This window comes from Streptomyces sp. NPDC005925 (assembly GCF_040638805.1).
Taxonomy (GTDB): domain Bacteria; phylum Actinomycetota; class Actinomycetes; order Streptomycetales; family Streptomycetaceae; genus Streptomyces.
In genome coordinates this window covers 1-230,686 of record NZ_JBEXVL010000002.1, presented here as the reverse complement: position 1 = coordinate 230,686, position 230,686 = coordinate 1, and the positions used below count along the sequence as shown (strand labels likewise).

172 protein-coding genes, 8 tRNA genes and 4 pseudogenes (1 of these 184 cut by a window edge) are annotated in these 230,686 nt (G+C 71.8%); 66 read left to right on the top strand and 118 right to left on the bottom strand.

The features are described 5' to 3' along the window. Both ABZ354_RS03740 and ABZ354_RS03735 read left to right on the top strand, forming a co-directional pair. Positions 1-195: the final stretch of an SGNH/GDSL hydrolase family protein gene (locus ABZ354_RS03740; protein WP_358652568.1), read on the top strand. It extends 705 nt beyond the left edge of the window; only the last 195 of its 900 coding nucleotides appear in the window; its start codon lies off the left edge, out of view; the stop codon is at positions 193-195. A gap of 9 nt (positions 196-204) precedes the next feature. Then, positions 205-1,182 (top strand): aldose epimerase family protein, encoded by a 978-nt coding sequence (locus tag ABZ354_RS03735; RefSeq protein ID WP_358652566.1) that lies wholly within the window; start codon positions 205-207, stop codon positions 1,180-1,182. A 91-nt stretch (positions 1,183-1,273) separates the two neighbouring features. Here the strand turns inward: ABZ354_RS03735 and ABZ354_RS03730 are convergent, their stop codons facing one another. Beyond that, on the bottom strand, positions 1,274-3,754 hold the full coding sequence (locus ABZ354_RS03730) for a glycoside hydrolase family 3 C-terminal domain-containing protein (RefSeq protein WP_358652564.1): 2,481 nt from the start codon (positions 3,752-3,754) through the stop codon (positions 1,274-1,276). A 103-nt stretch (positions 3,755-3,857) separates the two neighbouring features. Here ABZ354_RS03730 and ABZ354_RS03725 point away from each other — a divergent pair, with 103 nt between their 5' ends. Continuing rightward, complete coding sequence (locus ABZ354_RS03725; protein ID WP_358652562.1) at positions 3,858-4,442, top strand: TetR/AcrR family transcriptional regulator; 585 nt, start codon at positions 3,858-3,860, stop codon at positions 4,440-4,442. A 164-nt stretch (positions 4,443-4,606) separates the two neighbouring features. Beyond that, the gene (locus ABZ354_RS03720) at positions 4,607-5,869 is read left to right on the top strand and encodes a pyroglutamyl peptidase (RefSeq protein WP_358652560.1); all 1,263 of its coding nucleotides are present in this window, start codon (positions 4,607-4,609) and stop codon (positions 5,867-5,869) included. Between the two features lie 48 nt (positions 5,870-5,917). On the opposite strand, the gene ABZ354_RS03715 is transcribed toward ABZ354_RS03720, so the two are convergent. Beyond that, positions 5,918-6,715, bottom strand: coding sequence for an EI24 domain-containing protein (locus tag ABZ354_RS03715; RefSeq protein WP_358652558.1), 798 nt, complete (start codon positions 6,713-6,715; stop codon positions 5,918-5,920). A 115-nt stretch (positions 6,716-6,830) separates the two neighbouring features. Next, complete coding sequence (locus ABZ354_RS03710) at positions 6,831-7,292, bottom strand: MarR family transcriptional regulator (RefSeq protein WP_358652556.1); 462 nt, start codon at positions 7,290-7,292, stop codon at positions 6,831-6,833. Between the two features lie 106 nt (positions 7,293-7,398). Between ABZ354_RS03710 and ABZ354_RS03705 the strand changes: the two genes are divergently transcribed. Beyond that, positions 7,399-8,397, top strand: coding sequence for an NADP-dependent oxidoreductase (locus ABZ354_RS03705; protein ID WP_358652554.1), 999 nt, complete (start codon positions 7,399-7,401; stop codon positions 8,395-8,397). Between the two features lie 71 nt (positions 8,398-8,468). Here ABZ354_RS03705 and ABZ354_RS03700 read toward each other — a convergent pair whose 3' ends face one another. Continuing rightward, positions 8,469-9,206, bottom strand: coding sequence for a hypothetical protein (locus ABZ354_RS03700; RefSeq protein WP_358652552.1), 738 nt, complete (start codon positions 9,204-9,206; stop codon positions 8,469-8,471). 274 nt (positions 9,207-9,480) lie between these two features. On the opposite strand from ABZ354_RS03700, the gene ABZ354_RS03695 reads away from it, so the two are divergent. From ABZ354_RS03695 to ABZ354_RS03645, 11 genes are all read left to right on the top strand, one after another. After that, positions 9,481-10,647, top strand: coding sequence for a mandelate racemase/muconate lactonizing enzyme family protein (locus tag ABZ354_RS03695; protein WP_358652550.1), 1,167 nt, complete (start codon positions 9,481-9,483; stop codon positions 10,645-10,647). After that, positions 10,644-11,648 carry an alcohol dehydrogenase catalytic domain-containing protein gene (locus ABZ354_RS03690; protein ID WP_358652549.1) on the top strand — a complete coding sequence of 335 codons (1,005 nt, stop codon included), beginning with the start codon at positions 10,644-10,646 and terminating at the stop codon, positions 11,646-11,648. The genes ABZ354_RS03695 and ABZ354_RS03690 overlap by 4 nt, the downstream gene beginning before the upstream one ends. A 229-nt stretch (positions 11,649-11,877) precedes the next feature. Then, a complete protein-coding gene (locus tag ABZ354_RS03685) occupies positions 11,878-12,846 on the top strand; it encodes a hypothetical protein (RefSeq protein WP_358652547.1) in 969 nt (322 codons plus the stop codon). 88 nt (positions 12,847-12,934) lie between these two features. After that, positions 12,935-14,047 carry a multiple monosaccharide ABC transporter substrate-binding protein gene (gene chvE, locus ABZ354_RS03680; RefSeq protein WP_358652545.1) on the top strand — a complete coding sequence of 371 codons (1,113 nt, stop codon included), beginning with the start codon at positions 12,935-12,937 and terminating at the stop codon, positions 14,045-14,047. Positions 14,048-14,079: 32 nt separating this feature from the next. Further along, positions 14,080-15,630, top strand: a complete 1,551-nt coding sequence (gene mmsA / locus ABZ354_RS03675; protein ID WP_358652543.1) for a multiple monosaccharide ABC transporter ATP-binding protein — start codon at positions 14,080-14,082, stop codon at positions 15,628-15,630. Further along, a complete protein-coding gene (mmsB, locus tag ABZ354_RS03670) occupies positions 15,627-16,871 on the top strand; it encodes a multiple monosaccharide ABC transporter permease (protein WP_358652541.1) in 1,245 nt (414 codons plus the stop codon). Before mmsA ends, mmsB begins: the two co-directional genes overlap by 4 nt. Positions 16,872-16,947: 76 nt before the next feature. After that, positions 16,948-18,096: an aldose epimerase family protein gene (locus tag ABZ354_RS03665; RefSeq protein ID WP_358652539.1), complete on the top strand. Its 1,149-nt coding sequence runs from the start codon at positions 16,948-16,950 to the stop codon at positions 18,094-18,096. Positions 18,097-18,380: 284 nt separating this feature from the next. Further along, on the top strand, positions 18,381-21,047 hold the full coding sequence (locus ABZ354_RS03660; RefSeq protein ID WP_358652537.1) for a beta galactosidase jelly roll domain-containing protein: 2,667 nt from the start codon (positions 18,381-18,383) through the stop codon (positions 21,045-21,047). 264 nt (positions 21,048-21,311) lie between these two features. After that, positions 21,312-21,938: a toxin-antitoxin system, toxin component family protein gene (locus ABZ354_RS03655; protein ID WP_358652535.1), complete on the top strand. Its 627-nt coding sequence runs from the start codon at positions 21,312-21,314 to the stop codon at positions 21,936-21,938. Positions 21,939-22,078: 140 nt separating this feature from the next. After that, positions 22,079-23,404 carry an MAB_1171c family putative transporter gene (locus ABZ354_RS03650; protein ID WP_358653135.1) on the top strand — a complete coding sequence of 442 codons (1,326 nt, stop codon included), beginning with the start codon at positions 22,079-22,081 and terminating at the stop codon, positions 23,402-23,404. A 70-nt stretch (positions 23,405-23,474) separates the two neighbouring features. Then, on the top strand, positions 23,475-24,848 hold the full coding sequence (locus tag ABZ354_RS03645; protein ID WP_358653134.1) for a pyridine nucleotide-disulfide oxidoreductase: 1,374 nt from the start codon (positions 23,475-23,477) through the stop codon (positions 24,846-24,848). 25 nt (positions 24,849-24,873) lie between these two features. On the opposite strand, the gene ABZ354_RS03640 is transcribed toward ABZ354_RS03645, so the two are convergent. Continuing rightward, entirely contained in the window at positions 24,874-25,719 is an 846-nt protein-coding gene (locus tag ABZ354_RS03640; RefSeq protein WP_358652533.1) for an SMP-30/gluconolactonase/LRE family protein, read from the bottom strand. Beyond that, positions 25,716-26,489 (bottom strand): IclR family transcriptional regulator, encoded by a 774-nt coding sequence (locus ABZ354_RS03635; protein ID WP_358652532.1) that lies wholly within the window; start codon positions 26,487-26,489, stop codon positions 25,716-25,718. The genes ABZ354_RS03640 and ABZ354_RS03635 overlap by 4 nt, the downstream gene beginning before the upstream one ends. A gap of 739 nt (positions 26,490-27,228) precedes the next feature. On the opposite strand from ABZ354_RS03635, the gene ABZ354_RS03630 reads away from it, so the two are divergent. Next, positions 27,229-27,846: a hypothetical protein gene (locus tag ABZ354_RS03630; protein WP_358652531.1), complete on the top strand. Its 618-nt coding sequence runs from the start codon at positions 27,229-27,231 to the stop codon at positions 27,844-27,846. Here the strand turns inward: ABZ354_RS03630 and ABZ354_RS03625 are convergent. Continuing rightward, entirely contained in the window at positions 27,827-28,711 is an 885-nt protein-coding gene (locus ABZ354_RS03625; protein WP_358652530.1) for a hypothetical protein, read from the bottom strand. The two genes, ABZ354_RS03630 and ABZ354_RS03625, sit on opposite strands and share 20 nt — an antisense overlap. Before the next feature lie 239 nt (positions 28,712-28,950). On the opposite strand from ABZ354_RS03625, the gene ABZ354_RS03620 reads away from it, so the two are divergent. From ABZ354_RS03620 to ABZ354_RS03605, 4 genes are all read left to right on the top strand, one after another. Continuing rightward, complete coding sequence (locus tag ABZ354_RS03620) at positions 28,951-30,432, top strand: acyl-CoA synthetase (protein ID WP_358652529.1); 1,482 nt, start codon at positions 28,951-28,953, stop codon at positions 30,430-30,432. Next, the gene (locus ABZ354_RS03615; protein WP_358652528.1) at positions 30,425-31,750 is read left to right on the top strand and encodes a carboxyl transferase domain-containing protein; all 1,326 of its coding nucleotides are present in this window, start codon (positions 30,425-30,427) and stop codon (positions 31,748-31,750) included. Before ABZ354_RS03620 ends, ABZ354_RS03615 begins: the two co-directional genes overlap by 8 nt. Before the next feature lie 141 nt (positions 31,751-31,891). Continuing rightward, positions 31,892-32,929 (top strand): rod shape-determining protein, encoded by a 1,038-nt coding sequence (locus ABZ354_RS03610; RefSeq protein WP_358652526.1) that lies wholly within the window; start codon positions 31,892-31,894, stop codon positions 32,927-32,929. Between the two features lie 17 nt (positions 32,930-32,946). Beyond that, positions 32,947-34,500: a GAF domain-containing protein gene (locus ABZ354_RS03605; protein WP_358652524.1), complete on the top strand. Its 1,554-nt coding sequence runs from the start codon at positions 32,947-32,949 to the stop codon at positions 34,498-34,500. Positions 34,501-34,551: 51 nt separating this feature from the next. On the opposite strand, the gene ABZ354_RS03600 is transcribed toward ABZ354_RS03605, so the two are convergent. Next, complete coding sequence (locus tag ABZ354_RS03600) at positions 34,552-35,526, bottom strand: anti-sigma factor RsbA family regulatory protein (protein ID WP_358652522.1); 975 nt, start codon at positions 35,524-35,526, stop codon at positions 34,552-34,554. Between the two features lie 465 nt (positions 35,527-35,991). Here ABZ354_RS03600 and ABZ354_RS03595 point away from each other — a divergent pair, with 465 nt between their 5' ends. After that, complete coding sequence (locus tag ABZ354_RS03595; protein WP_358652520.1) at positions 35,992-36,735, top strand: ANTAR domain-containing protein; 744 nt, start codon at positions 35,992-35,994, stop codon at positions 36,733-36,735. A gap of 42 nt (positions 36,736-36,777) precedes the next feature. On the opposite strand, the gene ABZ354_RS03590 is transcribed toward ABZ354_RS03595, so the two are convergent. After that, entirely contained in the window at positions 36,778-37,857 is a 1,080-nt protein-coding gene (locus ABZ354_RS03590) for a LacI family DNA-binding transcriptional regulator (protein ID WP_358652518.1), read from the bottom strand. Positions 37,858-38,268: 411 nt separating this feature from the next. On the opposite strand from ABZ354_RS03590, the gene ABZ354_RS03585 reads away from it, so the two are divergent. The 4 genes from ABZ354_RS03585 (at position 38,269) to ABZ354_RS03570 (ending at position 43,168) form a co-directional block, all read left to right on the top strand. Further along, a complete protein-coding gene (locus tag ABZ354_RS03585) occupies positions 38,269-39,579 on the top strand; it encodes an ABC transporter substrate-binding protein (protein ID WP_358652516.1) in 1,311 nt (436 codons plus the stop codon). Between the two features lie 134 nt (positions 39,580-39,713). Continuing rightward, complete coding sequence (locus tag ABZ354_RS03580; RefSeq protein WP_358652514.1) at positions 39,714-40,736, top strand: sugar ABC transporter permease; 1,023 nt, start codon at positions 39,714-39,716, stop codon at positions 40,734-40,736. A 13-nt stretch (positions 40,737-40,749) separates the two neighbouring features. After that, complete coding sequence (locus ABZ354_RS03575) at positions 40,750-41,676, top strand: carbohydrate ABC transporter permease (protein WP_358652512.1); 927 nt, start codon at positions 40,750-40,752, stop codon at positions 41,674-41,676. Positions 41,677-41,737: 61 nt separating this feature from the next. Then, complete coding sequence (locus tag ABZ354_RS03570) at positions 41,738-43,168, top strand: GH1 family beta-glucosidase (protein ID WP_358652510.1); 1,431 nt, start codon at positions 41,738-41,740, stop codon at positions 43,166-43,168. A gap of 162 nt (positions 43,169-43,330) precedes the next feature. On the opposite strand, the gene ABZ354_RS03565 is transcribed toward ABZ354_RS03570, so the two are convergent. From ABZ354_RS03565 to ABZ354_RS03550, 4 genes are all read right to left on the bottom strand, one after another. Then, positions 43,331-44,320 (bottom strand): Gfo/Idh/MocA family oxidoreductase, encoded by a 990-nt coding sequence (locus ABZ354_RS03565; RefSeq protein WP_358652508.1) that lies wholly within the window; start codon positions 44,318-44,320, stop codon positions 43,331-43,333. Between the two features lie 263 nt (positions 44,321-44,583). Continuing rightward, a tRNA-Ile gene (locus ABZ354_RS03560) sits at positions 44,584-44,660 on the bottom strand. Between the two features lie 200 nt (positions 44,661-44,860). After that, positions 44,861-44,933 (bottom strand) — tRNA-Asn (locus tag ABZ354_RS03555). A gap of 5 nt (positions 44,934-44,938) precedes the next feature. Then, positions 44,939-45,011: transfer RNA gene (locus ABZ354_RS03550), tRNA-Asn, on the bottom strand. A gap of 159 nt (positions 45,012-45,170) precedes the next feature. Between ABZ354_RS03550 and ABZ354_RS03545 the strand changes: the two genes are divergently transcribed. From ABZ354_RS03545 to ABZ354_RS03530, 4 genes are all read left to right on the top strand, one after another. After that, a complete protein-coding gene (locus tag ABZ354_RS03545; RefSeq protein ID WP_358652506.1) occupies positions 45,171-45,476 on the top strand; it encodes a YtxH domain-containing protein in 306 nt (101 codons plus the stop codon). A 58-nt stretch (positions 45,477-45,534) separates the two neighbouring features. Then, positions 45,535-46,983 carry an FGGY family carbohydrate kinase gene (locus tag ABZ354_RS03540; RefSeq protein ID WP_358652504.1) on the top strand — a complete coding sequence of 483 codons (1,449 nt, stop codon included), beginning with the start codon at positions 45,535-45,537 and terminating at the stop codon, positions 46,981-46,983. A 134-nt stretch (positions 46,984-47,117) separates the two neighbouring features. After that, the gene (locus tag ABZ354_RS03535) at positions 47,118-48,851 is read left to right on the top strand and encodes an ABC transporter ATP-binding protein (protein WP_358652502.1); all 1,734 of its coding nucleotides are present in this window, start codon (positions 47,118-47,120) and stop codon (positions 48,849-48,851) included. Next, positions 48,851-50,779, top strand: a complete 1,929-nt coding sequence (locus ABZ354_RS03530; RefSeq protein ID WP_358652500.1) for an ABC transporter ATP-binding protein — start codon at positions 48,851-48,853, stop codon at positions 50,777-50,779. Before ABZ354_RS03535 ends, ABZ354_RS03530 begins: the two co-directional genes overlap by 1 nt. A gap of 122 nt (positions 50,780-50,901) precedes the next feature. On the opposite strand, the pseudogene ABZ354_RS03525 reads toward ABZ354_RS03530, so the two are convergent. The 5 genes and pseudogenes from ABZ354_RS03525 to ABZ354_RS03505 form a co-directional block, all read right to left on the bottom strand. Beyond that, positions 50,902-52,151: pseudogene (locus tag ABZ354_RS03525) on the bottom strand (RNA polymerase sigma factor). 125 nt (positions 52,152-52,276) lie between these two features. Continuing rightward, on the bottom strand, positions 52,277-54,202 hold the full coding sequence (gene dnaG, locus ABZ354_RS03520; RefSeq protein ID WP_358652498.1) for a DNA primase: 1,926 nt from the start codon (positions 54,200-54,202) through the stop codon (positions 52,277-52,279). Between the two features lie 74 nt (positions 54,203-54,276). Continuing rightward, positions 54,277-55,542 carry an FAD-dependent oxidoreductase gene (locus ABZ354_RS03515; RefSeq protein WP_358652496.1) on the bottom strand — a complete coding sequence of 422 codons (1,266 nt, stop codon included), beginning with the start codon at positions 55,540-55,542 and terminating at the stop codon, positions 54,277-54,279. A 93-nt stretch (positions 55,543-55,635) separates the two neighbouring features. Beyond that, a complete protein-coding gene (locus tag ABZ354_RS03510) occupies positions 55,636-56,970 on the bottom strand; it encodes a deoxyguanosinetriphosphate triphosphohydrolase (RefSeq protein WP_358652494.1) in 1,335 nt (444 codons plus the stop codon). A gap of 102 nt (positions 56,971-57,072) precedes the next feature. After that, the gene (locus ABZ354_RS03505) at positions 57,073-57,861 is read right to left on the bottom strand and encodes a sirohydrochlorin chelatase (RefSeq protein WP_358652492.1); all 789 of its coding nucleotides are present in this window, start codon (positions 57,859-57,861) and stop codon (positions 57,073-57,075) included. 254 nt (positions 57,862-58,115) lie between these two features. On the opposite strand from ABZ354_RS03505, the gene ABZ354_RS03500 reads away from it, so the two are divergent. Continuing rightward, positions 58,116-58,802 carry an ElyC/SanA/YdcF family protein gene (locus ABZ354_RS03500; protein WP_358652490.1) on the top strand — a complete coding sequence of 229 codons (687 nt, stop codon included), beginning with the start codon at positions 58,116-58,118 and terminating at the stop codon, positions 58,800-58,802. Between the two features lie 103 nt (positions 58,803-58,905). Further along, positions 58,906-61,143: a molybdopterin oxidoreductase family protein gene (locus ABZ354_RS03495; RefSeq protein WP_358652488.1), complete on the top strand. Its 2,238-nt coding sequence runs from the start codon at positions 58,906-58,908 to the stop codon at positions 61,141-61,143. 138 nt (positions 61,144-61,281) lie between these two features. Here ABZ354_RS03495 and ABZ354_RS03490 read toward each other — a convergent pair whose 3' ends face one another. Continuing rightward, the gene (locus ABZ354_RS03490) at positions 61,282-61,791 is read right to left on the bottom strand and encodes a gamma-glutamylcyclotransferase family protein (protein ID WP_358652486.1); all 510 of its coding nucleotides are present in this window, start codon (positions 61,789-61,791) and stop codon (positions 61,282-61,284) included. A gap of 264 nt (positions 61,792-62,055) precedes the next feature. Here ABZ354_RS03490 and ABZ354_RS03485 point away from each other — a divergent pair, with 264 nt between their 5' ends. Then, positions 62,056-63,705, top strand: a complete 1,650-nt coding sequence (locus tag ABZ354_RS03485; RefSeq protein ID WP_358652484.1) for a M4 family metallopeptidase — start codon at positions 62,056-62,058, stop codon at positions 63,703-63,705. A gap of 251 nt (positions 63,706-63,956) precedes the next feature. Here the strand turns inward: ABZ354_RS03485 and ABZ354_RS03480 are convergent, their stop codons facing one another. Next, the gene (locus tag ABZ354_RS03480; RefSeq protein WP_358652482.1) at positions 63,957-64,553 is read right to left on the bottom strand and encodes an NAD(P)H-dependent oxidoreductase; all 597 of its coding nucleotides are present in this window, start codon (positions 64,551-64,553) and stop codon (positions 63,957-63,959) included. A gap of 333 nt (positions 64,554-64,886) precedes the next feature. On the opposite strand from ABZ354_RS03480, the gene ABZ354_RS03475 reads away from it, so the two are divergent. From ABZ354_RS03475 to ABZ354_RS03465, 3 genes are all read left to right on the top strand, one after another. Next, complete coding sequence (locus tag ABZ354_RS03475) at positions 64,887-65,474, top strand: hypothetical protein (RefSeq protein WP_358652480.1); 588 nt, start codon at positions 64,887-64,889, stop codon at positions 65,472-65,474. A 327-nt stretch (positions 65,475-65,801) separates the two neighbouring features. Beyond that, positions 65,802-66,482 carry a class F sortase gene (locus ABZ354_RS03470; RefSeq protein ID WP_358652478.1) on the top strand — a complete coding sequence of 227 codons (681 nt, stop codon included), beginning with the start codon at positions 65,802-65,804 and terminating at the stop codon, positions 66,480-66,482. Positions 66,483-66,923: 441 nt separating this feature from the next. Beyond that, the gene (locus ABZ354_RS03465; RefSeq protein WP_358652476.1) at positions 66,924-67,976 is read left to right on the top strand and encodes a peptidoglycan-binding protein; all 1,053 of its coding nucleotides are present in this window, start codon (positions 66,924-66,926) and stop codon (positions 67,974-67,976) included. Between the two features lie 65 nt (positions 67,977-68,041). Here the strand turns inward: ABZ354_RS03465 and ABZ354_RS03460 are convergent. From ABZ354_RS03460 to ABZ354_RS03450, 3 genes and pseudogenes are all read right to left on the bottom strand, one after another. Continuing rightward, positions 68,042-68,230: pseudogene (locus ABZ354_RS03460) on the bottom strand (IS5/IS1182 family transposase); the annotation flags it as partial. 17 nt (positions 68,231-68,247) lie between these two features. Beyond that, positions 68,248-69,474 carry a cytochrome P450 gene (locus ABZ354_RS03455; protein WP_358652474.1) on the bottom strand — a complete coding sequence of 409 codons (1,227 nt, stop codon included), beginning with the start codon at positions 69,472-69,474 and terminating at the stop codon, positions 68,248-68,250. 193 nt (positions 69,475-69,667) lie between these two features. After that, positions 69,668-70,450, bottom strand: coding sequence for a TSUP family transporter (locus ABZ354_RS03450; protein ID WP_358652472.1), 783 nt, complete (start codon positions 70,448-70,450; stop codon positions 69,668-69,670). 141 nt (positions 70,451-70,591) lie between these two features. On the opposite strand from ABZ354_RS03450, the gene ABZ354_RS03445 reads away from it, so the two are divergent. The 4 genes from ABZ354_RS03445 (at position 70,592) to ABZ354_RS03430 (ending at position 75,180) form a co-directional block, all read left to right on the top strand. Beyond that, positions 70,592-71,887: an FAD-dependent oxidoreductase gene (locus ABZ354_RS03445; protein ID WP_358652470.1), complete on the top strand. Its 1,296-nt coding sequence runs from the start codon at positions 70,592-70,594 to the stop codon at positions 71,885-71,887. Then, entirely contained in the window at positions 71,887-74,544 is a 2,658-nt protein-coding gene (gene nirB / locus ABZ354_RS03440; RefSeq protein ID WP_358652468.1) for a nitrite reductase large subunit NirB, read from the top strand. The genes ABZ354_RS03445 and nirB overlap by 1 nt, the downstream gene beginning before the upstream one ends. After that, positions 74,541-74,990, top strand: coding sequence for a nitrite reductase small subunit NirD (nirD, locus tag ABZ354_RS03435; RefSeq protein WP_358652466.1), 450 nt, complete (start codon positions 74,541-74,543; stop codon positions 74,988-74,990). Before nirB ends, nirD begins: the two co-directional genes overlap by 4 nt. A 110-nt stretch (positions 74,991-75,100) precedes the next feature. Continuing rightward, positions 75,101-75,180 (top strand) — tRNA-Asp (locus tag ABZ354_RS03430). A 216-nt stretch (positions 75,181-75,396) separates the two neighbouring features. On the opposite strand, the gene ppdK is transcribed toward ABZ354_RS03430, so the two are convergent. The 3 genes from ppdK to dusB form a co-directional block, all read right to left on the bottom strand. Next, complete coding sequence (gene ppdK, locus ABZ354_RS03425) at positions 75,397-78,090, bottom strand: pyruvate, phosphate dikinase (protein WP_358652464.1); 2,694 nt, start codon at positions 78,088-78,090, stop codon at positions 75,397-75,399. Between the two features lie 743 nt (positions 78,091-78,833). Continuing rightward, positions 78,834-80,069, bottom strand: a complete 1,236-nt coding sequence (locus ABZ354_RS03420) for an ROK family protein (protein ID WP_358652463.1) — start codon at positions 80,067-80,069, stop codon at positions 78,834-78,836. 657 nt (positions 80,070-80,726) lie between these two features. Further along, positions 80,727-81,917: a tRNA dihydrouridine synthase DusB gene (gene dusB / locus ABZ354_RS03415; protein ID WP_358653132.1), complete on the bottom strand. Its 1,191-nt coding sequence runs from the start codon at positions 81,915-81,917 to the stop codon at positions 80,727-80,729. Positions 81,918-82,016: 99 nt separating this feature from the next. Here dusB and ABZ354_RS03410 point away from each other — a divergent pair, with 99 nt between their 5' ends. The 3 genes from ABZ354_RS03410 (at position 82,017) to ABZ354_RS03400 (ending at position 84,577) form a co-directional block, all read left to right on the top strand. Continuing rightward, entirely contained in the window at positions 82,017-83,462 is a 1,446-nt protein-coding gene (locus ABZ354_RS03410; RefSeq protein WP_358652461.1) for an MFS transporter, read from the top strand. A 151-nt stretch (positions 83,463-83,613) separates the two neighbouring features. Beyond that, positions 83,614-83,820 (top strand): hypothetical protein, encoded by a 207-nt coding sequence (locus ABZ354_RS03405; RefSeq protein WP_358652459.1) that lies wholly within the window; start codon positions 83,614-83,616, stop codon positions 83,818-83,820. Positions 83,821-83,908: 88 nt separating this feature from the next. Further along, a complete protein-coding gene (locus tag ABZ354_RS03400; protein ID WP_358652457.1) occupies positions 83,909-84,577 on the top strand; it encodes a GNAT family N-acetyltransferase in 669 nt (222 codons plus the stop codon). Positions 84,578-84,716: 139 nt separating this feature from the next. On the opposite strand, the gene ABZ354_RS03395 is transcribed toward ABZ354_RS03400, so the two are convergent. The 3 genes from ABZ354_RS03395 to ABZ354_RS03385 form a co-directional block, all read right to left on the bottom strand. Further along, complete coding sequence (locus tag ABZ354_RS03395) at positions 84,717-85,307, bottom strand: TetR family transcriptional regulator (RefSeq protein ID WP_358652455.1); 591 nt, start codon at positions 85,305-85,307, stop codon at positions 84,717-84,719. Between the two features lie 25 nt (positions 85,308-85,332). Next, positions 85,333-86,337 (bottom strand): aldo/keto reductase, encoded by a 1,005-nt coding sequence (locus tag ABZ354_RS03390; protein ID WP_358652453.1) that lies wholly within the window; start codon positions 86,335-86,337, stop codon positions 85,333-85,335. A 227-nt stretch (positions 86,338-86,564) separates the two neighbouring features. After that, positions 86,565-87,947 (bottom strand): glycine--tRNA ligase, encoded by a 1,383-nt coding sequence (locus ABZ354_RS03385; RefSeq protein ID WP_358652451.1) that lies wholly within the window; start codon positions 87,945-87,947, stop codon positions 86,565-86,567. 149 nt (positions 87,948-88,096) lie between these two features. Between ABZ354_RS03385 and ABZ354_RS03380 the strand changes: the two genes are divergently transcribed. Genes ABZ354_RS03380 through ABZ354_RS03365 form a run of 4 tightly spaced genes read left to right on the top strand, consistent with a single transcriptional unit; the run spans position 88,097 to position 91,226 of the window. After that, positions 88,097-89,056, top strand: a complete 960-nt coding sequence (locus ABZ354_RS03380; RefSeq protein ID WP_358652449.1) for a metal ABC transporter substrate-binding protein — start codon at positions 88,097-88,099, stop codon at positions 89,054-89,056. Positions 89,057-89,073: 17 nt separating this feature from the next. Then, positions 89,074-89,841, top strand: a complete 768-nt coding sequence (locus ABZ354_RS03375) for a metal ABC transporter ATP-binding protein (protein WP_358652447.1) — start codon at positions 89,074-89,076, stop codon at positions 89,839-89,841. Next, positions 89,841-90,743 carry a metal ABC transporter permease gene (locus ABZ354_RS03370; protein ID WP_358652445.1) on the top strand — a complete coding sequence of 301 codons (903 nt, stop codon included), beginning with the start codon at positions 89,841-89,843 and terminating at the stop codon, positions 90,741-90,743. The genes ABZ354_RS03375 and ABZ354_RS03370 overlap by 1 nt, the downstream gene beginning before the upstream one ends. A gap of 60 nt (positions 90,744-90,803) precedes the next feature. Further along, positions 90,804-91,226, top strand: coding sequence for a transcriptional repressor (locus tag ABZ354_RS03365; protein ID WP_358652443.1), 423 nt, complete (start codon positions 90,804-90,806; stop codon positions 91,224-91,226). Between the two features lie 236 nt (positions 91,227-91,462). Here the strand turns inward: ABZ354_RS03365 and ABZ354_RS03360 are convergent, their stop codons facing one another. The 4 genes from ABZ354_RS03360 to leuA form a co-directional block, all read right to left on the bottom strand. Beyond that, positions 91,463-92,299 carry an isoprenyl transferase gene (locus ABZ354_RS03360; protein ID WP_358652441.1) on the bottom strand — a complete coding sequence of 279 codons (837 nt, stop codon included), beginning with the start codon at positions 92,297-92,299 and terminating at the stop codon, positions 91,463-91,465. Between the two features lie 24 nt (positions 92,300-92,323). Further along, positions 92,324-93,070, bottom strand: coding sequence for a DNA repair protein RecO (recO, locus tag ABZ354_RS03355; protein ID WP_358652439.1), 747 nt, complete (start codon positions 93,068-93,070; stop codon positions 92,324-92,326). A gap of 177 nt (positions 93,071-93,247) precedes the next feature. Further along, complete coding sequence (locus ABZ354_RS03350) at positions 93,248-93,943, bottom strand: TerB family tellurite resistance protein (protein WP_358652437.1); 696 nt, start codon at positions 93,941-93,943, stop codon at positions 93,248-93,250. A 244-nt stretch (positions 93,944-94,187) separates the two neighbouring features. Continuing rightward, positions 94,188-95,909: a 2-isopropylmalate synthase gene (leuA, locus tag ABZ354_RS03345; RefSeq protein WP_358652435.1), complete on the bottom strand. Its 1,722-nt coding sequence runs from the start codon at positions 95,907-95,909 to the stop codon at positions 94,188-94,190. Positions 95,910-96,228: 319 nt separating this feature from the next. On the opposite strand from leuA, the gene ABZ354_RS03340 reads away from it, so the two are divergent. Then, positions 96,229-97,305 (top strand): M4 family metallopeptidase, encoded by a 1,077-nt coding sequence (locus ABZ354_RS03340; protein ID WP_358652433.1) that lies wholly within the window; start codon positions 96,229-96,231, stop codon positions 97,303-97,305. Positions 97,306-97,326: 21 nt separating this feature from the next. Beyond that, positions 97,327-97,593 (top strand): protealysin inhibitor emfourin, encoded by a 267-nt coding sequence (locus ABZ354_RS03335; RefSeq protein ID WP_358652431.1) that lies wholly within the window; start codon positions 97,327-97,329, stop codon positions 97,591-97,593. Positions 97,594-97,912: 319 nt separating this feature from the next. Here the strand turns inward: ABZ354_RS03335 and era are convergent, their stop codons facing one another. The 7 genes from era to ABZ354_RS03300 form a co-directional block, all read right to left on the bottom strand. After that, positions 97,913-98,872 (bottom strand): GTPase Era, encoded by a 960-nt coding sequence (era, locus tag ABZ354_RS03330; RefSeq protein WP_358652429.1) that lies wholly within the window; start codon positions 98,870-98,872, stop codon positions 97,913-97,915. 151 nt (positions 98,873-99,023) lie between these two features. Continuing rightward, positions 99,024-99,377, bottom strand: a complete 354-nt coding sequence (locus ABZ354_RS03325) for a cytidine deaminase (protein ID WP_358652427.1) — start codon at positions 99,375-99,377, stop codon at positions 99,024-99,026. A gap of 34 nt (positions 99,378-99,411) precedes the next feature. Continuing rightward, positions 99,412-99,771 (bottom strand): MmcQ/YjbR family DNA-binding protein, encoded by a 360-nt coding sequence (locus tag ABZ354_RS03320; protein ID WP_358652425.1) that lies wholly within the window; start codon positions 99,769-99,771, stop codon positions 99,412-99,414. Continuing rightward, positions 99,768-101,069, bottom strand: a complete 1,302-nt coding sequence (locus ABZ354_RS03315) for a hemolysin family protein (protein ID WP_358652423.1) — start codon at positions 101,067-101,069, stop codon at positions 99,768-99,770. Before ABZ354_RS03315 ends, ABZ354_RS03320 begins: the two co-directional genes overlap by 4 nt. Next, positions 101,066-101,563 carry an rRNA maturation RNase YbeY gene (ybeY, locus tag ABZ354_RS03310; protein ID WP_358652421.1) on the bottom strand — a complete coding sequence of 166 codons (498 nt, stop codon included), beginning with the start codon at positions 101,561-101,563 and terminating at the stop codon, positions 101,066-101,068. Before ybeY ends, ABZ354_RS03315 begins: the two co-directional genes overlap by 4 nt. Positions 101,564-101,575: 12 nt before the next feature. Then, positions 101,576-102,655, bottom strand: coding sequence for a PhoH family protein (locus tag ABZ354_RS03305; RefSeq protein ID WP_358652419.1), 1,080 nt, complete (start codon positions 102,653-102,655; stop codon positions 101,576-101,578). 127 nt (positions 102,656-102,782) lie between these two features. After that, the gene (locus ABZ354_RS03300; RefSeq protein WP_358652417.1) at positions 102,783-103,904 is read right to left on the bottom strand and encodes a PfkB family carbohydrate kinase; all 1,122 of its coding nucleotides are present in this window, start codon (positions 103,902-103,904) and stop codon (positions 102,783-102,785) included. Between the two features lie 913 nt (positions 103,905-104,817). On the opposite strand from ABZ354_RS03300, the gene ABZ354_RS03295 reads away from it, so the two are divergent. Beyond that, a complete protein-coding gene (locus ABZ354_RS03295; RefSeq protein WP_358652415.1) occupies positions 104,818-106,137 on the top strand; it encodes an MFS transporter in 1,320 nt (439 codons plus the stop codon). Between the two features lie 54 nt (positions 106,138-106,191). Here ABZ354_RS03295 and ABZ354_RS03290 read toward each other — a convergent pair whose 3' ends face one another. The 5 genes from ABZ354_RS03290 to ABZ354_RS03270 form a co-directional block, all read right to left on the bottom strand. Further along, positions 106,192-107,184, bottom strand: a complete 993-nt coding sequence (locus tag ABZ354_RS03290) for an adenosine deaminase (protein ID WP_358652413.1) — start codon at positions 107,182-107,184, stop codon at positions 106,192-106,194. A gap of 20 nt (positions 107,185-107,204) precedes the next feature. After that, on the bottom strand, positions 107,205-108,110 hold the full coding sequence (locus tag ABZ354_RS03285; RefSeq protein WP_358652411.1) for a ribonuclease Z: 906 nt from the start codon (positions 108,108-108,110) through the stop codon (positions 107,205-107,207). 3 nt (positions 108,111-108,113) lie between these two features. Next, entirely contained in the window at positions 108,114-108,467 is a 354-nt protein-coding gene (locus ABZ354_RS03280; RefSeq protein WP_358652409.1) for a histidine triad nucleotide-binding protein, read from the bottom strand. Between the two features lie 241 nt (positions 108,468-108,708). Next, complete coding sequence (locus ABZ354_RS03275) at positions 108,709-111,924, bottom strand: S41 family peptidase (RefSeq protein WP_358652407.1); 3,216 nt, start codon at positions 111,922-111,924, stop codon at positions 108,709-108,711. A gap of 80 nt (positions 111,925-112,004) precedes the next feature. Next, positions 112,005-112,544 carry a hypothetical protein gene (locus tag ABZ354_RS03270; protein WP_358653130.1) on the bottom strand — a complete coding sequence of 180 codons (540 nt, stop codon included), beginning with the start codon at positions 112,542-112,544 and terminating at the stop codon, positions 112,005-112,007. A gap of 208 nt (positions 112,545-112,752) precedes the next feature. On the opposite strand from ABZ354_RS03270, the gene ABZ354_RS03265 reads away from it, so the two are divergent. Further along, positions 112,753-114,414, top strand: a complete 1,662-nt coding sequence (locus ABZ354_RS03265) for a hypothetical protein (protein WP_358652405.1) — start codon at positions 112,753-112,755, stop codon at positions 114,412-114,414. 217 nt (positions 114,415-114,631) lie between these two features. Here ABZ354_RS03265 and ABZ354_RS03260 read toward each other — a convergent pair whose 3' ends face one another. The 4 genes from ABZ354_RS03260 to hrcA all read right to left on the bottom strand — a co-directional run bounded on the left by ABZ354_RS03260 (position 114,632) and on the right by hrcA (position 118,731). Beyond that, entirely contained in the window at positions 114,632-115,378 is a 747-nt protein-coding gene (locus ABZ354_RS03260) for a 16S rRNA (uracil(1498)-N(3))-methyltransferase (protein ID WP_358652403.1), read from the bottom strand. Then, positions 115,375-116,445 (bottom strand): nitronate monooxygenase, encoded by a 1,071-nt coding sequence (locus tag ABZ354_RS03255; RefSeq protein ID WP_358652401.1) that lies wholly within the window; start codon positions 116,443-116,445, stop codon positions 115,375-115,377. Before ABZ354_RS03255 ends, ABZ354_RS03260 begins: the two co-directional genes overlap by 4 nt. A gap of 132 nt (positions 116,446-116,577) precedes the next feature. Continuing rightward, positions 116,578-117,714, bottom strand: a complete 1,137-nt coding sequence (gene dnaJ / locus ABZ354_RS03250; RefSeq protein WP_358652399.1) for a molecular chaperone DnaJ — start codon at positions 117,712-117,714, stop codon at positions 116,578-116,580. After that, positions 117,715-118,731 carry a heat-inducible transcriptional repressor HrcA gene (hrcA, locus tag ABZ354_RS03245; protein ID WP_358653128.1) on the bottom strand — a complete coding sequence of 339 codons (1,017 nt, stop codon included), beginning with the start codon at positions 118,729-118,731 and terminating at the stop codon, positions 117,715-117,717. Between the two features lie 173 nt (positions 118,732-118,904). Between hrcA and ABZ354_RS03240 the strand changes: the two genes are divergently transcribed. Together ABZ354_RS03240 and ABZ354_RS03235 are read left to right on the top strand one after the other, a co-directional pair. Continuing rightward, positions 118,905-119,630 (top strand): MBL fold metallo-hydrolase, encoded by a 726-nt coding sequence (locus ABZ354_RS03240; RefSeq protein WP_358652397.1) that lies wholly within the window; start codon positions 118,905-118,907, stop codon positions 119,628-119,630. 34 nt (positions 119,631-119,664) lie between these two features. Beyond that, positions 119,665-120,522, top strand: a complete 858-nt coding sequence (locus ABZ354_RS03235; RefSeq protein ID WP_358652395.1) for a DUF3097 domain-containing protein — start codon at positions 119,665-119,667, stop codon at positions 120,520-120,522. 163 nt (positions 120,523-120,685) lie between these two features. Here the strand turns inward: ABZ354_RS03235 and hemW are convergent, their stop codons facing one another. The 3 genes from hemW to ABZ354_RS03220 all read right to left on the bottom strand — a co-directional run bounded on the left by hemW (position 120,686) and on the right by ABZ354_RS03220 (position 124,430). Continuing rightward, the gene (gene hemW, locus ABZ354_RS03230) at positions 120,686-121,918 is read right to left on the bottom strand and encodes a radical SAM family heme chaperone HemW (protein ID WP_358652393.1); all 1,233 of its coding nucleotides are present in this window, start codon (positions 121,916-121,918) and stop codon (positions 120,686-120,688) included. A 55-nt stretch (positions 121,919-121,973) separates the two neighbouring features. Then, positions 121,974-123,893 (bottom strand): SpoIIE family protein phosphatase, encoded by a 1,920-nt coding sequence (locus ABZ354_RS03225; protein ID WP_358652391.1) that lies wholly within the window; start codon positions 123,891-123,893, stop codon positions 121,974-121,976. A 405-nt stretch (positions 123,894-124,298) separates the two neighbouring features. Beyond that, positions 124,299-124,430: a hypothetical protein gene (locus ABZ354_RS03220; protein ID WP_358652389.1), complete on the bottom strand. Its 132-nt coding sequence runs from the start codon at positions 124,428-124,430 to the stop codon at positions 124,299-124,301. 85 nt (positions 124,431-124,515) lie between these two features. On the opposite strand from ABZ354_RS03220, the gene ABZ354_RS03215 reads away from it, so the two are divergent. Continuing rightward, positions 124,516-126,684: an AIPR family protein gene (locus tag ABZ354_RS03215; protein WP_358652387.1), complete on the top strand. Its 2,169-nt coding sequence runs from the start codon at positions 124,516-124,518 to the stop codon at positions 126,682-126,684. 44 nt (positions 126,685-126,728) lie between these two features. Here the strand turns inward: ABZ354_RS03215 and ABZ354_RS03210 are convergent, their stop codons facing one another. Continuing rightward, the gene (locus ABZ354_RS03210; protein WP_358653126.1) at positions 126,729-127,106 is read right to left on the bottom strand and encodes an ATP-binding protein; all 378 of its coding nucleotides are present in this window, start codon (positions 127,104-127,106) and stop codon (positions 126,729-126,731) included. A 246-nt stretch (positions 127,107-127,352) separates the two neighbouring features. On the opposite strand from ABZ354_RS03210, the pseudogene ABZ354_RS03205 reads away from it, so the two are divergent. Both ABZ354_RS03205 and ABZ354_RS03200 read left to right on the top strand, forming a co-directional pair. Further along, positions 127,353-128,114: pseudogene (locus ABZ354_RS03205) on the top strand (Scr1 family TA system antitoxin-like transcriptional regulator). Then, entirely contained in the window at positions 128,104-128,265 is a 162-nt protein-coding gene (locus ABZ354_RS03200) for a DUF397 domain-containing protein (protein WP_358652385.1), read from the top strand. The pseudogene ABZ354_RS03205 and the gene ABZ354_RS03200 overlap by 11 nt, the downstream one beginning before the upstream one ends. Before the next feature lie 97 nt (positions 128,266-128,362). Here ABZ354_RS03200 and ABZ354_RS03195 read toward each other — a convergent pair whose 3' ends face one another. The 6 genes from ABZ354_RS03195 to lepA all read right to left on the bottom strand — a co-directional run bounded on the left by ABZ354_RS03195 (position 128,363) and on the right by lepA (position 141,163). Next, complete coding sequence (locus tag ABZ354_RS03195; protein ID WP_358652383.1) at positions 128,363-129,868, bottom strand: N-6 DNA methylase; 1,506 nt, start codon at positions 129,866-129,868, stop codon at positions 128,363-128,365. Between the two features lie 142 nt (positions 129,869-130,010). Next, positions 130,011-131,624 (bottom strand): class I SAM-dependent DNA methyltransferase, encoded by a 1,614-nt coding sequence (locus ABZ354_RS03190; RefSeq protein WP_358652381.1) that lies wholly within the window; start codon positions 131,622-131,624, stop codon positions 130,011-130,013. Continuing rightward, on the bottom strand, positions 131,621-133,135 hold the full coding sequence (locus tag ABZ354_RS03185; RefSeq protein ID WP_358652379.1) for a restriction endonuclease subunit S: 1,515 nt from the start codon (positions 133,133-133,135) through the stop codon (positions 131,621-131,623). Before ABZ354_RS03185 ends, ABZ354_RS03190 begins: the two co-directional genes overlap by 4 nt. Beyond that, positions 133,132-136,812, bottom strand: coding sequence for a DEAD/DEAH box helicase family protein (locus ABZ354_RS03180; protein ID WP_358652377.1), 3,681 nt, complete (start codon positions 136,810-136,812; stop codon positions 133,132-133,134). Before ABZ354_RS03180 ends, ABZ354_RS03185 begins: the two co-directional genes overlap by 4 nt. A gap of 317 nt (positions 136,813-137,129) precedes the next feature. After that, positions 137,130-139,004: an AMP-binding protein gene (locus ABZ354_RS03175; RefSeq protein WP_358652375.1), complete on the bottom strand. Its 1,875-nt coding sequence runs from the start codon at positions 139,002-139,004 to the stop codon at positions 137,130-137,132. A 290-nt stretch (positions 139,005-139,294) separates the two neighbouring features. Then, positions 139,295-141,163 (bottom strand): translation elongation factor 4, encoded by a 1,869-nt coding sequence (gene lepA, locus ABZ354_RS03170; protein ID WP_358652373.1) that lies wholly within the window; start codon positions 141,161-141,163, stop codon positions 139,295-139,297. 340 nt (positions 141,164-141,503) lie between these two features. On the opposite strand from lepA, the gene rpsT reads away from it, so the two are divergent. Then, the gene (gene rpsT, locus ABZ354_RS03165; protein WP_358652371.1) at positions 141,504-141,770 is read left to right on the top strand and encodes a 30S ribosomal protein S20; all 267 of its coding nucleotides are present in this window, start codon (positions 141,504-141,506) and stop codon (positions 141,768-141,770) included. Between the two features lie 465 nt (positions 141,771-142,235). Here rpsT and holA read toward each other — a convergent pair whose 3' ends face one another. The 8 genes from holA to leuS all read right to left on the bottom strand — a co-directional run bounded on the left by holA (position 142,236) and on the right by leuS (position 153,747). Then, positions 142,236-143,225: a DNA polymerase III subunit delta gene (holA, locus tag ABZ354_RS03160; RefSeq protein ID WP_358652369.1), complete on the bottom strand. Its 990-nt coding sequence runs from the start codon at positions 143,223-143,225 to the stop codon at positions 142,236-142,238. 375 nt (positions 143,226-143,600) lie between these two features. Then, positions 143,601-143,846, bottom strand: coding sequence for a hypothetical protein (locus ABZ354_RS03155; RefSeq protein WP_358652367.1), 246 nt, complete (start codon positions 143,844-143,846; stop codon positions 143,601-143,603). A gap of 194 nt (positions 143,847-144,040) precedes the next feature. After that, entirely contained in the window at positions 144,041-144,886 is an 846-nt protein-coding gene (locus ABZ354_RS03150) for an arylamine N-acetyltransferase (protein WP_358652365.1), read from the bottom strand. Positions 144,887-144,890: 4 nt separating this feature from the next. Beyond that, on the bottom strand, positions 144,891-147,638 hold the full coding sequence (locus ABZ354_RS03145) for a ComEC/Rec2 family competence protein (RefSeq protein ID WP_358652363.1): 2,748 nt from the start codon (positions 147,636-147,638) through the stop codon (positions 144,891-144,893). After that, the gene (locus ABZ354_RS03140) at positions 147,635-148,795 is read right to left on the bottom strand and encodes a ComEA family DNA-binding protein (RefSeq protein ID WP_358652361.1); all 1,161 of its coding nucleotides are present in this window, start codon (positions 148,793-148,795) and stop codon (positions 147,635-147,637) included. Before ABZ354_RS03140 ends, ABZ354_RS03145 begins: the two co-directional genes overlap by 4 nt. Positions 148,796-149,015: 220 nt before the next feature. Further along, complete coding sequence (locus ABZ354_RS03135) at positions 149,016-149,861, bottom strand: DegV family protein (protein ID WP_358652359.1); 846 nt, start codon at positions 149,859-149,861, stop codon at positions 149,016-149,018. 59 nt (positions 149,862-149,920) lie between these two features. After that, the gene (locus ABZ354_RS03130) at positions 149,921-150,667 is read right to left on the bottom strand and encodes a hypothetical protein (RefSeq protein ID WP_358652357.1); all 747 of its coding nucleotides are present in this window, start codon (positions 150,665-150,667) and stop codon (positions 149,921-149,923) included. 188 nt (positions 150,668-150,855) lie between these two features. Further along, positions 150,856-153,747 carry a leucine--tRNA ligase gene (gene leuS, locus ABZ354_RS03125; RefSeq protein ID WP_358652355.1) on the bottom strand — a complete coding sequence of 964 codons (2,892 nt, stop codon included), beginning with the start codon at positions 153,745-153,747 and terminating at the stop codon, positions 150,856-150,858. A gap of 395 nt (positions 153,748-154,142) precedes the next feature. Between leuS and ABZ354_RS03120 the strand changes: the two genes are divergently transcribed. Further along, on the top strand, positions 154,143-155,438 hold the full coding sequence (locus tag ABZ354_RS03120) for a cytochrome b/b6 domain-containing protein (RefSeq protein ID WP_358653124.1): 1,296 nt from the start codon (positions 154,143-154,145) through the stop codon (positions 155,436-155,438). After that, positions 155,435-157,042, top strand: coding sequence for an NADH-ubiquinone oxidoreductase-F iron-sulfur binding region domain-containing protein (locus ABZ354_RS03115; protein WP_358652353.1), 1,608 nt, complete (start codon positions 155,435-155,437; stop codon positions 157,040-157,042). Before ABZ354_RS03120 ends, ABZ354_RS03115 begins: the two co-directional genes overlap by 4 nt. Before the next feature lie 62 nt (positions 157,043-157,104). Here ABZ354_RS03115 and ABZ354_RS03110 read toward each other — a convergent pair. From ABZ354_RS03110 to ABZ354_RS03070, 9 genes are all read right to left on the bottom strand, one after another. Next, positions 157,105-157,177: transfer RNA gene (locus ABZ354_RS03110), tRNA-Ala, on the bottom strand. Between the two features lie 192 nt (positions 157,178-157,369). Then, a complete protein-coding gene (locus ABZ354_RS03105; RefSeq protein ID WP_358652351.1) occupies positions 157,370-157,603 on the bottom strand; it encodes a hypothetical protein in 234 nt (77 codons plus the stop codon). Positions 157,604-157,606: 3 nt separating this feature from the next. Further along, the gene (locus ABZ354_RS03100; protein WP_358652349.1) at positions 157,607-157,780 is read right to left on the bottom strand and encodes a hypothetical protein; all 174 of its coding nucleotides are present in this window, start codon (positions 157,778-157,780) and stop codon (positions 157,607-157,609) included. 248 nt (positions 157,781-158,028) lie between these two features. Then, positions 158,029-158,101, bottom strand: a tRNA-Ala gene (locus ABZ354_RS03095). 155 nt (positions 158,102-158,256) lie between these two features. After that, positions 158,257-158,922, bottom strand: coding sequence for a histidine phosphatase family protein (locus ABZ354_RS03090; protein ID WP_358653122.1), 666 nt, complete (start codon positions 158,920-158,922; stop codon positions 158,257-158,259). Further along, complete coding sequence (gene rsfS, locus ABZ354_RS03085) at positions 158,916-159,359, bottom strand: ribosome silencing factor (protein ID WP_358652347.1); 444 nt, start codon at positions 159,357-159,359, stop codon at positions 158,916-158,918. Before rsfS ends, ABZ354_RS03090 begins: the two co-directional genes overlap by 7 nt. 46 nt (positions 159,360-159,405) lie before the next feature. Then, positions 159,406-161,250, bottom strand: coding sequence for a LytR C-terminal domain-containing protein (locus ABZ354_RS03080; protein WP_358652345.1), 1,845 nt, complete (start codon positions 161,248-161,250; stop codon positions 159,406-159,408). Positions 161,251-161,266: 16 nt separating this feature from the next. Next, the gene (nadD, locus tag ABZ354_RS03075; RefSeq protein ID WP_358652343.1) at positions 161,267-161,914 is read right to left on the bottom strand and encodes a nicotinate-nucleotide adenylyltransferase; all 648 of its coding nucleotides are present in this window, start codon (positions 161,912-161,914) and stop codon (positions 161,267-161,269) included. Positions 161,915-161,996: 82 nt separating this feature from the next. Continuing rightward, positions 161,997-162,161, bottom strand: a complete 165-nt coding sequence (locus ABZ354_RS03070) for a hypothetical protein (protein WP_358652341.1) — start codon at positions 162,159-162,161, stop codon at positions 161,997-161,999. Between the two features lie 410 nt (positions 162,162-162,571). Here ABZ354_RS03070 and ABZ354_RS03065 point away from each other — a divergent pair, with 410 nt between their 5' ends. Then, positions 162,572-163,681, top strand: coding sequence for a M48 family metallopeptidase (locus ABZ354_RS03065; RefSeq protein WP_358652339.1), 1,110 nt, complete (start codon positions 162,572-162,574; stop codon positions 163,679-163,681). A gap of 33 nt (positions 163,682-163,714) precedes the next feature. On the opposite strand, the gene ABZ354_RS03060 is transcribed toward ABZ354_RS03065, so the two are convergent. The 5 genes from ABZ354_RS03060 to proB all read right to left on the bottom strand — a co-directional run bounded on the left by ABZ354_RS03060 (position 163,715) and on the right by proB (position 168,817). Beyond that, entirely contained in the window at positions 163,715-164,785 is a 1,071-nt protein-coding gene (locus tag ABZ354_RS03060; RefSeq protein WP_358652337.1) for a hypothetical protein, read from the bottom strand. Positions 164,786-164,940: 155 nt separating this feature from the next. Further along, on the bottom strand, positions 164,941-165,504 hold the full coding sequence (locus ABZ354_RS03055; protein WP_358652335.1) for a hypothetical protein: 564 nt from the start codon (positions 165,502-165,504) through the stop codon (positions 164,941-164,943). Positions 165,505-165,552: 48 nt separating this feature from the next. Next, positions 165,553-166,839, bottom strand: a complete 1,287-nt coding sequence (locus ABZ354_RS03050; RefSeq protein WP_358652333.1) for a glutamate-5-semialdehyde dehydrogenase — start codon at positions 166,837-166,839, stop codon at positions 165,553-165,555. Positions 166,840-166,921: 82 nt separating this feature from the next. Then, positions 166,922-167,383, bottom strand: coding sequence for a hypothetical protein (locus tag ABZ354_RS03045; RefSeq protein WP_358652331.1), 462 nt, complete (start codon positions 167,381-167,383; stop codon positions 166,922-166,924). A 306-nt stretch (positions 167,384-167,689) separates the two neighbouring features. Beyond that, positions 167,690-168,817 carry a glutamate 5-kinase gene (gene proB / locus ABZ354_RS03040; protein ID WP_358652329.1) on the bottom strand — a complete coding sequence of 376 codons (1,128 nt, stop codon included), beginning with the start codon at positions 168,815-168,817 and terminating at the stop codon, positions 167,690-167,692. 471 nt (positions 168,818-169,288) lie between these two features. Between proB and ABZ354_RS03035 the strand changes: the two genes are divergently transcribed. Together ABZ354_RS03035 and ABZ354_RS03030 are read left to right on the top strand one after the other, a co-directional pair. Then, positions 169,289-170,683: a polysaccharide pyruvyl transferase family protein gene (locus tag ABZ354_RS03035; RefSeq protein WP_358653120.1), complete on the top strand. Its 1,395-nt coding sequence runs from the start codon at positions 169,289-169,291 to the stop codon at positions 170,681-170,683. A gap of 261 nt (positions 170,684-170,944) precedes the next feature. Then, a complete protein-coding gene (locus ABZ354_RS03030; protein ID WP_358653118.1) occupies positions 170,945-172,984 on the top strand; it encodes a hypothetical protein in 2,040 nt (679 codons plus the stop codon). Between the two features lie 457 nt (positions 172,985-173,441). Here ABZ354_RS03030 and ABZ354_RS03025 read toward each other — a convergent pair whose 3' ends face one another. The 9 genes from ABZ354_RS03025 to ABZ354_RS02985 all read right to left on the bottom strand — a co-directional run bounded on the left by ABZ354_RS03025 (position 173,442) and on the right by ABZ354_RS02985 (position 188,659). Continuing rightward, the gene (locus tag ABZ354_RS03025; protein ID WP_358652327.1) at positions 173,442-175,523 is read right to left on the bottom strand and encodes a hypothetical protein; all 2,082 of its coding nucleotides are present in this window, start codon (positions 175,521-175,523) and stop codon (positions 173,442-173,444) included. A gap of 188 nt (positions 175,524-175,711) precedes the next feature. Next, positions 175,712-177,211, bottom strand: a complete 1,500-nt coding sequence (locus ABZ354_RS03020; protein ID WP_358652325.1) for a bifunctional cytidylyltransferase/SDR family oxidoreductase — start codon at positions 177,209-177,211, stop codon at positions 175,712-175,714. Between the two features lie 981 nt (positions 177,212-178,192). Next, positions 178,193-179,629 (bottom strand): FG-GAP-like repeat-containing protein, encoded by a 1,437-nt coding sequence (locus ABZ354_RS03015; protein ID WP_358652324.1) that lies wholly within the window; start codon positions 179,627-179,629, stop codon positions 178,193-178,195. Between the two features lie 263 nt (positions 179,630-179,892). Next, positions 179,893-181,329, bottom strand: a complete 1,437-nt coding sequence (obgE, locus tag ABZ354_RS03010; RefSeq protein ID WP_358652322.1) for a GTPase ObgE — start codon at positions 181,327-181,329, stop codon at positions 179,893-179,895. A 131-nt stretch (positions 181,330-181,460) separates the two neighbouring features. Further along, positions 181,461-181,715, bottom strand: coding sequence for a 50S ribosomal protein L27 (gene rpmA / locus ABZ354_RS03005; RefSeq protein ID WP_358652320.1), 255 nt, complete (start codon positions 181,713-181,715; stop codon positions 181,461-181,463). Between the two features lie 14 nt (positions 181,716-181,729). Then, a complete protein-coding gene (gene rplU, locus ABZ354_RS03000; RefSeq protein ID WP_004931419.1) occupies positions 181,730-182,050 on the bottom strand; it encodes a 50S ribosomal protein L21 in 321 nt (106 codons plus the stop codon). A gap of 303 nt (positions 182,051-182,353) precedes the next feature. Beyond that, positions 182,354-186,466 carry an Rne/Rng family ribonuclease gene (locus tag ABZ354_RS02995; protein WP_358652318.1) on the bottom strand — a complete coding sequence of 1,371 codons (4,113 nt, stop codon included), beginning with the start codon at positions 186,464-186,466 and terminating at the stop codon, positions 182,354-182,356. 246 nt (positions 186,467-186,712) lie between these two features. Beyond that, positions 186,713-187,504 carry a TIGR03936 family radical SAM-associated protein gene (locus tag ABZ354_RS02990; RefSeq protein ID WP_358652316.1) on the bottom strand — a complete coding sequence of 264 codons (792 nt, stop codon included), beginning with the start codon at positions 187,502-187,504 and terminating at the stop codon, positions 186,713-186,715. 48 nt (positions 187,505-187,552) lie between these two features. Next, complete coding sequence (locus ABZ354_RS02985; RefSeq protein ID WP_358652314.1) at positions 187,553-188,659, bottom strand: hypothetical protein; 1,107 nt, start codon at positions 188,657-188,659, stop codon at positions 187,553-187,555. A gap of 340 nt (positions 188,660-188,999) precedes the next feature. On the opposite strand from ABZ354_RS02985, the gene ABZ354_RS02980 reads away from it, so the two are divergent. Then, complete coding sequence (locus ABZ354_RS02980) at positions 189,000-189,812, top strand: hypothetical protein (RefSeq protein WP_358652312.1); 813 nt, start codon at positions 189,000-189,002, stop codon at positions 189,810-189,812. Positions 189,813-189,939: 127 nt separating this feature from the next. Here ABZ354_RS02980 and ABZ354_RS02975 read toward each other — a convergent pair whose 3' ends face one another. The 13 genes and pseudogenes from ABZ354_RS02975 to ABZ354_RS02915 all read right to left on the bottom strand — a co-directional run bounded on the left by ABZ354_RS02975 (position 189,940) and on the right by ABZ354_RS02915 (position 209,186). After that, on the bottom strand, positions 189,940-192,957 hold the full coding sequence (locus ABZ354_RS02975; RefSeq protein ID WP_358652310.1) for an NACHT domain-containing protein: 3,018 nt from the start codon (positions 192,955-192,957) through the stop codon (positions 189,940-189,942). Positions 192,958-193,189: 232 nt separating this feature from the next. Further along, on the bottom strand, positions 193,190-195,163 hold the full coding sequence (locus tag ABZ354_RS02970; RefSeq protein WP_358652308.1) for a TIGR03960 family B12-binding radical SAM protein: 1,974 nt from the start codon (positions 195,161-195,163) through the stop codon (positions 193,190-193,192). Positions 195,164-195,262: 99 nt separating this feature from the next. Continuing rightward, positions 195,263-196,780: a CYTH and CHAD domain-containing protein gene (locus ABZ354_RS02965; protein WP_358652306.1), complete on the bottom strand. Its 1,518-nt coding sequence runs from the start codon at positions 196,778-196,780 to the stop codon at positions 195,263-195,265. A 116-nt stretch (positions 196,781-196,896) separates the two neighbouring features. Beyond that, positions 196,897-198,096 carry a rod shape-determining protein RodA gene (rodA, locus tag ABZ354_RS02960; RefSeq protein ID WP_358652304.1) on the bottom strand — a complete coding sequence of 400 codons (1,200 nt, stop codon included), beginning with the start codon at positions 198,094-198,096 and terminating at the stop codon, positions 196,897-196,899. Continuing rightward, complete coding sequence (gene mrdA, locus ABZ354_RS02955) at positions 198,093-200,360, bottom strand: penicillin-binding protein 2 (RefSeq protein WP_358652302.1); 2,268 nt, start codon at positions 200,358-200,360, stop codon at positions 198,093-198,095. Before mrdA ends, rodA begins: the two co-directional genes overlap by 4 nt. A gap of 18 nt (positions 200,361-200,378) precedes the next feature. Further along, positions 200,379-200,540, bottom strand: a complete 162-nt coding sequence (locus ABZ354_RS02950; RefSeq protein WP_358652300.1) for a hypothetical protein — start codon at positions 200,538-200,540, stop codon at positions 200,379-200,381. Continuing rightward, positions 200,537-201,223: a rod shape-determining protein MreD gene (gene mreD / locus ABZ354_RS02945; RefSeq protein WP_358652298.1), complete on the bottom strand. Its 687-nt coding sequence runs from the start codon at positions 201,221-201,223 to the stop codon at positions 200,537-200,539. Before mreD ends, ABZ354_RS02950 begins: the two co-directional genes overlap by 4 nt. Positions 201,224-201,233: 10 nt before the next feature. Beyond that, positions 201,234-202,181 (bottom strand): rod shape-determining protein MreC, encoded by a 948-nt coding sequence (gene mreC, locus ABZ354_RS02940; RefSeq protein WP_358652296.1) that lies wholly within the window; start codon positions 202,179-202,181, stop codon positions 201,234-201,236. 284 nt (positions 202,182-202,465) lie between these two features. Beyond that, positions 202,466-203,485 (bottom strand): rod shape-determining protein, encoded by a 1,020-nt coding sequence (locus ABZ354_RS02935; RefSeq protein ID WP_358652294.1) that lies wholly within the window; start codon positions 203,483-203,485, stop codon positions 202,466-202,468. A 396-nt stretch (positions 203,486-203,881) separates the two neighbouring features. Continuing rightward, positions 203,882-204,295, bottom strand: coding sequence for a nucleoside-diphosphate kinase (gene ndk, locus ABZ354_RS02930; protein ID WP_358652292.1), 414 nt, complete (start codon positions 204,293-204,295; stop codon positions 203,882-203,884). 248 nt (positions 204,296-204,543) lie between these two features. Beyond that, positions 204,544-204,879: pseudogene (locus tag ABZ354_RS02925) on the bottom strand (DUF4233 domain-containing protein); the annotation flags it as partial. 7 nt (positions 204,880-204,886) lie between these two features. Further along, complete coding sequence (locus tag ABZ354_RS02920) at positions 204,887-206,407, bottom strand: folylpolyglutamate synthase/dihydrofolate synthase family protein (protein WP_358652290.1); 1,521 nt, start codon at positions 206,405-206,407, stop codon at positions 204,887-204,889. A 154-nt stretch (positions 206,408-206,561) separates the two neighbouring features. Further along, entirely contained in the window at positions 206,562-209,186 is a 2,625-nt protein-coding gene (locus ABZ354_RS02915) for a valine--tRNA ligase (protein WP_358652288.1), read from the bottom strand. Positions 209,187-209,324: 138 nt separating this feature from the next. Between ABZ354_RS02915 and ABZ354_RS02910 the strand changes: the two genes are divergently transcribed. Then, a complete protein-coding gene (locus tag ABZ354_RS02910) occupies positions 209,325-210,272 on the top strand; it encodes a hypothetical protein (protein ID WP_358652286.1) in 948 nt (315 codons plus the stop codon). 66 nt (positions 210,273-210,338) lie between these two features. Here the strand turns inward: ABZ354_RS02910 and clpX are convergent, their stop codons facing one another. The 5 genes from clpX to ABZ354_RS02885 form a co-directional block, all read right to left on the bottom strand. After that, the gene (gene clpX, locus ABZ354_RS02905) at positions 210,339-211,625 is read right to left on the bottom strand and encodes an ATP-dependent Clp protease ATP-binding subunit ClpX (protein ID WP_358652284.1); all 1,287 of its coding nucleotides are present in this window, start codon (positions 211,623-211,625) and stop codon (positions 210,339-210,341) included. Between the two features lie 180 nt (positions 211,626-211,805). Continuing rightward, entirely contained in the window at positions 211,806-212,480 is a 675-nt protein-coding gene (locus ABZ354_RS02900; protein ID WP_358652282.1) for an ATP-dependent Clp protease proteolytic subunit, read from the bottom strand. 172 nt (positions 212,481-212,652) lie between these two features. After that, positions 212,653-213,258, bottom strand: coding sequence for an ATP-dependent Clp protease proteolytic subunit (locus tag ABZ354_RS02895; RefSeq protein ID WP_358653116.1), 606 nt, complete (start codon positions 213,256-213,258; stop codon positions 212,653-212,655). 391 nt (positions 213,259-213,649) lie between these two features. Next, positions 213,650-215,047 carry a trigger factor gene (gene tig / locus ABZ354_RS02890; protein ID WP_358652280.1) on the bottom strand — a complete coding sequence of 466 codons (1,398 nt, stop codon included), beginning with the start codon at positions 215,045-215,047 and terminating at the stop codon, positions 213,650-213,652. A gap of 178 nt (positions 215,048-215,225) precedes the next feature. After that, positions 215,226-215,302 (bottom strand) — tRNA-Pro (locus tag ABZ354_RS02885). A gap of 283 nt (positions 215,303-215,585) precedes the next feature. Here ABZ354_RS02885 and ABZ354_RS02880 point away from each other — a divergent pair. After that, positions 215,586-215,656 (top strand) — tRNA-Gly (locus tag ABZ354_RS02880). Positions 215,657-215,737: 81 nt separating this feature from the next. On the opposite strand, the gene ABZ354_RS02875 is transcribed toward ABZ354_RS02880, so the two are convergent. Next, a complete protein-coding gene (locus tag ABZ354_RS02875) occupies positions 215,738-215,932 on the bottom strand; it encodes a hypothetical protein (protein WP_358652278.1) in 195 nt (64 codons plus the stop codon). A 632-nt stretch (positions 215,933-216,564) separates the two neighbouring features. On the opposite strand from ABZ354_RS02875, the gene ABZ354_RS02870 reads away from it, so the two are divergent. Continuing rightward, positions 216,565-217,767, top strand: coding sequence for an acyltransferase family protein (locus tag ABZ354_RS02870; protein WP_358652276.1), 1,203 nt, complete (start codon positions 216,565-216,567; stop codon positions 217,765-217,767). Here ABZ354_RS02870 and ABZ354_RS02865 read toward each other — a convergent pair. From ABZ354_RS02865 to ABZ354_RS02825, 9 genes are all read right to left on the bottom strand, one after another. Beyond that, positions 217,764-218,225, bottom strand: a complete 462-nt coding sequence (locus ABZ354_RS02865; RefSeq protein ID WP_358652274.1) for an HD domain-containing protein — start codon at positions 218,223-218,225, stop codon at positions 217,764-217,766. The two genes, ABZ354_RS02870 and ABZ354_RS02865, sit on opposite strands and share 4 nt — an antisense overlap. Further along, on the bottom strand, positions 218,222-219,661 hold the full coding sequence (locus tag ABZ354_RS02860) for a DUF6177 family protein (protein ID WP_358652272.1): 1,440 nt from the start codon (positions 219,659-219,661) through the stop codon (positions 218,222-218,224). Before ABZ354_RS02860 ends, ABZ354_RS02865 begins: the two co-directional genes overlap by 4 nt. A gap of 7 nt (positions 219,662-219,668) precedes the next feature. Then, positions 219,669-223,649, bottom strand: coding sequence for a type VII secretion protein EccCa (gene eccCa, locus ABZ354_RS02855; protein WP_358652270.1), 3,981 nt, complete (start codon positions 223,647-223,649; stop codon positions 219,669-219,671). A gap of 51 nt (positions 223,650-223,700) precedes the next feature. Next, positions 223,701-225,131 carry a MinD/ParA family protein gene (locus ABZ354_RS02850; protein WP_358652268.1) on the bottom strand — a complete coding sequence of 477 codons (1,431 nt, stop codon included), beginning with the start codon at positions 225,129-225,131 and terminating at the stop codon, positions 223,701-223,703. Between the two features lie 79 nt (positions 225,132-225,210). Next, the gene (eccD, locus tag ABZ354_RS02845; RefSeq protein WP_358652266.1) at positions 225,211-226,566 is read right to left on the bottom strand and encodes a type VII secretion integral membrane protein EccD; all 1,356 of its coding nucleotides are present in this window, start codon (positions 226,564-226,566) and stop codon (positions 225,211-225,213) included. Positions 226,567-226,735: 169 nt separating this feature from the next. Further along, on the bottom strand, positions 226,736-227,047 hold the full coding sequence (locus ABZ354_RS02840; RefSeq protein WP_358652264.1) for a hypothetical protein: 312 nt from the start codon (positions 227,045-227,047) through the stop codon (positions 226,736-226,738). Positions 227,048-227,366: 319 nt separating this feature from the next. Then, positions 227,367-228,614: a DUF6508 domain-containing protein gene (locus ABZ354_RS02835; RefSeq protein ID WP_358652262.1), complete on the bottom strand. Its 1,248-nt coding sequence runs from the start codon at positions 228,612-228,614 to the stop codon at positions 227,367-227,369. Positions 228,615-228,621: 7 nt separating this feature from the next. Continuing rightward, on the bottom strand, positions 228,622-228,990 hold the full coding sequence (locus tag ABZ354_RS02830; RefSeq protein ID WP_358652260.1) for a hypothetical protein: 369 nt from the start codon (positions 228,988-228,990) through the stop codon (positions 228,622-228,624). 54 nt (positions 228,991-229,044) lie between these two features. After that, the coding region (locus ABZ354_RS02825) for an ADP-ribosyltransferase (RefSeq protein ID WP_358652258.1) at positions 229,045-230,686 on the bottom strand (1,642 nt) is incomplete at its 5' end.

Below are 230,686 nucleotides of genomic sequence, written 5' to 3'. Positions count from 1 at the left end.
GAGTACAACGAGGTGCTGGCAGAGGTGTGTGCCGAGGACAAGCGGTGCCGTACCGACGGAGGCGCCGTGCACGACTACCGCTTCGGGACCGGCCAGTTGAGCCATTGGGACTGGTTCCACCCCAGTGTGAACGGTCAGGCCCGGTTGGCGGAGATCGCCTACCGTTCCGTCACCGCGCGGCGGCCCCTGACTTAGGTTTTGTCCATGAGTGAACCCTTCGGCACGCTTTCCGACGGCACCTCGGTCCACCGCTGGACCCTGGAGCGGTCGGGCGTACGGGTGCGGGTGCTGTCGTACGGCGGGATCGTGCAGTCCCTCGAGGTCCCGGACCGGGACGGGCGCGCGGCGGACGTGGTGCTCGGCCTGGACGATCTCGACGGGTACCTCGCGCGGCCGGATCCCCACTTCGGTGCGCTGATCGGGCGGTACGCCAACCGCATCGCCGGCGGGCGTTTCCCGCTGGACGGCCGGAGCTACGCGCTGGCGCACAACGACGGGCCGAACACGCTGCACGGCGGCCAGCGCGGCTTCGACAAGCGGGTGTGGGACGTCACCGGGGTCGAGCACGGCCTGCGTCTGACGCGCGTCAGCCCGCACGGCGAGGAGGGTTTCCCGGGCCGCCTGGAGGTCACCGTGACGTACACGCTGGACGAGTCGGGTGCGCTGCGCTTCGTCTACGAGGCGGTGACGGACGCCCCCACGGTGGTGAACCTGACGCATCACGGCTACTTCAACCTGGCGGGTGCCCGAGCCGGCGACGCGGGCGGTCATGAGGTGCGACTGGACGCCGCCCGCTACACGCCGGTCGACGCCGGCCTGATCCCGACGGGTGTCCTCGAGGACGTGGCGGGCACCCGCTTCGACTTCCGCCAGCCGCGCCCGGTGGGTGCCGGCTACGACCACAACTTCGTGCTGGACAAAGGCCTCACGCCCACCCCCGTGGAGGTGGCCGAACTGTACGACCCGGCGTCCGGGCGGGTGCTGACCGTGGCGACCACCGAGCCGGGCCTGCAGCTCTACACCGGGGATCACCTGAACGGGCCCTTCGCGCCCGGTGACGGCATCGCGATGGAGACCCAGCACTTCCCCGACTCCCCGAACCGTCCGGAGTTCCCGAGCACGCGGCTGGGGCCGGGCGAGGTGTACCGGTCGGAGACGGTGTACGCGTTCTCGGCGCGGTAGACCCCGCCGTCGTGCCGTGCGGCCGGACGCGCGAACCCCGGCTCGGAGTCAGGTTCCGAACCGGGGCTGTTCGAGCGGGACGTGTCCCGGATCAGACGTTAATCGCGGTCGTGATCCGGCGGTCGGTGAGGGAGCTGCCGATCTGAAGTTCGTACGAACCCTTCACACAGGACCATGAGCCGGTCGCCTCGTCCCAGATCTCGAAGGTGCGGCGGGGCAGTGCCACGACGGCCTCAACGCTCTCACCGGGCGCGGCCCCGACGCCGGCGAACCCGGCGAGCCAGCGCGCGGGCCGCTCCGCGTCGGGCGTGGTGGGGGCGGCGTAGATCTGTACGACCTCGCGGCCGGGGCGGTCGCCGGTGTTGCGGACGCGGACCTTGACGGTGGCGCCGTCGACCTCGGCGGACTCGTACGTCCAGGTGGTGTAGCCGAGTCCGTGACCGAAGGGGTAGGAGGGGGTGCGTCCCGCCCGCTGCCAGGCGCGGTAGCCGATGAACACGCCCTCGTCGTACGGGAGCCGGCCGTCCTCGGGGACGACGCGGGTGACGGGGGCGTCGCGGAGGGAGCCCCAGGTGGTGGGGAGCCGGCCGCCCGGTTCGGCGGCGCCGGTCAGCACGTCGGCGAGGGCGGCGCCGCCCTCCTGGCCGGGGAACCAGCCGATCAGTACGGCGGCGACGTTCTCGCGCCAGGGCAGTTCGACCGGCGAGCCGGAGTTGACGACCACGACGGTGTGCGGGTTGGCGGCGGCGACGGCGCGGACCAGGTCGTCCTGGCGGCCGGGCAGGGTGAGGTCGGCGCGGTCGAAGCCCTCGGACTCGACGCGTTCGGTGGTGGCGACGACGACCACGGCGGTGTCGGCGCCGCGGGCGGCCTCGACGGCCTCGGCGATCAGCTCGTCGGGGTCGCGCCGCGGTCCCTGGTGGGCGAGGGTGAAGCCGACGACCCTCATCGTGGCGCCCTCGGCGTACTCGACGACGTACCGCAGGGACACCTCGACGGTCTCGCCGGCGGTGAGGTCGGTCTCGGCGCGCGGCTCGGGTGCGCCGAAGAACGTGATGAACGGGTCGTCCTTGGTGGGGCGCTGCTCGCCGTCGAAGTACGTCGTGCCGCCGACGGTGAGGGTGAAGGCGCCGATGCCCTTGATGCCGAAGGTGTGCCGGCCGCTCTCGCGCGGGGTGAAGGTGCCGGTGAGTTCGACGGTGTGCAGGCGGTCGTGGGTGACGCCGTCGGGGAGGTCGGAGCCCATCCACTGGATCTGGCCGCTGGGCGCGGAGCCGGTGCCGATGATCCCGCCGGACGTGTCACGGCAGACGGCGCGCAGCGCGAAGCCCTGTCCGGCGACGGCGAGTTCGGTGCTGGGGTCGGCGCCGACGGCGTAGGTGAGGGTGCCGTCGGGGAGGGCGGCGGTGAGGCCGTCGAGCGGGGAGACGACGTGGGCCGGGAAGACGGTGGCGGAGCCGCCGCCGAGGACGCGGGCGTCGCGCGCGGCGGCGCCGACGAGGGCGACGGTGCGGCCGGGCGTCAGCGGCAGCGCGGTCCGCTCGTCGTGGGAGGACGGATCGCGTACGGCGGCGTTGCGGACCAGGACGAAGGAGCGGCGGGCTATCTCGCGGGCGAGGGCCTCGCCGTCGACGGGGCCGGGCAGGTCGGTGACGGCCGGTCGGGCGCCGGGCAGGATGCCGACGCGGGCGGCGAGGAGGAGGACGCGGCGCACGGCCCGGTCGACGGCGGCCCCGGGCACCCGCCCGTCGCGTACCGCTCGGGCGAGGGCCTCGCCGTAGACGGTGTCCGGGCCGGGCATGGCGAGGTCGAGGCCGCCCTCGAGGGCAGCCTCGGTGGAACGGGCGGCGGTCCAGTCGGAGACGTTGACGCCGTCGAAGCCCCATTCGCCGCGCAGGACCTCGTTCACGAGGTGGTGGTGCTCGCTCATCGTCGTGCCGTTGACCGAGTTGTACGCGGTCATCACGCCCCAGGGCCGGGCGTGGGCCACGATGGCCTCGAACGGCGCCAGGTACAGCTCGCGCAGGGCACGCGCGGAGATCCGGTTGTCGACGGTGAAGCGGTCGGTCTCGGCGTCGTTGGCGACGAAGTGCTTGACGGTCGTGCCGACGCCGCCGGACTGCACGCCCCGGACATAGCCGGCGCCGATCCGGCCGGTCAGGTACGGGTCCTCGCTGTAGGCCTCGAAGTGCCGTCCGCCGAGCGGGGAGCGGTGCAGGTTGACGGTGGGCGCGAGCAGGACGTGCACGCCCTTGCGGCGGGCCTCCTGGGCGAGCAGCACACCGGCGCGGCGGGCCAGTTCCGGGTCCCATGTGGCGGCGAGCGCGGTCGGCGACGGCAGCGCCACGGACGGGTCGTCGGAGGTCCAGCGCACTCCGCGTACGCCGATCGGGCCGTCGGACATGACCAGGGGCGGCAGGCCGATCTCGGGCAGGGCGGGCAGCGACCACATGTCCTGCCCGGCCAGCAGGCGCGCCTTGGCATCCGGGCCGAGCCGCCCGAGGGCCTCCTCGACGACCGCCTCGACGTCCGCCCCGCGGGCCTCGTCCCGCTGCTCCTCTGTCTCCGCCACGGCGGCACCTCCTCGTCGAACGCCGGTGAGGATCTCCATCCTGCCCGTGCGGCCTGGCGCCCGGTAGGTTTCGTCACCTGTACGTGACATACGCCGTCCCCCCGTGTCGTACGGTGTCGCCATGACGGCCAGGGCCAGGAGCGGGGAACGGCGCGCGGAGATCGTGCTGGCCGCCCTGGAGGTGATCGCCGAGCGCGGTTACCGGGGCGCGAGCCTGGCCGCGGTCGCGGAGCGGGTGGGCCTCACCCAGCAGGGGCTGTTGCACCACTTCCCGACCAAGGAGGCGCTGCTCGTCGCGGTGCTCGGGGAACGGGACCGGTGGGACGCGATTCCCGGCACGCAGTGGCGGGTCGACCTGCTGGCGGCGCTGGTCGAGTACAACGCGATGCGGCCCGGCATCATCCAGACGTTCTCGGCGCTGCTCGGCGAGAGCGTCACGGAGGGGCATCCGGCCCGCGACTACTTCGGTGAGCGGTACGCGCGCGTGCGGGCGAGCGTGACCGGGGCCCTGCGGGCCGAGTACGGCGACCGCCTCCCCAACGGCCTGGCCCCGGAGCGGACCGCGCCGCTGCTGGTGGCGGTGATGGACGGCCTGCAGTACCAGTGGCTGCTGGACCCGGAGTCGGTGGACATGCCGGGCGCGTTCCGCGACTTCCTGACGCTGCTGGGCGAGCGGCCCGCCGGCTGAGACCGGCGGCCGAGGCCGGGGCGGCACGCGGTGAAAGCTCCGGTCCCGCCATGGCGTACGCGCTTCCCGTCCCGCATACTGCGGCCGTCCGGCGCCCCACGCGCCGGCGTCACGCACCGCACCCGCGCCGCGCGCACGGCGACGACGGAAGGACCTGGACTGCTGTGGCTTCCCCACGTGTTCGGATCGGCCTCATCGGACTGACCCTGGCGGCGGGGCTCGCCACCACCCCCTCGGCCGTGGCGGACACGGCGCCCGCGCCGACCGTCGAGGAGCAGCGCCTCGGCGAGGACGTACCGCGGGAGATCCTCGCGCGGTCCGGATTCGACGCGGTCGCGGCGGAGTTCGCCCGTGCGCTGCACGGGGCCGGCTCCGCCGCCGAGGCGCGCCGGACCGTCGTACGGTCGGGGTCGGCGCTGTGGCGGCGGGCGGTCGACCGGGTGCAGGGGCGGGGTCCGGCGGGCGGTGACCTGAGCCGGGACGACGACCGGCCGCTGTACTGGGCGCGGCTGGCGATGACCCGCGAACTGCGCACCTGGCGGCCGGACTTCGCGCTGACGGACACGCGACGGGCCGGGCTGACGGGGGACTTGGAGCGGGCCTCGCGGGGGCAGACCTCCCTCGACCGTCCGCACGGCGACGGCGCACGGCGCATTCTGCTCACCGGGTTCGACCCGTTCACGCTGGACCGGGACATCCGGATCTCCAACCCGTCCGGGGCGGCCGCGCTGGCCCTGGACGGCACGGTGATCGAGACGGCGGACGGTCCGGCGCGTGTCGAGACGGCCGTGTTCCCGGTGCGCTGGCGGGACTTCGCCGACGGGGCCGTGGAGCGTGCCCTGCGGGCGTATCTGCCCAAGGTCGATCTGTTCACGACGGTCAGTCAGGGCCGGGTGGGCCGCTTCGACGTGGAGCGGACCAACGGCGCCTGGCGGGGCGGCTTCCCGGACAACGAGAACGCCTCCTCCACCGGCCCGGTCCCGGTCCTCGACCCGGCCTCGCAGCCGCAGTGGACGACGACCACCCTGCCGTACAGGGCCATCACCGAGGCGGCGACCGGCCGCTTCCCGGTCTACGACAACACGACCGTGACGGAGATACCGGCGGGCGGCACGCAGCCCGTGGTGCGGCCGGACGGTCCCACTCCGGGGTCGGCCGCACGGGCCGGGGGCGGCGGGGACTACCTGTCGAACGAGATCGCGTACCGGGTGACGCTGCTGCGGGACCGGCTCGGTCTCGGCGAGGTGCTGCCGGGCGGCCATGTGCACACTCCGGTGCTGCAGTTCGGCGCGGGGAACACCGACCCGGCGACGGGCTCGGTCACGGACCCGGAGTTCGTACGCAACCGGCTGGACATCGTGGCGCAGGTGCGGTCGGTGCTGACGGTGGCCGCGCGGACCGTTGGGCTCCGGCGCACGCGAGGCTGACACCGGCCCCGCGACGGGGGCGGGCAGCGGCGACGACGGCCGTCCGGGTCAGCGGGCCTCGCCGGGCTCCTTCACCGGCTCCGGGGTGCCGTTGTCCGCGGTCTCCTCGCCCATCAGGTCACGGGCGAGGAGCGTGGCGCCCGCGACCGCGCCCGGCATCAGGAACACCGCGACGAACGGCACCAGGAAGGACAGCGCGAGGGGCGTGCCGAAGCCCCAGATCAGCATCTTGCGGGAGCGCAGCAGGGTGAGGCGGTCGCGCAGTTCGACGTCGCGGCGCTGGAGGGCGACGGCGGCGAGTTCCTCGGTGAGGAAGAAGCCGGTGACGACGAGGCCGAGGAACGGGACGACCGTCTGGCCGAGGACGGGGACGAAGCTCAGCGCGAACAGCAGGACGCCCCACACGGCGGCGCGGAGTACGACACGCAGGCTGTCGCGGCCCGAGATCCACAGCTCGCGCCAGAGCGGCAGGTCCGACTCGGGCGCGGTGCCGTCCGGGGAGACGTCGCGGTCGACCCGCTCGGAGAGGCTCTCGTAGAAGGGCTGGCCGACCAGGAGCGTGACCGCGGTGAAGGTGACGACGGACAGCAGCAGGGCGAGGACGAAGAGCACCGCGGTGAGGAAGCCGCGGAACAGGCCCTGCCAGGGGCTCGACCAGTCGTCGGCGAAGGGCGTCGCCCAGCCGACGAGGTCCTGGCCCCACAGGGCGAGGCAGACGAGCGCCGCCGCGTAGAGGACGAGCGTGATGAGCCCGGGCAGCAGCCCGAAACCGTACTGCCTGCCGTGCCGGGCCACCCAGCGCTGGCCTTTCAGCAGATGTCCGAAACCCACCCCGAGATCGCGCATGGCGCAACCCTACCGAGGGCGACCGGGCCGGGAGCGGGCGGACCACGGGTCGGCGGGCGGACCGCAGGCAGGCGGCCACGCGGGCCGCCGGCCGGGACGGGGTGGGGCCCCCGGGTCACCCGTGCCCGCCGGGGCCGGCGTCCTCCCCCAGCATGCGGCGCAGCGCGTCCCGCAGTGACACGCGCTCGTCGTCCGTGAGGGCGGCCAGCGGTTCACGCGCGAAGCGCAGGGACTCCCGCAGGCTCTGGGCGACGCTGCGGCCCTCCTCCGTGGCCGCCGCGACCTTCACCCGACGGTCCCCGGGCTCGGGCCGGCGCTCCACCAGGCCGCGGGCTTCCAGGCGGTCGACGATGCCGGTGACGTTGGACGGCTCGCACTTGAGCTGTCGGGCGAGCTTGCGCATCGGTGACGGCCCCAGCGAGAGCAGACTGAGCAGCCTGGCCTGCGCGCCGGTGAGCGCGTGTCCGGCGGCGGCCTCCTCGTAGTCCGCGTGGTAGCGGGAGACGACCTCGCCGATGAGCTCCACGACTTCCATGGTCAGGGCGTCGGGTCGGCGAGGCGTGCGGGGTGTGGCCATGCCTCCATGATAAGCCAGTTGCTTGACACCATGAAATATTCAGGCACAGTGCTATTTCCGGTACTGAAGTACATGTGACAGATGAAGTACACCGAGAGGTCTCCTCATGATCAACCGCGAATGGCACCTGCTCAGCCGCCCGGTGGGCCGTCCCACGCCCGCGGACTTCGCCCTGGTGGAGTCCGAGGTCCCCGCCCCCGGCGACGGCCAGGTGCTGGTCCGCAACCAGTACCTCTCCGTGGACCCGTACATGCGCGGCCGGATGAGTGCCGCGAAGTCCTACGTCGCGCCCTTCGAGCTGGGCAAGGTGATGCAGGGCGGCGCGGTCGGCGAGGTCGTCGCGTCGAACGCGGAGGGCATCGCCGTCGGCGACCACGTCCTGCACTTCTCCGGCTGGCGCGAGTACGCGGCGGTGGACGCGAAGAACGCCGTGAAGGTGGACCCGGGGGCCGCGCCGCTCTCCGCGTACCTCGGCGTCCTCGGCATGACCGGCCTCACGGCGTACGCGGGCCTGCTGCGCACCGCGGCCTTCTCGGAGGGCGACTCGGTCTTCGTGTCGGGGGCGGCCGGCGCGGTCGGCAGCCAGGTCGGACAGATCGCGAGGCTGAAGGGCGCCTCGCGGGTCGTCGGTTCGGCCGGCTCGGACGAGAAGGTCAAGCTGCTGGTCGAGGAGTACGGCTTCGACGCCGCCTTCAACTACAAGGCGGGGCCGGTGCACGAACAGCTGAAGGAGGCGGCGCCGGACGGGATCGACGTGTACTTCGACAATGTCGGCGGTGACCATCTGGAGGCCGCGATCAGCCGGCTCAACCGGGGCGGGCGGATCGCCGTCTGCGGAATGATCTCGGTCTACAACGACACCGAACCGGCGCCCGGTCCGCGCAACCTCGCCCGGCTGATCCAGACCCGGGGCCGCATCGAGGGCTTCCTGGTCGGCGACCACTACGACCTCCAGCCGCAGTTCGTGGCCGAGGTCGGCCCGTGGATCGCCTCGGGCGCGCTGAAGTACCGGGAGACCGTGGTCGAGGGCATCGAGAACAACCTGGAGGCGTTCCTCGGGGTCCTGCGCGGCGACAACACCGGGAAGATGATCGTCAAGCTCTGACGGCGCCCGGACCCCCGTCGCGGAGCGGGCCGGAGCACGGTGCGCAGCGCCCGCACCCCGAACGACAGACCCTAGGAGCACCACCACAGGAAACGGTCGCACGTTTCGGTGGGTTCGGGGGGCGGCGGGGGCGGTGTCGTCGGCTGGGGGGCCGGGTCGTTCGGCGCCTGCGTGGTGGGCTGTTGCGGGTTCGTCGTCCCCGTCGCCTGGGAGGCCTCACCGTCCGGGGTGGTGGACGATGCGGCGTCCTCCGGCTCGGACTCCGAGGCCGACGGCGAGGCGGACGGCGACTCCGAGGCGGAGCTCGACGCCGAGGAGGTCGGGTTCTGCGACGTCGACGTGGCGCCCGTTCCGTCCGCCGACGGGTCGGACGAGGCGTCGCCGCCCTCCGTGTCCGCTCCCGCCGCCGCGGGCCGGGGCGCGTCGGCCGGGCCGTCCGCCCCCAGTTCCGCCAGGCTGAGACCGCCCGCCGCCAGGACGAAACCCGCGCCGATCATCAGCACCCGGCGGCGCCGCCGCCGGTGCGCCGCCGCCTTGCGGTCCCTGCGGCTGCCCGCGGCCTCCGCGCCGCCGCCGCGCCGCCGGGCGGCGCGGCCGCCACGCGGTACGTCCCTGTCCGCGTCGTCGTCATCGTCCTCGTCGTCGTACGCGTCGGCGCCCCCGCCCGGCGCAGAGGGGTCCGCGTATGCGTCGTAGCCGTGCCCGTCCTGGTACACGTGCCGGGCCCGCGCGGGACCGGCCTGGGCCCCGCACCCCGGACAGGTGAGGGCGCCGTTCAGGTGCCGTCGGCACGGCTGGCAAAAGTCCATGACGCGGGAAGATTAAATTCCCGCCTGGGAGCGTTCCTGGGGGCTCCCGTGAAGGTTGTGTAGGGAAGCCGCGCTTCCGGCGGGTCAATCACCCTAAACCGGTTGTCGATTCCACCGAAGCCGTTGCGTGTCCGCCCCATTGACACTCCGACCGTCGCATCCTTACTGTCACGCCAGCATTTCGAACGTGTGACGAAATTTCGAACAGCCAGGACATCGAGCCGGACGAGTACGGCTACGACGCAGAGCTACGACGCGACTGGGAGCAGCTGCCGTGCGTATCACCGGAATCAGCACACACGTGGTCGGGACGCCGTGGCGCAATCTGACCTACGTCCAGGTGCACACCGACGAGGGCATCACGGGCGTCGGCGAGACCCGCATGCTCGGACACACCGACGCCCTCCTCGGGTACCTGAGGGAGGCCGAGGCCAACCACATCCTCGGTTCCGACCCGTTCGCCGTCGAGGATCTCGCGCGCCGCATGAAGTACGGCGACTACGGCCGCGCGGGCGAGATCGTGATGTCCGGCATCGCGGTGGTCGAGACGGCCTGCTGGGACATCAGGGGCAAGGCCCTCGGTGTCCCCGTGTGGCAACTGCTGGGCGGCAAGGTCACCGACCGGGTGAAGGCGTACGCCAACGGGTGGTACACGACCGAGCGGACTCCCGAGGCGTACCACCGGGCCGCGCAGGGGGTCGTGGCGCGCGGGTACCGGGCGCTGAAGATCGACCCGTTCGGCACCGGTCACTTCGAGCTCGACCATCAGCAGACCCTGTACGCCGTGTCCCTCATCGAGGCCGTGCGGGACGCGATCGGGCCCGAGGCCGAGCTGATGCTGGAGATGCACGGGCGGTTCTCCCCCGCCACCGCCGTCCGGCTGGCCAAGGAACTCGCACCGTTCCGTCCGGCCTGGCTGGAGGAGCCGGTGCCGCCGGAGAACCTGAAGGCGCTGAAGAAGGTCGCCGAGAAGGTGGACATGCCGGTCGCGACCGGCGAGCGCATCCATGACCGGATCGAGTTCCGGGAGCTGTTCGAGGACCGGTCGGCGGACATCATCCAGCCGGACGTCGGCCACATCGGCGGCATCTGGGAGACCCGGAAGCTCGCCGCGACCGCCGAGACCCACTACGTGCTCGTCGCCCCGCACAACGTGGGCGGGTCCGTGCTCACCGCCGCCTCCCTCCAGATCGGCTTCAGCACCCCGAACTTCAAGATCCTGGAGCACTTCAACGACTTCGCGGACGCGGAGATCAAGAAGGTCGTCAAGGGTGCACCCCAGGTGGATCCCGAGGACGGTTGTTTCCATCTGTCCGACGCGCCCGGACTCGGTGTGGAACTCGACGTCGACGCCGCCGCCGAGTTCCCGCAGCAGCAGGCCCGGTTCGACCTGTGGGCCGAGGGCTGGGAGCAGCGCAGGCCGAAGGGGGACGCGGAGTGAGAACGGCCGTCGTCGTCACCGCGCCCGGCGAGCACCGGCTCGTCCCGCACGAGCCGCGCCCGCCCGGGCCCGGCGAGGTGCTGGTGGCCGTGCACGCCGTGGGGATCTGCGGCAGTGATCGCGAGGTGTACCAGGGCAACCGGCCCGAGGGGTACGTGCGGTATCCGCTCACGCCCGGGCACGAGTGGTCCGGGACCGTCGCGGCGGCCGGCGCCGGGGTGGCCGGGGGTCTGGTGGGCCGCAAGGTCGTCGGTGAGGGTTTCCGCAACTGCCAGGTGTGCGACCGGTGCCGGGCGGGCGAGACGACGCTGTGCACGGCCGGGTACGAGGAGACCGGTTTCACGCAGCCCGGTGCGATGGCCGGCACGCTCACGCTTCCCGCCCGGCTGCTGCATGTGCTGCGCGACGACTGCGACCTGACCGCCGCCGCGCTGCTGGAGCCGGCCGCCTGCGTCGCCGCCGCCGCGCTGAAGGCGAACGCACGGCCCGGCGAGCGGGTCGCCGTCGTCGGCACGGGCACGCTCGGCATGTTCGCCGTGCAGTTCCTGGCGGCGGGCTCCCCGGCCGAGCTGCTGGTGGTGGGCGCGGGCACCGACCGCGAGGCGCTGTCCCGGCGGTTCGGCGCGACCGGTTTCCGCACCAGGGACCAGGAGCTGCCCGGCGACTTCGACGTCGTCGTCGAGGCGGCCGGGTCGGCGGACGCGGCCCGTACCGCCGCCGCGCTGCTGCGGCGCGGGGGGCGGCTGGTGCTGACGGGTGTTCCGGCGCCCGGCGCGCTGGGCCTCGACCCGACCGACCTGGTGGTGCGGCAGCTGGAGGTGCACACGGTCTTCGGTGCGCCGCCGGGTGCCTGGGCGCACACGGTGCGGATGTTCGGGGCCGGTCTGCTCGACCCGCTGCCGCTGGTGACGCACGAGCTGCCGCTCGACGCGTTCCCACGGGCCGTCGAGCTGGTGGGGTCCGGCGACCCGACGGTCGGCAAGGTGCTCCTGCGCCCCTGAGACCGCCGCGCGCCCGAGACCGCCGGGAACCGACCGCCGTGCACCGCACACCGCCGGAACGGACTGCCGTGGCCCTGGACGCCGTGAACCGGACGCCGTGGACCGCCGTGTCCGCACAGCGGGGACGTCAGCACCGGCCACGGCCCCCGCCGCTCGTACCGCACGAACTCCGCTCCCCGCTCCCCGTAAGCCGTAAGCCGTAAGCCACTTCGCACACAAAGGACAGCCTGTGACCGACGCTTCCGCCCCGGCAGCCCGTCGACCCGGCGAGCCGGCGCTCACCGCTCTCGGCCTGGGGGCGCCCGCCCCCGACCCCGCCGACGCCTCGCCGTACTCCTTCCCCGGCGGTGGCCGCTGGCGCACCGAGGTTCCCTCGTGCGAGGGTCCCGAGGCGCTCGCGGTGGTCCTGGAGGAGGCCGCACGGCTGGACGTGCCGGTGCACCGGATCAGTCAGGGCAGCGGCGTGTGGATGCTGACCGACGCCGAGATCACCGAGATGGTCGGGGCGACCCGCGAACGGGACGTCGAGCTCTGCCTGTTCACCGGCCCGCGCGGCACCTGGGACATCGGCGGTTCCACCCGCACGGAGTCGGGCGGCGGCGGGCTGCGGGCCCGGGGTCACGACGCGGTCGCCGGCTGCGTCGAGGACGCCGTGCGGGCCACCGAACTGGGCGTCACCTGCCTGCTGGTGGCCGACGAGGGTGTGCTGTGGACGCTGCACCGGGCGCGCGCGGCGGGCATCCTCCCGGCCGGGACGACGCTGAAGGTGAGCGCGCTCGTCGGGCCGGTGAACCCGGCGGCGTACGCCGTGTACGAGCGGCTCGGCGCCGATTCGGTCAACGTACCCAGCGACCTGACGCTCGGTCACCTGACGGAGATACGCCGGGTGTCGGCGGCACCGATGGACATGTACATCGAGGCCCCGGACGACCTGGGCGGTTATATCCGGATGTACGAGGTCGCCGAACTGATCCGGCGCGGCGCCCCGCTGTATCTGAAGTTCGGCCTCGCCAAGGCGCCCGGCATCTACCCGTACGGCCACCACCTGCGGGAACTGGCGCTGGCCGGCGCCCGGGAGCGGGTGCGGCGCGGGCGGCTGGCGCTGGACCTGCTGGCCCGGCACGGCGCGGGAGGCGACATGGCGCCACTGGGGTCCCGACTGCCCGGGCCCCTCCACAGGTTCGAGGTTTCGTCATAACGTTGCGGAAAAACTCTTCTCAAAACACGACACGACCGCGCACAATCGCACACACCCGAGCCCCGCTGCACACCCAAGGATGATGACCATGCGCAACCGCAGAGCCGCACTCGCCGCGATGGCCACGGCCGCCTCGCTCGCCCTCACCCTCACCGCCTGCGGGCAGGACAGCGAGGGCGGCAGCAAGGAGGACAAGGGTGACGCCAAGGGCGGCACCATCGGTATCGCGATGCCGACCAAGTCGTCCGAGCGCTGGATCGCCGACGGCAAGAACGTCAAGAAGAACCTGGAGTCCAAGGGCTACAAGACCAGACTGGTCTACGGCGAGGACGACCCGGACCAGCAGGTCTCCCAGATCGAGAACCTCATCACGCAGGGCGTGAAGGCCCTGATCGTCGCGGCGATCGACAACAAGTCCCTGAACAACGTCCTCCAGCAGGCCAAGGACGCGGACATCCCGGTCATCTCCTACGACCGTCTGATCCTCGGCACGAAGAACGTCGACTACTACGCCTCCTTCGACAACGAGAAGGTCGGCGAACTCCAGGGCACCTACATCCTGGACAAGCTCGGCCTGAAGGACGGCAGCAAGAAGGGCCCCTTCAACATCGAGCTCTTCGCCGGCTCCAACGACGACAACAACACCAAGTACTTCTTCCAGGGCGCGATGAACGTCCTGAAGCCGTACATGGACAAGGGCGACCTGGTCGTCCGCTCCCGGCAGACCAGCCTCAACCAGGTGACCACGCTGCGCTGGGACGGCGGCACCGCGCAGAAGCGCATGGACGACATCCTGACCTCCGCCTACAAGCGGGAGCGGGTCGACGCGGTGCTCTCGCCGTACGACGGCATCTCCATCGGCATCCTGTCGGCGCTGAAGTCGGACGACTACGGCTCCAAGAACAAGCCGCTGCCGGTCCTCACCGGCCAGGACGCCGAGATCGCGTCGGTGAAGTCGATCGCCGCCGACCAGCAGACGCAGACCGTCTACAAGGACACCCGCAAGCTCGCCGAGGTGGCCTCGAAGATGGTCGACGCCGTCCTGAACGGCAAGAAGCCCGAGGTCAACGACACCAAGACCTATGACAACGGTGCCAAGGTCGTGCCGTCGTACCTGCTCGACCCGGTGAGCGTCGACAAGTCCAACTACCGGGAGATCCTCGTCGACAGCGGCTATTACGCCGAGGGAGACCTCAAGTAACCGTCGGCACCTACTGATTGGAAGGCACGACCATGGCGGGACCCGTCCTGGAAATGCGCTCGATCGTCAAGACCTTCCCGGGTGTCAAGGCGCTGTCGGACGTCACGCTGACTGTTCGCCAGGGCGAGGTCCACGCCATCTGCGGGGAGAACGGCGCCGGCAAGTCGACCCTGATGAAGGTCCTCTCCGGCGTCCATCCGCACGGCAGCTACGAGGGCGACATCCTCTTCGAGGGGGAGGCCTGCCGGTTCAAGGACATCCGGGCCAGCGAGCAACGCGGCATCGTGATCATCCATCAGGAACTGGCGCTGGTGCCGTTCCTCTCCGTCGCGGAGAACATCTTCCTCGGCAACGAACACGCCAGGCGCGGCGTCATCGACTGGACCGAGACCCTGCGGCACGCCACCGAACTGCTGCGCCGAGTCGGTCTGTCCGACCACCCCGACACCCGCGTCGCCGACATCGGCGTGGGCAAGCAGCAGCTCGTGGAGATCGCGAAGGCGCTGTCGAAGAGGGTGAAGCTGCTCATCCTGGACGAGCCGACGGCGGCGCTGAACGACGAGGACAGCGGCAAGCTCCTCGACCTCATCCTGGAGCTGAAGAACCAGGGCATCACCTCGATCATCATCTCCCACAAGCTGAACGAGATCCGCAGGGTCGCCGACTCGGTGACGATCCTGCGGGACGGGCGGACCATCGAGACGCTCGACGTGAGGGCTCCCGGGACCACGGAGGACCGGATCATCAGCGGCATGGTGGGCCGCGACCTGGAGAACCGCTTCCCGGAGCGCACCCCGCACCGGCCGGAGGAGGGTTCGGCCCCGGCTCTGGAGATCCGGGACTGGACCGTGCACCACCCGATCGACCAGCAGCGCAAGGTCGTCGACAACGTGTCGCTGTCGGTGCGGCGCGGGGAGATCGTCGGCATCGCGGGCCTGATGGGCGCCGGCCGCACCGAGCTCGCGATGAGCGTGTTCGGCCGCAGCTACGGCCGGTACGCGGGCGGCACGGTACTGAAGGACGGCAGGGAGATCCGTACGAAGTCCGTCGCCCAGGCGGTCGGGCACGGCATCGCGTACGTCACCGAGGACCGCAAGCACTACGGCCTGAACCTCATCGACACCATCAACCGCAACATCTCGCTGACCGCGCTCGGCAAGGTCGCCAAGCACGGCGTGGTGGACGAACACGGGGAACGGCAGGTCGCCGAACGGTTCCGGAAATCCATGAACATCAAGGCGCCGACCGTCTTCGAGCCGGTGGGCAAGCTGTCCGGCGGCAACCAGCAGAAGGTCGTCCTCAGCAAGTGGATCTTCGCGGGTCCCGACGTGCTGATCCTCGACGAGCCGACGCGTGGCATCGACGTCGGAGCCAAGTACGAGATCTACACGGTCATCGACCAGCTGGCCGCCGAAGGCAAGGCGGTCGTCTTCATCTCCTCCGAACTGCCGGAACTGCTCGGCATGTGCGACCGCATCTACACGATGGCCGCGGGGCGCCTCACGGGCGAGTTCTCGCGGGCCGAGGCCTCGCAGGAATCGCTGATGCGTCAGATGACGAAGGACAAAGAGGTAACCCGATGAGCACGGATGTGACCGCCAAGACCCCGGCGCCCGGGCCGGTCGGCAAGGGAGGGCCGTCGGGCGGCGACGGGCTGCTCAGGCTGGTGCTGGACGGCATGCGCCGCAACATGCGGCAGTACGGCATGCTGTTCGCGCTCGGTCTGATCGTGGTGCTGTTCGCCGTGTGGACCGAGGGCGACCTGCTGCTGCCGCGCAACGTCTCCAACCTGGTGCTGCAGAACAGCTACATCCTGATCCTGGCGATCGGCATGATGCTCGTCATCATCGCGGGCCACATCGACCTGTCGGTCGGCTCTCTGACGGCGTTCATCGGGTCGATGGCCGCCGTGTTCATGGTGCGGAACGATCTGCCGTGGCCGGTCGCCGTGGTGCTGTGCCTGGTGATCGGCGCGCTCGCGGGCGCCGCGCAGGGCTTCCTCATCGCGTACGGCGGGATACCGTCCTTCATCGTCACCCTCGCGGGCATGCTGATCTTCCGCGGTCTGACGGAGATCTTCCTCGAGGGGCAGACCCTCGGCCCGTTCCCGAACGGTCTGCAGAAGGTCGCCAACGGCTTCCTGCCCGAGGTCGGCCCGGACACGAACTACCACAACCTGACGTTGCTGCTGGGCTTCGCGATGATCGCGTTCGTGGTGTTCCAGGAGGTCCGGGACCGCAAGCGGCAGCAGGAGTTCGCCCTGGAGGTACCGCCCGCCAAGATGTTCGCGCTGAAGCTGATCGCGCTGTCGGCCGCCGTCCTCACCGTGACGATGCTGCTGGCCAGCTACAAGGGCACCCCGATCGTGCTGCTGGTCCTGGGCGGGCTGCTCGTCGGCTTCAGCTACCTGATGCGCAACGCGATCATCGGCCGCCACATCTACGCGATCGGCGGCAACCTGCCGGCGGCGAAGCTGTCGGGCGTGAAGGACAAGAAGGTCACCTTCCTGGTCTTCCTGAACATGGGCATGCTGGCGGCCCTGGCCGGCCTGCTCATCGCGGCCCGGCTGAACGCGGCCTCCCCGAAGGCGGGCCTGAACTTCGAACTGGAGGCCATCGCCTCCTCGTTCATCGGTGGCGCGTCCATGAGCGGCGGTGTCGGCACCGTCCTCGGCGCGATCATCGGCGGTCTCGTCCTCGGCGTGCTGAACAACGGCATGAACCTCCTCGGTGTCGGCACCGACTGGCAGCAGGTCATCAAGGGCCTGGTGCTGCTGGCGGCGGTCGGCTTCGACGTGTGGAACAAGCGCAAGGTCGGTTCGTAGCACGGCATACGGGCCCCCGCCGGACTCCTGCCGGACCGGGCGGGGGCCCTTCGACTCTCCATCGCAGGAGCCGCACATGGAACTGAACAGACGCACGGTCATCGCGGGAGCGGCGGCCGCGGGCATCGCCGCAACGACACTCGGCGGCACGGCGCACGCCACGGGAGGCAGGAAACCGGTGAAGGAACCTTTCGGGACGCTCGCCGACGGCACCAAGGTGCACCGCTGGTCGCTGGAGAACGGCGGCACGCGGATGAAGGTCCTCTCCTACGGCGGCATCGTGCAGGCCCTGGAGATCCCCGACAGCCGGGGCCGCTACCGCAACGTCTCCCTCGGCTTCGACAACCTGGACGACTACGTCGCCTCCAGCCCGTACTTCGGCGCGCTCATCGGCCGCTACGGCAACCGCATCGACAAGGGCAGATTCACCCTCGACGGCACGGACCACCAGGTCTCCGTCAACGACGGGGAGAACAGCCTGCACGGCGGCGCGCAGGGCTTCGACAAGCGCGTGTGGGACGTCGAGCCGTTCAGCCAGGGCGCCGACGTCGGCCTGCGCATGTACTGGACGAGCGTCGACGGCGAGATGGGCTACCCGGGCACGCTCAGGGCGAAGGTCACGTACACGCTCACCCGGGACGGCGACTGGCACATCGACTACGAGGCGACCACCGACAAGGCCACGGTCGTCAACCTCACCAGCCACGTGTACTGGAACCTGGGCGGCGAGGGCAGCGGTTCGGTCTACGACCACGAGCTGTCGATCGCCGCGGCCCGCTACACGCCGGTCGACCCGGGGCTGATCCCCACGGGCGAACTGGCGAAGGTCGCGGGCACGCCGTTCGACTTCCGCCGGGCCAAGGCGGTCGGCCGGGACATCCGCGTCGCGCACGAGCAACTGCTGTACGGCAAGGGCCTCGACCACAACTGGGTCCTGGACAAGGGGATCACCTCGCAGCCCGAGCACGCCGCCACGCTCCGCGACCCGTCGTCGGGGCGCACCCTGAGGATCGCGACGACCCAGCCGGGCCTGCAGTTCTACTCGGGCAACTTCCTCGACGGCACGCTCGTGGGCACCGGCGGCTCCGTCTACCGGCAGGGCGACGCGCTGTGCCTGGAGACACAGCACTTCCCGGACTCGCCGAACCAGCCGTCGTTCCCGTCGACGGTGCTGCGCCCGGGGCAGACGTACCGGACGACGACGGTGCACACGTTCGGCGCGTGAGCACCTCCGGCGCCGGCACGCGCCGCCTCTCCGCGAGGTGAACATCCGCGCCGGTGGCTCCGTACGACGGGACGGCCCGTGCTTCCCCCGGCACGGGCCGTCCCGTCGTTCCGGAGCCCCCGGCCCGGCGGCCGCGGGGCACCCGGTGCACGTGCCCCGCGGCGGTCGTACGAGACTCCTTGCTCCCCTCGTCGCGGCGTGGGGGTGCCGTACGTGGAGAATGTCCGGCACGTACGGCGGTCCGGCGGCACCCGCGGGACCCTGCACCACAGGAGGGCGCACCCTTGGAGCTCAGCAGACGGACATTCAGTGCGCTGGCCGGCACGACGGTGCTCGGCCTGGCACTGAGCGGCAGCGCCTTGGAGGTGCCCGGCACGCGCAGGGCATCCCGCGTGACCACGGGGCCCGCCCCGCAGCCCCCGTCGGCGGACGGCATGCGGCACGACATAGACGTCGACCGGTACTCGCTCGTGGTCGACGGCCGGCGGGTCGTGCTGTGGTCCGGCGAGTTCGACCCGTTCCGGCTGCCCAGCCCGTCCCTGTGGCGCGACCTCCTGCAGAAGATGCGCGCCCACGGGTACAACGCGGTGAGCGCACGCGTCCCGTGGAACGTCCACGCCTTCGGGCCCCACCGGTACGACTTCACCGGGGTCCGCGACCTCGACCTGTTCCTGCGCCTGGCCACCGAGGCACGGCTGTACGTGCTGCTGCGGCGCGGGCCCTCCGTCGGCGCCGACGTGGACGCGGGCGGGCTGCCCGGCTGGCTGACGGGGCGGGTGCACGGCGACGCGGACCCGGAGTTCCGGCGGCACGTCGACGGCTGGCTCGCCGCGGTGGACCGGATCGTCGTCCGGCACGAGTACGCCAGGGGGCGCGGCACGGTCCTGCCGTACTGGATCACGGACATGGTGCGCGAGACCCGTGGCGACGGGCCCGACGCGTGGGGCGGGCCGGGGTACGCGGCACTGCGGCGCGCCCACGGCCCCACCCACGAACGGCGCACGCTGCTCGCCGCGTTCGGCGGCGGGCCCGCCCTGCACGACACCCGCCCCGCGTTCGGGGGCACGTCGTGGGGCTGGCTGCCGTCGTCGGGCCGCTACTCGTCCAACGACCGCGCGGCGCTCTTCGACGAGGCCCGGGGCGCCACGCCCGCGCTCGCCGCGACGCACCAGCTCGGTCACCTGCTGCGGACGGTGCCCGACCTGGCCCGGCTGGACCGGGCGGCCCGGGTGCGCCCCTCCGACGACCGGGTCGCCGTGCACCACCTGCGCAACCCCGACACCGGCGCCCACCTCTACGTCCTGCGCAACGACACCGCCGAGCCGGTCTCCACCACCCTGCCCCGCACCCCCGTCGAGGTGCCGGTCACCGTCCCGGCCCGCGACGCCAAGCTGATCGCCGCCGGGCTGGAACTGGCCGGGCGGACCCTCGCGTACTGCACGGCGCAGCCCATGCTGGCCGGCACCTTCGGCGACATGGACGTCATGGTGTTCGCGGGCCGGCACCGCGAGACGGAACAAGTCGTCGTGGAGTACCCGGAGGAGCCGGTGCCCACCCGGCTGGACGCGGAGGCGGCCTGGGTGTTCAGCCGCGGCCGGCTGTACGTGACGGTGCCGCTCGGGGTGGGCGGGCTGTGCCGGGTGCGGGTCGACGGCGGCGGCTTCGACCGGCCGCTGCTGCTGATCTTCGCCGACGACGCCGCGTCGCTGCGCCTGTGGCCCTGCGAGACGCCGTCGGGCCGGGTCCTGGTGTACGGCCCGGCGCTGCTGCGCAAGGCGTCCGTGCGGGACTCGGCGGTCCGGCTCACCGGCGACACGATCGCCCCGACCGGCCTCGAGGTGTGGGGGCCCGGCGGGACCGGCGAGGTCCACTGGAACGGCCGTCCGGTGCGCACGACGCTCAGCCGCTCACAGAGCCTGGTGGCCGAGCGGCTGCTGCCGGGCGCGCCCCGGCCCGCGCTGCCCGCGCTCGACGGCTGGCGGCGCCGCGCCGAGAACCCCGAGGCCGACCCCGGTTTCGACGACGGGGCGTGGCCCGTCGCGGACAAGAAGACGTCGGGCAGTACGACGCCGGTGCCCCACGGGCAGCCGGTGCTGTTCGCGGACGACTACGGCTTCCCGTACGGCGACGTCTGGTACCGGGGCCGTTTCACGGGCGCCGAGTCCCTGGGGTCGGTGTCCCTCACCTACCGCACCGGCACGCAGGGGCTGTTGATGGCCTGGCTGGACGGCCGTCCGCTGGGCACGCACCGGATGCCGGTGCCCGGCCGGGACTCGCCGGGCACGTGGGAGGACACGGCCCGCTTCGAGGTGCCGTGGGCGTCCCGTACGGACGGCCCGCATGTGCTGTCCGTCCTCGTGCGGCCCATGCAGCACGACGACGACGGCACGGCGGCCCGCGGGCTGACCGGCGTCACCTTCCACAGCGCCGGCGCCTTCGCGGGCCCCGCCCCGCGGGTGAGGTGGCGGATCCGGGGCACGGCCGGACTCGACCCCGTGCGCGGGCCGCTGAACACCGGGGGGCTGTACGGCGAGCGCCACGGCTGGCACCTGCCCGGCGCCGCCGAGCACGGCTGGACGAGGACCGCCCTGCCGCGCGAGGAACGGGCCAGGCAGGGCGTGACCTGGTACCGGACCGACTTCCGTCCGGCCGTCCCGGCGGGCGTGGACGCGTCGGTCGGGCTGACCCTCGGTGACGACCGGAGCCACGCCTGGCGCGCGCAGGTCTTCCTCAACGGCTGGAACCTGGGCCAGTACGTCAACGACGTGGGCCCCCAGCACACCTTCGTACTCCCGAACGGCATCCTGCGCACCCGCGGCGACAACACCCTCGCCCTCGCGGTCCTCTCCGACGGCCGCACGCCGTCGGGCCCCCGTGAGGTGCGGCTGACGCTGCTGGGCTGCTCGGCCGGAGGGGTGCCGGTGGCGCTGGTGGACTCCCCCGGACGCTGAGCCCGGTGCTCGGGCCGGGCGGCGGGGATCGGGCCGGCCGGAACACGTTCCTACGCGGCCTCGAACAGGTGGCGGAAAGCGGGGCTCCACGCCGTCCCGCCGTCCGGCACCCACGACCTCGGACAGGTGGCGGGAAGCCGGGCGTTCGCGCGTCCGGCCGTCCGGCGCCGCGGCCTCGAACAGGTGGCGGGGACGCATGACGCGGACAGTTCCGGCCGCGTACCCTCCGAACAGGCCGCCGTGGGGCGGCGAGAAGGGGGTGCGATGGTGTTCGCGGGCGCGCTGAGGAGGGCGTCCCGGGTCGTCTCGGCGCTGCGGCGCCCGAGGAGCGGCTCCGCCATGCGCGACCTGGCGTCCGGCCTGGCCGAGGCGATCCGCTCCGGAGACCGGCCCCCCGCCGACGTGGGGGCGCTGTGCCGGGCGCTGTGCGAGGAGATGAGCGCGCGGCGCGGCGGGCGGCCCGTGGAGCTGCGGTTCGAACGCTTCCCGGACGAGATCGAGGTGACGGGACTCTCGATGGAGTTCCAGGACTTCGACCTCGTCATCGTGGAGGAACGCGCCGAGGCCCTCCAGCAACTGGTCATCCTCGGGCACGAGTTGTGGCACCTGGAGGCCGGTCACCGCCACCACCACGCCGCCGGCACGGCCGCCGCCCGCGCGCTGGCCGGGGGTCCCGGCTGGCGCGACGGCGCCCTGACCGTCGCGGCCCGTGACGGCTCCCGCGAGGCGGACGAGGCGGAGGCGGACGACTTCGGTCTCCGGCTGGCGGCGGCGCTGCGGCCGTACCTGCCGGGGGAGGGTGGAAGCGGGGGCGCGGTCCGCCGCCCCGCGGTCCTCGGCCCCATCCAGAGGTCCCTCGGCTACCGGGGACGCGGAGGTACGGCGCGGTGACGCACGCCCCCGATGCGGCGGGCGCCGTCACCGGCTCCGCCGCGGGTCACGCGCAGTGGGCCGCCGGCCGGGCCCGGCTGACGACGGACTGGGCCGGGCTGACGGTGGACCCTGCCGGGCTGACGGCCGACCCGGCGCGGCTGACCGCGGACCCGGCCGAGTGGCTCAGCGGACTGTCGGTCTCCTTCTGGCTGCCGACGCTGGTGCTGGGCGCCGCCCTGGCGCTCAAGCTGCCCAGCATCGTCAAGATGTGGCGGGACCCGCTGCTGCGGGCCGTCGGCGGCCTGCTGCTGTTCGGCTGCGCGGTGTTCGTCTTCGCCGCGCCCGGCACGATCGCCTGGACCAACCGCGTCACCGGCGTGCCGAACATCTCCGCGCCCTGGGTGTACTCCCTGCTGACCGCGCTCAGCGCGTCCTGGCTGCTGCTGATCATCGCCTGGCGCAACGGCCTCCACGACCGCTCGGAAGAGACGCAGCGCGCGACCCGCTGGGTGGTGTCCGTGTACGCCGGGGTGGTCGTCACCCTGTGGATCCTGTTCTGGCTCGCGGACGCGCCCGTCGAACGGCTCCAGGACCTCGACACGTACTACGCCACCACGCCCTTCATGCGCGAGCAGATCCTGCTCTACCTGACCGCGCACACCGTGGCCTGCGCCGTCACGGCCCGGCTCATCTGGAACTGGATCCGCACCGACGGGCTCGACGCGTGGCTGCGCGCGGGCCTGCGGTTCCTGGGCGTCGGGTACGCGTCGAACCTGTTCTTCGACGCGTCCAAGCTGACGGCGGTCGTCGCCCGCTGGGCAGGGCGGGACCTGGACTGGCTGAGCACGTACGTGGCGCCGTCGGCCGCCTGCGTCTCGGCGACACTCGTCGCGGTCGGTTTCATCATCCCGCACGCCGGTCAGTACCTTCACGAGCACTGGCGGGTCCGGCGCGAGCACCGGCGGCTGCGCCCGCTGTACCGGCTGATGCGGACCGTCACCGGCCGCCGCGAGCCGTACGCGCTGCGCACCACCGCCCAGCTGCGGCTGATCCGCCGCGAGACGTTCATCCGTGACGGGCTCCTCCAGTTGGCCCGGTACCTCGACGAGGACCTGCGCGACCGGTCCCACCGGGCCGCCCTCGCCCTGGGCCGTCCCCCCGCGCGGGCCCGCGCCCTGGCCGCCGCGGTGACGATCCTGGCGGCGGTCGACGCCCGGGAGCGGTCCCCGGAGTCCGAGGACTCGGGCCCCGTGCCCGCACCGGCCGGGGCGTCCGAACCGTCCGAACCGTCCGGACCGCACGGGAGCTCCCGACCGCACGGGCCGTCGGGACCGCACGGGCCGTCCGAACCGTCCGCGCCGGACACGACGTACTTGCTGCGGGAGATCCAGGACGTGTCCCGGGCCCTTCGCCGTCCCGACGACATCGAGGCGGTACGCGCCCGCGCGACCGCACTGGCAGAGAGCGTGCGCGCGCATGAGTGAACGTCCCGGGCGTCCGGACCGTCCCGCCCCCGTCAGAACCGCACTCGTGCTGGGCGGGTCCCACGCCGGCATGCTCGCCGCGAGCGCGCTCGCCGGGTGCGCCGACCGCGTCGTGGTCGTCGAGCGCGACGTCCTGCCCGACGGGCCCGTGCCCCGCAAGGGGCTGCCGCAGGCGCGCCACGCCCACATGCTGTGGTCGGGCGGCGCCCTCGCCCTCGAGGAACTCCTGCCGGGCGTCACGGCCGCGCTGCGGGACGCCGGGGCGCGTCGGCTGCCGGTCACCACGGACGTGGTCGCCCTCTCGTCGCAGGGCTGGTTCCGTCGCTGGCCCGAGTCGCACCACGTGGTCCTGGCCGGGCGCGACCTGCTGGACGCGACGATCCGCGCACGCGTCCTGGCCGACCCGCGCGTGGAGGTGCTCACCGGCACGGAGGTACTGGGCCTGACGGGAACGGCCGCCGCCGTCACGGGCGTACGCGTCCGCGAGAACAGCCGCGGGAGCGGCGGGTGCGCAGTGCGCGGCGGCACCGGGCGCACCCTCACCGCCGGCCTGGTCGTGGACGCCACGGGGCGCGGCTCGCAGGCCGCCAAGTGGCTCGCCCTCCTCGGGCTGCCCGAGCCGCGGCGCCGGGAGGTCGACTCGGGGCTCGCCTACGTCAGCCGCCTGTTCCTCGCGCCGGAGGACGCCCGGGACGGGTTCCCGGTGGTCAACGTGCAGCCCGACCCGCGCGACGGCGGCCCCGGCCGGGCGGGCTTCCTGCTGCCCGTCGAGGACGGCCGCTGGATCGTCACCCTCTCCGGCACGCGCGGCGGCGAACCGTCGTCGGACGCCGCCGACTTCGTGCCGTTCGCCCGCGACCGGCTGCGGCACCCGCTGATCGGGAAACTGCTGGAGCGCGCCGAGCCCCTCTCCGGTGTCTCCTTCACCCGCGCCACCGTGAACCGCCGCACCTACTACGAGCGGATGCCGGCCTGGCCCGAGAACTTCACCGTCCTCGGCGACGCCCTCGCCGCCTTCAACCCGGTCTACGGCCACGGCCTCTCGGTCGCCGCCCAGTGCGCGCTGAGCCTGCGGGACGTGGTCCGGCGGCACGGCTGGGGGGCGCCCGGCCTGTCACTCCGCGTGCAGAAGGCGGCGGCCCGGCCGGTCGCCGCGGCCTGGGACCTGGCCATCGGCCAGGACGTGTTCTACCCGGGTGCGACGGCCGGCGGCCCCACCCTGCGCGACCGCCTCGTCGCCGCGTACGTCGACCGTCTGATGCTCACGGCCACGGGCAACGGCCGCATCGCCCGCCGCGTCACCGACGTGACGTCGCTGGAACGCCGCGCGGAGACGCTGCTGACGCCGGACATGCTGCTGGCGGCGCTGGTGGGCCCGCTGAAGCCGCGGCTGACGGGCCCGCCGCTCACGTCGGAGGAACGCAAGGCGGCGGGCCTGGCGTAAGCCACGGGCGGGCCTGCCGTGCGGGTCATCCCGCGAAGGCCGGTTGCGGCATCCCCCGCCCCGCGTCCGGTACCACCAGCAGGGAGCCGGCCAGCGGCGGAGCCGGGTCGAGACCGACGCGGGCGGTCGTGACGTACAGGTCGGTCAGGCCGGCGCCGCCGAAGGCGCAGGCGGTCACGCGCGGCACCGGCAGTCCGACCACCCGGTCCAGCGTCCCGTCCGGCGTGTAGCGGCGTACCGCCCCGCCGTCCCACAGGGCGACCCACACGCACCCGTCGGCGTCCACGGTGAGCCCGTCGGGGAAACCCGCCCCGTCCTCGATGACGGCGAGCGCCCGCCGGTTCGTCACCCGCCCTTCTTCGTACGCGAAGACGTCGATACGCCGGGTGGGCGAGTCGACGTAGTACATCAGCCGGCCGTCGGGGCTCCAGCCGGTGCCGTTGCTGACGGTCACGCCGGGCAGGACGACCTCGGCCCTGCCGTCGCCGGTGACCCGGGACAGCGTGCCGCCGCCCGGCGCCTCGTCGTACCGCATCGTGCCCGCCCACAGGGAACCGTCGGGCGCCACGGCCGCGTCGTTGGCGCGCCGGCCGGGGACGGCCTCCCGGCGCAGCCAGCGGAAGGCACCGTCGGGGTCGAGAAGTGCGATGCCGTCCCGCAGGTTGAGGACGAGCCCGCCGCCCGCGCGCGGCTTGACGGCACCGACGTGCTGGCCGGTGGTACGGACGCGGCGCCGCCCGGTGGCGGGGTCGTAGCCGTGCAGGCGGGAGCCGAGGATGTCGATCCACAGCAGCCGTCCGGCCGCCGCGTCCCACGTGGGCCCCTCGCCGAGCGCGGCCCCGGCCCGCACCGCCACCTCGTAGCCGCTCATACGACGCTCCGGTGGCCGAGCCGCTCCGACAGGTCGGCGGCGCCCTTGACGGCGAGCCGCTCCAGTTCGGCGAGGCGGTCCTCGCTCCAGCGGATCATCGGCACCGAGATGGACAGGGCGGCGACGACCTGCCCGGTGCGGTCGCGTACGGGCGCGGCGACGCAGGAGACGTCCGGGTTGGACTCCCGGTTCTCGACCGCGACACCGCGCTCCCGGATCCCGGCGAGGCTTTCGCGCAGCACGGCCGGATCGGTGATGCTGTTCGGCGTCATCCCGGCGAGCTGGGCACCGTCGGGGATGCGTGCGGCGAGCTCCGTGCCGGGGAGGGAGGCCAGCAGCATCTTGCCGACGGAGGTGCAGTGCGCGGGCAGCCTGCGCCCGGCCGCGGACACCATGCGCACCGCGTGCGTGGAGTCGACCTTGGCGATGTAGATGACGTCGGTGTCCTCGAGGATCGCCACGTGCACGGTCTCGTCGCAGGTCTCGGCGACGGTCCGGGCGACCTGCTGCCCCTCGGCGGCCAGGTCGAGCTGCTCGGAGTAGCGGGCGCCGAGCTGGTACGGCCGTACGCCGAGCCGGTACCGTCCGGGCTGTCCCTGCACGGGGACGACGTACTTCCGGGCGGCGAGTGTGGTGACCAGCTCGTGCACGGTGGTGCGGGGCAGCTGGAGCCTGCGCACGATGTCGGGTGCGGACAGCGTCCCGTCCCCGTCGAGGAAGAGCTCGAGTATGTCGAGAGCCCGGGTCACGGCTGGTACGAGTCGTCCCACGACCGGCCCCCTCTCTGTCGGTGGGTCTCAGGCGCCTGTGTTCGAGATTTCAACAGGCGATCGGCATGACGAACACAGGCTAGTCACACCGCGTTTTTGCGGGCAATGGTCAGGCGCACATCGCCGCCCGCGGGACGCTCCGCGTGCGCACCGCGGGAACGCGTCGAGCACTCCGGCGTACGACCCGCACCGGGTGTCCACCGATTCCCAACATGGCGTACACCGCCCCTCATTGAGCACTACAGTCCTCCCACGTGCGACATGTCACACCAGTCGCACGGCGGAGATACGGCAGAGGGCCGATGCGGACGGCGGGCACCCGTCTGCCTCGAGTCGGTGATCCTGGGGGTTTCATGCGGGACATGGTCAAGGGAGCGAACGTCACGCTGTCGTCGCTGAGCGAGAGCACCGGGTCGGTGATCGTCAGTCTGGAGTGGGCCACCTCGGCCCAGGACAGGTGCCACAGGGCCACCTCATCCGTAGCGTCGACGACGCCGTGCAGCGGTTCTCCACCACGGTGGTGGTCCACCTCCGACCGCCCGGAAACCCGCCGCCCGGAGCCCCGCCGGACCGCGGTCAAGGCGACCGCCGGGGCAGGAGCCTGAGCGAGGGCCGAGCGGAGGCTGAGGGGGCGGGGGGTACCCGCCCACGAGCCCGGACGGTCCCGCCCATGAGCCCGGGACCGGTGCCGCCCGGCCCGGGACCTGTGCCGCCCGTGGCACGGGGCCGGTGCGCGACGATGGGGCGCATGCCTTCCGGAAAGCGTCCCGCCGGCCCGGCCGGTCCGTTCACCCCGCTCGACTTCCAGCTGGTGCTGCTGCGCCGGATGGCCGACCACAATCCGGGCCTGGTGGAGGACGCCCGGCACGAGCTGGGTGCCTCCGTCGCACAGATGCGGGAGGCCAACCGGCGCTGGCAGGCGATGGTCCGCTCGCCGCGTTCCCGCTCGGCCGCGGGCCGGTACCGCTCGGTGCTGGGCGAGCCCGAGTCGGTGGCGCGGCGCCGGGTGGGCGACCTGGACTGCGAGGCCCGCCTGTGGCGGCTGCCGCTCTGGCCGGACCTGCGTTTCGAGGTGCTGCTCGCCCCGGACGGCGTGGTCTGGAACGAGTGGCTGGTCCGCGCGCCGGGCGCCCGGCCGCCCCTCCTGCGCGCCCTGGAGGACCTCGCCCCCTGGTCGTGCACGATCGACGAGGCGGCCCGCGCCTTCTCCCCGGCCCGCCCTCTGCAGGGCACGGCCCCCACCCGCTGGGGCCTGGCGTTCACCGCGCCGGACCGCCGGGGCGTACGGCACGAGGTGGCCGCCGAGTTCACCTGGGGCCTGCTGCAGCGGACGGCGGTCAGCGGCGGGCGGCCGTGAGCACCGCCTCGACGACCCGCGGGACGGACGCCGTGTGCAGCGACAGGAACAGATGGGGCTCCACGAGTTCGAGTTCCATCACGACCGGTTCCCCGTCCCGGCCGGTCACGAGGTCGGCGCGGGCGTACAGCAGGCCGGACCCGCCCGTCACGGCGGCCGGTACGGCGGCCAGGGCGCGCCCGGCGACGGAGAGTTCGGCCGGGGTCGGTGTCCAGGTCTCCAGGCCCGGGTGGGCGACCTTCTTCTTGTCGTAGGGCGTGCCGAGTGCGAGCACGGCACCCTTGCGCGCTGCGTGCAGCAGCCGGCCGCCGAAGAACTGCAGGGCCCGTTCGCCCTCCGTGTCGACGCTCGCGACGTACGGCTGGATCATCGCCGTGAACCCCTCGGCGTGCATCCGCGCGACCTGCGCGGCGGCGGTGTCCCGCTCCCCCGGCCGGTAGCGCGCGGCGAACCGGGCGCCGGCCCCGGCGGTGGGCTTGACGACGTACTCGTGGTCTCCGGGTGGATCGAAGGGGTCGCCGGGTGCGACGTACCGGGTGGGGACGACCGGCACCCCGGCCGCGGCCAGCTCGCCGAGGTAGCGCTTGTCGGTGTTCCAGCGGACGACTCCGGCCGGGTTCCGCAGCCGCGTGACCTTCCCGCAGGTCTCCGCCCACGCCGCGAACTCGGCGGCGCGCCGGCTGTAGTCCCAGGTGGAGCGTATGAGGACGAGGTCGAAGACCCCCCAGTCGACGCCGGGGTCGTCCCACACCTCGGCCGACACCCGCGCCCCGGCCCCCCGCAGGGCCTCCAGCAGCACCGGAAGATCCGGGTCGACGCTGACGTCGGGGCCGGGCCGGCAGGTGACGAGGGCGATGCGGGGCACGGGGACTCCTCCTCGGCGCGCGAACAGGTGAGCGAACGGCAGGCTAGCAACCCGGCCGGCACCCCGGGCCCGCTCACCCCGTCCGCCCCGCTCGCCTGCCCGCCCCGCCTGCTCTCCTTATCTCCCGATCGCCTCATCTATGGTCGAGCCCGGTGCCGGGTACGTCTCGGACGACGAAGCCCCGCACCTCGCACCCCGCGCACGACAGCCGGCCGCCCCGCAGCAAAGGAGTCCGACGCGTGTCCACTCTCTTCCCGGCCCTGACCGACGGCCCGCCCGACCGGCCCGCCCTGCGGTTCGGGGAACGGTCCCTGACGTACGGGGAGCTCGCCGCCGCCGCCGGCGCGCTCGCCGACCGGATCAGCAGGGCCGGGCGGGCCGGCGGTGCCGGGCGGGTCGCGGTCTGGGCGACGCCCGTGATGGAGACCGGTGTCGCCGTGCTCGCGGCGCTGCTCGCCGGGGTGCCCGCCGTGCCGCTCAACCCGAAGTCGGGCGAGAAGGAACTCGGGCACATCCTGTCCGACAGCGCCCCGTCGCTGGTCCTGGCCGCCCCGGGCGACGACCTGCCCGCCGCGCTGCACGGCCTGGAGCGCGTCGACGTCGACGTACAGGCGGGCGCACGGGAAGAGGGGAGGGTGGCCGCACCCGGGGACCCCGCGGGTGACGACGATCCCGCGCTCGTCGTCTACACCTCCGGTACGACCGGCCCGCCGAAGGGCGCCGTCATCCCGCGCCGGGCCGTCGCGACCACCCTGGACGCGCTCGCCGACGCCTGGCAGTGGACCGGGGACGACGTGCTGGTGCACGGGCTGCCGCTGTTCCATGTGCACGGGCTGGTGCTGGGCGTCCTCGGGCCGCTGCGGCGCGGCGGCTCGGTGCGGCACCTCGGCCGGTTCAGCACCGCCGGGGTCACCGAGGAGCTCGGGTCCGGCGCGACGATGCTGTTCGGGGTGCCGACGATGTACCACCGGATCGCGGAGGCCCTGCCGGACGACCCGGAGCTGGCCAAGGCCCTGAGCCGGGCGCGGTTGCTGGTGTCCGGTTCGGCGGCGCTGCCCGTGCACGACCACGAGCGGATCACGGCGGCGACGGGCCGTCGCGTCCTGGAGCGGTACGGCATGACGGAGACGCTGATGAACACCAGCGTCCGCGCGGACGGCGAGCCCCGGGCCGGCACGGTCGGCGTGCCGCTGCCGGGCGTCGGGCTGCGGCTCGTGGAGGAGGACGGCACGGAGATCACGGAGTACGACGGCGTGAGTGTCGGCGAGATCCAGGTGCGCGGCCCGAACCTGTTCACGGAGTACCTGAACCGGCCGGACGCGACGGCTGCGGCGTTCACGGCGGACGGCTGGTTCCGCACGGGCGACGTGGCGGTGCGCTACCCCGACGGCTACGTCCGCATCGTCGGCCGCCGGGCCACCGACCTGATCAAGAGCGGCGGCTACAAGATCGGCGCTGGGGAGATCGAGAACGCGCTGCTGGAGCATCCGGGCGTGCGGGAGGCGGCCGTCACCGGGGAGCCCGACCCGGACCTCGGCGAGCGCGTCGTCGCCTGGGTCGTACCGGCCGACCCGCAGTCCCCGCCGGACCTGGCGGAGCTGGCCGGGCACGTGGCCCGTCGGCTCGCGCCGCACAAGCGTCCCCGCGTCCTGCACCACCTGGACGCGCTGCCCCGCAACGACATGGGGAAGATCATGAAGCGGGCACTCGCCGGTGACTGAGCGCCCCTCCGCCCGCGCCACACTCGCCCTCGTCACCGACGACTTCACCGAACTGGCCCACCCGGCAGGGGAGTCGGAGCCCGGCGGCCCGCTCGGCTGGCCGGGCTACGACGCCGCCCGCGCCCGCGCCGCGGAACGGACCGGCGAGCAGGAGTCGGTGGTGTGCGGCACCGGCCGCGTCGGCGCCACCCGGGCCGTGCTGATCGCGTTCGAGTTCGGCTTCCTCGGCGGTTCACTCGGCCGGCGCACCGGCGACCGGCTGGAGGCGGCGTACACGCACGCGCGTCAGCACCGGCTGCCGGTGGTGTCGCTGGTCGCGACCGGCGGCAGCCGTATGCAGGAGGGCATGTTCGCGCTGACCCAGCTCCAGCGCGCGGCCCGCCAGTCCGCGCTGACCAGGGAGGCCGGCCTGGCGCAGGTCGCGGTGGTGCGGGACCCGACGACCGGGGGCGGCTGGGCCACACTGGGCGCGGGCGCCGACGTGACCCTCGCGCTGCCCGGTGCCCAGGTCGGCTTCGCGGGCTCACGGGTCCGCCCGCCGGGCGCGGACCCGGCGGCGTACACGGCCCAGGCGCAGGTCGCGGCGGGCTCGGCGGACGCGGTCGTGGCCCCGGAGGACCTGCGGGAGACGCTGGCGCTGTGGCTACGGCTGCTGACGTCGCGGTCGGACGAACCGGCGCCGCCGCCCCGTGCGCTGGGCGCGACGGACCTGCCGGCCACCGGCTGGGACGCGGTCCGGCGGGCCCGGGCCCCGCACCGCCCCCGCGCGCGGGCCTACCTGGACGCCTACTTCACGCACCGCGTCGCGATCAGCGGCGACCGCTGCGGCGGCACCGATCCCGACGGGATGCTGTGCGGCTTCGGCGAGCACGGGGGCCGTACGGTCGCGTACGCCGCGCAGACCGGGACGGCGACCCGCCCGGCCGGCTACCGCACCGCCGCCCGCCTGATCCGGCTCGCCGGCCGGCTCGGCATCCCGGTGCTGACGCTGGTGGACACGCCGGGTGCCGCCAACGACCCGGCGGCGGAACGGCAGGGCGTGGGCCCCGCCGTCGCGGACGTGTTCGGCGCGGTGGCCGCCGCGCGCACCCCGATCACCACGCTGGTGATCGGCGAGGGCGGCTCGGGCGGCGCGCTGGCCCTGGCCGCACCCGGCGACACGTGGGCCACCCCGGACAGCTACTTCTCGGTCATCGCCCCGGAACTGGCGACGGCGATCCTCAAGCGCCCGCCCGAGGACGCCCCCACGACCGCGGACCAACTCCGCGTCCGGCCACAGGACTTGGAGGAACTGGGTCTGGTCCGCCGCCGCCCGTGACGCCTCCGCCCCGGAAATCCCCCATTCGGCGGACCCCCGCGCGGCCGCCCCCGCGAGGCGCCCCCGCCCGCATCGCCCGACGATGCAAGGGAGGCCCCCCGCCCGGGGGCCCACGGTCTGTGCCCTCGGGAGGAAACCGCCATGACCGCCAGCCTGGAGCAGTTGCGCCGCTGCCACTTCGCCGTCGACCTCGGCGCGGCCCGGACGCGGGTGTACGTCAAGGGTGCCGGGCTCGTCGTGGACCAGCCGTCCGCCGCCGCCGTGAACACCCGCACCGGCGCTCTCATCGCGGTCGGCGAGTTCGCGGAGCGGATGACGGGCCGCACCCCCGGCTACATCCGCGTCGTCCGCCCCGTCTCCGGCGGCACGGTCGTCGACATCGAGATGGCGCAGCGCATGCTGCGGCACCTGATCGGCGACAAGCTGCGCCGCGCCCTGCGCCGCAAGCCCCGCCTGCGGGCCGCCGCCTGCACCCCGCACGACGCCGATCCGCTCGCCCGGCGCGCCGCGATCGAGACGCTCGTCGGTCTCGGGGCGCGCCGCGTCGAGCTGGTCGACACGCTCATCGCCGCCGCCGTCGGCTGCGGGCTGCCCGTGGAACGGCCCGAGGCCACCATGATCATGGTGTGCGGGGCCGCCTCCACGCAGGTCGCCGTGCTGTCCCTGAACTCCATCGTGACCGCCCAGCGCATCCCGGTCGGCGGTGAGGCGGTGGACCACGCGATCGTCCAGCACCTGCGCCAGCGGCACGAGCTGCTCCTGCCGAGCGAGTCCGTACGCCCGCTGCAGCTCACCCTGGCCGGCAACGGGCTCACCGAGAACGGGCCGGCCTCCACGGAGATCCACGGCCGGGACGTCGCCACGGGTCTCGCGCGTTCCGTGCAGGTGGACACCGCCGCGGTACGGGACGCCGTCCAGACTCCCCTGACCGCGGTCCTCGACGGCATCGGCAAGGTGCTGCGGGACTGCCCGCCCGACCTCGTCGCCGACCTCGCGGACCGCGGGATCATGATGGTGGGCGGCAGCGCGCTGCTGCCCGGCCTGGACACCATGCTGCGGGAGGCGACGGGCATGCCGGTGCACATCGCGGAACGGCCGGACGTGTGCGCCGTGCAGGGCCTGGGCGCCATGCTGGAGGGCAGGATCGAACCGCTGGTCCTCGACCCGCTGTCCAGCTGAACGCCGCCGACCGCGGCATGGCCGACGAACCGCCGCCCCTCCTCGGTGCCGTCCTCGGCACCGGAACCGACCTCGAACTGCGCAGCACCCTGCGGCACATCGTGGAGGCCGCCGCCGAGCTGACCGGCGCCCGCCGGGCCGCACTCGTCCCCCGGGACCCGCACCGCGACGGCCTCGACGACATCCGCACGGCGAACCCGTCCGACGAACCCTCCGGCGCGGCGGCCGGCGGACCGCCCCCACCGGGCCCGCCGGTCCGGCTCCACGTCCCCGTGCGGGTGCGCGACGAGCAGTTCGGCGAGCTGCGGCTGGCCGGCAGGCGTGGGGGCGGCCCGTTCACCGACGAGGACGAACACCTGGTGCGGCTGCTCGCCTCGCAGGCGGGCGTCGCCATCGGCAACGCCCGCCTGTACGAGGCGGCACGCAACCGGGAACGCTGGGTGGAGGGCGCCGCCGCCGTCACCACCGCGCTGCTGTCCGGCGAGGCCGACGACGCGCTGGCGACCGTCGCGGACCGCGCCCGCGTCCTCGCCGACGCCGCCGCGGGCCTCATCCTGCAGCCCACCGCCGAGGGCGGCATGAGGATCGTGACCGCGTCCATGCCGGCGGGCCCCGACGACGTCGTGGGGACGACCATCGCCCCCGACGCCGCGGTCCTCGAACAACTCCTGGGCGGCGAGCCGGTGTTCACGGACGACGCGGCGACCGACCCGCGCGCCACGACCCGGGCGCGCAGCCTGTTCGGGCCGAGCATGATGCTGCCCTTGCAGGCCGGCGGGCGCCTGATCGGCACCCTCGCCCTGTCCCGCGCACGCGGCGCCCGCCGCTATACGGCAGTGGAACGGCACCTGGCCTCGCAGTTCGCCTCGCAGGCGGCTCTCGCCCTGGTCCTCGCCGACGCCCGCCGCGGCAGACAGCGTCTCGCCGTCTACGAGGACCGCGACCGCATCGCCCGCGACCTGCACGATCTCGTGGTGCAGCGGCTGTTCGCCACCGGCATGATCCTGGAGTCCACGCAGCGCCGCAGCCCGCCGGGCGACGTCCACGACGCCCTCGGCCGGGCGGTGGACGAGTTGCGGTCGACGGTCCAGGAGGTCCGTACGGCGATCTTCGCGCTCCAGCAGCCACCGGCCGAGGCGCCCACCTCGCTGCGCGGCCGGGTGCTGCGGGAGACGGCGAACGCGACGGCCCTGCTGGGCTTCCCGCCCTCCACGCGCTTCACGGGCCCCGTCGACCACCGCGTACCGGACGAGACCGCGACCCGACTGCTGACCGCCCTGCGCCAGGTCCTGGCCGACGCGTCCCGCCGCCGCGACGTCACCCGCGTCGAGATCACCGTCGACGCGACGACCACACTCCCCGACGGCCGCGACGCGGTGCGCCTGACGGTGCACGACGACGGAACGGAGACGACCGGATCCGGGCCGACCGGCACCCCGGAGACCACGGAGGCCCCTGAGACCAGCGGCACCACGGGCACGGCGGCGACCACGGACACCAGGGGCACGGCGGGGACCAGGGGGACCAGGGGCACGGCGGGGACCACCGTGTCGCGGCAGTGGCCGCTGTGAGGGCCCGCCCCGCCCCGGCCCACCCCGCTCAGCTCGCCCGGGCCCCTCGACTCAGCCCGGCTCACCTCGGCGACCGAACCAGCACCGGATCGTGGTGCCCCCGTCCTCCGTGTGGATACGCACCAGGTCGGAGACCAGGTTGACCAGCAGCAGGCCCCGGCCGCCGCGCTGGTCACGGGGGGTGGGGACCCTGCCGGCCAGCGGGTCGGGGATCCGTCCCCGGTCGCGGACCTCGCACACCACGGAGTCCGCCTCCTCCCACATCCGCAGCACCCCGGAACCCCCGCCGTGTACGACGCTGTTGGTGGTCAGCTCGGCCACGACGATCGCCACGTCCTCCAGCCGCATTCCCGCGAGCCCGAGCCGCCCGCCCTCGCCGACGGCGACGTGCCGGGCCCGGGTGAGGGTGACCGCGTCGAAGGCGTACGTCAGCGTCGGGGCGCTCGGCGGACGAGGCAGCGGCAGGTTCCAGCGTGCGACGACGCCGTCGGGGTCGTAGGAGGCGCTGGGCTGTTCCCGGCCGGTGCCGGCGGGGATGACGGTGGGGTGGGTGACGCGGGCGTCGGCGAGGACACGCGCGTCGAGGCGGCGGACGTCGTAGGGGCACAGGATGGTCACCGCGCGGTCCCGGAAGGCGGCGTTGATCAGGGCTTCGTGCTGGACGCAGGCGGGGTACTCGGTGGCGGAGCGGCCGGCCCAGATCGGCTCGCCGACGATCCGCACCCGGCGGCCCGGCGGCGCCGTGTCGGCGAAGGGGCGCAGGACGCCGGGGATGATCCGGCCCGGGTTGCGGCCCGCCTCGCGCATGTCCAGGAACCGCACCGCCCGGCCGCGGTCCCCGAGGGCGTCCCGGACGAGCCGCAGGTTCTCGCCGGGCACGGCCACCGCCACCGGTTCCCCGGCGTCAAGCCCTCCGCGTACGAAGGCGACCGTGGCGGCGACGTACTCCCGCTCGTCCCGGTAGAACAGCGCGGGATGGACGAACGCACCCGGAGCGGTCGGCGGGGCAGCCCCGGGAAGCGCCACGGGAGACTCCTGCGCGGACGCCGGGCCACAAGACGCCGGCGCAGAGGCTTCTGGACACTCCACCGCTCCCCGCCCCGGCCCCTTTCCCGATCCCGTTTCCGGTCCCGCTCCCCCGGGGCCACGCGGCCCCAGAGTCCCCCTGGGGTCGCTGGGGTTGGTCACAGCGCTCATGACACCGACACCTCGATCACCGTCAGACAGGCCCCCGGAACACCGGCTTCCTTCCTCCGCCCTCGCTCCTCCGTACAGCCTGGCACTCGCTGCTTCCGGGTTGGACCGCGCGTACCCGACCGGGGGCAGCTCATTCCCCGTCTCCGGGTGTAGTGCTCCTTTCGGCGGGCAGGCGAATGCCGACGCCCCCTGTGGCAGGCCGGATCACGCGCCACCACCGGGGACGGGGGCCACACCACTGCGGCCCCGGAAGGACATTTCGAGAGCTGTTCGACAGTACGACAAGGCGGTGACATGACCTCTGTGGCACCTTCATCCCTCGCACAGCGGCTTAACACACCGGCGATCGACTGCCGCCTGGAACCGGACGGCAGGGCGACACTCGCTCCGCGGGGCGAGCTGGTCCACGGGTGCGCGGAGACCCTCGCGGGGTGGCTGGCCGCCCTGCCGGACACCGTCCGCCAAATCGACGTGGACATGAGCGGCGTGGCCTTCATGGACACGGCCGGGGTGCAGTTCCTGGACGCGCTCAGCGACCACCGGCAGCGGTACGGCACCACGGTGAGCACCTCCAACTGGCAGGGCCAGCCGCGCCGCATCCTGGAACTCGCCGGACTGGACACCACCGACCCGCTGCGCGGCGAACCCGCCCACGCCCCGGAACCCGCGCCCCGGGCCACCCCTGAACCCGAACCCCGGTCCGCCACGTCCGCCGTGTCCGCCACGTCCGCCGTGTCCGCCACGTCCGCCGTGGCCCGGGAACGCGCCGAGCAGCTGCACCTGCTCCAGGAAGAGGTGGACCAGCTTCGTCAGGCGATCGCGTCGCGCCCCGTGATCGACCAGGCGCGCGGCATCCTCATGGCCACGCACACCTGCACGCCGGACGAGGCCTGGCACATCCTGCGGGAGACGTCCCAGCTGTCCAACACCAAGCTGCGGACGGTCGCCGCGGCCCTGATGTCGAGCGCCAAGCCGGACGGGCCGCCGCTCCCCCCGCACCTGCGCCGCGCCCTGCGCACGGCCCTCAGCCACCACTGACCCCGAACCCCACCGCGAGAGGTCACGCAAGCACCACGGGCGTCAGGACGACTCCCGGACCACCAGCTCCGTAGGCAGGGTCACCTGCTCCCGCTCCCCACCGCCCCCGGAGACCGCGGGCCCTCCGGCGCCCGCCCCCACGCCCTCGGCGGCCCCCGCCGCCTCGGCCCCCGCGATCTCGGCCAGCAGAATCCGCGCCATCGTCCGCCCCAGCTCCTCCACGGGCTGGCGGACCGTCGTCAGCGGAGGGTTGGTGTGGCGGGCCAGGACGGAGTCCTCGAACCCGACGACGGCCACGTCGCCGGGCACCCGGCGTCCCAGGCGGCGCAGTTCGGCCAGCGCGCCGACCGCCATGAGGTCGGACGCGGCGAACACGGCGTCCAGATCCGGTGCGCGTTCAAGAAGCGAACGCACTGCCCGGCCGCCGCCCTCCTCGGTGAAGTCGCCGTTCTCCACCAGGAGTTCCGGCGCGGGCAGGCCGGCCTCCTCGTGTGCCGCGCGCCAGCCGGCGAGGCGGCTGCGGCCGACGTCCATGTCGAGCGGGCCGGTGATGGTGGCGACGCGGGTGCGCCCGCTGCCCAGCAGATGCCGTACGGCCTCGGTGGCGCCGCCGACGTTGTCGGAGTCGACATAGCTCAGCCGTTCCCGCTCGTCGCGGCGGCCGGCCAGAACCGTGGGCAGGCCCATCTCCTCCAGGATTCCGGGCAGCCGGTCGTCGGCGTGCACGGAGACCAGCAGCACGCCGTCCACGCGGCGGGTCGCCACCGACTCGGTCAGCTGGTCGCGCTCGGACTGGTCCCGGACGAGCATGAGTTGCAGCTGGGTGCGGGTCTCGGCCAGGGCGCCGCCGACCCCCCTGATCAGCGCGGCGAAGAACGGCTCGGAGCCGAGCCGGCTCTCCGACTCGGGGATCACCAGGGCCACCGCGTTGGTGCGGTTGGTGACCAGGCCGCGGGCGACCGAGTTCGGGACGTAGTTGAGTTCCTTGATCGCGGCGAGGACCCTGGCGCGCGCGTCGGCGCTGACCAGGTCCGAGCCGTTGACGACACGGGACACCGTCGTCCGGCCCACCCCGGCACGGGCGGCGACCGTTTTGATCGTGGGACGGCGATTCCCGGTCATGCGCTCCTCCGCCGGGCTGGGCCCGGTCCGCGACGGCGTCGGTCACGGACGTGACCAGCGGCAATTCTGACAGACGGACTCCGGGTACGAGGCACGCCCCGGGGACCCCGCCGGCCGGCCGCCGGCGGGGTGTGAAGTACCCGCCGATACCGATCCTCGCGGGCCTTTTGCGTTCAAGTCATTGACAGAAGCGCCCACCACCCACGAGTCTTCCAACGCGTTGGGAACGTGCCCATTCACCGTTGGGCACGTTCCCATCCCGTCAGAGCCGCTGTCATCGCAGAACTCGTCACTCCGAGTCGCCCCCGGTCGGCATCGGCCGGCCTCCGCGTCGGCCGGCCGCGTCGGCCGCCGAGTCGTACTCCGAGCCGCCGACTCCGATGTGTCAGCGCGTACGCCAGGAGGAGACCCATGGGCACGTACAGATCGATGCGCACGAAGGCGGTGGCCGCTGTCGCCGCCGTCGGCGCGCTCAGCCTGGTCGTCGGCTGCGGCAGCGGCGACGACTCGGCGACGGGCGGCGGCAGGAAGGACGGCAAGGTCGTCATCACCATGGGCATGTACGGGGTGATGGGCTTCAAGGAGACGGGCCTGCTCGAGCAGTACGAGAAGGAGAACCCCGGCGTCGAGATCAGGGCCGAGGTCGCCGGCGACGAGCAGACCTACTACACCGCCCTGCAGACCCGGCTCGCCGCGGGCAAGGGCCTGAAGGACATCCAGGGCATCGAGATCGGGCGGGCCAAGGAGATCGTCGACACCCGGGCCGCGAAGTTCACGGACTTCTCCGACGTGGCGGGCACCGGCCACTTCCTGCCCTGGAAGCAGTCCCAGATCACCACCGAGGACGGCAAGGTGCTGGGCCTCGGCACCGACATCGGCCCGATGGCCGTCTGCTACCGCAAGGACTACTTCGAGAAGGCGGGCCTGCCCACCGACCGCGACGAGGTCGCCGAGCTGTGGGAGGGCGACTGGAAGAAGTACGTCGAGGTCGGACGCACCTTCAAGAAGGACTTCACGGGCGGCGACGTCGCCTACATGGACGCCGCCAGCGGCCTGTTCAACGCGATGGTCTACGGCTACCCCGAGCAGTACTACAACGAGAAGGGCGACCTGATCTACGACAGGAACCCGGCCGTCAAGGAGGCCTGGAACCTCGCCGCCGACGCCGCCGAGGACGGACTGAGCGCCAGGCTCCGCCAGTTCCAGCCGGGCTGGGACCCGGGACTGGCCAACGGCACGTTCGCCACCGCCGTCTGCCCGGCGTGGATGCTCGGCCACATCGGGGAGAAGGCCGGCGAGAAGAACAAGGGCAGGTGGGACGTCGCCAAGGCCCCCAAGGGCGCCAACTGGGGCGGCTCCTTCCTCGGCGTCGTCGAGAACAGCCCGGTGAAGGAAGAGGCGAAGAAGCTCGTCGCGTGGCTGACCGCGCCGGAGCAGCAGGCCCACATCTTCCAGAAGCAGGGCAGCGTCCCGTCCTCGCAGGAGGCGCTGGAGAGCCCCGACGTCAAGAACGTCACCTCCGAGTACTTCAACGGCGCCCCGATCGGCAAGATCTTCGGCGCGGCCGCGCAGGAGATACCGGACAAGCAGGTCCTCGGCCGCAAGGACGGCACGATCAAGGACACCTTCTCCCAGGGCCTGACGCTGATCGAGCAGCAGGGCGCCTCGCGCGACGAGGCGTGGAAGACCACCGCCGAGCGCATCGAGAAGGCCGTCGGCTGACCCTGGCCCCCCTGGCCGGCGGGCCCGCCCGCATCACCGGCGGGCCCGCCGGCCCGGCTCGGGCACCGGCCCTCGAAGGCACCTGCTCTCCCGCATTCGCTGATCTGCTGATCTGCTCTACGGAAGGAAGTCCGGTGGCCACCTCCACCACCAAGGCCCGGGCCGGCGCGGGACGTGAACGCCCGTCCCGGCGGCCCGGAGGCGCCGGCCGGAGGCGCGGCGCGCTGCTGCACCGGCTGGACGTCAAGGGCGCGCCGTACGCGTTCGTCGCGCCGTTCTTCGTCGTGTTCGCCGCGTTCAGCTTCTACCCCCTCGTCTACACGTCCTGGATCTCCCTGCACCGGGTGGAACTGGCCACCCTCGACGTCATGGAGTGGGTGGCGTTCGACAACTACGTCGAGCTGTGGGACGACTCCCGGTTCTGGAACGCGCTGTCCAACACCCTCACGATCGGCGTGCTGTCGACCGTGCCGCAGCTGCTGATGGCGCTGGGTCTGGCACACCTGCTCAACTACCGGATGCGCGGCTCGCTGTTCTTCCGTGTCGCCTCGCTGGTGCCGTACGCCACCTCGGTGGGCGCCGCCGCCCTCGTGTTCACCATGCTCTACGAACGCGACTTCGGCATGATCAACTGGGCGCTGGGCTCGGCCGGCATCGACCCGGTGAACTGGGAGGCCGACAAGTGGCCGGCCCAGGCGGCGATCTCCAGCATCGTCATCTGGCGCTGGACCGGCTACAACGCGCTGCTCTACCTGGCCGCCATGCAGGCCATCCCCGCCGACCGGTACGAGGCAGCGGCGATCGACGGCGCGTCCCGCTGGAAGCAGTTCACGCACGTCACCGTGCCGGGCATCCGCTCCACCATCGTCTTCACCATCGTGCTGTCCACGATCGGCGCGACCCAGCTGTTCGGCGAGCCGCTGATCTTCGGGCAGGGCCCCAACGGCGTGACGGGCGGCGCGGACAACCAGTACCAGACGCTGGGCCTGCTGCTGTACGAGGAGGGCTGGAAGAACTACCAGATGGGCCGCTCGGCGACCGTCGCCTGGGCGATGTTCCTGCTCCTCGTCGCCGGCTTCGTGGCCCAGCGCCTGATCAAGCGCCTGTCTACCGGGCGCCCGCGCTTCCGATCCCGCTCCCGCTCCCGCACGTCCTGACCAGGAGTCCGCAATGACCACCGAAAGCCTCCCGGTCCGGACGGACGCCCCGGCCCGGACCGTCTCCCCCGGGCCGCCCGCCGCACGCGGTCGTCTCCGGCTGTTCGCGCCGCGCGCCGGACGCCAGCACCACGCGGGCCCGCTCGCCTACGTGCTGCTCGCGATCACGGCGATCGTGTCGGTCCTCCCGCTGTACTGGACGATGGTGGCGGCCTCCACGGACAACACCCGCGTCAGCCAGACGCCGCCGCCGTTCCTGCCCGGCCCGAACCTGTTCGGCAACCTCGCCCGCGCCTGGGACGAGGCGGCGATGGGCAAGGCCATGATCAACAGCACGATCGTGGCCGGGGTCATCGCCCTGTCCACGGTGCTGTTCGCGACGCTGGCCGGCTTCGCCTTCGCCAAGCTCCGCTTCAAGGGCCGCAACGTCCTGCTCATGCTGGTGATCGGCACGATGATGGTGCCGCCGCAGCTGGGCGTCGTGCCGCTGTTCATGATGATGTCGGAGCTGGGCTGGTCGCAGGAGCTGCCCGCCGTCATCTTCCCCACGCTGGTCAGCGCGGTCGGCGTCTTCTTCATGCGGCAGTACCTGTCGGAGGCGCTGCCGGACGAACTGGTCGAGGCCGGCCGCGTGGACGGCGCACACTCGCTGCGCATCTTCTGGAGCATCGTGCTGCCGGTCGCGCGCCCGGCCATGGCCGTCCTGTTCATGATCACGTTCGTGCACGCCTGGAACGACTTCTTCTGGCCCTTCGTCGTGCTCGACATGACCAACCCGACGGTCCCGGTGGCCCTCACCCAGCTCAGCGCCGGCTACGTCCGCGACCAGTCCCTGATCATGGCGGGCGCGCTGCTCGGCACGCTTCCGCTGCTCGCGATGTTCATCGTCTTCGGCCGACAGATCGTCGGCGGCATCATGGCGGGCGCGGTGAAGGGCTGACCCGACCCCCTCCGCTCGCCTCCCTTCCCTCTCCCCCCTTCCGCATCCCGAAAGGATCTACGTGGTCCCCGCAGCACAGCAGAACGCCTCCGCCGCCCTCACCTTCCCGGAGGGTTTCCTCTGGGGCTCGGCGACCGCCTCGTACCAGATCGAGGGGGCCGCCGCCGAGGACGGCCGGGCGCCCTCCATCTGGGACACCTACGCCCGTACCCCCGGGCGGGTCCGCAACGGCGACACCGGTGACATCGCCACCGACCACTACCACCGCTGGCGCGAGGACGTCGCCCTCATGGCCGGCCTCGGTCTGGGCGCCTACCGCTTCTCCCTGGCCTGGCCCCGCATCCAGCCCACCGGCCGGGGCCCCGCGCTGCAGAAGGGCCTGGACTTCTACCGCCGTCTCGCCGACGAACTCCTCGACAAGGGCATCCAGCCCGTCGCCACCCTCTATCACTGGGACCTGCCGCAGGACCTGGAGGACGCCGGCGGCTGGCCGGAGCGCTCCACCGCCGAGCGGTTCGCCGAGTACGCGGCCCTCGCCGCGGACGCCCTCGGCGACCGCGTGAAGACCTGGACGACCCTCAACGAGCCCTGGTGCAGCGCCTTCCTCGGCTACGGCTCCGGCGTGCACGCCCCCGGCCGCACCGACCCGGTCGCCGCCCTGCGCGCCGCCCACCACCTCAACCTGGGCCACGGCCTGGCCGTCCAGGCGCTGCGCGACCGCATCCCCGCCGACGCCCGGTGCTCGGTCACGCTCAACATCCACCACGTACGGCCGCTCACCGGCAGCGAGGCCGACGCCGACGCGGTCCGCCGCATCGACGCACTGGCCAACCGGGTCTTCACCGGCCCGATGCTGCGGGGCGCCTACCCTGAGGACCTCCTCAAGGACACCGCGCAGCTCACCGACTGGTCCTTCGTCCGCGACGGCGACCTGGAACTCGCCCACCGGCCACTGGACTTCCTCGGCGTCAACTACTACTCGCCCACCGTCGTCTCCGAGGCCGACGGCAGCGGCACCCACACCTCGGACGGCCACGGCGGGAGCACCCACAGCCCCTGGCCCGCCGCCGACCGGGTCGCCTTCCACCAGCCGCCCGGCGAGACCACCGCCATGGGCTGGGCCGTCGACCCGTCGGGCCTGTACGACCTGCTGCGCCGCCTGTCCTCCGACTTCCCCGCCCTGCCGCTGGTCATCACCGAGAACGGCGCCGCCTACCCCGACTACGCGGACCCGGACGGCAACGTCAACGACCCCGAGCGCATCGCCTACGTGCGCGGCCACCTGGCCGCGGTCCACCGGGCCGTCCAGGACGGCGCGGACGTCCGCGGCTACTTCCTGTGGTCGCTGCTGGACAACTTCGAGTGGGCGCACGGCTACAGCAAGCGCTTCGGCGCGGTCTACGTCGACTACCCGACCGGCACCCGCATCCCGAAGGCCAGCGCCCGCTGGTACGCCGAGGTCGCCCGCACCGGTGTCCTGCCCGGCGTCTGACCGGACCGGTGCGGCACCCCGTCCCCGCCCCGCACGGTGCCGCACCGCGAACCCGCCCCCGAGTCCCCGGCCCGTCCGGGGCCCGGGGCGGGCTCGTCCCGCCGGCACTTCTCCGGGCCAGCGAGGCGCGAGGACGGAACCGCGCCCTCCCGCACGCGCCGTTCACTCCCCGGGGTAACGCACCCCGACGACCGCGCGCACCGCGTCCAGGGTGTCCATCACCGCGAGGGACCCCGCCAGCGGCACGAGCGGCGACTCGGTCAGTCCCTCGCGCAGGCACCGCATCACCTCGCGGGCCTGGTGGCCGTAGCCATTGCCCTGCTGCGGCGGGGCGGTCACCGTCCGGGGCTCGTGCCCGTCGCGGTGCAGCACGAAAGCGGACGGGTTGTAGAAGTCGGCCGGGATCTCGATGCGCCCCGCCGTGCCGTACACCACCGCGCGCCTCTCGTCGTCGGCGAGCAACGAGCACGTCAGCACGGCCATCGCCCCGCTGTCGTACCCGAGCAGAACGCCGGTCTGCGCATCGACACCCGTCCGGGACAGCCGCGCCTGGGCCGTGACACTGCCGGGCGGGCCGAGCAGCAGGTGCGCGAACGACACGGGATAGGTGCCGAGGTCGAGCAGGGCGCCGCCTCCTGCCTCCGGGTCCCAGAGCCGGTGCTCGGCCGGCACGCTCACACGCCCCCCGAACGAGGCGTGCACCGACCGGACCTCACCGATCGCGTCGTCGGCCACCAGCCCGACGACGCGACGCACGGTCGGATTGAGGTACGTCCACATGGCCTCCATCAGGAACAGCCGCCGCCTACGGGCCAGTTCCACCAGGGCGCAGGTCTGCCGGCCGCTCAGCGCGAACGGCTTCTCGCACAGCACCGGCTTGCCCGCCTCCAGGCAGGCCGTCGCGGCGGCCAGGTGGTGGGCGTGCGGGGTGGCGACGTAGACGACGTCGACCTCCGGGTCGGCGGCCAGCTCCTGCCAGGTGCCGTGGGCGTGCGGGATGCCGAACCGGTCCGCGAACCGCTGCGCGCCGGCCACGGAACGGGACCCGACCGCGGTGACGCGCGCCTCCGGCTCGCGCAGCAGATCCTCGGTGAAGGCCGCGGCCATCCCCCCGGTAGCCAGAATCCCCCACCGCACGCCCTGTTCGCCCACGCCTGCTCCCCTGCTCCGGTCCCGGCACAACCACGCTCCGCCCACTGTATGGGCACGTTCCCAACCGTGCGCCGGGCGTCCGCGATCCGGTCGGGTGCTCGAGGCGGTGAGGGGCGGGACCGGCCGCCTCGCGACGAAACGGCGGGCGCGGCCCGCGGGCTGATGCCGCTGGTTCCGGCACTCGGGGTGAGGGGCCGCCGCAGGGCAGGAGACACCCGCAAGCAAACGTTTCAGCAGGTCAGAGAGCCTGCGTTGACTGTGCGTGGTGGGGCGGGTGGGACTCGAACCCACGGCCGACGGATTATGAGTCCGCTGCTCTAACCGGCTGAGCTACCGCCCCATAGCGGCGTGTCGCGTACATGTGTGCGCGCCGTCTGCCGCAGCATAGCCGCTCATACGATCTCCTGCCTCGACCGGCCTCGGTTGGCCGCGCGCGGCCGGAGGCGCACGATCATGAGGACTACGAGGCGGGCCCGCGCGGTTCCACCGGACAGGAAACCGGGCATGAAAAAGGACCCCGAAGGGTCCTCATTCAGCATGCTCCCCCGACTGGACTCGAACCAGTAACCTGCCGGTTAACAGCCGGCTGCTCTGCCAATTGAGCTACGGAGGACCGAGCTCCCCCGACTGGACTCGAACCAGTAACCTGCCGGTTAACAGCCGGCTGCTCTGCCAATTGAGCTACGGAGGAATGCCTCGTTCTGCATCGAACGTACCTGGTTGGGTATTCGCCAGAAGGCACGCGCTCGCTGCGACACATACATTAGCGCAAGCAGGGGGGTGCTCCGCCAATCGGTACTCCCCGGCACCTACGCCGTACGGAGACCTGCGCAACAGAAGGGTGGCAGCCATGCGTTACCGGCTCACGTTCGTCGCCGGACTCGCTCTGGGATACGTGCTGGGCACGAGGTCCGGGCGCGAGCGCTACGAACAGCTCATGAGGTCGGCGCGGCAGGTCGCGCAGAACCCCGCCGTCCGCAACACCGCGGAGTCCGCGGCCCAGCAGGGCAAGCACTTCGCGGGCAAGGCGTACCACGTGGTCAGCGACAAGGTCGGTGACCGTGTGCCGGACTCCGTCGCCCAGCGGGTGCGGACCCTGCGCGAGCGCAGCATGAACGGCGCGGTCGAGGACGACTGGGGCACCAGCGACACCTGAGCGGCGTCCTGTGCGGGTGCGCGGCGGAACCGGTCCGGCATACGGCAGACTTTCGGACATGGGGATAGTCGCCGGGCTGGACAGTGCGCCCGATTTCACTCGCATCGTGATCTGTGATTCGGACACGGGGGCCCTGCTCAGGCAGGGCTACGCCGCGCATCCGCTGGAGAGTCCGGAGGGCGGGCGGCCCTGTGACGTCGATCCGCAGGCCTGGCTGCTGTCGCTCGGTGAGGCGGCGGGTGGCGGACTGCTGGAGGGCGTCCAGGCCATCGGGGTGTCCGCGCAGGCCAACGCGGTCGTGCCGCTGGACGCGCAGGGCAACACCGTGCGGCCGTCGATGGTCGGCGGGGACAAGCGGACGCAGGTCGCGGCGGCCGATCTGGCCGACGCGCTCGGCGGGCGCGAGGCGTGGGCGCAGGCGGTGGGCTGTGTGCCGCAGTCCCCGCACGCGGTGACCAAGCTGCGCTGGCTGGCCCGTACCGAACCGGACAACGCCCTGCGTACGGCCGCGCTGTTGCAGGCGCACGACTGGCTGGTGTGGCAGTTGCTGGGGCGGCCGGCGCGGCGGACCACGGACCGGGGCGGGGCCTCAGGGACCGGGTACTGGTCGGCGGCCACCGGTGCGTACCGGCCGGACCTCGTGGAGCTGGCGCTCGGGCACCAGGTGATGCTGCCGGAGGTGATCGGGCCGGCCGACGCCGCCGGTACGACGCCGGAGGGGCTGCTGATCTCGGCGGGGACCGGGGAGACGCAGGCCGCCGCGCTCGGGCTGGGGATAGGGCTGGGCGATGCCGTGGTGTCGCTCGGGGCGTCCGGGTCGGTCATGGCCGTGCACCCGGAGGCGCTGGTCGACCGGCACGGGATGATCACTTCTCTCGCGGACGCGACAGGCATGCACCTGCCGGTCGTCACCACGCTGAACGCCGTACGGACCCTGCGCGGGACGGCCGAGCTGCTCGGGCTGCCGGATCTGGAGAGCCTGTCCGAGCTGGCGATGAAGTCGACTCCGGGGGCTCACGGGCTGGTGCTGCTGCCGTACTTGGAGGGTGAGCGGACGCCCAGCCTGCCGCACACCGCCGGGACGCTGACCGGGCTGCGGCGCGAGTCGATGCGGGCGGAGCATCTGGCGCGGGCCGCGTTCGAGGGGATGCTGTGCGGGCTCGCGGACGCGCTGGACGTGCTGCGCGGGCGGGGCGTGGAGGTGCGGCGGGTGTTCCTGCTGGGTGCCGCGGCCGGGCTGCCCGCGGTGCAGGCGGCGGCGCCGTCGTTGTTCGGGGCGCAGGTGCTGGTGCCGCAGCCCGCGGACTACGCCGCGGTCGGCGCGGCCCGGCAGGCGGCCTGGGCGCTCGGTGTCTCGCGGGGCACCCTCGACCCGCGTACTCCGCCGGCCTGGCAGGGCGCGGTCGCGCAGGTGCTCGACCCGGGCGAGGAACTGGCGGTGGGGCAGGCGGTGCGCCAGCAGTTCGTGTCGGTGCGGGAGCAGACCCACCCGGGGGCGTTCGGGTAGGCGGCCGTCGTGGCGTCACGGCGAGTGACCCGTCGGTTGGGTTAATCGGTTGAGGTAACGCGGGGTAAGTGTCGGACGATAGGGGCCAGGGGCAACGACCCGCCCCTTCTCGCCGACTCTCGAGAGACGTACGCGTGCTCATAAGACTCCTGCGGGCCTGTCTCCGGCCCTACCGACAACACATCGCCGTCCTGGTGGTGCTGCAGTTCCTGCAGACCTGCGCCACCCTCTACCTGCCCACGCTCAACGCGGACATCATCGACAACGGTGTGGTGAACGGCGACACCGGCTACATCGTCGGGCACGGCGCCCTGATGATCGGCATCTCGCTGACGCAGGTGCTGTGCAACATCGGGGCCGTGTACTACGGCGCCCGCACCGCCTCCGCGATCGGCCGGGACCTGCGGGCCACCGTCTTCGACCGCGTCCAGTCGTTCTCCGCGCGGGAGGTCGGTCACTTCGGCGCGCCCTCGCTGATCACCCGTACGACGAACGACGTGCAGCAGATCCAGATGCTGGCGCTGATGACGTTCACGCTGATGGTGTCGGCGCCCATCATGTGCGTCGGCGGTGTGGTGCTGGCGCTCGGTCTCGACGTGCCGCTGTCCGGGGTGCTGGTGGCGGTCGTGCCCGTGCTGGCGATCTGCGTGACACTGATCGTGCGGCGGCTGCGTCCGCTGTTCCGGGCCATGCAGAAGCGGCTGGACACCGTGAACCGGGTGCTGCGCGAGCAGATCACCGGCAACCGCGTGATCCGCGCCTTCGTGCGGGACGGTTACGAGGAGCAGCGGTTCCGGCGGGCGAACGCCGAGCTGACCGAGATGTCGCTGGGCACCGGGAATCTCCTGTCGCTGATGTTCCCGATGGTGGTGACGGTGGTGAACCTGTCGTCGATCGCCGTGGTCTGGTTCGGCGCGCACCGCATCGACAGCGGCGGGATGCAGATCGGTGACCTGACCGCGTTCCTCGCCTATCTGATGCAGATCGTGATGTCCGTGATGATGGCCACGTTCATGTTCATGATGGTGCCGCGCGCGGAGGTGTGCGCCGAGCGCGTGCAGCAGGTGCTGGACACCTCCTCGAGCGTGGTGCCGCCGGTGGCGCCGGTGACCGAGCTGCGCCTGCACGGGCATCTGGAGGTCCGCGGGGCGGGCTTCCGCTACCCCGGTGCCGAGGAGCCGGTGCTGAGGAACGTCGGCCTGGTGGCGCGGCCCGGTGAGACGACCGCGGTGATCGGCTCGACCGGCAGCGGCAAGTCGACGCTGCTCGGCCTGGTGCCCCGGCTGTTCGACGCGACGGACGGCCAGGTGCTGGTCGACGGGGTCGACGTGGCGGACATCGACCCCGGGCTGCTCGCGCGCACGGTGGGCCTCGTGCCGCAGAAGCCGTACCTGTTCGCGGGGACGGTCGCGACCAACCTGCGGTACGGCAATCCGGACGCCACCGACGAGGAGCTGTGGCACGCGCTGGAGGTGGCGCAGGCCAAGGACTTCGTGGAGCGACTGGAGGGCGGGCTGAACGCGCCGATCGCGCAGGGCGGCACGAACGTCTCCGGCGGCCAGCGCCAGCGGCTCGCCATCGCCCGCACGCTGACGCAGCGCCCGGAGATCTACCTCTTCGACGACTCCTTCTCCGCGCTCGACTACGCCACCGACGCCGCGCTGCGCGCCGCGCTCGCCCGGGAGACCGCGGAGGCGACCGTGGTCATCGTCGCCCAGCGGGTGGCGACCATCCGGGACGCCGACCGGATCGTCGTCCTGGACGAGGGCCGGGTCGTCGGCACGGGCCGGCACCACGAACTGATGGCGGGCAACGAGACCTACCGGGAGATCGTGCTCTCCCAGCTCACGGAAGCGGAGGCTGCCTGATGGCCGGGCCCATGGCGCGGATGATGGCCGGGAGTGGTCCCGATCAGCACTCGATGAACTTCAAGGAGTCCGGCAAACGGCTCGTCGGGCACTTCCGGCCGGAGCGGCCGACGATCTGGCTGCTGCTGGTGTGCGTCGTCGGCAGCGTCGGGCTGAGCGTGGTCGGGCCGAAGATCCTCGGCCGGGCCACCGACCTGGTGTTCGCGGGGATCGTCGGCCGTGAGCTGCCGGCCGGGGCGAGCAAGGAGCAGGTCCTCGACACCATGCGGGAGCGCGGCGACGGCCAAGTCGCCGACATGCTCCGCGGCACCGACTTCACACCGGGCGAGGGCATCGACTTCCACGCGGTCGGCGGCGTCCTGCTGCTCGCACTCGGGGTGTTCCTCGGTGCCGGTCTGCTGCTGGCGCTGGCGACGCGGCTGGTGAACCGGACCGTGAACCGCACGATGTTCCGGCTGCGCGAGGACGTGCAGACGAAGCTGTCGCGGCTGCCTCTGTCGTACTTCGACAAGCGGCAGCGCGGTGAGGTGCTCAGCCGCACCACCAACGACATCGACAACATCGGGCAGACGCTCCAGCAGTCGATGGGACAGCTCATCAACTCGGTGCTGACCATCATCGGCGTCCTCGCCATGATGTTCTACGTCTCGTGGGTCCTGGCGCTGGTCGCGCTGGTGACCGTGCCGCTGTCGTTCGTCATCGCCACCCGCGTCGGCAAGCGGTCGCAGCCGCACTTCGTGCAGCAGTGGCGGTCCACCGGCACGCTGAACGCGCACATCGAGGAGATGTACACGGGGCACACGCTGGTGAAGGTGTTCGGGCGGCAGGACGAGTCGGCGCGGCAGTTCGCCGAGCAGAACGAGGCGCTGTACGAGGCCGGGTTCCGGGCGCAGTTCAACAGCGGCATCATGCATCCGCTGATGATGTTCGTGTCGAACATCAACTACGTGCTCGTCGCCGTCGTGGGCGGTCTGCGGGTCGCCTCCGGTGCGCTGTCCCTGGGTGACGTGCAGGCCTTCATCCAGTACTCGCGGCAGTTCTCGATGCCGTTGACGCAGGTCGCGTCGATGGCGAACCTCGTGCAGTCCGGTGTCGCGTCCGCCGAGCGCGTCTTCGAACTCCTCGACGCCGAGGAGCAGTCGGCCGACCCGGTGCCCGTGGAGAAGCCGGACGAGCTGCGCGGGCTGGTGGCGATGGACCACGTGTCGTTCCGCTACGAGGCGGACAAGCCGCTCATCGAGGATCTGACGCTGACCGTGGAGCCGGGGCAGACCGTCGCCATCGTCGGCCCGACCGGCGCCGGCAAGACCACCCTGGTCAACCTCCTCATGCGGTTCTACGAGGTGTCCGGCGGGCGCATCACGCTCGACGGCGTGGACATCGCGCGGATGTCCCGGGACGAACTGCGCGCCGCGATCGGCATGGTCCTGCAGGACACCTGGCTGTTCGGCGGCACGATCGCGGAGAACATCGCGTACGGGGCCGCGCGCGAGGTCACGCGCGGGGAGATCGAGGAGGCGGCGCGCGCCGCGCACGCGGACCGGTTCGTCCGGACGCTGCCCGACGGGTACGACACCGTGATCGACGACGAGGGGGCGGGGGTGAGCGCGGGTGAGAAGCAGCTCATCACGATCGCCCGGGCGTTCCTGTCCGACCCGGTGATCCTGGTGCTGGACGAGGCGACGAGTTCCGTGGACACGCGGACCGAGGTGCTGATCCAGAAGGCGATGGCGAAGCTGGCTCTGGGCCGGACGTCGTTCGTGATCGCCCATCGGCTGTCGACGATCCGGGACGCGGACACGATTCTCGTGATGGAGAACGGGGCGATCGTCGAGCAGGGGGCGCACGAGGAATTGCTGGCGGCGGGTGGCGCCTATGCGCGGCTGTACCGCGCGCAGTTCGCCGAGGCTGTGGCCGAGGTCGACTGAGGAGTCGCCGCCGTGGGGGCGCCGCCGCCTTCTGGGACGGACGGCGCCCCCACGGCACGTATGCCCGCGGTCGCGGCCGGCTGGCCCCGCAGGCGAACGGCCCGCGGGCGGCAACGCCAGCTCTAGTCCAGATAGCCCCTCAGCTGGTCCGCGTAGGTGTGGTCCCGGAGTTTGTTCAGGGTCTTGGACTCGATCTGGCGGATGCGTTCTCTGGTGACTCCGAAGAGGCGGCCTATCTCCTCCAGGGTGCGGGGGCGGCCGTCGGCCAGGCCGTAGCGGAGCTGGACGACCTTGCGTTCGCGCTCTGTGAGGGTGGAGAGCACCGCGTCCAGGTGCTGACGCAGCAGCAGGAACGCGGCCGATTCGACGGGGCTCGCGGCGTCGCTGTCCTCGATGAGGTCGCCGAGCGCCAGGTCCTCCTCCTCGCCCACCGGTGCGTGCAGCGACACCGGTTCCTGGGCGAGGCGGAGGACCTCGCCGACGCGTTCCGGGGGCAGGTCGAGGTGCTCGGCCACCTCTTCCGCGGTGGGTTCGTGGCCGCGTTCCTGGAGCAGGCGGCGCTGGACGCGGGCGACGCGGTTGATCAGTTCGACGACGTGGACGGGGACGCGGATGGTGCGGGCCTGGTCGGCGAGGGCGCGGGACATGGCCTGCCGGATCCACCAGGTCGCGTACGTCGAGAACTTGTAGCCGCGTGCGTAGTCGAACTTCTCCACGGCCCTGATCAGGCCCAGGTTTCCCTCCTGGACCAGGTCGAGCATGGTCAGGCCGCGGCCGACGTAACGTTTGGCGACGGAGACCACGAGGCGGAGGTTGGCCTCGATGAGGCGGCGTTTGGCCATCCGGCCCATGACGACCAGCTTGTCGAGGTCGACGGCGAGCCGGCTGTCCAGGTCGGCGGCCTGCCGCAGCCGTTCCTCGGCGAACAGGCCGGCTTCCACCCGGCGGGCGAGGTCGACCTCCTCGACGGCGGTCAGCAGGGGGATGCGGCCGATCTCCCGGAGGTACTGGCGGAACAGGTCGGAGGTGGGGGCGCCGGTCTCGGGGCGGGGCGGCAGCGGCGGTTCGGGGGTCTCGGGGTGGAGTGCGGCGTGGCTCTGCGGGGGCACCGCGGCGAGGGCGTCCGGTTCCGGGCGGGGCTGTGGCGTGCCGAGGGCGTCGCCGGTGCCGGCCCGGGTGAGGGTGTGGTTCTGGTTCTGGGTCTGGGTCTGCACGGGTGCGACCTCCAGGTGATCGCCGCCAGCGGTCCGGCGGCGGTACTTCGGGGCGGAGCCGGCGGCCTCGCCGCTGTCCGTCCCGTACGCGATGAGCGGAATCGCGGGAATGTCGGCCCGTGGGTAACGGACCGGCCGCGCTCCGAGGACTCAGGCACCGCAACCAGTGTGGGGTACGGCACACAGCTGCCACGAGGGGCTTGCGAGCACTTTTTGAGCCCGGTGCGTGACCGGGCGGTCACCCGTGTGTGGTCCGCTCGGGGGCCCGTGGGCCGCGCACGGGTCAGAGGGCGGCGGCGCCGTGGGCCCGCAGGGCCTGGTCGTACTGCTGGAGGACCCACAGTTCGTTCTGCACGGCGGCCAGTGCGGCCGGGTCGCCGCTGCTGCCGAGGCGGGTGAGCCGGCCCGTGATGTCGCGGATGCGGCGTTCGACGGCGCGGCGGCGGACGGTGACCAACTGGGCGCCCGCGTACACCTCGTCGACGTCCTTCACACCCCGGTGCAGCATGATCGCCTCGACGGCGAGCTCGGTCACCATGGCGCGGACGGTGTCGTCGGGGGCGGCCTCGCGGACCCGGACCAGGTAGTCCTGCGGGTCCGGCACGCCGAGTTCGGCGCCGCCCGCGTCCATGATGGCCTGGCGGACGGCGGCGTAGGGCGGGGCGGTGAACTCGTCCATGCCGTACGCGTCGAAGGCCGGGGAGACCAGCTCCGGGCGCTGAAGGGCGAGTTTGAGCAGTTCGCGCTCGGTGGCGTAGACGGGGTTGCGGAGGTTGAGGGCGGGGCCGGGGGCGGTGGGCCGGGTGGCCGTGTCGTACGACGGGGCGGGGCCGCGGCGGCGGTCCGGGGCCGCCGGGCCGCCCTTGCCGCCTCGGTCGCGAGCCCAGCGGGCGAGTTGCGCCACGCGCTTGACGACGAACTGCGTGTCGAGGATGCCCAGCATGCCGGCGAGCTGCACGGCGACCTCGTGCTGGGCGCCGCTGTTCTTGATGCGGGCGACGACCGGCGCTGCCTCGTCCAGGGCGGCGGCACGGCCGCCCGGGGTGTCGAGGTCGTAGCGGCTCACGATCTGGCGGAGCGCGAACTCGAAGAGGGGCGTGCGGGGTTCGGCGAGCTCGGCGACCGCGTCGTCGCCCTTGGCCAGGCGCAGTTCGCAGGGGTCCATGCCGTCGGGGGCGATGGCGATGTACGTCTCGGCGGCGAACTTCTGGTCGTCCTCGAAGGCGCGCAGCGCGGCCTTCTGGCCCGCGGCGTCGCCGTCGAAGGTGAAGATGACGCGGGCGCTGCCGTTGTCCATGAGGAGGCGGCGGAGGATCTTGATGTGGTCGCCGCCGAAGGCGGTGCCGCAGGTCGCGATGGCGGTGGTGACGCCGGCGAGGTGGCAGGCCATGACGTCGGTGTAGCCCTCGACGACGACCGCGCGGGACGCCTTGGCGATGTCCTTCTTCGCGAGGTCGATGCCGTAGAGCACCTGGGACTTCTTGTAGATCGCGGTGTCGGGCGTGTTGAGGTATTTCGGGCCGTTGTCCGCGTCGTAGAGCTTGCGGGCGCCGAAGCCGACGACGTCCCCGCCGATGTCGCGGATGGGCCACATGAGGCGCCCGCGGAAGCGGTCGATGGGGCCGCGGCGGCCCTCCTGGGCGAGGCCGGAGAGGATCAGTTCCTTGTCGCTGAAGCCCTTGCCGCGCAGGTAGCGGGTGAGGTGGTCCCAGCCCTGCGGGCTGTAGCCGACGCTGAAGTGGACGGCGGCGGCCTGGTCGAAACCGCGCTCGGCGAGGAAGATCCGGCCGGTGTCGGCCTCGGGGCCGGTCGCGAGCTGTTCCGCGTACCACTCGGCGGCGATCTTGTGCGCCTCGACCAGGCGGATGCGTTCGCCGCGCTGGTGGGTCGGGTTGTACCCGCCCTCCTCGTAGCGCAGGGTGATGCCGGCCTGCCCGGCCAGGCGCTCGACCGCCTCCGAGAAGGTGAGGTGGTCGATCTTCATCACGAACGTGATGGTGTCGCCGCCCTCCTGGCAGCCGAAGCAGTGGAAGAACCCCTTGCTCGGGCTGACCTGGAAGGACGGCGACTTCTCGTCGTGGAACGGGCACAGGCCCTTGAGGTTGCCTCCGCCCGCGTTGCGCAGCTGGAGGTACTCGGAGACGACGGCGTCGATCGGGACCGCGTCCCGTACCGCCTTCACGTCCTCGTCGTTGATCCGTCCTGCCACGCGGAGAGTCTACGGCGGCGCACCGGCACTCCCGGGACACGAGGGACCGGTGCTGCTGCCCGCTCGGGGTCGTGCTACCCCGCCAGGCTCTCCAGGGGGACGTGCGGCGCGGCCAGCGCCTCGGTGTCGACGCGGGCGGTGTTCCGGACGAGCCGCTGGATGTGCTCTGTGACGTCCCACACATTCACGTTCATCCCGGCCAGCACGCGGCCGTCCCTCAGCCAGAAGGCGATGAACTCCCGCTTGCCGGCGTCCCCGCGGATCACGACCTCGTCGTACGAGCCCGGCGGCGCCCAGCCCGAGTACTCCATGCCGAGGTCGTACTGGTCGGAGAAGAAGTAGGGCACCCGGTCGTGGACGACCTCCTGGCCGAGCATGGCGCGGGCCGCGGCCGGGCCGCCGTGGAGGGCGTTGGCCCAGTGCTCCACGCGCAGCCGGCTGCCGAACAGGCCGTGCGGGAAGGACGCCACGTCGCCCGCGGCGTGGATGTCGGGGTCGGAGGTGCGCAGCCGTTCGTCGACGACGATGCCGCCGCCGTGCGCCCGGTCGGCGATGTCCAGGCCCGCGGTCTCCGCGAGCGCGGTGCGGGGGGCGGCGCCGATCGCGGCGAGCACGTCGTGCGCCGGGTGCTCCTCGCCGTCGTCGGTGCGGGCCGCGAGGACCATGCCGTCCTGGCCGACGATCTCGGTGAGCCGCGCCCCGAAGTGGAAGCGGACGCCGCGCTCGGCGTGCAGGTCGGCGAAGACCTGGCCGAGCTCGGGCCCCAGCACGCCGTGCAGCGGCGTCTCGGACGCCTCGACCACGGTGACCTCGGCGCCGTATTCCCGGGCCGCCGCGGCGACCTCCAGGCCGATCCAGCCGGCGCCCGCGATCACCAGGTGCCCGTTGTCCCGGCCGAGCGCGGCCAGGACGCCCTTGAGGCGCTCGGCGTGGGAGAGGCGGCGCAGGTGGTGGACGCCGGCCAGTCCGGTGCCGGGGATGTCCAGGCGGCGGGGTTCGGCGCCCGTGGCCAGCAGCAGCTTGTCGTAGTGGACGACCGTGCCGCTCTCGCCGAGGTGGACCGTCTTCGCGGCGCGGTCGACGGCGTCGACGGTCTGGCCGAGGTGCAGTTCGATGTCGTGGCGCGCGTACCAGGCGGGCTCGTGCACGAAGACCGTGTCGCGCTGCTCCTTGCCGAGCAGGTAGCCCTTCGACAGCGGGGGCCGCTCGTAGGGGTGGTCGCGCTCGTCGCAGATCAGTATCACCCGCCCGGTGAAGCCCTCCGCCCGGAACGTTTCGGCCGCCTTGGCGCCGGCGAGTCCTCCGCCGACGATGACGAACGTCTGATCCGCGTCGACCACGTGATGCCTCCTCGTAATGGTGCCGCCACATGCGAGCGTCCCGCACGCAGCGTGATGCGGGAAGAGGGAGTGACCCGATCAGGCCACGCAGGGTCACATTCGGGCGCGATCCTGGTCACTTGCGCCCCATCCATGCCCGGACCTGCCCGTCAGGCGGGCATGCAGTGAACGGGCCGAGGCGTCGGTGAGAGAGGCGATGTGATCGACGATCACCCGCTTGCGGGCCCGGTCGTCGGACGCCCTGTCGAACAGGGCACCGAACTGCGGGTCCAGGCCGTCCGGCGCGCGGGCGGTGAGTGCCTCGGCCAGTTCGGCGACGACGATCCGCTGGTCGGCGCGCAGGCGTTCCTGCTCGGCGCGCTGCATGACGTACCGGTCGGCGACCGCCTTCAGTACGGCGCACTCCAGGCGCATCTCGCGCGGCACGACGAGTTCCGCCGTGTACCGCGTGAGCCGCCCGCTGCCGTGCGCCGCGCGGGTGGCGGTCTCGGCTGCCAGGCAGAACCGGCCGATGAGCTGGCTGGTGGCGTCCTTCAGACGGGCCTGCGCCACGGCGGTGCCGTCGTAGCCGTGCGGCCACCAGGGCTGGTCCTGAAGCCGGTCGAGGGCGGCGGCGAGTTCCTCCGGGTCGGTGTCCGCCGGGACGTAGCGGCCGACGGCGACCGCGAAGACCTCCTGCCGCTCGGGCTCGGCCCGCAGACAGCCGGGGTCGATGTGACCGGCGTGCAGGCCGTCCTCGACATCGTGCACCGAGTACGCCACGTCGTCCGACCAGTCCATGACCTGCGCCTCGAAACAGGTACGGGTGCCGGGGGCGCCCTCGCGGACCCAGTCGAAGACGGGCCGGTCGTCCTCGTAGACGCCGAACTTCCGGGACGCCGGGTCGGTGGGGTGGGCGCCGCGCCGCCACGGGTACTTGGTGGCGGCGTCCAGGGCGGCGCGCGTCAGGTTGAGACCGACGCTGACGCTCTCGCCGCCGGCGGCAGCGGGGTCGGTGACGAACCGTTTGGGTTCGATGCGGGTGAGCAGGCGCAGCGACTGGGCGTTGCCCTCGAAGCCGCCGCAGTCCGCCGCGAACTCGTTCAGGGCCTGCTCGCCGTTGTGCCCGAAGGGCGGATGGCCGAGGTCGTGGGAGAGGCAGGCCGCCTCCACCAGGTCGGGGTCGCAGCCGAGTGCGGCGCCCAGTTCACGGCCGACCTGGGCGCACTCCAGCGAATGGGTGAGCCTGGTGCGGGGGCTGGCGTCCCAGGCGGGGCCCATGGTGCCGGGGGTGACGACCTGTGTCTTGCCGGCGAGGCGGCGCAGGGCGGCGGAGTGCAGGACCCGGGCGCGGTCGCGCTGGAAGGCGGTGCGGCCGGGGCGTTTGTCGGGCTCCGGGGCCCAGCGGGCGGCTGACGCAGGGTCGTAGGCGGGAAGGTTTTGGCCCATGGGGTGACAGTACGGCGCCCACCCGTGCGACGGGTGACGTGTGTGAGCGCGGACGCGGCGTGTGGTGCCTGCCGCGCCGTCCCCGCGCCTGTCCCGCGCGCCTCATGCCGGCGCCGGTGCGGGGTGGGGGGCCGGTGCCCGAGTCGCCCGCAGCGCCTCGGCGTAGCGGTGGAGGACGAGGTGGGCCAGCTTCTCGTGGGCGCCCAGCGGGGACGCCGACGCCGCCGTCCAGGGTGCCGCTGCCGCGCACTCCGTGGCGAAACGGCCCGGGGCCGTGAAATAGGAGGCCAGGGCCACTTTCGTGCGGCCCCGGGCTTTCAGGGCGGCGATGGCCTCCCCCACCGTGGGGGAGGCCGCCGAGGCGTAGGCCGGCAGCACCGGGACGCCCAGGCGGGCCGTGAGGAGGGCTGCCGTACGGCCCGTGTCGAGGCGGGAGTCGGGGTCGCGGGAGCCGGCGGCGGCGAGGACCACGGCCGACTCGCGGCGTCCGGAGGGTGTCGTGGGTGGACGCCAGCCCGCCTCCACCAGGCGGTCGTACAACGTGTCCACCAGCAGCGGGTGCGGGCCGAGCGGCGCGGCGACGCGGGTGGGGAGGCGGGCGGTGGCGGCCAGGCCGGGAATGTCCCGCTTGACGTGGTGGCCGCGGCCGAGGAGCAGCGGTACGAGGACGGCGGAGCGGATGCCGCGGGCGTGGAGACCGGCGAGCGTGTCGGGCAGCAGGGGGGCGTTCAGCTCCAGGTGGCCGAGGTGCACGGGCAGGCCCGGGCGCAGCGCACGGACGCGGTCGAGGAGCCCGCGCACCGTGTGCGGGGCGCGCGGGTCGCGGCTGCCGTGGGCGACGGCCACGAGGGCGGGCCGGCCGTAGGGGGTGTCGTCGGGGTGGTTCGTCATGGACCGATCGTGGGTGGGGGACGTTGCCTGCCCGTTGCGTACGGGTCACGAGTGTTTTCCATGGGTTCACGGCGAGGTGGCCCCATGGTGTGAGCCGACTCGGGTGAACCGGTGCGGGCCGTCCGGCGTCCCTGGAGGTCGACGGCCTTCGCGGAGCTTCACTCCGAAGGCCTCAGGACCTCGCGGGGAGGCACTTCGGAGGCTGCGGTTTCGCGGCGGTCCGCTGCGAGGGGACGCAGAGAAGAGGAGCCGTCATGCGTCGACCGGTGTTGCGTCGTCCGCGTCTGCCGCGCACGCGGGGCGGGCGGCGGCGGCTGGTGCGGTGGGTGGTGGCCGGGTGTGTGGTGGGGCTGCTGCCGGCGACGTGGCTGCGGGTGAGTACGGACGGGCGGGTGCCCGGCGGCGGTGACGTGCCGCGTACGGAGGTCGCGGTCGTCTTCGGGGCCGGGCTGTGGGACGGCGAGCCGTCGCCGTACCTGGCGCACCGGCTGGACGCGGCGGCGGAGCTGTACCGGGCGGACCGGATCGAGGTGGTGCTCGTCAGCGGTGACAACAGCCGGGAGGACTACGACGAGCCGGACGCGATGCGCGCGTACCTGACCCGGCACGGGGTCCCGGACGCGCGGATCGTCAGCGACTACGCCGGTTTCGACACGTGGGACTCGTGCGTGCGCGCGAAGAAGATCTTCGGGGTGGACCGGGCGGTGCTGATCAGCCAGGACTTCCACGTCCGGCGGGCGGTGGCGCTGTGCCGTGCGGCGGGCGTCACGCCGTACGGCGTCGGGGTCGCCGAACCGCGCGACGTCACCTGGTACTACGGGGGTGTCCGGGAGGTCGTCGCGGCGGGCAAGGCGGTCTGGGACGTGGTGGTCGAGCCCGATCCGCACTTCCTGGGTCCGCGCGAGCCGGGCGTGCGTCGGGCACTGGCCGGCAGCCGTTGACCCGCGCCTCACGGCGTCCGGTCCGGGGCGGGGAGGCCGGCGTCCCCGGCGTGTAACACGCTCTCGTCCCGGTGCGTAACACGGGCGAAGCAGGCTGGGCCGTATGCAGAAGACCGTCGCGCCCACCCCCACCCCCACCCACTGCCCCTACTGCGCCCTGCAGTGCGGGATGCACCTGACGCCCGTGCCCGGCGGCACCGTCGAGGTGAGTGAACGCCCGGACTTCCCCGTCAACCGGGGGGCGCTGTGCGGCAAGGGGCGGACGGCGCCCGGGGTGCTGTCGCCGCGGGTGCGGCTGACGTCGCCGCTGGTGCGCTCGGCCGCAGGCGAGCTGGAGCCCGCCTCCTGGGCGGAAGCCCTGGACCGGGTCGCCGCCGGGCTGGCGTCGGTGCGTTCGGCGTACGGCGCCGACGCGCTCGGTGTGTTCGGCGGCGGGGGCCTGACCAACGAGAAGGCGTACGCGCTGGGCAAGTTCGCGCGGGTGGTGCTCGGCACCTCGCAGATCGACTACAACGGGCGGTTCTGCATGTCGTCGGCCGCCGCGGCCGGCACGAGGGCGTTCGGCCTGGACCGGGGGCTGCCCTTCCCTCTCGAGGACATCACGCGGGCCGGGTGCGTGATCCTCGTCGGTTCCAATCTCGCCGAGACCATGCCGCCCGCGCTGCGCCACCTGACCGAGCTGAGGGCGAACGGCGGCACCCTGATCGTCGTCGACCCGCGCCGCACGAAGACCGCCGAGCAGGCCGACCTGCACCTCGCGCCCCGGCCCGGCACCGACCTGGCGCTCGCGCTCGGACTGCTCCACCTGGTGGTCGCCGAGGGCCGCACCGACGAGGCGTACGTCCAGGACCGTACGAGCGGCTGGGAGGCCGCCCGCGCCGCGGCCATGGCGCACTGGCCGGAGCTGGTGGAGCGGATCACCGGGGTGTCCGTTCCCGAACTGCGGGAGACCGTACGGCTGTTCTGCGAGCCGGAGACCGCGATGGTGCTCACCGCCCGAGGGCCCGAGCAGCACTCCAAGGGCACGGACACGGTCGGCGCGTGGATCAACCTGTGCCTGGCCACGGGCCGCGCCGGACGGCCCTACTCCGGGTACGGCTGTCTGACCGGTCAGGGCAACGGGCAGGGCGGGCGCGAGCACGGCCAGAAGGCCGACCAGCTTCCCGGCTACCGCAGGCTGACCGACCCGGCGGCCCGGCGGCACGTCGCCGGGGTGTGGGGCGTCGACCCCGACACCCTGCCGGGCCCGGGGCGCAGCGCGTACGAACTCCTCGACGCGCTGGGCGGCGACGTCCGCGCGCTGCTGCTGATGGGGTCCAACCCGGTGGTGTCGGCGCCGCGCGCGGCCCACGTGGAGGACCGCGTCCGGTCGCTGGACTTCCTCGCCGTGTGCGACGTGGTCCTGTCGGAGACGGCGGCACTCGCGGACGTCGTCCTGCCGGTGACGCAGTGGGCCGAGGAGACCGGCACCATGACCAACCTGGAAGGCAGAGTGCTGCTGCGCCGACAGGCGGTCGCGCCGCCCGGGGGCGTACGCGGCGACCTGGAGGTGCTGCACGGACTCGCCGCCCGGCTGGGCGTGGAGAAGGGCTTCCCGACCGACCCGGAGGAGGTCTTCGAGGAACTGCGCCGCGCGAGCGCGGGCGGTCCCGCGGACTACTCCGGGATCACGTACCGCAGGCTCGCCGAGGGGGACGGCGTCTTCTGGCCGTGCCCGGCGGGCGGCACAGGTGGCCGTGGCACCGAGGGGGGCGGCGACGGCGGCGGCGCCGAAGAGGGCGGGGACGGCGCAGAGGGCAGGGACAGAGGTGGCGCCGAGGGCGGCAAGGACGGCGACGGCGGCGCGGGGCGGGACGGGGGCTCCCTGCCCGGCGCGCATCCCGGCACCCCCCGCCTGTTCCTCGACCGGTTCGCCACCGAGGACGGCCGGGCCCGGTTCGCACCCGTGTCGCACCGGGCGATCGCCGAGGAACCCGACGACGAGTACCCGGTGCTGCTGACCACCGGCCGGGTCGTCGCCCAGTACCAGTCCGGCGCGCAGACCCGCCGCGTCGCCGAGCTCAACGCCGCGGCGCCGGGCCCGTTCGTGGAGCTGCACCCGCGGCTCGCGGCGCGACTCGGGGTGGCGCAGGGCGATCCGGTGGCCGTGGTGTCCCGGCGCGGGCGCGCGGTCGCCCCGGCCCGCGTCACCACCGGCATCCGCCCGGACACCGTGTTCATGCCCTTCCACTGGCCGGGTGAGGGCCGCGCCAACACCCTCACCAACCCCGCGCTCGACCCGGCGTCCGGCATGCCGGAGTTCAAGGCGTGCGCGGTGCGGGTCGAGACCGTCGGGCCGTAGGGCGTGGGGCCGTAGGGCGTGGGGCGTGGGGCGTGGGGCGTGGGGCGTGGGGCCGTAGGACGTCAGGGTAGGCGTCAAGCAGGCGTCGGGCCGTAGGGCGTCAGGCGGGACTTCAGGCCGTAGGGCGTCAAACAGGCGTCAGGCCGTAGGGCGGGTCCGCCAGTCGCCGCCCTCGATCGGCTTCCCGTGGGACCGCAGCCGCGCCGTGACGGCCGGGGCGGCGACGTACACCCAGGCCCGTACGGTGTCCCGGGCCCGTACACCGCCGCGGCCGGCCGTGCGGGTGACGTCACCGGCCATCAGTCGGGTGACCTCCCGTGCGACGCGTACGTAGAGGCTGCGCGGGTCCCCCGGGATGTACTCCTCCAGGCGGTCCAGGGTCAGGAGGAGTTCGTCGTACGCCTCGGGGTGCGCGGTGACGAGGTCTCCGTGGACAGTGCCGCCGGGTTCCTCGACCGCGTACGGGTAGCCGGGCCCGGCGTACAGGACCGCTCCGGTGAGGCGGGCGGGTTCCTCGGCGCGGGTGCGGCCGCGCAGGAACGCGTCGTGGTTGACCTCGCCGGGGCGCAGGGTGCCGTAGACGAAGAACGGGAGGCGTTCGGGGTCCCGGCGTCGACGGCCGGGGGCATGCCCGTGGGCCACGGTCATCGCCGGTCTCCTTCGCCGTCGCGCCGGACATCCAGGTTTCCGCTTTCCCTCCTGCCCGGGAGGCCCTCTACCGAAGCCCCGCAGAAACGATTCTCACCCCACACATACCGTCACGGAAGCGCCCTGGACATGACATGGCCAGGGCATTTTGAATCATGGTCAACACCCCGTCCCCCAGCGGCCCCACACACCCTCGCCCCGCCACCACTCGCGAGCGGTGGCGCTTCCACGCGCCCGCGCGGCGCCGCCGCACCAAGGAGACCGATGAGTCGCATACGGCACACCCGAGGTTCCCGTCCCGCCCTGGCGGGCACAGCCGCCACCGCCGCCGCGCTGCTCGCGGCGACACTGGTCCCCTCCACCGCCCACGCCGCCGGCACCGACCGGCCGAGCCGGGCAACCGCCGTCGAGAACGCCGAAGCGGTCCTCGCCGAGCGGGCCGCGAGCCTCGGTCTGACCTCCGCGCAGGAGACCACGGTCCGCGACGTGATCGTCGACCGGGACGGCTCCCAGCACGTCCGCTACGACCGCACCTACCGCGGGCTGCCGGTGCTGGGCGGCGACTTCGTCGTCCACCTCGCGCGCGACGGCGGCTACCACGGCGTGAACCGCGCCACCCGCAGCGCGCTGTCCCTGTCCACCACCCCCCGCCTGTCCGCCCCCCGGGCCGCCGACCTGGCGACGAACCTGCTGCGCGCCGCCCACCTGGGCGAGGCACTGCGCTCACTGCGGGCCGAGCCGCGGCTGGTGGTCGACGCCCTGCACGGCGCGCCCACGCTGGCCTGGCGCACCGAGGCGGTGGCGCGGGACGCGCAGGGCAACCCGGTCGCCCGCACCGTGCTCACCGACGCGACCACCGGCGAGCAGATCGACGCGTGGGACAGCCTGGAATCGGCGTCGGGCGACGGCAAGTCCCTGTACGGCGGCACGGTGGCGCTGGAGACGACGCAGTCGGGTTCGACGTACCAGCTGAAGGACCCGACGCGCGGCGGCACGTACACCGGCGACGCGGGGAACGAGACGGACCTGTGCCTGGGCACGATCTGCATGGGCCGGGCGCCCGCCACCGTGTTCACGGACGCCGACAACCACTGGGGTTCGGGCGCCACGTCCGACCGGGCCTCGGCCGCCGTGGACGCGCAGTACGGCACGGACACGACGTGGGACTACTTCCACGACGTCCACGGCCGGGACGGCATCGCCGGCGACGGCAAGGGCTCGTACAACCGGGTGCACTACGGCAACGCGTACAACAACGCCTTCTGGGACGACAACTGCTTCTGCATGACGTACGGCGACGGCGACGGCACGACCTTCGGTCCGCTGGTGTCGCTGGACGTCGCCGGACACGAGATGTCGCACGGCGTGACGTCGAAGACGGCGGGGCTGACGTACTCGGGCGAGTCCGGCGGCCTCAACGAGGCCACGAGTGACATCTTCGGCACGCTGGTCGAGTTCCACGCGGGCAACGCCTCCGACCCGGGTGACTGGCTGATCGGCGAGAAGATCGTCCGGTCCGGCTTCGGCGGGGAGGCGCTGCGGTACATGGACAAGCCGTCCAGGGACGGCAAGTCGGCGGACTGCTGGGACTCCGACGTGGCCTCGCTCGACGTGCACTACTCGTCGGGCGTCGCCAACCACTTCGCGTACCTCCTCGCGGAGGGCAGCGGCGCGAAGACCGTGAACGGCGTCGCTCACGACTCCCCCACCTGCGACGGCTCGACGGTCACCGGGATCGGCCGGGACAAACTGGGCGCGATCTGGTACCGGGCACTGACGGTCCACATGACGTCCTCCACGACGTACGCGGCCGCCCGCACGGCCACCTTGGACGCGGCGAAGGACCTGTACGGCGACGGCAGCGCGGAGCAGGCGGCGGTGGCCGCGGCGTGGCGGGCGGTGAACGTGGGCTGACGCCGGACGCGGACGGACCTTGGGTGACGGCCGTCCCGGGATGCCCCGGGACGGCCGCCCCATGTCCGGCCGTCACACGTCGCGCTGTCACACGTCCGGCCGCCCCATGCCCGGTCGCCCCCGCGTCGGGCAGACCCGTGTCCGGCAGACCCGTGTCCGGCAGGCACATGTCCGGCAGGCACATGTCCAGTACGGGCCGCGGCGCGCGTCCGGGTCCCGGACGGCGTCCGGGACCCGGACGGCCGGCGGCCTCAGGCCGCGTACGGGGTCGTTCGACTGGCATCCCTCAGGGCCCGGGCCCACCAGGCCAGTTGGTCGAGCATCAGCTTGGCCGCCGCGTCCGGGCCCGAGGGGTCCTTCAGGGTGCCCGCGTCGTCGAAGGCGGCGCCCGCGTGGTGGAAGGAGACGGTGTCGCGGACCGTGACGGCGTGCAGTTCGGCGAAGACCTGGCGCAGGTGTTCCACGGCGCGCAGGCCGCCGGACAGACCGCCGTACGAGGCCAGCGCGACGGGCTTGGCGCGCCACTCCGCGTAGTGCCAGTCGATCAGGTTCTTCAGGCCCGCCGGGAAGGAGTGGTTGTACTCGGGCGTGAGGACGACGAACGCGTCCGCCTCCGCGAGTTTCGGCGACACCTCCGCCAGGACCGCCCGCGCGCCGGGACCACGGGCGAGGGAGGTGGGCAGGTCCGTCGCCGCGACGTCGACGACGTCCGGGACCAGGTCCGGACGGCCGCGCAGATGACCGAGGAGCCAGTCGGCGACGACGGGGCCGAACCGGCCGTGACGGTTGCTGCCGATGACGAGAGTGACGTGGAGGGGTTCCGCCGGCTTGCTGAGGGCTGGGTTCATGCGAGAAGCCTCCGACCTCAAGTCCGGTCGAGGTCAAGTCCTGGCGGGCGCGGGCAGGTGGGACCGGGTGCGCCCGGCACGGTCACCCGTTCACACGCGCGGCCGCGCAACCCTTCCGACGGCGCCCACCACACGCCGGTGACCTGCTGAAACGGCGACGGCCGAGCGCCTCTCGTACGGTGACGCTGCACCCGTTCGCCCCCTTTCTGACGAACCATCAGAAAGCGCGCCGGGCCCGCTGCCACTTACCTCGGTAGGGCAGGGCACGTCCGACGCAGCGGCACATGGGGATGTCGCGGGCCGTGACCCGCCGAACAGCTCGGAGGAGCACGGATGCGACGTACCGCCCGACTGCTGACCGGGGGCGCCCTCGCTCTCGCCGCCGCAGGACTCGCGACCGCGCCCGCACACGGCGCCGGCCCGACCACCCGCGTGTACGCCGGCACGGGCTCCGGCACGGACACCGGAGTGGGCAGGGGCATGGGCATGGACGGCCTGGAGGTCCGTCCGTCCTCGGCCGTTCCCGGGTCGCGGGTCACGGTGAACACCGGGGCGTGCGGTGACGGCGTCGCCGCGCAGGGCGACGCCGCGGCGGTGGGCGGCGGCCCCTTCGCACTGGCCCCGGGCGCCCACGGCCGGGGGACGGCCGGACGGTTCCGGGTGCCGCCGGGCGCACAGCCGGGGACGTACGAGATCGTCGTGACCTGTGCGAGGAACGGGCAGCGGGTGACCGGCGACCTCGCGGTCGTGCCGGTGTCCCAGCAGGGACACACGTATCCCCACGGAAGTGTGAAGACGGGGGTCGGCGGCGCACTGGGCCCCGATCCCGTACAGACCGCGGCCGGCGTGGCGGCTCTCGCCGTCGCCGCCGCGGGCGGTACCTGGCTCCTGCATCGCCGGGCGAGAGGCGACGGGATCTGACGGGCACCCTCCCGCCGCCCGTCCGCCGGTACCGCGACCCCCCTCCCCCTCCGGACCCGACGCCCCTCGCGGCCCGGAGGGGGTCCGGGGCGGGCCGCGGGACGCCGGCACGGCAGCGGCCCGCCCGCCCGGGGCCCCGCGGGACCGCGTCCGGCATCCGCATCCCGGGCAGGCGCCCCCTCACCGGCGGGCGGGACGCCCCACCGCAGGGCGGAGCCGGTGGTCGACCGTGGGCTCGCGGCACGTCGCGGCGCAGGACGTCCGTGAAGCACCCGTGGGACGCCGGTGGGCAGTCCGTCAGGCTGCCCGGAGAGGTTCAGGTTCGTCATGCGCAGGCTCGGCAACATGGCCATAGGGACCGTCACCGCGGTCGCCCTGTGTTCCGGCGCGTGGCTGCTGCGGAGCGGCACCGCCTCGCACACCCCGCCGCAGCCGTCGGCCGTCGAGGCCGGCGCCGGGCAGTCCGGGCAGCCGGGGCAGGACGGCGAACGGCCGGCCGCGTCCTCGGCTCCCGAGGCGCCCTCGGAGCCGGCGGAGCCCGCGCTGCCGCCCTCCCCGCCCGACCGCATCCGCATCCCGGCGATCCGGGTGGACGCCCCTCTGACCGGCCTCGGCCTCACCCCGTCCGGCAGCCTGGACGTGCCGCCGGCCGAGGACCGTAATCTCGCGGGCTGGTACGAGGCCGGGGTGACGCCGGGAGAGACGGGCACCGCGATCGTCGCGGGTCATGTCGACAACGCCGAGGGCCCCGCCGTGTTCTACCGGCTCGGCGCCCTGAAGAAGGGCAGCAGGGTGGAGGTCGACCGGCGGGACGGGGGCGTGGCCGTGTTCACGGTGGACGCGGTCGAGGTGTACGCCGCGCGGGACTTCCCGGACGGGAAGGTGTACGGCCCGGCGAAACGCCCCGAGCTGCGGATCATCACCTGCGGGGGCGGCTACTCGCGCCGCACCGGCTACCAGGGCAACGTGGTCGCCTTCGCCCACCTCACCGGCTCGGGCGGCGACTGAACGGGGCGGGGCGGGCAAGGCGCGGCGGACAGGGCGCGACGGGCGGGGCGCGGCGCGACGGGCGGGGCGCGGTTCGGCACGACGGGCGGGGCGGGCGCGGCGCGACGGGCGGGGCGCGGTTCGGCACGACGGGCGGCGCGACGGGCGGGGCGGGCGCGGCGCGACGGGCGGGGCGCGGTTCGGCGCGACGGGCGGGGCGCGGTTCGGCACGACGGGCGGGGCGCGGTTCGGCACGCGGTTCGTCCTGGTTCGCGGATCTTCCGCTTCCGGCACGGCGCCGGACGCTCGACAGGGGTTCCGGGAGGGCGGGGACATGCAAGAACCGGCGTGGACGGTGCGGGCTACTGACTGTCATGTCCAGAACATGGTTGACTCAGGAGTAACGAGCCCGGGAGCAACAGGGCTCAGGAGTCCACACGCCATCCCCCCACAGGAGGACCGATGTCAAGGCACTCCCACACCAGGCGCAAGGCCACCCTGGCCGCGGCCGTGGCGTCGGCCACGGCCCTCGGACTCGGCGGCCTGCTGGCCGGCCAGTCGGCCATGGCCGCACCCGCCCCCCAGAGCGTCAGCCAGAGCGTCGGCGCGCACGCCGGCAGGACCGCCGTCCAGCAGGCCGGTCTCGGCACCACCGTGGCCGCGGCCCCGTCCGTCACCCAGGCCGAGGTGCTGCGCCGCGCGGCGACCTGGCTCACCGCCAACAACGGCGGCCCGGTGCCGTACAGCCAGACGAAGGTGTGGTCCGACGGCTACCGGCAGGACTGCTCGGGCTACGTCTCGATGACCCTCGGCCTGTGGAAGCCGGGCCCCAACACCGTCGGTCTGGCCGGCGACCGCAGCCTGACGACCCCGATCACCCTGGGCGCCCTGAAGCCCGGTGACCTGCTCATCGACGCGTCCGGCGACAACACCACCCGCCACGTCGTCATCTTCGAGAAGTGGACCGACTCCTCGCACAGCTCCTACCTTGCCTACGAGCAGCGCGGCACGTACGGCACCACCCACCGCACGCTGACCTACGGCCTGTCCTCGGGCAGCGAGTACAAGCCGTACCACCCGGTGAACATCTCCGACAGCACCACCCCGCCGACCGCCTCCTGGCCGACCCTGCGCAACGGCTCGAGCGGCACGGACGTCAAGTCCGCCCAGTACCTGCTGCGCAGCCGGGGCCACAGCCTCACCGCGGACGGCGCCTTCGGGTCGGGCACCGAAACCCAGGTCAAGGCCTTCCAGCAGGCCAACGGCCTGACCGCGGACGGGGTCATCGGCCCCAACACCTGGTCCGCGCTGATCAGCACCGTCAAGGAGGGCTCCTCCGGCGACGCGGTCCGCGCCGCGCAGATCCAGCTCAACGCCCAGGGCGCGAGCCTCACCGCCGACGGCGAGTTCGGCTCGGCCACCGCCTCCGCGGTCCGCAGCTTCCAGCAGTCCAAGGGCCTCACCGCGGACGGCGTCGTCGGCCCGGACACCTGGCGCACCCTGATCGGCAGCTGACCCGAAGGGCATCCGTGCCTCGAGCCCCCGGGGCCCCGTCGTGTGACCGGGGCCCCGGGCGTCACCCACGCCTCGAGGCGGTTGCTGCACCGTTCGACGGTGTCGCGCTGCTGGTGAACCTCGGCATCGAAGCCCGGTGGGTGGGCGCCCCGGCGGCCTCGCCGGCGGCGGTGACCCATCCGGCCGGAGGGTCGCGGGACGACCGCGCGGATGCCCCGGCGCCGGGGGTGGCTGCGAATGGCGCGGGAGGAGTACGGCGGCGACATCTGCTCTACCAGGCGACCGGCAGGGTCCGCGGGCCACGGATGAGCCCTTTACGCTGCCAGACCATCTCTTCCGGCGGCACGGCCAGGCGCAGGCCGGGGAACCGGTTCAGCAGGGTGGTGACGATCATTTCCAGCTCCATGCGGGCCAGTGAGGCGCCGATGCAGTGGTGCACGCCGTACCCGAAGGCCATGTGGGCCATCGGTGGCCGGTCGAAGTCGATGGTGTCCGGGTCGGGAAAGACCTGCGGATCCCGGTTGGCGGTGAGATACGACGCGTACACCACCTCGCCGGCGCGGATCATGACGTCGCCGACCTGGGTGTCCTCCTCGGCGACCCGTGGCAGGCCCACCCCGTGGCGGTGCGGGATGTAGCGCAGCAGTTCGTCAACCGCCCGGGGGACCAGTTCCGGTTCGGCCCGGAGCCGGGTGAGGTGCTCGGGGTGCGTGAGCAGGGCGTACACCATGTTGGCGCTGTTGTTGCGGATCGCGTGCGCGGCACTGACCTGGATGGCGGTGGTGACGGAGACCGCCTCTTCCTGACTCATCTCACCGTTGTGCATCGCCTCCGCGAGCACCGTGGCCAAATCCTCGCGGGGGTCGTGACGGCGGCGCTGCAACAGCTCGAGGATGTAGGCGGTCAGCTGGGCCTTGGCCTCCCGGCTGCTCTCCGGGCCCGGACCGGCCGACAGAACCAGGTCGGGCCAGGCAGCGAGCCGTGACCTGTCCTCCTCCGGGACACCGATCAGGTCGCTGACCACGGCGAGTGGGAAGGGGCCGTGGAAGAGGGCCATGAGGTCTGCCGGGGCACCGTGCGATTCCACCTCGTCCAGCAGACGGTCGGCGATCGCCTGCGCCAAGGGCCGCAGCCGCTTCATGCCCTGAGAAGTGAACACCTTGGCGACGATCTTCTTCATCCGGGTGTGATCCGGGGGATCGGCATAGTTCAACCCGGCGTGCGAGGCGACGGTGTGTCCCGTCATCCGGGTGGCCGCCCGCTCGCGGCGGACCAGCGCACTGCGGCTGAAGCGCGGATCGGAGGTGACCATCCTGACGTCCTCGTAGCGTGTGACGAGCCAGGCGTCCCCGTTGCCGTGGGGCAGCCGGATGCGCGCCACCGGCTCGTCGCGCAGCAGCTCCGCCAGCAGCGGATCGAATTCCAGACCGCGCAGGTCGTCGAGCGCCCAGAACCGCGCCGGGGGCGTCGGATCCGCGTCCGTGGTTGTGTCCGTCATCCCGATGCTCCTCTTCGCTCACCGTGACCAGCAAGAGCCATACGTTCCCGGCGAAGACGTCATGTGCCGACTCACCCGGAGAATCCGCCTGAACGGAGGAGAAACGGGCCGACCGCCCGGACTGGCCTCCTGCTCACGCGCGGTCGCCGGAATCCCCGTCAGCGCACCGGCGAGGACTCATGAACGCCCGGTGCTAGGCCGCCCACTGCTCATACGCCAGATTCGCCACCAGCGCGAAGACCACCGTCAGCAGCACCACCCGGACGAATCCGCTGCCCTTCTTCAGGGCGGTGTGGGCGCCCAGCGTGCCGCCCGCCAGGTTGAAGACGGCCAGGACGGCGGCCAGTTTCCACAGCACCGTGCCCTGCCAGGCGAAGGTCGCCAGCGCCCCGGCGTTGGTGCAGCAGTTGACGATCTTGGCGGTGGCGGATGCGGCGACGAGGTCGAGGTGCAGTACGGCGGTGAGCGCGAGGACCAGGAACGTGCCGGTGCCGGGGCCGACCAGTCCGTCGTAGAAGCCGATGCCCACGCCCGCGAGGGCGATCGCGGCGAGAACGCGGCGCGGGCCCGCCGGGCCGGGGACGGGAGCCGTGCCGAAGGCGGGCTTCAGGATCACGAACGCGCCGACGCCCAGCAGCACCACCATGATGACCGGCTTGAGAACCCCGGTGCTCATCCCCGCCGCGAAGAAGGCGCCCATCGACGACCCTGCGACGGCTGCCAGCCCGATGCGTACGGCGGTGCGCACGTCCACCGGCGCCTTGCGGGCGTACGTCACCGCGGCGCCCGTGGTACCGACGATGGCGACCGCCTTGTTGGTGCCGAGCGCGTACGCGGCCGGGGTGCTCGCGGGGAGGCCGAGCAGCAGAGCGGGGAGCAGCAGGAGCCCGCCGCCGCCCACCACGGCGTCGATCCAGCCGGCCGCGAACGCGGCCACGCACAGGACAACGACCGTGGTCAGGGATATGTCGGGCATGATCGCGACCTTATCCCGCCCGGCCCCCACCCCCGTCGCACCCGCCCTCACATCCGCCCTCCGCCCTCACTGAGCCGAACGTTCCGCGCGGGAAACAGCGGTGGTCCTGCCGGGTAACATCCGCCCCGCACGCTCTACGCCATGACCTCGAATGCGCGTGTGGTGGTGATCGGCGCCGGGATCGCGGGCGTGCGTCTCGCCCGGCGGCTCGGTGAGCTCGGCACGCCCGCGCTGCTGATCGGCGACGAGGAGCACCGGCCGTACAACCGGGTGCTGCTCACCGAGGTGCTGGCCGGGCGGTACGGCCCCGAGGTGACAGCGCTGCCCGCGCCCGCGGACCTGGTCCGCACCCGCGTCACCGGCATCGACCCCGCCGCGCGGACGCTGACCTGCGCGGACGGCTCGACGATCGCGTACGACAGGCTCGTGCTGGCCACCGGGTCCAACCCGCGACTTCCGCCGCTGCGCGGGTTGTTCGGCGCGGAACGTCACCTGCCGGTGGGCGTGCACGCCTTCCGCACCATGGACGACTGCCTCGGCCTGTCGAGCGCCGTACGGCCCGGCGTGCGCGCCGTCGTCATCGGCGGCGGCCTGCTCGGCGTGTCCGCGGCCCGCGCACTCGCCGTACGCGGCGCACAGGTCGTCCTGGCACAGCAGGCGGAACGGCTGATGGAGCGCCAGCTCGACCCGGACGCCTCCCGGCTCGTCCACCGGCATCTGCGGGGCCTCGGCGTCGAGGTGCACACCGCGTGCCGGGTGCGCGACGTGCGCTGCGCCGGCGGCGCCGTCCGCTGCGTGGAGATGGCCGACGGCTACGCCCTCGACACCGACCTCGTCGTCCTGGCCTGCGGCGTCCACCCGCGCGTCGGCCTCGCCCGCGACGCGGGTCTCACCGTCCACGAGGGGGTGGTCGTGGACGACGAACTGCGCACCTCCGACCCGCACATCCACGCCGTCGGCGACTGCGCGCAGCACGACGGCACGGTGTACGGCCTGGCCACCCCCGCCGTCGAGCAGGCCGACGCCCTCGCCGCTCTGCTCGGCGGGCAGGCCACCGCCCGCTACACCGGCACCCGCGCGCTCACCCGGCTCACCCTCGCCGGGCCCACCGCCCTCTCCTCCGGGGGGTCCGCCCCCGGAGGCCCCGGCGCCTTCGGCAGCGCCCCTTCCCACCTCGCCGCCTTCGGCCCCGGCCCCTTCGACCTCGCCGCCTTCGGCGAGACGCAGAGCCGCCCCGGTGACGACGTCGTCCAGCTCACCGACGCCACCCGCGGCACGTACCGCAGGGTCGTCGTCCGCGACGACCGCCTGGTCGGCGGGGTCCTCGTCGGCGAACTCGGCACGGTCGGCGCGCTCGCCCGCGCCTGGGAGGGGGCGGAGCCGCTCCCCGCCACCGGCCCGCTGCTCCACCTGCTCACCCACGACGGAGGCTCCTGATGACCAACCCACCGGACGTGACACCGGAAGCCGTTCCCACGATCGTGCTCGTCGGTCACGGCATGGTCGGGCAGCGTTTCCTCGAGGCGCTCGCCGAGCGCGGCCTGACCGCCACGCACCGTGTGGTCGTGCTCTGCGAGGAGCCGCGTCCGGCGTACGACCGCGTGCAGCTCACCTCGTACTTCTCGGGCACCACGCCCGCGGAACTGTCCCTGACCGACGGGGAGTTCATCGGCCGGCACGGCATCGAGCTGCGCCTCGGGGACCCGGCCGAGCACGTCGACCGCAGGGCACGGACGGTCACCGCCCGGTCCGGGGAGGTCTTCGCGTACGACGTCCTCGTCCTCGCCACCGGCTCGTACCCGTTCGTACCGCCGGTTCCGAACAAGGACGCCGCCGGCTGTTTCGTCTACCGCACCCTCGATGACCTCCTCGCCATCGAGGAGTACGCCGGGAAGGCGAGGACCGGTGCCGTCGTCGGCGGCGGTCTGCTGGGCCTCGAAGCCGCCGGCGCGCTCGAGGGACTGGGGATCGCGACCCACATCGTGGAGTTCGCGCCCCGGCTGATGCCCCTCCAGGTCGACGAGGGCGGCGGCGCGGCACTGCTGCGCACCATCGAGAACAGGGGACTGTCCGTCCACACGGGCGTCGGCACGCAGGAGATCCTGACCGGCCCCGACGGCTCGGTCACCGGGATGAGGCTGTCCGACGGGTCGGAGCTCGCCACCGACCTGGTGGTGTTCTCCGCCGGGGTCCGGCCCCGCGACCAGCTGGCGCGCGACTGCGGTCTGACGGTCGGCGAGCGCGGTGGCATCGTGGTGGACGAGCAGTGCCGCACGGTCCGTGACCCGCGCGTGTTCGCGATCGGCGAGTGCGCGCTGGCCGCCGACGGCCGGGTGTACGGGCTGGTCGCGCCCGGCTACGAGCAGGCCGAGACGGCCGCCGCCACCCTTGCCCGAGTCGAGGCGGAGTTCACCGGCGCCGACCTGTCCACCAAACTGAAGCTGCTCGGCGTGGACGTGGCGTCCTTCGGCGACGCGCACGGCACCACCGAGGACTGCCTGGACGTCGTCTACTCCGACTCCCGCGCGGGCCTGTACAAGAAGCTGGTCGTCGGCCGGGACGGCACGCTGCTCGGCGGCGTCCTGGTCGGCGACGCGGAGGCGTACGGCACACTGCGCGCCTTCACCGGCTCTGTCCCGCCGGTCGCGCCCGAGTCGCTCGTCCTGCCGGCCGGTGCCGGCGCCCCGGCGCGGCTCGGCCCGTCCGCGCTGCCGGACGACGCGATCGTCTGCTCCTGCCACAACGTCAGCAAGGGCACCGTCCGCGGCGCGGTGACCGAGCACGCCTGCACCACGGTGCCCGAGGTGCAGAAGTGCACCAGGGCCGGTACCGGCTGCGGCTCCTGCGTGAAGGTGCTCGGGCAGCTCGTCACCGCCGAACTGGAGGCGTCCGGCGTCGAGGTCGACAAGGGCCTGTGCGGCTGCTTCGCGCAGACCCGCGAGGAGCTGTACGAGATCGTGCTCGCCCTGCGCGTCGGCTCGTACCGGGAGTTGCTGGACCGGCACGGCCGCGAGGACGCCCGGGGCGGCGAGGGCTGCGAGGTCTGCAAGCCGGCGGTCGGCTCGGTCATCGCCTCCCTCGCCCCGGTGATCGGCGCGAGCGGCTACGTCCTGGACGGCGAGCAGGCCGCCCTGCAGGACACCAACGACCACTTCCTGGCCAACCTGCAGCGGAACGGCTCGTACTCCGTCGTGCCGCGCATCCCCGGCGGTGAGATCGCCCCGGAGAAGCTGATCGTGATCGGGGAGATCGCCCGTGACTTCGGGCTCTACACGAAGATCACCGGCGGCCAGCGCATCGACATGTTCGGCGCCCGCGTCGAACAGCTCCCGCCGATCTGGGCGCGGCTGGTCGACGCCGGATTCGAGTCCGGGCACGCCTACGGGAAGTCGCTGCGCACCGTGAAGTCCTGCGTGGGGCGGACCTGGTGCCGTTACGGCGTCCAGGACTCGGTCCGCATGGCGATCGACCTGGAGCTGCGCTACCGGGGCCTGAGGTCCCCGCACAAGCTGAAGTCGGCGGTCTCCGGCTGCCAGCGCGAGTGCGCGGAGGCCCGGTCGAAGGACTTCGGCGTGATCGCCACGGCGGGCGGCTGGAACCTGTACGTCGGCGGCAACGGCGGCGCCACCCCGCGCCACGCCGACCTCCTCGCGCAGGACCTCTCCGACGCCGAACTGGTCCGCCTGATCGACCGGTTCCTGATGTTCTACATCCGCACCGCCGATCGCCTGGAGCGCACCTCGGCCTGGCTGGAGCGCGTCCCGGGCGGCCTGGACCACGTACGGGACGTCGTCGTGCACGACTCGCTCGGCATCTGCGACGAGCTGGAGTCCCTGATGCGGGCCCACGTCTCGCACTACCGCGACGAGTGGGCCGAGACCCTCGGCGATCCCGGGAAGCTCGCCCGGTTCGTGTCCTTCGTGAACGCCCCCGGCACCCCCGACCCGGTCGTCGCGTTCGTCCCCGAGCGCGACCAGATCAAGCCCGACCTGCCGCTCCTGACGACCATCGGCATGCGGCCCCCGGACCCCACAGACCTTGCGGAATCCCCCCTTTCCGCCCCCTCCGACCCGGAAGGAAGCGCCCGGCGATGACCCTCACACTCGAGACGACCGACCCCAAGGCCCAGGCCCAGGACCAGGACCAGGCCCAGGCCCAGGCCCAGGCCCCGGTTCAGGCGGAAGCCCAGGTCCAGGTCCGGCTACGACCGTCGGACGGCTCCGGCTCCGGCTCCGGCTCCGACGACTGGTTCACCGTCTGCGACCTGAGCACGCTGTTCCCCGGCCGGGGCGTGGCCGCCCTGCTCCCCGACGGCCGCCAGGTGGCCCTGTTCCTGGACCGGAGCGGCAGGCTCTACGCCGTCGGCAACCGCGACCCGTTCACCGGCGCGGCCGTCCTCTCCCGCGGCCTGACCGGCACTCACCGGGGCCACCCGTTCGTCGCCTCACCACTGCTGAAGCAGCGCTTCGACCTGGAGTCGGGGCGGTGCCTGGACGAGGACGGGGTGCGCGTGGCGACGTACGAGGTGCGCGCCTCGTAACGACACGGTTGACCGCCGACCCGACCGCCAACCCGACCGCCGCTCCGACCGCTGATGCGGACGCCGGTCCGACCGCTAATTCGGATGCCGGGAGGCCGTCGGCTCACTAGGCTGACGGCGTCCAGGTGCGCAGGTTGCGGCTACTTCTCCTGTCAAGAGGGAAACGCGGGTTCGAATCCCGCCGCCGGCTCTCGGGCCGGTGTCGTCCAGTGGCCGAGGACACCGACGTCGCCGCCGCCGACTGTGATCTCTGGACACCGCCCGGCCCGAGGGCCGTTCGCCGGCCACGCCAAGAGGACGACACCCCCGCACAGGGTGCCGTCCTCTTGTTTTCGCGGTCCGGGGCCGGGGCCCGCCGGTGAGGGTGGCAGGGAACGGGGCACGGCTCCGGAGTCTGCCGGGTGGGTCAGCGGTGGTCACTGCCCTTCGACGTCACCGCGGCGCGTCCCGCCTCCAGGCGGGCCACCGGGATGCGGAACGGGGAGCAGGAGACGTAGTCGAGGCCGACCTCGTGGAAGAAGTGGACCGACTCCGGGTCGCCGCCGTGCTCGCCGCAGACGCCGAGCTTCAGGTCGGGGCGGGTCGCCCGGCCCGCCTCGACCGCCGACTTCACCAGGGAACCCACGCCGTCCTTGTCGATCGTCTCGAACGGGGAGACGCCGAAGATGCCCTTCTCCAGGTACGCCGTGAAGAAGGAGGCCTCCACGTCGTCCCGGCTGAAGCCCCACACGGTCTGGGTGAGGTCGTTCGTGCCGAAGGAGAAGAACTCCGCGGCCTCGGCGATCTGGCCGGCGGTGAGCGCCGCGCGCGGCAGCTCGATCATCGTGCCGATCGCCAGCTTCAGCCGCGTACCGCTCGCCTCCTCCACCTCGGCGATGACCTTGTCGGCCTCGTCGCGGACCAGTTCCAGCTCCTGCACGGTGCCGACGAGCGGGATCATGACCTCCGCGCGCGGGTCGCCCTTGGCCGCCTTGCGCTCGGCGGCGGCCTCGGCGATCGCCCGGACCTGCATGGTGAACAGGCCGGGGATGACCAGGCCGAGGCGTACGCCGCGCAGGCCCAGCATCGGGTTCTGCTCGTGCAGCCGGTGCACGGCCTGCAGCAGGCGCAGCTCGTTCTCGTGCGGCTCCTGGCGGGACTCGGCCAGGGCGACGCGTACGGAGAGCTCCGTGATGTCGGGCAGGAACTCGTGCAGCGGCGGGTCGAGGAGGCGGACGGTGACCGGGAGACCGTCCATGGACTCGAAGAGCTGCACGAAGTCCTGCTTCTGCAGCGGGAGCAGCTCCTTGAGGGACTCCTCGCGCTCGGCCTCGGTGTCGGCCAGGATCAGCCGCTCGACCAGTTCGCGCCGGTCGCCGAGGAACATGTGCTCGGTGCGGCACAGGCCGATGCCCTGGGCGCCGAAGCGGCGGGCGCGCAGCGCGTCCTCGGCGTTGTCGGCGTTGGCGCGCACCCGCAGGCGGCGTTTGCGGTCGGCGAAGGCCATCATGCGGTGCACGGCCTCGACCAGTTCGTCGGCGTCGTCGGCACCGGGGTGCATCCGGCCCTCGAAGTACTCCACGACCGGGGACGGCACGACCGGGACCTCGCCCAGGTAGACCTTGCCCGAGGAGCCGTCGATGGAGATGACGTCGCCCTCTTCGACGACGTGGCCGCCCGGCACGGTCATCCGGCGGCGCTTGGTGTCGACCTCCAGTTCCTCGGCGCCGCAGACGCATGTCTTGCCCATGCCGCGTGCGACGACGGCCGCGTGCGAGGTCTTGCCGCCGCGCGAGGTGAGGATGCCCTCGGCGGCGATCATGCCGTCCAGGTCGTCGGGGTTGGTCTCGCGGCGGATCAGGATGACCTTCTCGCCGGAGCGGGACCACTTGATGGCCGTGTACGAGTCGAAGACGGCCTTGCCGACGGCCGCGCCCGGGGAGGCGGCGATGCCCCGGCCGACCTGCTCGACCCTGGCGTCCTCGTCGAAGCGCGGGAACATCAGCTGCGCGAGCTGGGCCCCGTTGACGCGGGTGAGCGCCTCGGCCTCGTCGATCAGGCCCTGGTCGACGAGCTGCGTGGCGATACGGAAGGCGGCGCCGGCGGTGCGCTTGCCGACGCGGGTCTGGAGCATCCAGAGCTGGCCGCGCTCGATGGTGAACTCGATGTCGCAGAGATCCCTGTAGTGGTTCTCCAGGGTCTCCATGATCTGCATGAGCTGGTCGTACGACTTCTTGTCGATGGACTCCAGCTCGGCGAGCGGCACGGTGTTGCGGATGCCCGCCACGACGTCCTCGCCCTGGGCGTTCTGCAGGTAGTCGCCGTAGACGCCCTGGTGGCCGGAGGCGGGGTCGCGGGTGAAGGCGACGCCGGTGCCGGAGTCCGGGCCGAGGTTGCCGAAGACCATGGAGCACACGTTGACGGCGGTGCCGAGGTCGTGCGGGATGCGCTCCTGGCGGCGGTACAGCTTGGCGCGCTCGCCGTTCCAGGAGTCGAAGACCGCGCGGATGGCGAGGTCCATCTGCTCGCGCGGGTCCTGTGGGAAGTCGCGGCCCGTCTCGGTCTTGACGATCTTCTTGAAGCGGGTGACCAGCTTCTTGAGGTCGGCGGCCTCCAGCTCGGTGTCGACCGTGACCTTCTTGGCCTCCTTGGCCTTCTCCAGCGCGTCCTCGAAGAGGTCGCCGTCGACGCCGAGGACCGTCTTGCCGAACATCTGGATGAGGCGGCGGTAGGAGTCCCACGCGAAGCGGTCGTCACCGGCCTGCCGGGCGAGGCCCTGCACCGACGTGTCGGAGAGGCCGATGTTGAGGACCGTGTCCATCATGCCGGGCATGGAGAACTTGGCGCCCGAACGGACGGACACCAGCAGGGGGTCGTCGGCCTGGCCGAGCTTCTTGCCCATCGTGGCTTCGAGGGCGTCGAGGTGCGCACTCACCTCGTCACGCAGTGCCGCAGGCTCCTCGCGACTGTCGAGGTAGGTTTTGCAGGCCTCGGTGGTGATGGTGAAGCCGGGCGGCACGGGAAGACCGAGATTGGTCATCTCGGCGAGGTTCGCCCCTTTGCCTCCCAGAAGGTCCTTGAGGTCCTTGTTGCCCTCTGTGAAGTCGTAAACGAACTTCACGCCCTCAACGTTCTGGGTCGGCTGAGCTACGTGGGGGTCTGTGTTTTCCGACACGGGTCTCGACTCCTCGAGGACGCGGTGGCTGCCCTGACGTCGGGGAATGTACCCAGATCGAAGGCACCTGGGTACGTCCACTTGTGCGTCATGAGCCTGTGACCACTCGGCCGCCAGCGGATCGAAAGTCACCGCCGGGCAAGCCGTCGCCGACGGATGTTTTCATTTCTTGAACGCACCCCCTCTTCGAGGATCGCGATACCCGCTCAAACGAGCGATAGTCGGCACGTCTGAGTTCGATCGATGAACGATCATGACGTGGCACTGAGTGCCAGTCTTTGGAGAAGTGCAGCCGTCCGCGATTCGCTCATCTGAGCGCACCGACGATCAGGGGTGGCGAGAATCACGCTGCCACAGCCTCCGGAATTTCACCATCCGGACGAGGGCCGGGGGTGAGAGCGGGGGTGAGAGCGGGAGCGGCCGGGTTGTGAGGTGGGCCGAAGGCCCCGAGGCAGGCGGAGGCCGAAGGGCAGGGGCGGGGCGGGCCGGATGCGGGGCAGGGGCAGGCAAGGGGCCGAGGGCAAAGGCAGGCCGGGGTCAGGGCAGGACGGGCGAAGGGCCGAGGGCAGGCACGGGCCGGGGACCGAGGCCAGGGGCGGGCCGGGGCAGCCACGGGCGCCGGGTCAGTGCAGGCCGGACGTCGAGGGCCGAGGCGGGCCGGCCCCGTAGGACCTGCGCGTGAGGGCCCGTCACACCCCGAGCGCCAGCAGCCGCTCCTCCACCCGCTCCGGCGCGTACAGATGCTCCACGACCAGCGCACCCGCGCCCACCAGGCCGGCCCGCTCCCCCAGCCGGGAGGTGACGACCTCCAGGTTGGCGGTGGAGCGGGGCAGCGCCCGCTGGTACAGAAGCTCCCGCACCCCGGTGACGAAGGGAATTCCGGCCAGATCGCCCGCGATCATCAGCACGCCGGGGTTCAGCAGGGTCACGACCGTCGCCAGTACGTCCCCCACCTGCCGCCCCGCCTCCCGGGCGAGCCCGACCGCCTCCGGGTGACCGGCCGCCAGCAGGTCCCGCACGTCCGAGCCGGACGCGGCAGGCACCCCGGCCTCGGCCAGCCGCCGCGCCACGGCACCGCCGCTCGCGAGGGCGGCCAGGCAGCCGTAGGAACCGCACCGGCACAGTGCCTCGGCGCCCTCCGGGACGCGGATGTGCCCGATGTCCCCGGCGCCGCCGTCGATGCCCCGGTAGATGGTGCCGCCCACCACGACCCCGGCGCCGATGCCGGTGGAGACCTTCACCAGCACGAACGCCGAGCAGTCCGGGTGCCCGGTGCGCTGTTCGCCGTACGCCATGAGGTTGGCGTCGTTGTCGACCAGTACCGGTACGGGCCCGGAGCCGGTGTGTTCCGTGAACGCGTCGGCGAGGCGGCTCCGGATGTCGTAGCCGTCCCAGCCGGGCATGATCGGCGGCTGGACCACGCGGCCGGTGTCGCTGTCCACGGGGCCGGGCACCGCGAGACCGATGCCGCAGACCTCCACGGCGGGGCGCCCCGCCTTCTCCAGCAGCTCGGCGAACCAGCGGCCGAGCTCCGCGAGAACGATGTCGGGCCCGTCCTGGATGGCGAGCGCGCCGGCGTGCTCGGCGAGCAGCTCGCCGCCGAGGGACAGCACGGCCGCGCGGGCGTGCCGGGTGTCGAGGTCGGCGGCGAGGACGACCGCGTGGTCGTCGTCGAACTCCAGCGTGATCGAGGGGCGCCCGCCCTGCGGCGAGTCCACCGGCCCCCCGGCGCCCTCGCGCAGCCACCCCGCACGGAACAGCCGGTCGAGGCGCTGGCCGACGGTGGCCCGGGACAGGCCCGTGACCTGCTGGAGCGCGCCGCGCGTGGTGGCGCGGCCGGTGCGCACCAACGCGAGCAGGTCGCCGGCGCTCGCCTGGCCGCCGCCCGCTCTGCCGGCCCTGCCCCGTGGCCCGGATCCGTTCATGCGCACCCCCTCGGTTTCTCAACCTTGCATTACATAGTGGGTTTTGCCTGCTCAAAAGACGTAACTCTACGGTAGTCATCGCCGAAGTGGTCGACCAGACGTCTTCAAGTCTGACGGGCCTCGGGGTGAGGCAGGTCCGGCCCGCGTCGTGCCTACCCCGGGAACAGGGTAGGGACGACATCTCCCGCCGGGCGCTTCGACCGCGCCCCGTTGAACACGAGCGCCCCGTCGGCCGTACCTCATGACGGCGGGCCCGCCCCCCACCGGGCCCGCCGTCCACCGGACCGGCCGTTCCACGGCTCCCTGGTTCCGGCTGCCGACCTCCGGCTTCCGGGGTGCGGGGTGCGGGTTCCGAGGTTCGGGCTCCGGCTTCCTGGTTCCGGGGTTCGGGTTCCAGGGCCCGGGGCTCGAGGCTCCGGGTCACGAACTTGGGCCTCCGGCCTCGGCCCCCGGTTTCGTACGGCCGGGGGCTCCAGTGCACGGCACGGGCGACGCGGTCGTCGTCGTCCCCGGACGCGCCGGACGCGCCGGACCCGACCGTGACGCGCCGGTGTGGCGTAGGACCACCGGGCGACCGCGCCGGTGCGTAGAGGACGCACGCCGTCCACGGCCGCTCACCGGCCGCGTACGGGGCGACGGTTCACCCGCGAGGGCCGGTCAGCCCCCGGAGGTGTCCAGTTCGGCGTCCTCTCCCACGTCCGCGCAGTCGTACGGGTCCTTGAGCCAGCCGTCCGGCAGGACCACGCGGTTGTTGCCCGAGGTACGGCCACGGGGGCCGTCGGCACCGGCCGGCCAGGGCTGGTCGAGGTCCAGCTCGTCGAGCCCGGCGCGCAGGTCGGCCAGGGACGAGGTGATCGCGAGGCGCTTGCGCATCTCGGAGCCGACGGCGAAGCCCTTCAGGTACCAGGCGACGTGTTTGCGGAAGTCCACGACGCCCTTCGTCTCGTCGCCGGTCCACTCGCCGAGCAGCGTCGCGTGCCGCACCATGACCTCGGCGACCTCGCGCAGGCCCGGGCGGGCGATGTCGTCGTCCCGGCCCTCGAAGGCGGCGACGAGGTCGGAGAACAGCCACGGCCGGCCCAGGCAGCCGCGGCCCACGACCACGCCGTCGCAGCCGGTCTCGCGCACCATCCGCAGCGCGTCCCCGGCCGACCAGATGTCGCCGTTGCCGAGTACGGGAATCTCCGGGACGTGCTCCTTGAGGCGGGCGATGGCCTCCCAGTCGGCGGTGCCGCCGTAGTGCTGGGCGGCCGTGCGGCCGTGCAGGGCGATGGCGGTGACGCCCTCCTCGACGGCGATACGGCCGGCGTCGAGGTAGGTGATGTGGTCGTCGTCGATGCCCTTGCGCATCTTCATCGTCACCGGCAGGTCGCCCGCGCCGCTGACGGCCTCGCGCAGGATGGCGCGCAGCAGGTTCCGCTTGTAGGGCAGGGCGGAGCCGCCGCCCTTGCGGGTGACCTTGGGCACGGGGCAGCCGAAGTTCAGGTCGATGTGGTCGGCGAGGCCCTCCTCCGCGATCATGCGGACGGCCTTGCCCACGGTCGCCGGGTCGACGCCGTACAGCTGGATCGAGCGGGGCCGCTCGGTCGCGTCGAACCTGATCAGCTGCATGGTCTTGTCGTTGCGCTCGACCAGTGCCCGGGTCGTGATCATCTCGCTGACGAACAGCCCTTTGCCCCCGCTGAACTCCCTGCACAGGGTGCGGAACGGGGCGTTGGTGATCCCGGCCATCGGGGCCAGCACGACGGGCGGCTGCACGTCGTGGGGGCCGATTCTCAGCGCCGAGGCCGTGGTCGGGGCCGGAGTCGGCGTCGGGATCGAGCGCGAGGTCGTCGTCGGTGTCGGCATGGGCATTCCCCCATTGTCCCGTACGCGGCCGGGTACCCGCGCAGAGGACCGTGCATCGGTCATTAGTTAACCGCACTATCGAACGCTACGATGGACAGCATGCCCGAGCTCAGCCACCGCCGACGGCTTCTGGTGCTCGCGATCTGCTGCATGAGCCTGCTGATCGTGAGCCTGGACAACACCGTCCTCAACGTCGCCCTGCCCGCGATGCAGCGCGAGTTCCACGCCGGCACGTCGGGACTGCAGTGGACGATCGACGCGTACACGCTGGTCCTGGCCTCGCTGCTGATGCTCGCGGGTTCCACGGCCGACCGGATCGGGCGCAGACGCGTCTTCATGGCGGGCCTGGTGGTCTTCACCGTCGGCTCCGCCCTGTGCTCGGTCGCGCCGAGCCTGGAGGCGCTGGTGGCGTTCCGGACGGTGCAGGCGGTCGGCGGTTCGATGCTCAATCCGGTCGCCATGTCGATCATCACCAACACCTTCACCGACCCGCGCGAGCGGGCCCGCGCGATAGGCGCCTGGGGTGCGGTCGTCGGCATCTCGATGGCCGCGGGGCCGCTGGTCGGCGGGCTGCTCGTGGAGTCGGTGGGCTGGCGGTCGATCTTCTGGCTCAACCTGCCCGTGGGCCTCGCCGCGCTGCTGCTCACCCGGCGGTTCGTGCCCGAGTCCCGGGCGCGGAAGGCCCGCCGCCCCGACCCGTTCGGACAGGCCCTGGTCATCGTCCTCTTCGGCAGCCTGACATACGCGATCATCGAGGCGCCGAACGCGGGCGGCGCGGTGGTCCTGCCGTTCGCCGCGCTCGCGCTCACCGCCCTCGTGACCCTGGTGTGGTACGAACCTCGCCGCACCGAACCCCTCATCGACCTGCGGTTCTTCGGCTCGGTGCCGTTCAGCGGGGCCACCGTGATCGCGGTCGCCTCCTTCGCGGCGCTCGGCGGTTTCCTGTTCCTGTCCACGCTGTACCTGCAGAACGTGCGCGGGCTGAGCGCCCTGGACGCGGGGCTGTGGATGCTGCCCATGGCCGTCCCGACGTTCCTGTGCGCGCCGGTGTCCGGCCGGCTGGTCGGCACGCGCGGGCCACGGGTGCCGCTGGTGATCGCGGGCTGCGCGATGACGGTCAGCGGACTGCTGTTCGCCCTGTTCGAGGCCGAGACGACGAACGCCACACTGTTCACCGGATACGTCCTGTTCGGCATCGGCTTCGGCTTCGTCAACGCGCCCATCACCAACACCGCGGTGTCCGGCATGCCCCGCGCGCAGGCCGGCGTCGCCGCGGCCGTGGCCTCCACCAGCCGGCAACTCGGCCAGACCCTCGGCGTCGCGGTCATCGGCGCGGTACTGGCGACGGGCGTGGGTTCCTCCCCGTACCGGGACACGTTCGTGTCGGCGGCCCAGCCGGGCTGGTGGATCCTCACGGCGTGCGGCGCCGCGGTACTGATACTGGCCGCGGTGACGACCGGCTCCCGGGCCCGCCGCACGGCCGAACGCACGGCGGAGCGCCTGGAGTCGGCGGAGGTCCGCGAGGCGGCGGGCGTGAGCGCGTAGGACCGGGCCCGGCCTCCGCGAACGGCGCCGCACGGCCCCTCCACCCCCCGGCCGACCACGACTTGGTCAACTCGGCGGGGGCAGTCCCCCCGTTGATGTTGGTCATGAGGCACACTCCATCTCGTCCTTGTCCGCGGAAGCCGGAGGTCTCATGCCCCAGATCGACACGAGCAAGGTGAGCCGCTGGGACCGGCACGGCAGACAGCACGTGGTCCACGTCCAGCGCACGGGCGTACAGCGCACCATCGAGTGCGGCACGTGCGGCTGGCGCCGGGGCGCGCAGTTCCTGCCGTGGCTGAAGGCCCAGGAACACCTCGCGGAGGCCCACCAGGCAACGGTGGACCCGACGGAGGCCTAGCGCCCCCGGTGCCCCGCAGCTGCTGCCCCTGCGCACCGCCACGGGAATCCTCTTGTGAGGGCGCTCCCAGCGCAGACAGGATGCCGTGGTGACCTCCTCCGCGACTCCTGCCACCTCCGCCACGGCGCCCGGTTCTCCCGGCGTACGCGCCTACCGCCCCGCCGACCGGGCGGCCCTCGACGACATCTGCATCCGCACCGCGCACAACGGCCAGGACGCCCGGCCCGTGTACGCGGACCCCGCCGTCATCCCGGCGGTCTTCGCGTCCCCGTACGTCCATCTGGAACCGGAGCTGGCCTTCGTCCTGGACGACGGGCACGGGCGGGCCGTCGGTTACATCGTCGGCGCCGCCGACACCCCGGCCTTCGCGGCGGCCTTCCGCACCGAGTGGCTGCCGCTGGTCGCGGACCGCTACCCGGCCCCCACCAGATCGCCGGCCACACCGGACGAGGTGATGCTGGGGCTGCTGCACGACCCGGAGCGGATGATCGTGCCCGAGGTGGCCGACTACCCGGCCCATCTGCACATCGACCTGCTCCCCGCGTGGCAGGGCCGCGGTTACGGACGCGTCCTGATGCACTCTCTGCTGCGGGCCCTGCGGGACAGGGGCGTCCCGGCGATCCACCTGTGCATGGCCACCGCCAACGTCCCGGCCCGCGCCTTCTACGACCGGATGGGCTTCCACGAGATCGACGTGCCGGACCCCGGGCCGGTCGCGTACCTGGGGCGGACGACGGCGGACGCCGACCTGCTCTGAAGCGCACCGGGCGTGCCACGGCTCCGGCACCACGGCCGGCTGCCGCAGCCGCCGCGCCCTGTGCGTGTGCCCGAGGTGCCCCGCCGGCGGTCCTGGCGCGACGCGGGCGAAACGGTGCCGGGCGATCGTGCGGAACGGCTCAGCCGGCCCGCAGGCCCCGTATCACCAGGTCCACGACCGCCTCGAACTCGGCCTCGGCCTCGGGCCGTTCCCACTCCCGGGCGTGGGCCGGGTCGTGGAAGCGCCCGGTCGCCAGGAACACCGCGCCGGCGGTGACGTCCGGGTCGGTGTGCCGGAAGCCCCCGTCGCTCACTCCGTCCCGCACGATCCGGGCCAACTGCCCGGTCAGGTCGGTGATGTGCTCGCCCACGGCCTCGCCGTTCTCCTCCGCGAGGACCGTGTAGGTGGCGAACAGCTCTGGGTCCAGGCCCGCCTTGCGCCGCTTCGCGTCGAACAGCACCTTCAGCCACTCCCGCAGCCGTGCCTCCGCGTCGCCCTCCTCGGTGGCGATGCCTGCCAGCGCCTGCGACGTACGGTCCAGCCAGCGCTTGGTGACCGCCTCGCGCAGTGCCGCCTTGGTGCGGAAGTGCCGGTAGACGCTGCCGTGGCTGACACCGAGCGCCCGGGCCACGTCCACCACGGTCGCCTTGGCCGGGCCATGGCGGCGCAGCACCTCCTCGGTCACCTCGAGGATGCGCTCGGCGGTCAGGGTCTCGCTGGTCGGTGCCATGGGAGAGACGGTACCGGCGGCCGCATCAGCGCTCGCTGTCGAGGTGTGCCATCTGTGCGGCCGGGTACCGCTCGCCGGCCACCGCGTCGGCGGGCACGGCCGTCTCGATCGCGCGGAGGTCGGACTCGCCGAGCGTGACGTCGAGGGCGCCGAGGGCCTCGGCCAGCCGCTCGCGGGTGCGGGCGCCGACGAGCGGCACGATGTCCTCGCCGCGGGACAGCGCCCAGGCGATGGCGATCTGCGCGACGGAGACGCCGTGCTGCTCGGCGATCGTCCGCAGGGCGTCCACGAGGTCGAGGTTGCGGCGGAGGTTGTCGCCCTGGAAGCGGGGCGAGTGGGCGCGGAAGTCGTCGGCGGCGAGCTGCCGGTCGCGCCCGAAGTGACCGGAGATCAGGCCCCGCGACAGCACGCCGTAGGCGGTGACGCCGATGCCCAGTTCGCGGGTGGTGGGCAGGATCTCGTCCTCGATGCCGCGGGAGATCAGGGAGTACTCGATCTGGAGGTCCGCGATGGGGGCGGTCGCGGCGGCGCGGCGGATGGTCCCGGCGCCGACCTCGCTGAGGCCGACGTGGCGGACGTGGCCCTTCTCGACGAGTTCGGCGATGGCGCCGACGGTCTCCTCGATCGGCACGTCCGGGTCGAGGCGGGCGATGCGGTAGACGTCGATGTGGTCGACGCCGAGCCGCTGGAGGGAGTACGCGGCGAAGTTCCGCACGGCGGCGGGCCGGCCGTCGTAGCCCGACCAGGAGCCGTCGGGACCGCGCAGCGCGCCGAACTTGACGCTGACCAGGGCCTGTTCACGGCGGGTGGCGGGGGCGGCGCGCAGGGCCTCGCCGATGAGCATCTCGTTGTGCCCCATGCCGTAGAAGTCGCCGGTGTCGAGCAGGGTGACGCCCGCTTCGAGGGCGGCGTGGATCGTGGCGACGGACTCGGCGCGGTCGGCCCGGCCGTACAGCGCGGACATGCCCATGCAGCCGAGGCCGAGAGCGGAGACGCGCGGTCCGGTGACGCCGAGGGGACGGGTTTCCATGAGGGCTCCTTGGTCGGCCGAGGGGAACCCCTCCACCTTCGCATGACAGCTGACAGATTTCCATATCTGTCAACTGGGCTGTCATGTGTCGCGCGCCCTCCCACCCGCTCCACCACCAAACGGACCGCGGCACGGACGGCGCATGTGCACACGAAGACGCCCACCCGCTCCCCGGCCGAAGCCGGGCAACGGATGGGCGTCCGCGGGTTCCAGTGAGCGCTACGGACCTAGCAGCCGATGAGGCGCGAGGCCAGGTAGCCCTCGATCTGGTCGAGGGAGACCCGCTCCTGCTTCATCGTGTCGCGCTCGCGCACGGTCACGGCGTTGTCGTCCAGCGTGTCGAAGTCGACGGTCACGCAGTACGGCGTACCGATCTCGTCCTGGCGGCGGTAGCGGCGGCCGATGGCGCCCGCGTCGTCGAAGTCGATGTTCCAGTTCTGCCGCAGCGCCTGGGCGAGGCCCTTGGCCTTCGGGGAGAGCTCCGGGTTGCGGGACAGCGGGAGCACGGCGACCTTCACCGGGGCGAGGCGGGGGTCGAGGCGCAGCACGGTGCGCTTCTCCAGCTTGCCCTTGGCGTTGGGGGCCTCGTCCTCGACGTACGCGTCGAGCAGGAACGCCAGCATGGCGCGGCCGACACCGGCCGCGGGCTCGATGACGAACGGCGTCCAGCGCTCGCCGGCCTCCTGGTCGAAGTAGGAGAGGTCCTGGCCGCTGGACTTGGCGTGGGAGGAGAGGTCGTAGTCGGTGCGGTTGGCGACGCCCTCGAGCTCGCCCCACTCGCTGCCGCCGAACTGGAAGCGGTACTCGATGTCGGCGGTGCGCTTGGAGTAGTGGGAGAGCTTCTCCTTCGGGTGCTCGTACCAGCGCATGTTCTCTTCACGCATGCCGAGGCCGGTGTACCAGTTCCAGCGCTGCTCCATCCAGTACTCCTGCCACGTCTCGTCCTCGCCCGGCTTGACGAAGAACTCCATCTCCATCTGCTCGAACTCGCGCGTGCGGAAGATGAAGTTGCCGGGCGTGATCTCGTTGCGGAAGGACTTGCCCATCTGCGCGATGCCGAACGGCGGCTTGCGGCGTGACGTGGTCTGCACCTGGGCGAAGTTGGTGAAGATGCCCTGGGCGGTCTCGGGGCGCAGGTAGGCGACGGAGCCGCTGTCCTGGGTGGGGCCGAGGTGGGTGGAGAGCAGGCCCGAGAACTGCTTGGGCTCGGTGAACTGGCCCTTGTTGCCGCAGTTGGGGCAGTTGATGTCGGCGAGGCCGTTCTCCGGGGCGCGCCCCTTCTTCTCCTCGTACGACTCCTCCAGGTGGTCCGCGCGGAACCGCTTGTGGCAGGAGGTGCACTCGGTGAGCGGGTCCGTGAAGGTGGCGACGTGACCGGAGGCGACCCACACCTCGGGGGCCAGGATCACGGACGAGTCGATGCCGACGACGTCCTCGCGCGAGGTCACCATGTAGCGCCACCACTGGCGCTTGAGGTTCTCCTTGAGCTCGACACCCAGCGGTCCGTAGTCCCAGGCGGCGCGCTGGCCGCCGTAGATCTCACTACAGGGGAATACGAAGCCACGGCGCTTGCTCAGGCTGACGATGGTGTCGATCTTGTCGGCGGCCACGGTGCTCTCTTCATTACGACGACGGGCGACGAAGCGAGATGCTTCCAGCGAATGCCCCAGGTTACCGGCGCGGCCTGCCCTCCGATCAAATCGGTGCCCCGAGCGGGCCTTGTTGACAACGGTTTCCACATTTGTTGAAAATGACTGTCATGAACGTACGACGACATTACATATCCGGGTTGGCGACCGTCTCGGCCACCGCGCTCGCCCTGGGCGCGCTCTCCGCCTGCTCCGGCAGTGCCGTAGCGGGCAACACGGACAAGTTCGACGTCGTCGCGTCGTTCTACCCGATGGCCTACCTCGCCGAGCGGATCGGCGGGAGGCACGTCAACGTCACCAGCCTCACCGAGCCCGGCCAGGAGCCGCACGACCTGGAGATCAGCGCCCGGCAGCGGGCCCAGCTGGAGGAGTCCGACGCCGCCCTCTACCTCAAGGGCCTGCAGCCCACCGTGGACGAGGCCGTCGCCCAGTCCGGCGTGAAGACGAAGATCGACACGGCGGCGCTCACCACGCTGGAGGACTTCGGCACCGGGGACGGCCACGACGAGGCCGGCTCCGGGGAGGAAGGGCACGCCGAGGGGGAGCACGCGCGCGACCCCCACCTCTGGCTGGACCCGGCGAAGTACGCCGAGGTCGCCCGGGGCGTCGGCACGGCCTTCGCGAAGGCCGACCCGGACCACGCCGCCGACTACAAGAAGAACACCGCGGGCCTGGTAGAGAAGCTCACCGCCCTCGACACCGCCTTCGAGGAAGGCCTCAGGGACACGAAAAGCAAGGTCTTCTTCACCAACCACGCCTCCTTCGGCTACCTCGCCCACCGCTACGGCCTCACCCAGGAAGCCATCTCCGGCCTCGACCCGGAGAGCGAGCCCAGCGCGGCCCGCGTCAGGGAGCTCCAGCGGGAGGCCGGGGCAGACGGCGTGACCACCGTGTTCTACGAGACACTGGTGTCGGACAAGACGGCCAGAACCCTCGCCAGGGACGCCGGCCTCAGGACAGACGTACTGGACCCCCTCGAGGGCATCACCGACACCTCCCGGGGCCACGACTACATGCAGGTCATGGAGTCCAATCTCGACGCACTCAAGAAAGCCCTCGGCGGCAAGTGACCACACTGGAGGACGGTATGACCGAGCCCGTCATCTCGTTGCGCGGCGTCCGTGCCGAACTGGGCTCGCGCCCCGTCCTGCGCGGCATCGACCTCACCGTGCGCCGCGGTGAGGTCGTCGCGCTGCTCGGCGCGAACGGTTCGGGCAAGTCGACGGCCGTGCGCAGCGTCATCGGCCAGGTGCCGGTGACCGCCGGGGACGTCGAACTGTTCGGCACCCCGCGCCGCCGGTTCCGCGACTGGGCGCGCGTGGGCTACGTACCGCAGCGCACCACCGCCGCCGGCGGCGTCCCCGCCACCGTCACCGAGATCGTCACCTCCGGCCGGCTCTCGCGCGCCCGGTTCGGGATGCTGCGCCGGGCGGACCACGAGGCCGTGCGCCGCGCCCTGGACCTGGTCGGCATGGCGGACCGGGCGAAGGACTCGGTGAACGCGCTGTCCGGCGGCCAGCACCAGCGGGTGCTGATCGCCCGCGCGCTCGCCGCCGGCCCCGAGCTGCTGATCATGGACGAGCCGATGGCGGGCGTCGACCTGGACAGCCAGGAGGTCCTCGCCGAGACCCTGCGCGAGCAGGTCGGCCGCGGCGTGTCCGTGCTGCTGGTCCTGCACGAGCTCGGCCCGCTGGAGCCGCTCATCGACCGCGCGGTCGTCCTGCGCGACGGCTGTGTCGTGCACGACGGCCCGCCCCCGAAGGCGGTCGGCCAGCACGCGCTGCCCGGCCACGACCACGTACACCCGCACGCGCCACAGGGCGCCGAGCCGATCCGCACGGGACTGCTGAGCTGATGGAAATCCTGAACTACGCCTTCATGCAGCGGGCCCTGCTGGCGGCCGTCCTGGTCGGCGTCACGGCCCCGGCCGTCGGCATCTACCTCGTGCAGCGCCGCCAGGCCCTGATGGGCGACGGCATCGGGCACGTCGCGATGACCGGCGTCGGCCTCGGATTCCTGCTGTCCTGGTCGCCGGTGTGGATGGCGACCGCCGTCTCCGTACTGGGCGCGATCCTCATGGAGCTCATCCGATGGTACGGCCGCACCCGCGGCGACATCGCCCTGGCCATGCTGTTCTACGGCGGCATGGCGGGCGGCGTGATGTTCATCAACCTCGCGCCGGCCGGCTCCAACGCGAACCTCACGTCGTACCTCTTCGGCTCCCTGTCCACGGTGAGCGAGTCGGACGTGACGGCGATCTGCGTGCTGGCGGCGTTCGTGGTGCTGGTCACGCTGGGACTGCGGCGGCAGTTGTTCGCGGTCAGCCAGGACGAGGAGTTCGCGAGGGTGACGGGCCTGCCGGTGCGGGCCCTGAACCTGCTGACGGCCGTCACCGCCGCCGTCACCGTGACCGTCGCCATGCGTGTCGTGGGGCTGCTGCTCGTCTCGGCGCTGATGGTCGTCCCGGTGGCCGCCGCGCAGCAGCTCACCCGCAGTTTCGCGGCCACGTTCGTGATCGCCGTGGCGATCGGCGTGAGCGTGACCATCGGCGGCACCGTCACCTCGTACTACCAGGACGTACCGCCCGGCGCGACGATCGTGCTGCTGACCATCGGCGCGTTCGTGCTGCTCACGGCGCTGGCGGCGCCGCTGGCCCGGCGTCGGGCCCGTGCCCTGGCCGGGGAGCGGCCCGCCGGTGACCCCGCCGAGTGCGCTATCCCGGCCGACCGGGTGGCGGCCGGAAAGAACAGCGTCTGACCGGCCACGGCACGGGCTGGCACAATGACCCGGGCACAGGCAGACGTCAGGAGGCATTCGGTGACCACCGCTGGACCGCCCGTGAAGGGCCGCGCCACCCGGCAGCGTGCCGCCGTGGCGGCGGCCCTGGACGAGGTCGAGGAGTTCCGCAGCGCGCAGGAGCTCCACGACATGCTCAAGCACAAGGGCGATTCGGTCGGTCTCACCACCGTCTACCGCACCCTTCAGTCCCTCGCCGAGGCCGGTGAGGTCGACGTCCTGCGCACGTCCGACGGCGAGTCCGTGTACCGCCGCTGCTCGTCCGGCGAGCACCACCACCATCTCGTGTGCCGCACGTGCGGCAGCGCGGTCGAGGTCGAGGGCCCGGCCGTGGAGAAGTGGGCGGAGGCCATCGCGGCGGAGCACGGGTACGTGAACGTGGCCCACACGGTGGAGATCTTCGGCACCTGTGCGGACTGCGCCGCGGGCCCAGCGGGTCCGTAAGCGCGGGAGCCCATCAGGTTCGTCGGCGCGGCGGGCCCATGAACGCCGCGGACCCCACGGGTTCGTCAGCGCGGGAGGCCCCGGGAGCTCCGCGGACCCCACGAGTCCGTGAGCGCCGCGGCGGCTCGTCCGTCGCGGACGGCGGGTGGTCATGGGCCCGGTGGACCCGCGCCCTTCCCGGGGCGCGGGTGCGCCCCCTCGGGGCGGGTCCACCGGGCCGCCGCCGTCAGGCCGCGTCAGGCCTCCGTCCGGCCCTCCATCGCCAGCAGTTCCTCGTTCGGGATCGCCCCGCCGAAGCGGCGGTCCCGGGACGCGAACTCCAGGCACGCGCGCCACAGGTCACGACGGTCGAAGTCCGGCCACAGGACGTCCTGGAAGACCATCTCCGCGTACGCGCTCTGCCACAGCAGGTAGTTGGACGTGCGCTGTTCGCCGCTCGGCCGCAGGAGCAGGTCCACGTCCGGCATGTCCGGGTAGTACAGGTACTTCTCGAAGGTCTTCTCATTCACCTTCGACGGGTCGAGCCGGCCCGCCCGCACGTCCTCGGCGATGGCCTGCGCGGCGTCGGCGATCTCGGCACGGCCGCCGTAGTTCATGCAGAAGTACAGCGTGAGCCGGTCGTTGTCCTTGGTCTGCTCCTGGGCGATCTGGAGCTCCTTGGCGACGGACTTCCACAGCTTGGGCATCCGGCCCACCCAGCGCACCCGCACCCCCAGTTCGTCGAGCTGGTCGCGGGTCTTGCGGATGAAGTCGCGGTTGAAGTTCATCAGGAAGCGCACCTCGTCGGGCGAGCGCTTCCAGTTCTCCGTGGAGAAGGCGTACAGCGAGATGGCGCCCACGCCCATCTCGACGGCGCCCTGGAGTACGTCCAGCACGCGCTCGGCGCCGACCTTGTGCCCCTCGGTACGCGGCAGGCCGCGGTCCTTGGCCCACCGGCCGTTGCCGTCCATGATGATCGCCACGTGGTTGGGGATCAGCTCGCCGGGGAGCTTCGGTGGCCGCGCGCCGGACGGGTGCGGCTCCGGCGTCCTGTACTCCCGGAGCCGGCGCCCCAGGAAACCGCGTACCGCCATGTGTTCTCGTCTCCTCGTGCTTGCTTATTTCTCTACGTACCGCAGGGAGCGCAGGCCGCGCTCCAGATGCCAGTGCAGGTAGGCGGACACCAGCCCGCTGCCTTCCCGGACGTACCGCGCCTCGCACGCGTCCGCGGTCTCCCAGTCTCCCGTAAGCAGCGCCGCGAGGAGTCCCAGGGCCTGGGGCGAGGGTACGACGCTGCCGGGCACGCGGCAGTCGACGCAGACGGAGCCGCCGGACGCGACCGAGAAGAACCGGTTGGGTCCCGGCATGCCGCACCTCGCGCAGGCGCCGAAGCTCGGGGCGTAGCCGTTGACGGCGAGGGAGCGCAGCAGGAAGGCGTCGAGGACGAGGTGCGGGGCGTGCTCGCCGTGGGCGAGGGTCCGCAGGGCGCCCACGAGCAGCAGGTACTGCTGCACGGCCGGCTCGCCCTCGTGGTCGGTGAACCGCTCGGCGGTCTCCAGCATGACGGTGCCGGCGGTGTAGCGGGCGTAGTCGGTGACGATGCCGCCGCCGTACGGCGCGATGGTCTCGCTCTGCGTGCACAGCGGCAGGCCCCGGCCGACCAGCTCGCTGCCCTTGGCGAAGAACTGCACGTCGACGTGCGAGAACGGCTCCAGGCGCGCGCCGAACTTGGACTTGGTCCGGCGCACGCCCCGCGCGACGGCACGCACCCGCCCGTGACCGCGGGTGAGCAGCGTGATGATGCGGTCCGCTTCACCCAGCTTCTGGGTGCGCAGCACGATGCCGTCGTCGCGGAACAGGCTCATGGCGCCATTCTCGCGCATGGCGGTGGCGTGGGGCGGCGGCGGGTGACGCGGTGGCGGCGGGCGCCGTGCCGCCCCTCGAGCCTCCCGGTCTCACCGGCCTCTCACGCCGGCCGGCCCCGCTCTCGCCTGGGCCCCGTACGGGCCCACGCTCTCGCCGCCCCGACCACTGGTCGACCCCTACGACGGCGTGCGCGCCGCCGTCAGCAGTCGGGTCACGTCGTCCGCGCGGATGGTGAGCGCGTCGCCGACCGTGGCGAGGGTGTCCCGCTCGGCGGGCGTGTAGGGCCCGTCGGCCAGGGCGATGCGGGCGCCCTGGAGCAGGACGGCCTCGCGGCCGGGGGCGGCGAGGTGCGGGGCGAGCGGGTCCAGCGCCTCGTGCAGCTCTATCGACAGGCCGGGGCCGCTGGGCCCGCCGCAGACCCGCCCGGTGTCCGCCTCCAGGGCCTCCACGAGGGCGGCGAGCCGGTCCGCGGTGCAGTCGTCGAAGCCGGCCGCGCGGACCGCGCCGACGGCCGTGTCAAGGGCCGTACGGGATCCGGCACCGCCCGCGGCCAGGACGGCCAGGGCGACCGTGTGCACGGCGTCGCGGAGCATGGCCGACAGGCGGGTGGTCGTCGGATGGTCGAGGACGTCCGTGCCGAAGTGCGTACGGCAGGCCGCGCACTCCACGACCGGTCCGGTCTCGCCGCGCGGCAGTAGCGGCGCGCCGAGGACGGTGAAGCGGCGGCGGCCGGTCAGCCGCTGATAGTTGCGGTCGCCCCCGCAGCCCGGGCAGAAGAACTCGCCGTCTCCGGCGGCCGTCCATACGGTTCGGGTGCCCAGGACTCCCGAAAGCCGCGCGGTACGGCCGTCTCGTCCCCGTCCAGGCAGCACGTCGCAGCACCTCCGTAACGCCACGGCAACATCGCCGCGCCTGCGTGATGTTAGCCACAGCGACGGGCCGGAGTCAGCACCCGGAAGAGACCTTTCCGTGACCACCACGGGGAAGTGGCCGGTATCCGATGTCACCCGACCGGTCCTCGACAGGTCCGGACCGGCCGTGACCGGGGGGTGGTGGACGACGGGGCCCCGCCCGCCGAGTGCGGCGAACAGGGCCCCGGGGGTGCCGATCGGGCGGTCAGCGGGCCGCGCGGTTGACCGCGGAGACGACCGCCTGCAGCGAGGCACGGGTGGTGTTGGCGTCGATGCCGATACCCCACAGCACCTTGTCGTCGATCGCGCACTCGATGTACGAGGCGGCCTGCGCGGAGGCGCCCTCGCTCATGGTGTGCTCCTGGTAGTCCAGCAGGCGTACGTCGATGCCGACGGACTGCAGGGCGTCGAAGAAGGCCGAGATCGGACCGTTGCCGGTGCCGGTCAGCACGGTGTCCTCGCCGTCGACGGCGGCCTCGACGGTGAGTGTGTCGACGCCGTCCCGGTCGGTGGTGGACTGGCCGTTCTTGACCTGGATGCGACCCCAGGGGTTCTCCGGGTTCGGCAGGTACTCGTCCTGGAAGACCGACCAGATGTCCCCCGGCGTGATCTCGCCGCCCTCGGCGTCCGTCTTCGCCTGGATGATCTTGGAGAACTCGATCTGCATGCGGCGCGGCAGGTCCAGGCTGTGGTCGTTCTTCAGGACGTAGGCGATGCCGCCCTTGCCGGACTGCGAGTTGACCCGGATGACGGCCTCGTAGGACCGGCCGACGTCCTTCGGATCGATCGGCAGGTAGGGGACCGCCCACTCGATGTCGTCGACCGTGAGGCCCCTGGCGGCGGCGTCGGCCTCCATCGCGTCGAAGCCCTTCTTGATGGCGTCCTGGTGGGAGCCGGAGAAGGACGTGTAGACCAGGTCGCCCACGTACGGGTGGCGCGGGTGGACCTCCATCTGGTTGCAGTACTCCCACGTACGGCGGATCTCGTCGATGTCGGAGAAGTCGATCTGCGGGTCGACGCCCTGCGAGAACAGGTTCATGCCCAGGGTGACCAGGTCGACGTTGCCGGTGCGCTCGCCCTGTCCGAACAGGCAGCCCTCGACGCGGTCGGCGCCGGCCATCAGCGCCAGCTCGGCGGCGGCGACAGCCGTACCGCGGTCGTTGTGCGGGTGGACCGACAGGCAGACGTACTCGCGCCGGGACAGGTGGCGGCCCATCCACTCGAAGCGGTCGGCGTGCGTGGACGGCGTCGAACGCTCCACGGTGGCGGGCAGGTTGAGGATGATCTCGCGGTCCGGGCCGGGCTGCCAGACATCCATCACCGCCTCGCAGACCTCCAGCGCGAAGTCCAGCTCGGTGTCGGTGAAGATCTCCGGGCTGTACTGGTAGCCGAACTGCGTCTCAAGGCCCAGCAGCTTCTCCGCGTACTCCGTCACCAGGCGCGTGCCGTCCACGGCGATCTGCTTGATGTCGTCCCTGGAGCCGCGGAAGACGACCCGGCGGAAGACCGGCGCGGTCGCGTTGTACAGGTGCACGGTGGCGCGCCTCGCGCCCCGCAGGGACTCGACGGTCCGCTCGATCAGGTCTTCGCGGGCCTGGGTCAGCACGGAGATGGTGACGTCGTCCGGGATGGCGTCCGGGTCCTCGACGATGGACCGTACGAAGTCGAAGTCGGTCTGTCCGGAGGCCGGGAAGCCGACCTCGATCTCCTTGTAGCCCATCCTGACCAGCAGGTCGAACATCGCGCGCTTGCGGGCGGGCGACATGGGGTCGATCAGGGCCTGGTTGCCGTCGCGCAGATCGGTGGAGAGCCAGCGGGGGGCTGCGGTGATCCGCTGGGAGGGCCAGGTGCGGTCGGCGATGTCGACCTGCTCGTACCCGCGGTACTTGTGGGTCGGCAGGGAACTGGGCTGCTGGCGGTTGGCCATGGTGCGGAGGGCTCCTCGTGGGTCCGAATGGACGGCCGACGGCGCAACGCCAGACTCCGCGGGGAGGGGGTCGGCCTCGACTACAGGCCCTCGCCGCGGCAGCTAAGGAGAAGCAGCCCGAAACGCATAGTGCTCCGCAGCCTAACCGAGCCGTGCCGGACGCGAGGTCCTGTTTCAGTATGCGGGACCGGTGGGACGTAATAGCAGAAAGGTGCCTTATACCACTTGATCTCGCTTCATTAGGCCCTCTGTACTCTCATTTCCCTCATCACGGTCGCAGGTAGTGACAGGACCGTCACTGGCTGCGATGGTGCTTGGTATGACGACGAAGACTCACAGGTACGTCCAGCCCGTCTTCTGCACGATCATCCCGCCCCACGTCCTCGACCGGCTCGCGCAGGCCGACGACCCGGCACTCAGCCGCCCCGCCCGCCGCACCCTCCAGCGCGACGCCTTCGAACGCACCCAGCGCCGGCTGACCACCGTCATCGGCGCCCCGTCCGTCGCCGCACCCGTGGGCGCCGAGCCCGGGAAGCCGCACCGCACCATCTACGACGCCGCGCACGGCACCGACCTGCCGGGCCAGAAGGTCTGCGGCGAGGGCGACGAACCCGGCTCGGACTCCACCGTGAGCCGTGCCTACGCAGGTCTCGGCGCCACCTTCGAACTGCTGCTGAAGGCCTACGGACGCGACTCCATCGACGGCGACGGAATGCCGCTGGACGCGACGGTGCACTATGACCGGGACTACAACAACGCCTTCTGGAACGGCGAGCAGATGGTGTTCGGCGACGGGGACGGGGAGATCTTCCTCGACTTCACCGTGGCCACCGACGTCATCGGCCACGAACTCACCCACGGCGTCACGCAGCACACCGCCAACCTCGCCTACTTCGGCCAGTCGGGCGCCCTGAACGAGTCGCTGTCCGACGTGTTCGGCTCGCTCGTCAAGCAGTACGACCTCGGCCAGACCGCCGACGAGGCCGACTGGCTGATCGGTGTGGGCCTGCTCGCCCCACACGTCACCGGCAGGGCCCTGCGCTCCATGAAGGAACCGGGCACGGCGTACGACGACGACGTCCTCGGCAAGGACCCGCAGCCCGCGACGATGGACGACTACGTCCACACCGGTCGCGACAACGGCGGCGTGCACATCAACTCCGGCATCCCGAACCACGCGTTCTACCTGGCGGCCGCGGACATCGGCGGCCACGCCTGGGAGAAGGCCGGACAGGTCTGGTACGACGTGCTGACCGGCGGCAGGCTGGAGACGGACGCGACGTTCACGGACTTCGCGGCGCTCACGGCCAGAGCGGCCCGCGCCCGGTACGGCGAAGGCGACGAACTGCGCGCCGTCACCCGGGCCTGGGAGCAGGTCGGGGTGCGGATCCGCTAGTTCCGTACTACACAGGGACCCATGCGAATTCAGGTGAGGCGCACGGGTGGCTTCGCGGGCATCGAGCGCCATGCCGAGGTCGACACCTCGGGACGTGCCGACGAGGACGAGTGGCGGGCGCTGGCCGAGCGGGCGGTCGCCGCGGGCCCGGGCACGCCGCCGGTCGGAGTGCCGGACGGTTTCAGCTACCGGATCACGGTCGACGGCACCACGGTGTACTGCGCCGACCCCCGGCTGACCGAGGAGCAGCGCACGCTGATCTCACGGGTCCTGAAGGAGGGCGCGTAACGCGTCCGGGACGCGCGTCGGGGGCGTCGGCGGTGCGTGAGCCTGCCCCGCCACGACGGCCAGGACCGCAGCGCGCGGGCCGGCGCCCGCCTCCTGGCCCCGCACCGGGCGCCGGAGGCGGGCGTCGGAAGCGGGCGTCGACTCGCGCGGCCACGTCGTACGGTCCCTGCCGGACGACCTCGCGCGGGCAGAGGTACGCCCTGCGCTTCGGCCTCGTCCACGTGGACTTCGGGACGCCCAAGGACACCGACGACCGCGAACGGCCGGTACCGCGACCTGCCGCGGGAGCGGCGGCAGAAGCAGTCGCGCCCGTCGGCCCTCAGAAGCCGAGGCGGCGCAGCTGCTTCGGGTCCCGCTGCCAGTCCTTCGCCACCTTCACGTGCAGGTCCAGGAAGACGGGCGTGCCCAGCAGCGCCTCGATCTGCTTGCGGGACTTGATGCCGACGTCCTTCAGCCGCTTGCCCTTCGGGCCGATCACGATGCCCTTCTGGCTGGAGCGCTCGATGAAGAGGTTGGCGTGGATGTCCAGCAGCGGCCTGTCCGCCGGGCGGTTCTCGCGCGGCAGCATCTCCTCGACGACCACGGCGATGGAGTGCGGCAGTTCGTCGCGCACACCTTCCAGGGCCGCCTCGCGGATCAGCTCGGCGATCATGACCTGCTCGGGTTCGTCGGTGAGGTCGCCCTCCGGGTAGAGCGGAGGTCCCTCGGGAAGCATCGGGACCAGCAGGTCCGCCAGCAGGTCGACCTGCTTGTTCGCGGTCGCCGACACCGGGACGATCTCCGCCCAGGTGATGCCGAGCTCCTTGCCGAGCTGGTCGACGGCGATGAGCTGCTCGGCCAGCGTCTTGGAGTCCACCAGGTCGGTCTTGGTGATGATCGCGACCTTGGGGGACTTCCTGATCCCCGCCAGCTCCTTGGCGATGAAGCGGTCGCCGGGGCCCAGCTTCTCGTTCGCCGGCAGGCAGAAGCCGATCACGTCGACCTCCGCCCACGTGGTGCGCACCACGTCGTTCAGCCGCTCGCCCAGCAGGGTGCGCGGCTTGTGCAGGCCCGGGGTGTCGACCAGGATCAGCTGGGCTTCCTCCCGGTGCACGATCCCCCGCACCGTGTGCCGCGTCGTCTGCGGCTGGTTCGCGGTGATCGCCACCTTCTGGCCGACCAGAGCATTCGTGAGGGTGGACTTGCCCGCGTTGGGGCGGCCCACGAAACAGGCGAAACCCGACCTGTGGGCGGCCTCCGACGATTCCGACGGCCCGGATGACTGGCTGCGAACGCTCATGGCGCCCATTCTCCCTGATCCACAAGCCCCCGCCGCACACGCGTGCCCCCCGGCCCTCGCGAGGGCCCGGGGGAGGTCCGGGGAAGCCCGGGGCGAGTGAGCCGGTGACGGGTGCGTCAGCCCCCGGTGGCAGATGACCGGCCCCGGTGCGTCAGCCCGCCGTGATCGTGGCGCGAACGCTGCCGTCCGGGCCGGCCAGCAGTACCGGTGCCGCCGGGCCGCCGAGGTCGCGCACGGCCGCCAGATCCTCGGCCGGGGCCGACTCGGCCTCGGTGACCACGGCCGCGGCCTCCAGGGACTTCGCGCCCGACGCCACCGCCATCGCCACCGCCGTCCGCAGGGCGCTCAGTCGCAGGGAGTCCAGGGCGACGGTCCCGGCGACGTACGTCCGTCCGGTCTCGTCGCGCACGGCGGCGCCCTCGGGCACACCGTTGCGGGCCCGCGCGGAGCGGGCCAGGGTGACGATCTTGCGGTCCTCAGGGTCGAGCGCGCTGCTGTCGGTCATGACCGTGAGCATACGGAGCCGTATACGGACCGGGTCAGGGGCGGTCCAGGCGCAGCCGGTCGGCGCGCGGCAGGCCCGCCACGACCAGGTCGTAGGAGTCCTCGACCAGCTCCCGCACCAGCCGGTCCGGCAGGCCGGCGTCGGCCGTGACCGTGTTCCAGTGGCGCTTGTTCATGTGCCAGCCGGGGACGATCAGGCCGTCGTGCTCGCCACGCAGCCGGAGGGCGTCGTCCGGGTCGCACTTGAGGTTGACGGTCAGGGGCCGCGCGTCCAGGTTCGTCAGGGCGAACATCTTGCCGAGCACCTTGAACACCGAGGTGTCGGGGTTGAACGGGAAGTCCTCCACGGCCGCGTTGAACGACAGGCAGAGGGCGCGCAGCTCCTGGGGGGTCATTCCGGCTCGTCCTCCTCGTCGGCAAGAGAGCCGGCCGGCTCCGCGAGCACCGTGACGATCTTGTTCCGGCGGCCGGCGGCGGCTTCGGCGGTCAGCCGCAGCTCGCGCCCGTCCGGCAGCTCCACCACGGACGAGGCACCCGCGATCGGGACGCGGCCCAGGGCCTTGGCCAGCAGACCGCCCACCGTCTCCACGTCCTCGTCGTCGAACTCCTCCAGGCCGTACAGCTCGCCCAGGTCGCCGATGCCGAGGCGGGCGGTGACCCGGTAGCGGTCCTCGCCCAGGTCCTCGACGGGTGGCAGCTCACGGTCGTACTCGTCGGTGATCTCGCCGACGATCTCCTCGAGGATGTCCTCGATGGTGACGATGCCGGCCGTGCCGCCGTACTCGTCGATGACGACGGCCACGTGGTTGCGGTCCTTCTGCATCTCACGCAGCAGGTCACCGGCGTTCTTGGTGTCGGGCACGAAGACCGCCGGGCGCATCGTCGTGGACACCAGCTCGCTCTCCGTCTCCCGGCTGATGTGCGTCTTGCGGACCAGGTCCTTCAGGTACACCATCCCGACGATGTCGTCCTCGCTCTCGCCGGACACCGGGATGCGGGAGAAACCCGAGCGCAGGGCGAGGGTGAGGGCCTGACGGATGGTCTTGTACCGCTCGATGACGACGAGGTCGGTGCGCGGGACCATCACCTCCCGCACGAGCGTGTCGCCCAGTTCGAAGACCGAGTGCACCATGCGGCGTTCCTCGTCCTCGATGAGGGACTCGGCCTCGGCGAGGTCGACCATGGCCCGCAGCTCCGCCTCGGACGCGAACGGGCCGCGGCGAAAACCCCTGCCGGGGGTGAGGGCGTTGCCGATGAGGATCAGCAGCGACGGGATGGGGCCCATCACGCGGGCGAGCGGCAGCAGCACGTACGCCGCCGCGGTCGCCGTGTTCAGCGGGTGCTGCCGGCCGATGGTGCGCGGGGAGACCCCGACCGCGACGTACGACACGAGGACCATGACGCCGATCGCGGCGAGCAGCGCCTGCGAGGTGCCGCTGATCTCGCGCAGGCAGGCGTACGTGACGAGCGCGGCGGCGGCCATCTCGCAGGCGACGCGGACCAGCAGGGCCACGTTCAGGTAGCGCGTCGGGTCCGCGGCGACCTGCGCGAGCCTGGCGCTGCCGCGCCGCCCGGAGCGTACGGACTCCTCGGCGCGGAAGCTGGAGACCCGGGCGAGGCCCGCCTCGGCGCAGGCGGCGAGCCACGCCACGACCACCAGGGCGATCGCTCCGGAGACGAGCGGCAGGCTCATGAGACGGTCGGGGCCGGGGACGGGCCGGTCAGGCCCCTCTCCTCACGCCAGCCGTCCACGATGGCGGCCTGCAGGCCGAACATCTCGGCCTTCTCGTCCGGCTCCTCGTGGTCGTAGCCCAGCAGGTGCAGCACACCGTGGACGGTGAGCAGCTGGAGCTCCTCGTCCATGGTGTGCTGCGTCGGCGCTTCGTCGCCCTGCTTCTTGGCGACCTCGGGGCACAGCACGATGTCGCCGAGCAGGCCCTGCGGCGGCTCGTCGTCGTCCTTCGCGGGCGGGCGCAGCTCGTCCATCGGGAAGGACATGACGTCCGTCGGGCCGGGGAGGTCCATCCACTGGATGTGGAGCTGCTCCATGGCGTCGGTGTCCACGACGATCACCGAGAGCTCGGAGAGGGGGTGGATGCGCATCTTCGCGAGCGCGTAGCGGGCGATGTCGAGGATCGCCTGCTCGTCGACCTCGGTGCCGGACTCGTTGTTGACGTCGATCGACATGGTCGTGCTGGTCTACTTCCCCTTGGAGCCCGCGGCACCGGAGGACTTGCCGCGCGGCTTGTGCGCGCCGTTCTCGGTGCCGTGGTCGCTGTCGTACTTCTCGTAGGCGTCGACGATACGGCCCACCAGCTTGTGCCGTACGACGTCCTGGGAGGACAGCCGGGAGAAGTGGACGTCCTCCACGCCGTCCAGGATGTCCTGGACCTGCCGCAGTCCGGACTTGGTGCCGCCCGGCAGGTCGACCTGGGTCACGTCACCGGTGATCACGATCTTCGAGTCGAAGCCGAGCCGGGTGAGGAACATCTTCATCTGCTCGGGGCTGGTGTTCTGCGCCTCGTCCAGGATGATGAAGGCGTCGTTGAGCGTTCTGCCGCGCATGTATGCCAGCGGTGCCACCTCGATGGTCCCCGACGCCATCAGCTTGGGGATCGAGTCCGGGTCGAGCATGTCGTGCAGGGCGTCGTACAGCGGGCGCAGGTACGGGTCGATCTTTTCGTAGAGGGTGCCCGGGAGGAAGCCGAGGCGTTCGCCGGCCTCGACGGCGGGGCGGGTCAGGATGATGCGGTTGACCTGCTTGGACTGCAGGGCCTGCACCGCCTTGGCCATGGCCAGATAGGTCTTGCCGGTGCCGGCGGGGCCGATGCCGAAGACGATGGTGTGCTTGTCGATCGCGTCCACGTAGCGCTTCTGGTTGAGCGTCTTGGGGCGGATCGTGCGGCCGCGCGAGGACAGGATGTTCTGCGTGAGCACCTCGGCCGGGGTCTCCCGGCCGTCGCTCTCCCCGTTGTCGCTCGCCCTGAGCATCGCGATCGAGCGTTCCACTGCGTCCTCCGTCATCGGTTGCCCGGTGCGGAGCACCAGCATCATCTCGTCGAACACGCGCTGTACGAGGGCGACCTCGGCCGGGTCGCCGGTCGCGCTGATCTCGTTGCCCCGGACATGGATGTCGGCCGCCGGGAAGGCCCTCTCGATCACCCGCAGCAGGGCGTCGCCCGACCCCAGGACGGTCACCATGGGGTGCTGGGCGGGGACGGTGAACCGCGCTTTCGCCTGCTCCTGCGCGGGGGTGCGATCTGTGGGTGTGTCAGTCATGGGCCGGCTCTGAAGGCCTGCGGTTCCTCCTCGTCACGGCCGCGTAGCTGTGGGCGGCCTCGCCCTTCAAGGGTACGACGGTGCACCGACAACGCCGTAGGCCTTTTCCCTGCCTCCGGCCGGGGTCCTACGCCGGGCGCCGGAAGCCGATGGTGGGGACCGCGCGGCGCAGCGGCCAGGGGCGGGCCACCTCGTCGGGGACCAGGTCCGCGAGGAACGCGTAGCGGCGCAGGGCGGCCGGGTCCTGGGTGTCGACGGACTGGACCTTGCGCCACCAGGCGGAGATCTCGGACCAGCCGGGCGCGGAGAGCGAGCCGCCGAACTCCTGCACGGAGAGCGCGGCGGTCAGGCCGGCGAACGCGAGCCGGTCGGCGAGTGGCCAGCCCGCCAGGGAGCCGGTGACGAATCCTGCGACGAAGACGTCGCCGGCACCGGTCGGGTCCAGGGCCTCGACGGCGATGGCGGGCACGTCGGCGGTCTCCCCCGTGCGGCGGTCCACGGCGTACGCGCCTTCCGCGCCGAGGGTCACGACGGCCACCGGTACGTGTTCGGTGAGGGCGTGGGCGGCGGTGCGGGGGCAGTCGGTGCGGGTGTAGTTCATGGCTTCGGCGGCGTTGGGCAGGAACGCCTCGCAGTGGGCGAGGTCGGTCAGTCCGGCCAGGTCCCAGGCGCCGGTGTCGTCCCAGCCGACGTCGGCGAAGACCCGGGCGCCCCTGGCGGCGGCCTGGGCGATCCAGGGGGCGCTCTTGCCGGGGGTGAGGGAGGTGATGGCGGCACGTGCGCGCGGCGGGCAGTCGGGGGCGGGTTCCTCGGGGGGCGGCTCGTGGCCGTGGGAGACCATCGTGCGCTCGCCGTCGTACGCCATGGAGACGGTGACCGGGGAGTGCCAGCAGGGCACGGTGCGGGAGGGGGTGAGGTCGATGCCCTCGCCCTGGGCGAGCGCGTCCCAGCAGTAGTCGCCGTAGTGGTCGTCGCCGAAGGCCGCGGCGAGGGAGGTGCGCAGGCCGAGACGGGCGAGGGCGGTCGCCATGTTGGCGATGCCGCCCGGGCTGGACCCCATGCCGCGGGCCCAGGACTCGGTGCCGCGCACCGGGGCGGAGTCGAGCCCGGTGAAGATGATGTCGAGGAAGACGGTGCCCGTGAGGTAAACGTCCCAGGGCGGGTCGTCGGGGGTGCGCAGGGCGGCCAGGGGGTCGGCCTGGGCTCGGCGGGCTGGCCCCTCTCCGGGGGACGAGGCGGACGCGGTCACGGTGCGCTCTCCCTGACATGGTGCGGGTCAGGCCAGTGTGCACCAGTCGGGGGGAGCGGCGCGGCCGAGTGGCCTTTCCGGGGTGGCCGGGTTCCGGGGAGGGGCGGGGTTGCGCGGTGCACCGGGATCCCGGAGCGGGTCGTGCCAGAGGGGAGCGCGCCGCCACACGCACGCCGGGCGGCCGGCGGGGCTTGCGTCCGGGACGGGGGCAGAGGCCGGCAGCGCGGGACCCCGGGGTGACCCAGGAGGTCGGTGACACGCCTCGCGCGGTGTCGTCGGGTGCGCGCAACGTGCCGCCGTCGCCGAGCGGGCGCCGACGGGGCACGGCGGTGACCGCGCGACGATCATGCACCCTTGGTGGGGAGCACACGACTAGGTCACCCACCTTCGGGCGGTGGCGGCAGGCGGCGGTCACCCACCCTCAGCGGTGGGAGCCGGCGGCGGCCACCCTCGACGATGGCAGACGCGGCGGTCAGCCACCCCCGAGTGGTGGTCGCGCACCCCTGCTCCCCAGCCGAACGGCAAGAGCGCACACCCTGCGGCAGCCGGACGGACGGTGTGCACGCCCTGCGGCAGCGGGACGGACGGTGCGCACGCCCTGCGGCAGCCGGACGGCGGCAGGCCGGCAGGACCCGCTGCGGTGACCGCACGGGCGGGCACCCGCCGGGCCGGAGACGCTCTCCGCCCCGGCCGAAACGGGAGGCCGCCCACCCGGTTCTCCCCAGTCGCCCACGGAAAAAGCGCCCTTCTACCCGGCCTCCACGAGCACAAACGCAATAGTGACCTAGATCACACCCACTCGCCTCGCTTGCACCAATACGTGCTTGATACAAATTGGCCGCGCGTTCCTGTCCGTCGACGGTCGGCGCCCCTCCCCCATCAACGCTTCATTTCGCATGCCCTGGGACCGCCCGTGTTCGCCCCTCGCACCCCGCCCCGGCCCCTCGTCGCCCTTTTCACGGCCGGGTATCTCGCCCCGTACCTCCTCCCGACCATCGTCGGCAGGCTCGACTCGGGACTTCCGCTCTCCGCCACACAGTCCGGCGCCGTCGGCAGCGCCCTGCTGCTGAGTTCGGCTGCGGCCGGCTTCCTGTGGGCCTCCCGCGTCGAGCGGATCGGGCCGCGCGTCCTGGCCCGCGCCGGTCTCGCCCTCGCCGTCCTCGGCTACGGCGCCGCCGCGCTGACCGGCCTCGTCCCCGTCATCGTCGTCGGCGCGGTCCTCGGCGGCTTCGGCTCCGGGACGGTCACCACGGTCGCCGCCACCGGCATCGCCGCACAGCGCGACCCGCACCGGACGACCACGCTCGGCCTGCTCAGCGTCTCCGCGCTGGCCGGCGCCGCCTATCTGACGGTGCCTCACCTCGGCTCCGGCCACGGGCTGCCGCTCGGCGCGGTCGCGCTCACCGCGCTCGTCGTGTGGCCGCTGACCGGCAGCCTCCCGGGCCGCACCGCCTCGGCGCACGCCCACTTGAGCACGGCCCGGCTGCCCCACCTGCGCGCCGGAGTCGTCCTGGCCGCCGCCATGGTGTGCTGGTCCCTCGTGCAGAACTCGCTGTGGGGCGTCAGCGGCCGGATCGGTCTGACGCAGGCCGGCCTCGGTGAGGCCACCGTCGGCGTGGTGTTCGCCGTGGCGCTCGGCGCCGGGCTGCTCGGTGTGCTGGCGGCGGGCGCGCTCGGGACGCGGCTCGGCCGGGCGGTCCCGGTCGGCGGCGGCACGGTCCTCATCGCGGGCTGCGTCGTACTCAGCGCCTCCGCGACCGACCTGAGCGGCTTCGCGTCGGGCGAGATCGCCTGGAACACTTTCTACCCGGTGGTCCTGTCCTACCTCATCGGCCTGGCCGCCACTCTCGACCCGCGCGGTCGCTGGGCGGTGCTCATAGGGTCGGCGTCCTCGCTCGGCACCGCGGCCGGGCCGCTGGTGGGCAGCGTGCTGGCGGCGTCGGCCGGCTTCACCGGCATGGGTCTGGTCCTCGCGGCGGGACTGCTGGTGGTCGCCGTGCCGATGACCGGAGTCGCGCTGTTCGCCGGGCGGCTGCCGCAGTCGGCCGAGCAGGTTCCCGCAGGTCAGGTGCCGGTCGTGGACATCCCGTTCGCCGAGCACGCGGACAGCGGGCCGACCACGCTCGCCGACATCCCCGTCGTGGAGTTCCCCGTCGACGCCCAGGCCGTGCCCGCGCAGGGCGAGTACGGCACCGCCGCGGCGGCGACCATGCCGGGCGCGGCGGGCACCTGACGGCCCCGCGGCGGCGTACGGCCCCCGGTCACCCGGCGGCCGTACGCCCGGCGGCTACCGGAACTCGTACGCCGCCACCTCGGCCAGATACGCGGCCCGCAGCTCCTCCTCGTCCTCCAGGAAGGACGCGAGGAAGGAGTTGCGGGCCAGTTCGCGCAGCCGGTCGTCGGTGAGACCGAGAGTGGTGCGCACGGCGTCGTAGGTGTCGCCCGCGTAGCCGCCGAAGTAGGCCGGGTCGTCGGAGTTGACCGTGCACATGAGGCCCGCCTCCAGCATGGCTGGCAGCGGGTGGTCGGCCAGGGTGTCCACGGCGCGCAGCCGTACGTTCGACAGCGGGCACAGGGTCAGCGGCACCCGGTCACGGACCAGCCGCTCCACCAGTTCCGGGTCCTCCAGGCAGCGCAGGCCGTGGTCGACGCGCTCCACGCCGAGCACGTCCAGGGCCTCGGTGATGTACTCCGGCGGGCCCTCCTCGCCCGCGTGCGCCACGCGCCGGAGGCCCAGCGCGGCGGCGGCCTCGTACACCTCGCGGAACTTCACCGGCGGATGCCCGGCCTCCGCCGAGTCCAGGCCGACGCCCGTGATCCGGTCCAGGTACGGCCCGGCCTCCTCCAGCGTGGCCATCGCCGACTCGGCGGGCTCGTCCCGCAGGAAGCACATGACGAGCCGCGTGGAGACGCCGTGGTTGTCCCGGCTGCGGCCCAGCGCCCGCCAGAGGCCCTCGACCACGGTCCTCATGGCGACGCCCCGGGCGAGGTGGGCCTGCGGGTCGAAGAAGATCTCCGCGTGCCGCACGCCCTGCGCGGCGGCCCGGGCCAGGTAGGCGTTCGCCAGGTCCTCGAAGTCCCGCTCGGTGCGCAGCACCGCCATCAGCTCGTAGTACAGGTCGAGGAAGGACTGCAGGTCCTGGAAACGGTAGGCCTCGCGCAGCTCGTCCGTGTCGGCGTAGCGCAGGGTCACGCCGTTCCGGGCGGCCAGCGAGAAGGCCAGCGCGGGCTCCAGGGTGCCTTCGATGTGCAGGTGCAGTTCGGCTATCGGGAGGGGCATCAGGGCATCGTACGAGCCCTTCACCGGCGTTTCGGAAGGGGTACCCGGAGCAGGTCGCGGGCCACGGTCAGCTCGCCGTCGAAGCCGGCGGCCCTCGCCTGCCGCTGGAACTCCTCCGGGTCGCTGTAGCGCTGGCTGAAGTGCGTGAGGACCAGATGCCGTACGCCCGCGTCCCGGGCCGCGCGGGCCGCCTGCCCGGCGGTGAGGTGGCCGTGCTCGAGCGCGAGGCCGGTGTCCTCGTCGAGGAACGTCGACTCGATGACCAGCATGTCGCAGCCGTCGGCCAGCTCGTGCACGCCGTCGCACAGCCCGGTGTCCATGACGAACGCGAACCGCTGCCCGCGCCGCACCTCGCTCACGTCCTCCAGACGCACCCCGTCGAGGACGCCGTCCCGCTGGAGACGGCCCACGTCGGGGCCGTGGATGCCGTGCGCGGCGAGCCGCTCGGGCAGCATGCGGCGGCCGTCGGGCTCGGTCAGCCGGTAGCCGTAGGACTCGACCGGGTGGGAGAGCCTGCGGGCGTCCAGCGTGTAGCCGGGGGTGGCCGCCAGGACGCCGTCTGCGGCGACCGGGACCTCGGTCAACGGCACCGTCTCGCGGTACGCGGTCGCGTACCGCAGGCGGTCGAAGAAGCGCTTGCCCGATCGCGGGTAGTGCGCGGTCACTTCGTGCGGCACCTGGTCGAGGTTGATGCGCTGGATCACGCCCGCCAGGCCGAGGGAGTGGTCGCCGTGGAAGTGGGTGACGCAGATCCGGTTCAGGTCGTGGGCGGCGACCCCGGCGCGCAGCATCTGGCGTTGCGTGCCCTCGCCGGGGTCGAACAGGATGCCCTCGCCGTCCCAGCGCAGCAGGTAGCCGTTGTGGTTGCGGTGCCGGGTCGGGACCTGACTGGCGGTGCCGAGGACGACCAGTTCACGTACGGACAACGCTTATCCGGGGGGCCACTGGAGGCCGCGGCCACCGAGGACGTGGGCGTGCGCGTGCCACACGGTCTGGCCGGCGCCGGCGCCGGTGTTGAAGGTGATGCGGTAGCTGTCGAGCTTCTCGTCGTCGGCGACGGCCTGCGTCTCGCGCAGCACGTCGGCGGCGATCTGCGGGGCGCCGGCGGCGAGGTCGGCGGCGTCCCGGTAGTGCGCCTTGGGGATGACCAGGACGTGCGTCGGGGCCTGCGGGTTTATGTCCCGGAAAGCGACGGTGGTGTCCGTCTCGCGGACGACCGTCGCCGGGATCCGACCCGCGACGATCTTGCAGAACAGGCAGTCGTCCTGCGGTTCCCCTGCCATGTGTCCTCCGGCTGTTGATCGGATACGAGGGCATCGTATCGGGCGCTTGTGCGACGACGGCCCGGCGTCGCCCGGGTTCGGCGCATGGGCCATGGCCCATGGCGCATGGCCCATGGCGCGGGCTGCCGGCTTGCGGGTCTCGGGTCGGCTCGCCTCAGGTGGCGTCGGGTCGGGTCGCGTCGGGCACGCGTACCGGCGCATGCCGGCCGGTACGCGTGCCCCGTGGATCAGCGACGACGGATCACGGCAGGCTCGGCGGTGTCTTCGCCGGGGTCTGCTCCAGGGCCTCCAGGGCCAGCCGGACCGCCTCGTCCAGCTGGGGGTCCCGGCCCGCCGCGTAGTCCTGGGGTCGCTGCGGGACCTCCACGTCCGGGTCCACGCCGTGGTTCTCCACGCCCCACTCGTAACCCTCCAGCCAGAACGCGTACTTCGGCTGGGTGATCAGCGTGCCGTCGACCAGGCGGTAGCGGCTGTCGATGCCGATGACGCCGCCCCAGGTGCGCACACCGACGACCGGGCCGATACCCAGCGCCTTGATGGCCGCGTTCACGATGTCGCCGTCGGAGCCGGAGAACTCGTTGGCGACGGCGACGACCGGCCCGCGCGGCGCGTCCTGCGGATAGCTGTAGGGCCGCATGCCGCGCGGCGAGGCCCAGCCGACGATCCGCCGCGCCAGTTTCTCCACGACCAGCTGGGAGGTGTGGCCGCCGCGGTTCTCGCGGACGTCGACGACGAGGCCCTCGCGGGCCACTTCGACGCGCAGGTCCCGGTGGATCTGCGCCCAGCCGGGCGCCTGCATGTCGGGGACATGCAGGTAGCCGAGCCGCCCGCCGGACTTCTCGTGGACGTACGCGCGCCGGTCGGCGACCCACGCGTGGTAGCGCAGCGGCTCCTCGTCGTCCAGCGGGACGACCACCGCGTGCCGTGCCTCGCCGCCGCCGGACGGCAGCACCGTCAGCTCCACGGGCTTGCCCCCGGTGCCCACCAGCAGCGGCCCCGGGCCGGTCACCGGATCGACCGGCTGCCCTGCGACGGCGACGATCGCGTCCCCGGGGCGGACGGCGACACCCGGCGCGGCGAGCGGGGAACGGGCGTCCGGGTCGGACGTCTCGGAGGGCAGGACGCGGTCGACGCGCCAGCTGCCGTCCTCGTGGCGGGAGATGTCCGCGCCGAGCAGGCCCTGCCGGGCGCCGCCGCCGAAGCCGCCGCGCGGGGTGACGTAGGCGTGCGAGGTGCCGAGTTCGCCGTGCACCTCCCACAGCAGGTCGACCAGGTCGTCGTGGGTGGCGACGCGGTCGAGGACGGGGCGGTAGCGGTCGAGGACGCCCTCCCAGTCGACGCCGCTCATGTCGGACCGCCAGAAGTGGTCCCGCATGATGCGGCCGGTCTCCTCGTACATCTGCCGCCACTCGGCGGCCGGGTCGATCAGGTGGCGTACGCGGGACAGGTCGACGGTGATGTTGGTGTCGCTGTCGTCGTCGCCCGAGGCACGCCGGTCGCTGGGGACGACCTTCAGCCGGCCGTCCGTCCACAGCAGCACCCGCCTGCCGTCGCCGCTGACGGCGAAGCGGTCGGCGTCGTGGGCGAGGTGCTCGACGCGGTGCTGGGCGAGGTCGTAGCGCTCCAGCGCGCTCTGCGGGTCGGGGCCGTCGGGCGTGGCCCGGGAGTGCCCGAGGACGCCGTGCACCGGGTGGCGCAGCCACAGGACGCCGTCCTTCGCGGCGCGCAGGCCGGAGTAGCGGGCGGCCTCCACCGGGAAGGGCACGATGCGGTCGGCGAGGCCGTCCAGGTCGATGCGGGTGGTGGGGGTGCCCTCGCTGTCGGGGGTCTCGTCCCGGTCCGGGGTCTCGAAGGGGCGGCCGTGCCGCTGCGGCCCGAACGGCGACGGCGTGGTCGCTGCCAGCGTGATCAGATACGGGCGTACGCCCTCCACGAAGGCCAGGTCGAAGACGTGCTCGTCGTAGACCGGGTCGAAGGAACGGGCCGACAGGAAGGCGAGGTGCTTGCCGTCCAGGGTGAACGCGGGCGAATAATCCTGGAAGCGCAGCGGTGTCGCCTCCGTGACGGACAGGTCGGTGGTGTGGGCGAGCCTGAGCTGGCTCAGCGGCCTCGGCCCGGGGTGCGACCAGGCGAGCCAGGTGGAGTCCGGGGAGAACACCAGCCCGGAGGCGTCGCCGTGCTCGCTGCGGTCGACCTCGCGGACCTCGCCGCTCTCCCGCTCCACGAGCAGCACCCGGCCGTCGTGCGAGGCGACGGCGGCGAGGCTGCCGTCGGGCGCCATGGCGAGGGAGAGGACACGGCCGAGCCGTCCGGCGGCGAGGCGGCGGGGCGTGGCACCCGGGGCGAGACCGGTGGCGGGCGCGAACTCCAGCGCGTCGTCGCCCTCGGCGTCGGTCACCCACACCACCCACTCCTCGCCGTCGGCGCGGAAGGTGCGCGGCAGCCGGGCCCGTACGCCGGCCTGCGCGGCGAGCGCGCGGGCCGGGCCGGAGCGGTGGGTGACCCAGTGCACGGAGCCCCGTACGGCGACGGCGCTGCCGCGCGCCGTGTGGTCGGGGGAGGCCGCGCCGTACCAGCGGGCGGGGTTGACGGGGAACGGGTTCAGGTCGACGCGCTGCCCGCCGAGCCGGATGTCGAGGCGGCGCGGCTCGGCGCCGTCGAGGTCGTCCAGCAGCCACAGCTCACCGGCGCTGGAGTACACGACGCGGCTGCCGTCGGTGGCGGCGTGCCGGGCGTAGAACCCGCCGAGCGGGGTGTGGCGGCGCAGGTCGGAGCCGTCGGCGAGGGAGGAGTACACGGCGCCGGTGCCCTCGTGGTCGGAGAGGAACCCGATGCGGTCCCCGGCCCAGAACGGGTGCTCGATGTTGCCGTCCAGCTCCTCGTGCAGCCGGACGAACTCCCCCTCGCCGTCCCGGTCGATCCACAGCTTGCCCGCCGTGCCGCCCCGGTAGCGCTTCCACGTGGCGGCCTCGCGGCCCATCGTGGCCGACAGCAGCACGGTGTGCGGGCCGTGGGCGACGCCGCCGACCGGGCCGTACGGCAGGGTGGTGGCCGGGCCGCCGTCCAGCGGGACGGCGCGGGCCCAGCTGCGGCGCAGGCTGGCCTGGCCGTGGGTGGTGATCGCGAGGACCCGTCCGTCCGGGGTCCAGCCGCGCACCTGTGTCTTCCAGCTGCCCCAGTGGGTGAGACGTCTGGCGGGGCCGCCGTCGACCGGCGCGACATGCACCTCGGGGGCGCCGTCGCGGGTGGAGGTCCAGGCGACCGTCGTGCCGTCGGGCGAGATACGGGGCATGGTCACCGGCACGTTCTCGGCGCTGACCCGCCAGGCGCGTCCGCCGTCGAGAGGAGCGACCCACACGTCGTCCTCGGCCGTGAAGGCGATCAACTCGCCGTGCAGGTGCGGAAACCGGAGATACGCAGGCGATGCCGCCGGTGCTGTCGTCGCAGGCTGAGTCACTTGGTCACCCTACGCAGGGGCGGCGCCCGCGGACAGGGGTTCCGATCAGCTGACCGGGACCGTACGCCCTTGTGACCGGTTCACTTGCCCTCGACGGGACGGCAGTTCGGGTCCTGGCGGCACCAGACGGTCCGGGTGACGGTCACGGTGGCGGCCGGTCTCGCTCCCCCGCCCCCCGGGTGGTCGGCCACGGGGGGCGGGGTGGTGGCGTCGCAGTTGCCCAGGCCGTCGACGTGGAACCACACCTTGCCGTCCACCTTGGCGGTCAGATCGCCGCGCACGCAGGCACCTCTGACGCTCCGGGTGACCTTGCCCCTGACGGTGATGTCCTTCCCGTCGCCGGTCTCACCCTCGCAGTCGACGCTGGCGACGGCGCTCCCGGACGGGGTGGGCCCCACCCTGCCGTCGCCGCCGTCCTCGTCGTAGGTGGCCCTGCAGGTGAGCCACCGCACGTCCGCCTTCTGCCGCTCCAGCTCGCGGGTCACCGTCTGGTCCGTCGTGTAGGCCACCGCCCCGGCGTTCAGCTCGACCGGGTCGCAGGCGACGGCACCGGTCACCGCGACCACGGCGAACCCCGCGGCGGCGACCGGCCCGCGCCACATCCGTGTGAAAGCCCCCATGGACATGGACGACAGCCTGCCACCGCGACGCCACGGACGGTAGGGCGCATACGGCCACGCCCGCCCGGCCGCCCGCCGCGCGCCCCTACCGTACGACCGCTCCCCGTACGCCCCTTCCGCGCCCGGCCGCTGTCCCGCGTGGCCGCTCCGCCCTCCCGGCGGGAGACAATCGGGAGGTCTTCAGCCGCCCGCCGACGGAGGAGCGTCGATGCCCTCGCCGACCCCGCGGATCCACACCCGCAGGAACACCCGGCCCGTGCCTCCTCCGCGCGTACCGGACGAGCCCGGGGATTCTCCGGCCGGGCCGGCCGCCGAGGGTCCGCCGCAGCCGCCGTACCGGCGCCGGGTGCGGATGCTCGTCGACGTCGTGGACCACGCCGACGAAGTCGCCTATGTCACCGCCCTGTTCGAGGAACGCGGCTGGTCCGTGCGGCCCGCCGGGGCCGCGGAGGCGGGGCCCCGCTCCGGGCACCGCGCCGCGCTGATCGTCGAGGTCCGGCTGCACGGCGCCCGGTTCGGAGCCGTCCGCACCGCTGTCGCCGAGCTGGAACTGCTGACGCGACAGGCCGCGTTGGGCGCCTGGGTGCGGGACGCGGCGCTGGTCGAGCACGAGCGGGCGCGGCGCACCACGTACCACGTGCACCGGGCCCTGCCCCTGGGCGGGCGGCTGCGGGGGGCCGTCGCCCGGCTGTGGACCTGGTGCGGCGGGGCGGACGAGCAGCGGGCCGTCACCGTGCCCGCCGGGCCGGACTCGCGGGAGGCGGCCGAGGCGGAGCTGACGGCCCGTGACCTGGGCGGCCGGACCTTCGACCCGGCGCGGCACTCGCTGCGGGTGCCGGGCCACTCGGACGCGAACCCGCCGCTCCTGCGCACGCCGCAGGAACGCCGTGCCGACCGCGGCTGGATGGTCGCGGGCGCGGTGGGCATCGTGCTCGCGGCGATGTGCGGCCTGTACGTGGTGGGGGCGGACGGCTGGTGGAAACTGCCGCCCGCGCTGCTCAGCACGGCGGGCGCGGTGCCGCTGGGCCGGATGGCCAAGGAGACCCGGGACCGCTCGCGTGCGGCGCAGTGGGCCGCGGGCGTCGCGGGCACCACGGCCATGGCCGGTTTCGGCGCGCTGGTGGGACGCGACCTGCGGCCCGGTGCGCTGTGGGCGGCGCTGCTGATGCTGGCCCTGGCGGCGTTCACCGGCACCGGTGTCGTCCTCGCGCTGCGCCGCACCGTGTTCACCCGGCACGCGACCTGGCTGGTTCCGCTGTCGGTGCCCGTGGCGTGGTCGATGGTGGCGTGGCTCGGCGGGCAGATGCACGACGCCTATCTGGACCGGTTCGACATCCGCCGGGACGTGGTGCCCACCCCGGCCCTCGGGCGGTATCTGGCCGCCGCGGAACCGATGACGGTGGCGCTGGTCAGTGCCCTGTTCTTCGTCGCGGTGGTGGGCTGGCTGCGCCACTTCCACCTGTTCCGGGACGGCACGAACCGGCTGTTCGCCATCGTCCTGGCCACGCTGCTGGCCGTCGCCTACGCCCTGACCGCCGTCGCCCTCGGCACCGAGCGGGCGGACGACGCGGCGGACGACGCCGTACGCGCCGTGTCACGCGGGGCCGCGCCGTCCGGCTACTTCGGGCTGCGGGGCCGGCTGGTGTGCGTGCGCCCGCTCAAGCCGGACGAGCCGGTGGCGGTGGAGAACGGCCCCGTCCCCACCGGCCGCCCGGTCCTCTCCTTCGGGACGACCGGCGAGTGGATCTGGCTGTGGGACCCCGCCCGCAGCCACGACGAGGAGGGCCCGGAGGCCTTCGCCGTGCGCCGCGAGGACGTCCAGCTCCTGCCCGCGCACCCGCCTCGAACGCGCAGGTGCCCGACGGCCTGAGACGGACGGCGGACCGTCGGACCACCGGCCCGAACGCCCCGGCGCGGTCGGCGGCCGTCCCGGTCGGCGGCCGTCCCGGTCGCCGGACGCGCCGGCTCGACGGTCCGGCGACCTGCCGTCGACGTGCCCCGCACGAGGCGTACACCGCGAGGAAGGCCGACGTCTGCTCTGCGCGAACCCCGAACACGCCACCGCTCCGCCTCCTGAGGCGTGCCCGTCAGGACCAGCGGCCCGAACGCCCCAGCAGAAGGGCCGCGGCGGCGGTCCCCGCCGTCGAGGTGCGCAGCACGCTGCGGCCCAGGCGGTAGGCGCGTGCGCCCGCGTCGGTGAACAGCGCCAGTTCGTCGGGGGACACGCCTCCCTCGGGACCGACGACCAGCACGATGTGGCCGGCCGCGGGCAGGTCGGCGGTGGCGAGCGGCTCGTCGCCGGTCTCGTGCAGTACGGCGGCGAAGTCGGCGTCCGCGAGCAGCGCGGCGACCTGTTTGGTCGTGGCGGCGTCCGCGACGTCCGGGAACCGCACACGGCGGGACTGCTTCCCCGCCTCGCGGGCCGTGGCCCGCCACTTGCCGAGCGCCTTCAGGCCGCGCTCGCCCTTCCACTGCGTGATGCAGCGCCCCGCCGACCAGGGCACGATGGCGTCGACCCCGACCTCGGTCATGGTCTCGACGGCCAACTCGCCCCGGTCGCCCTTGGGCAGGGCCTGCACCACGGTGATGCGGGGCGACTCGGCGGGCTCCTCGGCGACCTGGCCCACGCGCAGGACCAGACGGTCCTTGCCCTCCGTGTCGAGCACTTCGGCCTCGGCCCACCGTCCGGCGCCGTCGGTGAGAACGACGCCCTCCCCGGGGCGCAGCCGCCGCACGGAGACGGCGTGCCGCCCCTCGGGTCCGGACAGGACGTAACGGCCCTCGGCGTCGGCGCCCGCCCCGAAGTGGTCGACCACGAACACCGGCGCGGTCATCGGACGCCGCCCGCCAACGCGGCGCGGGCGGCGGCGAGTTCGGCGGCGAGCACCTCCACGAGCCGGCCTGCGGGCAGCTCCCGCACCATGCGGTGTCCCTGCCCCGCCCACAGGGCCATGCCCTGCGCGTCACCGGCCCCGGCGGCGGCCTTGCGCAGCGGCGAGGTGAGGTGGTGGAGCTCCGGGTACGCGGCGGGCGCGTACCGGCCGTGCTCGCGAAGGAAACGGTTGACCAGTCCGCGCGCCGGGCGGCCCGAGAACGCCCGCGTCAACTCGGTCCGTGCGTAGAGGGGGTGGGTCATCGCCTGCTTGTGCAGCATGTGGGCGCCGGACTCGGGCGTGACGACGAACGCGGTACCGAGCTGGGCGGCGCTCGCGCCGGCCGCGAGGGCGGCGGCGATCTGGCTGCCGCGCATGATGCCGCCGGCGGCGATGACGGGGATGCCGACGGCCTCCCGGATCTGGGCGATCAGGGTGAGCAGCCCGTATCCGGAGCCGTCCGTCTCCGGGTAGTCCCGGTGGGTGCCCTGGTGACCGCCCGCCTCCATGCCCTGCGCGATCACGCCGTCGGCGCCGGCGGCCTCGACGGCACGGGCCTCGTCGGGGGTGGTGGCGGTCACCAGCGTGCGGGTGCCGACGCGGCGCAGGGCGTCCACGACGTCCCGCGCGGGACAGCCGAAGTGGAAGGAGACCACCGGCACCGGGTTCTCCAGCAGCACCGTGAGCTTGGCGTCGAAGCCGTCGTCGCGTCCGCTGTCCGGGTCGCCCAGCTCGGTCTCGTACCAGTCGGCCTCGGCGATGAGCCGGCGGGCGTAGAGGTCGACCGCGGCCCGGTCGGGCGTCTCGGGCTGCGGCATGAACACGTTGACGCCGAAGGGCCGGTCCGTCAGTCCCCGCAGTTGCTTGATCTCCTGGTACATGCCGTCGGGGGTCTTGTACCCGGCGGCGAGGAACCCGAGCCCGCCCGCCTCGGACACGGCGGCGGCGAGCCGCGGCACGGAGACGCCGCCCGCCATGGGCGCCTGCACGATCGGGTGAGGGAGAAGATCGGTCAGTGCGGAGGACATGACGGCATGGTGTCACGTCCTCCGAACAAGTCCGAATCGGCCCATGCACACCCCGGGACGGCGGAGCCGGGCCTTCCGGCCCTCGCGCCACCGCCCCGCCGGGCCCCCACGGGGGCGTTGCCGGCCGGTGCCTCAGCGGCCGTTGAACGCGTCCTTCAGCCGCGAGAACAGTCCCTGCTGGCCCGGCTGGAACTGCCCCTGGGGCCGCTCCTCGCCGCGCAGCTTGGACAGCTCGCGCAGTACGCGCTCCTGCTCCACGTCGAGCTTGGTCGGCGTCTGCACCTCGACGTGGACGATCAGGTCGCCCCGGCCGCCGCCGCGCAGATGCGTGATGCCCCGGCTGTGCAGCGGGATCGACTGCCCGGACTGGGTGCCCGGACGGATGTCGACCTCCTCCAGCCCGTCGAGGGTCTCCAGCGGCACCTTCGTACCGAGAGCCGCCGCCGTCATCGGGAGGGTGACCGTGCAGTGCAGGTCGTCACCGCGCCGCTGGAACTGCGAGTGGGGCAGTTCGTGGATCTCCACGTACAGGTCACCGGCGGGACCGCCGCCGGGCCCGACCTCACCTTCACCGGCGAGCTGGATGCGCGTGCCGTTGTCGACACCGGCGGGGATCTTCACGGTCAGGGTGCGGCGGGAGCGGACCCGGCCGTCGCCCGCGCACTCCGGGCAGGGCGTCGGGACGACCGTGCCGAAGCCCTGGCACTGCGGGCAGGGCCGTGACGTCATGACCTGCCCCAGGAAGGACCGGGTGACCTGGGAGACCTCGCCGCGGCCCCGGCACATGTCGCAGGTCTGCGCCGTGGTGCCCGGGGCGGCGCCCTCGCCGCTGCACGTGGTGCACACGACGGCCGTGTCGACCTGGATGTCCTTGGTCGTGCCGAACGCGGCCTCGTCGAGCTCGATCTCGATGCGGATCATCGCGTCCTGGCCGCGGCGGGTGCGCGAGCGCGGCCCGCGCTGCGACGCCGTGCCGAAGAACGCGTCCATGATGTCGGAGAAGTTCCCGAAGCCGCCGGCCCCGAAGCCGCCCGCGCCACCGCCCCCGGCCTGCGAGAGCGGATCACCGCCGAGGTCGTAGACCTGTTTCTTCTGCGGGTCCGACAACACCTCGTACGCGGCGTTGATCTCCTTGAACCGCTCTTGGGTCTTCGGGTCCGGATTGACGTCCGGGTGCAGCTCGCGAGCGAGCCGCCGGAAGGCCTTCTTGATCTCTTCCTGCGACGCGTCGCGACGCACGCCGAGAACGGCGTAGTAGTCCGTGGCCACTTACGACTCCGCCAGGATCTGTCCGACGTACCGTGCCACTGCGCGTACCGCTCCCATCGTTCCCGGGTAGTCCATGCGGGTCGGTCCGACCACGCCGAGCTTGGCAACCGCCTCGCCGCCCGAACCGTAGCCGACCGACACGACGGACGTGGAGTTGAGTCCTTCATGGGCGTTCTCGTGACCGATTCGCACGGTCACGCCCGGATCCTGGGCCTCGCCGAGCAGCTTCAGGAGCACCACCTGCTCCTCCAGCGCCTCCAGCACCGGCCGGATCATGAGGGGGAAGTCGTGCCCGAAGCGGGTCAGATTGGCGGTGCCGCCGATCATCAGCCGCTCCTCGTTCTCCTCGACCAGCGTCTCGAGGAGGGTGGACAGCACCGATGCGACCGTGCCGCGTTCCTCGGCCTCGAAGGCCTCCGGCAGGTCCTCCACCAGCGTCGGCACGTCCGTGAACCGACGGCCCGCGACCCGGCTGTTGAGCCGCGCCCGCAGATCCGCGAGCGCCATCTCGCCGAACGGCGCCGGGCAGTCCACGACCCGCTGCTCGACCCGCCCGGTGTCCGTGATCAGCACGAGCATGACCCGCGCCGGGGCGAGGGACAGCAGCTCCACGTGCCGCACGGTCGAACGGGTCAGCGACGGGTACTGCACGACGGCGACCTGCCGGGTGAGCTGCGCGAGCAGCCGCACCGTACGGGCCACGACGTCGTCCAGGTCGACGGCGCCCTCCAGGAAGTTCTGGATGGCGCGCCGCTCGGGCGGCGACATGGGCTTGACGCCCGCGAGCTTGTCCACGAAGAGCCGGTAGCCCTTGTCCGTGGGGATGCGCCCCGCGCTGGTGTGCGGCTGCGCGATGAAGCCCTCGTCCTCCAGGGCCGCCATGTCGTTGCGCACGGTGGCCGGGGAGACGCCGAGGTTGTGCCGCTCGGTGAGCGCCTTGGAGCCGACGGGCTCCTCGGTGCCGACGTAGTCCTGGACGATGGCGCGCAGCACCTGGAGCCTGCGTTCACTGAGCACCGCGCACACCTCCAGATGTCGTCCGCCGTCGTCCCTGGCACTCGGCATGTGCGAGTGCCAGACTTCCCCGGCCAAGTGTACGGCCGGGGGGTGCACCGGGGGCAAGGGCGGTCGCACTCCGTGCCGGAAGATCCCGCCGCGCCGGGGGACGACGTCAGGGCTAGCGTCGCCGTATGACGGTGACTTGGGAAGAGCTGGGATGGGAGCACGTGGCCGGCGGAGTGGGCCGGTGCCGGCTGCCGGGCTGGGACTGCACGGCCGGGCTCGTCGTCGGATCGGGCGCCGCGCTGCTGATCGACACCGGTGCGAGCCTCGCCGAGGGCGTCCGGCTGCGGGAGCAGGCGGAACGGCTCACCGGCCACCCTGTGACGCATGTCGCGCTGACCCACCCGCACTTCGACCACGTCTTCGGCACCCCGGCGTTCGCGGGGGCGGAGGTGTACGGCGCCGTCGGCATGGACGGCCTCTTCGCGCCGCGCGGCCGGGAGGAGCTGCGCGCGGACGCGGTGCGCAACGGGCTGGACAGGGCGGCCGCGGAAGAGGCCGCCGGGGCGCTCCTGCCGCCGCGCCACCTGGTCAGCGGCGAGTGGACCCTCGGTCTGGGCGACGGCCGGCAGGTCCTGCTGGCGAACGTGGGGCCGGGCCACACCGCCCACGACCTCGCCGTACTGGTGCCGGGCGACCGCGAGGTGGTGTTCTGCGGCGACCTCGTCGAGGAGTCCGGCGAACCTCAGGCCGGTCCGGACGCCGTACCGGCCCGGTGGCCCGCCGCCCTGGACCGGCTGCTCGGCCTGGGCGGCGAGGACGCGCTGTACGTGCCCGGCCACGGAGCGGTCGTGGGCGCGGCGTTCGTCCGGGCCCAGCGCGACGAGCTGGCGGCGCGATTCGGCGTGTCGTGACCGGGCGGGGGCGGCTTCTCCTATCGTCGTGCGAATGCGCCCTCCCGTCCCCCGCCACCGCCCGTCCGACGAAGGCCCCGTGGGCCCTCGTCCTCGCGTGTACTCCCCCGATCTGACCCCGCCCTGGAAGAAATCGAGGCCCGTCCAGGAGGTCCCTGCCGATCCCGGACTGGTCGTCGAGGAGCCCGGCACCGGCTTCTGCGGCGCGGTGATCCGCTGCGAGGCGGGCACGGTGACCCTGGAGGACCGGTTCGGCGCCCACCGGGTGTTCCCGCTGCAGCCGCGCGGTTTCCTGTTGGAGGGCCGGGTGGTGACCCTGGTGAAACCGGCCGGCGGACCCGTACGGCCCACCCGCACGGCGTCCGGCTCGGTGGCCGTGCCCGGCGCACGCGCGCGCGTGGCCCGCGCCGGGCGGATCTACGTCGAGGGGCGGCACGACGCCGAACTGGTCGAGAAGGTGTGGGGCGACGACCTGCGCCTCGAGGGCGTGGTCGTGGAGTACCTGGAGGGCGTGGACGACCTGCCGTCGATCGTCGCCGACTTCGCCCCCGGGCCCGGCGCACGCCTCGGTGTCCTGGTGGACCACCTGGTCCCGGGCTCGAAGGAGTGGCGCATCGCCCAGGCCGTGACCGGCGAAGACGCCCTGGTCGTGGGCCACCCGTACATCGACGTCTGGGAGGCGGTGAAGCCGTCGGCGCTCGGCATCACGGCCTGGCCCCGCGTCCCGCACGGCCAGGACTGGAAGACGGGCGTGTGCCGGGCGCTGGGATGGCCGGAAAACACCGGCGCGGCGTGGCAGCACATCCTGTCCAGGGTCCGCACGTACAAGGACTTGGAGCCGGAGCTGCTGGGGTGTGTGGAGCGTCTCATCGATCACGTGACCGTGCCCTGACGCACGACGGGCCGCCCCCACCGGGCGGGACGGACCGCTCCACTCGGAGTCGGTCCGCCGGTCAGCTCGTCCACCCGCGCGCAGGTGGTGGTCCCGCCCGCCGGTGTTCTCTCAGGGCACCCGGCCGCGCAGTCCTTGGCCCCCGCCCGCCGGTGGGTCCCCCTCAGTCCACCAGGTCCCGCACCACCGCGTCCGCGAGCAGCCGCCCCCGCAGGGTCAGCGCGGCGCGCCCCTCCTCGTACGGGCCGGTCTCCAGGAGCCCGTCCGCCAGGGCCCGCCGGGACGCCGCGAGGCCGGCCTCCCGCAGCAGCGCCAGCGGGACACCGCCCCGCAGGCGCAGCTCCAGCAGGATCCGCTCGACCCTGCGGTCCTCGTCGGACAGGAGCTCGCGGCCCGCGCCCGGGGAGCGGCCCGCCGCGAGCGCCGCCGCGTACGCGCCGGGATGCTTCACGTTCCACCAGCGCACCCCGCCCACGTGGCTGTGCGCGCCGGGTCCCGCGCCCCACCAGTCGGCGCCGCGCCAGTACAGCTCGTTGTGCTGGCACCGCCCCGCGTCGGACCGCGCCCAGTTCGACACCTCGTACCACTCGAAGCCGGCCGCCGACAGGGTCTCCTCGGCCATCAGGTAGCGGTCGGCGTGGACGTCGTCGTCGGTCGCCGGGATCTCGCCGCGCCGGATCCGCCGGGCGAGCCCGGTGCCCTCCTCGACGATCAGCGCGTACGCCGACACGTGGTCCGGGCCGGCTCCGAGCGCCGCGTCCAGCGAGGACCGCCAGTCGTCGTCGGACTCGCCGGGCGTGCCGTAGATCAGGTCGAGGTTCACGTGCGCGAACCCGGCGGCGTGGGCCTCGGCGACGCAGCGCTCGGGGCGGCCCGGCGTGTGGGTGCGGTCCAGGACGCGCAGGACGTGCTGTTTCGCGCTCTGCATGCCGAAGGAGATCCGGTTGAACCCGCCGGCCCTCAGCGCCGCCAGATAAGAGGGGTCGACGGACTCGGGGTTGGCCTCCGTCGTGACCTCCGCGTCCGGGGCCAGCCCGAACTCGTCGCGGATCGCGGCCAGCGCTCGTACGAGATCGGCGGCGGCCAGCAGGGTGGGCGTGCCGCCGCCGACGAAGACCGTGCTGACCGGGCGCGGGTCGTCGCCGAGGACCTTGCGGGCGAGGCGGATCTCTTCGGTGAGGGTGGCGGCGTAGTTGTCGCGGGAGGCGAGAACGCCGCCGGTGCCGCGCAGCTCGGTCGCGGTGTAGGTGTTGAAGTCGCAGTAGCCGCAGCGGGTCGCGCAGTACGGGACGTGCAGATAGAAACCGAGGGGGCGGTCCGCGGCCCCGGCGAGCGCCTGAGGGGGCAGTGCGCCGTCGTCGGGGACGGGCTCGCCGTCGGGGAGTGCGGAAGGCATGTACCCCATTGTCCCGCACCCGGACCGCCGGGCGTCCGGGTGCGGGACAAGCCCGTCACTCGGCCTGGAGCACGAGCAGCGCCAGGTCGTCCTCCGGTGGGCGGGTGCCGAAGTCGTGGACGAGGTTGCGGATGCGCTCGGCGATCAGTTCCGCGTCGAGGCCCGCGCAGCCCGCGAGGGCGGTCGCCAGCCCGTCACCGTCGTCGAACTGTCGTGAGCCGCAGCGCCGCTCGGTGACGCCGTCCGTGACGCAGAGCAGCGTGTCGCCGGGGCGCAGCTCGAAGGTCTCGCTGTGATACGTCTCGTCCTCCACGACGCCCAGGAGTGTCTGCGGCTCGGCCGCGGTCGTCACCCGGCCGTCGGCGCCGAGGAGCAGCGGCAGCGGGTGCCCGGCGGAGGCGAGGGTGCAGCGGATGCCGGGCCCGGCCGGTGTGTCCACGAGGATCAGCTCGCCGTAGAGCAGGGACAGGAAGCGGGTCTGCGGGCCGTCGCCGGGGATCGTGGGCCGGCCGCCGGCCAGGGCGCGGGCCGCCGCGTCCGCGACCTCCGTCGCGTCGTCGAGGAGGAGCTGGTTGAGCCGGTCGAGGACGTCGGCGACGCCGTAGCCCTCGCGGGCCAGCAGCCGCAGCCAGGGCCGGGCGAGACCGATGACGACGGCGGCCTCGGGACCCTTGCCCTGGACGTCACCGACGGCGAAGCACCAGCGGTCCTCGCCGGCCGGGAACAGGTCGTAGAAGTCACCGCTGGGCCCGCCCTGGTCGCACGGCTCGTGGACGAGGGCGCTGCGCAGGCCCGGTATCTCGGCGACCGCGCCCGGCAGCAGGCCGCGCTGCAGGACGGAGCTGATGGTGACCTGCCGGGCGTACTGCCGGGCCGCCCCGACGGCGAGCGCCACCCGGCGGCCGAGGTCCTCGACCAGGCCGGTGATCTCGTCCGGGAAGCGGGGCGTGCCGGACCGGCCGATGACGAGCGTGCCCAGCGGCCGGCCCCCCGCGACGAGCCGGTACGCCAGGGCCGTGCCGTAGGTGCCGTGCGGGCCGAGGGCCTGCGCGGGCCACGGGTACGCGACCGGCCCGGAGGTCATCGGGTCGGGCAGCCGGGGCGGGTCCTTCTCGACGGCCGCGCGCAGGTCCTCGATGAGTGCCTCGCAGCTGTGCCAGACGCGGGCCAGTCGCGCCCCGGGCCCCCAGGCGCCGTCGGCCCGGCCGCCGCGGCCGGTGGACTCGTCCTCCAGCCAGACCGCGCACCAGTCGGCGAGCCGCGGCACGATGAGCTGGGCGGTGAGGGAGGCGACGAGGTCCTCGTCGAGCTGCCCGGCGAGCAGTCCGGACGCCTCGGCGAGGAAGGACAGGGCGCCCCGGTTCAGCCAGTCCGCGCCGCGGCTCTCCTCGGCGGCCCGCCAGTCGCGGGGCGGTTCCGGCGCGAGCAGGCCCGCGGCGGCGAGCCCGCCGGTCTCGCCGGGGTACGCGTCGTCGTCGGGTTCGGCGGTGAGGGACAGCCGGGCCCACACGGTCTTGATGTCGGGGCGGAAGGTGACGCCCCAGCTCTCGGCGAGCGCGGCGACCAGGCGCAGGCCGCGGCCGTACTCGGAGGGCCCGTCGGGCGTCTCGGTGAGGCCGTCGCGCGGGGCGCGGGAGGGGTGGTGGTCGCCGACCTCCAGCAGCAGCGTGCCGTTGTCCGGCTCCAGCCGCAGGGTGACGTCGACGTCGGTGCCGGCGTGCACGACCGCGTTGGTGACCAGCTCGCTCACGATCAGGCCGGCGTCGTCGGCGAGCCTGCCGGAGAGCGGTGCGGTGAGCGGACCGGCCTGCCCGTCGTCGGCCCAGTCGGCGAGGGTGGCGCGCACCAGGGCGCGGGCGGAGCCGGGGGCGAGGCTGCCGCCGGGCAGGGTGGCGTGCGCCCGCGCGCAGTACTGCGGCGCGGGCATCTCGGCGGCAGGGGGGAAGATCTCCCGCTGCGTCGGAATGGCCCCCATGGACAGCTCCCCGAACGGTCGGTACGAGTGCGTCTCGGTCGTTGCGGACAGAGTGACAGACCGACTGCGTCCATGCGCGGGCAGTTACCAAAAGTTGGGAGCGGTGAGCGGGAATGATGCTACGGATGCGCTCGCACCGATCGGATATGGACACTGGCCGGCGTGTTTGAGTCAGGACGCGTCGCCCGAGAGCGGCGATACGACGTCCGCACGGCGGCGGAACAGGGCCCGTACGGCGAACCTGCGGGCGTGGGCCGACGGCCCCGGGCGGTGCGACGGGGAGTAGGGCGGCAGCGCCCGGCAGGGTGGTGCGCGGGGGCGGGGGACGAGGGGCGGCGCCCGGCGGGTTATGCGCGGGGGCGGGTACGCGGCGCCCGGGGGATGTGCGCCGCGTACCCGCCGGTCTCATGCCTCGCGCGCGCCCCCGTACATCTCCTCGATGAGGTGCTTGTACGCGCGCTCGACGACGGGCCGCTTCAGCTTCAGGCTCGGGGTGATCTCGCCGTGCTCGATGTCCAGGTCGCGGGTAGGAGACACTGCAAAATCAGCCATATGGCCAAAACAAACCAACTCGTTCGTTTTAAACTAACGGGTTGGTCGAGCCTTCAACGTTGGGGGATGGATGGCACAGGGCGGGCAGAACATGCCGCTGGAAGTTCAGCACATCAGAAAGGCGCTGCTGAAGGAGTTCGGGCAGCGGATTTCCATGGAGGACTTCGTAAAGAAGGACCCCAAGGAACGCGAGACGGCGCTGCTGTCGAGGGCCGTCTCCGCGAAGGCCGCCCGGATCCTTACGGACTGCACTTCGGACGAGGCGGCGGCCGGGGTCATCGACGGTCGTGACGACTTCGGCATCGACTGCGTGGCGTTCTCCGCATCGGGCTCCGAGATCTATCTGATCCAGGCGAAATGGAAAGACAAGGGGACGGCCGGCTTCGACACCGAGGCCGCCCTCAAGCTGGTACACGGGCTGAAGAAGCTCGACAATCGTGACCTTGACCATTTCAATGAGCGGCTGCAACTCCTCTCGGACCGTGTCCACGGTGTCCTCCAGCTTCCCACTTGCAAGGTGAACCTGGTCATCGCTCTCATGGGAGACGGTCGCCTCTCCCAGGAAACCCGCGACATCCTGGACGAGGCAGCCCGTGAATTCGGCGGACTTGGAAGAACTGTCGCGTACCGGGTAGTGAACCAGGCCGACTTCCACCGGGCTATCCGCGAGGACCTCGAACCCCAGCCGATCACGCTCAAGGCGACCATGAACCGGGAGTGGTACGCCCGCGAGACCCCATTCAGAGCGGTGATCGGTGAGGTCAGCGCCGACCAGTTGGCGCGTTGGTACGGCGGCAAGGGCGAGGGGCACGGCGAGCGCCTCTACGACCGTAACGTCCGCCGCTCGCTCGGACTGACCGGAGTCAACCAGACCATGGTCGACTCGATGCTAGAAGACCCCGAGGGTTTCCTCTACCGCCACAACGGCATCACGGTGCAGTGCGACGACATCGTGCAGGAGTACCCCTTCAAGCGAGCGGTGGGGCAGCCGACCATCCTCACCCTGACCAACGCCAGCGTCGTCAACGGCGCGCAGACGGTCACCTCCGCGTTCCGGGCGTACGAGAAGGACGCGGACGCCGTCGCGGAGGCCTACGTGATGGTGCGCGTCATCTCCTTGGTCGGGACGCCGGAGGGCTTCGGTCGCTCCATCACCAAGGCCACCAACACGCAGAACCACATGGAGCGCCGGGACTTCATCGCCATCGACCCCGTTCAGGGCGAGATTCAGAAGGACTTCCGCATCTCCCTCGACAAGGAGTACGTCTTCCGGCGGGGCGAGCTGGACCCCGCGCCTGAGTCGGGCTGTTCGGTCACGGAGGCGGCCACCGCCCTGGCCTGCATGCACCGGGACTCCTCGCTCGCCGTCCGGGTCAAGGGCTCGACCAACGCCCTATGGAGCGAAGGGCCCAACGGGGCCTACATCCGTCTTTTCGGGCAACAACCGAGCGGTCAGCAAATCTGGCGCGCGGTCCAGGTATTGCGCCTGGTACGTGACGAGCTGACGAAGACCCGGGCGAAGCTCACCGGACGGCCGGCCGCCATCGCGGACAGCGGGGCTCTCCTCGTCGCCCACCTGGTCTTCCAGCGCATTGGGCGGGACCGGTTCGAAGAGTCCGATGGAGACTGGGAGGGCGTACTCGCGGAGATTCCGGGCCAGGTGAGCCAGGTGTTGGCGGCTCTCATAAGCATGGTCGACGCCCTCTTCACCCCCAAGAGCTTCGTCACCAGTACGTTCGCCAACGAGGAACGCTGCGCACGCCTGGTATCGGCAGTACTCGGCACGCTCGAACGCGGTGTCGGGCCGGACTCGCCTATGAATCTGGCCGCACTCTTGAAGGTTGCCGGGCAGACACGGCAGCGCAGGCCTCAGACCGTACGCCTGCTGGTGGACCATGACGTGATCGAGGAGGGTACGCGTCTGGAGTACGCCCCCAGCGCTGCAGAGGAACTCGCCATCGGGGCCTGGCTCAACGCCGATCCCCGGCGTCGTCGTGCCAGCTGGGTGAACGACCGCAAGACCCCACTCCTCTGGGAGGCCGACGGGAAGCGCTACTCGCCGACGGGACTGGTCTCCCAGATGTGGAACGAGGCGGATTGGAAGGAACAGTGGAGCGCGGTGCAGGGCCCCAAGCAGTGGCGGGTGCCGGGAGAAGGAACGCTGGTGGAGATCGCCGAGCGGCTCTGGCAGCGGATCGTGGCCTGGGAGGAGCCGGAGGAGGGCGACCACCTGTCGTAGGCGTCCGAGGTCAGGCGCACGGACTGGGCCCGAGGCGGTGACGCTCACGCGTTGCCTGTTCCGTGCGGGCCGTGCAACTCGGCCCACACGGTCTTGCCCGAGGGAAACCGGGGTGTGACACCCCACCGGGAAGCGAGCGCGCTCACGAGAAGCAACCCGCGTCCATGTTCACCGTTCGGGCAGGGTTCCTCCGCCGGAGCGGGCAGCAGCTCTCCCCGATAGTCCGCGACCTCGATCCGGAGGGTGCCGGAGCAGCCTTCCGAGAGCGGGGTGAGGTTCATCGCGAGCAGGAAGTCCCGCCCGGGCACACGCCCATACGTGACCGCATTCGCGGCGAGTTCGCCCACCACCAGCTCGGCGGCCTCCAGATACTCACTGTTCCTGGCCCACCCCCAGTCCGCCAACTGCTGGATCGCGACCAGGCGCGCGAGGCGCGCTCCACGCCGCGTCGAGCCGAACTGTTGACTGAGGGGAGCGGGAGAGGTGGCGCAGCGGGGCGCGTGGGACTGGTCGCGAATTGCGTACTTCAGTCACAGAATGTATCCATATGGGCGTCTGCTGACCAGAGGAACCATCGGTACGGCGCACGCCTGTACCGCCGTTGGCGGTTGCGTGTCCGTGCTGACGGGAGTAACCAGCCGGTGGCCAGGCGGGTTGGGGGATGAGTGATGACATCGGAGCCCCGTCAAAGCAGCACCGGTGACCGACCCGAGCCCCCGGAGGACACGGACGGCCTCCTCGACCTGAACCGGGCTGTGGGGAGGCAGGTCAAGCTGCTCCGGGAGCGCGCCGGCCTGACCCAGAAGGGGCTGGGTGACCGGCTGGGGTACGGCGAGGACCTCATATCCTCCCTGGAGCGGGGCCGCAGAACACCTCAGCCGGAGTTTCTCGACGCGGCAGACGACCTGCTCGGTGCCGGAGGGCTGCTGAAGGCGACGAAGGAGGACGTGGCCCGGGCGAAGGCCCACGCACGGGTCCGGCACCCGGCGTGGTTCCGGGACTACGCACGGCTGGTGGCGGAGGCGGTCGAGGTTCAACTTCTACAACAACCATGCCATTCCCGGGCTGTTCCAGACCGAGCGGCGAGCTCGTGCACTGTACGGGATGCGGAAGCCCTTGCTCGACGAAGAAACCGTTGAACAACGTGTGGCCTCCAGGATGCAACTCGGGCGGCTTCGCACAGTCGAGTTGCAGGTAATGCCCACGAACCGGACCGAGCACGCTGGTATGGGCGGTCCGTTCACCTTGCTGACCCCGAAGGGAAAGCCTCAGGTGGAATATACGGAAGTGCAGGCCGTCGCACGCCTGCCACAGACATGGACGAGGTCCGTATCCTGGCCGCACGCTACGGCAGCATCAGGGCCCAGGCACTCACTCCGCGAGAGTCTCTGGCCTTGATCGAGAGGATGCAGACGGAAAATGAGTGCTGAGAGCTCCCGACAGCTCGTCTGGCGCAAGAGCAGCTACAGCGGCAATGAGGGAGGCGAGTGCCTGGAAGTGGCCGCCACCTCGGAAAGCCTCTATATCCGCGACTCCAAGAACGTGCACCGGCCGCACCTCTCCGTGAACGCGGACGGCTGAGCGGCGTTCGTGGGCTTCGCAGCGACGGACTGAGCCGACCGTTCAGTCACAGCACGTGGGGAGGCGCTGTCGACAGCGCCTCCCACTCCGGATAGACCTACGGCAGAGCCGCCGCGACCTCCCGGAAGTGCTTGGCCGCGGTGTCGAGCAGGTCCGCGATCTCGGAGGCGATCTCCTTCGGGGAGCCGAAGTCCTCTACCGCCGCCGCAAGGTTAGCCTTCAGGTCAAAGGTCACGTTCGGATGATCCAGCAGGTCGTCCACCCGGTAACGGCGGAAGCGGTCCGACTCGGTGCGCTCGGAGATGTCTCCGCCTGCGAGGCACGCATCGACGAAGTCGTCGAAGTCCTCTTCAGTGACGGGGTTTCCGGTGTCCGTACGGTGGTTGCCCGTGCGGGCGTCGTAGACCCACAGGTTCCGCGTCACGGGCTGGCCGTTCGGCTTGGGGGTGGCCTTCGTGAAGAAGAGGATGTTCGACTTCACGCCCTTGCGGTGGAACATCCCCGTGGGAAGCCGCAGGAGTGTGTGCACATCGCAGTTCTTCAACAACGCCCGCCGTGCAGTGGCCGCAGCGCCTCCGCCGAACAGCACTCCGTCAGGGACGAACACGGCCGCCCTGGCACCCGGCTTCAAGGTGACCATCAGGTGCTGGAGAAAGTTGGTGGGGAAGTCGCCATAGGCCAGGAAATCGTCCCGCATGGTGGCGTTGGGCACCACACCGTCGCTCCTGAAGGGGGGGTTGCAGATGGCCACGGTGGGGAGGACTCCGGAATCCGCCCGCACGACCGGGACCTTGCGCGTGAGGGTGTCCGCGAGCTTCACCGGAGCGAGATCGGAGAACGGCCGGCCCGTGTTGAACAGGATGTTCATGGTGGCGAGTCGGCACATCTGGGCGTCCAGGTCGGCCCCCGCGATGGCGGCCGGGTCCGTGGACTGCATCGCCTGGTAGGCAGCGATGAGCGTCGAGCCGGTGCCGCACGCCGGATCGATGACGATGTCGTCGGACCGCACATCGAGCACCTTGACGACAGCGCTCAGGACGGGGAACGGCGTCAAGGTCTGACCCGTTTCGATCTTCCGGTCGATGTCCTCGCGGCAGTCACGCAACATGATCGAAAAGGCGCGTCCCAGTTCGGCTTGGGGTATGCGGCGCCACTGGTGGGGATCGATCTGCTCGGTGATCAGCTTGGCGAGCTCGGCCATGCGGTCGATGTCCCAGGGCTGGGCATCGCGGAAGACCATGCCTGCGATCTGCCGGTCGGAACGGGTGGAGGCCTGGTCGCCGAGTTCCCGCATGAGCTCGGCGAGCCCGCTGTGCAGGGCGTCCCCGCTGAGGTCGGTCAGCTTCGGCCAGGTGCCCTCGGGTGCCACCGCCTGCCGGGCGAACCGACCGGGGCGCTGGGAGCGCTCATGGTCCAGCTTGAGGAAAAGGAGGTAGCCGACGTGCTCCACGAACTGGAGTCGTGTTATCGCACGGGTACTGGTCTTCTCGTTGTAGAAACGCCAGAGCCGTGTGGCGATCTTCTCGCCTGTCCAGAGGCGTTCCGGCGCACTGCTCGCCGCCGCTCCCGCCGCGCCGTCGCCTCGGCCGAACCCGTAGACCATGCTTCACCCAGTCCCTGTGTCAGTTCCCGGAACGGCATGTGGGCTCGTATGCGCATACGAGCCCACATGCCGTTCCGTCCCGTTTTCCGGAGTGGCCGCCGGCAGAACCTCTGGGCCGGGGGCCAAAGGACTGAGAGCCGGGCTACCGCTCCTGGTCTGTCTCTTCGGTGGTGCCAGTGGTGGTGCTGTCCGCGCGGTCACCCGCGGCCGGATCCGCTTCAGTGCCGACGGCCTTCTTCAGTGCCTGGGCCACGGCGGTGAACTCGGCCAACGCGCTTTCTAGTTCGTCCACGATCTCCTGAGCGATCACGTGCGGGGGCGCGAGCGGGGCGGAGGAGGCGGAAGCGGACTGAAGCACCGTCAGGTCGAGGTTGACCTTGTCGCGTGCGATCAGCTCATCGTACTCATACGGCTGGAAGCGCTCACTGGGCTTTCGAGCCGAGTACTCCATTCCTCCGGAGTGGAAGGCGGCGACGAAGTCGTCCAGGTGCTCGCGGCGCAGGGCACGCTGCTTGAGGGTGAAGCGCTGGTCGGTACGGAAGTCATAGACCCACAGCTGCTTGGTGGCGGGCTTGCCACCGGGTCGGGGCGGAACCTTGTCGAAGAACAGGACGTTCGCCTTGACCCCGTTGGCGTAGAAGATGCCAGTGGGCAGCCGAAGCAGCGTGTGGACGTTAGTGAGGTTCAGCAGGCGGCGGCGGATCTCCGCGCCGGCCCCGCCCTCGAACAGGACATTGTCGGGCAGGACGAGCGCGGCCCGGCCGTTCGTCTTCAGTAGGGTGTAGATGTGCTGGACGAAGTTGAGCTGCTTGTTGGTGGTCTGGGTCCAGAAGTCCTTGCGGGCGCTGTACGCCTCACCGGTGACGGAACCCACGCCAAAGGGCGGGTTGGCAAGCACGATGTCATAAAACTTGTGCGGCGACTTCGCCAGGGAGTCCTGGACCGTGATCAGGGGACGGCCGTCAGAGGTGCCGATGCCATGCAGGAGCATGTTCATCAGCGCGAGCCGGGCGGTCTCCCGCACCAGCTCGTATCCAGTGATGGCACCCGTCTGAAGCTTGCGGGCCTGGTCGCCGTAGAGCTGGTCCGCATAGCGCTCGGCGATGTGGGCGTGCGCGGCGATGAGGAAGCCACCGGTGCCGCAGGCGGGGTCGGTGATCGACTCGCCGGGCTTTGGCTGCACGCAGTCGACCATGGCGTCGATGAGGGACCGGGGAGTGAAGTACTGGCCTGCGCCAGTCTTGCGGTCCTCGGCACCACGCTGGAGAAGGCCTTCGTAGGCGTCGCCCTTGAGGTCCTGGTTCTCGCGGGTCCAGGTGTAGGGGTCGATCAGGTCCTTGACGAGCCGATCCATGACGGCGGGCTCGTGGATCTTGTTCTGTGCCTTAGTGAAGACCTCACCGAGCATGGTGCCGCCCTTGCGGCCCAGCTCCCGCAGGATGTGTTCGTACTGCTCAAGGAGGTCCTCGGCCGACCGGCTGGTGAGGCTCGGCCAGTCCAGTCCCTCGGGGACGAGCGGCTCCTCCGGATCGTTCCCGCGGAACCGCGCCGGCCGCTTGGCTCGCTCGTCGGCCATCTTCAAGAAGAGCAGGTAGGTCAGCTGCTCGACATAGTCGAGGGTGGAGACCCCGGAGTGGCGCAGCAGCTCACAGTATGACCAGAGGCGGTTGACGAGCGTCGAGGTCGTTTCTCCGGCGGACCGGCGGGGAGCCGGAGAAACGGTGACGCTGTTCCCTAGGGCGGGGGTGGTGCTCATGAAGGCAGTTCTTCCTGACCGGGCGGTGCGGTGCGGGGCTTGCGGGCTGTGCGTTTACGGGGGGCCTTGGCCTGCTGCTCAGCACGGATCCGGTCGAGCAGTACTGACGCCGGTTCATCGGCGGGGTTTTGGGGGACGAGGGCGCCGGTGAAGGCGGCGCGGAGGAGTGAAGCGCGGAGATCCTGGGCATGAGCAAGAGCACTCTCAGCCATGGCTCGTGCAACAGCCACATTCTGCAGGTGCAACTCGATCGTTTTCACGAGTTCTTCCTGAATCCCACGTGGAGGAATCGGCACAGGAAGTAGTTTAATTTTTCGAAGACTGATCGATGCCAGGTTCACTGACTGAGTGCCATTACGGTCACACCATGCCTTTCCGAAACCGTTCGCGTGCCAGGCCAGCAGCTTCGGGTGTATTTCATTCCCAATTACCCGAGCTCGGAACACATGGTTCTGATGGATGCAGGTCTCGATCTGCCCGTCCCAGATCCAACCACGCCCGAGTTTATCCCTGTCGCCGCCTTCGTTGAGGAGCACGTCGCCACACTTGAGGCGAAGTACCTCCGCCTTCTGCGGGGGGACACGAATGGTGGTCACGTTGTCCAGCGCAAGCTGCCCACGCTGAACATTCGCGACACGCAGATAAGGGACCTCGACGTATCCTGGATCATCCTGCCGCTTGCTGTCCTTGGTTACCCCACCAACTACTGAGGCGAATTCACCAAGCCGGGACCACTTCCATCCAGCGGGGAGATCAGGAAGTGGCCCATCATCGACATCGGCCTTTTGCAAGGGAGCCGGAGAAAGTTCGACCTGCTCCAAACAGCCACGCGAACCCTGAGTAGTCACCTGCTCGGCCAGCGTGATGGCGTTCAATAGTGCAGCGCCTGCAGCTGCTTCACCAGCCTGGATACGGGCGATCTGCCGCTCCACCTCGGCTGCGATCCGTAGCTGCTCCTCGTGAGGCGGCACCAGGATCTCGGTACTCATCAGCCAAGGCACCTCAAGCGAGGCCACCGTTGTGCCACGCTTACGGCAGTTCTCCAGAATATACTGTTCGCGTTCCCGAACCGCCCAGGCCAACCAACGTCCATCAATCCCGTAATATGGGACAACCGCCTTCATGTCCTGGTTGAGAGTCACGTCGAATGGCACGAAAGTCACAGGGACCTTGCGCTCTAGAATTCCGGAGCGGACAACCAAGGCGACAGAACCTGCCGGTACGAGTTTCACAGGTGCCTCGTCCAGCGCAGCTTCGTGAATTAAATCCTGTGTGGCCGCGAGAACATCGGGCCCCATATCCTTGGGAGAAAGCCAAGGAATGGTGCCGTTGGTCCAGAATTCTGGATTCTTTTTCGACGGTGTACCACCGCCGAACCACTTACCGACTTCCCCCAGCGTCGCCCGCGCCCACCCCGCTGGAAGCTCCCCCGGAGCTCCCCCAACAGGTACCTCGGGACCGCCAGGCCCCTGGGGTCCGTCCCCCATAGCCGCATCCAGCCCCAGCGTCACGCGCCCAGCTCCCTGTCCAGTTCGTCGAGGATTTCTTCCGCCCTCGTCTCGCCGAACTCCGCGAGGAAGCCGTCCGTGCCGTTCCGCATGGTGAACGGGGCGTAGTCGAGGTCGGCGGTGTCGAAGCGTACACGCTCGACCGTCGCACCGGCGATGTGGTCCAGCCACCAGCGCTCGGCCTTTGTGAAGGTCACACCGGCCTGCTCCTGTCGGGCCAGCCAGGCCGCGTACCGCTCCTGGACCGCCTCTTGGTAGGGGCGGGGCGGCTCGGCGCCGCTCTCCGCGCCGCCCGCCAGCTCGTACCGCAGCAGGGCGAGCAGGTCGGCCGCCGTCCAGGCGGCGGAATGGTCCGCCGCCACGGCCTCGCCCACCTGCTCGTAGGAGCGCCACAGCCGGTCCGGCGTCCAGGCGCGCGGCGGGCGGGCCAGGGAGCGTGCCAGGTCTTTGAGGCGCCTGAGAGCCTCGCGTGGCGGGACCTGCGAGCCTGCGGCGAAGGCGAGGGAGAGCGCCGCGATCTCGTCCCGGTGCTCGTCTATGTACGTCTTCCAGTCACGGACGGTGTCATGCGCCGTCGACCCGTCCTCCGCGACGGCGCCGGCGGACACGAGGGCGTCGCGGCTGGTCTCGTCGTACAGGATGTCCTTCGCGCGGCGCATCTCCAGCAGCCGGCTCCGCAGGGCGGGGCTGGACGCCAACGGCAGCAGGGCACGCTCGACCAAGGACCTGACGGCCTTGTCCGGATCGAGGCCGAGTTGTTCCGCGGCCTCCCGGGTCCTGGCCTGTTCGTCGACGGCGACGGCCTCGACCATGTTGTGCACGATGGTCTTCAGGGGCACGCCGTTGCTGAGGGTCTCGATCTCGGCCCGTTCCTCGTCGGTCATCTGGAGGTCGAGCTTGGCGAGGCGCGAGGCCAGGGTGGAGACGTGCTCGTCCTCCGCGACGCCCCGGGCGGTCAGGCGGAGGAGTTTCTCCAGGTTGAGGTCCTTCTCCGTGTGCCGCTCCAGCGGGCCCGCGTCCACCTTCGGCTTGCGGGTCGCCCCCACCGCGTCAACGATCACGAAGTGCGTCTTGTGGCCGACGCCCGGGGTGACGCGCTCGAACTCGGTCAGCGACAGGGTCCGCGCGCCCCGGCCCTTCATCTGCTCGAAGTAGGCCCAGCTGTTGACGTCGCGCAGGAAGAGCAGGCACTCCAGCGGTTTGACGTCCGTGCCGGTAGCGATCATGTCCACGGTGACCGCGATGCGCAGCTGCGGCAGGTTGCGGAAGTCGGAGAGGCGTTCGACGGGCTTCTTCGCCGCGTGCGTGATCTTCGTGCAGAAGTCGTCGCCCTTGCCGAAGACGTCCCGGATAACCTCGACGATCTCCTCGGCGTGGTTGTCGTTCTTGGCGAAAATGAGGGTCTTGGGGACGTACATCTCGTCCCACAGCAGCTCGCCGGTCTCCTTGTCGCGCTTGGCGCGCTCGGGGAAGATCTCGGTGAACAGGCGCTCGCGGAAGGTGCGGATCACCGTGCGCAGCTGGTCCTTGCTGATGACGCCGACGCCCACTTCCTTAGCGCCGTACGTCACGTCCTCGTCGAAGTCCTCGTAGCGCTGCCGACGGGTGCGCCGGTCGCGAACGGGGATGGCGCCCTGGGCGATGACTCCGCCCTCGCCCGTTATCCGGGTGAGGATCTCGTAGACCTGGAAGTCGACGTTGACGCCGTCGGCGACGGCCTCCTGGTAGGTGTACTCGCTGACCAGGTTGCCGTTGAAGTAACCGAAGGTCTGTGCGACGGGCGTCGCGGTCAGGCCGACGATCGGCGCGTCGAAGTACTCCAGGACGGAGCGCCACTTGCCGTAGATGGAACGGTGGCACTCATCGACGACGATCAGGTCGAAGGACTCCGGCGGGATGTTCCGGTTGTAGCCGACGGCAATGTTGCCCGGCACCTCGTAGGAGTACTCCTCCTCGCCGTCCGTGCCCGTGTGCGTGGGCACGCTGGCACCAGTCAGTTCCATGTACAGGCGCTGCACCGTGGAGACGACGACCTTCGCGGAGGGGTTCATCCCCTCAGCGCCCAGGCGCTGCACGTTGAAGAGGTCAGCGAAGGTGCGGTTGGTGTCGGGAGTGGTGAAATTCTCGAACTCGGTCTGGGCCTGGGCACCCAGGTTGTTTCGGTCCACCAGGAACAGGACGCGCTCGGCCTGCGCGTACTTGAGCATCCGGTACGCGAACGTGACCGCCGTGTAGGTCTTGCCGGCGCCGGTCGCCATCTGCACCAGGGAGCGGGACTGCCCGGTGCCCTGCTGGCCCTTGCCGAACGCGACGGACTCCTCGACGCCGCGCACCGCCTTGATCTGTGCGGGACGCAGAGGACGCTCGTCGAGCTCGGGCATCCGGTAGCGCAGCCGGGCACGGTACGAGGGGGCTTGTGGGTCCTGCTCGGCCTGACGGATCCACCGGGCCAGGGTGCGGGGCTGGTGGAAGGAGAAGATGCGCCGGGTGCGCGAGTCCGGGTCGAGGGTGTTGCGGAACCGGGTCTCGCCACCGTCCGAAACGTAGCGGAACGGCAGCGGTGTGCGCCAGGCGATCAAGCGCTGCTGCGCATCGGTGGGATTGTCCGCGTACCGGTCGGCCTGTGCCTGGGCGGCGGTTAGGTCAGCGCCTTCCCGTTTGGCCTCGATGACCCCGACGAGCTTGCGCTCCACGTACAGGGCGTAGTCGGCCCGCCCCTTCGCAGTGGTCACCTCGCGGGCAGCCACACCATTACCGCGCCGGTCCCCCAGCACGTGGAGGTCGAGGTTGGCGTCCCCGCCCTGGACGCTCCAGCCGGCCTCGGTGAGCATCTCGTCCAGGCGCGTGCGCACCTGAGCCTCGGTGAGGGGCTCGCGAGCAGCCTGCTCGGCGTTGTCCAGCAGCCGGGCGCGTTCGGCCACGGCCTCCGAGGCGGCGGCCGGACTGGTGGCCTGCGCACGCAGCAGACGGTTGTCGTCGTCGGACTGCGCCTGCTGGAGTGCCGCGAGCTGGTCGCGCATGGCCTCAACCTGGCGGGCCAGTTCCCCGCGCTCGGCGGTGGCGGCGGCCAGCTCCCGCTCGGCCGCCTCACGGGCGGCCTGTTCGGCCTGGGCCTGCGTAGCCTTGCCCTCGTAGGTAAGACGAGCTTCTTCCAGAGCGCGGCGTGCCTGCTCGACCTGAGCGCGCAGGTCCTTGTTCTCGGCAGCCGGAGTACGAGCCGGATCCGGGGGAACGAAAGCCTTCTGCTCTCGGGAGGCTGTGAGCAGCCGGTAGTACCAGACACCGATACGGTGGCAGGTGTGCAGCGCCCGGAAGGCATCGTCGGGACTGTCGTAGCCCTCATGATTGGCCCTGTTCCCGAGTATGCGGACCTCGTGGAATGCGGCCTTCACATTGCCGTGGAGATAGCCCTCACGATCCAGGGCCTCCAAACGCTCGGCCTGCTTGCTGCCGGAGTACTGGACACGGACCCGTAGGGCGAGGTCGGAGGCGAGGGCCTCACCGAACTGGCGGGACTTGATGAGCGAGGTGTTCGGGTCGGTGAAGACATGGGCCTCGGCGGCGGTGCCGTAGGCGACGAGCAGCGGCAGATGGGCGTACAGAAAGCCAAAGTTGCGCGAAGTCCGGGCGAGTTCGGCAAGCCAAGGATCCGGCGTGTGCGCCGCACCATCTGCGCTCATCGGGTGAGTACGCTCTCTCTTCCGTAGCCATGTGCACCAAGGCCGTTTCTGGCTAATCGAGTGCCCTGAGGATCATTGAGCCTAGCGGCCGTCGGCGCGGTCGGCCATGACATTGATCGCGGACGTCTCCCCCGCCACATCTATCGGCAGTGTCATCAATGCACACAGTTGAGTAGTCGTCGGTATCAATCGATGTCCTGTGATCGGATCCCCTTTTCCAATCAGCCGCTGAGGCGGACGGGAGGACGACCTCGGGGCGGGATCTCGGACCGACCAGGCCCGGGACCCGCCCCGTCTCGTCACGTGATGAGTGATGACTACGCCTCGCGCGCGCCTTCGTACATCTCCTCGATGAGGTGCTTGTACTCACGCTCGACCACGGGCCGCTTCAGCTTCAGGCTCGGGGTGATCTCGCCGTGCTCGACGTCCAGGTCGCGCGGGAGCAGGCGGAACTTCTTGATGGTCTGCCAGCGCTGCAGGCCCTCGTTGAGCAGCCTGACGTAGCCGTCGACCATCGCTACGGTGACGGGCGCGGCGACGACCTCGGCGTACGGCTTGCCCTCCAGGCCGTTCTCCTTGACCCAGTCGGCGAGGGCGGCCTCCTCCAGGGCGATGAGGGCGGTGCAGTAGTTCCGGTCGGCGCCGTGCACCAGGATGTTGGAGACGTACGGGCAGATCGCCTTGAACTGGCCCTCGACCTCGGCTGGCGCGACGTACTTGCCGCTGGAGGTCTTGATCAGGTCCTTCTTGCGGTCGGTGATCCGCAGGTACCCGTCCGGGGAGAGCTCGCCGATGTCCCCGGTGTGGAACCAGCCGTCCGCCTCCAGGACCTCGGCGGTCTTCTCGGGCAGCCCGTGGTAGCCCTCCATGATGCCGGGGCTGCGCAGCAGGACCTCGCCGTCGTCGGCGATGCGCACCTCGGTGCCGGGCAGCGGCTTGCCGACCGTGCCGGTGCGGTAGGCCTCGCCGGGGTTGACGAAGGACGCCGCAGAGGACTCGGTGAGGCCGTAGCCCTCCAGGATGTGGATGCCGGCTCCGGCGAAGAAGAAGCCGATCTCGGGGGCGAGCGCGGCCGAGCCGGAGACACAGGCGCGCAGGTTGCCGCCGAAGGCCTCGCGGATCTTGGCGAAGACGAGCTTGTCGGCGAGGTTGTGCCTGGCGGTCAGGCCGAAGGGGGCGCTCGCGACGCCGGTGCGGCGGAAGTTGTCCTGCGTGACCTTGGCGTACTCGCGGGCCACACCGGCCGCCCACTGGAAGATCTTGTACTTGGCGCCGCCGCCGGCCTTCGCCTTGGCCGCGACCCCGTTGTAGACCTTCTCGAAGATGCGCGGCACGGCCGCCATGTAGGTCGGCCGTACGACCGGCAGGTTCTCGATGATCTTGTCGACCCGGCCGTCGACGGCGGTGACGTGCCCGGCCTCGATCTGGCAGGAGGTCAGCACCTTGCCGAAGACGTGCGCGAGCGGCAGCCACAGGTACTGCACGTCGTCGCCGGTGACCAGCCCGGTCGCGGCGATCGCCTTCGCCATGTACGACCAGTTGTCGTGCGGCAGGCGCACACCCTTGGGGCGGCCCGTGGTGCCGGAGGTGTAGATGACGGTGGCGAGCTGGTCCTTGGTGATCGCGCCGACCCGCTGCTTGATCAGCCCCGGGTCCTGCTCCAGGCGGGCCGCGCCGCGGGCCTCCAGCTCGGCCAGGGTGATGATCCAGTCGTTCGACTCCACGCCCGCGCCGTCGATCACCACGACATACGCGAGCGCGGGAAGTGCGGCACGCTGCTCGACGGCCTTGGCGAGCTGCACGGCGTCCTCCGCGACCAGCACCCGGCTCTCGGAGTCGGAGAGGATGTACGCGGACTCCTCGGCGTTGGTCTGCGGATAGACCGTCGTGGTGGCCGCGCCGGCGCACATGATGCCGAGGTCGGCGAGGATCCACTCGATACGGGTCGAGGAGGCGAGCGCGACGAGCTCCTCCGGCTGCACACCCAGCTCGACGAGTCCGGCCGCGATGGCGTGGACCCGCTCGGCGGCCTGCGTCCAGGTCAGCGACTTCCAGTCGTCCGGGCCCTGACCGGAGGCGGCGGGCACGGGGTACCGGTAGGCCTCGGCATCGGGCGTGGCCGCCACGCGCTCCAGGAAGAGGCCCGCCACGGACGGCGGCCGGTTCTCGATCAGTGTCTGTGCGTCGCTCACGACATCCTCCGGGGCCCGCGGCAATGCGGCTGGCTCAGTGTGCGGCTGGTGCGGCTTGGTGCGGCTGGTTCTCCCCGCGAGCTTGTTTAACTCACGAGTAACTAGCGAGCAGGCATCAGCGTAAAGGGCATCCGGCCAGCACGTAAGGGCCTGCATCCTGTCACTTGCTCGTCCTTTCCTACAGACAGCGACCGGGGCATGGGCAGAGGCCTGCCGCACTTTCGTACGACAGGCCCCTGTTTGGCCCGGTTCACCCGGACGCTCGACGGCGACTCGGCGGTTACCGCCGGTTACTTCTTGCCCTTGGCCGAGGCCGCCCCGTCGTCGCTGGAGAGGACGGCGATGAAGGCCTCCTGCGGAACCTCCACGGAACCCACCATCTTCATCCGCTTCTTGCCTTCCTTCTGCTTCTCCAGCAGCTTCCGCTTACGCGAGATGTCGCCGCCGTAGCACTTGGCCAGCACGTCCTTGCGGATGGCGCGGATGGTCTCGCGGGCGATGACCCGAGAGCCGATGGCGGCCTGGATGGGCACCTCGAACGCCTGCCGCGGGATCAGCTCGCGCAGCTTGGCGACCAGCCGCACGCCGTACGCGTACGCGGCGTCCTTGTGGGTGATCGCCGAGAAGGCGTCCACCTTGTCGCCGTGCAGCAGGATGTCGACCTTGACCAGGCTGGAGGCCAGCTCACCGGTGGGCTCGTAGTCCAGGGAGGCGTACCCGCGGGTCTTGGACTTCAGCTGGTCGAAGAAGTCGAAGACGATCTCCGCGAGCGGCAGGGTGTAGCGGATCTCCACCCGGTCCTCGGAGAGGTAGTCCATGCCGAGCAGGGTGCCGCGCCGGGTCTGGCACAGCTCCATGATCGAGCCGATGAACTCGCTGGGCGCCAGGATGGTGGCCCGCACGACCGGCTCGTACACCTCGCCGATCTTCCCCTCGGGGAACTCGCTCGGGTTGGTGACGATGTGCTCGCCGCCGTCCTCCATGACCACGCGGTAGACCACGTTCGGCGCGGTGGCGATCAGGTCGAGCCCGAACTCGCGCTCCAGCCGCTCACGGATCACGTCCAGGTGCAGCAGGCCGAGGAAGCCGACGCGGAAACCGAAGCCGAGCGCGGCGGAGGTCTCCGGCTCGTAGACCAGCGCGGCGTCGTTGAGCTGGAGCTTGTCGAGGGCCTCGCGCAGTTCGGGATAGTCGGACCCGTCCAGCGGATACAGCCCGGAGAACACCATGGGCTTGGGGTCCTTGTAGCCGCCGAGCGCCTCCTCGGCGCCCTTGTGCTGGCTGGTGACCGTGTCACCGACCTTGGACTGGCGGACGTCCTTCACGCCGGTGATGAGATAGCCCACCTCGCCGACACCCAGGCCGTCGGCCGACAGCATCTCCGGCGAGTTCGTGCCGATCTCCAGCAGCTCGTGCGTCGCGTTCGTCGACATCATCCGGATCCGCTCACGCCTGTTGAGCTGCCCGTCGATGACACGGACGTACGTCACGACACCGCGGTACGAGTCGTACACCGAGTCGAAGATCATCGCGCGCGCCGGGGCGTCCTTGACGCCCACGGGCGCGGGAACCTCCGCGACCACCCGGTCGAGCAGTGCCTCGACACCCAGGCCGGTCTTGGCGGACACCTTCAGCACGTCGTCGGGGTCACAGCCGACCAGGTTCGCCAGCTCCTCGGCGAACTTCTCCGGCTGCGCCGCCGGCAGGTCGATCTTGTTGAGCACCGGGATGATCGTGAGGTCGTTCTCCATCGCCAGGTACAGGTTGGCGAGGGTCTGCGCCTCGATGCCCTGGGCGGCGTCGACGAGGAGGACGGTCCCCTCGCAGGCGGCCAGCGACCGCGACACCTCGTACGTGAAGTCGACGTGCCCCGGGGTGTCGATCATGTTGAGGATGTGCGTGCTGGACTTGTCGTGGGTCGGGGCCCACGGCAACCGCACCGCCTGGGACTTGATCGTGATGCCGCGCTCGCGCTCGATGTCCATGCGGTCGAGGTACTGGGCACGCATCTGCCGCTGCTCGACCACTCCGGTCAGCTGGAGCATCCGGTCGGCGAGCGTGGACTTGCCGTGGTCGATGTGCGCGATGATGCAGAAATTGCGGATCAGAGCCGGGTCGGTACGGCTCGGCTCGGGCACATGGCTAGGGATCGCGGGCACGCAGGGTCCTGATTCTTGAGGCGTCCGCAGCCGTCTGCGGTCTCGGGTCGGATCTCGGGGTCGGATCTATCGGGTCTATACGTAGGCTCCATCGTCCCACGGTCGGCGACGTGGGACGGGTATGGGCCACGGCCCCGGGCCGCGTGGGGCACCGGCACCGCGCGACGGACGGCCCGTGGATGCCGGCAGGCAGGCGGCCGACGGACGGTTTGGGCTGCTCTCCAGCCCGCTGGTAGGCTGAGTGGCTGTGTCTCATGCCCTCTCGCAGGAGGCACTCCTTCAGAAAATCATCGGTACGGGACCTTCCCGGCCCCGTACCAGAACCTGCAAAGGCTCATTCGTGGCGAACATCAAGTCCCAGATCAAGCGGAACAAGACCAACGAGAAGGCCCGGCTGCGCAACAAGGCCGTCAAGTCGTCTCTGAAGACCGCGATCCGCAAGGCCCGTGAGGCCGCTGCCGCGGGTGACGTCGAGAAGGCCACCGAGGCTCAGCGCGCTGCCGCGCGTCTGCTCGACAAGGCCGTCTCGAAGGGCGTCATCCACAAGAACCAGGCCGCCAACAAGAAGTCGGCGCTGGCTTCCAAGGTCGCGTCCGTCAAGGGCTGAACCTCTCCTTTGATCTGACCGCCGGAAAGACCCAGAGCGGGCCCTCTCTCATCCGCTCCCGACCGGCACCCCGGAGCCGCACGCGGCCTGCGTTCGCCACGCGGGTGCGGCTCCAGATTCCAGAAGCCTGACGCGAGGACCCCGTCCGCCGCTCCTCCCCGGAGCGGGTGGAGGGGGTCTTTGTCGTGCGGGGGGTGTCGGGACGGGGTGGTGTGCCGGAGTGTGGCAGGCGGGATACAGGGGAGGGGGCGCTGACCGGGGCTGTCGACTGGTGTCTGAGGCGGTTGCGGGGGTCGGAGGGCGGGGCGCTTGCCGGGACTGCCGACTGGCCGAAGTCGTGGCATTTGCCGGGACTGTGAGGGGCCTGAAGTTGCCGGAGTGTCTGAGGGCGGGGAGCCGGCCTCTACGTACGTGTCGCTCGGCAGGAGGGCGGGAGGCCGGGGCAGGGGGAGACCCCCGTGTCCGTTACGCGCGGCCCCGGGAACGGGCCGCTCTGGCGATCACGACGACCGCCTTCTCCAGCGCGTACTCGGGATCGTCACCGCCGCCCTTCACGCCCGCGTCGGCCTCGGCGACCGCCCTCAGCGCGACCGACAGGCCGTCCGGTGTCCAGCCGCGGCTCTGCTGGCGCACCCGGTCGATCTTCCACGGCGGCATGCCGAGCTCACGGGCCAGGTCGGCGGGCCGACCGCCGGACGCGGAGGACAGCTTGCCGATCGCCCGCACTCCCTGCGCCAGCGCGCTGGTGATCAGCACCGGTGCGACCCCGGTCGACAGTGACCAGCGCAGCGCCTCCAGCGCCTCCGCCGTCCTGCCCTCCACGGCCCGGTCGGCGACGGTGAAGCTCGACGCCTCCGCCCGCCCGGTGTAGTAGCGCCCGACGACCGCCTCGTCGATCGTCCCCTCGATGTCCGCGGCGAGCTGCGACACCGCCGACGCCAGCTCCCGCAGATCGCTGCCGATGGAATCGACCAGCGCCTGGCAGGCCTCCGGCGTCGCCGAACGCCCCAGCGCGCGGAACTCACCGCGCACGAACGCCAGCCGGTCCGCCGGCTTCGTCATCTTCGGGCAGGCCACCTCACGCGCGCCCACCTTGCGCGCGGCGTCCAGCAGGCCCTTGCCCTTGGCGCCGCCCGCGTGCAGCAGCACCAGCGTGATCTCCTCGGCCGGCGCCCCGAGATACGCCTTCACGTCCTTGATCGTGTCGGCCGACAGTTCCTGTGCGTTGCGTACCACCACGACCTTGCGCTCCGCGAAGAGCGACGGACTGGTGAGCTCGGCGAGCGTGCCGGGCTGCACCTGGTCCGAGGTCAGGTCCCGTACGTCCGTGTCGGCGTCGGCGGCCCTGGCGGCCGCCACCACTTCCTGCACGGCACGGTCGAGCAGGAGGTCCTCCTGGCCCACGGCGAGAGTCACCGGGGCGAGAGGGTCGTCGTTCGCAGTCTTCCTGGCCATCGCGACAAGCATTGCACGCGCCACTGACAACCCGTTCCTGGCCCAGCCGGGTCGGGTTGATCGGGTCGGGTTGATCGGGTCGGGTTGATCGGGCCAATGGGTGGTCCGGCCGCGTGGGTGGCCGGTTGGCCGTTGGCTGGTTCGCCGGTTGGCGAGCCGCCGGTTCGCCGGTTCGCCGGTTGCGCAACCGGTTGGCCGGTTCACCAGGTGCTTGGCCGGTTGCCCGAGCCGACGGTGAGTCCATTCACAGGTGCCCAACCGGTTGCCTGGCCGGTCGGTTGCCCGGTTGGTTGACCGTATGGCCGGTTCAGCAGCTACCTGGCCGGTTGGCCGGCCGCGGTTCCTCCCCGGCTGAGGTGGCGGCACCCTTGCGGGTCACGGCTCCTCCCGCCAGCCGTCCCACTCGTCCGCGAACTCGTCGAGCTCCGCCGCGTCCAGCCGCTCGTCCTCGTCGCACAGGACGACCAGCCACTGCGCGTCCTCGGCATCGTCCTCGCCGGCCAGCGCGTCCCGGACGATCCGCGGCTCCTCGTCCAGCCCGAACCGCTCCCCGAGTGCCTCGACCGCCTCCTGCGCGGCATCGCGGTCGGGCAGCACCAGCACATGTCTCACGTCGTTCACGGCAACCATTGTGCGGCACCGCCCGGCACGCGAACCGCCAGGTCAGACGCTCAACCGTCAGTTCAGACCCTCAACCACCGTCCAGCCCGGTCTCGGCGTTCTCGCCGGCCTGGAGGTTCTCGCCGGCCTGGACGCCTGGGCGATCTCTGCGATCTCGCCGGCCTCGAGCGTCCCGTCAGTCATTCCTGTCTCCTTCAGTTACTCATGCCTCCTCCGCCCTGCGTGGCTCGCAGCACCGGCACCCGGTCGAGTGCGATCCCGAACCGCTCCCGGTACACGGCCAGCACCTCCTCGTCCGCGTCCAGCTCACGCTCCTCGCGACCGCCGTCCGGAGCCGTCTCGGTCAGCCGGCGCCCGCTGAGCGTGACCCGCCCGCCGTCCTTCGTCACCCGCGAACACACCAGCGACCGCGTGAAGTGCGACTCGGGCGAGGTGCTGTGCCACCACGCCCCGGCCACGAAGTCCCCGAGCACCCGCGGCCGTACCTCCAGCCGGTACTCGGGGCTGTCGTCCCAGCTCACCTCCAGGTCGGGGGTCACCGACGCGTCGCCACGCACCCCGGCCCGGTCCGGCCCCGCCTCGGCGATCCTGAACGTGCCGCAGGGGTCCGGCTGGTCGCCCCGGTCCCAGAACGCCAGCGGGTAGTGGCTGTGCGCCCCGAACCCGACGTCGGCCAGCCACTCGCCCCCGTCCGCCGTCCGCACCCGCAGCGCGAGATGGTCGTACGGAATCCCGAGCCGCTCCTCGTCGACCCGCACCCGTGCCGCGAGCAGCGTCACCTCGAAGCCGAGCGCCGTGAGCAACGCCCCGAACGCGCCGTTGAGTTCGTAGCAGAACCCGCCCCGGCGTCCGGCCACGACCTTGTCCAGCAGCCGCTGCTCCTCGAGCACGATCTCCTCGCCGAGGTGGACGGAGAGGTTCTCGAAGGGCACGGCCTGCAGGTGGCGCAGGTGCAGTTCGCGCAGGGCATCGGCGGTGGCCCTCGCCGGGCGGGCGACTCCGAGCCGCTGGAGGTAGGCATCGACCTGTTCGGGTGTCATGCCTTCAGTCTCGCGCCACCTCCAGTCGTCCACCCGCGCGGCCCGTGACGGCCAGCGCGCCGTCGCGGTCCGTCCGCAGCACCACCGCTCCCCCGGCCCGCAGCGCGGCCAGCGTGGCGGGGGCCGGGTGACCGTACGAGTTGTCCGCGCCGGCCGAGACGAGCGCCAGCCGCGGGGCCGCCCTGCGCAGGAGATCCGGGTCCTGATGGGCCGAGCCGTGGTGGGCGACCTTGAGCACATCCACGCCCTTCAGCGCAGCGCCCGCCGGAGACTGCGAAAGCGCCCGCTGGGCCGGTGGTTCGAGGTCCCCGAGGAGGAGGAACCGCAGGCCGGCGCTCCGGACGAGGAGGGTGACACTGGCGTTGTTCGCGCCCTCGGGGACGAGGACGGGGGCGGGGACGGGGCTCGGGTGCCCGGTCGGTGGGGAGTGCGTGGCGGGCGGCCACAGGACCTGCCAGGACAGCTCCCCGACGCGGCGTTCCGACCCGGCGGCGGCGCTCCTCACGGGAACTCCCCCTTCGGCCGCCACTCGGTGGACGAACGCCGCCTGTTCCACGGGCTCGGCGAGCCCCGTCGTCTCGACCGCCCCGACCGAGCGCCCCCGCAGCACGCCCGGCAGGCCCGCCACATGATCCGCGTGGAAATGGGTCAGCACGACGAGCGGGATGCGGGTGATGCCCAGCGAACGCAGGCAGCGGTCGACGAGCCCCGGGTCGGGTCCGGCGTCCACGACCACACCGGTGCCTTCGCCCGCGGCGAGCACCATCGCGTCACCCTGCCCCACGTCGCACATCACCATCCGCCAGCCCGGTGGCGGCCACCCCGTGACCACCCTGGTCAGCGGCGCGGGCCGCAGCACCACCAGGACCAGCAGCAGCACGCAGGCCCCGCACCACCAGGGGTGCCCGATCAACCGGCGCCCCGCGAACAGCAGGGCCACGGTGACGGCACCCAGCAGTGCCGCGCCGGTCCAGCCACCGGGCCAGTCCACCCCCGCACCGGGCAACGCCGCCCCGGTGCGAGCCACCGCCGCCAGCCACTCGGCGGGCCAGCTCGCGCACCAGGCGAAAACCTTGGCCGGCGGCATCGCCACCGGAGCCGTCGCCAGCGCCGCGAACCCCAGCACCGTGGCCGGCGCGACCGCGAACTCCGCGAGCAGGTTGCACGGCACCGCCACCAGGCTCACCCGCGCCGACAGCACGGCCACCACCGGCGCGCACAGCGCCTGCGCGGCACCCGCAGCGGCCAGCGCCTCGGCCAGGCGGGGCGGCACCCCGCGCCGGCGCAGTCCCTCACTCCAGCGGGGCGCGAGCGTGAGCAGGGCGCCGGTGGCCAGCACGGAGAGCAGGAAGCCGTAACTGCGCGCCAGCCACGGGTCGTACAGCACCAGCAGCAGGACGGCCGTCGCCAGCGCCGGGAGGAGGGACCGGCGCCGTCCGGTGGCGAGCGCCAGCAGCGCGACGGAACCGCAGGCCGCCGCCCGCAGCACACTCGGGTCCGGTCTGCACACGACGACGAACCCGAGTGTCATCACACCGCCGAGCACGGCCGTCTGCCGCAGGGAGATCCCGATCCTGGGCGCCAGACCGCGGCGCTCGGCGTGCTGGGCGCGGCCCGGTGGTCCGAGGAGCAGGGCGAGCAGGATCGTGAAGTTCGCCCCTGACACGGCGAGTAGATGTGTCAGGTCGGTCTCCTTGAAGGCCGCGTCCAGCTCCGGTGCGACCCGCGCGGTGTCCCCGACGACGAGGCCCGGCAGCAGCGCCCGCGCGTCGGCCGACAGACCGTCGGTGGCCTTCCGCAGCCCGGCACGCAACCGGCCGGCGAACCGCTGCGGTCCCGACGGCTCCCCCACCACGTCCGGCGCCATCCCCGCCCGTACCCGCATCACGGCCGCGATCCGGTCACCGTCCTCCCGCACGGGCGCGAGTCGCGCGGTGACCCGGAGCCGGGTCGAGGGCAGCAGACCGAGCCAGGGCGAACGCACCGGTCCCTCGCCCAGTGCCTCGCCCCGTCCGCCCCGCATGCCGGCGTCGGCGTCGGCCTCTCCCACGTCGACGATCATCAGGACGGGCGTCCGGGTCGCCACCGCCGTCCCGTCCGCCTGCTCGACCTCGCGTACGTCCGCTGTGATCAGTACGGCGCCCGGTGACACGCGGGGGCCGTCGGCCCGGGGCCGGGTCAGCCGGGGATCGGCGGTGACCTCGACTTCGGCCGTCACGGTCGCGTACCGCCGCCCCAGTTCCGGGACGGGGCCCCGCCGCAGGTCCGCCCCGTGCAGCCCGGCCGAGACGGCCGACGCGGCGACGCAGAAGAGCAGGGCGGCAAGGGTGGTACGGGTCCGAGCCGTAGGCGTCCCGCGATGCTCCTCCCCGCGGGGCGGACGGTCACCGGGTGTGGTGTCGTCGTGGAAGACCTCACCGGGGAGGTCCTCATCATCGGCGTCCGGGCCCCTGGGCAAGCCGCCGTCCACAGGCCCCTGGGTCACTCGCTCCCGGGCCGCACGAACCCGCCGCAGAAACAGCGCTCCACCGAGGACCGCACAGACCGCGGCCACACCCGCCACCCACCCGGGCGAGGCGTCCACCAGCAGTGCCGCCGTGGCCCATGCCGCGAGCGCGGGCGGCACCAGCCTGAGATCCGCAGGTCCCTCCTGCCGGGGCCGAGCCACGCCGAGCCGCTTCCCGGACGCGGCGTGCACGGCACTGCGCGCGGCGGGCCGCGAGCCGCCCGGCGGGGCAAGGGTGCCGCTCATGGCCGTACGAGATCGCGCAGGTCGGCGAAGCGGCGCTCCCCGATGCCGGTCACCTCGCGCAACTCGTCCACCGAACGGAAGCCGCCGTGCTGGGTGCGGTAGTCCACGATGTGCTGGGCGAGGACGGGTCCGACGCCCGGCAGGGTGTCCAGCTGGTCGACGGTGGCCGTGTTGAGGGCGACGGGAGCCGTCGGGGCCTGCCCCGCCCCGCCGGCCGGGCCCGCCGCTCCTGCCGTCCCGCCGCCCGATGCGCCACCGGTCCCGGCGCCGGGACCGCCCACGAGCACCTGTTCCCCGTCCACCAAGAACCGGGCGCGGTTCAGGCCGTCGATGTTCGTGCCGGGCCGCACCCCGCCCGCCGCGTGCAATGCGTCCGCGACTCGGGAACCGGCCGGCAGCCGGTGAATCCCGGGGTCGCGCACCTTGCCGCTGACGTCGACCACGATCTCCGTCCCGGCGGTGGCCCCGGCCGGCGCCTTGGCAGCGGCGGTCCCGGGTTCCGCCGTGCCTTGCCGTTCCCGGTCCTCGTAGGGCTCCGCCGCGCGAACCACCTCGGGCGCCCGCACGGTCTGCGTCCGGCCGGTCCAGAAGTGCTGTGCGGCGAAGGCCGCGGCGACGACGAGCAGTGCCGTGAGCGCCAGCACGCTGCGCCGCTCCACACCGCACCGCGTCTGCAACCACACCGGCATCCGCTCCCGCAGAGCGGGCCCGACCCGTTCCCGCCAGGTCAGGCGTGCCGCGGTCGGCTCCGGCCCGTCGTCCGCGTGCTCCTCACCCCCGGCCCGCCCACCGGCATCCTCGACGCCGGCACCGGCGACGGCGCCCGAGCCCCCGGCTGCCCTCTCCGACAGCCGTGCCAACTCCTCCGGCACGGCAGACGTCCCCCGTGCCCGGCGCTCTCCCAGCACCCGGGCCTGCCCCGCCCGCACGGGCCCCGCCCCCTCACCCGCCTCCTCCCCGAACAACACCTCGGCCCGCCGCCGCATCTCCTCCGCCAACGCCTCACGTTGCCGGTGCCGGTACCGGTATCCGGGCCGTTGCCGGGCCCGCTCCCGGGAGTGAGGTGGGCGGCGAAGACGGACGCGGCCGTCGGAGGCGGGTCCCCTGCCCGGGCCGCTGGTGGGAGTCGCTGCGCGTGGACGTGATCGAAGTGTCATGCGAAGAGCATCGGGCAGACCACGTCCACCGCGATGATCATGGTCAATTCCCGGGGACCGTCCACCGGTTGTGGAAAACTCCGTCACCCACACGAGCGACCCGGCCCGCCGCCCCGGACGTGCCCCGTATCCGGTCACCGCCGACGGCACCACCGCCGCGGAGTCGGCCCGGCCCGCCGCCGCCCCACCACCCGGCTCCGGCCGGGCCGGGACCGCCCGGTCACCGCCCCGAAACGACGACCCCCAGCAACCCCGGGCCGGTATGCGCCCCGATCACCGCGCCCACTTCACTCACATGCAGGTCGACCAGCCCCGGCACCCGGGTCCGCAGACGGTCCGCGAGGGCCGCCGCCCGGTCGTGTGCGGCGAGGTGGTGCACGGCGATGTCGACCTCGGCTCCGCCCGCCCGCTCCGCCACGATCTCCTCCAGGCGGGCGATCGCCTTCGACGCCGTCCGCACCTTCTCCAGCAGGTCGATGCGCCCGCCGTCGAGTTTCAGCAGCGGCTTCACGGCGAGCGCCGATCCGAACAGTGCCTGCGCGGCGCCGATCCTGCCGCCCCGGCGCAGGTAGTCGAGGGTGTCGACGTAGAAGTAGGCGGCCGTGTCCGCCGCTCGTTTCTGCGCGGCGGCGACGGCCTCGTCCACCGTGCCGCCCGACTCCGCCGTCTCCGTCGCGGCGAGCGCGCAGAAACCGAGGGCCATCGCGACCATCCCGGTGTCCACCACCCGCACCGGCACGGGTGCCTCGCGCGCCGCGACGACGGCGGCGTCGTACGTACCGGACAGTTCGGCGGAGAGGTGCAGGGAGACGATGCCGGTGGCGCCCGACTCGGCGATCTCGCGGTAGGTTCGCGCGAACACCTCGGGGCTCGGGCGCGAGGTGGTGACCGACCGTCGCTTCTGCAACGCCTGTGCCAGTGAACGGGTCGAGATCTCGGTGCCCTCTTCGAGTGCCCGGTCGCCGAGGACCACGGTCAGCGGTACCGAGGTGATGCCGTGACGCTCCATCGTCCGGGCCGGCAGGTAGGCCGTGGAATCGGTGACGATGGCGACATGGCGGGACATGAGCTGGAGGTTACCTGGCGTAGTGCCGGTACGGCAGCCCGGCCCGTTCACACCACGCTTCAAGTGGTGCTTTCGGGGCGGGGCTTCTTCTGCCAGGGATGGGCGGGGCGGTGGCCCGGCGGGGCGAGGGCGGGCCGGACCGGCTCGTCCGGCGTGTGCGATTGCGGCGTGGGTGACCGCCGGGCCTGCCGCGGCGCCGGGCCGCCCGACGAGGAACCGGCCCGGGACTCGGGCCCCGACGGCGGCGCGACCGACGGTTCCACCGTGTCCCAGTGGCGCAGGGCGCCCGCCTCCATGTCGATCTGGGCGCTCAGCGACTCCAGGTCGTCGTCGGCGAAGCGGCGGGCGCGGTCGCGGGCGGCCCAGCGCAGGGAGTCCGCCGAGTGCGCGACGCGCTCGGTACGCTCGCGCAGCGCGGGCAGCCGCTCGCTGAGCGCGGCCCGGTCCGGCTCGGACTCCAGGCGCCGCAGCTCGCCCTCCAGCTCGCGCCCGTGCGCGCTGAGCCGTTCGAACAGGGCGAGGGACTCCTTGAGCGACGCGTCCTCGGCCACGCCCGCGTGCAGCGCGTCCTGCGTGGCGCGCATCGACGTACGCAGCTTCAGTCTCAGCTGGGCGATCTCGCCGACAGGGCCGGGCTGGGCGAAGGACTTCGCCCGCAGGGTGTGGTCCTCGACCGTGCGGCGGGCCTGCGTGAGCGTGCGGTCCACCCCGCGCTTGGCCGCGCCGACCGCCTTCACCGTCGCGTACGCGCCGAGGGCCACGAGCATCACGAAGAGCAGGGCGAACACGGCGATCACTGCTTCCACGATGCTCCTCCCGGGCGGGCCGCGGCCGATCTCGAGCCGCTCTTCAACGGTAAACGCAACGGGCAGGTCCCGAGTTCCGGAAGAACCCCGAACCTGCCCGCAGAAAGCCACGGCCATCCCCTAGGGGACGCCCGGCACCCGCCTCTCACCCGAGGGGAGACCTGCTCCGGCCCGCTCCCCCGGGGCACCTACGCCGGAACGATGTTCACCAGCTTCGGCGCCCGCACGATCACCTTGCGGATACCGGCCCCGCCCAGCGCGGCGACCACCTTCTCGTCGGCCAGCGCGACCTTCTCCAGCTCGTCGTCGGAGATCTCCGGGCTTACCTCCAGACGGGCCTTGACCTTGCCCTTGATCTGCACGACGCAGGTCACGGTCTCGTCCACCACGTACGCCGGGTCGGCGACCGGGAAGTCCTGGTGGACGACCGAGTCCGGGTGGCCCAGCCTGCGCCACAGTTCCTCGGCGATGTGCGGGGCCAGCGGCGCGACCAGCAGCACCAGCGGCTCGGCGACGGACCGCGGCACCGGGCCGCCGGCCTTCGTCAGGTGGTTGTTCAGCTCGGTGATCTTGGCGATGGCGGTGTTGAAGCGCATGCCCTCCAGGTCGCCGCGGACCCCGTCGATCGCCTTGTGCAGGGCGCGCAGCGTGTCCTCGTCGGGCTCGGTGTCGACCACCGCCAGGGAGCCGGTGGTCTCGTCCACGACATTGCGCCACAGCCGCTGCAGCAGACGGAACTGGCCGACCACCGCGCGCGTGTCCCACGGCCGGGAGACGTCCAGCGGGCCCATGGCCATCTCGTACAGGCGCAGCGTGTCGGCACCGTACTCGGCGCAGATCTCGTCCGGCGTCACCGCGTTCTTCAGGGACTTGCCCATCTTGCCCAGCAGCCGGGAGACCTTCTCGCCCTGGTAGTAGTACGCGCCGTCGCGTTCCTCCACCTCGGCGGCCGGTACGGCGATGCCGCGGCTGTCGCGGTACACGTAGGCCTGGATCATGCCCTGGTTGAACAGCTTGTGGAACGGCTCGGCGGACGAGACGTGCCCCAGGTCGTACAGCACCTTCGTCCAGAAGCGCGCGTACAGCAGGTGCAGCACGGCGTGCTCGGCGCCGCCGACGTACAGGTCGGCGCCGCCGTGCGGCTGGCCTTCGCGCGGGCCCATCCAGTACCGCTCGACGGCCGGGTCGACCAGCTTCCCGGAGTTGTTCGGGTCCAGGTAGCGCAGCTCGTACCAGCAGGAACCGGCCCAGTTGGGCATGGTGTTGGTCTCGCGCCGGAACGCGCGCGGTCCGCGGCCGTCGCCCAGGTCCAGCGTGACGTCGACCCAGTCCTGGTTCCGCGACAGCGGCGTCTCGGGCTGGGTGTCGGCGTCGTCCGGGTCGAAGGTGCGCGGCGAGTAGTCCTCGACCTCGGGCAGCTCCAGCGGCAGCATCGACTCGGGCAGCGCGTGCGCGATGCCGTCCTCGTCGTAGACGATCGGGAAGGGCTCGCCCCAGTAGCGCTGGCGGCTGAACAGCCAGTCGCGCAGGCGGAAGTTGACGGTGCCCTCCCCGACGCCGGACCGCTCCAGCCACTCCGTGATGCGGGCCTTGGCCTCGACGACGCCCAGGCCGTCCAGGGACACGCCCGCGCCCGAGGAGTTGACGATCTTCGCGTCGTACGAGGCGAAGGCGTCGTCCCAGGTGGAGGTGTCCGCGCCGCGGCCGTCCGTGGGCTCCACGACGCAGCGGATCGGCAGCTCGAAGGCGCGCGCGAACGCGAAGTCGCGGGTGTCGTGCGCGGGTACGGCCATGATCGCGCCGGTGCCGTAGCCCATCAGGACGTAGTCGGCGATGAAGACGGGGACCTGTTCGCCGTTGACCGGGTTGGTCGCGTACGCGCCGGTGAAGACGCCGGTCTTGTCCTTGGCCTCGGCCTGCCGCTCCACGTCGGACTTCGCGGTGGCCTGCGCGCGGTACGCGGCGACGGCCTCGGCGGGGGTCGCGTGCCCCCCGGTCCAGGCGTCGTGGGTGCCCTCGGGCCAGGTGCCCGGGGTGAACTTCTCGACCAGCGGGTGCTCGGGCGCCAGCACCATGTAGGTCGCGCCGAACAGCGTGTCAGGGCGCGTGGTGAAGACGGTGATGTGCTCCCCGTCGATGGGGAAGGCGACGCGGGCACCCTCGGAGCGGCCGATCCAGTTGCGCTGCTGCAGCTTGATGGCCTCGGGCCAGTCCAGCTCGTCCAGGTCCTCCAGCAGCCGGTCGGCGTAGGCGGTGATGCGCATGTTCCACTGGCGCAGTCTGGCCTTGAAGACCGGGTAGTTGCCGCGCTCGGAGCGGCCCTCGGCGGTGACTTCTTCGTTGGCCAGTACGGTGCCCAGGCCGGGGCACCAGTTGACCGGCGCGTCGGAGGCGTAGGCCAGCCGGAATCCGCCCAGGACGTCGGCCTGCTCGGTGGCGCTCAGTTCGTTCCAGGCGCGCGCGTGGTGGCCCGGGACGGCGCGCTCACCGGACGTGAACAGGGCGATCAGCTCGTCGATCGGGCGGGCCTTGTCCGCCTCCTCGTCGTACCAGGAGTTGAAGATCTGCAGGAAGATCCACTGGGTCCACTTGTAGTAGTCCGGGTCGATCGTGGCGAAGGACCGGCGCTTGTCGTGCCCCAGGCCCAGCCGGCGCAGCTGGGACGTCATGTTCGCGATGTTGGCCTCGGTGGAGACACGCGGGTGCGTGCCGGTCTGCACGGCGTACTGCTCGGCGGGCAGGCCGAAGGCGTCGAAGCCCAGGGTGTGCAGGACGTTGTGGCCGGTCATGCGCTGGAACCGGGCGTAGACGTCGGTGGCGATGTAGCCCAGCGGGTGGCCGACGTGCAGGCCGGCACCGGAGGGGTACGGGAACATGTCCATGATGAACTTCTTGGGCCTGGCGGCCGCCTCCGGGTCGCCCGCCAGGTCACCGCTCGGGTTCGGCGCCGCGTAGGTGCCCTCGGCGTCCCAGAAGTCCTGCCAGCGTGCCTCGACCTCGGCCGCGACGGCGGCCGTGTAGCGGTGCGGCGCGGCCTCCGCCGACCCGGCGGCGGTGGCAGCGGGGTTCGTCTCGCTCATGTCCTCAAAGCTCCATCGATCGTCTCTGCCGGCGGCTGCGACTTCTCAAGAAACGAAAAATCCCCTCGCACAGGAGGGGACGCCGCGCCGATTCCGGCCCCGCTTCTCACGGGTCGCCGGGACTGATCAGCGCGGCTCGCTAAGCAGAAGGCGTACGGCACGCATGGCGACAGGGTACCGCAGCGGCCGATCGGGCCGCGACGGAGTTGCCGCGGGCTCGGGGGTCAATAGTTACTTCGCGTAACAACCGCAACAGGGCAAGGCAACGACCGTATGGTCATTTGATAACAACGCAATAACACAAACCCCTCTACTCGCCGGTATGACGGCGCTTAGAGTGCTGCGGCAGCGGGACCGCTTACCCGAACTGCTCGGAGTTGCCCCCCATGACCCTTCTGAACCCTCGTCGCAGCCACCGTTCGCTCCCCCGCCCGGGTTCCCGCCCGGGCCGCTCCGCCTACGGACCGTCATCGGTCGTCGCCCTGCTCCTCACCCCCCTGGTCGTGCCGCTCGGAGGTGACGACGTCCGGGAGTTCCTGAACTTCGGCGCGGGCGTCCTGTCCCTCGTCTCGCTCAGTTGCTCCGTCGTCTGGGGCCTGGTCGCCCAGGACCGGATCTTCCTCGACGCGCGCCGACGGATCATCGGGCAGGCCGTCCACCGGACCGCCGCGGTCGCCTCGATCGCGTTCCTGCTGCTGCACGTCTTCACCAAGATCGCGCTGGACCACACGGAGCCGGTCGCCGCGGTGCTCCCCTTCGCGCTGGGTGCCACCGGCTTCGAAGGGCTGGTCGGGCTCGGTTCCGCCGCCGGGCTCCTCATGATCTTCGTGGGCGTCACCGGCGCGCTGCGCAGCGCCTTCGCCTCCCCCGCCCCGGTCGCCGCCCGCTGGCGGGCCGTGCACATGCTGGCCTATCCGGCCTGGTGCGCCGCCCTGGTCCACGGCCTCTACGCGGGCCGGGCCGCGAAGCCGGTCTTCGTGTTCCTGTACGGGCTGTGCGTCCTCGGGGTGCTGGCGGCCCTCGTCCTGCGCGCCGCGCCGCGCCCGGTCAAACGCCGGGTCGCCGACCGGATCGCCGTCTTCCTCACCACCGACGTGCAGGGAGCCACGGCGGACCTGGAGGCGAGCCGTGCCCGGGCCGCGGAGCCGGCCACTGCAGCCGCGCGGGCACGCACACGTGCCACGTTCGACCCACCCGTGGAGGACCCGTACGCCACGGCCGGCCGGCGGCAGCCCGTGAACGGTTTCGCCGCCGCCTACCGGGCCGTGTCGTCACCCCCGTCGCGCGGGCAGCGGCCTCAGCCCTTGCCCTCCCGGGGGCCCACGGGCGCGGAGGTGCCGCCGGACCTGCGCCGCACGGAGGTGATGCCACGCGTCGACAGCGGCACGAGCACCTCCGGCACCTGGCCCGTCCCGGCACCCCGCCCGGTCGGCGAGGCCCCGCGCTCGTCGTACGACCCGCTCGACGACACCGGATACACCGTCCCGTTCCAGGACGACCCGGGCGCCTCGTGCCCCGGTTCGGGTGATCTGTACGACACCGGTGAGACGAACTCCCGGTACGGCACGTACTACCCGGACGACACCCACCACAGCGGTCCCGCCACTGAAACACTGCCCGGTGCCTTCTACGACTTCGGCGCACCGGGTTCGGGCGAACCTTGGAACACGCCTTCCGGAGGCTCTGAGTGAACGAGGCCCTGCCCGACGTACCCGAAGTCCGCGTGGTCGGTCTTCCCCAGCTCACGTCGGGCTTCGACCTGGTGGAACGGCTCGACCTGCCCATGCATCTGAAGGTGCACGGCCCGCTCGAACCGCTGGGCGGCGAAAAGCTCGCCCGGCTCGCCGAACGCATCAACCTCAGGGGACGCGGCGGCGCCGGTTTCCCCTTCCACAAGAAGCTGCGCTCGGTCGCCGAGTCGGCGATCAGACGCGGGGTACGGCCGGTCGTCGTCGTCAACGGCAGCGAGGACGAACCGGCCTGCCGCAAGGACACGGTGCTCATCAACCGCGCCCCGCACCTCATCCTGGACGGCGCGCTGTTGTGCGCCGAGGCCCTCGGAGCGCGCCGGCTCGTGGTCGGGGTGACCCGGGAGTCCACGCAACGCTCGATGGAGGCGGCGCTGGCCGAGCGCGGCCTCAGCGACGGCCGCCGTTCCGCGATCCGCGCGCGCGTGCAGCGCAACCCGGTCCGCATGGTCACGGGCGCGGCGGCCTCACTGATCCGCTCCATCGACGGGGGTCCGGCGATCCCGCCCGGCCGCAAGGTCAGCGCCTCGAAGACCGGCGTCGGCGGCGCGCCCACCCTGCTCTCCAACGCCGAAACGTTCGCTCAGCTCGCCATCGCCGCCCGCATCGGCCCGGACCGCTACGGCCACACGGGCCTGTACGACGAGCCGGGCACCGTCCTGCTCACGGTCTCCGGCGCGGTCGCCCGCCCCATGGTGATCGAGGTCCCCACGGGCGTGCCGCTGCGCTACGTCCTTCAGCTCGCCGGTGCCCCGCCGCTCCTCCAAGGAGTCCTGACCGGCGGCTATCACGGCAAGTGGATCGATTCGGCGACGGCGAACGAGGCGATCGTCTCCCGCAACTCCCTGGACCACGTGGGCGGTTCGCTGGGCGCCGGCGCGATCCTGCCGATCGGCCGGGGCACCTGTCCCCTCGGGGAATCGCTCCGGGTGGCGCAGTGGCTGGCCGAGGAGAGCGCGGGTCAGTGCGGCCCCTGCTACCTCGGCCTGCCCGCGGCGGCACGCGGCCTGGAGGACATCCTCCACGGCGGCGGGCCCGCGGCCCTCGAAGCGCTCAGGCAGGTCGCGAAGAACGTGAGGCGGCGCGGGGCGTGTTCGCACCCGGACGGCTCGGCGATGTTCATCGAATCGACCGTCGAGGCGTTCACCGACGACCTCGCCGCGCACGTCCTCGGCAACGGTTGCGGACGGCCCGTGGAGGGCGTCCTGCCGCTCTTCGGTGGAGGCAGGGCCCCCACGGGTGTCCCCGGCGGCGCGGCCGGGGACACCGGCCCCGGCCGGCAGAAGATCCACGTCGACTGGACGCTGTGCCGGGGCCACGGCCTGTGCGCCGACATCCTCCCGGAGGTCTTCGAACTCGGCGCCGACGGCTTCCCGACGGTGGCGCGGGCGGAGATCCCGCGCTACGCGGAGGCGAAGGCGATGCGCGCGGTGCGCCGCTGCCCCGCGCTCGCCCTGCGCATCGAGGAGGAGACGCGCACGCAGGCACCGCCGCGCAATCTGCCGGTGCTGTCCCAGGGCCGGGGCCGCCGCGCTGCGGGACGCTGAGGGAGCGTCAGTACACGTCGAGGGCGGGTCATCCGATCGGATGACCCGCCCTCGATTTTCTGTGGAGCTAAGGAGAATTGAACTCCTGACCTCCTGCATGCCATGCAGGCGCTCTACCAACTGAGCTATAGCCCCGTGTTTCGCTCCGCCCGGTCTCCCTGGCGGCGACGCCAACATTACACGGTCCTCCCGGGGCAACACCAAATCCTTTCCGCTCCGGGCGGATACGGCAGCCGAGGTCGCGTCCTGAGTCCGTGACCGCGTCCTGCGCAGGGTGCCGGCGGCGTCTTCCCGGCGTACGTCCGAAGGGTCGGGGACCGCGCGGGGTCAGGCCGTGACGAACGAGTAGAAGCGCTTGAGCGTGCAGTGTTCCTCGAGGAGACGGCCGTAGATCGGCTCGCCCTCGAGTTCGCGGTACGTCTCGATCGGGTCGCCTTTTATGATCAGCGCCCGCGCGCACTCCTCGCACCAGTACTGGTAGTCGGGGTTGATCGGCTCCATGTCGCGCACGATCGGCGTACCCCTGCCGCACCAGTCGCACTTACGCCTGTGTGCACCCATCGATCAGCTCCAGCTGTGGCCGCAGGCCGTGCACACGTAGGAAATTCCGCCGTTGTCGCCGAGCACTTGGGCCACGTGGCCGGAACCGCAGGAAGGGCAGCGCAGGCGGGTGGCCGTGTCCCGGATCACGCCGGCGTCGAGGAGGCGGTCGGCCCCCTCGAGGATGCTCGCAGGCATCGCAACTCCCTCCTGTCGGGTCGCGCCCCCTTCCGGCCGTTTGATTCTGCCACGGCGGGAGCAACACGGTCAGCGACGCCTCAGTACCAGTCCGGAAACGGGCACCCGCCACGACCGGGATCCGCGCAGGTCTGTCCGCCCGCGCCCCGGGGCCGTCCGCGCAGAGGTATACGCCCGCGGGGCGCCGGGCGTTCAAAGGGGGACACGAAAAATCCCGCCCCCCGGAGGGGACGGGATTCGTGAAGCTGTGGAGCTAAGGAGAATTGAACTCCTGACCTCCTGCATGCCATGCAGGCGCTCTACCAACTGAGCTATAGCCCCGTGTGCCACACGGTCGGGCCGTTTGGCGTTTCGCCCCGCTCGGCGGGGCGAACAAGAAGAACTTTAGCCTGCGACCGGCCAGAAAGTGAAATCCGGTCCGGCCCGCTGCCGTGCAGGTCGGGCGGTGCCTTCGCCGTGACTCGGGGCGTCGTGCCTCAGTCGTCGTCGCCGAGGACCGGCTCGGGCAGGGTGCCGGCGTTGTGCTCCAGCAGCCGCCAGCCTCGGCCGCCCTCGCCGAGGACGGACCAGCAGCAGTTGATGAGGCCGCCGAGGCTCTCCCAGTCGCGGGGCGGCAGGCCCAGCAGCCGGCCGATGGTGGTGCGGATCGTGCCGCCGTGGCTGACCACGACGAGCGTGCCCTCGGCGGGCAGTTTCCCGAGGTGCCGCAGCACTACCGGCGCGGCGCGGTCGGCCACCTCCGTCTCCAGCTCGCCGCCGCCGCGGCGCACCGGCTCACCACGCTTCCAGGCGTCGTACTGCTCGCCGTACGAGGCGATGATCTCGTCGTGCGTCAGCCCCTGCCACACACCCGCGTACGTCTCGCGCAGGCCCTCGTCGAGGGCGACGTCGAGACCGGTGAGCGCGGCCAGTTCGGCGGCCGTGTCCGCGGCGCGCCGGAGGTCCGAGGCGACGATCGCGTCGGGCTCCAGGGAGGCGAGCAGGCGGGCGGCGCGGCGGGCCTGGGCGACGCCCGTCTCGGTGAGCGGGACGTCCGTGGTGCCCTGGAAGCGGCGTTCCAGGTTCCACGCGGTCTGGCCGTGCCGCCACAGGATGACGCGGCGGCCCCGGCCGGGGCCCGTCTCACGGGTGGCGCTCACCAGTCACCGCCGAGATCCGCGGCCTCCTCCTCGGCCCGCAGCTTGGCGTGCTCCTGGGCCTTGCCCCTGGTGGCCTTCGCCTCCTCGGGCAGTTCCAGTTCGGGGCAGTCCTTCCACAGCCGCTCCAGGGCGTAGAAGACGCGCTCCTCGCTGTGCTGGACGTGGACGACGATGTCGACGTAGTCGAGCAGGACCCAGCGGGCCTCGCGGTCGCCCTCACGGCGGACCGGCTTGACGCCGAGCTCCTTGCTGAGCCGTTCCTCGATCTCGTCGACGATGGACTTGACCTGGCGGTCGTTGGGCGCGGAGGCCAGCAGGAAGGCGTCCGTGATCGACAGTACGTCGCTGACGTCGTAGGCGACGATGTCGTGGGCGAGCTTGTCGGCGGCCGCCTGGGCGGCGGTGCTGATCAGCTCGAGGGAGTGGTCCGTTGCGGTCACTGCGCGGCTTTCGGTCGTCGGTCGGTGAACATCAAGGGTCTCACGGTCAGCCGGAGGTACCCGACGGCTCGTAGTCCTGGCCCAGGACGACCGAGACGGTGGCGTTCCCGGAGACCTTGCCCTTGGTGACGGAGCCGGCGGGCAGACCCAGGGTCTTGGCGACCTCGGTGGCGTTCTCCCTGCCGGCGGCGTCGGCGTAGGTGACGGTGGACGTCACCGCGAGGTCGGTGGTTCCGCCCTCCAGGAAGGTGAAGCCGCCGTTGAGGAGTACGACGCGGGCCTTCTCGGTGTTGCTCTTGTCACCGGTGGCGTTGCGCACGGAGACGCTCACGGCGGCGTCCTCGTCGGGGCTCTTCGCGGTGCCGCCGAGGATGTCCTCCACGACGCTCGCGCCGGCCTGCCGGTCGAGGGTGCCGTCCGCCTGGACCGGCAGCATCGTCGTCCGGTAGTCGCCGCCCTTGGCCCGGTCGGCGAGACCGGCGAGGAAGGTGCCGAGGTCCTTGTCGGTCAGCGACGGGTCGAGGATCTGGCCGAGCGTCTGGATCGTGGTCGTGGCCGCGCCCGGGTCGGAGGTCATCTTGCGCAGCACGCCCTGCATGACCTGCCCGAACCGCTGCAGCTGGGCGTTCGGTGTCTCGCCGCGGCCCTGGTACGTGGCGTAGGCGACGGCCGTCTTGCCGCTGAGGGTCTGGCTCTCGCCCTCGCGGACGAGGGGGCTCGCGCCCTTCTTCTTGGCGGAAGGGTCGGGGACGTCGGCGTTGGTGTCGACCTCGATGTTGCCGACGAGGTCGACCAGGTTCTGCAGGTAGGGCGTGTCCAGGCGCCAGGTGCCCTGGATGCCGGTGCCGAGGACGGTGTGCAGGGCCTGCCGGGTGCCGTCGGTGCCGTCGTCGTCGACGGACTTGGCGAGCGTCGTGGTGGTGCCGTCGTCAGCGGTCAGGGCGAGGGAGTTGGGCAGCAGGACGGTGGTGCCCCGCTGGGTGGTGGTGTTGTCGACGAGCAGCGCGGTGGCGGTGCTGTCGCCCTTGGTGTCGTGCAGGTGGACGGCGATCACGTCGCGTTTCTGCGCGCCCGCGGCCGCGGAGCCGCCGGTCGCGGAGTCGGAGGACGACAGGCCGGGCAGCTTCCCGGCGTACCAGAGGTAGCCGACGCCGCCGGTGGCGCACAGGGCCAGCACGAGGACGAGGGCCAGCACGCGCACGCGTGCGCGGCGTTTGGCCTCCTCGCGGCGCTCGGTGCGGTTCTCGGTGAACTTCAGCCAGTCGATGACGTCCTCGGAGTCGCCGTCCGGGTCCTCGACGAAGGCGAACTGCTCGGTGCGGTAGTCCCCGCCGTCCTGCCGGCCGGTCTCCGGTTCCTCCGCCCGGTCGGCCTGCTCCGGGACATACCCGGTCCGCTCGACGGTCCGGGGCCGCTGTCCGGCCGCCTCGGTCCCGGCGTACGGGGCGGCGCCGCCCTGCGTGCCGTGCTGTCCGCCGCCGTAGGGGTCGTAGACGCCCGGGGACTGCTGTCCCGTGCCGTACGGGTCCTGCGCCGGGACGGGCTGGTGGTGACCGGTGTCGTACGGGTCCTGCGCCGGGACGGGCTGGTGGTGACCGGTGTCATACGGGTCCTGCGACGGGACCGGCTGCTGGTGACCGGTGTCATACGGGTCCTGCGACGGGACCGGCTGCTGGTGACCGGTGTCGTACGGGTCGTACTGCGGGGCCGGCTGTTGGGTGCCCGTGGCGTACGGGTCGTAGCCGTAGCCCTGCTGCGCGTAGGGGTCGTAGGTCTGCTGCTGCGGCTGCGGCTGGACCGGGACCTGGCGGTACACGGGTTGGCCGTACTCGTCGTAGCCGACGAGTTCGTACTGGTCGCCCCCGTAACCAGCGTCGTATCGGTCGTTCACCGGTGCCCCTCTCGGCTCACTCGCCGCGGTACAGCTCGCGCTTGTCGATGTAGCGCACGACTCCGTCCGGCACCAGGTACCAGACGGGGTCACCCTTGGCGACTCTCGCACGGCAGTCCGTGGAGGAGATCGCGAGAGCCGGGACCTCGACGAGCGAGACGCCGCCCTCCGGAAGCCCGGCGTCCGTCAGATGGTGGCCGGGCCGGGTGACTCCGATGAAGTGTGCCAGGGAGAAGAGCTCCTCGCTGTCACGCCACGTGAGGATCTGGGCAAGGGCGTCGGCACCGGTGATGAAGAACAGGTCCGTGTCCGGGTTGAGGACGCGCAGGTCGCGCAGGGTGTCCACGGTGTAGGTGGGCCCGCCGCGGTCGATGTCGATGCGGCTGACGGAGAACTGCGGGTTCTCGGCCGTCGCGATGACCGTCATCAGGTAGCGGTCCTCGGCCGGGGAGACCGCGCGGTGAGTCTTCTGCCAGGGCTCCCCGGTCGGCACGAACACCACCTCGTCGAGGTGGAACTGCGCGGCGACCTCACTGGCCGCCACGAGGTGCCCGTGGTGGATCGGGTCGAAGGTGCCGCCCATGACGCCGAGACGCCGCGTGCCCGGCCGCGAGGGGCCGGTCGCGTCGTGCGCCGGACCGGTAGGCATGTCCTGCTCTCCCATGCGTGCAGACCCTACCGGCCCGGTCCTGCACCCTCCCCGGGCACCCGGGGAGGGTGCCGGGGGCTCACGGGACTCAGGAGGCTCAGCGGTCGCGGTTGAAGCGCGTGGTGATCCACAGCAGGAGCAGCAGGGCGAAGAGCGCGCCGCCGCCGGTGACGTACGGGCTGAGGCTCTCGTGGTTTCCGCCGTGCTTCTCGCCCTCGGAGGCGAGAGTGGCCAACTGGGCAGCGGTGCTGTGGAAGCTCATCTTCGGCAGGACCTATCCGGTGTGGGCGGGATAAAGACGTCGGCCCATCGTATGCGGGCGTCCCGGCGGCGCTCACGCCGACTCCGCCGACGGGAACTTTCCCCCGGCGCCAGTCGTCCTTCCGCTTGTGGCCCCGCAGCAGGAATCACGCCGTGAGCACGCATCCCGGCACCATCACGACCAGTACGACCCGGAGCGGATTTCCCGCACTCCGCCGTGCGGCGGCGCTCGCGGCCTCGGTGAGCAGGGCGGCGGGCCGGATGCACTCCACGACGTGGCTTCCGTTCGCCGTACTGCGCTTCCACGGTAGCTTTGCCTGTGGTTGACCCGGTTTGAGGGGCGAAGGACACGCGGGTGCCGGAAACGGCCGGGCACAGGGCAAGGCCACACAGACGCACATGGGGGAAGACATGTCCGACGGCCAACAGCACAGCGGGCACGAGCGCGTGCCGAGCCGGCAGCGCAGGCGCTTCCCGGAGATCTCCTCGCGTGCGTACGAGCATCCGGCCGACCGCTCCGCCCTGGTGGCGCTGCGCAGGCTGACCGGCTTCGACACGGTGTTCAAGGCGCTGAGCGGTCTGCTGCCCGAGCGGAGCCTCCGGCTGCTGTTCCTGTCCGACTCGGTGCGCGTCTCCGACCAGCAGTTCTCGCATCTGCACGACATGCTGCGGGACGCCTGTCACATCCTGGACCTGGAGAAGGTCCCGCCGATGTACGTCAGCCAGGACCCGCAGCCGAACGCGATGTGCGTCGGCCTGGACGAGCCCGTCATCGTCGTCACCACCGGCCTGGTGGAGCTGCTCGACGAGGAGGAGATGCGGGCGGTCGTCGGGCACGAGGTGGGGCACGCGCTGTCGGGCCACTCGGTATACCGGACGATCCTGCTGTTCCTGACCAGCCTCGCCGTCCGGGTGGCCTGGATCCCGCTGGGCAACCTGGCGGTCATGGCGATCGTGACCGCGCTGCGCGAGTGGTTCCGCAAGTCGGAGCTGTCCGCGGACCGCGCGGGGCTCCTCGTCGGCCAGGACCTCAAGGCCTCGATGCGCGGCCTGATGAAGATCGCGGGCGGCAACCACCTGCACGAGATGAACGTGGACGCGTTCCTGGCCCAGGCCGAGGAGTACGAGGCGGGCGGCGACCTGCGCGACTCGGTGCTGAAGATCCTGAACGTGCTGCCGCGTTCCCACCCCTTCACCACCGTCCGCGCGGCCGAGCTGCAGAAATGGGCCACGTCCCGGGACTTCCAGCGGATCATGGACGGCCACTATCCGCGGCGCGGCGAGGACGGCGACGCCTCGGTGCGGGACTCCTTCCGCGAGTCGGCCTCGCACTACGCGAGCCATGTGAAGAACTCCAGGGACCCTTTGATGAAGCTGGTCGGCGACATCGCCGGCGGGGCCGGGGACCTGAGTGACCGGGTGCGGCGCGGGTTCGGGGGCTCCGCGGGCCCGGCAGCGGGCTCGAGAGCGGGCTCCGCGCCGAAGGACGGGTCCTCGGACTCGTCGGGCGAGCAGGACTGACGCGCGGGCGGGCCCGACAGGGGGCGGCGCCCGTCACACCCCGGGCAGCGCGCTGCGGGCCAGGGAGCCGCACAGGGCGGTGGCGCCGCCCGTGGAGTACGGGTCGGTGTCGGCCGGGCCGCCCTGCCTGGCGGTCTGCCCGGCGAGCAGCGGGCGCAGCCGGCTGGAGGTGTCCTCGGAGCAGGACAGCGGCCCGGCCTGGACGTAGGAGACGAGCACCTGGGCCTGGTGCAGGCGCAGGTCGTCGCGGTCGAAGCGGAAGTGCAGCTCGCGGCGGACGGTGAACAGGGAGGCCTCGGCCTTGTTTCCGGCACCGGCCGGCCGCAGCGCGTACACCGTGGTGTGGTCGGCGGTGACCTCCAGGGTCGCGGTGGCCGACTCGGCGGCCTCCAGGCTGCCCTGGACGCGGATCTGGTCGTCGGCGAGCTCGGCGCGGGCGGGATCGATGCGGATCAGCCAGCCGGTCGGGGTGTGCCGGCCGTCGGCGGCGGGCCGCTCGAAGCTCTGGTCGAACTGGTCGAGCTGGTTGGTGTCGAGCAGCAGCCGCACGGACCGGACGTTGCCGCCGGTGAGGACGCCGGGGTCGAGCGCGGACCGCACGATGTAGTCCTTGGCCGTGCTCAGCGCGGCGATGACCTGGCCTTCGGAGAAGTGGGAGGTGCGCCGGGCGGGCGGCAGCGGTATGCCCTCGGCGCCGACGCGGAACTGCGCGGCGGGGCTGTGCCCGTACAGGAAGTCGGGGTCGGCGGCCCCGGGCACCTGGCCGCGGGGGGCGAGCGGGACGACGGTCATCCGCAGCGGCTCGGTGGGGTGCCGGCCGGCCAGGCCCCCGTAAGGCTGTCGCACGCCCATGTAGATGGCGGTGCCGAAGGCGAGGGCGATCAGCAGGACGAGGATCAGTGCCTGCCGGGGCAGGCCGTGGCGGCGCGCGGGGCGGGGGCGGACGGCGGGCGCGTGGTCGGCGATGCGCTCCTGCGCGGAGTATTCCTGGAGGCGGGCAGCACGGACGAACGACTCGTCGAAGACGACGGACCGGTACTCGTCCTCGCCGCCTCCGGAGGCGCCCTCGGGCGGGCCCCCGGGCGGGTCTCCAAGCCCTCCCATATCTTCAGGGTAGGTCTGCGGGGGCTCGGGTAAACGCGGCCGGACTCGGCAACTTCTGGCAGGTTCTCACCAAGGCCGCGGCCGCCGTCCCGGTCGTCGGCGGACCGTCGTGGGTGACCGGGGCGGGCCCGGCTCCGGTACCTCCGGCCGCCGGTTCAGGGGGTGCGCGGCAGTGCAGGGACGGCCGGCCGGGTGTGGCCGGCGGGTGCGGACGGGGAGGTTCGCGTGCCCTGTTCCAGGCCGGTCGAGGCGGGCGTCGGGACCTGTTCACGGTTGCCCGAGGAGGCGCCGCGGTAGACGGCCGTGAAGGCCAGCGCGACCATGCCGACGCCCATCACCAGGGCGAGCACCCAGGCGACGGGACGGTGCCAGCGGATCTGCTTGCCGTAGCCCGGTCCGCCGTGGTGATTGTCCGGGAAGTCCGCGTCGTCGAGGTCGTCGCCGTCGTCCCAGTCGTCGGGGTCGAAGTCGCCGTGTCCGTCCACACGGCGGCGGGACTCGGCCTCGGAGGCCTCGCGCCGGGCGCGGGCCGCGGCCAGCAGGCGTTCGACGGCGGTCGGCTCGTGCACCTCGGCCGCCTGGACGAAGGCCTCGTCGAAGACCACGGAGGCGAACTCTTCGTCCGGTACCCCGCGGTCGTCGTCGGGCTCCCCGCCGTCAGGAAACGGCGAACCCCCCACGTCCTCCGCCACGGATCCAGAGTAGACCTGGGGGGTCATTTTGGGCAGACGGTACGCACATTCGTCCGTATGCCGACCGCGCCCGCCTCAGCGGCGTACGTGCCCGTCGCCGGTGACGATGTACTTCGTGCTGGTGAGTTCCGGCAGGCCCATCGGGCCCCGGGCGTGCAGCTTCTGGGTGGAGATGCCGATCTCGGCACCGAAGCCGAACTGGCCGCCGTCGGTGAACCGGGTGGAGGCGTTCACGGCGACCGTGGTCGAGTCGACCAGTCGGGTGAAACGGCGGGCGGCCTGCTGCGAGGTCGTCACGATGGCCTCGGTGTGGCCGGAGGTCCACAGCCGGATGTGCTCGACGGCCTTGTCGAGGGAGTCGACCACGGCGGCGGCGATGTCGTGGGAGAGGTACTCGGTCTCCCAGTCCTCGGGGGTGGCCTCCACGACGGTGGCGCGGGAGCCCTCGGCGTACGCCTGCACGCGTTCGTCGGCGTGCACCGTGACTCCGGCGTCGGCGAGCGCGTCCAGGGCGCGCGGCAGGAACGCGGGAGCGATGTCCCGGTGGACGAGGAGCGTCTCGGCGGCGTTGCACACGCTGGGGCGCTGCGCCTTGGAGTTGATCAGGATGTCGATGGCCGTGTCGAGGTCGGCGTGGGCGTCGACGTAGACGTGGCAATTGCCGGTGCCGGTCTCGATGACCGGGACGGTGGACTCCTGGACGACGGTGTTGATCAGGGAGGCGCCGCCGCGCGGGATGAGCACGTCGACCAGGCCACGGGCGCGCATCAGCTCGCGGACGCTGTCACGGCTCTCGCCGGGTACGAGCTGCACGGCGTCGGCGGGCAGCCCCGCGCCGCCCACGGCGTCGCGCACCACGCGCACCAGGGCGGTGTTGGACTCGTAGGCGGAGGCGGAGCCGCGCAACAGGACGGCGTTGCCGGACTTGAGGCAGAGGGCGGCGGCGTCGACGGTGACGTTGGGGCGGGCCTCGTAGATGATGCCGACGACGCCGAGCGGGACGCGGACCTGGCGCAGGTCGATGCCGTTGGGGAGGGTGCCGCCGCGGACGACCTCGCCGACCGGGTCGGGCAGCGCGACGACGTCCCGCACGTCGGAGGCGATGGCGCGCACGCGCTCGGGGGTGAGGGTGAGCCGGTCGACGATCGACTCGCTGGTGCCGGCCTCCCGGGCCCTGGTGACGTCCTTGGCGTTCGCCTCGACGATCTCGCTCGTACGGACTTCCAGGGCGTCCGCGACGGCGAGCAGCGCGTCGTCCTTCTCGGCGCGCGAGAGCGGCGCGAGGGTGGCGGCGGCGGCCTTGGCACGGTAGGCGGCCCGGGTGACCGGGGACATCGAGTCGTACGGGGAGAGCGTGGTCATGGCTGAAGGGTAGTGCGCCGGGCGCTTTCGTTCACCAGTCATCCCAAACCGCGAGACACCCGACGAATGTCTCGCAAGGGCGTTAAAAGGGGTGGACGCCCACGGGGCTCGCGGGGGGCGGGCCGTAGCCCTCGGCGAGGCGCTGGTGGTAGGTCGCCCGGTCGATGACCTCCAGGCCGACGATCTCCCAGGGCGGCAGGCCCGCGCTCTGGCGGTGCTCGCCCCACAGGCGCAGGGCGACGGCGGCCGCGTCATGCAGGTCGCGGGCCTCCTCCCAGTACCGGATCTCGGCGTGGTCGACCGCGTATCTGCTGGTCAGCAGGAAGGGGTGGTCGTGGGCGAGCTGTTCGAGGGAGCGCCGGACCTTCTCGATCGGGGCCTCCTTGCCGGAGACGCTGAGGGTGACGTGCCACAGGCGGGGCAGTTCGGGGTCGGCCTTGTACCGGTCCCCGGCCGCGACGCTCGTCAGGGCCCGCTCCGGGCCGGTCGCACGGGAGCCCGCGGCACCGCGGGACGTCGACGCCCCAGGGCGCACTCGTCTCACGACGGCCTCCTTCACGCAAGGGCTCACACGGTGCATACACCGCGCACGAGCGGAACGTATCGCCGGGACAAAGTTGAGCAGGCCACAAGCTCGCGCGGGGCGGTTTTACGGAACGTCCACCGAGCAGGGCCGACGTTTCGCCCCATAAGGGGCGCGTCGGAGGGGGGTGCTGACGGACGTCCACAGGGCTGCGGGGCGCCCGCAGGCCGTCTGGAGGCCGCCGGTGAGCCGCCTGCGGGCCGTCCATGGTGTCCGCGCGGCTGCGGGACGAGCCCGGTCGTCACGACGTGCGGGACGAGCCGGTCCTCATGGCTGGAGGACGACCAGATCGTCCCGGTGGACGACCTCCCGCTCGTACTCGGCGCCCAGTTCGCGGGCCAGCTCCCGGGTGGAGCGGCCGATCAGCCGGGGGATCTCCCGCGCGTCGAAGTTGACCAGGCCGCGGGCCACCGCCCGGCCGCCCGCGTCGCGCAGCTCGACCGGGTCCCCGGCGCTGAACTCGCCCTCGACGGCCGCGATCCCGGCGGGCAGCAGCGACTTGCGGCGCTCCACGACCGCGCGCACCGCGCCGTCGTCGAGGGTGAGCGAGCCCTGCGGGGTGGAGGCGTGCTGGAGCCACAGCAGCCGGTCGGCTGAGCGCTTGCCGGTGGGGTGGAAGTAGGTGCCGGTGTCGGTGCCGGCGAGGGCGCCGGCCGCGCGGACGGCGCTGGTCAGCACGACGGGGATGCCGGCGGCGGCGGCGATCCGGGCGGCCTCGACCTTGGTGACCATGCCGCCGGTGCCGACGCCTGCCCTGCCCGCGCTGCCGATCTCGACGTCCGCCAGGTCCGCGGGGCCCCGCACCTCGGCCATCCGGGACGTGCCCGGCCGGCTGGGGTCGCCGTCGTACAGGCCGTCCACGTCGGACAGCAGCACCAGGAGGTCGGCGCGGACGAGGTGGGCGACGAGGGCGGCGAGGCGGTCGTTGTCGCCGAAGCGGATCTCGTCGGTGGCGACGGTGTCGTTCTCGTTGACGATGGGGAAGGCGCCCATCGCGAGGAGCTTGTCGAGGGTGCGGGAGGCGTTGCGGTGGTGGGAGCGGCGGCTCATGTCGTCGGAGGTGAGCAGGACCTGGCCGACACGGACGCCGTAGCGGGCGAAGGAGGCCGTGTAGCGGGCCACCAGCAGGCCCTGTCCGACGCTGGCGGCGGCCTGCTGGCGGGCGAGGTCCGTGGGCCGGCGCCGCAGCCCGAGCGGGGCGAGCCCGGCCGCGATGGCACCGGAGGAGACCAGCACGATCTCGCGCTCCCCGCCGCTGCGCACCTTGGCGAGTACGTCGACGAGGGCGTCGACCCGGTCGGCGTCCAGTCCGCCCGACGCGGTGGTCAGCGACGAGGAACCCACTTTGACGACGATCCTGCGGGCTTCACTCACGCCCTGCCTTGCCCCTGCCACCGTGGATTCTTTCCCCTCGTGCGCCTGCCTGCCCCGCCGGGCAATCTACGCGAAGGGACCTCCGGGCCGCGCGCCGGTCCACTCCCCGGGACACGGCGCGGGAGGCTCCGGCACGCTCGGCTCGGAAGGCTCGGAAGGCTCGGAAGGCTCGGAAGGCTCGGAAGGCCCGGGAGGCCCGGGAGGCCCGGGAGGTCCGGGAACGCGCATGCCGGACGCTTCGGCAAACGCGCGGCGCGGGACGTTCCGGCCATGTGCGGCACGGGACGCTCGGGAGCGCGCGGCGCGGGACGTTCGGGAACACAGTGCCGGACGCCCGGGAACGCGCCGCGCGGGACGCCGTGCGGGTGTGGCGCGGCGCGGGACGCAAGCCGCCAAAAGGTTGTACCGGTTGCCCGTAGAAATTAAATGGCGGGTAAATCTACGTTCGACGTTGTGTCACCCAAAGATCGCGACGTTCGCACCGCACCGTCCCTGAAGCGCGTCCTCCTCCGTTCGGGCAAGAGCCCCTACGACGCCGTCCCGGTGGAGGAGGCCCTGCACAGGGACGTGTTCGCCACCAACTCCGGCAACCTGATCTTCAGCGACGCCGCGCACAAGATCCTCCAGACGCCGCACACCGAGGTCGTCTCCAACGGCATCCGCACCGACATCGCGGCGGCGAGCCGGATCAACGAGGAGTACGACGCGTTCGTCGTGCCGCTCGCCAACGCCTTCCGCCCCTCGTTCGAGCCCCAGCTGAAGCGGCTCACTCGGCTCATCGAACGGTTGCGGATCCCCGTCGTCGTCCTGGGCGTCGGCGCGCAGACCGGGCTGAGCTACAACCCGGCCCGGCTCAAGCCCCTGGAGCCGTCGGTGCGCGCGTTCGTCTCCGCGGTGCTCGACCGCAGCGCCTCGATCGGGGTGCGCGGCGAGTTCACCGAGCAGTACCTGAAGGACATGGGCTTCCGTGACGTGGAGGTCATCGGCTGCCCGTCGCTGTTCCTGTACGGCAAGGACCTCACCGTGGACCGGCGGGTGCCGGCGCTCACCGCCGACTCCCGGATCGCGGTCAACGGCTCGCACAGCGCCGTACAGAAGCAGGGCATGGGGAAGATCATCGAGCGCGCCCACGCCCGCTACCCGCACCTGCGCTACATCGGCCAGAACCTCAGCGACGCCCGGCAGCTGCACTGGCGCGACCTGTCCGATCCGAACGCTTCCCTGACCGCGATGCCGACGCACCCCGACCACCCGATGTACCGGGAGGACAAGGTCCGCGTCTACATCGACCCGGTCACCTGGATCGACGACCTGCGCACCTTCGACTTCTCCTTCGGCTCCCGCATCCACGGCAACATCGCGGCCCTGCTGGCCGGCACGCCCGCGACGGTGCTGTGCGGCGACTCACGCACGCTGGAACTGTGCCGCTACTTCGAGATCCCGCACCGCCGGATCGACCAGCTGTCCGGCGACACCGACCCGGCGCGGCTGTACGAGGAGGCCGACTTCGGCGCGCTGACCGGCAACCACGCCCAGCGGTTCGAACGGTTCACGGGGTTCCTGGACCGCAACGGCCTGGAGAACACCTTCACCCACGGCGACAGCGGCGCGGCCTTCGACCAGCGCATACGGTCGCTGGAATTCCCGCCGGGCATCCGGCCCTGGAACGACACCGGCATCGACGCGCTCGGCGCGCGCCTCGGCTGGCTGAACAGCAGGGTCGTGGAACTGTCCGCGGACAACACGAGGCTGAAGCGGGAGCTGGCCCGGACCAGGACCGGCGCGCAGGCCGCCGCAGTGGCGCCGAAGACGGCCTCCGTGTACCGCAAGGCACGCCGTGTGGTGGGCCGCCCGCTGCGGCGAGCGCTGCAGGGAGGACGCCCCTAACACGTGGAGCAACTCCACGCGCCGGGTGCGGGGGGTGGGGGGACTGGAACCCAGGTGACGCCGAGACGTAAACTCCGCGTCACCTCCCAGGCATGTACACGCGCGTGTCGTCCGATGGCCGGCCGGCGTTAACCCTGGAGCACGTCTCACGACGACCCTGGAGTTTCCGCAGTGCCCCTACCCTCTGTCCTTCGGCGTCCCGGACGCCGGACCTCGATAGCCCGGACCTCTCCCGCGCCGGCCCCCGCGTCGCGGCGACGGCTGCCCAGCCCGCAGACCGTCGTCAAACTCTTCCTCGCGGCCGCCCCGGCCGTCGCCTTCGCCGCGCAGGCGCTGGCCGCCCTCCGCCCCCATCTGGGGCTGCTGGTGGCCGCGACCGTCGCGTCCCTCGCGGTCGAGGGCATCGTCTACCGCTGGCAGCGCGGCCTGCTGTCGCTGTTCGCCAAGGCCCACCTGGACGCCACCGTCCGGCATGTGCTGCGCGACCTGCTCCTCGTGGTCGGCCTGCTGCGCCTCGGCGAACAGGACCGCGAGACGCAGTACGCCGGGCTCCTCGTCGGGCTGCTGGTCTTCTACGGGCTGCACTGCGCCATCCAGGCGGTCTCCGTCCTGGTGCGCCGCAGCCGCACGCTGCCCGTCGTCACCCGCAACATCGACGCCTCGGCGCTGCGGCTGACCCCCCCGCCGCACCGCCTGCTGCGCCGCCCCGGTGAGCGGCTGCTGCTCCTCGGTCTGCCAGCGACCCTGGGGCTCCTGGTCACGGCCGCCGCCGACACCTCGCTCTACGCGGCGGGCGGTGTCGCGCTGTCCCTCGTCCTCGGACTGGCGGGCCTCGGCGCCCTCCTGGTGCGGCTGCTGCCGAGCCGTCGTCCGGCGGGCGAGCAGGAGACGCTCGACTGGTTCGACGCGTGGCTCGCGGAGTACCGGCCGACCGTCGGGCTGTACTTCTCCGGCGGGGCCTCCTCTGCCTATCAGGCCAACATGTGGCTGGAATCGATCGCCCAGCTGGACGGGCGGCCGATCATCGTGCTGCGCGAGCGGTTCATGGTCCAGAAGATCGCGGCGACGGACATCCCCATCGTCTGCCTGCCCAAGGTGGCCACGCTGATGCGCCTGGAGCACTCCACGCTCCAGGTCCTCATCCACCCGTCGAACTCCGGCAAGACCTCGCAGGTGGTGCGTATCCCCACGATCCGCCACACCTTCGTCAACCACGGCGAGAGCGACAAGCTGTCCTCCTGCAACCCGTACGCGAAGGCGTACGACGAGGTGTGGGTGGCAGGCCCCGCGGCGCGCGAGCGGTACGCCATGGCCGAGGTCGGCGTCGAGGACAAGGACGTCGTGGAGATCGGCCGCCCGCAGCTGGACGCGGTCCTGCCGTACGCGGGCCCGCCGGCCGGCGCCTTCACCACCGTGCTGTACGCCCCGACCTGGGAGGGCTGGGACGGCAACCCCGGCAACACCTCGGTGGTCGAGGCCGGCGAGAACCTGGTGCGGGCGCTGCTCGCCGACCCGGGCGTACGGCTGCTGTACAAGCCGCACCCGCTGACCGGGTCGGTCGACCCGCGCGCGGGCGCCGCCGACGAGCGGATCAGGGAGCTGATCCGGGCGGCGAACCGGGAACGCACCGGGCCGCGCCCCTCCGCCGACGCCGAGGCCGAGCTGGCGCGCCGCACGGGGGAACTGGACCGGCTCACCGTGACCGCGTTCCGGCCGGACGCCGACACCCTGGAGCGCATGTTGCTCCAGGGCACGCCCGAACCGGGCCGCGCGGACGCCGTGACCCGGGCGACGGCCGCCTGGGAGGAGGCGTACTGGGCGTCGCTGCCCGAGTGGGAGCACCAGATCGTCATCGCCGCCCGGCCCGCGCTGTACTCCTGCTTCAACCAGGCCGACCTGCTGATCAGCGACGTGTCCAGCGTGATCAGTGACTTCCTGGCGAGCGGGAAGCCGTACGCGGTGGCGAACACCAGCGGGATGGAGGAGGTCGCGTTCCGTGCGGCCTTCCCGACGGTGGTGGCGGCGACCGTGCTGACGCCGGACGCGGCCGGGGTTCCCGACCTGCTGCGGACGGTCCGCAACCCCGATCTGGACGACCTCGCCGAGGAGCGTGCCGCGCTGAAGGTGCGTCTGCTGGGCACGGCCGAGCCGTCGTCGCAGGAGCGGTTCAACGCGGCCACCCAGGCGCTGTGCGCCAAGGCCAGGGACCACCGGGCCCGCATGGCGGCGCGCCTCGCGGAGGACTTCCCCGGCCAGCGCCACGAGGAGATCACGTCTCGGCGGCCGTCCCTGCCGGCGTGACGGCCTCCGTCGGCATCCGGCGGCCCGGCGTCCGGCACGCCGGGCGAAGGAGCCCGGCGCGCCGCCCTCGCGGTAGCAGGGAGAGCCCCGGGCCTTCCCGCGGCGAGGCGAGATGGACGGTGCCGGGTATGGCCGCCCGGCGGTCACGGACGTACGGACAGGCAAGGTAGAGGCGGCGGCCCTTCTTCTCCAGGAGGGCCGCCGCCTCCTCTTTCCGCGCCGCGAAGCTCACCTCGGGCTGCGTCACGGACACATTCCCCTCGGCGCCCGCCCGCGCACACGGCGCCTGCCGCCCGTGTCTGCTGTTTCCCGCTTCCTGGACAGGTGGCCGGCGGCGGTGCCGGGTCGGGACGCCCGTGCATACGGCTAGAACGTCGAAGGGCCCGGTTTCCGGCACCCTCTCGTGAGAGAGCGTGCCGGAAACCGGGCCCCTTCGGCGGCCGGGCGGCCGGGCCTGTCAGCCCGCTGAGACGTCCGTGTCGCCCGACGCGGTCATCCGCTGCGCGGGCATCGCCTCGGCCAGCTCTCCCTCGTCCTCCGCCCCGGCGGCGACGCGCGGGGACACCTGGCCGACGTTGCGCGTCTCGGCCTTGGCCGAGAGGTTCGCGACGGCCGTGTTGAACTGGTCGATGGACGTCGGCTCGTCCGGGCCCAGCAGGTACTGCTTGAGCTCCTTGCGGTCCTCGGCCAGCGCGTCGCCGGCCGGGTCGCGGACGGCGGCCAGCAGCTCCTCGAGCTCGGCGGCGCTGTTGGACAGGATCACGGCGGCGCGCACCGCGGTGTTCTGCCGCTTGAACTCCTCGACGCCCAGCTCGGCGGAGTCCGTGACCGCGTACGGCTTGCCGCTGGCGATGAAGTCCGACACCACGCTGGAGATGTCGGAGACCATCGCGTCGGACACGTTGAAGCAGTCGTACAGGCGGGGCTGTGCGCCCGTGATGACGCGGTGCTCCCAGGCCGGGAAGGAGCGCCAGTAGGCGTCGTCCCATGCGGTGCGCAGCCGGGCGGTCTCCTCGTGCCGGGCCACGTCCAGCATGCCGTCCCGGGAGGCCTCGGCCTCGTCACCCTTCTCGGTGCGGCCGACGAGGGCGTCGAGGCGGGCCTCGATCCGGGCCAGCTCGGCCCTGGCGGCGGTCTCGGCGGCCGGATCGGCGGTGAAGCGCGGGTCGGCGGCCCGCTCGGCGGCGGCCCGCGTGACCAGTTCCGTGATCCGCTGGTGGGCGGCCTTGGCGAGCGGGCTGCGGGTGCCGGTGAACGGGTGCGGCTTGTACAGCACGCGGACCGGCGGGTCGGCGGTCACCAGGCGCCGCACGATGTTCTCGCCGGCCAGCAGGATGGAGGTGTTGCCGGGGTTGTCGTCCCAGCCCTCCCAGGTCGGCGCGTACAGCACGGTGGGGACGGTTCCCTCGGGTGCCGGGCCCTGCCGGGTCCGGATCGGCGCGAGCTGCGGACGGCCGACCTCCACGATGTCGTCGTCACGGACGCCGACGTCGGCGATGGCGTAGCGGTCGCGGCCGGCGCGGCCCGCCGTCCACACCTCGTCGTAGACCTTGCTGTACGGGTTGACGCTGGCGAGTTTGTCGCTGTCCCCGTGGCCGATGAAGACGTGCTTCATGGTGGGCACGCGCAGCAGGTGGATGTTCTTGCCGACGTTCGCCGCGTACAGCGCGACCCGCACCGTGGACAGGTCCATGTTCATCAGGTGCACCCCTCCGGGCACGCAGATGACGGGGACCGTGGTGGGCGCGAGGTTGGTCAGCATGGCGCGCTCGCGGAGGATGATCAGCGGCCTGGTGTCCAGCTGCTCCATCGTCTCCAGCCACATGTTGACCTGGTACGCGGAGTCCTTGGACCCGGAGAAGTACAGCACCGTCTCCGGCTTGTACACGGCCAGCCAGTCGTCGACGGCGTCGAGGACGAACTCGGCCCGCGGCGGGATCCGGGTGCTGCGCACGAACGGCAGCAGCAGGGCGACGTACGTCACGGCCAGCGCCATGGTGATGCCGATGCCCACGAAGCCGGGCACGGACGTCTCCAGGCCCGCGGCGATCATGATGCCGGTCACCGCGAACAGGTCGAGGTGGAGCATCTTCTCCACGGAGCGGTGCAGCAGCCCGCGCGGCGGGGCGTCCGGGATGCGGATGCGGGCGGTCAGGTCGACGTTGCGGGTGGCGACCGGCATCCGGCGGCGGCTGCGGATCAGCGTGACCAGGGCGCCGTGCGGTGCCTGCAGGCCGTAGAAGGCGATGAAGCACGCTATGGCGCCGTAGTAGATCAGGTTGTCCGCGAGGGACAGCCGGGCCAGCAGCAGGATCAGCAGCAGCTGACGGATCAGGAAGCGGATCGACAGACCGGCCCGCACCTTGCTGAGCCGGTTGACCAGGTAGCTGCCCTTGTGGTGCAGATAGTGGTCCGCCAGGTACGTCACGGCAGCCGCGGCAGCGAAGGCGGGAACGCTCGGAACGATCGCGGCCAGCATGAGCGCCGGGAAGCCCAGCGTCATGAGGGCCGCCGCGGCCAGCTCGGCCGCGCTGCCCACGCGAGCGACGCGAATAGCGGTGGATATCACGGAGAACCTGCTCTGAGAGGGGTGCCGGTTGTCTGAGCCGAGAACGTCCGGAAAAGCCCCGGTGAACGCCCGGGAAATTCACGGACTCAGGCCTCTGTGAATGCTCCGCGAACGAGCAGCCACAGAGGCCTGAATATCAGAAGGCTATGAGGAGTTGATTATGCCACGCCGTCCTGACGGTCAAGAACGCTGGCCAGGGCCTGTTCGAATCCCGAGGCCTTGCCCGCCGCCGCCGTGGGGTCCTGCTGGCGAACGTCGATCACGTGCCCGGTCAGCTCGGACAGCAGCACGTCGAGCGACGTCCGCGCCACGGCCTCGGAGGACAGCAGACTTCCTTGGGGCTCCTGGCCGAAGGCCTTGGTGCGCATCGGCGTGGCCGTGCGCTCGGGATTCACGCAGTTCACCCGGACGCCGTCGCCGGCCCACTCGTCCGAAAGCGCCTGAGTGAGGTTCACCATGGCGGCCTTGGTCGAGGAATACAGGCTGTATTCGGCGCGGCCCCGCGTGTAACTGCTGGAGGTGTACAGCAGCAACTGACCCTTGGTCTCGGCCAGGTATTTGTAGGACGAGCGGGCGATCTGCACCGGGGCCAGGTAATTGACCTTCAATGCCTCCTCGATGGTGGCGTTGTCGGTCTCGGCCAGTTTGCCGATGCGCAGCACGCCCGCGGTGTTGACGACGAAGTCGACGCGGCCGGTCTCGGAGTACGCCTTGGACAGCGCGTCGTCGACCTCCTCCGGGTTCTCCACGTGGGTGCCGGTGGTGGAGCGGCCCAGCGCGTAGACCGTGGCGCCGTAGGAGCCGGCGAGTTCGGCGATGTCCTTGCCGATGCCGTAGGAGCCGCCGAAGACGACCAGGGTCTTGCCGGTGAGCAGCTCGCGGTAGGCCTCCTCGCCGTTCTGCTCGGGCGTCGCCGTGGAGGCCAGCTGGAACAGCTTGTCGGCGATGAAGACGTCGACGGGCTGGGTGACCTTCATGTTGTACTCGTCACCCGCGACGACGTGGATCGGCACGTCGGGCAGGTACCGGAGTACGACGCTGCAGTCGTCCGTGGCCTGGAAGTTGGGGTCGCCGGCGGCGACCTCGTAGGCGCGGCGGATCGTGGACAGCTTGAAGGCCTGCGGCGTCTGGCCGCGGCGCAGCCGGGCGCGGTCGGGGATCTCGGTGATGAACTCGCCGTCCTCGCCGTGCGTACGCGTGACGATGATGGTGTCCGCGGACGGGATGGCGACGTCGACGGCCTGGTAGCGGTCCAGCGCGGCGACGCAGTCGTCGATGACGCGCTGCGACAGCAGCGGGCGCACGGCGTCGTGGAAGAGGACGTTGAGGTCCTCGCCCTCGCCGAGGCCCTCGCGCAGCGCCGAGATGGCACGCTCGGTGGTCTCGTTCCGTGAGGCGCCGCCCTCGATGACACGGGAGACCTTTCGGAATCCGGCCTTGGCGACGATCTTCTCGACATCGGGCACGTAGCCCGGCGTCATCAGCACGATGACGTCGTCGATCGAGTCGGCCTTCTCGAAGGTGGTCAGGGTGTGCTCGATGACTGCCTTGCCGGCGATCTTCAGCAACTGCTTGGGAATCGAAAGACCCACGCGCTGACCGGTACCGCCCGCCAGGATCACTGCGGTGGTACGGGGCTTGGCTATGTGCTGGGACACAGGTGACCTACCTTGGGACGACAGGGAACCTGGAAATGGTCCCACTTGTGGTTACCGCAATGCAAGGTGACTGTCCTTCGCTGCAAATGTGCGTGCCATCTGCCATTCACCTCGCACTCCTGATGATGCCGAGTTTTCTCCGTGAACGGGCGTAGCCACCTCCGGGAAAATGCTGTGAGTAACTCCACAGGAGTAGGCCTGTCGCACTGGGTGACGCCGTGTCGACTCGGCACTGCCGCGGTAGTTTCGTAGGACAGCAGTACTTCGACGCATTCACGGGCTCCTTCGACGCGGCCCGACGAACCGTACGCGCCTTTCGTCGCTCCGTGTGCCGGGCGGGGCGCCCGCCGCATCGCACCGAGCGTTCCACACCGCCTCTGAGCAGGAACATCGAGCCGGGCGGGTGGGGGAATCCTCACGCCTCCGCAGCGGATTCTCAGCTGTTCTTCATCCTTATGACCGCACTGCCGTCCACGCTGTGAATACGGAACGCCCGAAGGGTCTTTGCCGCGGAATTGCTCGTTCCGGTGCTGCGGCAATTCAGTCTCGGCCAAGGAGAACACGCCGGAAACGGGCAGCGAGAAGCGATGTGGCGGCGCCGACGAGCACGCCGCGGCCGCCAGGAAGCGGCGCCGTCCGGGCGATCCGGCCCCGGTCATCGGCGAACCCCCCTGACCCGCGGGCCTCTTGGATCCCCCGACGTCACGCGTCCGGGCGGTCCACCGGCCGCACACCGGGGTGCACGTGCATGACAGACAGATGACAAGAGGAGCTCCTCGTGGTGGGGGACCGACGCGGCCGAGCCCACGAGTCCGTCGAGAGGCGGACGGGGACGGGGGCCGCGCACTGGCTCGGCGCGGGCCGGGTACGGCTCGGTACCCGCCTGCTCCGTACCGGCTGGGTGCCGGCTCGGTACCGGCCGGCTCGGTGCCGGCTCGGCTCTGAACCCCGTACTGCCGACAGCACGGGCCCGGTACGGGCTCAGTACGCGAAGCCCAGGCCGAGCCGGGCGTTCGTGCCCGTCGTGCCGAGCACCGAGTGGCCGAACACGGTCGTCGCGTTCGGCGTGACCACCGTCGTCGGTCCGGACCGGAAGTACCACACCGACCCGGCGTCGGCGTTCTCACCCGGTGCGCCCACGGCGAGATCCGCGAACCCGTCGCCGTTGGCGTCGGCGAGGTGCAGGGACCGGCCGAAATAGTCGTTGCGCTCGGCCGAGCCCGGGACGTTCGCGGTGTCCTGCGTGACCGTCTGGGCGCCGGTGCTGCCCGGGCCCGTGGCGCTGCCGCGCAGGACGACGACCGCGCCCGCGTTCATGATGTCGCCCAGGTCCTCGCCGTACACGCCGGTGACGATGTCCGCGAGACCGTCGCCCGTCACGTCCGCGACCTGGACGTCCGTGCCGAAGGCGTCGTCGGTCTCCGCCGTGCCGGGCACGCCCGCGCTGTCCTGGTTGAGGAGCTTGGCGCGGGTGCCGTCGGGGCCGGACGCGGAGCCCGGGATCCAGCTGATCATGCCGCCCTTGGCGAGCGGGGTGTCGAGGTCGCTGTCGTAGCCGTCGACGGCGCGGCCGGCCACGATGTCGTCGCGTCCGTCGCCGTTCACGTCGCCCAGGGCAAGGTTCTCGCCCTGGAACCGGCGGCCGTCGGCGCCGCGCACCACGACGTGCGCCGCGAGACCGTCCGGGCGGCCCTGCCAGTACACGACGCGCCGGGCGTCGTACTCGTCGCCGTCGTTCTCCGTGGCCGCGAGGTCCGTGACGCCGTCACCGTTCACGTCGCCGGAAGCCAGGTCGAGGATGCGGCTGTCGAACTCGTCGCGGACGATCTGCTCGCCGCTCGCCGCGCCGTCCCGCCCGAACGGGCCCTTCAGCAGGCGCAGATCGTGCGCGTTCTGAACGACGGCCACGTCGGGGGCGCCGTCGCCGTCGACGTCCCCGGCCGTGAGGCGGCCGTGGGCGCCGAGACCGTCGTACTCCCGGCCCCTGGCGAGCGTCGTCGCGCCGGACAGGCCCTCCGGTCCGCCCCAGACGACCTCGATCAGGCCGGCGTCGGTGCCCTCTTCGGTGTCTTCGCGGGCCACGCCGACGACGAGGTCCGCGTAGCCGTCCCGGTCGACGTCGGCGGTGGTCAGGGCGCTGCCGAACTCGTCGTCGGTCTCGGCGCCGCCGGGCACGCCCGCCGTGCTCTGGCTGAACACCTGCTTCGTCGTGGTGTTCAGGCCGTTCGCCGAGCCGTACAGCACGGCGACGAAACCGGCGCCCTGCCGACCCGAGACGGTGGCGGTGGGCGCCGCGACCGCGAGGTCGGCGTAGCCGTCACCGTTGAAGTCGTCGTGCAGTCCGGCGGTCGTGGCGGGCCCCGCCTGTGCGGCGGGGGTCGCGGCGCCCAGCGCGGCGAGCAGCCCGACGGCCACCACCGAAGCACGCCGTCCTCTCGGCCGTACGGACCCCCGCGGACGCGGGGCGTGGCGGGACTGCGGCGACAGGGACACGTCGACTCCGGGACACTGGACGGCGGTTGAGCCCGGAACGTGCATCTCCGGACCGCCCAGTACGACTCGCCGGCGGGCCAGAGGGTTGCCCGGCGGCATGCCGGGACTTCCCCCGCCCTTCACACGGCCACGCGCATCCCGGCCCTCAACCCCCGGGGCCCGGCCGCCGGCCCGGCCGCCGGCGTCTGTCAGAACGGCTCGAAGCCGTCGAACTCCTGGTCCGCCTCGTCCCGCTCCGCCTGCCGGTCGCGACGCCGCTGCGCCGCGGGCCGGGCCGCGTCCAGCCGGTGGTCCTCGCCGCGCCGTCCGAGCATCTCGGCGCCGGCCATGACGGTCGGCTCCCAGTCGAAGACGACCGCGTTGTCCTCGGGGCCGATCGCGACGCCGTCGCCGGTGCGGGCACCGGCCTTGAGCAGGGCGTCCTCGACGCCGAGCCGGTTGAGGCGGTCGGCGAGGTAGCCGACGGCCTCGTCGTTGTTGAAGTCGGTCTGGCGGACCCAGCGTTCGGGCTTCTCGCCGCGCACCCGGAACAGTCCGTCGTCCTCGAGGGTCACCGTGAAGCCGGTGTCGTCCACGGCCTTGGGCCGGATGACGATGCGCGTCGCCTCCTCCTTCGGCTTCGCGGCGCGCGCCTTGCCGACCAGGTCGCCGAGCGCGAACGACAGCTCCCTGAGCCCGATGTGCGCCACGGCCGACGCCTCGAAGACACGGTAGCCGCGGGCCTCCAGGTCGGGCCGCACCATCTCGGCGAGATCCTTGCCGTCCGGCACGTCGATCTTGTTCAGTACGACGATCCGGGGCCGCTTGTCGAGGCCGCCGTACTGCCGCAGTTCCTCCTCGATGATGTCGAGGTCGGAGACCGGGTCGCGGTCGGACTCCAGGGTGGCGGTGTCCAGGACGTGCACGAGGACGCTGCACCGCTCGACGTGCCGCAGAAACTCCAGGCCCAGGCCCTTGCCCTGGCTGGCGCCCGGGATGAGCCCCGGCACGTCGGCGATCGTGTAGACGGTCGAGCCGGCGGTCACCACGCCGAGGTTCGGTACGAGCGTCGTGAACGGGTAGTCGGCGATCTTCGGCTTGGCGGCGCTCAGCACCGAGATCAGCGACGACTTGCCCGCGCTCGGGTAGCCGACGAGGGCCACGTCGGCGACGGTCTTCAGCTCCAGCACGATGTCCTGGAGGTCCCCGGGCTCACCGAGCAGCGCGAAGCCCGGCGCCTTGCGGCGCGCGGAGGCCAGCGCGGCGTTGCCGAGGCCGCCCCTGCCGCCCTGCGCGGCGACGTACGAGGTGCCGTGGCCGACGAGGTCCGCGAGGACGTTGCCCGCCCTGTCGAGGACGACCGTGCCGTCCGGAACCGGCAGGATCAGGTCCTGACCGTCCTTGCCGGACCGGTTGCCGCCCTCGCCGGGCTTGCCGTTGGTGGCCTTGCGGTGCGGGGAGTGGTGGTAGTCCAGCAGCGTCGTGACGGACTGGTCCACGCTCAGGATCACGTCGCCGCCCCGGCCGCCGTTGCCGCCGTCCGGTCCGCCGAGCGGCTTGAACTTCTCACGGTGGACGGAGGCACAGCCGTGGCCTCCGCTACCCGCGGCGACATGCAGCTCGACGCGGTCCACGAAGGTGGTCATGGGATGTGCCTCCAGTTACGTACGCGAAGTCTTACGTGAGTGTCTCTAGGGTGCTGCGCTTCTGCGCAACACGCGAAAGGCGGACCCACTTCCCCGGAGGGAGGTGAGGTCCGCCTCGCGAAAGCTTCCGGTCAGCCGACCGGAACGATGTTCACGACCTTGCGACCGCGGCTGGTGCCGAACTCCACCGCACCGGCCTGCAGCGCGAACAGCGTGTCGTCGCCGCCACGGCCGACGCCCGCGCCCGGGTGGAAGTGGGTGCCGCGCTGGCGGACCAGGATCTCGCCCGCGTTGACGACCTGACCGCCGAAGCGCTTCACGCCGAGGCGCTGAGCGTTGGAGTCGCGACCGTTACGGGTGGACGATGCGCCCTTCTTGTGTGCCATCTCTCCTCAGTCCCTTACTTCGCAGCCGCGGGGATCTCAGTGACCTTGATCGCCGTGTACTGCTGGCGGTGGCCCTGACGACGGCGGTAGCCGGTCTTGTTCTTGTAGCGCAGAATGTCGATCTTCTGGCCCTTGTGGTGGTCCACGACCTCGGCCTGGACCTTGATGCCGGCCAGCACCCACGGGTCGCTGGTCACAGCGTCGCCGTCGACAACGAGCAGGGTCGAGAGCTCGACCGTGTCGCCAACCTTGGCGGTGGAAATCTTGTCAACCTCAACGATGTCGCCGACAGCAACCTTGTGCTGGCGACCACCGCTGCGCACGATGGCGTACACGCGGATCTCACTCTCTCGCTCGGGAACGGCACCCCCGAAGTCCAGCTGCCCGACAACGGACGGCCTCTCCCGGCCAACCCTGTGACTGGGAGGAAGAGGTTTACGGGGATGTGGCGTACACATGGACACGCCGACGGTCCAGGCTACGGTGACCGGCCTGAGGGGTCAAATTGGGCCCCTCGACAGAAAGCGCGGGTCCCGGGGTGATCGGGATCCCGCGCTCACGCCTATCAGGCCGGGGCCCAGCGGTGCCGGGCCGGTCCAGGGCCGAAGGCCGAGGACCGGCCCGGCCGGTCCGCCGTGTCAGTCCTCCGTGGAGGCGGTGACCGAGGACGGCGCCTGCTGCTCGGCCGCCGCGGTCTTCTTCGACGCCGCCTTCTTGGCGGGCGACTTGGTGGTCTTCGTCGCCGCCTTCTTGGCCGTCGTCTTCTTCGCGGCCGTCTTCTTGGCCGCGGTCTTCTTGGTGGCGGCCTTCTTCGCCGTCGCCTTCTTGGCGACCTTGCGGGCCGCCTTCTTGGCAGGGGCGTCGTCACCCTCGACGACGGCCTCACCCTCGACGGCGGTCGGGCCCTCACCCTCGACAGGCGCCTCGGCGGGCTCCCCCGCCGGCGTCGACGGGACGACCACGACGGCCGTCTCCTCGGACGCGGTGGGCGTCGTGGGCTTGCGTACGGCACGGCGCCTCGGACGGGCCGGGGCGGCGCTCTCCGCGGGCACCTCGGGCTCCGCCGCGACGGGCTCCGTCTCCGTCTGCGGCTCGGACACCGGGGCCGGCTCGGACACCGTCACCACGGAGGCCTCGGCGCCCGCGGGCGAACCGGCCGGCGCGGTGGCCTTCCGGGTCGCGCGGCGGCGCGTACGGCCCTTGGGCGCGGCGTCGTCGGCGGGCCGGGACTCGGCCTGCTGCGGGGCGCCGGAGACGGCGTCCTCGACGGCCGCGGGCTCGGCCAGCGCCTCGGCGGCCGACTCCGGCTGCACCGGACGCTCGGCCGCCTCCGCGGCGGTCACGTCCTGCGCGGTCGGCGCCTTTGCCCTCACCGGTTCGGGGGCGGGCTCGGTGCGGACCGACTCGCCGCGCGGCGCGCCCGCCGGGGCGGACGCCCTGCGGCTCGCCCGGCGGCGCGAACGACCCCGGCCGGCCGCGGCCTCCGCCTCGGCGACGCTGCTGTACAGCTCCTCGTCCGGCGTGAAGTCCGGCTCGGGAAGCGCCACCGGCTCGGCGGCCTCGGCGACGACCTCGGCCTCGCTCTCCGCCTCCTCCTCGGCGGTCTCCACGGCGGCGGCCTCGTGCTCGTGCGGCTGCTCGGCACCGGCCCGCGAGCGCTTCTTGCGCTTGCCGCCGCCCCCGCTCGCGCTCGGCTGGTCGAGGTGGACGATGACACCGCGGCCGTTGCAGTGCACGCAGGTCTCGGAGAACGACTCCAGCAGGCCCTGACCGACCCGCTTGCGGGTCATCTGGACGAGTCCCAGCGAGGTCACCTCGGCGACCTGGTGCTTCGTACGGTCCCGGCCCAGGCACTCCAGGAGGCGGCGCAGCACCAGGTCCCGGTTGGACTCCAGCACCATGTCGATGAAGTCGATGACGATGATCCCGCCGAGGTCGCGCAGCCGGAGCTGGCGCACGATCTCCTCGGCCGCCTCCAGGTTGTTCCTGGTGACCGTCTCCTCGAGGTTGCCGCCCTGGCCGGTGAACTTGCCGGTGTTGACGTCGATGACGACCATCGCCTCGGTCCGGTCGATCACCAGCGAACCGCCGCTGGGCAGCCAGACCTTCCGGTCCAGCGCCTTGGCGAGCTGCTCGTCGATCCGGTACGTGGCGAAGACGTCGACCTCGGAGGTCCACTTGGAGAGGCGGTCCGCAAGGTCGGGCGCGACGTGCGACACGTACCCGTGGATGGTCGACCAGGCCTCGTCGCCGCTGACGACGACCTTGGAGAAGTCCTCGTTGAAGATGTCGCGGACGACGCGGACGGTCATGTCCGGCTCGCCGTAGAGCAGCGTGGGGGCGTTGCCGCTCCTGGCCTTCTTCTTGATGTCCTCCCACTGCGCCTGGAGCCGCTCGACGTCGCGGCGCAGCTCGTCCTCGCTCGCGCCCTCGGCGGCGGTGCGCACGATGACGCCCGCGTCCTCGGGGACGATCTTCTTGAGGATCGTCTTCAGCCGGGCACGCTCGGTGTCGGGCAGCTTGCGGCTGATGCCGGTCATCGAGCCCTCGGGCACGTACACGAGGTAGCGGCCCGGCAGGGAGACCTGGCTGGTGAGGCGGGCGCCCTTGTGACCGATGGGGTCCTTGGTGACCTGCACGAGCACGGACTGGCCGGACTTGAGCGCGGACTCGATGCGGCGCGGGCCGCCCGACATGCCGAGCGCCTCGAAGTTGACCTCGCCCGCGTACAGCACGGCGTTGCGGCCCTTGCCGACGTCGATGAAGGCGGCCTCCATCGACGGCAGGACGTTCTGCACCTTGCCGAGGTAGACGTTGCCGACGTACGACGTCGACTGCTCCTTGTTGACGTAGTGCTCGACGAGCACGTTGTCCTCGAGGACGCCGATCTGCGTGCGGTCGCCGTGCTGGCGGACGACCATCACGCGCTCGACGGCCTCGCGCCGGGCCAGGAATTCTGCCTCGGTGATGATCGGCACGCGGCGGCGGCCCTGCTCGCGGCCCTCGCGGCGGCGCTGCTTCTTCGCCTCCAGACGCGTGGAGCCCTTGATGGACTGCACCTCGTCGGACGGCTCGGCGGCCTTGCGGGGCTCGCGGACCTTGACGACGGTGCGCTCGGGGTCGTCGGAGGTGACGTCGACGTCGCCTCCACCGTCCCCGGCGCGACGCCTCCTGCGGCGCCGGCGACGGCTGCTGCTGGAACCGCTCTGGTCGTCGCGGCCGCCGGAGGACTCGGCGTCGGACTCCTCGGCGTCCTCTTCGGCCTGCTCGGCGGTGTCGTCGGCGTCCTGCGCGACCGTGTCCTCGGCGTCGGCGCCCTCGCCGGACTCGGAGAACTCGCTGTCGGCGGACTCGCCGCGGCGACGGCGGCGGCCGCCCCGGCGACGGCGGCGGCGCGAGCCGGTCTCCTCGGAATCCTCGCCGTCGGCGTGGTCCTCGGCCGACTCGTCGGTGTCCTCGGACTCGTCCTCGGCGGCAGGGGTCTCGGCGACCCGGCTCTCCGTGGCCCGGTTCTCGGTCTCCTCGGCGGCCGCGCCGCGACGGCGGCGCCTGCGACGCGACGCGGCGGGCTGCTCCTCCTGGAACGCCTCGGCCTCGTCCGTCTCCTCGGCCTCCGCGGGCTCCTCGCTCCCGTTCGCCTCGGCGGCGGCTTCGGCCGCGGCACGCTCGGCCGTCTGGAACTGCGGCTCGGTGAACACCGGCGGCTGGAACACGGCGACCGCGGGACGCGCCGGACGGCGACGACGCGGCTCGGCCTCGCCGGACGCCGGGCCGGACTCGGGCGACGACGTCGATGCCGACGCGGATGCGGGCACCGACGCGGTGGGCTCGGCCTGCGGCGCGGCGAAACCGGCGGCGGCCTTGCGGACGACGCGACGCCTGCGACGCGGGGCGGCGGCCTCCTCCGCGTCGGCGGAGGCCCCGGAGGCAGCCGTCTCGGCGGCAGCGGGGGCAGGGGCCTCGGCGTCAGCGGTCTCGGCGGCGGGCGCCTGCTGCTCCTCGGCGGCGGCCGTCTCGCCTGCCGCCTCCACGGCCTCGGCCTTCGCGGCGCGGCCACCGCGGCGTGACTTCCGGGCCGCCTTCTCGCCCTTCAGGGCCTTGCCGGTGGACTCGTCGGCACCGGTGGCTTCCGCCGCACCGCCGGTCGTCGCATCCGTCGTGCTCTCGTCACCAGCGGTCACCGGCGCCTCCGTGGTCTCGGGCGCCCCGGCGGGCGCGGACACCCGGCGCGTGGCGCGGCGCCGGGTACGACGCGGAGCCGCCTCCTCGGCGCTCTCCTCGCTCTCCTCGGCGCCGTCACTGATCCGGCCGGCGCCGGTGTCGGCGCTCTGCGTCACGGGCGCGCCGTCCTCGGCCTCCACGGAGGGCGCGGCCGGTACGACGGTCTCGGCCACTTCGGCGGCGGCCGGTGAGCCGGCGGGCGCGGAGGCCCGGCGCACGGCACGGCGACGCGGACGGCCACCGGAGGCGGCCTCGGCGACCGCAGCGGTTTCCGCGGCTTCCGGTGCCTGAGGCTCCTGGGCGGTGTCCCCCGCGGCCTCGGCGACCTCGTCGCTCTCGTCGACCGCCGCGGTCTCTTCCTCGACGGCGGCCGGTATGGCCGGGGCCACGGTCTCCGCCGGGGTGTCGGAGGCGCCGGCGGGCGGACCCGCCGGGCGGGACGCGGCACGGCGCCGACGGCGCGGCGGCAGGGTGTCGCTGGGGGTGTTGTCGGGTTCGGAACCCTCGATGGGTTCGGTCGGCTCGAGCATGCGGGCGTTTCTCCCGTCAGGCTCCCGGGCGCCGCGCCTGGTCCGGCGATACCGGTGACGTCCGCGGCTCGCGCCATGCGCGTGTGCCGCCGTCCGGGGCGCGGGCGCCGCTCGGGAGCTCTCTGTGTCCTGTCTCGCCGGTTCCGTACGCCGAATGCGCACGGCCTGGCGAAAGTCTTCTGTGTCGGTGCGCTGCCCGACCCAGGTGGCTCCCGAGTTCGAGGGCGGCGCTTTCGACGTCCGTCCTTACGCGGAACCTTCCGGCGTCGGCGCCGTCGCGGCGGCAGTGGCGGCGGCCTCGTGGGGCTCGGTCGCTGCTGCCTCGCGGTCGGGCGCGAGCGGGTCGGTCACCGTGCCGGTCTCTTCATCGAACAGCCCCTGCGCCAGCCTGGTCACCGCTGCGGGGACCGGCGGCGCCAGGTCGGCCACGGCGCGAAGACCGGACAGGACGTCGTCGGGTCGAACGGCAGGCGTCACGTGCCGAACAACCAGCCGCAGTATCGCACAGGGCCGGTCACTCGGCCTATCAGCCGGTGAACTGTGCGTTTCCACGCTCTCCAGGCTCGCGACCGCGGACCTGGCGTCGAACGTGCGCACGCCGTTCTTGGTCAGGCGCTGCACCTCGACGGTCTCGGCGCCGTTGAACGCCTTGACCGCGCGGGCGGCGTCGGCCGGGTCCACGCCGTCCAGCCGCAGCTCCCACACGGAGCCCGTCAGCCGGTCGGCGAGCCCCGAGGTCCGGGCCTCGACCGCCTCGACGACGTCGAGCCCGGTGGGCAGCGACTCGTCGAGGAGGACGCGCAGCTTCTCCGGATCCCGACGCTCGGTGAGCGCGATCTCCAGGTACTCCCCCTCACTGCCCGTGCCGGTGGGTGCGGCATTGGCGTACGACACCTTCGGGTGCGGCGTGAACCCCGCCGAGTACGCCATCGGTACCTCGGCACGGCGCAACGCACGCTCGAAGGCGCGCTGGAAGTCACGGTGGCTGGTGAACCGGAGGCGGCCGCGCTTGGTGTATCGCAGTCGGATGCGCTGCACCGCGGGTGCGGGCGGCGGGCCTTCGGGCTGTCGCTTGCCCAGTGTCGTTCAGTCCTTCGTGAGAGCGGTCGTACTGCTACCAAGAGTACGTGCGCCGGGCCCGGACAGTTCCCGGCCGTCCGTCGGCGGGGTGTGCAGGGGCGCGCCGAAGAGCGCGCGGCGCAGGTCGGCGCGGGTCTGGCGCGCGGAGTCGCGGGCCGCGGCGAGAACCTGCCGGGCGGTTCGTCCCACCTGTCGTGCGGCGGCCGCCGCGGGCCGCAGGACCGCGTCCCGTACGGCGTGGCCCAGTGGGGTGAGGAGCGAGCGGTACACCCAGCGCACCGGCTCGACGACGATCCGACGGAAGACGGCCGCGAAGAAGCGGCCGACGGCGAGGGAGATCCGTCCGGCGATCCGCCAGGCATGCCCGAGCGCGTCCAGGATCTCTCGCCCTACCAGGGCGAGGAAGCGTCCGACGGGTGCGAGGATCCAGCGCCACAGGGCGAGGGCGGGCAGCACGAGCAGCACCCGGGTGATCCCGTACAGGCAGAACCCGATTCCCGCGAGGATGCGCCCCACGCACCACACCAGAGCGCTCACGCACCACACGACGGTGCGGCCGACGGGGGCGAGCACCCACCTGTACAGCCACAGCGCGGGCACGACGACGAGATACCGCACGAGCCGGGCCAGGGCGCCGACGATCCCGGCCACGAGCACGGCGAGCACGGCGCCGGCACCCTTGAGCAGCCACACGAGCGCCCGCCCGAAAGGCGTCAGCACGCGTGCGTCCATCCACGCGAGCCCGGCCGCCACACCCCGGAGCAGCCGTACGAGCCCCTGCCCGAGGGGTGTGAGCAGATGCCGGTACAGCCACACCGCGGGCACGGCGACGAGTGCCCTCGCGAGCCAGGCGAGTGCGCGCCCCGCCGGCACGGCGACATACCGCCACAGCGCGACGAGGGGCCACACGAACACCGCCCTCCCCAGCCACAGCAGTGCCCGTCCGACGGGGCGCAGCACGGCGTCGTTCAGGAACCGCCCGCAGACGACCAGGACGTCCCACACCATCCGCACCGGCACGACCAGGACGAGCACCACGATCCGCACCGGGATGCGGACCGCCGCGACGAGACAGCCGTCGCCCGCCGGTGCTCCCGGCTTCTCCAGATCCATACCGTTGTAGACGCGTCGGCGGCCCGTCCGGCTCCCGCCCCGCGCAAACCCCTCGCCCGACCGCGCGCCTCACAGGTACAGAACAGACGAAAATATGAATTCCCGAGTTGCCTATCAGCACATGGAATCTCTTTCCCAAAGAAATTCTCTGTGCAACCGTTCACCCGAATGCCGCGCATCCAAGTGAACGAGGCAGCGTTAGTGCATATATGACGAAGGCGAGCCCACCTGGGCCTACTGATGCGGGCCTCAGCGAAAACAGCGTTTCTGCATCGCACGTCACCGTACCGCGCCGTCCGGATTCTTTTCACACCATTCAGCAGTGGGAGTCCGCGTCGGCATGAATGACGAACGCTTCGACCATCTCTGGTACACCGCCGACCTGTCGGATTCCTACGACGAGACCGGCGCCGACAGACCCCGGGTCACCGGCGTGTACACGGAACCGGTGGAACCGTCCTTCCCCGTCTGGGACCCCGCCGAAGAACTGGCCTACCTGCTCCAGGAGGCTCACAACAAGGAATACGGCGCGGGTGTGCCGTACCCCCGCGCGGAGGCACCGGTCACCACTGTTCCCACAGGCAGCCCTCCGCATAACCTCCAGGACGACACCGAGGAACGGCCTCCCCTGCGCAAGGGCCGGCCGGACCACCGGAAACACACCATGCGAAAACGCCCGGACGTGGTGCGAGTCGCCAGTTACGTCATGGCGGTCCTGGCAGCCGTCACCGTCTCCATGGTCGGCGTCTTCAGCTGCATGGTCACCTACGAGCCGCTGCTCCTCGTCACCACGGCGCACCACGCGGGCGGCGCGTCCGGGTGGTGGCCCCTGCTGGTGTACGGGCCCTGGACCGCGGGGTCCCTGTCCGTCCTGCGCGCCGCGCTGCTGCAGCGCCGCGCCGTGCACTCGTGGTTCGTCGTCCTGCTGTTCTCCTCCGTCGCGGTGCTGCTCTGCGTCCTTCAGGCGCCCCGGACGGTCGCCGGCACGGCCGTCGCCTCGCTGCCGGGAATCGCCGCGGTGACGTGCTTCCAGCAACTCGTCCGCCAGATCACCCTGACCCGACCGCCCCGCCGATCCGCACCACGCCACCGACAGCGCCCCGACGAGCGGCCCGCGATGCCCGTACAGCCCCCGGACCAGTACCCGGACTGAAGCCGCCGGACCGCACCCCGAACGGGGCGAGGCCCCCCGGACAGGGAGGGGCCTCGCCCCGTTCACGCATCAGGGTCCTGCTTCCGCCGGCCGGCCCGCACGGACGACCGGGGCACCTTGCGGAGGCTCATCCTCTGCGAGTCGTCCAACCAGGAGTCAGACCGTCACCGCCCAGTTCGACGGAAAGCATGCTGCGGAAGGGATTCGCCAGGTCACGCACCTTGCGGTTCGCATTCCGGTACCCGAACGACAAGGCGGCGGCCATCGCCACCACACCGGTCGACACCGGCTTCCACCCCGACCATGCGATGGCAAGATCGAAGGAGAGGAACAGGTAGCAGGGGACGAAGAACAGGATCGACAGACCAATGAGGAGCTCCGCGGTTTCCGAGGAGTACTCGATCATTCGATCCCGAAGAGTCAGAACGAGCCACAGAACGGAGGAGGCGAAGAACGTAAAACTGGCGAGCCCCGCCGCACTCGCCACGAAATCATGCACGGGAGGGATCAAGCGTGACTGATAGGAGAAACCAACGGCCAGGGCACGTGTGGCGGCCAGGACATAGAGCAGAAGCAGGACAACGAATGTTGCCGACTTCAGGACCAACTTCAGTTTGACCGGCGGCTTCGGAGGAGGAGTGAGTGCAGCTTTCCACAGATCCTTGGTCAGCGGATCACTCACGTTCTTGGGCAGGACCAGCCGAAAGATGATGAGACTCTCCACTTCCCGTGGGAGCATCTGCGCGAGGTGGCAGTAGATATTGGGAAGATGCCGATGCTTACGGAATATCTCGGCGAACTGATCCCGACGGGCCTGGCCGTTCAACCCGGTGATCCAGTTGTGGATCCGCTGCCCGTCGAAGATGTGCAGGCTCTGGCGGAGGTTCCTTGGGATGGCGTCCTGGTTGTAGCGATGACGCTCGATCCCCAAAGCCGCCAGGGGGGTGCCGATTCGCCGGTCGATCATTCTGACTTCGATGGGCTCGTCCGCGATGGGCGGGGTGGGCACGCAGCCCTCCATGCGGTCCATACATCCCCGCAGATGCCCACCGTCCAACAGGAACGCCACACGCCCGGCGATCAGTTGGAGCGATTTTGATTCCTCGGTGCTGTCCCAGACCCACTCATAAACCTCTGACGATTCAGGCGTCTCACACTCCCGCAGGGCCTCTTCCACGTCGGGGACGCGTAATTGTGAAGCGATCAGCCACGCTGCACGGCGGGCCACGGGGGAAGTGACCCACAGGAGAGAAGCCAGCTCGGTCGCCGCCGCCGGAGTGCCTATTCGACCCAGGGCGTCAATGGCCCAGATTTCTTGCCGCCCCTGCGCGGACCGGGCAAGTTGCGGGATCGCGATTTCACCCATGGAACGCAAAGCCGCCCGAGCGCCCGCACGACGGTGGTCGTCCTCTCCGAGTTCACTCAGATGGGCTGCCGCTTCCTGCCGATCTGACGCCGCCAGGGCAAGCACGGCGGCGCTCTGACGTTCCGAGGGTGCTTCCCAGGTGATTCTGCGGAGGAGTTCGAGTGTTTCGTTTCCGCGTGGGGTGTTGTTGGCCGCCAGGGCACCGAGCGCGTTGATGATGGCCAGGCCCTCAAGTCCGCCCAGGTCGAGGCGGTCCAGGAAGTAGTTGATGATCTCCTCTGCCAGACCCGCATCGACTGAAGTCGTGTCGGAGAGGCTCTCCAACGCGAGAATCTTCCCGTCAAGACTGCCACCGTGATAGACGGAGGAGATCAGTGAGGTGCAGTCGACACTGGCGACGGCACACCAGAACTTGACCACCTCGCGCCATGCATGGGGGTCGCTGTGGTAACTGGCGATCAGGCTGCCCGGCGAGTCGTGGAGCGCCTGCGCCGTGAGGAATTCCTGCAGGGTGAGGTGGGCGAAGCCGTACTGGCTTCGCAGGCTGTCCAAGGGGCGCAGCACCTGGCTCCGGTCGACGATCTCGTCCATGAGCGGCACCACATGATGATTCTCGAGATCAAAGTCGGGGAGCATCGCGCGAATGATGGATTCCACACTGGCGCCGGATATCGAAAGACGATCCTCACGTTCCGCCGGGGCTTCGTGCATGGCACGAGCGATACGTTGCAGGACCAGCAGTTTTCTGTTGCCGTGGTAGTTCGAGATTGCACTGCTCCTGCCGAGCTGCCTGTCACGGTCGAGCAAGTGGGAGATGGCTGCGCGGTAGAATCCGGCGCGAGAATTGGGCAATGGCCCGAACGCTTCTACGCGGTCACCCGACTGGAGGTAAGCGATGATCGTCAGCAACAGGGGGCGCCTGGCGATCCTCATGAGGTCCCGGTTGCTCCGCAGCGAGGCGATCACGCGGTTGACGTTCAGCGAATCTTCCGCTTTGTTCCAGTTGCTGAGGAACCGCCGCATCGATGCGTCATCGAACTCTGCAATGCGCGCCGTGTAGTCGAATTCAGGACTCAGCTGCCCGTCATACACCGCGGTGCGGCATGTGACGATCATGGAGCATTCCGCGTGAGTCCTCGAAAACTCTCGCAACTCCCTCTCGACTCGTTCGCGATCATCTCTGCCGACTTCGTCGAGGCCGTCGAAGAATATACGCAGCCGGCCGGCGGAGAGCATCTTGTCCACGAGCGAAGGGGCGCCGCTCACGTTGGCCTGACTGAACTCGGCAACGATGAAGTCTCGAATGCTGTCACGAGAAACGTTGCACTTGTGCAGGCTGACGATCACCGGAACCTGGCTGTCGTCCCCCTTCTCCAGCCACCGAAGAATTTCCGACTTCAGCAGAAGGGACTTACCGGCCCCCGGCTCCCCCAGAACGATGATGCGAGAGCTGTTGCGCAGGGTCTCACTCATGTCCGCGCGTTCAGTGCCCATGGCAGACTGCAGAGGGACGTACACACGGCGAACATCGACATTTGCCGTGTCGAATCCCAGAGGATGCTTCGCATGCCACTTCTCGGCCCTCTCGCGATAACGTCGAAGCTGCCTTCCTCCGACCCTCCGCACCGCACTTCTCCGGTGGAAGATGGCAACGACCGAGCGTGAAGCGAAACCTTTCATGAGCTCGCTGAAGTAAGCGGCAAAAAGGAAGATCAGCACGAAGACTGCCGCAGCCGTACCGACGCCGTACGGGAGAACCTTGTCAAATTGAGACCCCACGGGGAAATCCTAGGGGCCGGGCAGGTCGCGAGAGGCGGATTCGTCGAACTAGCCAGGGCCGAACGTGGGGGGAATCGCCGCCTCACCCACGCGTGCGCCCGGAACCCGACCGCGCGGCCACGTCATCGTGCGCAGACGCCACGGGGCCCTCTTCCAACCGAAGAGGGCCAACATGGCCGGAGGGAGTCGGACCTGGACAAAAGGTCCCGGCCACTCCGCCTCCGAGCGGATATCAGTGCGTATGACCGCTCGGCGCCGACGCGCCGTTCTTGACGGTCAGCGGCAGCAGTTTCTTGCCCGTAGGTCCGATCTGAATGGCGGTGTCCATCTGCGGACACACCCCGCAGTCGAAGCACGGGGTCCAGCGGCAGTCCTCGACCTCGGTCTCGTCCAGGGCGTCCTGCCAGTCCTCCCAGAGCCAGTCCTTGTCGAGGCCCGAGTCGAGGTGGTCCCAGGGCAGGACCTCCTCGTAGCCGCGCTCGCGCGTGGTGTACCAGTCGACGTCCACGCCGTACGGGGGGAGCGCCTTCGACGCGCAGTTCATCCAGCGGTCGTAGGAGAAGTGCTCGCGCCAGCCGTCGAAGCGGCCGCCGTCCTCGTAGACCGCGCGGATGACCGCGCCGATGCGGCGGTCGCCCCTCGACAGGAGGCCCTCCACGATGCCGGGCTTGCCGTCGTGGTAGCGGAAGCCGATGGAGCGGCCGTACTTCTTGTCGCCGCGGATCTTGTCGCGGAGCTTGGCGAGGCGCTCGTCCGTCTCCTGTGCGCTCAGCTGCGGGGCCCACTGGAAGGGGGTGTGGGGCTTGGGGACGAAGCCGCCGATCGACACCGTGCAGCGGATGTCGTTGGAGCCGGAGACCTCGCGGCCCTTGGCGATGACCCGCGTCGCCACGTCGGCGATCTGCAGGACGTCGTCGTCGGTCTCCGTGGGCAGGCCGCACATGAAGTACAGCTTCACCTGGCGCCAGCCGTTGCCGTACGCCGTGGCGACGGTGCGGATCAGGTCGTCTTCCGAGACCATCTTGTTGATGATCTTGCGGATGCGTTCCGAGCCGCCCTCGGGGGCGAAGGTCAGACCCGACCTGCGGCCGTTCCTCGTCAGTTCGTTCGCCAGGTCGATGTTGAAGGCGTCCACACGGGTCGACGGGAGGGACAGGCCGATCTTGTCCGCCTCGTAGCGGTCCGCGAGGCCCCCGGCGATGTCGCCGATCTCCGAGTGGTCCGCGGAGGACAGCGACAGCAGGCCGACCTCCTCGAAGCCGGTCGCCTTCAGACCCTTCTCGACCATGTCGCCGATGCCGGTGATCGAGCGCTCCCGGACCGGGCGGGTGATCATGCCGGCCTGGCAGAACCGGCAGCCGCGCGTGCAGCCGCGGAAGATCTCCACCGACATGCGCTCGTGGACCGTCTCGGCCAGCGGGACGAGCGGCTGCTTGGGGTAGGGCCACTCGTCCAGGTCCATCACCGTGTGCTTCGACACCCGCCACGGCACCCCGGAGCGGTTGGGGACCACGCGGGCGATACGGCCGTCGGGGAGGTACTCGACGTCGTAGAAGCGCGGGACGTACACGCCGCCGGTCTTCGCCAGGCGGAAGAGGAGTTCCTCGCGGCCCCCGGGCCGGCCCTCGGCCTTCCAGGCCCGGACGATCGCCGTGATCTCCAGCACCGCCTGCTCACCGTCGCCGATCACGGCGCAGTCGATGAAGTCGGCGATGGGCTCGGGGTTGAACGCGGCGTGCCCGCCGGCCAGGACGACCGGGTCGTCGATGCCGCGGTCCCTGGCCTCCAGCGGGATGCCCGCGAGGTCCAGGGCGGCCAGCATGTTCGTGTAGCCGAGCTCCGTGGAGAAGGACAGGCCGAACACGTCGAAGGCCTTCACCGGGCGGTGACCGTCCACCGTGAACTGCGGGACCCGGTGCTCCCGCATCAGCTCCTCGAGGTCCGGCCAGACGCTGTAGGTGCGCTCGGCGAGGACGCCCTTCTGCTCGTTCAGTACCTCGTAGAGGATCATGACGCCCTGGTTGGGCAGGCCGACCTCGTAGGCGTCGGGGTACATGAGAGCCCAGCGGACGTCGCAGGAGTCCCAGTCCTTGACCGTGGAGTTGAGCTCTCCGCCGACGTACTGGATCGGCTTCTGCACATGCGGGAGCAGAGCTTCGAGCTGCGCAAACACAGACGACACAGACTCGGCGGCTTCGGCAGGCATCTCACGGAACCTTTGTGTGCTGACGGCTGACAGGGTTGACCATCCAGACTAACCCGCCCGGGGAGGTCCCCCGTACGCGTCACCGGCCGGTCCGGGCTCTCAGATCGCCATGGACGCGGTGGTCCCGCGCCAGGCCTCCGGCAGTGCCGCCTCCGCCAGCTCCGCCCGGCGTTCTTCACGGCCGTGCAGGACGCCGTACGTGAACGCGCTCTCGCCCGCTTCGTGGGCCTGGCGGGCCAGGTCACGCAGGGCGGCGCGGGTCATGACGCTGTCCTGGTGGTCGCCGAGGAGTTCCTGCAGGGACTTCACGGAGCGGACCAGGTCGGCGGCGGGTGCGCCGAGCAGTGGCTGGGCCGCCTCCGCCGCGTAGCGGGTCCGCTTGGTCCTCTTCCGGGCCTCGTGCAGGGCGACGTCGCGGTCGTCGCCGGGCGGCAGGGCGAGGGCGCGTTCCACGCGGGCGGCGAGCGCGCCGAAGTCCTTGCGCACCGCTTTGGCGATCACCTTGCGGGGCTTTCCGGTGGCCGCCCTGCGCAGCGGCGGCGAGGCGATCAGGGCGTCGATCGCGTCGAGGAGGTCCAGGTAGCGCCTGCCGTCGAGTACGGCGACGAGGAGGCGTCGTGAGCCGGTGCCGCGCGCCCGCGACCAGGTGTGCAGGCGGGTGGGGACCGGGCCGGTGACGAGGGCGCGGGGCAGGTCGTCCAGGGCGGCGGTCAGGCGGTCGGTGAGGACTTCCTGGTCGCGGTCGGCGCCGAGTTCGGCGGCGAGCCACGCGAGTTCCGCGCCGATCGGGTCGGTGACGGCCCGGTCGAGGACCTTGCGGTAGGAACGGAAGGCGCTGCGCAGCCGGCGGGTGGCGACGCGCATGCGGTGCACGGAGTCGGGCAGGGCGCGCCGGACGGCGGGGTCGAGTGTGACCAGGGCGTCCCGCTGGGCGCGGACGTAGGCGAGGACGTGGTCGCCCGCGGTGACGGGCGGGGCGGCGGGGCGTTCCGGGTGGCCCGTCCCCGTTTCCGGGTGGCCCGTCCCCGTCTCGGCCAGGGCCCTGGCCAGCTTGGACGCGGACGCCGAGGGCCGGAGGCCGGCCTTGCGGAGGCGTTTGTCGACCTTGTCGAGGAACGCGGGGTCGCCGCCGTCGGCGAGCTCCACCTCGATCTCGGTCCACCGGGCGGCCCGGGCGTCGCCGGTGAGCCGTTCGGCGTGCACCTCGTCGACGCCGACCTCGGCCAGCAGGCGGCCGTCGGCGTCGAGGAGATGGCGTACGTCGCGCTCCGAGCGCAGCCGGACCAGGGGCAGCAGGGTGGTGTCGCGGACGCGGGAGCGGAGGAGTCCGGCGAGGTCGCGGGGCACGGTGTCGGAGAGCGGGGCCCGCACTTCGTCGCGGACGCCGGGGGCGACGGGGAACTTCAGGTGCCAGCCGGCGTCGGAGCCGCCGGTGCGGCGGCGCAGGGTGATGGCGTCGGCGGCGAGGCGCTGGTCGGCGGTGTCGTAGTAGGTGGCGTCGAGGTGCGAGACGCCCTCGTCGGCGACGGCCGCGACCCCCTTGACCCGGGTGAGGTCGGGCAGGCCGCTCTCGTCGGACTCGTACTTCCGCTCGATCTCGCGCTTGGTGTCCGCCATGCATCGAATCTAGTCGCGGGGGCGGAAGGGCGGCAGGGGGGCGCCCGGAGCCGGGTGCGCCACCTGCCCACTCCCCCCTTTTTTGCGCGTCCGCGCCGGCCCCGTGTCGCCGGAGGTCAGGCCGACATCGGCCGCTGCACCCGGATCGACTGCAGCAGCCCCACCGCCATCCACACCGCGAACATCGAGGAACCGCCGTACGACACGAACGGCAGCGGCAGGCCGGTGACCGGCATGATGCCGAGGGTCATGCCGATGTTCTCGAAGGTCTGGAAGGCGAACCAGGCGACGATTCCCGCGGCGACGACCGTGCCGTACAGGTCGCTGGTCTCGCGGGCGATGCGGCAGGCCCGCCACAGGACGAAGCCGAGCAGCAGGATGATGAGCCCGCCGCCGACGAAGCCCAGTTCCTCGCCGGCCACCGTGAACACGAAGTCCGTCTGCTGCTCGGGCACGAACTGGCCGGTGGTCTGGGAACCCTTGAAGAGGCCGGAGCCGGTGAGTCCGCCGGAGCCGATGGCGATGCGGGCCTGGTTGGTGTTGTAGCCGACGCCCGCCGGGTCGAGGTCGGGGTTGGCGAACGCGGCGAACCGGTTGATCTGGTAGTCGTCGAGGATGCCGAGCTGCCAGACGGCGAGCGCGCCGATCGTGCCGGCGCCGATCAGGCCGAACACCCAGCGGTTGGAGGCGCCGGAGGCCAGCAGCACGCCGAGCACGATGATGACCATCACCATGACCGAGCCGAGGTCGGGCATGAGCATCACGACGAGCATCGGCACGGCGGCCAGGGCGAGTGCCTGGAGCACGGTGCGGTGGTCGGGGGTCTGCCGGTCTCCCGCGTCGACCCGGGCCGCGAGCAGCATCGCCATGCCGAGAATGATCGTGAGTTTCACGAACTCCGACGGCTGGAGCGAGAAGCCTCCGCCGAGGACGATCCAGGAGTGCGCGCCGTTGACGGTCGAGCCGAGCGGCGTGAGCACCATCAGGATCAGGAAGACGGAGGCGCCGTACAGCATGGGCACGGCCGTGCGCAGGGTGCGGTGGCCGAGCCAGACGATGCCGACCATGATGCCGATGCCGATACCGGTGTTCATGACGTGCCGGACGAGGAAGTAGTACGGGTCGCCCTGGTTGATGTCGGTGCGGTTGCGGGTCGCGGAGTAGACGAGGATCGTGCCGATCGCGGACAGCGTGACGGCGGCGAGGAGCAGCGGCCAGTCGAGGCGCCGTGCCGCGGAGTCACGGGCGAACAGGCGGGCCCAGCCGGCGCGCCGGGGGCCGTAGCCGGATACCTGGAAGCTGTTGGCGCCGGTCATGCGCGGGTCCTCCGGCTTCGCTTCGGACCGCGCCTGCGCGGGCGCCTGCGGGTGTCCTGGTTGTCGCCGGTGGGCGGCGGGACGGTCCCGGCGGGCTGCTGCTGTCCGTCGGGCGCGGTGGTGGCGGGCTCGACGGCCTTCTTCTTCGCCGCGGGCTTCGCGGGGTCGGCGGGGATCTTCGGGGAGGCGATGGTGCCGTCCGTCCTGACCTTCGGCAGGCTCTTCTGCGGGGTGGGCAGGAGGGCCTTCTTCGGGTCGATGTCGCCCTTCTCGGAGACGCCGTACAGCGCGTTGTAGATGTTGCGGACGGCGGGGCCCGAGGCGCCGGAGCCCGTACCACCCTGGGAGATGGTCATGACGACGGTGTAGTCACTGGTGTACGTGGCGAACCACGAGGTCGTCTGCTTGCCGTAGACCTCGGCGGTACCCGTCTTGGCGTGCATCGGGATCTTGTCCTGGGGCCAGCCGCCGAAGCGCCAGGCGGCCGTGCCGCGGGTGGCGACGCCGGCGAGGGCGCCGTCGACCTTGGTGAGGGTCTGCTTCGTCATGGGCAGCCTGGGGCCGGGCCGGGGCGCGATCTCGGTGACCGTGCGGCCGTCGGCGCTGATGACGGCCTTGCCGACGCTGGGTTCGTAGAGAGTGCCGCCGTTGGAGATGGCGCCGTAGATGCGGGCCATCTGGAGGGGCGTGACGAGGGTGTCGCCCTGGCCGATGGAGTAGTTGACGGAGTCACCGGCGCGCATGCGGTTGCCTTCGAGGCAGTTCTCGTAGGCGATCTTCTCGGCGTAGCTGCCGTTCTTCTTGCCGGTCCTGCACCAGGCGTCCTTGTTGGCCTTCCAGTAGTCCTGCTTCCACTGGCGGTCGGGGACGCGGCCGGTGACCTCGTTGGGCAGGTCGATGCCGGTCTCCTTGCCGAGGCCGAACTGGTGGGCGGTCTTGTAGAACCAGTCGTGGGGGTGCTTCTTCGGCTTGGTGCCGCCGTCGCGCTTCCACTCCGCGTGGGACAGGGCGTAGAAGACGGTGTCGCAGGAGACCTCCAGGGCGCGGCCGAGGCTGATCGGGCCGTGGTTCTGGGACTCGAAGTTCTTGAAGACCTGGCCGCCGATGGAGTACGAGCTGGAGCAGTTGTAGGGGCCGTTGAAGGAGTAGCCGGCGTTGATGGCGGCGGCCGTCGGGATCACCTTGAAGATGGAGCCGGGTGCCGACTGGCCCTGGATGGCGCGGTTCAGCAGCGGATAGTTGGACTTCTTGCCGGTGAGGCGCGTGTAGTCCTTGGCGGAGATGCCGCCGACCCAGGCGTTCGGGTCGTACGTCGGGTTGGACGCCATGGCGACGATGCGGCCGGTCCTGGCCTCCATCACGACGACGGCGCCGGAGTCGGCCTTGTAGTTGCTGTTGGTGTTGTGGTCGTGCACCTTGCGGGCGGCCTTCATCGCCTCGTTCAGCTGGTACTCGGCGACGCGCTGCACGCGGGCGTCGAGGCTGGTGACGAGGCTGGAGCCGGCCTGCGCCGGGTCGTCCTCGGCCTTGCCGAGGACGCGGCCGAGGTTGTCGACCTCGTAGCGGGTGACGCCGGCCTTGCCGCGGAGTTCCTTGTCGTACTGCCTCTCGAGGCCGGACCGGCCGACCTGGTCGGAGCGCAGGTAGGGCGAGGTGGTGTTCCGGGCCCGCTGGATCTCCTCGTCGGTGACGGGCGAGAGGTAGCCGAGGACCTGGGCGGTGTTGGACTTGCCGGGGGCCGGGTAGCGGCGCACGGCCTGCGGCTCGGCGGAGATGCCGGGGAAGTCCTCGGCGCGTTCGCGGATCTGCAGGGCCTGCTTGGGGGTGGCCTCGTCGGTGATGGGGATGGGCTGGTAGGGCGAGCCGTTCCAGCAGGGCTGCGGCGTCTTCGCGTCGCACAGCCGGACCTTTTCCCGTACTTCCTCGGGGGTCATGTCCAGGACGGCGGCCAGCTTGGTGAGGACGGCCTCACCGTCGTCCTTCATCTTCAGCAGGTCCGTGCGGGAGGCGGAGACGACGAGCCGGGTCTCGTTGTCGGCGAGCGGTACGCCCCGGGCGTCCAGGATCGAGCCGCGCACTGCGGGCTGGACGACCTGCTGGACGTGGTTGCCGGAGGCTTCCTTGGCGTAGGCGGCGCCCTCGCGGATCTGGAGGTACCACAGCCGGCCGCCGAGGGTGCCGAGCAGGGAGAGGACGAGGATCTGGATGACGACGAGCCGGATCTGGACGCGTGGGGTCCGGCCGGTCTCGGGGATGTTGCTCAACTGGGCTGCCTCCCCCTCTCAGTGCGAGTCGCGGAGACGCGAATCGTGGACGTTCGAGTCGTGGACGTGCGGGCCGCCAAGACGCGGGCCGTGGACGTACGGGTCGCCACGACGCGAGTCATGGACGTACGGGTCGCGGAAGCGCGAGTCGTGGACGGTCGTGGACGGCGCTGTGGTCACAGCCGCTTGACCCCCTTGATGCGTCCGGCACGGGCCACCTTGGAGCGGGTCGCCCGCACCTTCAGGGCGCCGGCGAGGCCGCCGCCGCGCTGGCCGCCGATGCGCAGCCCGGTGCCCGAGGAGAGCCAGCCGTTGGAGAGGTCGCCGCTCTTGGCGGCGGAGCCGGTCTCGGCGAACGGGTCGTTCTCGGCGCGACGGGCGAGCGCCATGATGCCGGGGACGACGAACGGGGCGAGCAGCAGGTCGTACAGGGCGGCCGTGAACAGCAGGCTGCCGAGGCCGACGTGGCGGGCGGCGGTGTCGCCGACGAGGGCGCCGACGGAGGCGTACAGCAGGGTGGCGCCGACGGCCGAGGCGACGACGACGGCCATGGGGCCGGTCGCGGACCTGAGGCGGCCGTGGTCGGGTTTGACGAGGCCCGCGAGGTAGCCGATGACGCAGAGCACGAGGGCGTAGCGGCCGGCGGCGTGGTCGGCGGGCGGGGCGAGGTCGGCGAGCAGTCCGGCGCCGAAGCCGACGAGGGCGCCGCCGGTGTGTCCGTAGACCAGGGCGAGGCCGAGGACGGTGAGCAGCATCAGGTCGGGGACGGCGCCGGGCAGGTGCAGGCGGGCGAGGACGCTCACCTGGATCACCAGGGCGACGACGACCAGGGCCGAGGAGAGCAGGATCCGGTTGACGCGCATGGGACAGCTCCTACTGCTCTTGCGGGACTTGGCCGTCGGCGGGCGCCTGGGCGGACGGGGTGACCGTCACCGTCACGGTGGGCGTCGGGGTCGGCTTGGGCTTGGGCGGCAGGACGGTGTCGCGGGGGTCCTTCTCGGGGGCCTGGACGACGACGCCGACGATGTCGAGCTTGCTGAATCCGACGAACGGCGTGACGTACAGGGTGCGGGTCAGGTCGCCGCCGGAGGGGTCGACGCGGGAGACGACGCCCACCGGCACGCCGGGTACGAAGGGCCGGTCGGCCTGGGAGCCGAAGGTGACGAGCCGGTCGCCCTTCTTCACTTCGGCCTTGCCGTTGAGGAGTTCGACGCGCAGCGGGCGGTCGCCCTGCCCGGCGGCGAAGCCGAGTTCGTCGCCGTCCTCCATGCGGGTGCCGACGGTGAAGTCGGGGTCGGTGGCGAGGAGCACGGTGGCGGTGCCGGGGCCGACGGTCGTGACGCGGCCGACCAGGCCGTCGCCGTTGAGGACGGTCATGTCCCGCTTGACGCCGTCGTTCGCGCCGACGTCGATGGTGATGGTCCAGGAGAAGCCCTGGGCCGCTCCTATCGCGATGACCTGGGCGCCCTTGATGCCGTACTGGCCCCGGCCCGCCGTCTTCAGGATGCCGTCGAGCTGCTTGAGGCGGCTGCGGTTGCGGTCGTCGCTGCCGAGCCTGGCCTTGAGGGCGGCGTTCTCCTTCTCCAGCGCGGCGAGGCGGTCGTGGCGCTCGCCGGAGTCGCGGATGGCGGAGACCGCGTTGCCGACCGGGTCGACCGCGGCCGACACGCCGTTCTCGATCGGTCCGAAGACGGTGGCCGCGGTCTGCCGGGCACCGTCGGCCGGTGAGTCCTCCCCGCCGCGGATGTCCACCGTGATCAGTGCGAACGCGATGGTGACCAGCAGCACCAGGAGCAGCCGGCTCTCTCGTGTGTCCCTCACGTGCGGCGGCCGTGCCTTCCTGTCGGAATGTGCGGAGTACGGAATGTGGAGTGCGAAGTGCGTGGTGTACGCAGTGCGTGTCGTGCGGAGTGCATGGCGTGCGGAGTGCGTCGTACGAAGTGCGTGGAGTGCATGGAGTGCGGAATGTACGGAATGCGGGATGTGCGGGGTACGGAAGGTGCGGGCGTGCTCCGGCCGGCCCCTGCCGGGGAGCCTATGCCTCTATATCAACGATCCGCCGCACGAGAAGAGAACGTCCCGTACGGCGGAATCGACGCGTCGTGTCATCTGCGGGGCTGGGAGTCCAGCACCTGCTGCAGCGCCTCGAACTCCTCGACGCACTTGCCCGATCCGAGTGCCACGCTGTCCAGCGGGTCCTCGGCGATGTGGATCGGCATGCCGGTCTCCCGGCGCAGCCGCTCGTCGAGACCGCGCAGCAGCGCTCCGCCGCCGGTCAGAACGATTCCTCGGTCCATGACGTCGCCGGACAGCTCCGGCGGGCACTTGTCCAGGGTCGTCTTGACGGCGTCGACGATGGCGTTGAGCGGCTCCTCCATGGCCTTGCGGACCTCGGCCTGGGAGACGACGACGGTCTTCGGCAGCCCGGAGACGAGGTCACGGCCGCGGATCTCGGTGTGCTCGTCGGAGTCGAGTTCGTACGCCGAACCGATCGTGATCTTGATCTGTTCGGCCGTCCGCTCGCCCAGCAGGAGGGAGTACTCCTTCTTGATGTGCTGGATGATCGCGTTGTCCAGCTCGTCGCCCGCGACCCGGATGGACTGGGCGGTGACGATGCCGCCGAGGGAGATGACCGCGACCTCCGTCGTGCCGCCGCCGATGTCCACCACCATGTTGCCCGTGGCCTCGTGGACCGGCAGGCCGGAGCCGATGGCCGCGGCCATGGGCTCCTCGATGATGTGCACCTGGCGGGCCCCGGCCTGGGTCGACGCCTCGATGACGGCGCGGCGCTCCACGCCGGTGATGCCGGACGGCACGCAGACGACGACCCGCGGGCGAGCCAGGTACCGCCGCTTGTGGATCTTCAGGATGAAGTAGCGGAGCATCCGCTCGGTGATCTCGAAGTCGGCGATCACGCCGTCCTTCAGCGGACGCACGGCGACGATGTTGCCGGGCGTGCGCCCGATCATCTTCTTCGCCTCGGCGCCGACCGCGAGGATGCCACCGGTGTTGGTGTTGATCGCGACCACGGACGGCTCGTTGAGTACGATCCCGCGACCCCTGACGTACACCAGCGTGTTGGCGGTCCCGAGGTCGACAGCCATGTCACGGCCGATGAACGACATTGAGTTCCCCATCAGGATTCGTCTGGCCTTCCCGCGAGCTCGTGAGGGCTTTTCAGGACGGCGAAGTGGGTGCGGTGACGTGAAGGCTTCTATCGTAGACGCGCCTTCACGAACACTGCGCGAGGGTCTTCGCCATTGTCAGCAGATGACCTGCCGTCTCGCGTGTGGAGACGGGCCATCGGGGGCACTCGTTCCCCCGATCGGCACGCATATGCCCGAAGACGGCCCGCTTTCGCGGCCGCCCCTGGTCGGGAGGGGCATTCCACTGACCTGGCGTCAGACAATCGGGTGTCGCGTTTTACCAGAAGTGTTCGGGCTCGACCCGGAATCGGGCACGCTCGTGAATCGGGCGCGTCCGGGGATTCCGGCACGCCCCGGACGTCAGGTGTCCGGGAATCAGGCGCGGCCGGGGAAGAAGATCTTCACCTCGCGCTCGGCGGACTCCTCGGAGTCGGAGGCGTGGATCAGGTTCTCCCGGACGATGACGCCGAAGTCGCCGCGGATGGAGCCGGGGGCCGCGGCGACCGGGTCGGTGGGGCCGGCCAGGGCACGGACGCCCTCGACGACCCGCTCGCCCTCGACGATCATCGCGACGACCGGGCCGGACGACATGAAGTCGACCAGCGGCTCGTAGAACGGCTTGCCCCGGTGCTCGCCGTAGTGCTGCTCCAGCGTGTCCTGGTCCAGGGTGCGCAGTTCCAGCGCCGTGATCCGCCAGCCGTCCTTGCGCTCGATACGGCTGATGATCTCGCCGGTCAGACCACGACGTACGGCGTCGGGCTTGAGGAGGACGAGGGTGCGCTGGCTCACGGGCGGGCTCCTTCGGGTCGAGGGGGGAGAGCAGAGGTGTGGATCAGGGGTGGGGATCAAGAGTGATGCGGGGTGATGAGGTTACCGGGCGGATCCGACCGGTGTTACACAGCGTCAGCCTGTGCGAAGCCATTCGCCTGCGCGGCGGCGTCCTTCTCCCGCCCGGAGGCGCCCTCCTCGGCGGAGCCGTTCTCCCGGGCGGAGCCGTTCTCCTGCGCGGACGCGTTCCCCTGCGCCGGGCCGCCCTCCGCCTCCTCCTGCGCCGCGAAGCGGGCCTTCGCCTCGTCGACCTTCCGTCCGTAGCGCACCGACGCCCACCACAGGCCGGCGAACACCACGCCGAGGAAGTACATGAGCGGCACGGCGAGGCCGGACACGATCAGCGCGATCTGCAGCGCCCAGCCGAGGGCGACGCCGCCCGGCCGGGTCACCACGGCGCACAGCACGAGGCTGAAGAACATCGCGATGCCGCAGACCGTCCACACGGTCGACATGGCCAGGTCGGGTTCCTTCATGGCGACCAGACCGGCAAAACCGATGACCAGAAACTCGCTGATCAGCGTGGTCGAGCACAGCGTACGCACGGGATTGTCAGCCCTTCCCCAGGAGCAGCCGGGCCTCGCCGACTGTGATGACGGAGCCGGTCACGAGGACACCGGCGCCGGCGAACTCGGCCTCTTCCTCGGCCAGCGTGATCGCGGCCTCCAGCGCGTCCGGCAGCCGCGGCTCGACCTGCACACGGTCCTCGCCGAACACCTCGACGGCGACGGCCGCCAGTTCGTCGGCGTCCATCGCGCGGTGGCTGGAGTTCTGCGTGACGACGACCTCGTGGAACACCGGCTCGAAGGCCTCCAGCAGCCCTCGGACGTTCTTGTCGCCGCTCGCGCCGACCACGCCGACGAGCCGGCTGAACTGGAAGGCCTCAGAGATCGCCTCGGCCGTGACCCGCGCGCCCGCCGGATTGTGCGCGGCGTCCAGCACGACCGTCGGCGAGCGTCGTACGACCTCCAGGCGGCCCGGCGAGGCCACCGCGGCGAACGCCTTGCGCACGGTGTCGATGTCGAGGGTCCGGGCGTGCTCGGCGCCGACGCCGAAGAACGCCTCCACGGCGGCCAGCGCCACCGCCGCGTTCTGCGCCTGGTGCGCGCCGTGCAGCGGCAGGTACACGTCGGGGTACTCGCCGCCCAGGCCGCGCAGGGTGAGCAGCTGCCCGCCGACGGCCACCTGCCGGGCGAGCACGCCGAACTCCAGCCCCTCCCGGGCCACCGTGGCGTCGACGTCCACGGCCTTCTTCAGCAGCACCTGCGCCGCGTCGACCGGCTGCTGCGCCAGCACGACGGTCGCGTCCCGCTTGACGATGCCGGCCTTCTCCGCAGCGATCGCCCCGGGCGTGTCGCCGAGCCGGTCGGTGTGGTCCAGGTCGATCGGCGTGACGACGGCGACACCCGCGTCGATCACGTTCGTCGCGTCCCAGGAGCCGCCCATGCCGACTTCCACCACGGCCACGTCGACGGGCGCGTCGGCGAAGGCGGCGTACGCCATGGCGGTCAGCACCTCGAAGAACGACAGCCGGTACTCCTGCTGCGCGTCGACCATCTCGACGTACGCCTTGATGTCGTTGTAGGTGTCGATGAACCGCTCGGCGGAGACCGGTGCCCCGTCCAGGCTGATCCGCTCGGTGACCGACTGCACGTGCGGGCTGGTGTACCGCCCGGTGCGCAGGTCGAACGCGCCGAGCAGCGCCTCGATCATGCGGGCGGTGGAAGTCTTGCCGTTGGTCCCGGTGAGGTGGATGGAGGGGTACGACCGCTGCGGCTCCCCCAGGACGTCCATCAGGGCGGCGATGCGGCTGACGGACGGCTCCAGCTTGGTCTCGCCCCAGCGGGTCGCCAGCTCCGCCTCGACCTCCCGCAGCGCCTTGTCGACCTCCGGGTCGGCCGGGCGCGCTGGGATGTCGCCCTCGGGCGGACCGCCCCGGGTGCGCAGCGTACGGCTGCCGGCCTCGATCACGGCGAGATCGGGATCGCGCTCGGTTTCGGCGGCGATGATCTCGTCGAAGGCGCCGGCACCGCCGGGCTGCTCACTGTCGTCGTGCGGGGGGAGCTCACTCACGGAAGCCAGTCTACGGAGGCCCTCCCGGGTCGTGCGCACACGGGGTTTGCACCGCGACGCCGGAGGGGCCGATGTCAGCCCCTCCGACGTATGCGGAGCGGAGGTCCGGAGCGGGCCCCCGGACCGGGGCGCGGAAGGGCGGCAGGGACGGGAGCTACGCCTGCGGCAACCGCTCCAGCTGCGCGGCGATCCGCGCGATGTCCTCGTCCGCCTTCGCCAGCCGTGCCCGGATCTTCTCCACCACGTGATCCGGAGCCTTCGCCAGGAACGCCTCGTTGCCGAGCTTGGCGTGCGCCTGGGCCTTCTCCTTCTCCGCCGCGGCGAGGTCCTTCGCCAGCCGCTTGCGCTCCGCCGCCACATCGATCGTGCCGGAGAGGTCGAGGGCCACCTCGGCCCCCGCGACCGGCAGGGTGGCCGTGGCGGTGAAGGCGTCGCCCTCCGGCTGGAGGCGCAGCAGCTGCCGGATGGCCGGCTCGTGCGGCGCGAGCGGCGTGCCGTCCAGCGTCAGCCGGGCCGGGACGCGCTGGCCGGCCTGCAGGCCCTGGTCGGCACGGAAGCGCCGGACCTCGGTGATGACCTGCTGGAGCGTGGCGATCTCCCGCTCGGCGGCCCGGTCCCGGAAGCCCGAGTCCTGCGGCCAGTCGGCGATCACCAGGGACTCACCGCCGGTGAGCGTCGTCCACAGCGTGTCGGTGACGAACGGGACGACCGGGTGCAGCAGCTTCAGCGTGACGTCGAGGACCTCGCCGAGGACGCGCTTGCTCACCTCGGCGGCCTCGCCGCCCGCCTGGAACGTGGTCTTGGACAGTTCCACGTACCAGTCGAAGACCTCGTCCCACGCGAAGTGGAACAGCGCGTCGGAGAGCTTCGCGAACTGGTAGTCCTCGTAGAACGCGTCGACCTCGGCCACGACCGCGTTCAGCCGGGAGAGGATCCAGCGGTCCGTGGAGGACATCCGCGCCGGGTCCGGCAGGGGACCGTCGACCGTCGCGCCGTTCATCAGGGCGAAGCGCGTGGCGTTCCAGATCTTGTTGGCGAAGTTCCGCGAGCCCTGGACCCAGTCCTCGCCGATGGGCACGTCGACACCGGGGTTGGCGCCGCGCGCGAGCGTGAAGCGCAGGGCGTCGGAGCCGTACTTGTCCATCCAGTCCAGCGGGTTGACCGCGTTGCCGAAGGACTTCGACATCTTCTTGCCGAACTGGTCGCGGACCATGCCGTGCAGGGCGATGGTGTGGAAGGGCGGGGTGCCGTCCATCGCGTACAGGCCGAACATCATCATCCGGGCGACCCAGAAGAAGAGGATGTCGTAGCCGGTGACCAGGACGGAGTTCGGGTAGAACTTCGCGAGCGACTCGGTCTGTTCGGGCCAGCCCAGCGTGGAGAACGGCCACAGACCGGAGGAGAACCAGGTGTCGAGGACGTCGGTGTCCTGACGCCAGCCGTCACCGCTCGGCGGCTCCTCGTCGGGGCCGACGCAGACGATCTCACCCTCGGGCCCGTACCAGACGGGGATCCGGTGACCCCACCACAACTGCCGCGAGATGCACCAGTCGTGGAGGTTGTCGACCCAGTCGAAGTAGCGCTTCTCCATCTCCTGCGGATGGATCGCGACGCGTCCGTCGCGGACGGCGTCACCGGCGGCCTGGGCGAGCGGGCCGACCTTGACCCACCACTGCAGGGACAGCCGGGGCTCGATGGTGGTCTTGCAGCGCGAACAGTGACCGACCGAGTGGACGTACGGCCGCTTCTCGGCGACGATCCGGCCCTCGGCGCGCAGCGCGGCGACGATCGCCGAGCGGGCCTCGAGCCGGTCCAGGCCCTGGAAGGGACCGTGCGCGGTGATCACGGCGTGCTCGTCCATGATCGTCAGCGCCGGGAGGTCGTGGCGCCGGCCGATCTCGAAGTCGTTCGGGTCGTGCGCGGGGGTCACCTTGACGGCGCCCGTGCCGAACTCCGGGTCGACGTGCTCGTCCGCGACGACCGGGATGGAGCGGTCGGTCAGCGGCAGCTTGACCTGCTTGCCGATCAGGTGCCTGTACCGCTCGTCCTCGGGGTGAACCGCGACGGCCGTGTCACCGAGCATGGTCTCGGCGCGGGTGGTGGCGACGACGATGGTGTCGTCGCCGTCGCCGTACTTCATGGAGACGAGCTCGCCGTCGTCGTCCTGGTACTCGACCTCGATGTCCGAGATGGCCGTCAGACAGCGGGGGCACCAGTTGATGATGCGCTCGGCGCGGTAGATCAGCTCGTCGTCGTAGAGCCGCTTGAAGATGGTCTGGACGGCCTTCGACAGGCCCTCGTCCATGGTGAAGCGCTCACGTGCCCAGGCGACGCCGTCGCCCAGGCGCCGCATCTGGCCGCTGATCTGCCCGCCGGACTCGCCCTTCCACTGCCAGACCCGCTCGACGAAGGCCTCCCTGCCGAGGTCGTGCCGGGACTTGCCCTCCTTCGCCAGCTCGCGTTCGACGACGTTCTGCGTGGCGATGCCCGCGTGGTCCATGCCGGGCTGCCACAGCGTCTCGTGGCCCTGCATGCGCTTGCGGCGGGTCAGGGCGTCGATGAGGGTGTGCTCGAAGGCGTGCCCGAGGTGCAGCGAGCCGGTGACGTTGGGCGGCGGGATGACGACGGTGTACGGCGGCTTGTCGCTCTTCTCGTCCGCCTCGAAGTAGCCCCGCTCCACCCAGCGCTCGTACAGCGGCCCCTCTACGTCGGCCGGCGCGTACTGGGTCGGCAGTTCGGTGGTGGGCGCGGGTGGCTGCTGCTGAGCGTTCTCGGTCACGGGGGTCAGTTTAGAGGTGTCACGACCCGGCCCCGAAACGCGTTTCCTTTGTAACGGTGCGGCCCCCGCCGACCTGCGGGCGCTTGGCGTAGGCCAGGATGTTCCGACCGCGTAAACATCTGGAGGGGAACCCAGAACATGAGCTACAACCAGCCGGGCCCGTACGGCGGGCAGCCCCAGCAGCCCGGACCGTACGGCCAGCCGGGCCCCTACGGCCAGCAGCCGCAGCAGCCCCAGCCCGGCTACGGCTACCCCCAGCAGCAGCCCCAGCCGGGTTACGGCTACCCGCAGCAGGGCGGCGTCCCGCCCCAGCAGCCGCCCTACGGCCAGCAGGCCCCGTACGGCCAGGCGCCCTACGGCCAGGCTCCGTACGGGATGCCGCCCCAGCCCCCGGCCGGAGGCGGCGGCAAGAAGGCGGGCGTGATCATCGGCGCGGTCGCGGTGGTGGCGGCGATCGGCGTGGGCGCGTACTTCGTGATAGGCGGAGGCGGCGGCGCGGGCGGCCTGGAGGACGACGGCGCCCACACGCTGTCGACGCCGGCGAAGGTCCTCTCCGACTACACGCGCGTCTCGAAGGACGGCGCGGGCGTCGGGGACGACTCGACCGACGACCTGGAGAAGTCCGGCGTCAAGAACGGCAAGTCGGTGCTGGGCGTCTACTCGACGGCGGATCTGAGCGGCTACGACCCGAGCGACCCGAGCACCGCGCCCGACCCCGCCGAGCTGGCCACCTCGAAGGGCATCACCCTCGCCGGCGCCTACGGTGAGATCGCCGATCCCGAGGTCGCCCTGGACAGGTTCTTCGCCGAGTTCAAGAAGTCGGCCGAGGACGGCGACAGCAAGAACAAGGCCGAGATCGTGGGCGAGCCGGAATCGGCCGACATCGACGGCGCCGTCATGAAGTGCCAGGCCGTCAACGGGCAGGACGCCGCGACCAAGAAGATGAAGACGGACTGGTTCTGCGCGTGGGCCGACTACAGCACCATCGCGATGGTGTCGCCGGGTGACGCCACGAAGGGTGTCACCAAGGACGTCGCCATCGACATCACCACCAAGCTCCGCCCCGTGGTCCGCGTCAAGGCCTGACGCCGCACCGCACACAGCGAAGGGGCCCCGGTCGACCGGTGCCCCTTCGCTGTGTACCGCTGTCGGCTACGCCGTCTTCTGCTCGCCCGGGCCGCGGCCGCGGGCGTCCCTCGGGATGAGGGTGGGGTTGACGTTGGAGTGGACCACGTCCGCCGTGACGACGACGCGGGCGACGTCCTTGCGGGACGGGACCTCGTACATCACCGACATCAGGACCTCTTCCATGATGGCGCGCAGGCCGCGCGCGCCGGTCTGGCGGAGGATGGCCTGGTCGGCGATGGCTTCGAGCGCCTCGCGCTCGAAGTCCAGCTCCACACCGTCGAGTTCGAACAGGCGCTGGTACTGCTTCACCAGCGCGTTGCGCGGCTCCACCAGGATCTGGAGCAGGGCCTCGCGGTCCAGGTTGTGCACCGAGGTGATGACGGGGAGGCGGCCGATGAACTCGGGGATCATGCCGAACTTGACCAGGTCCTCCGGCATGACCTCCTCGAACTGGTCCTTGGACTCCAGCTCCCGCTTGGAGCGGATCGTCGCGCCGAAGCCGATGCCCTTCGCGCCGGCCCGCGACTCGATGATCTTCTCCAGGCCCGAGAAGGCACCGCCCACGATGAACAGCACGTTCGTCGTGTCGATCTGGATGAACTCCTGGTGCGGGTGCTTGCGTCCGCCCTGCGGCGGCACCGAGGCCGTGGTGCCTTCGAGGATCTTCAGAAGCGCCTGCTGGACGCCCTCGCCGCTCACGTCCCGGGTGATCGACGGATTCTCGCTCTTGCGGGCGACCTTGTCGATCTCGTCGATGTAGATGATCCCGGTCTCGGCCTTCTTGACGTCGTAGTCCGCGGCCTGGATCAGCTTCAGCAGGATGTTCTCGACGTCCTCGCCGACGTACCCCGCCTCCGTGAGCGCCGTCGCGTCGGCGATGGCGAACGGGACGTTCAGCATGCGGGCGAGGGTCTGTGCGAGGAGGGTCTTGCCGGAGCCCGTGGGGCCCAGCAGCAGGATGTTGGACTTCGCCAACTCGATGGCGTCGTCGCGGCCCTGGGCCCCGCCGTTCTCACCGGCCTGGACCCGCTTGTAGTGGTTGTAGACCGCGACCGACAGGGACTTCTTGGCGGTCTCCTGGCCCACGACGTACCCGTCGAGGAACTCGTAGATCTCGCGGGGCTTGGGAAGTTCCTCCCAGCGCACCTCGCTGGTCTCGGCGAGCTCCTCCTCGATGATCTCGTTGCAGAGGTCGATGCACTCGTCGCAGATGTACACACCGGGCCCTGCGATGAGCTTCTTGACCTGCTTCTGGCTCTTGCCGCAGAACGAGCACTTGAGCAGATCGCCGCCGTCACCGATGCGTGCCACGGTGTGCTTCCCCTTCGCCTGGGAGACGACTGGACATTCGCGGTCCAGCGGCTCCTGGTGCTGCCTTATGTCCGACGGTACCTTGCCTGGCCCCTCGTTCGGGCCCCCCTTGGCACGGTTCACTTCCATGTGGACCGTGCCGGACCGCGCCAAGGGGCGGCAGACGATACCGGTTCCGCGTCAGCGGACCTCGGCGTTGTTCATCTTCCGGGTGGAGATGATCTGGTCGACCAGGCCGTACGCCAGCGCGTCCTCGGCCGTGAGGATCTTGTCGCGCTCGATGTCCTCGCGGATCTTCTCGATCGGCGTGGTGGAGTGCTTGGCCAGCATCTCCTCCAGCTGCGAGCGCATCCGGAGGATCTCGTTGGCGGCGATCTCGAGGTCGGAGACCTGGCCGCGGCCGGTCTCGCTGTACGGCTGGTGGATCAGCACGCGCGCGTTCGGCAGGGCCATGCGCTTGCCGGGTGTACCGGCGGCCAGCAGGATGGCGGCGGCCGAGGCGGCCTGGCCCATGCAGACCGTCTGGATGTCCGGCTTCACGAACTGCATCGTGTCGTAGATCGCCGTCAGCGCCGTGAAGGAACCACCGGGGCTGTTGATGTAGACCGAGATGTCCCGGTCGGGGTCCATCGACTCCAGGCAGAGCAGCTGCGCCATGACGTCGTTGGCGGAGGCGTCGTCGATCTGGACGCCCAGGAAGATCACGCGCTCCTCGAAGAGCTTCGCGTACGGGTCGTACTCGCGCACGCCCTGGGAGGTGCGCTCGACGAAGCGCGGGATGACGTAGCGGGACTCGGCCGAGGGGCCGGTGTACTCGGCGCGGGCGTGGATGCCGCTGCCGGGGAACTCGTTCACGGTTTCTCCTGGAAAAGGGCTGTGGCGGTCGGCTGGGGCTGACTGGGGCGCTGGAACCCGCCGGGCGGGCGGTGAGCGCCGCCTGCGGGCCTGGCGGGCCTGCGCGGGGCCTCGGATGCCCCATGGGACGGTGCGTCGCCCCACGGGGCCGGTGAGCCCCCGCGGGGTCGGCTCAGGCCCCGGTGCCGCCGCCGCCCGGCATGCCTGCGGCCGTGGGGATCACGTCGTCGATGAGGCCGTACTCCTTGGCCTCGAAGGCGTCGAACCAGCGGTCGCGGTCCGAGTCACGGGTGATCTGCTCCATGCTCTGGCCCGTGTGCTGGGCCGTGAGCTCGGCCATGCGCTTCTTGGTGTGCAGCAGACGCTCGGCGTGGATCTTGATGTCCGAGGCCGAGCCGGCGAGGCCGGCGGAAGGCTGGTGGATCAGGATCTCGGCGTTCGGCAGGGCGAAACGCTTGCCGGGGGTGCCCGCGCTGAGCAGGAACTGGCCCATCGAGGCGGCGAGGCCCATGGCGATGGTCACCACGTCGTTCTTGATGAACTGCATGGTGTCGTAGATCGCCATGCCGGCCGTGATCGAGCCGCCGGGGCTGTTGATGTAGAGGTAGATGTCCTTGTCCGGGTCGGCGGCAAGGAGCAGCAGCTGTGCGGTGATCTTGTTGGCGATGTCGTCGTCCACCGGCTGGCCGAGGAAGATGATCCGCTCGTTGAGCAGCCGGTTGTAGACCTGGTCGCCGAGGCCACCACCGATGGAAGGCTCGCCGGCGGCGGAGGGCATCAGATTCGTCACGTATCCACCTGCTCGTCTTACGACGGCGCCGGGCCGTCTCACGTTTCCCGTCCGGGGGCCGGATGGGGACACCGGTCCCCTGGCCCTCGTATTCATGGACCCTAACGCGCTGGTCCCTTCGGGGAATCCCGGACTGGAGGGTGTTCGCCGGGGGCGTAGCGCCGCGTGGGCCGACGAGGGCCCCGGTGAGGCGCCGCGGGACCTGCCCGATTGCGGTCCGTCCGTCGTGGTCGCTCGTGCCCGCACGGCGCGGCCGCCGTTCGACAGCGCCCCGCACGCGTGGGGGGCGGGCGCCCCCACGCCGACCGCCGACAGGGCGGGCCCCCGGGAAAACGTCCCGGGGGCCCGCTCTACGGCCGTGCGAGGGAAAGCCGTGGGCTCAGCCCTCGGTCTTCTCCTCGGCGGCGTCGGTGGCGTCGGCCTCCGTGGCCTCGGCGTCGGCAGCCGTCTCGGCGTCCGTCTCGTCCTCGTCGTCCAGGTCCACGGTCTCGCCGTTGGTGTCCTTCACCGTGGCGGACTCGACCACGACGGCCAGGGCCTTGCCGCGGGCGACCTCGCCGACCAGCAGCGGAACCTGGCCGCCCTCGACGACGGCCTGGGCGAACTGGTCGGGGGACATGCCGGAGGAGGCGGCACGGCGCATGAGGTGCTCGGTGAGCTCCTCCTGGTTGACGTTGAGGTTCTCCCGCTTGACGAGCTCGTCGAGCACGAACTGGGTCTTGATGCCCTTGACCGCGGCCTCACGGGTCTCGGTCTCGAACTCCTCCTCGGTCTTGCCCTGGATCTCCAGGTACTTCGCGAGGTCGAGGCCCATCTGGCCGAGCTGGTGGTGCTCCAGGTTGTGCTTGCGGGTGTTGACCTCGTCCTCGAGCAGCTTCTCGGGGACGGGCACCTCGACCAGCTCGAGCAGCTTGTCCAGGACGCGCTCCTGGGCCTGCGTGGCCTGGTCGTACTGCTTCATGTTCTCCAGGCGCTTGCGGCTGTCGGCCTTCAGCTCCTCGAGGGTGTCGAACTCGGAGGCGAGCTGCGCGAACTCGTCGTCCAGCTCCGGCAGCTCGCGCGCGGCGACCTGGGTGACCTTGACGGTGACCTCGGCCTCCTTGCCCGCCGCCGAGCCGCCCTTGAGCTCGGAGGTGAAGGTGGCCTCGGCGCCGGCCTCCAGGCCCTTCACGGCGTCGTCGAGGCCGTCCAGCAGCTCGCCGGAGCCGATGGTGTAGGAGACGCCGCTCGCCACGCCGTCCGCGAGGACCTCACCGTCGACCTTGGCCTGCAGGTCGATCGTCACGACGTCGCCGTCCTCGGCGGGGCGCTCGACCGGGGAGGTGGAGGCGAAGCGCTCACGGAGCTGCTCGACCGACTTGTCGACGTCCTCGTCGGCGACCTCGACGGCGTCGACCTCGACCTCGATGCCGGAGTAGTCCGGGATCTCGATGGACGGGCGGATGTCGACCTCGGCCGTGAAGTTCAGCGTCTCGCCGTCCTTCAGGTCCGTGATGTCCACCTCGGGCTGGCCGAGCGGGTTCAGCTCGGCCTCGTTGACCGCCTCGGTGTAGAACTTCGGGAGGGCGTCGTTGACGGCCTCCTCCAGCACCGCCCCACGGCCGAACCGCTGGTCGATGACCCGGGCCGGGACCTTGCCCTTGCGGAAGCCCTTCACCGTGACCTGCTGGTTGATCTTCTTGTACGCCGCGTCGAGGCTGTCCTTGAGCTCCTCGAAGGGCACCTCGACAGTGAGCCGAACCCGAGTCGGGTTCAGGGTCTCCACGGCGCTCTTCACGGTTCGGTCTCCTTGTGGCTGACTTCTTGGGTTCTGCCGGAGCCAGAGCGGCCCGGCCGATTTCGCCGCCCGGAGGACTGCAGACGATGAGACACACGGGCGTGCAGCTTGCATAGTAACGGCAGCGGGTACACGGCCCCAAAGGCGATCACCCGTGGTGACCGTGGCTGTTTCTGACTGGTCGGGGTGGCGGGATTTGAACCCACGGCCTTCCGCTCCCAAAGCGGACGCGCTACCAAGCTGCGCCACACCCCGTGCTGGTGCGACACGTAGGGTACATGCCGCCGGGCGGCGCGTCGGCCCCATTCCCGGGGCGTCGAGGCGGCTCCGGAGCGCACGGGGCGTACACCGGCGCACCGCGGCGACACCCCGGGGGCGCGTGGCCGAGCCCCCGGCGCCGGACGGCCTCGCCGTCGCCACGGCGGCGGCACCGGCGGGCGCGAGCGAACCGCGCGGGAGAAACGGGGTGTGCGGCGGAGGGGGGCGACCCGCTACGATGCCTGTGTGCCGCGGTCCCCGGACCTGCGGCGCGTCACGTGCGGGCGTAGCTCAATGGTAGAGCCCTAGTCTTCCAAACTAGCTACGCGGGTTCGATTCCCGTCGCCCGCTCTGCATCGGCCGTCGGGCCCGGTTCCTCTTCTGCGGAACCGGGCCCGACGCCGTTTTGCGACCGGGCGGCCGGGCCCGGACTCAGAAGCTGATCGAGCTGATCGACTCGGCCAGCGAGTTCATGAACCTGTTGATCGCCGGTGCCATGCCCGTGGAGGCGAGGAAGAAGCCGAACAGCACGGCGACCGTGGCCGGCCCGGCTTTTATGGAGCCCCCTCTGATGAGCACCACCAGAATGATCGCCAACAGCAGCACCACTGACAGTGAAATCGCCACAACTGATCACGCCCTCGGTCGTCCGCTCTCCCGGCCCGGGGGTGTACCGCGGCAACCCCCGCCGGGACCATCGTGCCACCAACCGGGCCGCACCATGCGGCCCGTGACGCAACATCCGTCCCAGCCCGACCGGTTCGTCGGCGCCGCGCCGGGTACCCATGGCCGGCGTACGCATCTCGACCGGCGCGTGATCCACGGCAATTCACCGGACCGCCCGCACAGAAATTCGGTCAGATCGTTTCGGCCTCCACACAACGTGTCCACAGGCCATTTCACGTGACACCCGAGCCTCATCAACGGCCGCGTCACGAACCGCCAAAGAGGTATGGAAGGGGACATTCCGCCAGAGTCGCCTGCGGGGCTTATGCCCCCCTTAGGGGGGATGAAGCGGGGCAACCTGGACGCATGCGACCTACACGTTCGGACAGGCGATGTGCCGACCGTCACGTCGTCCGGGAGGTCAAGTTCCGTGAAATCCCGGGTATGCGCAGCCATATACCAGGAATGACGTCGGGGGTTTTACGAATACCCCGGCGCGACGCTAGGGTGCCTCAGATGTTTCACGCTGCCTCGTCCCCCGCAAGCGCAGCGAGGTTCCGGATCGAATCCCCGATTTCCTGGTGGGAGGGTCTGTGACGAACTCGCTGCGACCGTACGGCAATCGCAGGATGCCGCTTCCTCCGGCGCAGTCGCCGGACGTGGAACCCGTGGAGCCCCGCCCACCGCAGACCCAGCCCCGTAGTACTCAGCAGAGCAAGCAGCGTGACGCGTTCTTCGACAACGCGAAGTACCTGGCGATCGTGCTGGTGGCCGTCGGACACGCCTGGGAGCCCCTGAAGGGCGACAGCCGCGTCCTCGAGGCCGCGTACATGGTCGTGTACTCGTTCCACATGCCGGCGTTCATCATCATCTCCGGCTTCTTCTCCCGCAGTTTCGACATGCGGCCCAGCCGGCTGAAGAGGCTGATCACCGGCGTCGCCGTGCCGTACATCCTCTTCGAGACGGCGTACCCCCTCTTCAAGAGGTTCGTCAACGACGAACCGGACCAGAAGATCAGCCTGCTGGACCCGTGGTACCTGACGTGGTTCCTGGTCGCGCTGTTCCTGTGGCGGGTGACCACGCCGATCTGGAAGACGGTCCGCCATCCGCTGCCGCTCGCGCTCGCCATCGCCATGATGGCGTCGATGTCGCCGGAGATCGGCGACGACCTGGACCTGCAGCGCGTCCTTCAGTTCCTGCCGTACTTCGTGCTGGGTCTGTGCATGAAGGCCGAGCACTTCCAGATGGTGCGCCGGAACTCGGTGCGGCTCGCGGCCGTGCCGCTGTTCGCGCTCGCCCTCGGTTTCTCCTGGTGGGCCGAGCCCCGCATGGCCACCACGTGGTTCTACCACCGCGACTCCGCACAGGAACTGGGCGCGCCCTGGTGGTCCGGGCCCGTCATGACACTCGCGATGTTCGGCTGCTCGCTGGTGCTGACCGCCTGCTTCTTCGCCTGGACGCCGCGCCGCCACATGTGGTTCACGGCGCTCGGCGCGGGCACGCTGTACGGCTACCTGCTGCACGGATTCCTGGTGAAGGCCGGTGACTTCCGCGGCTGGTACGACCACGACTGGCTGCACCGACCGCTCGGTGAGGTCTTCGTGAGCGTCCTCGCGGCGGCCGTGGTCACAGTGCTGTGCACCAAGCCCGTCCAGCGGGTCTTCCGGTTCGCCATGGAGCCGAAGATGGAGTGGGCGTTCAAGCGGGACGCCGCCGAACTGGCCCGCGAGCGCGAGAAGGCCGAGAGCCGGGCGGACGACAGCCGGTCGGGCGGGCGGGAGAAGGCCCGGGTCTAGTCCGCAGCCGAGGATCCGGAAGACTCACCGAGACCGAGAAGTGCGCGCATCCGCGTGTACTTCTCGGTCAGTCTTTTGCGGGTCGGCCCGTCCAGGACGGCGAGGCGGGCCGGGTCCGCGTTGTGCGCCAGGTCGGCCTCCTTCACCAGCAGGGCGCCCGGGGTGGCGAGGATGCGCGCGGCGTACGCCTCGGGCGGCTCGCCGGCCCGCTTCGTGACCGCGCGCACGATGTCCTTGGCACGGCGGCTCAGCGGGGCCTCGTCGAGCCACCGCTCGGAGAGTGCGCGGTCCTCCACGGCGTCGTGCAGCCAGGCCGCGGCGATCTGGTCGTCGTCGCCGCCCCTGATGCGTACGCCTTCGGCGACGGCTTTCAAGTGGTCGGCGTAGGGGCGGCCCGCCTTGTCGGTCCGCCCCTCGTGCGCGGCGCGGGCGAGGGCCTCGGCCTCGGCCGGGGTCATCGCCCGGTCCCGCCCCTGAGGTGCTTCATCAGGCGCTGGAAGTCCTGCCAGCCCGACAGGTCGGACGGGTCGCCGGGCAGCGGGTAGTACAGCGCGGGGCGGGTCTTGGGGCCGAGTTCTCGGGGTCGCTCGGCCAGGGGGGTGCGTCGGGCGCGGTCGCCGGGCATCTCGCGGACCTCCTCGGCGCCCAGGACGAACGCGTAGGGCACACCGGGTCCTTCGAAACGGGGCGGGACGGACAGGTCACGGCGGGCGCGGCGGATCTGCACGAGCATGGACTGCAGGTCGTGGCGGGTGGCGAGGACTTCCGCGGCGGCGGGCACCGCGTCGTGCGGCACCTCCTCGCCCGGGCCGTAGCCGAAGGACATGGTGACGTCCTCCTCCACGCCGCCCTTGGTGCGGGTGATGCGGACCGTGGCGAGGCCGGGGCGCCCGGGGCTGCCGACGACCACGAGCCAGGTCGGCTCGGGCGTCCGCTCGTACGCCACGTCGGTCAGCCGGCGCAGCGACCAGGCCAGGTTGGCGGGTTCCTCGGTGCCCCAGCCGGCCGGCTCCTCGCCGGTGATCTCCCGCCAGACGGCCTCCACGGCGCCGCCGAGGACGAGGCGGTCGTCGGCGGGGTGGACGGTGCGGAAGGAGATCGCGAGCTGGCGTTCACCGGTGTCGCCCTCCTCGAGAGGGCCCTCCTTGAAGGAGGCGGCGACCGGGGTGCGCGGGTCCTCGCGGGTGGCGTCAGGGGACTCGACGGTCACGAAGAGGCCGTTCGACCAGGTGAGGACCGCGCCGGACAGACCGTCGTAGTAGCCGTCCTGCTCGTCCTGGACGACCCAGCGCGAGGGCCAGCCGGGCAGGCTGTTGCGGACCGCCGGGGAGAGGCGGGTGCCCGCCGGGGTGACGATCTGCAGGCCGAGCTCGGCGTTGGCGGCCGCGCGGAAGGCGTCCTGGAGCCAGGCAGTCATCGCGACGACCGGGCGGTCCTGGATGACGACGGCGACCTTGTCGGTCAGGACGTCCACGGCGGGCTGGGCGGCGGCCGGTACCGGCGCGGCGCTCACCCCGTCGGTCTTGACGACGGCCAGCGAAAGCGCCGCCTCCGGGGGCCAGGCGGTGCCGCCGACCAGGGTGGCGAGGCGGGCGGCGAAGGTCCCGGCGAGCGCCTCGGCCTCGGCGACGCCGGTGGTGGCGCGGGCCTCCGTCCACCAGTACGGGACCTCGGGCGGGCTCGCCCCGAGCAGTCGCTCGGCCTCGCCCGGGACCTGCACCAGCAGGGGCGCCTCCACGGAGACCAGCGGCCGGCCCTGCTCGTCGTGCAGCCGCACCACGGCACCGTCGCCCTCCGCGCCGACGAGCCGGTCGGGGCCGCCGGACAGCAGGCCCGCGAGGACGCTCAGCGGGTCCGGCATCTTCTTCGTGAGGGCGATGACGTCCTTCGTCATGGGTGGTTCACCTGGTCCCCGAGTAGACGGTCTGGATCAGCCGGTTCGGCTCGCCCCTGCGGATCAGCACGCCCCGGCCGGGCGGCTGCGCGCCCGCGTACACGCCGGGGAACAGCTGTCCCTCGCTGCGGTCGCCCGCCATCACCAGCGCCGAGGAGCCGGACTCGCGCAGGCTCTGCAGCAGCGGCTCGTACAGGCCGCGGGAGGCGCCCGCGACGCGGCGGGTCAGGACGAAGTGCAGGCCGATGTCGACGGCCGACGGGATGTACGGCACGAACGGGGCGAGCGGCTGCTGCCCCGCAGTGGTCAGGACGTCGTAGTCGTCCACGAGGATCACGATGCGCGGGCCGGAGAAGCTGCCCGGCTCCAGGTCCTCGTTGTCGGCGCCCTCGTCGGGCAGTCGCTTCTCCAGCTCGCCCGCGATGCCCGCGGCGAGGCCGGCGCACAGTTTGGAGTTGTAGGCGTAGCCGCCCCGGTACTCCTCGGGGATCGCGCCGCGCAGACCACGGCGCGGGTCGAAGACACCGAAGACGATCTCGCTGTCGCCGTGGCGCTCGATGAGGCCCTGGGCGATCACCTTGAGCAGGTTGGTCTTGCCGCACTCGCTGTCGCCCATGATCATCAGGTGCTGGTCGTGCTCGAACAGGTCGAGCAGGACCGGGGCGAGCTTCGTCTGGTCCAGGCCGATCGGGACACGGCGAGGTTCGGCCGACGGACTCGGCAGGGTCTGCGGCTCCAGCAGGTGCGGCAGCACGCGGACGGGCTGGGCGACCTCGCCGGTCCAGGTGGCGCGGATCGTGCGGGCGGTGCGCTCCAGGACGGCGCCGAGGTCGCCCGTGTCGGGCAGGGAGTCGGTGCGGGGCAGCGCGACCTGCGCGAACAGCTTGCCGTCGGTCAGGACGCGGCCCTTCTCCTCGGCCGAGAGGGTCTGGGCGAGCTTGCGGTCGACGCTGGACTCGCTCGGGTCGTTCAGGCGCAGCTCGACGCGGGTGCCGAACTGGGACTGGGTCGCGATCCGCACGTCGTTCCAGCGCAGCATGCCCGCGACGACGTGGATGCCGTAGCCGCTGCCGCGCTTGAGGATGTCCACGACGGCGTCGTCGAGTTCCTCGAAGTCGTCGCGCAGGGCGCCGAAGCCGTCGATGAGCAGCACGATCTCCGTGGAGGCCAGTTCGCGCACCTGGCCGGCGGCGCGCAGGGTGCGCAACTGCTCCAGGGAGTCGATGGTGTGGACGCGGAACAGTTCCTCGCGCTGGTCGAGCATGCCCCGCACCGAGTCGATGGTGCGGGCGGCGCGCTCACGGTCGGCGCGGCCGGCGACGCCGCCGACGTGCGGGAGCCCGGACAGCGCCTGGAGGCCGCCGCCGACCAGGTCGAGGCCGTAGACGCCGACCTCCTGCGGGGTGTGCGTCAGGGACAGCGAGAGGGCGAGGGTGCGCAGCAGGGTGGTCTTGCCGGACTGCGGGCCGCCGATGATCGCGGCGTGGCCGCCGGCGAGCGTGAGGTCCAGGTACCACTGGCCCTGCCACTGCTTGGTCGGGTCGTCCAGGACGCCCAGGGGCACCTGGAGCGGGCTGCGCCGCTTGGCGAGCTGCATGCCGCGCGGGCCCACCTCGACGGGACCGGCGACCTTGTCGAGGGCGACCGCCGAGGGCAGGGGCGGCAGCCAGATCTGGCGCACCGGGCGGGCCCCGGCGCCCTCCAACTGGCCGATGAGGACGCCCATTTCGGTGGGCCCGGTCTCCCGGCGCCGCATCTGGGGCTCCTCGGACGCCGCGCCGCCCTGCTCCTCGCCGAGGGTGTTGTAGGCCATGTATTCGAGGGCGAGCGGGCCGGTGTCCTCGGTCTGGCGTTCCACGGGGCCGCGGTAGGCGCCGGAGACGTAGCTGGCCTTGAAGCGCTCGTAGTGGCTGGTGTCGACCTTGAGGTAGCCGAAGCCGGGCAGCGGCGGCAGGTGGAAGGCGTCGGTGGTGTCGAGGACGGTGCGGGACTCGTCGGCGGAGAAGGTGCGCAGGCCGAGCCGGTACGACAGGTAGGTGTCCAGGCCCTTGAGCTTGCCGCCCTCGATGCGCTGGCTGGACAGCAGCAGGTGCACGCCGATGGAGCGGCCGATGCGGCCGATGGACAGGAACAGGTCGATGAAGTCCGGCTTGGCGGTGAGGAGTTCACCGAACTCGTCGATGACGACGAACAGGTGCGGCAGCGGTTCGAGGTCGGGGCGCTTCTCGGCGCGCAGCGCGGCGTAGTGGCCGATGTCGGCGACGTTGCCCGCGTCCTTGAGGACCTGCTGGCGTCGCTTGACCTCGCCGGCGAGGGAGGCGTGGACGCGCTCGACGAGGCCGGCCTGGTTCTCCAGGTTGGTGATGACCCCGGCGACGTGCGGCAGGTCGGAGAAGGGCGCGAAGGTGGCACCGCCCTTGTAGTCGACCAGGACGAGCGCCAGGTCCTCCGGCGGGTGCGTGGCGACGAGGGCGAGGACCAGGGTGCGCAGCAGCTCGGACTTGCCGGAGCCGGTGGCGCCGACACACAGGCCGTGCGGGCCCATGCCCAGCTCGGAGGATTCCTTCAGGTCGAGCAGCACGGGGTCGCGGGAGTCGCTGACGCCGATGGGCACGCGCAGGAAGGCGCGTTCGCCGCGGGGCGCCCACAGGCGGGCCAGGTCGAGGTGGGCGACGTCGTCGATGCCGAGCAGGTCGGCGAAGTCGACGGGCCCGGTCAGCGGGGCGTCGGCGCCCATCGAGTCGGCGGACAGCCGCATCGGGGCGAGCATGCGGGCGAGGCCCTCCGCGAAGGGGATGCCGATCTCGTCCACGGTGCCGTGCGCGCCGATCGGCTCGGCCTCGCGCAGGTCCTCGATGACGATGCGCTCGCCGTCGACGGTGATGCGTACGCCCACGTGGCCGGGTTCCTGGACCCGCTCGTCCAGCAGGTGCAGGACGGTGACGCCCATGTCGCGCAGGCCGACCGCGTCGTCGGGGCGGGGCAGGTCCACGGCGTCCTCGCCGTGCCCGTCGGCGACGACGAGCAGCCGGGAGGTCATCGCGAGGGCGTCCTTGCCGGCCAGGCCGCGGCGCACCTCGGCCGCGTAGGAGGCGCGGCGGCGCAGTTCCGCGCCGATCTGCCGGGCCAGCTGGGGCACGGAGGGCGCGATGCGGCGGGCGGCTACGGGCCCGTCGAACTGTTCGGCGTCGAGCAGGTGCGGCAGCCACTTGGCCCACTCCCACTCGGTGACCCGGTCGCCGGGCGCGGCCAGCGCCATCGCCACGTCGTCGGGGGCGTGGGTGGCGGCGGTCTGCACGAGCAGGGCGCGGGCGACGCGGAGGGTGTCCTCGCGGGGGCCGATGAGGCTGACGTTGCCGACGCGGTCGAGGGGGACGGTGAGGGGGAGTTCGGTGCCGGTGCTGAAGCGGTTCACGAGGGCGGAGGCCTCGTTGAGCATGAACTCATCGGGCGGGGTGAGCGCCGAGCCGCCCTGCTGGGCGATCTTCAGGTCCCGTACCCGCATCTCGCCGGTGCCGACGCGGATGCGCAGGAAGTCGGCGTCGACGCGGCGCCTCTCCCACAGCCGGGCCGGGTCGCGGACGATGTCGTACAGGGCGGCCGGCGGCGGGTTCAGCACCTGGGTGCTCTCCCGGCGTTCCCGCTCCTGCCGGGACAGTTCTTCGCGCTGGTCCTCCAGGTAGGCGAGGTAGGACTCGCGCTGGGTGCGGCGGGTGCGCTGGGCCTTGCCGCGCTGCGAGAAGACCATGACCAGCGAGCCGGCGACGGTGACGACGAGGATGATCGCGCCCAGCCCGGCGAACTGGCTGTTGCGCATCACGGTCATCATCACGACGGACGACATCACACCGGCGACGGGCAGCAGCGAGGTCGCGATGGAGCCGGCCTTGCCGTCGGGCAGGTTGGGCGGCGCTTCTATGGTGCGCGGCTCGGGTGCGGCCGGGGGCCGGGTGGTGCGGGCCGGCCGGTGGATCAGTCGGGTGCTCATCGTCTCGCCCTGTCCTCGAAGTCCTTCAGGTTCCCTTCCGGCGGGGGTGGTTCAGCGACGCTTCTGGGAGAGCTGGAAGACCTCGGCGGCCAGCCGGGTGGCCGCCAGCCGGGTGGCCCGCGCGAGCAGTTCGGTGCGGATGGCGCCGCCGGCCGCGAGATGCCGGTCGTACGGCAGGACGTGCACGCTCGCGCCCGTCGCCTTCAGCCGCTCCGCCGCCTTGCGCAGGTCGAGGCCGAGGTGCGGCACGGTCTCGGTGAGGACGACGACGGTCGTGGTGGTGATGTCCCGGGGCAGGCCGCGCATCCACTGCAGTACGGCGTGTGTGCTGGCGATGCCCTCCAGCGTCGCGGGCACGGTGAGGATCCGGGCCTGCGCGGCGGACAGGGCGGTGCGGGCGACCTCCGCGGGCAGCGTCTCGCAGTCCACGACGGTCACCCCGAAGTAGCGCCGCAGCGACACCATGACCCGCTCGTAGCTGCGGGTGTCGAGCATGGCGCCGACCTGTCCCTGACTGCCGGGCAGCAGCCACGCGTTGTCGGGCAGCTGCACCAGGTAGCCGGTGACGTCGAGCAGCGTCATCTGCGGCTCGACGACGTCGGCGAGGTCACCGGTCGTCCAGCGCAGGCTGTCCGCGCCCATCCGGATCGGGAGCGAGCCGAGCGCCGGGTCCGCCTCGACCAGCAGGACGGGGTCCTGGCGGTAGTGGGCGTACGTCGCGCCGAGCAGGGCGGCGATCGTGGTCTTCCCGGAGCCGCCGCGGATGGACGTCACGGCGATCTGCCGGCCGGTGGTGACCGGCTGCTGCAGGGCCTCGGCGGTCGCGGTGGTCTCGGCGACCTCACGGGCGGCGGACGACGACACGGTACGGCGTACGGCACGCAGGGCGCGGGCGCCGAGGGACTCGCCGCGGCGCGGCTTGAGCCCGGCGGCGGCGAGCTGCTTGTCGAGCACCGGGGAGGAGTCCGGTGTGGAGCGGGAGGAACGGGCGCGGGGGACGTGCGCGTACTGCGGCTGGGCCTGTTGCGGGTAACCGGAGGCGGGCGGCTGCGGCTGGGCCTGCTGCGGGTAGCCGTACGCCTGGGGCTGCGCCTGCTGCGGGTACGGCTGCGGCTGGGGCTGGGGGTCCGGATAGCCGTACGGCCGGCCCTGGTCCTGGCCCTGGTCCTGGGTGCCCGGCCGGCCGTGGGCGGGGTTGCCGTAGGCGGGGTTCTGGCCCTGGGCGGGCGGCTGCTGACCCTGCGGGTAGCCGTACGGCTGCGGCTGCGGCTGGGCCTGCTGCTGCCCCTGCGGAGGGCCGTACGCCGGGCCCGGTGGCGGGACGTCCGGTCCCGGTGCGCCCTGCTGCTGGGCCTCCGTCTGCGCCTGAGGCTCCTGCTGTGGCTGTCCGGGCTGTCCGTCCGGTCCCGTGGCACGCCGCTGTGCCGCGCCGCCCCTCAGGTCGCGCAGCACATCGCTCTGCCAGTTGTCCCCGTTCGGCATGTCGCCCTTCTCTCCTGCGACGCCCGCTTCGTCGCCCCGCGCGGAGGCGACGGCGCGTCGGCGTCTCGTCGTCGAAGCCTCAGAACTTGTTGAGCAGCTGGCCGTAGATGCCGAACACGCCCACGGCGAGCGGGAACAGCCCGATCACGCCGAGGGACTCGATCAGATCCGCGGACCGCCGCAGCCGGACCCGGACGTGCTCCGGCGGCTCGATGCCGAGGACCAGCAGCGGCAGCAGTGCCGCCGCGCCCAGCAGTACGAGCGCGCCGACGCCCCCGGAGTGGTCCAGCCACAGCACCGCGAGCCGTACGACGAGCAGCGCCGCCGCGCCGAACAGTGCCACGACCTCGGCGATCAGCGGGAAGGCGCGGGCTCGGGAGAGCAGCACCACGGCGGTGAGCGAGGCCAGTGCGACCGTCCACACGGTCGGCTCCGCGGCCGTGGACAACAGCCATCCGGCGGACGCGGCGGACGCGGCGGTGACCACGGTGGCGAGGGCGAGCCCGCGGTGGGTGGCGGCGAGGGCGTTGGCGACCTCGTGCCGGCTGACCGAGGTACCGGAGGAACGCCGGTCGTCGAGCCCGGTGAGCCCGGAGGCCATCAGCGCGAAGCGCGGCAGCATGCCGAGCAGGACGACGGAGAACACGGCCATCACGGCACCGAGCCGGTCCGGCCGGTCCTGTACGGCGGCGACGAGCTCCCACACGGCGGTGACGGCGGTGATCGCGCCGGCGCCGATGAGCCCGCCGCGGCCGAGCGGCGAGAAGTAGGCGAGCAGGACGAGGCTGATCACCAGCGAGGCGGCGACGCAGGCCAGCCGGACGGTGCCGGACCAGTGGTGGGCGTCGGCGGCGGTCCAGGCGGTGAGCAGGCCGAGTCCGCCCGCGGCGAGCAGCAGCGCGGTGGCCAGGCCACGGTTGCCCTGCCCGATCCTCGCGACGAGCGCGCCCACGACGAGGAAGAGGACGCTGACGGCCGCGAGCCCGGCGGCGACGTGCTCCAGCGCGAACTCGCGCCGGGCCAGCAGCGCCGCGGCCACGGCGAACACCACGACGGCCACACCGGCGCTGGCGCGGCGCGCGGCGGGGCGCCAGCGCCAGGCCCGCAGGTCGAGATCGTCGGCGACCTGGTCGGTGACGTCGTGCACGACGGGCGCGGGCGGCGCGGCGTGCGCGCGGACGAGGCGCAGTACGGCGCCGTCGGGGACGCCGGCCGACGACAGGGTGGCGTCGTGCGGCAGCGCGGAGCCGTCGGAGGTGATCAGTTGACGGGTGGTCGGCCGGGTGGCGGCCCGGTCGTCCAGCAACCGCAGTATGTCGGGGAGCAGTTGGCCGATCGCCGTGTCCGAGGGGAGGACGAGGTCGGCCCGCCGTCGCTCACCGATCAGGGTGACCCGGCTCAACTGGGTGCGGGTCGAAGTTGCTGTGCTCACCACTCACCGGAACCTATCATCGCGTTGTCTCGGCCCAGGGCGCCTTCCGGCGCGACCATGCGCATGACCAATCCGACCGTCGCGGGGGCCGCGGCGGTCTGCGGTACGCCACTCCCGGCGGCGCTCCCCTCGGCGTTCCCCACAGGTTGCACCACGACATCCCCCATCGCGTTCACCCCTGCTCCGCGCCCTTGTCGGCGCCACCGGAGGGGGAGGCGGTCGGCGTCGGGCTGTAGAGCTGCTCCTGCTGCTGCCGCTGCTTCTCCTGCTCGGCCTTCTGCTTCGCCATCATCGACTGGACGAAGGACCAGCCCAGGCATCCGGCGCACAGTACGGCCGCGATCGCGATGCCCGCGAAAAGCTTGCCGAGCCGTTCGTCCGCCGTTCGCCTGGAGCGTTGCGCGCCGAAGAGCAGCGCGTCGCGCATCCGGCGCCGACGCACCGCGATCGACTCCAGCAGCTGGCTGTCGTAGTCCCGTGCCATTCAGTCGTCCCCGTGGGTGCGTCTTCCTGTAAGTGCGTCCACGTGCAGGCGGAGCCGGTCCCCCGGAACCCGGCCGGGACGGCGTGGCGCGACGGTGTCCGTCTCCGCGTGCGCCGCCGGACGGCGGGCGGGCGTCGGGTCCACCGAGGACGCGGCCGGCACATCGCGGCGGCCCGGCGTGTGCCGTAGCCCGTCACGCGGCATGCGAGATCCCCCTGCTTCGCTTCCGCAACATAAGGCATGGAGGGGCAATCAGTACACCCGGGGGCAGGCGCCGGCACGGCCTGCCGGACGGCCCTCCGGGACCACTCCCTCACCCTCACCCGGCCAGCCCGTACACGATCATCCCGACCACCCAGAGTGCCGGTACGAGCCCGACGTACGCGAGCGGCCTGCGCCGTACGGGCACCCCGGGGTCGTAGCGCGGGCCGCTCGTGCCCGGCCCCGGTGCCGCGAGTTTCCTCACGTGGCGCACGGCGAGGACGTTCCGGACGAGGGCGAACGGCGCGAACAGGAACAGGGAGAAGGGGCTCCACCAGCCCTGCCAGAGGGTGTACGTGGTCAGTGTCCGGTACACGGCCAACCCGCACGTCAGGCACATCGGCCCGGCCGTCTTCCTGAACCGCATGACGACGAGCAGCGCCTGATGGGCGCGGAACGTGACGTCCGCGGCGGGGGAACCTCCGCAGAATCTGCACACGGGGGCGGGGGGCGGCGGGGTCCGCCGGGGGCGGGACGGCGCGGGGACCTGGGCCGTGGTCGCAGGTACGGCGGTCGCCTCGCAAGCGGTCGCATCGGAAGCGGGCCCCTCGGAAGTGGGCGGGGCGGCATCCGCCGGTACGGCTGTCCTCCCGGAGGCGTGCCAGGCGCGGAGACAGACAGCCACCGCATCGAAGAGGCCGTTCTTCACCGACTCGGCGATGTGCCCGTCGCAGAACCGCTCCCCGCGCACGATCGCCGTCGCGGCGCGCACGGCGTCGGCCGGCTCGAGCATCTGCCCTTCCCGGGGAGGCACCGGCATCGGGACCCCCGCCCAGCGGTGCTCCGGGGTGACCGCGCCGACACCCGACAGCGCGGAGACGGCCCGCTGCAGGGGCTTGCTGTAGAGCGGGAACGCGACGTGCGTCGCGCCGCTCGGCAGTTGGTGCCCGCCGCCCCACTTCACGTCCCGGTCCTCGTCCGTGAGCGCGTCGAAGGCTTCGGCCAGCTCGCGCCAGGCGCCGGAGTCCCGGGGCGCAAGCCGGGCGAGAAGTCGCCGGTCGTCGTCGGGGGTGACCATCCGGGCGAGCTCCTCGACGACCTCCCTGTCGGGGGCGGCGACGACGGGGCCCACGCCGGGTTCGCGGCTGAGCAGGTGGAGCACGCCGAGAGGGGTGAGCCCACGCTCATGGGCCTCCCTCGCCCTGCGGGCCCACGCCTCCCCCTCCCGGTACGCGCGGACACTGCTCGCCCGCCGGTCCGTCCAGCCGACGTCGGCGGGGTCGGCCCAGAGGTAGCCGGCGATCTCCTGGCCGGGGGCGGTGACGGTGACGTAGTGGCAGGGCGTGCCGGGAGGTGTGGCAGGCATTGACGGCTCAGCTCCTGGCTGCCAGCTCCTTGACGGCCTCCAGGCCCGGGGCCTCCTTGAGCGAACCGGGGACGATGTGGCTCGGGTCCTCGGGGCCGTAATCCCGCATCATCGCGTCGAGCGCGGCCGAGGGCGTCAGGCCCTTTTCCTTGGCCTCGTGGAGCTCGCCCGCCCAGAGCGCTCCCATGTTGAAGGCCTCGTCGCCGCCGGCCCGGCGGTACTGCCATCCGGCGGCGTCGTCCTCGTCGTTCAGCCACAGGTAGCCCAGCACCGTACCGGCGCGGTCCGCGACGGCGGCGTACCGCACCGGCTTGTCGGTGGTGTTCGCGTAGCGCGGCGGGCTGGCGACCTCCTCCCACTGCAGGGATTCGGTCACCCGGGGAGGAACGCGTGGAGTCTCCCGGCTCATGGTCATGCCTTTCTTCCGCTGCTACCTGGGCAGGACTTCGCCGTAGACCTGCACCTTTCCATTCTCCATGAACACACGGGTCACCCGGTACTGCGTTCCCCGCCCCAGCAGCAGCTCGCGCTCGCCCTGTCCGAACTTGCCGACGTTCTCGACCCAGAGGGCCGGGGTTCCCTTGGGAACCCGCAGGTGGAGGATCGCCTCCGCGTCCGCGAAGGCACTGACGGGGTGGTTGCCGAGCGACGTCGACATGTAGCCCTTGTCGTCGTACGTCTTGCCCAGCATGTCGTACGGGCTGTCCAGCTTGAGGTGCCCGATGCCGCTGCCGCGGACCACCATGACGTCCTCGGGGACGGTACGGCCGGCGAGCGCCGCGTCCACCTCGTCGATGTTGTGCTGGACGGAGTCGCTCCACTTCGACGCGTCCCCGCGCAGGTAGCCGTTCATCTCCTTGTAGGTCGCCCAGCCGTCGGGGTGCGGAGCCGGCAGGTTGTAGTCCGGCTCGTCGGTGTACTCCCAGACCGACTGCTTCCGCTCGGCCGACATGTTGTCCGCGTAGTCGTTCCAGTACGTCTGCCCGTACGTGATGGCGTCGGTGTCCCTGGCGAACGGAACCGTGCCGTCGGAGACCTCGGCCAGGGCGATTTGGTGCTTCTCCGCCGTGGAGAGCTGGGCCCATTCCTTGTTCGTAACGTGCGGCTTGTACTCGAACGGCTCGTCCGCCGCCCCGCTGCCCGGCACGTCCGTGCCCTGGTGGCCCGGGGCGCCCGGCACGTCGGTGCCGTGATGCGCGGCGTCCGTCCCGGCGTCACCGGCATCGGCGTGATCACCGGCATGGGCGGCGTCGTCACCGGCGTGGGCCGCGTCGTCACCGTGGTGCGCGGCGTCGTCGGCGCCGTGGGCCGCGTCGTCCGCACCGTGGGCGGCGTCGTCGCCGTGTCCGCTGCCGGGGAGGTCGTGACCGCCGCTGCCCGGGAAGTCGTGGCCGCCGCCGGTGTGCGGGGTCGTGCCGCTGTCGTACGCCCCCGAGCCCGGCGTGTGGTCGTAGGCCCCGGGGCCCGGCACGTGGTCGTACGCGCCCGGACCGGGGACGTGGTCGTACGGGGAGTGCGTGGACGGGTGGCCGTGCGGTGTCTGGGTCGGCGTCGCGTCGAAGGACCCGCCGGGGACGTGACCGCCGCCCGGGGTGTGCGAGCCGGGCGGGTTGTACTGGCCGGCGTTGTCGACGGTGTGGACGCCGCCGTCGCCGGCGTGGACACCCGCGTACACCGGCTGCTGGCCGTCCGGGATCTTCCAGCTGTCGGGCAGCGTCGGCGTGGTGGTCCCGTGCGGAACGGGGGGCGTCGTCTCGTGGGGGATCGGCGTGACGTCGACGGCGCCGTTGGGCGAGACGATGTTGCCGTCCGGGGCCAGCGTTCGCCCGTCGGGCAACTGGACGCTGCCGTCCGGGAGGGTCGGGATGTCGATGTTGGCGACACCCTTGAGGCTGGTGGCGATGTCGCCGATCTTCGACAGGCCCGCGCCGGCGCCCTTGGCGATGTACGTCATCGGGTCGATGAACCTGCCGGCCTTGCCCGCCACCGACAGCGCCTTCGCCACCGCACCGGCCTTGCCCGCACCCGCCGCGGCACCACCCGCACCACCCGTGAACACCGTCGTCACCACG

Excerpts from the sequence above, each read along its gene's own strand:
- ABZ354_RS03735 (WP_358652566.1), top strand. The coding sequence starts at position 205 with ATGAGTGAACCCTTCGGCACGCTTTCCGACGGCACCTCGGTCCACCGC.
- ABZ354_RS03715 (WP_358652558.1), bottom strand. The coding sequence starts at position 6,715 with ATGCGCGATCTCGGGGTGGGTTTCGGACATCTGCTGAAAGGCCAGCGC.
- ABZ354_RS03710 (WP_358652556.1), bottom strand. The coding sequence starts at position 7,292 with ATGGCCACACCCCGCACGCCTCGCCGACCCGACGCCCTGACCATGGAA.
- ABZ354_RS03705 (WP_358652554.1), top strand. The coding sequence starts at position 7,399 with ATGATCAACCGCGAATGGCACCTGCTCAGCCGCCCGGTGGGCCGTCCC.
- ABZ354_RS03700 (WP_358652552.1), bottom strand. The coding sequence starts at position 9,206 with ATGGACTTTTGCCAGCCGTGCCGACGGCACCTGAACGGCGCCCTCACC.
- chvE (WP_358652545.1), top strand. The coding sequence starts at position 12,935 with ATGCGCAACCGCAGAGCCGCACTCGCCGCGATGGCCACGGCCGCCTCG.
- mmsA (WP_358652543.1), top strand. The coding sequence starts at position 14,080 with ATGGCGGGACCCGTCCTGGAAATGCGCTCGATCGTCAAGACCTTCCCG.
- mmsB (WP_358652541.1), top strand. The coding sequence starts at position 15,627 with ATGAGCACGGATGTGACCGCCAAGACCCCGGCGCCCGGGCCGGTCGGC.
- ABZ354_RS03665 (WP_358652539.1), top strand. The coding sequence starts at position 16,948 with ATGGAACTGAACAGACGCACGGTCATCGCGGGAGCGGCGGCCGCGGGC.
- ABZ354_RS03655 (WP_358652535.1), top strand. The coding sequence starts at position 21,312 with ATGGTGTTCGCGGGCGCGCTGAGGAGGGCGTCCCGGGTCGTCTCGGCG.
- ABZ354_RS03645 (WP_358653134.1), top strand. The coding sequence starts at position 23,475 with ATGCTCGCCGCGAGCGCGCTCGCCGGGTGCGCCGACCGCGTCGTGGTC.
- ABZ354_RS03640 (WP_358652533.1), bottom strand. The coding sequence starts at position 25,719 with ATGAGCGGCTACGAGGTGGCGGTGCGGGCCGGGGCCGCGCTCGGCGAG.
- ABZ354_RS03630 (WP_358652531.1), top strand. The coding sequence starts at position 27,229 with ATGGGGCGCATGCCTTCCGGAAAGCGTCCCGCCGGCCCGGCCGGTCCG.
- ABZ354_RS03610 (WP_358652526.1), top strand. The coding sequence starts at position 31,892 with ATGACCGCCAGCCTGGAGCAGTTGCGCCGCTGCCACTTCGCCGTCGAC.
- ABZ354_RS03605 (WP_358652524.1), top strand. The coding sequence starts at position 32,947 with ATGGCCGACGAACCGCCGCCCCTCCTCGGTGCCGTCCTCGGCACCGGA.
- ABZ354_RS03595 (WP_358652520.1), top strand. The coding sequence starts at position 35,992 with ATGACCTCTGTGGCACCTTCATCCCTCGCACAGCGGCTTAACACACCG.
- ABZ354_RS03590 (WP_358652518.1), bottom strand. The coding sequence starts at position 37,857 with ATGACCGGGAATCGCCGTCCCACGATCAAAACGGTCGCCGCCCGTGCC.
- ABZ354_RS03585 (WP_358652516.1), top strand. The coding sequence starts at position 38,269 with ATGGGCACGTACAGATCGATGCGCACGAAGGCGGTGGCCGCTGTCGCC.
- ABZ354_RS03575 (WP_358652512.1), top strand. The coding sequence starts at position 40,750 with ATGACCACCGAAAGCCTCCCGGTCCGGACGGACGCCCCGGCCCGGACC.
- ABZ354_RS03545 (WP_358652506.1), top strand. The coding sequence starts at position 45,171 with ATGCGTTACCGGCTCACGTTCGTCGCCGGACTCGCTCTGGGATACGTG.
- ABZ354_RS03540 (WP_358652504.1), top strand. The coding sequence starts at position 45,535 with ATGGGGATAGTCGCCGGGCTGGACAGTGCGCCCGATTTCACTCGCATC.
- ABZ354_RS03530 (WP_358652500.1), top strand. The coding sequence starts at position 48,851 with ATGGCCGGGCCCATGGCGCGGATGATGGCCGGGAGTGGTCCCGATCAG.
- ABZ354_RS03510 (WP_358652494.1), bottom strand. The coding sequence starts at position 56,970 with ATGGGCCAAAACCTTCCCGCCTACGACCCTGCGTCAGCCGCCCGCTGG.
- ABZ354_RS03505 (WP_358652492.1), bottom strand. The coding sequence starts at position 57,861 with ATGACGAACCACCCCGACGACACCCCCTACGGCCGGCCCGCCCTCGTG.
- ABZ354_RS03500 (WP_358652490.1), top strand. The coding sequence starts at position 58,116 with ATGCGTCGACCGGTGTTGCGTCGTCCGCGTCTGCCGCGCACGCGGGGC.
- ABZ354_RS03495 (WP_358652488.1), top strand. The coding sequence starts at position 58,906 with ATGCAGAAGACCGTCGCGCCCACCCCCACCCCCACCCACTGCCCCTAC.
- ABZ354_RS03490 (WP_358652486.1), bottom strand. The coding sequence starts at position 61,791 with ATGACCGTGGCCCACGGGCATGCCCCCGGCCGTCGACGCCGGGACCCC.
- ABZ354_RS03485 (WP_358652484.1), top strand. The coding sequence starts at position 62,056 with ATGAGTCGCATACGGCACACCCGAGGTTCCCGTCCCGCCCTGGCGGGC.
- ABZ354_RS03480 (WP_358652482.1), bottom strand. The coding sequence starts at position 64,553 with ATGAACCCAGCCCTCAGCAAGCCGGCGGAACCCCTCCACGTCACTCTC.
- ABZ354_RS03475 (WP_358652480.1), top strand. The coding sequence starts at position 64,887 with ATGCGACGTACCGCCCGACTGCTGACCGGGGGCGCCCTCGCTCTCGCC.
- ABZ354_RS03470 (WP_358652478.1), top strand. The coding sequence starts at position 65,802 with ATGCGCAGGCTCGGCAACATGGCCATAGGGACCGTCACCGCGGTCGCC.
- ABZ354_RS03465 (WP_358652476.1), top strand. The coding sequence starts at position 66,924 with ATGTCAAGGCACTCCCACACCAGGCGCAAGGCCACCCTGGCCGCGGCC.
- ABZ354_RS03455 (WP_358652474.1), bottom strand. The coding sequence starts at position 69,474 with ATGACGGACACAACCACGGACGCGGATCCGACGCCCCCGGCGCGGTTC.
- ABZ354_RS03450 (WP_358652472.1), bottom strand. The coding sequence starts at position 70,450 with ATGCCCGACATATCCCTGACCACGGTCGTTGTCCTGTGCGTGGCCGCG.
- ABZ354_RS03445 (WP_358652470.1), top strand. The coding sequence starts at position 70,592 with ATGACCTCGAATGCGCGTGTGGTGGTGATCGGCGCCGGGATCGCGGGC.
- nirB (WP_358652468.1), top strand. The coding sequence starts at position 71,887 with ATGACCAACCCACCGGACGTGACACCGGAAGCCGTTCCCACGATCGTG.
- nirD (WP_358652466.1), top strand. The coding sequence starts at position 74,541 with ATGACCCTCACACTCGAGACGACCGACCCCAAGGCCCAGGCCCAGGAC.
- ABZ354_RS03420 (WP_358652463.1), bottom strand. The coding sequence starts at position 80,069 with ATGAACGGATCCGGGCCACGGGGCAGGGCCGGCAGAGCGGGCGGCGGC.
- dusB (WP_358653132.1), bottom strand. The coding sequence starts at position 81,917 with ATGCCGACACCGACGACGACCTCGCGCTCGATCCCGACGCCGACTCCG.
- ABZ354_RS03410 (WP_358652461.1), top strand. The coding sequence starts at position 82,017 with ATGCCCGAGCTCAGCCACCGCCGACGGCTTCTGGTGCTCGCGATCTGC.
- ABZ354_RS03405 (WP_358652459.1), top strand. The coding sequence starts at position 83,614 with ATGCCCCAGATCGACACGAGCAAGGTGAGCCGCTGGGACCGGCACGGC.
- ABZ354_RS03395 (WP_358652455.1), bottom strand. The coding sequence starts at position 85,307 with ATGGCACCGACCAGCGAGACCCTGACCGCCGAGCGCATCCTCGAGGTG.
- ABZ354_RS03390 (WP_358652453.1), bottom strand. The coding sequence starts at position 86,337 with ATGGAAACCCGTCCCCTCGGCGTCACCGGACCGCGCGTCTCCGCTCTC.
- ABZ354_RS03380 (WP_358652449.1), top strand. The coding sequence starts at position 88,097 with ATGAACGTACGACGACATTACATATCCGGGTTGGCGACCGTCTCGGCC.
- ABZ354_RS03375 (WP_358652447.1), top strand. The coding sequence starts at position 89,074 with ATGACCGAGCCCGTCATCTCGTTGCGCGGCGTCCGTGCCGAACTGGGC.
- ABZ354_RS03370 (WP_358652445.1), top strand. The coding sequence starts at position 89,841 with ATGGAAATCCTGAACTACGCCTTCATGCAGCGGGCCCTGCTGGCGGCC.
- ABZ354_RS03360 (WP_358652441.1), bottom strand. The coding sequence starts at position 92,299 with ATGGCGGTACGCGGTTTCCTGGGGCGCCGGCTCCGGGAGTACAGGACG.
- recO (WP_358652439.1), bottom strand. The coding sequence starts at position 93,070 with ATGAGCCTGTTCCGCGACGACGGCATCGTGCTGCGCACCCAGAAGCTG.
- leuA (WP_358652435.1), bottom strand. The coding sequence starts at position 95,909 with ATGGCCAACCGCCAGCAGCCCAGTTCCCTGCCGACCCACAAGTACCGC.
- ABZ354_RS03340 (WP_358652433.1), top strand. The coding sequence starts at position 96,229 with ATGACGACGAAGACTCACAGGTACGTCCAGCCCGTCTTCTGCACGATC.
- ABZ354_RS03335 (WP_358652431.1), top strand. The coding sequence starts at position 97,327 with ATGCGAATTCAGGTGAGGCGCACGGGTGGCTTCGCGGGCATCGAGCGC.
- era (WP_358652429.1), bottom strand. The coding sequence starts at position 98,872 with ATGAGCGTTCGCAGCCAGTCATCCGGGCCGTCGGAATCGTCGGAGGCC.
- ABZ354_RS03325 (WP_358652427.1), bottom strand. The coding sequence starts at position 99,377 with ATGACCGACAGCAGCGCGCTCGACCCTGAGGACCGCAAGATCGTCACC.
- ABZ354_RS03320 (WP_358652425.1), bottom strand. The coding sequence starts at position 99,771 with ATGACCCCCCAGGAGCTGCGCGCCCTCTGCCTGTCGTTCAACGCGGCC.
- ABZ354_RS03315 (WP_358652423.1), bottom strand. The coding sequence starts at position 101,069 with ATGAGCCTGCCGCTCGTCTCCGGAGCGATCGCCCTGGTGGTCGTGGCG.
- ybeY (WP_358652421.1), bottom strand. The coding sequence starts at position 101,563 with ATGTCGATCGACGTCAACAACGAGTCCGGCACCGAGGTCGACGAGCAG.
- ABZ354_RS03305 (WP_358652419.1), bottom strand. The coding sequence starts at position 102,655 with ATGACTGACACACCCACAGATCGCACCCCCGCGCAGGAGCAGGCGAAA.
- ABZ354_RS03290 (WP_358652413.1), bottom strand. The coding sequence starts at position 107,184 with ATGCCCCTCCCGATAGCCGAACTGCACCTGCACATCGAAGGCACCCTG.
- ABZ354_RS03280 (WP_358652409.1), bottom strand. The coding sequence starts at position 108,467 with ATGGCAGGGGAACCGCAGGACGACTGCCTGTTCTGCAAGATCGTCGCG.
- ABZ354_RS03270 (WP_358653130.1), bottom strand. The coding sequence starts at position 112,544 with ATGGGGGCTTTCACACGGATGTGGCGCGGGCCGGTCGCCGCCGCGGGG.
- ABZ354_RS03265 (WP_358652405.1), top strand. The coding sequence starts at position 112,753 with ATGCCCTCGCCGACCCCGCGGATCCACACCCGCAGGAACACCCGGCCC.
- ABZ354_RS03260 (WP_358652403.1), bottom strand. The coding sequence starts at position 115,378 with ATGACCGCGCCGGTGTTCGTGGTCGACCACTTCGGGGCGGGCGCCGAC.
- ABZ354_RS03255 (WP_358652401.1), bottom strand. The coding sequence starts at position 116,445 with ATGTCCTCCGCACTGACCGATCTTCTCCCTCACCCGATCGTGCAGGCG.
- ABZ354_RS03240 (WP_358652397.1), top strand. The coding sequence starts at position 118,905 with ATGACGGTGACTTGGGAAGAGCTGGGATGGGAGCACGTGGCCGGCGGA.
- ABZ354_RS03235 (WP_358652395.1), top strand. The coding sequence starts at position 119,665 with ATGCGCCCTCCCGTCCCCCGCCACCGCCCGTCCGACGAAGGCCCCGTG.
- hemW (WP_358652393.1), bottom strand. The coding sequence starts at position 121,918 with ATGCCTTCCGCACTCCCCGACGGCGAGCCCGTCCCCGACGACGGCGCA.
- ABZ354_RS03225 (WP_358652391.1), bottom strand. The coding sequence starts at position 123,893 with ATGGGGGCCATTCCGACGCAGCGGGAGATCTTCCCCCCTGCCGCCGAG.
- ABZ354_RS03215 (WP_358652387.1), top strand. The coding sequence starts at position 124,516 with ATGGCACAGGGCGGGCAGAACATGCCGCTGGAAGTTCAGCACATCAGA.
- ABZ354_RS03200 (WP_358652385.1), top strand. The coding sequence starts at position 128,104 with ATGAGTGCTGAGAGCTCCCGACAGCTCGTCTGGCGCAAGAGCAGCTAC.
- ABZ354_RS03195 (WP_358652383.1), bottom strand. The coding sequence starts at position 129,868 with ATGGTCTACGGGTTCGGCCGAGGCGACGGCGCGGCGGGAGCGGCGGCG.
- ABZ354_RS03190 (WP_358652381.1), bottom strand. The coding sequence starts at position 131,624 with ATGAGCACCACCCCCGCCCTAGGGAACAGCGTCACCGTTTCTCCGGCT.
- ABZ354_RS03180 (WP_358652377.1), bottom strand. The coding sequence starts at position 136,812 with ATGAGCGCAGATGGTGCGGCGCACACGCCGGATCCTTGGCTTGCCGAA.
- holA (WP_358652369.1), bottom strand. The coding sequence starts at position 143,225 with ATGGCCAGGAAGACTGCGAACGACGACCCTCTCGCCCCGGTGACTCTC.
- ABZ354_RS03150 (WP_358652365.1), bottom strand. The coding sequence starts at position 144,886 with ATGACACCCGAACAGGTCGATGCCTACCTCCAGCGGCTCGGAGTCGCC.
- ABZ354_RS03145 (WP_358652363.1), bottom strand. The coding sequence starts at position 147,638 with ATGAGCGGCACCCTTGCCCCGCCGGGCGGCTCGCGGCCCGCCGCGCGC.
- ABZ354_RS03140 (WP_358652361.1), bottom strand. The coding sequence starts at position 148,795 with ATGACACTTCGATCACGTCCACGCGCAGCGACTCCCACCAGCGGCCCG.
- ABZ354_RS03135 (WP_358652359.1), bottom strand. The coding sequence starts at position 149,861 with ATGTCCCGCCATGTCGCCATCGTCACCGATTCCACGGCCTACCTGCCG.
- leuS (WP_358652355.1), bottom strand. The coding sequence starts at position 153,747 with ATGAGCGAGACGAACCCCGCTGCCACCGCCGCCGGGTCGGCGGAGGCC.
- ABZ354_RS03105 (WP_358652351.1), bottom strand. The coding sequence starts at position 157,603 with ATGGGTGCACACAGGCGTAAGTGCGACTGGTGCGGCAGGGGTACGCCG.
- ABZ354_RS03100 (WP_358652349.1), bottom strand. The coding sequence starts at position 157,780 with ATGCCTGCGAGCATCCTCGAGGGGGCCGACCGCCTCCTCGACGCCGGC.
- nadD (WP_358652343.1), bottom strand. The coding sequence starts at position 161,914 with ATGGGAGAGCAGGACATGCCTACCGGTCCGGCGCACGACGCGACCGGC.
- ABZ354_RS03070 (WP_358652341.1), bottom strand. The coding sequence starts at position 162,161 with ATGAGCTTCCACAGCACCGCTGCCCAGTTGGCCACTCTCGCCTCCGAG.
- ABZ354_RS03065 (WP_358652339.1), top strand. The coding sequence starts at position 162,572 with ATGTCCGACGGCCAACAGCACAGCGGGCACGAGCGCGTGCCGAGCCGG.
- ABZ354_RS03060 (WP_358652337.1), bottom strand. The coding sequence starts at position 164,785 with ATGGGAGGGCTTGGAGACCCGCCCGGGGGCCCGCCCGAGGGCGCCTCC.
- ABZ354_RS03055 (WP_358652335.1), bottom strand. The coding sequence starts at position 165,504 with ATGACCCCCCAGGTCTACTCTGGATCCGTGGCGGAGGACGTGGGGGGT.
- ABZ354_RS03050 (WP_358652333.1), bottom strand. The coding sequence starts at position 166,839 with ATGACCACGCTCTCCCCGTACGACTCGATGTCCCCGGTCACCCGGGCC.
- obgE (WP_358652322.1), bottom strand. The coding sequence starts at position 181,329 with ATGACCACCTTCGTGGACCGCGTCGAGCTGCATGTCGCCGCGGGTAGC.
- rpmA (WP_358652320.1), bottom strand. The coding sequence starts at position 181,715 with ATGGCACACAAGAAGGGCGCATCGTCCACCCGTAACGGTCGCGACTCC.
- ABZ354_RS02995 (WP_358652318.1), bottom strand. The coding sequence starts at position 186,466 with ATGCTCGAGCCGACCGAACCCATCGAGGGTTCCGAACCCGACAACACC.
- ABZ354_RS02985 (WP_358652314.1), bottom strand. The coding sequence starts at position 188,659 with ATGGATCTGGAGAAGCCGGGAGCACCGGCGGGCGACGGCTGTCTCGTC.
- ABZ354_RS02980 (WP_358652312.1), top strand. The coding sequence starts at position 189,000 with ATGAATGACGAACGCTTCGACCATCTCTGGTACACCGCCGACCTGTCG.
- ABZ354_RS02970 (WP_358652308.1), bottom strand. The coding sequence starts at position 195,163 with ATGCCTGCCGAAGCCGCCGAGTCTGTGTCGTCTGTGTTTGCGCAGCTC.
- ABZ354_RS02965 (WP_358652306.1), bottom strand. The coding sequence starts at position 196,780 with ATGGCGGACACCAAGCGCGAGATCGAGCGGAAGTACGAGTCCGACGAG.
- rodA (WP_358652304.1), bottom strand. The coding sequence starts at position 198,096 with ATGACCGGCGCCAACAGCTTCCAGGTATCCGGCTACGGCCCCCGGCGC.
- mreD (WP_358652298.1), bottom strand. The coding sequence starts at position 201,223 with ATGCGCGTCAACCGGATCCTGCTCTCCTCGGCCCTGGTCGTCGTCGCC.
- ABZ354_RS02935 (WP_358652294.1), bottom strand. The coding sequence starts at position 203,485 with ATGTCGTTCATCGGCCGTGACATGGCTGTCGACCTCGGGACCGCCAAC.
- ABZ354_RS02910 (WP_358652286.1), top strand. The coding sequence starts at position 209,325 with ATGAGCTACAACCAGCCGGGCCCGTACGGCGGGCAGCCCCAGCAGCCC.
- ABZ354_RS02895 (WP_358653116.1), bottom strand. The coding sequence starts at position 213,258 with ATGCCCTCCGCCGCCGGCGAGCCTTCCATCGGTGGTGGCCTCGGCGAC.
- ABZ354_RS02865 (WP_358652274.1), bottom strand. The coding sequence starts at position 218,225 with ATGACCCCGGCCGAGGCCGAGGCCCTCGCCCGCGCCGCGCACGAGGGG.
- ABZ354_RS02860 (WP_358652272.1), bottom strand. The coding sequence starts at position 219,661 with ATGACGAAGGACGTCATCGCCCTCACGAAGAAGATGCCGGACCCGCTG.
- eccCa (WP_358652270.1), bottom strand. The coding sequence starts at position 223,649 with ATGAGCACCCGACTGATCCACCGGCCGGCCCGCACCACCCGGCCCCCG.
- ABZ354_RS02850 (WP_358652268.1), bottom strand. The coding sequence starts at position 225,131 with ATGCCGAACGGGGACAACTGGCAGAGCGATGTGCTGCGCGACCTGAGG.
- ABZ354_RS02840 (WP_358652264.1), bottom strand. The coding sequence starts at position 227,047 with ATGGCACGGGACTACGACAGCCAGCTGCTGGAGTCGATCGCGGTGCGT.
- ABZ354_RS02835 (WP_358652262.1), bottom strand. The coding sequence starts at position 228,614 with ATGCCTGCCACACCTCCCGGCACGCCCTGCCACTACGTCACCGTCACC.